This is a genomic window from Streptomyces sp. NPDC008150 (assembly GCF_042956945.1).
GTDB lineage: Bacteria > Actinomycetota > Actinomycetes > Streptomycetales > Streptomycetaceae > Streptomyces.
Genome location: NZ_JBIBHJ010000005.1, coordinates 57672 through 283248 on the forward strand (window position 1 = coordinate 57672; position 225577 = coordinate 283248).

212 protein-coding genes and 4 pseudogenes (1 of these 216 running past the window's edge) are annotated in these 225577 nt (G+C 73.6%); 103 read left to right on the top strand and 113 right to left on the bottom strand.

The features are described 5' to 3' along the window. Positions 1-38: 38 nt before the first annotated feature. From ACFZA0_RS14310 to ACFZA0_RS14340, 7 genes are all read left to right on the top strand, one after another. Positions 39-923, top strand: a complete 885-nt coding sequence (locus tag ACFZA0_RS14310) for an alpha/beta fold hydrolase (protein ID WP_391015519.1) — start codon at positions 39-41, stop codon at positions 921-923. Positions 924-1421: 498 nt separating this feature from the next. Then, positions 1422-1775 (top strand): VOC family protein, encoded by a 354-nt coding sequence (locus ACFZA0_RS14315; RefSeq protein WP_391015521.1) that lies wholly within the window; start codon positions 1422-1424, stop codon positions 1773-1775. A 187-nt stretch (positions 1776-1962) separates the two neighbouring features. After that, positions 1963-3639 carry an FAD-dependent oxidoreductase gene (locus tag ACFZA0_RS14320; protein ID WP_391015524.1) on the top strand — a complete coding sequence of 559 codons (1677 nt, stop codon included), beginning with the start codon at positions 1963-1965 and terminating at the stop codon, positions 3637-3639. Beyond that, positions 3636-5093, top strand: coding sequence for an ATP-binding protein (locus tag ACFZA0_RS14325; RefSeq protein WP_391015526.1), 1458 nt, complete (start codon positions 3636-3638; stop codon positions 5091-5093). Before ACFZA0_RS14320 ends, ACFZA0_RS14325 begins: the two co-directional genes overlap by 4 nt. Further along, the gene (locus ACFZA0_RS14330; protein WP_391015529.1) at positions 5090-5440 is read left to right on the top strand and encodes a UBP-type zinc finger domain-containing protein; all 351 of its coding nucleotides are present in this window, start codon (positions 5090-5092) and stop codon (positions 5438-5440) included. The genes ACFZA0_RS14325 and ACFZA0_RS14330 overlap by 4 nt, the downstream gene beginning before the upstream one ends. A 275-nt stretch (positions 5441-5715) precedes the next feature. After that, positions 5716-6972 carry a serine hydrolase gene (locus ACFZA0_RS14335; RefSeq protein WP_391016526.1) on the top strand — a complete coding sequence of 419 codons (1257 nt, stop codon included), beginning with the start codon at positions 5716-5718 and terminating at the stop codon, positions 6970-6972. 231 nt (positions 6973-7203) lie between these two features. Further along, positions 7204-7629, top strand: coding sequence for an SsgA family sporulation/cell division regulator (locus tag ACFZA0_RS14340; RefSeq protein ID WP_391015532.1), 426 nt, complete (start codon positions 7204-7206; stop codon positions 7627-7629). Between the two features lie 9 nt (positions 7630-7638). Here the strand turns inward: ACFZA0_RS14340 and ACFZA0_RS14345 are convergent, their stop codons facing one another. After that, on the bottom strand, positions 7639-8160 hold the full coding sequence (locus ACFZA0_RS14345; protein WP_391015534.1) for a DUF6328 family protein: 522 nt from the start codon (positions 8158-8160) through the stop codon (positions 7639-7641). A gap of 151 nt (positions 8161-8311) precedes the next feature. On the opposite strand from ACFZA0_RS14345, the gene ACFZA0_RS14350 reads away from it, so the two are divergent. Then, positions 8312-8740 (top strand): hypothetical protein, encoded by a 429-nt coding sequence (locus tag ACFZA0_RS14350; RefSeq protein ID WP_391015536.1) that lies wholly within the window; start codon positions 8312-8314, stop codon positions 8738-8740. A gap of 231 nt (positions 8741-8971) precedes the next feature. Beyond that, positions 8972-9325, top strand: a complete 354-nt coding sequence (locus ACFZA0_RS14355; RefSeq protein WP_391015539.1) for a hypothetical protein — start codon at positions 8972-8974, stop codon at positions 9323-9325. A gap of 99 nt (positions 9326-9424) precedes the next feature. On the opposite strand, the gene ACFZA0_RS14360 is transcribed toward ACFZA0_RS14355, so the two are convergent. The 6 genes from ACFZA0_RS14360 to ACFZA0_RS14385 form a co-directional block, all read right to left on the bottom strand. Next, positions 9425-10408: an aldo/keto reductase gene (locus ACFZA0_RS14360; RefSeq protein ID WP_391015542.1), complete on the bottom strand. Its 984-nt coding sequence runs from the start codon at positions 10406-10408 to the stop codon at positions 9425-9427. Positions 10409-10533: 125 nt separating this feature from the next. After that, positions 10534-12024 (bottom strand): MFS transporter, encoded by a 1491-nt coding sequence (locus ACFZA0_RS14365; RefSeq protein ID WP_391015545.1) that lies wholly within the window; start codon positions 12022-12024, stop codon positions 10534-10536. A gap of 134 nt (positions 12025-12158) precedes the next feature. After that, positions 12159-13379, bottom strand: a complete 1221-nt coding sequence (locus tag ACFZA0_RS14370) for an FAD-dependent monooxygenase (RefSeq protein WP_391015548.1) — start codon at positions 13377-13379, stop codon at positions 12159-12161. Between the two features lie 213 nt (positions 13380-13592). Next, positions 13593-14315 (bottom strand): RNase H family protein, encoded by a 723-nt coding sequence (locus ACFZA0_RS14375; RefSeq protein WP_391015551.1) that lies wholly within the window; start codon positions 14313-14315, stop codon positions 13593-13595. 49 nt (positions 14316-14364) lie between these two features. Beyond that, positions 14365-15162 carry a VOC family protein gene (locus ACFZA0_RS14380; protein WP_391015554.1) on the bottom strand — a complete coding sequence of 266 codons (798 nt, stop codon included), beginning with the start codon at positions 15160-15162 and terminating at the stop codon, positions 14365-14367. A gap of 107 nt (positions 15163-15269) precedes the next feature. Then, positions 15270-15749, bottom strand: a complete 480-nt coding sequence (locus ACFZA0_RS14385; RefSeq protein ID WP_391015556.1) for a VOC family protein — start codon at positions 15747-15749, stop codon at positions 15270-15272. Positions 15750-15980: 231 nt separating this feature from the next. Here ACFZA0_RS14385 and ACFZA0_RS14390 point away from each other — a divergent pair, with 231 nt between their 5' ends. Further along, on the top strand, positions 15981-16634 hold the full coding sequence (locus ACFZA0_RS14390) for an ATP-dependent Clp protease proteolytic subunit (RefSeq protein ID WP_391015558.1): 654 nt from the start codon (positions 15981-15983) through the stop codon (positions 16632-16634). Between the two features lies 1 nt (position 16635). Beyond that, positions 16636-17238: an ATP-dependent Clp protease proteolytic subunit gene (locus tag ACFZA0_RS14395; protein ID WP_391015561.1), complete on the top strand. Its 603-nt coding sequence runs from the start codon at positions 16636-16638 to the stop codon at positions 17236-17238. Between the two features lie 82 nt (positions 17239-17320). Here the strand turns inward: ACFZA0_RS14395 and ACFZA0_RS14400 are convergent, their stop codons facing one another. After that, entirely contained in the window at positions 17321-17779 is a 459-nt protein-coding gene (locus tag ACFZA0_RS14400) for a helix-turn-helix domain-containing protein (protein ID WP_391015563.1), read from the bottom strand. 343 nt (positions 17780-18122) lie between these two features. On the opposite strand from ACFZA0_RS14400, the gene ACFZA0_RS14405 reads away from it, so the two are divergent. Continuing rightward, a complete protein-coding gene (locus ACFZA0_RS14405) occupies positions 18123-18995 on the top strand; it encodes a SigB/SigF/SigG family RNA polymerase sigma factor (protein ID WP_391015565.1) in 873 nt (290 codons plus the stop codon). A gap of 333 nt (positions 18996-19328) precedes the next feature. Here the strand turns inward: ACFZA0_RS14405 and ACFZA0_RS14410 are convergent, their stop codons facing one another. Then, the gene (locus ACFZA0_RS14410) at positions 19329-19781 is read right to left on the bottom strand and encodes an ATP-binding protein (protein WP_391015568.1); all 453 of its coding nucleotides are present in this window, start codon (positions 19779-19781) and stop codon (positions 19329-19331) included. Between the two features lie 250 nt (positions 19782-20031). Between ACFZA0_RS14410 and ACFZA0_RS14415 the strand changes: the two genes are divergently transcribed. From ACFZA0_RS14415 to ACFZA0_RS14430, 4 genes are read left to right on the top strand one after another with little or no spacing between them, the layout of a single operon-like run. Continuing rightward, positions 20032-20178, top strand: a complete 147-nt coding sequence (locus tag ACFZA0_RS14415) for a hypothetical protein (protein ID WP_391015570.1) — start codon at positions 20032-20034, stop codon at positions 20176-20178. After that, the gene (locus ACFZA0_RS14420) at positions 20175-20777 is read left to right on the top strand and encodes a PRC-barrel domain-containing protein (protein ID WP_391015573.1); all 603 of its coding nucleotides are present in this window, start codon (positions 20175-20177) and stop codon (positions 20775-20777) included. The genes ACFZA0_RS14415 and ACFZA0_RS14420 overlap by 4 nt, the downstream gene beginning before the upstream one ends. Further along, entirely contained in the window at positions 20774-21211 is a 438-nt protein-coding gene (locus ACFZA0_RS14425) for a PRC-barrel domain-containing protein (protein WP_391015576.1), read from the top strand. The genes ACFZA0_RS14420 and ACFZA0_RS14425 overlap by 4 nt, the downstream gene beginning before the upstream one ends. Positions 21212-21247: 36 nt before the next feature. After that, on the top strand, positions 21248-22540 hold the full coding sequence (locus ACFZA0_RS14430; protein WP_391015578.1) for a streptophobe family protein: 1293 nt from the start codon (positions 21248-21250) through the stop codon (positions 22538-22540). Between the two features lie 44 nt (positions 22541-22584). On the opposite strand, the gene ACFZA0_RS14435 is transcribed toward ACFZA0_RS14430, so the two are convergent. Together ACFZA0_RS14435 and mgrA are read right to left on the bottom strand one after the other, a co-directional pair. Continuing rightward, on the bottom strand, positions 22585-22995 hold the full coding sequence (locus ACFZA0_RS14435) for a hypothetical protein (RefSeq protein WP_391015580.1): 411 nt from the start codon (positions 22993-22995) through the stop codon (positions 22585-22587). 525 nt (positions 22996-23520) lie between these two features. Further along, on the bottom strand, positions 23521-24510 hold the full coding sequence (gene mgrA / locus ACFZA0_RS14440; RefSeq protein WP_391015583.1) for an L-glyceraldehyde 3-phosphate reductase: 990 nt from the start codon (positions 24508-24510) through the stop codon (positions 23521-23523). A gap of 154 nt (positions 24511-24664) precedes the next feature. Between mgrA and ACFZA0_RS14445 the strand changes: the two genes are divergently transcribed. From ACFZA0_RS14445 to ACFZA0_RS14455, 3 genes are all read left to right on the top strand, one after another. Continuing rightward, the gene (locus tag ACFZA0_RS14445; RefSeq protein ID WP_391015584.1) at positions 24665-25612 is read left to right on the top strand and encodes a LysR substrate-binding domain-containing protein; all 948 of its coding nucleotides are present in this window, start codon (positions 24665-24667) and stop codon (positions 25610-25612) included. Positions 25613-25639: 27 nt separating this feature from the next. Beyond that, positions 25640-26155: a DUF664 domain-containing protein gene (locus tag ACFZA0_RS14450; RefSeq protein WP_391015587.1), complete on the top strand. Its 516-nt coding sequence runs from the start codon at positions 25640-25642 to the stop codon at positions 26153-26155. A gap of 225 nt (positions 26156-26380) precedes the next feature. After that, a complete protein-coding gene (locus tag ACFZA0_RS14455) occupies positions 26381-27088 on the top strand; it encodes a dienelactone hydrolase family protein (RefSeq protein ID WP_391015589.1) in 708 nt (235 codons plus the stop codon). An 84-nt stretch (positions 27089-27172) separates the two neighbouring features. Here the strand turns inward: ACFZA0_RS14455 and ACFZA0_RS14460 are convergent, their stop codons facing one another. The 4 genes from ACFZA0_RS14460 to ACFZA0_RS14475 all read right to left on the bottom strand — a co-directional run bounded on the left by ACFZA0_RS14460 (position 27173) and on the right by ACFZA0_RS14475 (position 30194). Next, on the bottom strand, positions 27173-28093 hold the full coding sequence (locus ACFZA0_RS14460; RefSeq protein WP_391015591.1) for an aldo/keto reductase: 921 nt from the start codon (positions 28091-28093) through the stop codon (positions 27173-27175). Positions 28094-28141: 48 nt separating this feature from the next. Then, positions 28142-29254 carry an LLM class flavin-dependent oxidoreductase gene (locus ACFZA0_RS14465; protein WP_391015594.1) on the bottom strand — a complete coding sequence of 371 codons (1113 nt, stop codon included), beginning with the start codon at positions 29252-29254 and terminating at the stop codon, positions 28142-28144. Positions 29255-29336: 82 nt separating this feature from the next. Further along, on the bottom strand, positions 29337-29891 hold the full coding sequence (gene ssuE / locus ACFZA0_RS14470) for an NADPH-dependent FMN reductase (RefSeq protein WP_391015597.1): 555 nt from the start codon (positions 29889-29891) through the stop codon (positions 29337-29339). Positions 29892-30098: 207 nt separating this feature from the next. After that, the gene (locus ACFZA0_RS14475) at positions 30099-30194 is read right to left on the bottom strand and encodes a putative leader peptide (protein WP_391015600.1); all 96 of its coding nucleotides are present in this window, start codon (positions 30192-30194) and stop codon (positions 30099-30101) included. A gap of 215 nt (positions 30195-30409) precedes the next feature. On the opposite strand from ACFZA0_RS14475, the gene ACFZA0_RS14480 reads away from it, so the two are divergent. Then, entirely contained in the window at positions 30410-32407 is a 1998-nt protein-coding gene (locus tag ACFZA0_RS14480) for a hypothetical protein (protein ID WP_391015603.1), read from the top strand. 154 nt (positions 32408-32561) lie between these two features. On the opposite strand, the gene ACFZA0_RS14485 is transcribed toward ACFZA0_RS14480, so the two are convergent. The 3 genes from ACFZA0_RS14485 to ACFZA0_RS14495 form a co-directional block, all read right to left on the bottom strand. Further along, complete coding sequence (locus ACFZA0_RS14485) at positions 32562-32750, bottom strand: hypothetical protein (protein WP_391016529.1); 189 nt, start codon at positions 32748-32750, stop codon at positions 32562-32564. A gap of 225 nt (positions 32751-32975) precedes the next feature. Then, positions 32976-35084 (bottom strand): MMPL family transporter, encoded by a 2109-nt coding sequence (locus tag ACFZA0_RS14490; RefSeq protein ID WP_391015606.1) that lies wholly within the window; start codon positions 35082-35084, stop codon positions 32976-32978. 212 nt (positions 35085-35296) lie between these two features. After that, positions 35297-35812, bottom strand: a complete 516-nt coding sequence (locus tag ACFZA0_RS14495; RefSeq protein ID WP_391015609.1) for a MarR family transcriptional regulator — start codon at positions 35810-35812, stop codon at positions 35297-35299. Positions 35813-36038: 226 nt separating this feature from the next. On the opposite strand from ACFZA0_RS14495, the gene ACFZA0_RS14500 reads away from it, so the two are divergent. From ACFZA0_RS14500 to ACFZA0_RS14515, 4 genes are all read left to right on the top strand, one after another. After that, positions 36039-37568: a DUF2867 domain-containing protein gene (locus tag ACFZA0_RS14500; RefSeq protein ID WP_391015611.1), complete on the top strand. Its 1530-nt coding sequence runs from the start codon at positions 36039-36041 to the stop codon at positions 37566-37568. Between the two features lie 145 nt (positions 37569-37713). Further along, entirely contained in the window at positions 37714-39087 is a 1374-nt protein-coding gene (locus ACFZA0_RS14505; RefSeq protein WP_391015614.1) for an FAD-binding domain-containing protein, read from the top strand. Further along, entirely contained in the window at positions 39074-40600 is a 1527-nt protein-coding gene (locus ACFZA0_RS14510; RefSeq protein WP_391015617.1) for a cryptochrome/photolyase family protein, read from the top strand. Before ACFZA0_RS14505 ends, ACFZA0_RS14510 begins: the two co-directional genes overlap by 14 nt. A gap of 119 nt (positions 40601-40719) precedes the next feature. Then, on the top strand, positions 40720-41112 hold the full coding sequence (locus tag ACFZA0_RS14515) for a hypothetical protein (RefSeq protein WP_391015618.1): 393 nt from the start codon (positions 40720-40722) through the stop codon (positions 41110-41112). Between the two features lie 166 nt (positions 41113-41278). On the opposite strand, the gene ACFZA0_RS14520 is transcribed toward ACFZA0_RS14515, so the two are convergent. Together ACFZA0_RS14520 and ACFZA0_RS14525 are read right to left on the bottom strand one after the other, a co-directional pair. Then, on the bottom strand, positions 41279-42520 hold the full coding sequence (locus ACFZA0_RS14520) for an FAD-dependent oxidoreductase (protein ID WP_391015621.1): 1242 nt from the start codon (positions 42518-42520) through the stop codon (positions 41279-41281). Between the two features lie 157 nt (positions 42521-42677). Next, positions 42678-43736, bottom strand: coding sequence for a MerR family transcriptional regulator (locus ACFZA0_RS14525; RefSeq protein WP_391015624.1), 1059 nt, complete (start codon positions 43734-43736; stop codon positions 42678-42680). Between the two features lie 69 nt (positions 43737-43805). On the opposite strand from ACFZA0_RS14525, the gene ACFZA0_RS14530 reads away from it, so the two are divergent. Next, entirely contained in the window at positions 43806-44444 is a 639-nt protein-coding gene (locus ACFZA0_RS14530; protein WP_391015627.1) for a sigma-70 family RNA polymerase sigma factor, read from the top strand. 206 nt (positions 44445-44650) lie between these two features. Then, the gene (locus ACFZA0_RS14535) at positions 44651-45151 is read left to right on the top strand and encodes a hypothetical protein (protein WP_391015629.1); all 501 of its coding nucleotides are present in this window, start codon (positions 44651-44653) and stop codon (positions 45149-45151) included. Between the two features lie 146 nt (positions 45152-45297). Here the strand turns inward: ACFZA0_RS14535 and ACFZA0_RS14540 are convergent, their stop codons facing one another. Together ACFZA0_RS14540 and ACFZA0_RS14545 are read right to left on the bottom strand one after the other, a co-directional pair. Continuing rightward, a complete protein-coding gene (locus tag ACFZA0_RS14540) occupies positions 45298-45834 on the bottom strand; it encodes a GNAT family N-acetyltransferase (RefSeq protein ID WP_391015631.1) in 537 nt (178 codons plus the stop codon). A 322-nt stretch (positions 45835-46156) separates the two neighbouring features. Beyond that, positions 46157-47611 (bottom strand): hydrolase, encoded by a 1455-nt coding sequence (locus tag ACFZA0_RS14545; protein ID WP_391015634.1) that lies wholly within the window; start codon positions 47609-47611, stop codon positions 46157-46159. A 215-nt stretch (positions 47612-47826) separates the two neighbouring features. Here ACFZA0_RS14545 and ACFZA0_RS14550 point away from each other — a divergent pair, with 215 nt between their 5' ends. Further along, positions 47827-48090 (top strand): GlsB/YeaQ/YmgE family stress response membrane protein, encoded by a 264-nt coding sequence (locus ACFZA0_RS14550; protein ID WP_391015637.1) that lies wholly within the window; start codon positions 47827-47829, stop codon positions 48088-48090. 195 nt (positions 48091-48285) lie between these two features. Here ACFZA0_RS14550 and ACFZA0_RS14555 read toward each other — a convergent pair whose 3' ends face one another. Further along, positions 48286-49008 (bottom strand): chaplin family protein, encoded by a 723-nt coding sequence (locus tag ACFZA0_RS14555; protein ID WP_391015639.1) that lies wholly within the window; start codon positions 49006-49008, stop codon positions 48286-48288. A 293-nt stretch (positions 49009-49301) separates the two neighbouring features. On the opposite strand from ACFZA0_RS14555, the gene ACFZA0_RS14560 reads away from it, so the two are divergent. From ACFZA0_RS14560 to ACFZA0_RS14575, 4 genes are all read left to right on the top strand, one after another. Beyond that, a complete protein-coding gene (locus tag ACFZA0_RS14560; protein ID WP_391015642.1) occupies positions 49302-50969 on the top strand; it encodes an alpha/beta fold hydrolase in 1668 nt (555 codons plus the stop codon). A gap of 172 nt (positions 50970-51141) precedes the next feature. Further along, positions 51142-51651: a DUF4232 domain-containing protein gene (locus tag ACFZA0_RS14565; RefSeq protein WP_391015644.1), complete on the top strand. Its 510-nt coding sequence runs from the start codon at positions 51142-51144 to the stop codon at positions 51649-51651. Between the two features lie 126 nt (positions 51652-51777). After that, a complete protein-coding gene (locus tag ACFZA0_RS14570) occupies positions 51778-52872 on the top strand; it encodes a chemotaxis protein (RefSeq protein ID WP_391015647.1) in 1095 nt (364 codons plus the stop codon). A gap of 219 nt (positions 52873-53091) precedes the next feature. Further along, the gene (locus tag ACFZA0_RS14575) at positions 53092-54114 is read left to right on the top strand and encodes a Gfo/Idh/MocA family oxidoreductase (RefSeq protein WP_391015650.1); all 1023 of its coding nucleotides are present in this window, start codon (positions 53092-53094) and stop codon (positions 54112-54114) included. A gap of 40 nt (positions 54115-54154) precedes the next feature. On the opposite strand, the gene ACFZA0_RS14580 is transcribed toward ACFZA0_RS14575, so the two are convergent. Continuing rightward, positions 54155-54568: an SsgA family sporulation/cell division regulator gene (locus tag ACFZA0_RS14580; RefSeq protein WP_391015652.1), complete on the bottom strand. Its 414-nt coding sequence runs from the start codon at positions 54566-54568 to the stop codon at positions 54155-54157. 324 nt (positions 54569-54892) lie between these two features. On the opposite strand from ACFZA0_RS14580, the gene ACFZA0_RS14585 reads away from it, so the two are divergent. Next, positions 54893-56368 carry a PAS domain-containing protein gene (locus tag ACFZA0_RS14585; protein WP_391015655.1) on the top strand — a complete coding sequence of 492 codons (1476 nt, stop codon included), beginning with the start codon at positions 54893-54895 and terminating at the stop codon, positions 56366-56368. Between the two features lie 81 nt (positions 56369-56449). Here ACFZA0_RS14585 and ACFZA0_RS14590 read toward each other — a convergent pair whose 3' ends face one another. Further along, a complete protein-coding gene (locus ACFZA0_RS14590; RefSeq protein ID WP_391015658.1) occupies positions 56450-57958 on the bottom strand; it encodes a hypothetical protein in 1509 nt (502 codons plus the stop codon). 232 nt (positions 57959-58190) lie between these two features. On the opposite strand from ACFZA0_RS14590, the gene ACFZA0_RS14595 reads away from it, so the two are divergent. Continuing rightward, entirely contained in the window at positions 58191-59333 is a 1143-nt protein-coding gene (locus ACFZA0_RS14595) for a phosphotransferase (protein ID WP_391015661.1), read from the top strand. 306 nt (positions 59334-59639) lie between these two features. Continuing rightward, positions 59640-61619, top strand: coding sequence for an N-acetylmuramoyl-L-alanine amidase (locus ACFZA0_RS14600; RefSeq protein ID WP_391015664.1), 1980 nt, complete (start codon positions 59640-59642; stop codon positions 61617-61619). A gap of 70 nt (positions 61620-61689) precedes the next feature. Here the strand turns inward: ACFZA0_RS14600 and ACFZA0_RS14605 are convergent, their stop codons facing one another. The 4 genes from ACFZA0_RS14605 to ACFZA0_RS14620 all read right to left on the bottom strand — a co-directional run bounded on the left by ACFZA0_RS14605 (position 61690) and on the right by ACFZA0_RS14620 (position 66702). Continuing rightward, the gene (locus ACFZA0_RS14605) at positions 61690-62187 is read right to left on the bottom strand and encodes a hypothetical protein (RefSeq protein WP_391015667.1); all 498 of its coding nucleotides are present in this window, start codon (positions 62185-62187) and stop codon (positions 61690-61692) included. Positions 62188-62278: 91 nt separating this feature from the next. Then, complete coding sequence (locus tag ACFZA0_RS14610) at positions 62279-65197, bottom strand: AAA family ATPase (protein ID WP_391015670.1); 2919 nt, start codon at positions 65195-65197, stop codon at positions 62279-62281. Between the two features lie 208 nt (positions 65198-65405). After that, complete coding sequence (locus ACFZA0_RS14615) at positions 65406-66308, bottom strand: universal stress protein (RefSeq protein WP_391015673.1); 903 nt, start codon at positions 66306-66308, stop codon at positions 65406-65408. 151 nt (positions 66309-66459) lie between these two features. After that, complete coding sequence (locus ACFZA0_RS14620) at positions 66460-66702, bottom strand: DUF397 domain-containing protein (protein WP_391015676.1); 243 nt, start codon at positions 66700-66702, stop codon at positions 66460-66462. A 270-nt stretch (positions 66703-66972) separates the two neighbouring features. On the opposite strand from ACFZA0_RS14620, the gene paaK reads away from it, so the two are divergent. After that, positions 66973-68292 carry a phenylacetate--CoA ligase PaaK gene (paaK, locus tag ACFZA0_RS14625; protein WP_391015679.1) on the top strand — a complete coding sequence of 440 codons (1320 nt, stop codon included), beginning with the start codon at positions 66973-66975 and terminating at the stop codon, positions 68290-68292. A 99-nt stretch (positions 68293-68391) separates the two neighbouring features. Here paaK and ACFZA0_RS14630 read toward each other — a convergent pair whose 3' ends face one another. The 4 genes from ACFZA0_RS14630 to ACFZA0_RS14645 form a co-directional block, all read right to left on the bottom strand. Then, positions 68392-69963: an FAD-dependent oxidoreductase gene (locus ACFZA0_RS14630; protein ID WP_391015681.1), complete on the bottom strand. Its 1572-nt coding sequence runs from the start codon at positions 69961-69963 to the stop codon at positions 68392-68394. A 131-nt stretch (positions 69964-70094) separates the two neighbouring features. Continuing rightward, on the bottom strand, positions 70095-72338 hold the full coding sequence (locus ACFZA0_RS14635; protein ID WP_391015684.1) for a tetratricopeptide repeat protein: 2244 nt from the start codon (positions 72336-72338) through the stop codon (positions 70095-70097). A 70-nt stretch (positions 72339-72408) separates the two neighbouring features. Beyond that, positions 72409-73266, bottom strand: a complete 858-nt coding sequence (locus tag ACFZA0_RS14640; protein ID WP_391015686.1) for an oxygenase MpaB family protein — start codon at positions 73264-73266, stop codon at positions 72409-72411. 101 nt (positions 73267-73367) lie between these two features. Continuing rightward, on the bottom strand, positions 73368-73745 hold the full coding sequence (locus ACFZA0_RS14645; RefSeq protein ID WP_391015687.1) for a ferredoxin: 378 nt from the start codon (positions 73743-73745) through the stop codon (positions 73368-73370). Positions 73746-73954: 209 nt separating this feature from the next. On the opposite strand from ACFZA0_RS14645, the gene ACFZA0_RS14650 reads away from it, so the two are divergent. The 6 genes from ACFZA0_RS14650 (at position 73955) to ACFZA0_RS14675 (ending at position 78249) form a co-directional block, all read left to right on the top strand. After that, positions 73955-74314, top strand: coding sequence for a DUF6479 family protein (locus tag ACFZA0_RS14650; RefSeq protein WP_391015690.1), 360 nt, complete (start codon positions 73955-73957; stop codon positions 74312-74314). Positions 74315-74535: 221 nt separating this feature from the next. Beyond that, positions 74536-74955, top strand: a complete 420-nt coding sequence (locus ACFZA0_RS14655; RefSeq protein WP_391015693.1) for a nuclear transport factor 2 family protein — start codon at positions 74536-74538, stop codon at positions 74953-74955. Positions 74956-75130: 175 nt separating this feature from the next. Next, entirely contained in the window at positions 75131-75856 is a 726-nt protein-coding gene (locus tag ACFZA0_RS14660; RefSeq protein ID WP_391015696.1) for an FAD binding domain-containing protein, read from the top strand. A gap of 323 nt (positions 75857-76179) precedes the next feature. Continuing rightward, positions 76180-77172, top strand: a complete 993-nt coding sequence (dhaK, locus tag ACFZA0_RS14665; protein ID WP_391015698.1) for a dihydroxyacetone kinase subunit DhaK — start codon at positions 76180-76182, stop codon at positions 77170-77172. A 59-nt stretch (positions 77173-77231) separates the two neighbouring features. Then, entirely contained in the window at positions 77232-77840 is a 609-nt protein-coding gene (gene dhaL / locus ACFZA0_RS14670; protein ID WP_391015700.1) for a dihydroxyacetone kinase subunit DhaL, read from the top strand. Beyond that, positions 77833-78249, top strand: coding sequence for a PTS-dependent dihydroxyacetone kinase phosphotransferase subunit DhaM (locus ACFZA0_RS14675; RefSeq protein WP_391015703.1), 417 nt, complete (start codon positions 77833-77835; stop codon positions 78247-78249). The genes dhaL and ACFZA0_RS14675 overlap by 8 nt, the downstream gene beginning before the upstream one ends. Positions 78250-78262: 13 nt before the next feature. On the opposite strand, the gene ACFZA0_RS14680 is transcribed toward ACFZA0_RS14675, so the two are convergent. Next, the gene (locus ACFZA0_RS14680) at positions 78263-79162 is read right to left on the bottom strand and encodes a glycoside hydrolase family 75 protein (RefSeq protein WP_391015706.1); all 900 of its coding nucleotides are present in this window, start codon (positions 79160-79162) and stop codon (positions 78263-78265) included. A gap of 413 nt (positions 79163-79575) precedes the next feature. On the opposite strand from ACFZA0_RS14680, the gene ACFZA0_RS14685 reads away from it, so the two are divergent. Together ACFZA0_RS14685 and ACFZA0_RS14690 are read left to right on the top strand one after the other, a co-directional pair. Next, on the top strand, positions 79576-80589 hold the full coding sequence (locus ACFZA0_RS14685) for a fibronectin type III domain-containing protein (RefSeq protein ID WP_391015709.1): 1014 nt from the start codon (positions 79576-79578) through the stop codon (positions 80587-80589). Between the two features lie 156 nt (positions 80590-80745). Then, a complete protein-coding gene (locus ACFZA0_RS14690; RefSeq protein ID WP_391015712.1) occupies positions 80746-81300 on the top strand; it encodes a hypothetical protein in 555 nt (184 codons plus the stop codon). A gap of 20 nt (positions 81301-81320) precedes the next feature. On the opposite strand, the gene ACFZA0_RS14695 is transcribed toward ACFZA0_RS14690, so the two are convergent. The 3 genes from ACFZA0_RS14695 to ACFZA0_RS14705 all read right to left on the bottom strand — a co-directional run bounded on the left by ACFZA0_RS14695 (position 81321) and on the right by ACFZA0_RS14705 (position 84952). Further along, on the bottom strand, positions 81321-81881 hold the full coding sequence (locus ACFZA0_RS14695; RefSeq protein ID WP_391015714.1) for a helix-turn-helix transcriptional regulator: 561 nt from the start codon (positions 81879-81881) through the stop codon (positions 81321-81323). A gap of 66 nt (positions 81882-81947) precedes the next feature. Continuing rightward, positions 81948-83963, bottom strand: a complete 2016-nt coding sequence (locus ACFZA0_RS14700; protein ID WP_391015717.1) for an FAD-dependent oxidoreductase — start codon at positions 83961-83963, stop codon at positions 81948-81950. 176 nt (positions 83964-84139) lie between these two features. After that, positions 84140-84952 carry a putative protein N(5)-glutamine methyltransferase gene (locus ACFZA0_RS14705; RefSeq protein ID WP_391016531.1) on the bottom strand — a complete coding sequence of 271 codons (813 nt, stop codon included), beginning with the start codon at positions 84950-84952 and terminating at the stop codon, positions 84140-84142. A gap of 552 nt (positions 84953-85504) precedes the next feature. On the opposite strand from ACFZA0_RS14705, the gene ACFZA0_RS14710 reads away from it, so the two are divergent. Continuing rightward, on the top strand, positions 85505-85921 hold the full coding sequence (locus ACFZA0_RS14710; protein WP_391016533.1) for a MarR family transcriptional regulator: 417 nt from the start codon (positions 85505-85507) through the stop codon (positions 85919-85921). Positions 85922-85965: 44 nt separating this feature from the next. On the opposite strand, the gene ACFZA0_RS14715 is transcribed toward ACFZA0_RS14710, so the two are convergent. After that, complete coding sequence (locus tag ACFZA0_RS14715; RefSeq protein ID WP_391015720.1) at positions 85966-86697, bottom strand: GNAT family N-acetyltransferase; 732 nt, start codon at positions 86695-86697, stop codon at positions 85966-85968. Then, complete coding sequence (locus ACFZA0_RS14720) at positions 86694-86867, bottom strand: hypothetical protein (protein ID WP_391015723.1); 174 nt, start codon at positions 86865-86867, stop codon at positions 86694-86696. The genes ACFZA0_RS14715 and ACFZA0_RS14720 overlap by 4 nt, the downstream gene beginning before the upstream one ends. Before the next feature lie 234 nt (positions 86868-87101). Between ACFZA0_RS14720 and ACFZA0_RS14725 the strand changes: the two genes are divergently transcribed. Then, a complete protein-coding gene (locus tag ACFZA0_RS14725) occupies positions 87102-88070 on the top strand; it encodes an acetylxylan esterase (protein ID WP_391015725.1) in 969 nt (322 codons plus the stop codon). Between the two features lie 18 nt (positions 88071-88088). Here the strand turns inward: ACFZA0_RS14725 and ACFZA0_RS14730 are convergent, their stop codons facing one another. Together ACFZA0_RS14730 and ACFZA0_RS14735 are read right to left on the bottom strand one after the other, a co-directional pair. Then, entirely contained in the window at positions 88089-88832 is a 744-nt protein-coding gene (locus ACFZA0_RS14730) for a methyltransferase domain-containing protein (protein ID WP_391015728.1), read from the bottom strand. Positions 88833-88836: 4 nt separating this feature from the next. Further along, entirely contained in the window at positions 88837-89400 is a 564-nt protein-coding gene (locus tag ACFZA0_RS14735) for a helix-turn-helix transcriptional regulator (RefSeq protein WP_391015731.1), read from the bottom strand. A gap of 73 nt (positions 89401-89473) precedes the next feature. On the opposite strand from ACFZA0_RS14735, the gene ACFZA0_RS14740 reads away from it, so the two are divergent. The 3 genes and pseudogenes from ACFZA0_RS14740 to ACFZA0_RS14750 all read left to right on the top strand — a co-directional run. Further along, the gene (locus ACFZA0_RS14740) at positions 89474-89866 is read left to right on the top strand and encodes a nuclear transport factor 2 family protein (protein WP_391015734.1); all 393 of its coding nucleotides are present in this window, start codon (positions 89474-89476) and stop codon (positions 89864-89866) included. A gap of 454 nt (positions 89867-90320) precedes the next feature. Then, complete coding sequence (gene rho, locus ACFZA0_RS14745; RefSeq protein ID WP_391015737.1) at positions 90321-91565, top strand: transcription termination factor Rho; 1245 nt, start codon at positions 90321-90323, stop codon at positions 91563-91565. Between the two features lie 183 nt (positions 91566-91748). Next, positions 91749-92579, top strand: a pseudogene (locus ACFZA0_RS14750) (D-alanyl-D-alanine carboxypeptidase family protein); the annotation flags it as partial. An 83-nt stretch (positions 92580-92662) separates the two neighbouring features. On the opposite strand, the gene ACFZA0_RS14755 reads toward ACFZA0_RS14750, so the two are convergent. The 7 genes from ACFZA0_RS14755 to ACFZA0_RS14785 form a co-directional block, all read right to left on the bottom strand. Continuing rightward, positions 92663-94015, bottom strand: a complete 1353-nt coding sequence (locus ACFZA0_RS14755; protein WP_391015739.1) for a glycosyltransferase 87 family protein — start codon at positions 94013-94015, stop codon at positions 92663-92665. After that, positions 94012-95430 (bottom strand): polyprenol phosphomannose-dependent alpha 1,6 mannosyltransferase MptB, encoded by a 1419-nt coding sequence (mptB, locus tag ACFZA0_RS14760; RefSeq protein WP_391016536.1) that lies wholly within the window; start codon positions 95428-95430, stop codon positions 94012-94014. Before mptB ends, ACFZA0_RS14755 begins: the two co-directional genes overlap by 4 nt. A gap of 191 nt (positions 95431-95621) precedes the next feature. Further along, positions 95622-96455: an undecaprenyl-diphosphate phosphatase gene (locus tag ACFZA0_RS14765; protein WP_391015741.1), complete on the bottom strand. Its 834-nt coding sequence runs from the start codon at positions 96453-96455 to the stop codon at positions 95622-95624. Positions 96456-96569: 114 nt separating this feature from the next. Then, positions 96570-96944, bottom strand: a complete 375-nt coding sequence (gene crcB, locus ACFZA0_RS14770) for a fluoride efflux transporter CrcB (RefSeq protein ID WP_391015743.1) — start codon at positions 96942-96944, stop codon at positions 96570-96572. A gap of 9 nt (positions 96945-96953) precedes the next feature. Then, positions 96954-97439: a fluoride efflux transporter CrcB gene (gene crcB, locus ACFZA0_RS14775; protein ID WP_391015745.1), complete on the bottom strand. Its 486-nt coding sequence runs from the start codon at positions 97437-97439 to the stop codon at positions 96954-96956. 237 nt (positions 97440-97676) lie between these two features. Further along, the gene (locus ACFZA0_RS14780) at positions 97677-99239 is read right to left on the bottom strand and encodes a glycosyl hydrolase 53 family protein (RefSeq protein WP_391015748.1); all 1563 of its coding nucleotides are present in this window, start codon (positions 99237-99239) and stop codon (positions 97677-97679) included. A 172-nt stretch (positions 99240-99411) separates the two neighbouring features. Continuing rightward, positions 99412-101442 carry a beta-galactosidase gene (locus ACFZA0_RS14785; RefSeq protein ID WP_391015751.1) on the bottom strand — a complete coding sequence of 677 codons (2031 nt, stop codon included), beginning with the start codon at positions 101440-101442 and terminating at the stop codon, positions 99412-99414. A gap of 192 nt (positions 101443-101634) precedes the next feature. On the opposite strand from ACFZA0_RS14785, the gene ACFZA0_RS14790 reads away from it, so the two are divergent. From ACFZA0_RS14790 to ACFZA0_RS14810, 5 genes are all read left to right on the top strand, one after another. Next, positions 101635-102963, top strand: coding sequence for an extracellular solute-binding protein (locus ACFZA0_RS14790; protein ID WP_391015753.1), 1329 nt, complete (start codon positions 101635-101637; stop codon positions 102961-102963). After that, on the top strand, positions 102960-103883 hold the full coding sequence (locus ACFZA0_RS14795) for an ABC transporter permease subunit (protein WP_391015756.1): 924 nt from the start codon (positions 102960-102962) through the stop codon (positions 103881-103883). The genes ACFZA0_RS14790 and ACFZA0_RS14795 overlap by 4 nt, the downstream gene beginning before the upstream one ends. Continuing rightward, entirely contained in the window at positions 103880-104797 is a 918-nt protein-coding gene (locus ACFZA0_RS14800) for an ABC transporter permease subunit (protein ID WP_391015759.1), read from the top strand. Before ACFZA0_RS14795 ends, ACFZA0_RS14800 begins: the two co-directional genes overlap by 4 nt. After that, positions 104794-105825, top strand: a complete 1032-nt coding sequence (locus tag ACFZA0_RS14805) for a substrate-binding domain-containing protein (RefSeq protein ID WP_391015762.1) — start codon at positions 104794-104796, stop codon at positions 105823-105825. Before ACFZA0_RS14800 ends, ACFZA0_RS14805 begins: the two co-directional genes overlap by 4 nt. An 85-nt stretch (positions 105826-105910) precedes the next feature. Continuing rightward, entirely contained in the window at positions 105911-106402 is a 492-nt protein-coding gene (locus ACFZA0_RS14810; protein ID WP_391015765.1) for a MarR family transcriptional regulator, read from the top strand. A gap of 30 nt (positions 106403-106432) precedes the next feature. Here ACFZA0_RS14810 and ACFZA0_RS14815 read toward each other — a convergent pair whose 3' ends face one another. The 3 genes from ACFZA0_RS14815 to lnt all read right to left on the bottom strand — a co-directional run bounded on the left by ACFZA0_RS14815 (position 106433) and on the right by lnt (position 109142). Then, positions 106433-106837 carry an SseB family protein gene (locus ACFZA0_RS14815; protein WP_391015767.1) on the bottom strand — a complete coding sequence of 135 codons (405 nt, stop codon included), beginning with the start codon at positions 106835-106837 and terminating at the stop codon, positions 106433-106435. 146 nt (positions 106838-106983) lie between these two features. Next, positions 106984-107463 (bottom strand): NUDIX domain-containing protein, encoded by a 480-nt coding sequence (locus ACFZA0_RS14820; RefSeq protein WP_391015769.1) that lies wholly within the window; start codon positions 107461-107463, stop codon positions 106984-106986. A 68-nt stretch (positions 107464-107531) separates the two neighbouring features. Then, on the bottom strand, positions 107532-109142 hold the full coding sequence (lnt, locus tag ACFZA0_RS14825) for an apolipoprotein N-acyltransferase (protein ID WP_391015772.1): 1611 nt from the start codon (positions 109140-109142) through the stop codon (positions 107532-107534). A gap of 225 nt (positions 109143-109367) precedes the next feature. Here lnt and ACFZA0_RS14830 point away from each other — a divergent pair, with 225 nt between their 5' ends. Beyond that, the gene (locus ACFZA0_RS14830; RefSeq protein WP_391015774.1) at positions 109368-110429 is read left to right on the top strand and encodes an O-antigen ligase family protein; all 1062 of its coding nucleotides are present in this window, start codon (positions 109368-109370) and stop codon (positions 110427-110429) included. Between the two features lie 33 nt (positions 110430-110462). Here ACFZA0_RS14830 and ACFZA0_RS14835 read toward each other — a convergent pair whose 3' ends face one another. After that, entirely contained in the window at positions 110463-111023 is a 561-nt protein-coding gene (locus tag ACFZA0_RS14835) for a hypothetical protein (RefSeq protein WP_391015777.1), read from the bottom strand. Positions 111024-111129: 106 nt separating this feature from the next. Next, entirely contained in the window at positions 111130-111915 is a 786-nt protein-coding gene (locus tag ACFZA0_RS14840; protein ID WP_391015779.1) for an aspartate/glutamate racemase family protein, read from the bottom strand. Positions 111916-111931: 16 nt separating this feature from the next. On the opposite strand from ACFZA0_RS14840, the gene ACFZA0_RS14845 reads away from it, so the two are divergent. Beyond that, positions 111932-113158 (top strand): glycosyltransferase, encoded by a 1227-nt coding sequence (locus ACFZA0_RS14845; protein WP_391015781.1) that lies wholly within the window; start codon positions 111932-111934, stop codon positions 113156-113158. A 39-nt stretch (positions 113159-113197) separates the two neighbouring features. Here ACFZA0_RS14845 and ACFZA0_RS14850 read toward each other — a convergent pair whose 3' ends face one another. Beyond that, on the bottom strand, positions 113198-114520 hold the full coding sequence (locus ACFZA0_RS14850) for a TerD family protein (RefSeq protein WP_391015784.1): 1323 nt from the start codon (positions 114518-114520) through the stop codon (positions 113198-113200). A gap of 294 nt (positions 114521-114814) precedes the next feature. On the opposite strand from ACFZA0_RS14850, the gene ACFZA0_RS14855 reads away from it, so the two are divergent. From ACFZA0_RS14855 to ACFZA0_RS14875, 5 genes are all read left to right on the top strand, one after another. Next, positions 114815-115282 carry a DUF6643 family protein gene (locus ACFZA0_RS14855; RefSeq protein ID WP_391015786.1) on the top strand — a complete coding sequence of 156 codons (468 nt, stop codon included), beginning with the start codon at positions 114815-114817 and terminating at the stop codon, positions 115280-115282. A gap of 45 nt (positions 115283-115327) precedes the next feature. Further along, positions 115328-116152, top strand: a complete 825-nt coding sequence (locus ACFZA0_RS14860) for an MOSC N-terminal beta barrel domain-containing protein (RefSeq protein WP_391015789.1) — start codon at positions 115328-115330, stop codon at positions 116150-116152. Between the two features lie 198 nt (positions 116153-116350). After that, on the top strand, positions 116351-116956 hold the full coding sequence (locus ACFZA0_RS14865; RefSeq protein WP_391015791.1) for a hypothetical protein: 606 nt from the start codon (positions 116351-116353) through the stop codon (positions 116954-116956). Positions 116957-117070: 114 nt separating this feature from the next. Then, on the top strand, positions 117071-119506 hold the full coding sequence (locus ACFZA0_RS14870) for a right-handed parallel beta-helix repeat-containing protein (RefSeq protein ID WP_391015794.1): 2436 nt from the start codon (positions 117071-117073) through the stop codon (positions 119504-119506). Between the two features lie 873 nt (positions 119507-120379). After that, positions 120380-121219: a DeoR family transcriptional regulator gene (locus ACFZA0_RS14875; protein WP_391015797.1), complete on the top strand. Its 840-nt coding sequence runs from the start codon at positions 120380-120382 to the stop codon at positions 121217-121219. Positions 121220-121280: 61 nt separating this feature from the next. Here the strand turns inward: ACFZA0_RS14875 and ACFZA0_RS14880 are convergent, their stop codons facing one another. Further along, positions 121281-122405, bottom strand: coding sequence for a pyridoxal-phosphate dependent enzyme (locus ACFZA0_RS14880; RefSeq protein ID WP_391015800.1), 1125 nt, complete (start codon positions 122403-122405; stop codon positions 121281-121283). Positions 122406-123205: 800 nt separating this feature from the next. Between ACFZA0_RS14880 and ACFZA0_RS14885 the strand changes: the two genes are divergently transcribed. Then, positions 123206-123736 (top strand): ATP-binding protein, encoded by a 531-nt coding sequence (locus ACFZA0_RS14885; protein ID WP_391015803.1) that lies wholly within the window; start codon positions 123206-123208, stop codon positions 123734-123736. A gap of 128 nt (positions 123737-123864) precedes the next feature. Here the strand turns inward: ACFZA0_RS14885 and ACFZA0_RS14890 are convergent, their stop codons facing one another. Beyond that, complete coding sequence (locus ACFZA0_RS14890) at positions 123865-124161, bottom strand: SHOCT domain-containing protein (RefSeq protein WP_391015805.1); 297 nt, start codon at positions 124159-124161, stop codon at positions 123865-123867. Between the two features lie 210 nt (positions 124162-124371). Between ACFZA0_RS14890 and ACFZA0_RS14895 the strand changes: the two genes are divergently transcribed. Next, positions 124372-124968 carry a TetR family transcriptional regulator gene (locus tag ACFZA0_RS14895; RefSeq protein WP_391015807.1) on the top strand — a complete coding sequence of 199 codons (597 nt, stop codon included), beginning with the start codon at positions 124372-124374 and terminating at the stop codon, positions 124966-124968. Positions 124969-124979: 11 nt separating this feature from the next. Next, a complete protein-coding gene (locus ACFZA0_RS14900; RefSeq protein WP_391015809.1) occupies positions 124980-125564 on the top strand; it encodes a DUF4865 family protein in 585 nt (194 codons plus the stop codon). A gap of 34 nt (positions 125565-125598) precedes the next feature. Here the strand turns inward: ACFZA0_RS14900 and ACFZA0_RS14905 are convergent, their stop codons facing one another. Further along, positions 125599-126975, bottom strand: coding sequence for an ROK family protein (locus ACFZA0_RS14905; protein WP_391015812.1), 1377 nt, complete (start codon positions 126973-126975; stop codon positions 125599-125601). A gap of 24 nt (positions 126976-126999) precedes the next feature. Continuing rightward, positions 127000-127716, bottom strand: coding sequence for an alpha-ketoglutarate-dependent dioxygenase AlkB (locus ACFZA0_RS14910; RefSeq protein ID WP_391015815.1), 717 nt, complete (start codon positions 127714-127716; stop codon positions 127000-127002). Positions 127717-127862: 146 nt separating this feature from the next. Here ACFZA0_RS14910 and ACFZA0_RS14915 point away from each other — a divergent pair, with 146 nt between their 5' ends. Further along, positions 127863-129068, top strand: coding sequence for a methyltransferase (locus ACFZA0_RS14915; protein WP_391015818.1), 1206 nt, complete (start codon positions 127863-127865; stop codon positions 129066-129068). A gap of 156 nt (positions 129069-129224) precedes the next feature. Continuing rightward, on the top strand, positions 129225-130610 hold the full coding sequence (locus tag ACFZA0_RS14920) for an MFS transporter (protein WP_391016539.1): 1386 nt from the start codon (positions 129225-129227) through the stop codon (positions 130608-130610). A 62-nt stretch (positions 130611-130672) separates the two neighbouring features. Here ACFZA0_RS14920 and ACFZA0_RS14925 read toward each other — a convergent pair whose 3' ends face one another. From ACFZA0_RS14925 to ACFZA0_RS14935, 3 genes are all read right to left on the bottom strand, one after another. Further along, the gene (locus ACFZA0_RS14925) at positions 130673-131338 is read right to left on the bottom strand and encodes a response regulator (protein WP_391015821.1); all 666 of its coding nucleotides are present in this window, start codon (positions 131336-131338) and stop codon (positions 130673-130675) included. Continuing rightward, positions 131335-132675 (bottom strand): histidine kinase, encoded by a 1341-nt coding sequence (locus ACFZA0_RS14930; protein WP_391015822.1) that lies wholly within the window; start codon positions 132673-132675, stop codon positions 131335-131337. Before ACFZA0_RS14930 ends, ACFZA0_RS14925 begins: the two co-directional genes overlap by 4 nt. Before the next feature lie 826 nt (positions 132676-133501). Then, entirely contained in the window at positions 133502-134230 is a 729-nt protein-coding gene (locus ACFZA0_RS14935; protein WP_391015825.1) for a WHG domain-containing protein, read from the bottom strand. Positions 134231-134707: 477 nt separating this feature from the next. Between ACFZA0_RS14935 and ACFZA0_RS14940 the strand changes: the two genes are divergently transcribed. Further along, positions 134708-135124 (top strand): nitroreductase family deazaflavin-dependent oxidoreductase, encoded by a 417-nt coding sequence (locus ACFZA0_RS14940; protein WP_391016542.1) that lies wholly within the window; start codon positions 134708-134710, stop codon positions 135122-135124. On the opposite strand, the gene ACFZA0_RS14945 is transcribed toward ACFZA0_RS14940, so the two are convergent. Next, positions 135114-136493 (bottom strand): geranylgeranyl reductase family protein, encoded by a 1380-nt coding sequence (locus ACFZA0_RS14945; RefSeq protein WP_391015828.1) that lies wholly within the window; start codon positions 136491-136493, stop codon positions 135114-135116. The genes ACFZA0_RS14940 and ACFZA0_RS14945 overlap by 11 nt on opposite strands. A 229-nt stretch (positions 136494-136722) precedes the next feature. Here ACFZA0_RS14945 and ACFZA0_RS14950 point away from each other — a divergent pair, with 229 nt between their 5' ends. Beyond that, a complete protein-coding gene (locus ACFZA0_RS14950) occupies positions 136723-138078 on the top strand; it encodes a M20/M25/M40 family metallo-hydrolase (RefSeq protein ID WP_391015830.1) in 1356 nt (451 codons plus the stop codon). A 108-nt stretch (positions 138079-138186) separates the two neighbouring features. Here the strand turns inward: ACFZA0_RS14950 and ACFZA0_RS14955 are convergent, their stop codons facing one another. The 3 genes from ACFZA0_RS14955 to ACFZA0_RS14965 all read right to left on the bottom strand — a co-directional run bounded on the left by ACFZA0_RS14955 (position 138187) and on the right by ACFZA0_RS14965 (position 140813). After that, positions 138187-139293 carry an NUDIX domain-containing protein gene (locus ACFZA0_RS14955; RefSeq protein ID WP_391015832.1) on the bottom strand — a complete coding sequence of 369 codons (1107 nt, stop codon included), beginning with the start codon at positions 139291-139293 and terminating at the stop codon, positions 138187-138189. A gap of 182 nt (positions 139294-139475) precedes the next feature. Further along, positions 139476-139670 carry a hypothetical protein gene (locus ACFZA0_RS14960; protein ID WP_391015834.1) on the bottom strand — a complete coding sequence of 65 codons (195 nt, stop codon included), beginning with the start codon at positions 139668-139670 and terminating at the stop codon, positions 139476-139478. Between the two features lie 189 nt (positions 139671-139859). Then, entirely contained in the window at positions 139860-140813 is a 954-nt protein-coding gene (locus ACFZA0_RS14965; protein WP_391015837.1) for an ROK family protein, read from the bottom strand. Between the two features lie 286 nt (positions 140814-141099). Between ACFZA0_RS14965 and ACFZA0_RS14970 the strand changes: the two genes are divergently transcribed. Further along, positions 141100-142137 (top strand): substrate-binding domain-containing protein, encoded by a 1038-nt coding sequence (locus tag ACFZA0_RS14970; RefSeq protein WP_391015840.1) that lies wholly within the window; start codon positions 141100-141102, stop codon positions 142135-142137. A gap of 6 nt (positions 142138-142143) precedes the next feature. Next, positions 142144-142950, top strand: coding sequence for a hypothetical protein (locus ACFZA0_RS14975; protein ID WP_391015842.1), 807 nt, complete (start codon positions 142144-142146; stop codon positions 142948-142950). Positions 142951-142996: 46 nt separating this feature from the next. On the opposite strand, the gene ACFZA0_RS14980 is transcribed toward ACFZA0_RS14975, so the two are convergent. From ACFZA0_RS14980 to ACFZA0_RS15000, 5 genes are all read right to left on the bottom strand, one after another. Beyond that, positions 142997-144379, bottom strand: coding sequence for a DUF6986 family protein (locus tag ACFZA0_RS14980; RefSeq protein ID WP_391015844.1), 1383 nt, complete (start codon positions 144377-144379; stop codon positions 142997-142999). A 192-nt stretch (positions 144380-144571) separates the two neighbouring features. After that, a complete protein-coding gene (locus ACFZA0_RS14985) occupies positions 144572-145534 on the bottom strand; it encodes an FAD-binding protein (protein ID WP_391015847.1) in 963 nt (320 codons plus the stop codon). Positions 145535-145627: 93 nt separating this feature from the next. Further along, the gene (locus ACFZA0_RS14990) at positions 145628-146413 is read right to left on the bottom strand and encodes an electron transfer flavoprotein subunit beta/FixA family protein (protein WP_391015850.1); all 786 of its coding nucleotides are present in this window, start codon (positions 146411-146413) and stop codon (positions 145628-145630) included. Positions 146414-146669: 256 nt separating this feature from the next. Continuing rightward, on the bottom strand, positions 146670-147188 hold the full coding sequence (locus tag ACFZA0_RS14995; protein ID WP_391015852.1) for a flavin reductase: 519 nt from the start codon (positions 147186-147188) through the stop codon (positions 146670-146672). Positions 147189-147393: 205 nt separating this feature from the next. Further along, positions 147394-147807 carry a thioredoxin domain-containing protein gene (locus ACFZA0_RS15000; RefSeq protein ID WP_391015855.1) on the bottom strand — a complete coding sequence of 138 codons (414 nt, stop codon included), beginning with the start codon at positions 147805-147807 and terminating at the stop codon, positions 147394-147396. Positions 147808-147882: 75 nt separating this feature from the next. On the opposite strand from ACFZA0_RS15000, the gene ACFZA0_RS15005 reads away from it, so the two are divergent. Continuing rightward, positions 147883-148299: a DUF4395 family protein gene (locus tag ACFZA0_RS15005; protein WP_391015858.1), complete on the top strand. Its 417-nt coding sequence runs from the start codon at positions 147883-147885 to the stop codon at positions 148297-148299. A gap of 186 nt (positions 148300-148485) precedes the next feature. Beyond that, complete coding sequence (locus ACFZA0_RS15010) at positions 148486-149214, top strand: 1-acyl-sn-glycerol-3-phosphate acyltransferase (protein WP_391015861.1); 729 nt, start codon at positions 148486-148488, stop codon at positions 149212-149214. A 97-nt stretch (positions 149215-149311) separates the two neighbouring features. Here ACFZA0_RS15010 and ACFZA0_RS15015 read toward each other — a convergent pair whose 3' ends face one another. The 5 genes from ACFZA0_RS15015 to ACFZA0_RS15035 all read right to left on the bottom strand — a co-directional run bounded on the left by ACFZA0_RS15015 (position 149312) and on the right by ACFZA0_RS15035 (position 154021). Further along, the gene (locus tag ACFZA0_RS15015) at positions 149312-150019 is read right to left on the bottom strand and encodes a phenylalanine--tRNA ligase beta subunit-related protein (RefSeq protein ID WP_391015864.1); all 708 of its coding nucleotides are present in this window, start codon (positions 150017-150019) and stop codon (positions 149312-149314) included. A gap of 10 nt (positions 150020-150029) precedes the next feature. Next, on the bottom strand, positions 150030-150623 hold the full coding sequence (locus tag ACFZA0_RS15020; protein WP_391015866.1) for a transglutaminase domain-containing protein: 594 nt from the start codon (positions 150621-150623) through the stop codon (positions 150030-150032). Between the two features lie 101 nt (positions 150624-150724). Further along, a complete protein-coding gene (locus tag ACFZA0_RS15025; RefSeq protein ID WP_391015869.1) occupies positions 150725-151804 on the bottom strand; it encodes a beta-eliminating lyase-related protein in 1080 nt (359 codons plus the stop codon). Next, positions 151801-152562, bottom strand: a complete 762-nt coding sequence (locus ACFZA0_RS15030) for an SDR family NAD(P)-dependent oxidoreductase (protein ID WP_391015872.1) — start codon at positions 152560-152562, stop codon at positions 151801-151803. Before ACFZA0_RS15030 ends, ACFZA0_RS15025 begins: the two co-directional genes overlap by 4 nt. A 58-nt stretch (positions 152563-152620) precedes the next feature. Continuing rightward, positions 152621-154021, bottom strand: a complete 1401-nt coding sequence (locus ACFZA0_RS15035; RefSeq protein WP_391015875.1) for a DUF6421 family protein — start codon at positions 154019-154021, stop codon at positions 152621-152623. A gap of 459 nt (positions 154022-154480) precedes the next feature. Here ACFZA0_RS15035 and ACFZA0_RS15040 point away from each other — a divergent pair, with 459 nt between their 5' ends. After that, positions 154481-155164 carry a glycerophosphodiester phosphodiesterase family protein gene (locus ACFZA0_RS15040; protein WP_391015877.1) on the top strand — a complete coding sequence of 228 codons (684 nt, stop codon included), beginning with the start codon at positions 154481-154483 and terminating at the stop codon, positions 155162-155164. A 46-nt stretch (positions 155165-155210) separates the two neighbouring features. Here the strand turns inward: ACFZA0_RS15040 and ACFZA0_RS15045 are convergent, their stop codons facing one another. Next, on the bottom strand, positions 155211-155750 hold the full coding sequence (locus ACFZA0_RS15045) for a GNAT family N-acetyltransferase (RefSeq protein ID WP_391015880.1): 540 nt from the start codon (positions 155748-155750) through the stop codon (positions 155211-155213). 107 nt (positions 155751-155857) lie between these two features. Between ACFZA0_RS15045 and ACFZA0_RS15050 the strand changes: the two genes are divergently transcribed. Then, positions 155858-156250: a VOC family protein gene (locus ACFZA0_RS15050; protein WP_391015883.1), complete on the top strand. Its 393-nt coding sequence runs from the start codon at positions 155858-155860 to the stop codon at positions 156248-156250. A 54-nt stretch (positions 156251-156304) separates the two neighbouring features. On the opposite strand, the gene ACFZA0_RS15055 is transcribed toward ACFZA0_RS15050, so the two are convergent. Beyond that, a complete protein-coding gene (locus ACFZA0_RS15055; protein WP_391015886.1) occupies positions 156305-156892 on the bottom strand; it encodes a MarR family transcriptional regulator in 588 nt (195 codons plus the stop codon). A 19-nt stretch (positions 156893-156911) separates the two neighbouring features. After that, positions 156912-158570, bottom strand: coding sequence for an FUSC family protein (locus tag ACFZA0_RS15060; protein WP_391015888.1), 1659 nt, complete (start codon positions 158568-158570; stop codon positions 156912-156914). A 179-nt stretch (positions 158571-158749) separates the two neighbouring features. Here ACFZA0_RS15060 and ACFZA0_RS15065 point away from each other — a divergent pair, with 179 nt between their 5' ends. From ACFZA0_RS15065 to ACFZA0_RS15075, 3 genes are all read left to right on the top strand, one after another. Further along, entirely contained in the window at positions 158750-159361 is a 612-nt protein-coding gene (locus ACFZA0_RS15065; protein ID WP_391015891.1) for a DUF5134 domain-containing protein, read from the top strand. Between the two features lie 126 nt (positions 159362-159487). Beyond that, on the top strand, positions 159488-160423 hold the full coding sequence (locus tag ACFZA0_RS15070) for a M48 family metalloprotease (RefSeq protein ID WP_391015893.1): 936 nt from the start codon (positions 159488-159490) through the stop codon (positions 160421-160423). A gap of 91 nt (positions 160424-160514) precedes the next feature. Continuing rightward, positions 160515-161204 carry an HAD-IA family hydrolase gene (locus tag ACFZA0_RS15075; RefSeq protein ID WP_391015896.1) on the top strand — a complete coding sequence of 230 codons (690 nt, stop codon included), beginning with the start codon at positions 160515-160517 and terminating at the stop codon, positions 161202-161204. Positions 161205-161247: 43 nt separating this feature from the next. Here ACFZA0_RS15075 and ACFZA0_RS15080 read toward each other — a convergent pair whose 3' ends face one another. After that, positions 161248-161502: a DUF2630 family protein gene (locus ACFZA0_RS15080; RefSeq protein WP_391015898.1), complete on the bottom strand. Its 255-nt coding sequence runs from the start codon at positions 161500-161502 to the stop codon at positions 161248-161250. Between the two features lie 361 nt (positions 161503-161863). On the opposite strand from ACFZA0_RS15080, the gene ACFZA0_RS15085 reads away from it, so the two are divergent. Then, positions 161864-162568, top strand: coding sequence for a TetR family transcriptional regulator (locus tag ACFZA0_RS15085; protein WP_391015901.1), 705 nt, complete (start codon positions 161864-161866; stop codon positions 162566-162568). 31 nt (positions 162569-162599) lie between these two features. On the opposite strand, the pseudogene ACFZA0_RS15090 reads toward ACFZA0_RS15085, so the two are convergent. Then, positions 162600-162833, bottom strand: a pseudogene (locus ACFZA0_RS15090) (DUF6214 family protein); the annotation flags it as partial. A 339-nt stretch (positions 162834-163172) separates the two neighbouring features. Then, positions 163173-163475: pseudogene (locus ACFZA0_RS15095) on the bottom strand (DUF6214 family protein); the annotation flags it as partial. A gap of 378 nt (positions 163476-163853) precedes the next feature. Between ACFZA0_RS15095 and ACFZA0_RS15100 the strand changes: the two are divergent. Then, positions 163854-165335 carry a solute carrier family 23 protein gene (locus ACFZA0_RS15100; RefSeq protein WP_391015904.1) on the top strand — a complete coding sequence of 494 codons (1482 nt, stop codon included), beginning with the start codon at positions 163854-163856 and terminating at the stop codon, positions 165333-165335. Between the two features lie 339 nt (positions 165336-165674). After that, positions 165675-166397: a VOC family protein gene (locus ACFZA0_RS15105; protein ID WP_391015906.1), complete on the top strand. Its 723-nt coding sequence runs from the start codon at positions 165675-165677 to the stop codon at positions 166395-166397. Positions 166398-166428: 31 nt separating this feature from the next. Here the strand turns inward: ACFZA0_RS15105 and ACFZA0_RS15110 are convergent, their stop codons facing one another. After that, positions 166429-167016, bottom strand: coding sequence for a DUF3592 domain-containing protein (locus tag ACFZA0_RS15110; RefSeq protein WP_391015909.1), 588 nt, complete (start codon positions 167014-167016; stop codon positions 166429-166431). 270 nt (positions 167017-167286) lie between these two features. On the opposite strand from ACFZA0_RS15110, the gene ACFZA0_RS15115 reads away from it, so the two are divergent. Beyond that, on the top strand, positions 167287-168372 hold the full coding sequence (locus tag ACFZA0_RS15115; protein WP_391016545.1) for a WD40/YVTN/BNR-like repeat-containing protein: 1086 nt from the start codon (positions 167287-167289) through the stop codon (positions 168370-168372). Positions 168373-168420: 48 nt separating this feature from the next. Here the strand turns inward: ACFZA0_RS15115 and ACFZA0_RS15120 are convergent, their stop codons facing one another. Further along, positions 168421-169110 (bottom strand): uracil-DNA glycosylase, encoded by a 690-nt coding sequence (locus ACFZA0_RS15120; RefSeq protein WP_391015912.1) that lies wholly within the window; start codon positions 169108-169110, stop codon positions 168421-168423. 145 nt (positions 169111-169255) lie between these two features. Here ACFZA0_RS15120 and ACFZA0_RS15125 point away from each other — a divergent pair, with 145 nt between their 5' ends. After that, complete coding sequence (locus tag ACFZA0_RS15125; RefSeq protein ID WP_391015915.1) at positions 169256-170266, top strand: BadF/BadG/BcrA/BcrD ATPase family protein; 1011 nt, start codon at positions 169256-169258, stop codon at positions 170264-170266. Between the two features lie 249 nt (positions 170267-170515). Continuing rightward, the gene (locus ACFZA0_RS15130) at positions 170516-171439 is read left to right on the top strand and encodes a sirohydrochlorin chelatase (protein WP_391015918.1); all 924 of its coding nucleotides are present in this window, start codon (positions 170516-170518) and stop codon (positions 171437-171439) included. A 123-nt stretch (positions 171440-171562) separates the two neighbouring features. Here ACFZA0_RS15130 and ACFZA0_RS15135 read toward each other — a convergent pair whose 3' ends face one another. Continuing rightward, positions 171563-172603 (bottom strand): beta-propeller fold lactonase family protein, encoded by a 1041-nt coding sequence (locus ACFZA0_RS15135; protein ID WP_391015920.1) that lies wholly within the window; start codon positions 172601-172603, stop codon positions 171563-171565. A gap of 349 nt (positions 172604-172952) precedes the next feature. Continuing rightward, on the bottom strand, positions 172953-174449 hold the full coding sequence (locus ACFZA0_RS15140; RefSeq protein WP_391015923.1) for an FUSC family protein: 1497 nt from the start codon (positions 174447-174449) through the stop codon (positions 172953-172955). Positions 174450-174709: 260 nt separating this feature from the next. Between ACFZA0_RS15140 and ACFZA0_RS15145 the strand changes: the two genes are divergently transcribed. Continuing rightward, a complete protein-coding gene (locus ACFZA0_RS15145; RefSeq protein WP_391015926.1) occupies positions 174710-175267 on the top strand; it encodes an Lrp/AsnC ligand binding domain-containing protein in 558 nt (185 codons plus the stop codon). Between the two features lie 151 nt (positions 175268-175418). On the opposite strand, the gene ACFZA0_RS15150 is transcribed toward ACFZA0_RS15145, so the two are convergent. Then, a complete protein-coding gene (locus ACFZA0_RS15150) occupies positions 175419-177074 on the bottom strand; it encodes a DHA2 family efflux MFS transporter permease subunit (protein WP_391015928.1) in 1656 nt (551 codons plus the stop codon). Between the two features lie 281 nt (positions 177075-177355). Between ACFZA0_RS15150 and ACFZA0_RS15155 the strand changes: the two genes are divergently transcribed. Together ACFZA0_RS15155 and ACFZA0_RS15160 are read left to right on the top strand one after the other, a co-directional pair. Next, complete coding sequence (locus ACFZA0_RS15155) at positions 177356-177961, top strand: TetR family transcriptional regulator (protein WP_391015931.1); 606 nt, start codon at positions 177356-177358, stop codon at positions 177959-177961. Positions 177962-178712: 751 nt separating this feature from the next. Beyond that, positions 178713-179894 carry a serine hydrolase gene (locus ACFZA0_RS15160; protein WP_391015933.1) on the top strand — a complete coding sequence of 394 codons (1182 nt, stop codon included), beginning with the start codon at positions 178713-178715 and terminating at the stop codon, positions 179892-179894. Positions 179895-179980: 86 nt separating this feature from the next. Here the strand turns inward: ACFZA0_RS15160 and ACFZA0_RS15165 are convergent, their stop codons facing one another. Next, positions 179981-181684 carry an esterase-like activity of phytase family protein gene (locus tag ACFZA0_RS15165; RefSeq protein ID WP_391015936.1) on the bottom strand — a complete coding sequence of 568 codons (1704 nt, stop codon included), beginning with the start codon at positions 181682-181684 and terminating at the stop codon, positions 179981-179983. Between the two features lie 330 nt (positions 181685-182014). Between ACFZA0_RS15165 and ACFZA0_RS15170 the strand changes: the two genes are divergently transcribed. From ACFZA0_RS15170 to ACFZA0_RS15180, 3 genes are read left to right on the top strand one after another with little or no spacing between them, the layout of a single operon-like run. Beyond that, entirely contained in the window at positions 182015-182860 is an 846-nt protein-coding gene (locus ACFZA0_RS15170) for an alkaline phosphatase family protein (protein ID WP_391016547.1), read from the top strand. Between the two features lies 1 nt (position 182861). Further along, on the top strand, positions 182862-184382 hold the full coding sequence (locus tag ACFZA0_RS15175) for an MFS transporter (RefSeq protein ID WP_391015938.1): 1521 nt from the start codon (positions 182862-182864) through the stop codon (positions 184380-184382). After that, positions 184379-185500, top strand: coding sequence for a TolB family protein (locus ACFZA0_RS15180; RefSeq protein ID WP_391015940.1), 1122 nt, complete (start codon positions 184379-184381; stop codon positions 185498-185500). Before ACFZA0_RS15175 ends, ACFZA0_RS15180 begins: the two co-directional genes overlap by 4 nt. 134 nt (positions 185501-185634) lie before the next feature. Here the strand turns inward: ACFZA0_RS15180 and ACFZA0_RS15185 are convergent, their stop codons facing one another. The 5 genes from ACFZA0_RS15185 to ACFZA0_RS15205 all read right to left on the bottom strand — a co-directional run bounded on the left by ACFZA0_RS15185 (position 185635) and on the right by ACFZA0_RS15205 (position 190204). Further along, positions 185635-186129: an ion channel gene (locus ACFZA0_RS15185; protein WP_391015942.1), complete on the bottom strand. Its 495-nt coding sequence runs from the start codon at positions 186127-186129 to the stop codon at positions 185635-185637. 195 nt (positions 186130-186324) lie between these two features. Beyond that, the gene (locus tag ACFZA0_RS15190; RefSeq protein ID WP_391016549.1) at positions 186325-187182 is read right to left on the bottom strand and encodes an LLM class flavin-dependent oxidoreductase; all 858 of its coding nucleotides are present in this window, start codon (positions 187180-187182) and stop codon (positions 186325-186327) included. 248 nt (positions 187183-187430) lie between these two features. Beyond that, positions 187431-188105 (bottom strand): class F sortase, encoded by a 675-nt coding sequence (locus tag ACFZA0_RS15195; RefSeq protein WP_391015945.1) that lies wholly within the window; start codon positions 188103-188105, stop codon positions 187431-187433. Positions 188106-188255: 150 nt separating this feature from the next. Then, on the bottom strand, positions 188256-188753 hold the full coding sequence (locus ACFZA0_RS15200; RefSeq protein ID WP_391015948.1) for a hypothetical protein: 498 nt from the start codon (positions 188751-188753) through the stop codon (positions 188256-188258). Between the two features lie 560 nt (positions 188754-189313). Beyond that, positions 189314-190204 carry a helix-turn-helix domain-containing protein gene (locus ACFZA0_RS15205; RefSeq protein ID WP_391015951.1) on the bottom strand — a complete coding sequence of 297 codons (891 nt, stop codon included), beginning with the start codon at positions 190202-190204 and terminating at the stop codon, positions 189314-189316. 177 nt (positions 190205-190381) lie between these two features. Here ACFZA0_RS15205 and ACFZA0_RS15210 point away from each other — a divergent pair, with 177 nt between their 5' ends. Beyond that, positions 190382-191245, top strand: a complete 864-nt coding sequence (locus ACFZA0_RS15210) for an SDR family NAD(P)-dependent oxidoreductase (protein ID WP_391015954.1) — start codon at positions 190382-190384, stop codon at positions 191243-191245. A 309-nt stretch (positions 191246-191554) separates the two neighbouring features. Here the strand turns inward: ACFZA0_RS15210 and ACFZA0_RS15215 are convergent, their stop codons facing one another. Continuing rightward, on the bottom strand, positions 191555-192487 hold the full coding sequence (locus ACFZA0_RS15215; RefSeq protein WP_391015957.1) for an alcohol dehydrogenase catalytic domain-containing protein: 933 nt from the start codon (positions 192485-192487) through the stop codon (positions 191555-191557). A 117-nt stretch (positions 192488-192604) separates the two neighbouring features. Here ACFZA0_RS15215 and ACFZA0_RS15220 point away from each other — a divergent pair, with 117 nt between their 5' ends. After that, the gene (locus ACFZA0_RS15220) at positions 192605-193171 is read left to right on the top strand and encodes a TetR family transcriptional regulator (RefSeq protein WP_391016551.1); all 567 of its coding nucleotides are present in this window, start codon (positions 192605-192607) and stop codon (positions 193169-193171) included. 379 nt (positions 193172-193550) lie between these two features. Here ACFZA0_RS15220 and ACFZA0_RS15225 read toward each other — a convergent pair whose 3' ends face one another. Beyond that, positions 193551-194252: a TMEM175 family protein gene (locus ACFZA0_RS15225; RefSeq protein ID WP_391015959.1), complete on the bottom strand. Its 702-nt coding sequence runs from the start codon at positions 194250-194252 to the stop codon at positions 193551-193553. Positions 194253-194543: 291 nt separating this feature from the next. Beyond that, positions 194544-195962, bottom strand: a complete 1419-nt coding sequence (locus tag ACFZA0_RS15230; RefSeq protein WP_391015961.1) for an FAD-dependent monooxygenase — start codon at positions 195960-195962, stop codon at positions 194544-194546. A gap of 273 nt (positions 195963-196235) precedes the next feature. On the opposite strand from ACFZA0_RS15230, the gene ACFZA0_RS15235 reads away from it, so the two are divergent. Continuing rightward, positions 196236-197225, top strand: coding sequence for a helix-turn-helix domain-containing protein (locus ACFZA0_RS15235; protein ID WP_391015964.1), 990 nt, complete (start codon positions 196236-196238; stop codon positions 197223-197225). 165 nt (positions 197226-197390) lie between these two features. Here the strand turns inward: ACFZA0_RS15235 and ACFZA0_RS15240 are convergent, their stop codons facing one another. The 6 genes from ACFZA0_RS15240 to ACFZA0_RS15265 form a co-directional block, all read right to left on the bottom strand. Continuing rightward, positions 197391-198362, bottom strand: coding sequence for an aldo/keto reductase (locus tag ACFZA0_RS15240; protein WP_391015967.1), 972 nt, complete (start codon positions 198360-198362; stop codon positions 197391-197393). Positions 198363-198400: 38 nt separating this feature from the next. After that, on the bottom strand, positions 198401-199501 hold the full coding sequence (locus ACFZA0_RS15245; protein ID WP_391015969.1) for an aldo/keto reductase: 1101 nt from the start codon (positions 199499-199501) through the stop codon (positions 198401-198403). Between the two features lie 61 nt (positions 199502-199562). Continuing rightward, positions 199563-200330, bottom strand: a complete 768-nt coding sequence (locus tag ACFZA0_RS15250) for a glucose 1-dehydrogenase (RefSeq protein ID WP_391015972.1) — start codon at positions 200328-200330, stop codon at positions 199563-199565. Positions 200331-200401: 71 nt separating this feature from the next. After that, positions 200402-201418, bottom strand: a complete 1017-nt coding sequence (locus tag ACFZA0_RS15255) for a zinc-binding dehydrogenase (protein ID WP_391015974.1) — start codon at positions 201416-201418, stop codon at positions 200402-200404. Positions 201419-201479: 61 nt separating this feature from the next. Continuing rightward, a complete protein-coding gene (locus ACFZA0_RS15260; RefSeq protein ID WP_391015977.1) occupies positions 201480-201884 on the bottom strand; it encodes a cupin domain-containing protein in 405 nt (134 codons plus the stop codon). Positions 201885-201953: 69 nt separating this feature from the next. Continuing rightward, positions 201954-202283 carry a carboxymuconolactone decarboxylase family protein gene (locus ACFZA0_RS15265; RefSeq protein WP_391015980.1) on the bottom strand — a complete coding sequence of 110 codons (330 nt, stop codon included), beginning with the start codon at positions 202281-202283 and terminating at the stop codon, positions 201954-201956. 226 nt (positions 202284-202509) lie between these two features. Between ACFZA0_RS15265 and ACFZA0_RS15270 the strand changes: the two genes are divergently transcribed. Next, complete coding sequence (locus ACFZA0_RS15270) at positions 202510-203403, top strand: helix-turn-helix domain-containing protein (protein WP_391015983.1); 894 nt, start codon at positions 202510-202512, stop codon at positions 203401-203403. Positions 203404-203930: 527 nt separating this feature from the next. Continuing rightward, on the top strand, positions 203931-204596 hold the full coding sequence (locus ACFZA0_RS15275; protein ID WP_391015986.1) for a TetR family transcriptional regulator: 666 nt from the start codon (positions 203931-203933) through the stop codon (positions 204594-204596). 36 nt (positions 204597-204632) lie between these two features. Here the strand turns inward: ACFZA0_RS15275 and ACFZA0_RS15280 are convergent, their stop codons facing one another. The 4 genes and pseudogenes from ACFZA0_RS15280 to ACFZA0_RS15295 all read right to left on the bottom strand — a co-directional run. Next, positions 204633-205118: a hypothetical protein gene (locus ACFZA0_RS15280; RefSeq protein ID WP_391015988.1), complete on the bottom strand. Its 486-nt coding sequence runs from the start codon at positions 205116-205118 to the stop codon at positions 204633-204635. A gap of 167 nt (positions 205119-205285) precedes the next feature. After that, positions 205286-206014 carry a glucose 1-dehydrogenase gene (locus tag ACFZA0_RS15285; RefSeq protein ID WP_391015991.1) on the bottom strand — a complete coding sequence of 243 codons (729 nt, stop codon included), beginning with the start codon at positions 206012-206014 and terminating at the stop codon, positions 205286-205288. Positions 206015-206046: 32 nt separating this feature from the next. Beyond that, positions 206047-206673: an NmrA family NAD(P)-binding protein gene (locus ACFZA0_RS15290; protein WP_391015993.1), complete on the bottom strand. Its 627-nt coding sequence runs from the start codon at positions 206671-206673 to the stop codon at positions 206047-206049. An 88-nt stretch (positions 206674-206761) separates the two neighbouring features. Then, a pseudogene (locus tag ACFZA0_RS15295) lies at positions 206762-206890 on the bottom strand (hypothetical protein); the annotation flags it as partial. Between the two features lie 96 nt (positions 206891-206986). On the opposite strand from ACFZA0_RS15295, the gene ACFZA0_RS15300 reads away from it, so the two are divergent. Beyond that, positions 206987-207604: a TetR family transcriptional regulator C-terminal domain-containing protein gene (locus ACFZA0_RS15300; protein ID WP_391015996.1), complete on the top strand. Its 618-nt coding sequence runs from the start codon at positions 206987-206989 to the stop codon at positions 207602-207604. A 172-nt stretch (positions 207605-207776) separates the two neighbouring features. Here the strand turns inward: ACFZA0_RS15300 and ACFZA0_RS15305 are convergent, their stop codons facing one another. Continuing rightward, complete coding sequence (locus tag ACFZA0_RS15305) at positions 207777-208199, bottom strand: secondary thiamine-phosphate synthase enzyme YjbQ (RefSeq protein WP_391015998.1); 423 nt, start codon at positions 208197-208199, stop codon at positions 207777-207779. Between the two features lie 102 nt (positions 208200-208301). On the opposite strand from ACFZA0_RS15305, the gene ACFZA0_RS15310 reads away from it, so the two are divergent. Continuing rightward, on the top strand, positions 208302-209372 hold the full coding sequence (locus ACFZA0_RS15310) for an NAD(P)-binding domain-containing protein (protein ID WP_391016554.1): 1071 nt from the start codon (positions 208302-208304) through the stop codon (positions 209370-209372). Between the two features lie 54 nt (positions 209373-209426). Here the strand turns inward: ACFZA0_RS15310 and mltG are convergent, their stop codons facing one another. Then, positions 209427-210272 (bottom strand): endolytic transglycosylase MltG, encoded by an 846-nt coding sequence (gene mltG, locus ACFZA0_RS15315; protein WP_391016001.1) that lies wholly within the window; start codon positions 210270-210272, stop codon positions 209427-209429. 43 nt (positions 210273-210315) lie between these two features. After that, positions 210316-212121, bottom strand: a complete 1806-nt coding sequence (locus ACFZA0_RS15320) for an ABC transporter transmembrane domain-containing protein (protein ID WP_391016004.1) — start codon at positions 212119-212121, stop codon at positions 210316-210318. A gap of 156 nt (positions 212122-212277) precedes the next feature. Here ACFZA0_RS15320 and ACFZA0_RS15325 point away from each other — a divergent pair, with 156 nt between their 5' ends. Continuing rightward, positions 212278-212739, top strand: a complete 462-nt coding sequence (locus ACFZA0_RS15325; protein WP_391016006.1) for a MarR family transcriptional regulator — start codon at positions 212278-212280, stop codon at positions 212737-212739. 78 nt (positions 212740-212817) lie between these two features. On the opposite strand, the gene ACFZA0_RS15330 is transcribed toward ACFZA0_RS15325, so the two are convergent. Then, a complete protein-coding gene (locus tag ACFZA0_RS15330) occupies positions 212818-213627 on the bottom strand; it encodes a hypothetical protein (protein WP_391016009.1) in 810 nt (269 codons plus the stop codon). A 287-nt stretch (positions 213628-213914) separates the two neighbouring features. Here ACFZA0_RS15330 and ACFZA0_RS15335 point away from each other — a divergent pair, with 287 nt between their 5' ends. The 4 genes from ACFZA0_RS15335 (at position 213915) to ACFZA0_RS15350 (ending at position 218752) form a co-directional block, all read left to right on the top strand. After that, complete coding sequence (locus ACFZA0_RS15335) at positions 213915-215888, top strand: ABC transporter transmembrane domain-containing protein (RefSeq protein ID WP_391016011.1); 1974 nt, start codon at positions 213915-213917, stop codon at positions 215886-215888. Then, on the top strand, positions 215885-217666 hold the full coding sequence (locus ACFZA0_RS15340; RefSeq protein WP_391016012.1) for an ABC transporter transmembrane domain-containing protein: 1782 nt from the start codon (positions 215885-215887) through the stop codon (positions 217664-217666). The genes ACFZA0_RS15335 and ACFZA0_RS15340 overlap by 4 nt, the downstream gene beginning before the upstream one ends. A gap of 222 nt (positions 217667-217888) precedes the next feature. After that, positions 217889-218359, top strand: coding sequence for a DUF5709 domain-containing protein (locus tag ACFZA0_RS15345; RefSeq protein ID WP_391016014.1), 471 nt, complete (start codon positions 217889-217891; stop codon positions 218357-218359). A gap of 123 nt (positions 218360-218482) precedes the next feature. After that, positions 218483-218752 carry a type B 50S ribosomal protein L31 gene (locus tag ACFZA0_RS15350; RefSeq protein ID WP_391016016.1) on the top strand — a complete coding sequence of 90 codons (270 nt, stop codon included), beginning with the start codon at positions 218483-218485 and terminating at the stop codon, positions 218750-218752. Between the two features lie 47 nt (positions 218753-218799). On the opposite strand, the gene ACFZA0_RS15355 is transcribed toward ACFZA0_RS15350, so the two are convergent. Continuing rightward, positions 218800-219594 carry a metal-dependent hydrolase gene (locus ACFZA0_RS15355; RefSeq protein ID WP_391016017.1) on the bottom strand — a complete coding sequence of 265 codons (795 nt, stop codon included), beginning with the start codon at positions 219592-219594 and terminating at the stop codon, positions 218800-218802. 145 nt (positions 219595-219739) lie between these two features. Here ACFZA0_RS15355 and ACFZA0_RS15360 point away from each other — a divergent pair, with 145 nt between their 5' ends. Next, a complete protein-coding gene (locus ACFZA0_RS15360; RefSeq protein WP_391016019.1) occupies positions 219740-222253 on the top strand; it encodes a DUF3516 domain-containing protein in 2514 nt (837 codons plus the stop codon). A 19-nt stretch (positions 222254-222272) separates the two neighbouring features. Next, positions 222273-223139, top strand: coding sequence for an acyl-CoA thioesterase domain-containing protein (locus tag ACFZA0_RS15365; RefSeq protein ID WP_391016021.1), 867 nt, complete (start codon positions 222273-222275; stop codon positions 223137-223139). On the opposite strand, the gene ACFZA0_RS15370 is transcribed toward ACFZA0_RS15365, so the two are convergent. Next, entirely contained in the window at positions 223076-224164 is a 1089-nt protein-coding gene (locus tag ACFZA0_RS15370) for a DUF6397 family protein (RefSeq protein ID WP_391016023.1), read from the bottom strand. The genes ACFZA0_RS15365 and ACFZA0_RS15370 overlap by 64 nt on opposite strands. Positions 224165-224405: 241 nt before the next feature. Further along, positions 224406-224819: a roadblock/LC7 domain-containing protein gene (locus ACFZA0_RS15375; RefSeq protein WP_391016557.1), complete on the bottom strand. Its 414-nt coding sequence runs from the start codon at positions 224817-224819 to the stop codon at positions 224406-224408. Between the two features lie 90 nt (positions 224820-224909). Between ACFZA0_RS15375 and ACFZA0_RS15380 the strand changes: the two genes are divergently transcribed. Then, complete coding sequence (locus tag ACFZA0_RS15380) at positions 224910-225338, top strand: TIGR03618 family F420-dependent PPOX class oxidoreductase (RefSeq protein ID WP_391016025.1); 429 nt, start codon at positions 224910-224912, stop codon at positions 225336-225338. Between the two features lie 39 nt (positions 225339-225377). Here ACFZA0_RS15380 and ACFZA0_RS15385 read toward each other — a convergent pair whose 3' ends face one another. Next, on the bottom strand, positions 225378-225577 hold the end of the coding sequence (locus ACFZA0_RS15385; RefSeq protein WP_391016028.1) for an ATP/GTP-binding protein. 406 nt of this gene lie beyond the right edge of the window; the window shows 200 of its 606 coding nt (coding positions 407-606); its start codon lies beyond the right edge, outside the window; its stop codon occupies positions 225378-225380.

Consider the following 225577-nt stretch of genomic DNA (forward strand, 5'->3'; position numbering starts at 1 on the left):
GGACCGTCCGACTCGCCCCCCGAAGAAGGGTTCTCGCCATGACACCTCCCGGATCCACCCGCGACACCGCGCCGCGCGCCGGTCGCAGACGCTGGGCGGCACCGGCCGTCCTCGCGGCGGTCGTGCTGTTCGTCCCGGCCGCCGCGTCCGCCGCCGACGCGAACGCCGCCCCGGCCGCGACGGCCGCCGCGCACCGCGCCTCCCAGGGACCGAGGCCGACCGTGGTGCTGGTGCACGGCGCGTTCGCCGACGCGTCGAGCTGGAGCGGCGTCACCCGCCGCCTCCAGCGCGCGGGCTACACCGTCGTCGCCGCCGCCAACCCGCTGCGCGACCTGGCCGGTGACGCGGCCTACGTCTCCTCCGTGCTGGACGGCATCACCGGACCCGTGGTGCTGGTCGGCCACTCCTACGGCGGCGAGGTCATCACCAACGCCGCCGTCGGCCACCCCAACGTCAAGGCCCTCGTCTACGTCGCCGCCTTCGCCCCCGACCAGGGCGAGTCCGGCCTGGAGCTGACCGGCCGGTTCCCCGGCAGCCAACTGGGCGCCCATCTCGCCGTGCACTCCTTCCCGCAGGCGGACGGCACCTCCGGCACCGAGGCGACGGTCGATCCCGCGGCCTTCCACGCGGTGTTCGCCGCGGACCTGCCGGGCGCCACGTCCGCCGAGATGGCGGCCGCACAGCGCCCGGTGGCCCTCGCGGCGCTGGCCGCCCCCAGCGGAGCACCGGCCTGGCGGACCGTTCCGTCCTGGTACCTCGTCGCCGGCGCGGACCAGGCCATCCCCGCGGCGGCCGAGCGGTTCATGGCGCGGCGGGCCGGTGCGCACACGGTCGAGGTCAAGGGCGCCTCGCACGTCGTGATGGTGTCCCACCCGGCCAGGACCGCCGATCTCATCGTCCGGGCGGCGGACGCCACGTCCTGACCGGCCGGGCGCGCGGGCCCGCCCGCCGCGCGACGCCGACGGGGCCGTGCCGCCGGACACGGGCGGGGCGGCCCCGCCGGCGGGGCGTGGCGGCGGGGCACCCGAGATCGGACCGGCCGCGCGGCTGCCCACCGAGAGGGCTCCGGGCCCGAGGAGTGGACCCGGATGGAGTCGAACCACGAAGAACGCGTGACCGTCGCACCGGGTGCCCCGGCGCGGTGTGCCTCCCGAGGTCGGCCGGACGGTGGCGGGCCGGGTCCCTGAGCGGCCGGACGGCAGCGGCCGGAGCCGTGCCGGACCGGAACCCGGGTCCCCCCGACGGGGGAGAAGGAGCCGTCGTCCACGCACCGGGAGGTGCGTACCGCTGCGCGCCCTCGCGGGCGCCTCCTCACCGTAGGCGACCCCAACTCGGCGGCGCAAACAGGTAATTCGGGGTTGCCGAGCACCGCCGGGCGAGTCCCGCGGGCCCGTCTCCCCCGGTCTCCCTACGCTCCTGCCATGACGCTGGAATGGGAACAAGTGATCATCGACGCCACCGACCACGCCGCCCTCGGACGGTGGTGGGCCGAGGCGCTGGGGTGGGTCGTGGTGACGGACTCGGCCGACGAGTTCGAGATCCGGCCGGCGCCGGACCGGTTGCCCGGGTTGCTGTTCACGCCGGTGCCGGAGGCGAAGACGGTCAAGAACCGGCTGCACCTCGACTTCCGGCCCGAGGACCGGGACGCCGAGGTGGCACGGCTGCTCGCGCTCGGCGCCGCCCGCGCCGACGTCGGGCAGGGCGAGCAGCCCTGGGTGGTGCTCGCCGATCCCGAGGGCAACGAGTTCTGCGTACTGGGTCCGCGCCGGTCCTGACGGACGGGGGCGGGGCCCGGCGGGCGGGAGGCAGGGCCCTGACCAGGCCCGCGACCGGCCCGCGCGTCGGACGCCCGGCCGGAACCGCGAAGCAAAGCACAGCGATCGAACATACGATGGGGTGGGTCGGACCGGCGGCCACGTGCGGCGCCGGTCCCCTCAGCCGACCACTCGGGGTGGGAGACGCATGGCACAGGCCGCCGACGCAAGCCGGACCGTCATCATGACCGTGGACGACGATCCGGGGGTCTCCCGCGCCGTCGCACGGGACCTGCGGCGCCGCTACGGCGAGTCGTACCGGATCGTGCGCGCGGAGTCGGGCGGTTCGGCGCTGGAGGCGCTGCGCGAGCTGAAGCTGCGCGGCGACCTGGTGGCCGTGATCCTCGCCGACTACCGCATGCCGCAGATGAACGGCATCGAGTTCCTGGAACAGGCCCTGGACGTGTACCCGGCCGCGCGGCGCGTGCTGCTGACGGCGTACGCGGACACGAACGCGGCGATCGACGCGATCAACGTCGTCGACCTCGACCACTATCTGCTGAAGCCGTGGGACCCGCCGGAGGAGAAGCTCTACCCGGTCCTGGACGACCTGCTGGAGTCGTGGCGCTCCGGCGACCACAAGCCGGTGCCCAGCACCAAGGTCGTCGGGCACCGCTGGTCGGCGCGCTCCTCGGAGGTGCGGGAGTTCCTGGCCCGCAACCAGGTGCCCTACCGCTGGTACTCCTCCGACGAGCCGGAGGGCAAGCGCCTGCTCGACGCCGCCGGGCAGGACGGCAGGCGGCTCCCGGTCGTGATCACCACGGACGGCACGCCCCTGGTCGAGCCGGAGACGGCGGAACTGGCGGCGCGGGTGGGGCTGGCGACCACCCCGGCGGCCGACTTCTACGACCTGGTGGTGATCGGCGGCGGTCCGGCCGGGCTGGGCGCCGCCGTGTACGGGGCCTCGGAGGGGCTGCGCACCGTGCTCGTGGAGCGGTCGGCCACCGGCGGCCAGGCGGGCCAGAGTTCACGCATCGAGAACTACCTGGGCTTCCCGGACGGCGTGTCCGGCGCGCAGCTCACCGACCGGGCCCGGCGGCAGGCCGGGAAGTTCGGCGCGGAGATCCTCACCGCGCGCGAGGTGACCGGTCTGGAGGTCAACGGGTCGGCGCGCACGGTGCGCTTCTCCGACGGTTCGGCGGTCGCGGCGCACAGCGTGATCCTCGCGACGGGCGTCTCCTACCGGCAGTTGCCCGCCCCGGGCGCCGACGACCTGACGGGCTGCGGGGTGTTCTACGGGTCGGCGCTCACCGAGGCCGCGTCCTGCCAGGGGCACGACGTCTACATCGTCGGCGGCGCCAACTCGGCGGGCCAGGCGGCGATGTACCTGGCCCGGGGCGCCAAGTCGGTGACCCTGCTGGTGCGCGGCGAGTCGCTGACGGCGTCGATGTCGTACTACCTGATCCAGCAGATCAACGACGCGTCCAACATCTCGGTGCGCTGCGGCACGGTCGTCGAGTCCGCGCACGGCGACGGGCGGCTGGAGCAGCTCACGCTGCGCGACACGGCGACCGGGCACACCGAACTCGTCGACGCGCAGTGGATGTTCGTGTTCATCGGCGCCGCCCCGCTGACCGACTGGCTGGACGGCACCGTGCTGCGGGACGAGCGGGGCTTCATCCTCGCCGGGCCCGACCTGAGCGCCGAGGGCGGTCCGCCGGCCGGCTGGGAGCTGGACCGGCCGCCGTACCACCTGGAGACCAACGTGCCGGGCGTCTTCGTGGCGGGCGACGCGCGCGCGGAGTCCGCGAAGCGGGTGGCGTCCGCCGTGGGAGAGGGAGCGATGGCAGTGATGCTGGTGCACCGGTACCTGGAGCAGTCATGAGCGGCAGGCTGATGCCGTGCAGCCCCGAGGAGATCGGCAGGCTGTTCCTGTTCGAGAAGCTGACCGCCGAGCAGAAGGGGCGGCTGTGCGCGGAGGGCCGGGTGGAGCTCTTCGAGCCGGGCCAGGTCTACGCGGAGGGCGACGACGCCACCTGCTTCTACGTGATGATCGAGGGCTCGGTCGTGCTGTCGCGCCGGGTCGGCAACGACGACGTCGAGGTCAACCGGACCTCGCAGCCGGGCGTGTACTCGGGGGCCATGCAGGCCTACCTCGGGGACCGGGTGCGGCAGGTCTACAACAACTCGATGCGGGTGACGGAGCCGTCGCGGTTCTTCGTGCTGCCGGCCGACACGTTCGCCGCCATCATGAGCGAGTGGTTCCCCATGGCCGTGCATCTGCTGGAGGGGCTGTTCTTCGGTTCGAAGAGCACCCAGCAGGCGATCGGCCAGCGTGAACGGCTGCTGGCGCTCGGCTCGTTGTCGGCGGGGCTGACCCACGAGCTGAACAACCCGGCCGCGGCGGCGGTGCGGGCGACCGCGACGCTGCGCGAGCGGGTGGCCAAGATGCGGCACAAGCTGCGGGTGATCTCCTCCGGATCGTTCTCCCGCGAGACGCTCGCCAACCTCGTGGAGATCCAGGAGCGGACGGCCGAACGCGTCGCCAAGGCGCCGAACCTCAGCCCCCTGGAGGCCTCCGACCGCGAGGACACGCTGTCCGACTGGCTCGACGACCACGGCGTCACCGAGGGCTGGCAGATCGCGCCCGTCTTCGTGCAGGCCGGCCTCGACGTGGACTGGCTGGACCAGGTGGCCGCCGCGGTCGACGAGGAGATGCTGCCGAACGCCGTCGGCTGGCTCAACTACACCGTCGAGACAGAGCTGTTGATGAACGAGATCGAGGACTCCACCACCCGGGTCTCGCATCTCGTGAACGCGGCCAAGCAGTACTCGCAGCTCGACCGCGCCCCCTACCGCGCGGCCGACGTGCACGAACTCCTCGACAGCACCCTGCTGATGCTGGCGGGCAAGATCGGTCCGCGGATCGACGTGGTGAAGGAGTACGACCGCACGCTGCCCGCCGTGCCGGCCTACCCGGCCGAGCTGAACCAGGTGTGGACGAACCTGATCGACAACGCCGTCCAGGCCATCAACGGCGCCGGCGGCGAGGGCACGCTGACCGTGGTCACGGCCCGCGAACACGACCAGTTGCTGGTCGAGTTCCGGGACACCGGGCCGGGGGTGCCCGCGGAGATCCGCGACCGCATCTTCGACCCGTTCTTCACCACGAAGCCGGTGGGCGAGGGCACCGGCCTCGGCCTGGACATCTCCTGGCGGATCGTCGTCAACAAGCACCACGGCAGCCTCCAGGTGCGGTCCGAGCCCGGCGACACCCGGTTCCGGGTGCTGCTGCCGCTGACCGCCGAGAACCCCGACACTCCCGAGGAGCAGACATGACGGACGGCAACGGAATCGACCCCTCGGTCCCGCCCAGCGGTACCGGGTGCGTCGAGTGCGAGGCGGCCGGGAGCTGGTGGTTCCATCTGCGGCGGTGCGCGCAGTGCGGTCACATCGGCTGCTGCGACGACTCCCTCGGCAAGCACGCCACCGCGCACCACGAGAGCACCGGCCACCCGCTGATCCGGAGCTTCGAGCCGGGCGAGGAGTGGTTCTGGGACTTCAAGGCCTCCGAACTCTACGAGTCCGGGCCGGAGTTGGCCCCGCCCGTCGCCCACCCCGCGGACCAGCCGGCCCCGGGCCCGGCCGGCCGGGTGCCGGAGAACTGGGCCGAGACCCTGCGCTGACACGCGAACTCCCCGGGTCCGCCCGCCCCTTCCGGTGAGGGGGCGGGCGGACCCTTTTGGGCGTCCGTGCGCGAAATACCCGTTTTCCCGCGCCCTCGCGGCGATACTCGGCGCATCCGCACCACCCACCCCACCGGTCGCGACCGTGCCCCCACCGCCGCGCCCGGTCCCGGGCCGGGTGCCGGGGCGTCCGCCCCGCGCACGGCGACCACCCGCGCCGTACGGCGGCCACGCGCGCGACGGGAGACCACCGCATGGCCACGACCCACAGGGTCATGACCCCGGCAGCGGCCGGCCGGACACTGGCACTGGGGGTGCTCGCGCTGTCCCTGCTGGCGGCGCCGCCCGCCCGTGCCGCCGACCCCCGCCCCGGCACCGGCCGGCCCGCCGCCGGTACGACGGCCGCGGGCAGCGCCGGCGCCCTGCCCGCGTCCGACCCCGGCGCGCTCCTCGCCGCCCTGCGCACGGCCCGCGCCCAGGGCGCACCCGGCGCGATGGCCCGCCTCGACGACGACGGCACCGTCCGCACGACGTCCGTCGGCGTCGCCGACCGCGCCGGCCGGCGGCCGCTGTCCAACGAGGACCGGTTCCGGGTGGGCAGCGTCACCAAGACGTTCTCCGCCGTGGTGCTGCTCCAACTCGCCGACGAGGGACGGCTGAAGCTGGACGAGCCGGTCGACACGTACCTGCCGGGCCTGCTTCCGGACGACCGGATCACCGTGCGGCACGTGCTGGGCCACCGCAGCGGCCTGTACGACTACACCAACGACATGTTCGCCAGGACGGTCCCGGGTTTCGAGGCGGTGCGCACCAAGGTCTTCACCTACCGGCAGTTGGTGGACCTCTCGCTCCGGCACCCGCGGACCAACGCGCCGGGCGCCGCCTACGTGTACTCCAACACCAACTTCGTGGTCGCGGGCATGCTGATCGAGAAGCTGACGGGCGGCCCGGTCGCCGCCGCGTACGAACGCCGGATCATCGCCCCGCTCGGGCTCCGCGACACCTTCTACGTCCACCCCGGCACCTCCCTCCCCGGCCGGTACGCCCGCGGCTACCTCACCCCCGACGACGCGGGCGCGCCCCTGGTGGACGCCACGCGGCAGACGGTCTCGTGGGCGCAGAGCGCGGGTGCGATGGTCTCCACCACCCGCGACCTCTCCACCTTCTTCAAGGCGGTGGTCGGCGGACGGCTGACCTCCGCCAAGAGCCTCGCGCAGATGCGCAGTTGGCGACCCGCGGGCACGGACCAGGCGTACGGACTCGGTCTGCGGCGGCGCGAACTGCCGTGCGGGGTGGCGGTCTTCGGCCACACGGGCGCCGTACAGGGCTACTACACCTACGCGTTCACGTCGCAGGACGGACGGCGGACCCTGACGGCGGCGGCGACCACGTCCAACAACAGCGCCGTGCTCACCGCGCTGGCCCGCACCCTGGACGCCGCCTTCTGCGGGAAGCGGGCGCCCCGCACCCGCGGGGCGGCCCCGGTGGAGCGCTTCGAGGACGTCGCACCGCAGACACCGCTGACCCGGTAGCGCCGACCCGGTGGCGCGGGCGGCCGACGGCCCGCGGCCGGGGCGCGCCGGGGGCGTGTCCCCGGCGGGTACGGCGCACGCGCGCGCCTCTTCGGGCGCGCACGCGCCGGGCGGACACCGGACGGTTCACGCCGAAGAGGGCGGATTCACCCGGCGGGCCGGGCATCCCGCGGCGGTTGGGGGTACTAGGAGGCTCTACGACGTTTCCCCGGAGGCCCCCCGGAGGCCCTAGTGAACTCCTTCGTGCACAAGACGATCGTCATGCAGCTCCAGGCGGCCGGCACGGACCGCTGTTCCGTCCTCGCGCACCTGAGCTACCACGCGGACGATCCGTTCGCGGTCACGGCGGTGTTCAGCCACGACGGCCGGGTGCTGGCGCGCTGGCGGCTCGACCGGGAGATGCTCGGCGAGGGCCTGCGCCGCCCGGTCGGGATCGGCGACGTGCGCATCCGGCCCGAGCCGACCGCGATGTGGGAGGAGGTGCGCCTGGAGTTCCTCGGCACCGCGCACCCCGACGGGGGCCGCCAGACCGCCGTGGTCTACGCGTGGGCACCCGCCGTCGCCGCGTTCCTGCGCGTCACCCACGACGTCGTCGCGCCCGGCCGCGAGAAGGTCCGCGTCGACGACTTCCTCGCCGCCGTCATCGCGGGCGGCTGAGCGCCGCCGTCACGTCGTGGTGTGCCGGTGGCGGACCCACAGGGGCAGCAGGAACCAGCACACCAGGTACCAGAGCACCACGCCGGAGACCAGGTACGGCACGTAGGCGTTGTGCGTCGCGACCCGCAGGACCAGCAGCAGCGCGGCGGCCATGGTGACGAGCAGCAGCACGAGCCCGACGAAGGTCATCCGGGACGCCCACACGACCGCCTTGTGCTTGACGCGGCGTCCGGCGACGATGCGGTGCAGCGACACCGGCCCGATCAGTGCTCCCGTCGCCAGGGCGCCCAGGACCACGGTCACGATGTGGATCGCCCGGTCCACGTCCTCCAGCCGCCCGTACTTGGGCTGGAAGACGACGGTGAGCAGGAAGCCGAACAGGATCTGCACGCCCGTCTGGGCGACCCGTATCTCCTGGAGCAGCTCCACCCACTTGCGGTCGGCCTGCTCCGCCTCCGTCTCGTCGCGGCCGTCCTCCACCGCGTCGCGTTCCTCGTCGGCCCCCGCCCCTGCCGTCACGGTGTTCGTCACCGTCGCCTCCCCGTTCACCTGTTCTCGTTCCCCCGGACATCCGCGCGTCCGGTGCCGTCACGCTTCACCGTCACCGCGGGGTGGCAAACCCGGCGCATCCGGTGCATGACGCAACGGGTTTGACCTCGCCGCGGAGGGCTAACCGAAGGCCATGACCGGAGCGAACCAGGAAACGAACGAGCAGGCCGCCGCCAACGGCGCGGCCACGATCAAGGCCCGGGAGACCGCCGAACGGGCCACGGCCCCGGTGACCCGTGCCGCCACGTCCGCGGCCGGCCTCACCGACGAGGCGGCCACGGCGGCCAAGTCCGGCGCGGCGCGCGCCGCCGACGCGACCAGCGGCGCGGCGCACCGTGCCGTCAAGGGTGTCGAGGCGGGCCGCAGGGCGGTCGTCACGGCGTCCGGCCGGGTCGCCGCGAGCGCCCGGACGGCGTGGACGTCCCTCGCCGACCGCAAGGCGGTCGCCGCGGGGGTGGGCGCGGGGCTGACCGCGCTGACCGCCGTGTCCTTCGTGGCGGGACGCCGCACCGAACGCCGCGGCCACGGCCCCGTGACCCGGCTGACCGGCGGCCGCATCTGACCGTCGGCAGCGACCGGAACCCGTGGGCGGCACCCTCGCGAGGGTGCCGCCCACGGGTTTCCGCCTTCCCCGGCACCGCCCGGCCCGGGAACAACCGGGGCGAACCGGGACCGGCCGGAGGATCACGACTGTTTGGACGATCACAGGACGGTTACCCGGAGGCAGGACGTGCCCGGCGGTGCCGACCGCCCGAACCGCTCACGACGTCCACGTACCGAGGAGGCCCCGACCATGTCCGCACCTTCGCTCACCGTCACGCTCAGCGGCGGCAGCGCCGCCGACGCACAGGCCGTCGTCAAGACCCTGGAGCCCGCCTTCGGAGCCGCCCAGGAGCAGCCCGGCGGCGACGACGGGGCCACGGTCCACACCGCGACCTTCGGCGGCGAACCCGGCACCGCGGAGGCCCCGGGCGCGCCCAGCGACTCCGCCGGCCGGCTCTCCACCGCCCTCACCGTCACCGTCCAGGGCACCCCCGGTGCCGTGCAGAAGGCGCACGAGGCGCTCGCGCAGGCCTTCACCGCCAAGGACCAGGGCACCGCCTCCGGCGACCAGGAACAGGAACGGCAGCTGCTCCTGGAGCCCTGAGCCACCGGCGGCCGCGACGACAGGACGGTGCCCCGGACCCCCACGCGGGGTCCGGGGCACCGTCCTGTCTTCGCGGCCCGTGGACCTGCGGCGCCGCGTCTACCAGCGGCCCTCGACCTGGTCCTTGATCCGGCGCTCGTAGAGGTCGCGGACGGCCGCGAGCGTCGCCTCCGACAGCTCCGGGAGCCGGGCGGCCTCGGCGTTGGCGCGGGCCTGCTCCGGGGAGCGGGCGCCGGGGATCACGGTGGTCACGCCGGGCTGCTGGACGATCCAGCGCAGCGCGAGCTGGGCCGGGGTGTACCCCTCGGGCGCCAGGGCGGCGAACTCGGCGGCGGCCTCCACCCCGGTCTCGAAGTCGACGCCGGCGAACGTCTCGCCCTGGTCGAAGGACTCGCCGTGCCGGTTGAAGGTGCGGTGGTCGTTCGCGGCGAACACCGTGTCCTTCGTGTACTTGCCCGAGAGCAGCCCGGAGGCGAGCGGCACCCGCGCGACGATGCCGACGCCCGCCTCGCGCGCCGCCGGGAGCACCTGGAGCAGGGGCTTCATGCGGAACGGGTTGAGGATGATCTGCACGCTCGCCACGTTCGGCCGGGCGATCGCCGTGAGCGCCTCGTCGCAGGTCTCCACGCTGACGCCGTACGCCGCGATCCGCTCCTCCGCGACGAGGGTGTCCAGCGCGTCGAACACGACGTCGGAGGAGTAGACGGGCGTCGGCGGGCAGTGCAGCTGCACCAGGTCGATGACGTCCACGCCGAGGTTGCGGCGCGAACGGTCGTTCCAGGCGCGGAAGTTGTCGAGTACGTAGTTCTCGGGGAGCTGGTCGGCGCGGCGGCCCATCTTCGTCGCGACCATCACGTGGAGGTCGGGCCTGCCGCGCAGGAACGAGGCGACGGTCTGCTCGCTGCGCCCGTCGCCGTACACGTCGGCCGTATCGAAGAAGGTCACCCCCGACTCGGCGGCCGCCTCCAGGACGGCGAGTGCCTCCTTGTCGTCGACGTCTCCCCAGTCGGCACCGAGCTGCCAGGTCCCGAGACCGACGACGGATGCCTGCTGTCCGGACCTGCTGATCACACGCTCTTCCATGCCGCCCAGTCTGTCATCCGCGCGGGCGGGGCGGGCGGCGGGAGTCGGTCCGCCGGTCGCGCCCCGCCCCGTCCCGCCTGCGTGAACGGCCGCGGCACCCCGGGGACGCGCGCCCGGCGAGCGGCTCAGGCCTGCTCCATCGCCCCGTCGAGGGAGGCGCCCGCGGAGGCGGCGCGGGCCGGAGCCTCCGGGGCGGGGTCGGCGGGGATGCACAGCGCCGCCGTGCACGCGACGAGGGCGACGACGCCGGCGATCCCGAACGCGAGCAGGTAGCCGTGCAGGGCGGGCAGCGCGATCCCGCCGACCACGCTGGTGTGGTGGACCAGGACGGCGGCCACGACGGCGCTGCACGCGGCCTGGCCGATGGTGCGCATGAGGACGTTGACGCCGTTGGCGGAGGCGGTCTGCCCGGCCGGGACCGCCCGCAGGATCAGGGTGGGCAGCGCCGAGTAGGCGAGCGTGGTGCCCACCCCGACGACCGACGCCCCGACGATGACCATCCACAGGTCACGGCTGTCGGCGATGCGTACGACGTAGCCGAGCGCGATGACCCCGGCGCCGACCGCGAGGGTGACGCGGGGACCGCGCGCCGCCGAGATGCGGGCCGAGACGGGCGACAGCAGCAGCATGATCACCCCGCTCGGCAGCAGGCACAGGCCGGTCTGCACGATGGACAGCCCGAGGCCGTAGCCGGTGGAGCGGGGCGCCTGCACGAGCTGCGCGGTCACCAGGGAGTTGGCGTAGAACGCGAACCCGGTGAGCAGGGCCGCGACGTGGGACAGGCCCACGCGCGGCCGGGACACCAGGCGCAGGTCCACCAGCGGCCGGGCGACGCGGAGTTGGTGCCACCACCACAGGGCGAGGGCGGTCACGGCCGCGGCGAACAGGCCCAGGATCCGGCCGCTCGCCCAGCCCCAGGTGCCGCCCTGGGACACCCCGAGCAGCAGGCAGACCAGGCCGGCCGCGAGGCCGAGCGCACCGGGCACGTCGAAGCGGCCCGGTTCGCGCACCGGGGACTCGCGCACCGCCCAGGCGACCGCGCCCACGCCGAGCAGGCCCAGCCCGGACGTCACCCAGAACATGGTGTGCCAGTCGGCGTACTGCACGATCAGCGCGGCCAGCGGCAGCCCGAGCGCGGCACCGATGCCGACGGTGGAGCTCATCAGGGCGACGGCGCCGCCCCGCCGTTCCGGGGGCAGCTCGTCGCGCAGGATGCTGATGGACAGCGGGACCACGGCGGACGCGGCGCCCTGGAGCGCGCGGGCCGTGATCAGCACACCGATGTCGGAGGACAGGGCGCAGACCACCGACCCGGCCGTCATCAGGCCGAGGGCCGCCATGAGGACGCGGCGCTTGCCGTACATGTCCCCGGCCCGGCCGAGGACGGGGGTGAGCACGGCGCCGGAGAGCAGGGTCGCGGTGACCATCCAGGACACCGCGCCCGCGGAGGCGCCGGTCAGCCGCGGCAGGTCGGGCAGCAGGGGTACGACGACCGTCTGCATGACGGCCATGAGGATGCCGCCGAACGCGAGCACCGGGATGGTGAGCCGGTCGCGCAGCGGGGTCCGCCCGGCAGTGGTTCCGGGCGGGAGGGATATCGCTGCGGGCTGTTCCACTGTTTCGGCACTCCGGCGCAGGGCGCGTCCTGGACGCGCGGTCGACTGGCCGCCCAGCTTACCCGTGTACTGTCAACGCAACTGTGCGCAGGGCCCGTTGGGGCCGCGCCCCCGGCGCCGCCCCGGACGGCCCCTCAGCCGCGTTCCGCGAGGGCCCGGGTGTGCGCGCCGCGCGCGACCTTGGGGCCGAGCCAGCGCTTGAACCGGCGCAGCGGTTCGAGCCGTTCGGCGGCGCGGTCGATGCCGTAGTAGACCTGCGGCGGGACGTACGGCAGCAGCGGGGAGTGGCGCTGGCCGAGCAGCGCGAACATCCGGTGGGCGGGCAGGCCGATGTAGCGCGGCAGGTTCTCGTACCACTGGGCGCTGTAGCGGGCCGCGCTCTGCACCGACAGCAGGGCCGACATCCGCTCCCGTTCGTAGCGGGCGAGTGCCTGCGGCAGCCCGGCGGTCCCGGGGTGCGCGCCGAGGGCGGCGGCCAGGCCCATGGCGTCCTCCAGGGCGAGGGTGGTGCCCGCGCCGATGGAGTAGTGGGTGGTGTGGGCGGCGTCGCCGAGCAGGACGAGGTTGCCCCGGTGCCAGGTGGTGTTGGTCAGGGTCCGGAACCGCTGCCAGGGGGAGCCGCCGTCGGCGGAGGGGCGGCCGAGGAGTTCACGGCCGTCCAGGACGTCCGCGAAGAGCTTCTCCAGCAGCGCGCGGCCGTCCGCCTCCTCGGCCCGGTCGAGGCCGAGTCCGGTCCAGGTCTCGGGGGCGCACTCCACCAGGAAGGTGCTGTGCCCGGCGTCGTAGGGGTAGCCGTAGCACCAGATCCAGCCGTGCGCGGTCTCCACGAACGCGAACGTGAACGCGTCGAAGACCCGGGTGGTGCCGAGCCACACGAACGGGTTGCGGCCGGCGACGGCCCGGGTGCCGAAGTGGTCCTCGTGAGGGGCGCGCAGGGCGCTGTGAACGCCGTCGGCGGCGACCACCAGGTCGGCCTCGGGCAGCGTTGCGGGCGTGATCTCCCGCTCGAACTCCACGCGCACGCCCAGCGACCGGGCGCGCTCGGCGAGGATCTCCAGGAGCCGGTGGCGGCCGATGCCGTGGCCGGTGTCGCCGGGGTGGCGGGTGGTCTCGCCGCGGAGCAGCGCCACTCCCGCGTTCCAGGTGACGGAGTGCTCCTCGATCCGGCGCGCCGATTCCGGGTCGAGTTCGGTGAGCCGGTCGAGCAGCGAGCGCCAGTAGGTGACGCCCCAGCCGTAGGTGGAGCCCCGGGGGTCCCGTTCGTGGACGGTGATGTCGTGGGACGGGTCCTGCCGCTTGAGCAGGATCGCGAGATACAGGCCCGCGGGCCCGCCTCCGACGCAGGCGACCTTCACGCACACACCCCTGTTGGCTACTCGTGGACGCCGCGGACGGGCGTCACGGACGGCCCGTCGACTACGCATCGTGACGGAACGGCTCCGCAATGTAGCAGAGATGTGAAGACGGGCACGACGAACGCCGCTGCCCGCGGCCCCGTCTTCGGGCGGGACCGCGGGCAGCGGCGAGGAAGGGTGCGGGGGGTGTCCCCCGAAGTCGTGACGGCGGTGTCAGCCGGTTGCCGCCTCGCGGCACTCCGGGTGGCCCCAGCCCTGCGGGTTCTTGGCGATGGGCTCCCCCGCCTCGTAGGGGCGCCCGCAGAGGCAGCGGCCGGAAAATCTGGCCTTGATGGTGCGGGCCGAACCCCCGGACCGCTTCGCGGAGTCGGCACCCGACGCCCTGGTGCCCCCGGCGGACACGCGACGGGGGCGGGACGCGCTGGGGGTGTCGGGCGAGGGCGGCGGCGCGGCCGACCCCAGGTCGCTGCCGGCGGGCTCCTGGACGACGGCGGCCTGGCTGGCGGCGCGGTCGGCGAAGTCGTTCAGCGGGTCGCCGTCGACCTGGTGGGCGGGCACGTAACGGAACTCGACCGAGCGGCCGCCGAGCAGTTCGTCGATCCGGACGACCAGTTCGCGGTTGGCGACCGGCTTGCCGCCGGACGTCTTCCAGCCGTTGCGCTTCCAGCCCGGCAGCCAGGTGGTGACGGCCTTCATGGCGTACTGCGAGTCCATCCGGACCTCCAGCGGAACGCCCGGGTCCGTCGACGCCAACAGCCTTTCCAGGGCGGTCAGTTCGGCCACGTTGTTGGTGGCCCGTCCGAGCGGGCCCGCCTCCCAGCGGACGGGGGTCCGCTCGTCCTCGGAGATCACCCACGCCCAGGCCGCGGGTCCCGGGTTTCCCTTCGAAGCCCCGTCGCACGCGGCCACCAGTCGTTCAAGCATGGGCCCGATCATGCCACGGCGGACGGGTCGCGCTGCCGGCCCGTCCGCTTCCGCCCACGCGCTACCGGACGTCGGTGGTGTCCGGCATCTCGCCCCGCGTCGTCGTGACGTCGATGACCGTGAAGACGGCGCCCTGCGGGTCGGTCAGCGTCGCGAACCGTCCGAAGGGGCTGTCCATGGGCCCGAAGCGCAGCACGCCGCCGCCCTTGGTGGCCGTGGCGACCGCCTCGTCGCAGTCGGCCACGGTGAAGTAGACGTTGACGTGCGCCGGGACCTCCGCCGGGAAGTCGTCGGTCATCGCCATCCGGCCCAGGACCGCGTCGCCGTCGATCTGGTAGATCCGGAAGTCCGCCCCGCCCGCGTCGATCTGCTGCGAGGCGTACGGGAAGACGCCGGTGAAGAAGGCGTCGGCCTGCGCCGCGTCCCGCGTGTACACCTCCGCCCAGCAGAAGGCGCCGGGGGTGGCCACCGCCTCGAAGCCCCGGTGGGTGCCGCCCTGCCAGATGCCGAAGACGGCACCGGAGGGGTCGCGGGCCACGGACATCGTGCCGAACTCACCGACCCGCATGGGCTCGGTCAGCACCTCGCCGCCGTTCTCACGGACGCGGCCGGCGGTGGCCGCGGCGTCGGGCGACGCGAGGTAGAGACACCACTGGGACGGCGTCTCGCGGCCGGGCACGGTCGGCATGACCGCGGCCACCGCCTTGCCGTCCACGTACGCCTGTGTGTAGTTGCCGTACTCCGGCAGGGTCTCGCCGAAGGTCCAGCCGAGGACGTCGCCGTAGAAGCTCTTGGCCGCCTCGACGTCCGCGAAGATCGCGTCCGCCCAGCAGGGGGCTCCTTCGGATTGCACAGCCATGGTCGCGGCCTCTCGGTTCGGTGGTGCGGGGTTCGGGTCGGGTCCGGGGTTCTCGGGGCGGACGTCCCGGCCGGCGGGGGCCGGGGCCGCGACGGGTGACGACAGGTCTACTCGCCCGCGAACTCGCGCTCCAGGGCGGCGATGTCGAACTTGCCGCTGGAGAGCATGGCGCGCGTCGCGCGGGCCGCCTTCTCGGAGTCGGAGTCGCTGATCATCTCGATCAGCCGGGTCGGCACGACCTGCCAGGACAGCCCGTACCGGTCCTTGAGCCAGCCGCACGGGCCGGGCTCGCCGCCCTCGGTGAGCTTGTCCCAGTAGTGGTCGACCTCCTCCTGGTCCGCGCAGTGGATCTGGAAGGAGACGGCCTCGTCGAAGGTGAACTGCGGGCCGCCGTTGAGCGCGACGAACTTCTGCCCGTTGGCGGTGAACTCCACCACCATTACCGACCCGGCGGGGCCCGGTCCGGCCTCCGTGTAACGGCCGATCCGTCCGATGCTGGAGTTCTTGAAGACGGAGACGTAGTAGTGGGCGGCCTCCTCGGCCTGACCGTCGAACCAGAGACAGGTGGTGAATCCGTCGGTGGTCATGGGCTCCTCCTGAGGACGGTTGCGTGCGGCGGGAACGGGTCGAACGCCGTCATCTGTACCGACCCGGCGGCGCCCTGTAACTCATCGCTCTGCCGGGAGCGAATCTGCTGGGGGCAGGCAGCACTCCCCCGGCGGGCCCCGGCGGCCGACAGTGGAGTGGCGGGACGGCACGACGCGGCGCGAGCCGCTCGGCGCCCGCCCCGGCCACCCACCATCCGAGAAGGAGCGCCGATGCCTCTCTTCACCACCGTCCCGTGGCAGCACCCGGCCCCGAGGGCACAGGACGACGACACCCCGCCGACCCGTTTCGACGACCAGCTCGCCGGCCAGTTGCTCGCCCAGCGGTTCGTGCTGCTGGGCACGCAGGTGGACGAGGTCTCCGCGAACCGGATCTGCGCCCAGCTGCTGATCCTGTCCGCCGAGGACCCGCGCACCGACATCACCCTGGGCATCAACAGCCCCGGCGGTTCCGTGCACGCCGGGCTCGCCGTCTACGACACGATGCGCCTGATCCCCAACGACGTCGCGACCCTCGCCATGGGTTTCGCGGCCAGCATGGGCCAGTTCCTGCTGAGCGTGGGAGCGGCGGGCAAGCGGTTCGCGCTGCCGCACGCGCGGATCATGATGCACCAGCCGTCGGCCGGTATCGGCGGCACCACCGCGGACATCGAGATCCAGGCGGAGAACCTGGACTTCACGAAGCGGACCATCGAGCGCATCACCGCCGAGCACACCGGCCAGAGCGCGGAGACCATCTCCCGCGACGGCGACCGCGACCGCTGGTTCACCGCCGAACAGGCGAAGGACTACGGCATCGTCGACCGCGTCGTGGAGTCGCTGGCCGACATCCGTCCCGCCACCACCCGACCGCGAATGGGGCTCTGACATGGGGACGTACACGATTCCGAACGTGGTCGACCGGACGCCGCAGGGCGAGCGCCACTACGACGTGTTCAGCAAGCTGCTCTCGGAGCGGATCATCTTCCTGGGGACGGAGATCGACGACGGCGTCGCCAACGTCGTCATCGCGCAACTGCTCCACCTGGAGTCGTCCGCCCCGGAGAACGAGATCGCGCTCTACCTCAACTCCCCCGGCGGATCGTTCACTTCACTGATGGCGATCTACGACACGATGACGTTCGTACGGGCGCCGGTCGCCACGTACTGCGTCGGTCAGGCGGCCTCGACGGCGGCGGTGCTGCTGGCGGGGGGCGACCCCGGCAGGCGTTTCGTCCTGGAGCACGCGCGCGTGCTGCTCGGGCAGCCGGCCAGCGGCGGCCACCAGGGCACGGTCTCCGACCTGGCGCTCCAGGCGAAGGAGATGGTCCGGATCCGGGCGCAGGTCGAGGAGGTGCTCGCCGCGCACACCGGCCACGACGTGGCGACCCTGCGCGCCGACATGGACCGCGACAAGGTGTTCACCGCGCAGGAGGCCGTCGCCTACGGGCTCGCCGACGAGGTGGTCGAGCGCCGGCTGCTGCCGGTCTGAGCCCCCGGGACCACCGCCCCGTTGCCCCGCGCGAGACATCGACGCGGGGCAACGGCACGAGGGCCGGCGGGGCACGGCAGGCTCAGGCCGCCAGGCACAGTCCGCCGTACGGCGCCGCGGTCCGCCCCGCGACCGGTCCGCCCGGGGCGGAACCCGAGCGGTGCGACACGGTGGACGTCACGCGGACCAGTTCGCCCTGCGTCCGGGCCAGCAGGTCCCCGAGGCCGAGCCCCAGGGCACGCGCCGCCGCGGCGAGGACCTCGGACGACGCCTCCTTGCGACCGCGCTCCACCTCGGAGAGGTAGGGCATGGAGATGCGCGCCGCCTCGGCCACGTCGCGCAACGTCCGCCCCTGGTCGAGCCGTTCGCGCCTCAGGACGTCGCCGACCAGGTCGCGCCAGAGCGGTTCGCGGGGCCGGACCGCCGGGACGGGCCGGCCCGCACCCCGTTCGGCCGCGCCACCGGACGCCGGGCGGGGCGCCGGACCGGCCACGGCCGCGGGCGGTGGGATCACGCGGACTTCGTTCACTTGGGTGCTCACTCCCCCAGCCTAGGAGCCGGGGCGGCCGTGACAAGGCGCCCCGGTCCCGCCACCCGCGGAATCTGCCGTTGGCGAATCGGCGTGTGAAACACGGGCCGCCGGGTGCGCGTCCGGACCGCCGCCGCGAGCCCCCGGCCCGCGGGCGGACTTTCCCGGCCCCGGCACGGGTACGGTGTTCTCACGGACCGCGCCCGCGCACCGGGGCACGGGCGGCCGGAAAAAAATCAGGCCGGCGGGTGCATACCTTCCGGAGTCCGGGGTAGCGGCGGGTGGCAATACCCGTCGAAGCCCGGACAACGGGTTCGAGAGGCAGGGTCCAACCGTGACGTTCGTGGGAGAGGCAATGAACACCGCCACCGCTACCGGCACCACCGGCGACAGGACCGGGGTACGGACCGTCACGCTGCCGGGCATCGCCGACCCGCGCTCGGTGGCCCCCCGCGACGCGAAGGACCTGTCGCGCCAGTTCTTCCAGCGTCTCGCGCAGCTCGAAGAGGGCACGCACGAGTACCAGTACGCGCGCAACACGCTCATCGAGATGAACATGTCGCTGGTGCGGTTCGCCGCGGGCCGCTTCCGCAACCGCGGCGACGACATGGAGGACATCGTCCAGACCGGCATGATCGGTCTCATCAAGGCCATCGACCGGTTCGAGCTGTCGCGCGAGGTCGAGTTCACCTCGTTCGCCCTCCCCTACATCGTCGGCGAGATCAAGCGCTTCTTCCGCGACACCACGTGGGCGGTGCACGTCCCGCGCCGGCTCCAGGAACTGCGCGTCGAACTGGCGCGGGCCCGCGAGGAGTTGTCCAGCCGCCTGGACCGCGCCCCGACCCTCGCCGAACTCGCCACCCTGATGAACCTCCCCGAGGACCAGGTGATCGAGGCGCAGATCGCGTCCAACGGCTACAACTCCTCTTCCCTGGACGCCGCGTTGACGGGCGACGGCCCCGAGGACGGCGAGTCCGTGCTCGCCGACTTCATCGGCGTCGAGGAGGAGCGGATCGCGCTGGTCGAGGACTTCCACGCGCTGGCCCCGCTGATGGCCGGGCTGAGCGAGCGGGACCGGGAGATCATCCACCTGCGGTACGTGGAGGAGGCCACACAGGCGGAGATCGGCGAGCGGCTCGGCTGCTCGCAGATGCACGTCTCGCGGCTGATCAAGCGCATCATCGGCCGGCTCCGCGAGGGCATGCTCGGCGAACTCGGCTGCGCCTGAGGGCAGGTGACGACCGGCTGCCCCAGCACCGGCCGGCTGACGTTCCGGCCGTACGGGGCGGGCCGGCGGGCCGGAGAAACAAGGAAGCACGCCACGGAGGTCGTCCGCGTTCGGGTCCCGTCACGGGACCTGGGCGGGGGCGGCCTTTTCGGCGTGCGCGGAGGATGCCGGACCGCGGGGCGCGGTGTGCGGCACGCGCGCGGCGGACGGACGGCGGACACGGACCGGAACCACCACCGGGCCGGCGGGGTCAGGGCCGGGGTGGAAGGGACGGGCTCTCGGTTCCCGCTGTTCGGACGGCTGGGGTCGGGGTGTTCGGATCGGGGTGTTCGGTCAGCGGATCAGCGGTACGACGGCGCGGACGCGCTTGCCGACCGGTACCCGCTCCACGGCGACGTCCGACGAGAGGGCGTACACGATCTCCAGACCGTGCCGGCCGACCCGCTGGGGGTCCCGCGGGAAACGCCTCGGGAGGGCCGCGCTGCTGTCGTAGACGGACACGGTCACGGCCGTGTCGGTGCCCTCCAGTTCCAGGATGTAGGGACCGTTGCTGTGCCGGTCGGCGTTGGTGACGAGTTCACTCACCACGAGGAGCAGTTCCCCGTCGGCGCGCGGATCGACGTCGGCGCACCACTCGGTTCTGAGCCGGTCGAGGAAGAGACCGGCGAAGTGCCGTGCCTCCGCGATGCACCCGGGCTCACCGGTGTAGTGCGCCGCACGTCGAAGCGGCTCCACGGGCACGTCGAAACCAGTCGGTATCACTGCCCCGTCCACATGGTCGATCATGCGTGTCTCTCTCGAAGGAGGGCCGCAAAGGCGGGCCGGACGCTCTTGCAAGGGTGCTCGTACCCCGACTTGCCCATCGCATGCCCGTGACATCCCGGGGCAAGTCGGACCACTTGCGTACCCGCTCGGGTACACACGCCCGCTCCCCGCGCCGCATCGTCGTGCCGTGCGGGGGAACACGGAGAGAGCCGGACCCGGTCCGCACGGACCCGGCCGGACAGGTGGACCGGACAGGTGGAGGTGGGCGACGGTGGTCTGGTGGATGTGGCCGGTCCTGGTGATCGCGGTGCTGGCCGTCCTGACGGTGGCGACGCTGGGCGTGCAGAAGAGCCGGCGCTCGGGCACGGTCGTCGCGGTGCAGCGCGGGCGGCGCTCCGGCGGAAGGGGACCGCGGTGAACGAGCTGATGGCGGCGCGGAGCCTCTCGACACTGCCCGTGGTGACACTCGGCGGTGACGTGGTCGCGCAGATCAAGGACACGGTGTTCGACGCGCCCGGGGGCCGGGTCTCCGGCTTCACGCTGAGCGGTCGCGGGCTGTTCTCGGGGCCGCTGAAGCAGAGCCTGCCGTGGTCCTCCGTGCACGCGCTGGGCCGCGACGCCGTCATGATCCGCGGCAGGGCCGAGCTGGCCGACCCGGCCGCCGTGGTCGCCAAGCGCGAGGCCGCGCAGGGGCGGGTCCTCGGCGCGCGGGTGGTGACGGACGCGGGTGCCGCGGTGGGCACGGTCCTCGACGTGGTCGTCGAGGGCGGTGCGTCCGGCCGGGTCGTCGGCTTCCGGATCGCCGCCGACAAGGTGTTCGAGGGAGGCTCCAAACGCCACCGGCGCAAGGTGTACGTACCGCGCGGCGAGACGCTCGCGGTGTCGGGCCAGGCGCTGGTGATCCCCGGGGACGCCACGCACTACGTGGCCGACGACCTCGCGGGGTTCGTGGCCCAGGTCGGGGCGTTCCACGCCCGCGGCGGTCCGGGCGGGACCACGAAGGAGGCGACGCAGTGACGCTGTTCTCGCAGATGCGCGGCCTGCCGGTGCTGACGCTGACCGACGCGGTGGAGATCGGCGTGGTGCGGTCGGTGACCCTCGACGTCGCCACCGGCACGCTCACCCATCTGCACGTGGGCCCCGACACCCGCAAAAGTCGCCGCAAGGAGAGCGTGCTGCCCTGGGAGGCGCTGCACGCGGTGGGCGCCGACGCCGTGCTGCTGCGCGCGGACGCGCCGCCCGCGCCCGGACCGGACGGATCGCCCGACGTGCCGGACGCCGTGGGGCTCAGGGTGCTGACCGAGGGTGGCGAGGAACGCGGAACGGTGCGCGACCTCTCTTTCGACCCGGAGTCCGGCCGGCTGGACGCCCTGATCACCTCGCTCGGCCAGTACCGGCCCGACCGGCTTCTCGGCCTCGGGGACTACGCGCTGGTGGTGCGGAGCGGCTGAGGGGCGCGTCGCGGCGCGACTGCATAGCGTTGCCGCGTGACCACGCACGCGTCCCCCTCGCCCGGACCCCACACGTCCTCCGCGGTACCTCGGCACGGCTGGCCCGCGGCCCTGGCGGTCGTCCTCGCGGCCCTCGTGGCCATGGGCGCGGTGGCCGGTCCGGGGCTGTGGGCGGCGGGCGCGGCGGAACTGCCCGACGGCGGGTTCTGGCGGGTCCTCGCGGCGACCGTGGTGACCGCGGTCGGCGGCAGCGTCACCCTCTCCGGGGACGCCGGGGCGTTCGCCTCGTCGCAGGCGGGTCTGACCGTGATGCCGCTGTCCGTCACGCTCACCGGGGCCCTCGTGCTCGGATGCGGCTTCCTGCGGCCCCTGCGGCACGGGCCGCTCGGCGGCAGGGCGCTCGGCACCTGGACGCTGGCGATCGCGGTGCCGTGGGCGCTCGCGGTGGCGGGTCTCGCCGTCGCGGCACGCGACACCTTCACGATCTCCCTCGGTGACGGTGCCGTCGGCGGCCTCGGCGACCTGTTCGGCGTCTCGCCGAAGGTGGGCTTCGGCACGGACGTGGCGGCGACCGTGCTCGTCGGACTCCTGTGGCTCGCGGGCGTGCTCCTCCTCGCCCTGCTGGTGGCGCCCCGGCGCGCGTCGGCCGGCCGGTGGTCGCGGGCCGGCGACGCGGTACGTCCCGTGGCGCGCGCGGCGGTCGCCGTGCTGCTGGTCCTGGTGGCCGCGGGCCTGGTCGCCGCGCTCGTCGTGGCCGCCCGCGGGGACCGTCCGCGGGCGGTGTGCGCGCTCGTCCTGCTGGGGCTGCCGAACCTGGTCTGGCTCGCCTTCACGCTCGGTCTCGGCGCCACCTGGCACGGCAGGCTGGACGGCCCGTTCCAGGTGGCCGTGCCGAGGGCCCTGGAGGAGGTGCTGCGCGCCCCCGGCGTCTCCACGCTGGACGTGCGCACGCTCGCGCAGCACGACGGCAGGGCGTGGTGGCTGGTGGCGGTCGCCGCCGTGCTGGTGCTCGCCGCGGCGTTCGTCTCGGCGGCGCGGACACCGGGCGGGGTGCGCCCCTGGGTGCACGCGCTGCGGACGGCGGCGGCCCTCGGCGTCACGGTGCTGATGATCTGTCTCGTCGGCCGGATCTCCGGGCACTACGGCCTGGACCTGTTCGGCCTCGGGGACCTGGACGGGCGCCTCTCGGGCGCGCTGCTCCTGGACCCGGACACCTGGGCGGCGGTGGGGCTCGCCCTGCTCTGGGGGCTGGTCGCCGGTTTCGTCTGCGCGCCGCTCGCGGCACGGACGGGCGCGCGCCGGTCCGACCGGGCGGCCCGCGAGGTCTGACGCGCCGCGTCCCGCCGCTTCGTGGTCCGCGCGTCCGGGACGGGTCAGGCGACCGTGGCCGCGGGCGAGGCGGCGGTGCGGTGCATGCGCAGCGCGTCCACGGACTCCGCGAGCAGTTCGTATTCGGTCGTCTCGTCGCTGATGGCGATCCGGACCAGATGGCCGGCCGCCAACTCCTCGGCCACGACGCCCTGTTGGAAGACGTCCCCGCACCAGCCGCGCAGCAGGTCCGGTACGTCGGCCACCGACTCGGCCACCGGCACCAGGGACTGGGTGGGGAAGACCGCGCTCTCGGGGTCCGGGTCGAGGCGGTCGGCGATCCACTGGGCGCGGTCGCGCAGCCACCACAGCGCCAGGGCCAGGGTGGGGGCCCGGTAGGTGCCGAGCGGCACACCGATGCGCCTGCCGTCGCACGCGCCGTACGCGGTGACGTGGCACAGGAATTCGTCGTGCACGATCACTCCCCCGTTGCTCGCTCTCGGGTGGGGCTTCCTCGCTTTCGTGCGGCTCCTGTGCGGTGAAGTGCCCTGATGTCCGAGTATCTTCACTCCAGAAACACTGTCACCATGGCTTTCCGGCCACTCTCCGGGCATATTCCGCGCGGTTTTTGGCCAGAAAGCGACACATACTTTCGGCACCCCGCCGGGGCCTCGGCAAACCCTCCGGAGCGCGGACCGAAAGGGCCGGGGGAACGTCGCCGCCACGGTACGCGGGCCCGCCGGGTACCGCCCGTAACACCGGTTCCACCAGCCACGGAGAGAACGTCCGGCACGGCGGCGCGCAAGCCGCCGACAGGGAGCGCATTCAGGGGCGCATTCGAAAATACGCATTCCGCGGAACGTTCTCCGCCACCCCCAAGATCGAAAGGAGGACCCGGCGGAGGGCCGGACGGAAAGCGGAAAGGGCGGGGGCGGAACACGGAATTCCGTGTTCCGCCCCCGCCCCGCCGAAGGACGCCGGCACCGCCGCCGCGGAGGCGGTTACGCCTTCGCCAGTTCGTCGATCTTCGCGAGCTCCTCGGGTGCGAATTCGAGGTTGTCGACAGCCGCGACGCTGTCCTCCAGCTGCCGCGCGCTGCTCGCGCCGACCAGCGCGGAGGTGACCCGGCCGTTCCGCAGGACCCAGGCCAGCGCCATCTGCGCGAGCGACTGCCCGCGCGAGGCGGCGAGGTCGTTGAGCCCGCGCAGCCGGCCCACCAGTTCCTCGGTGACCGCGTCGGAGTTCAGGAACGGGCTCTCGCCCGCCGCCCGCGAGTCCTCGGGGATGCCGTCGAGGTAGCGGGCGGTGAGCAGGCCCTGGTCGAGCGGCGAGTACGCGATGGAGCCGACGCGCAGTTCGTCGAGGGTGTCGAGCAGGCCCTCCTCCGGGCGCCGGTCGAGGATCGAGTAGCGGGGCTGGTGGATCAGCAGCGGGGTGCCCAGCTCACCGAGGATGCGGGCCGCCTCGCGGGTCTGCTCCGGCGAGTAGTTGGAGACACCGACGTAGAGCGCCTTGCCCTGCTGGACGGCGGTGTGCAGCGCACCCATCGTCTCCTCCAGCGGGGTCTCCGGGTCGGGCCGGTGCGAGTAGAAGATGTCGACGTGGTCCAGGCCCATGCGGCTCAGGCTCTGGTCCAGGGACGACAGGACGTACTTGCGGGAGCCCCACTCGCCGTACGGGCCGGGCCACATGAGGTATCCGGCCTTGGTGGAGATCACCAGCTCGTCGCGGTAGCGCGTGAAGTCCGCCTTCAGCGCCTCGCCGAGCGCCGACTCGGCCGACCCGGGCGGCGGGCCGTAGTTGTTGGCGAGGTCGAAGTGGGTGACCCCGAGGTCGAAGGCGCGGCGCAGGATGGCGCGCTGGGTCTCGACGGGGCGGTCGGGGCCGAAGTTGTGCCACAGGCCGAGCGACAGCGCGGGGAGCTTCAGGCCGCTGTGCCCGGTGCGCCGGTAGGGCATGTCCGCGTAGCGGTCGGGGTGTGCGGTGTACAACGCGACTCCTGGAAGGTCGGTGCGGCGGGAAGGCCGGTACGGGGCGCCTCGCCGTGGACGGCGGACGCGCAAGATCCGGTACCACTCTCGCGCGCCCGGGGGCAGCGGTCCAACAGGAGAATCCGATGGAATTGAGCGGATAGGCTTCTCAATCATGGAACTGCGCCATCTTGAGCACTTCGTCGCGGTCGCCGAGGACCAGCACTTCACCCGTGCCGCCGAGCGGCTGCTGGTGTCCCAGTCGGGTCTCTCCGCGTCGATCCGCGCGCTGGAACGGGAGCTCCGGGCGCCGTTGTTCGTACGGACCACCCGCCGGGTGACGCTGACGGAGGCCGGGCGGGCCCTGCTCGCGGAGGCCGAGCGCGTCCTGGCCCAGGTGCGGGCCGCGCACGAGGCGGTCGCGGCGGTGCAGGGCGTCCTGCGCGGCACGCTGGCGCTGGGCACCGAGCAGTGCATCGCCGGGGTGCACGTGGCGGGGCTGCTGGCGGCGTTCCGCAAGGAGCACCCGGACGTGGAGATCAGGCTGCGGCAGGCCGGTTCGGGCGCCCTGGCCGAGGAGGTCGCGGCGGGCCGTCTGGACCTCGCGTTCGCCGTGCGCACCGACGCCGACACCGACCAGCTCCGCTGCGTCGCGCTGACCGGCGAGCCGATGGTCGTGCTGTGCCATCCGGCGCACCCGCTCGCGACGTCCGGCGCGCCCGTGACGCCCCGGGACCTCGGCGGCGAGGTGTTCGTGGACTTCCACCCCGACTGGGGTCCGCGACGCATCACCGACGCCGCGTTCGCCGCGGCGGGTGTGCGGCGCACGGTCGCGCTGGAGGTCAACGACGTGCACGGCCTGCTCGACCTGGTCGACGAGAACCTGGGGATCGCGGTGGTGCCCCGCCACTTCCGGCACAAGCGTCCCGCGCTGACCGCCCTCCCGCTCCGGGGCACGGGCGACACCGAGTACGAGACGGTGGCCCTGCTGCCGCCGCCCGCCGCGACCAGCCCGGCGGCCCGCGCGCTGATGGCGCTGCTCGACGCGGGCGCCACCGCGGCACCCGGGCCGGGCGGGGTCTCCGGGGCGGGCGACATCCGGGGGGCCGTCCGGCCCGCGTGAGGCGCGGGGATGCGCGATGGTGGAGTCATGCATGCGAAGGACATCCTCATCGAGGCGTACAGCCGCATTCAGGAAGAAGTACGGGCCGCGGTCGACGGGCTCTCCCCCGACGACCTCAACACGCGCCCCGCACCCGACGCGAACTCCGTGTCCTGGCTGGTCTGGCATCTGACCCGGGTCCAGGACGACCACGTGGCGGACGTCGCCGGGCTCGACCAGGTCTGGTTCGCGCAGGGCTGGGACAAGCGCTTCGGCCTCGACCTGCCGCCCGGCGACACCGGCTACGGACACAGCGCGGCGAAGGTCGCCAAGGTACGGGTCGAGTCCGCCGACCTGCTCACCGGCTACTACGACGCCGTGCACGAACAGACGACGGCCTATCTGCGCGAGCTGAGGGCGGAGGACCTGGACCGGGTCGTCGACGAGCGCTGGGACCCGCCGGTCACCCTGGCGGTCCGCCTGGCGAGCGTCCTCTCGGACGACCTCCAGCACGCGGGCCAGGCCGCGTACGTACGGGGGCTGCTGCGGGACGGCGTCGGGTAACTCCGCGTCGCGGTCCGCCGCCGGGCGGCGGACCGCGCGGATCCAGCAGGCGACAGGACCGACGGAAAGGGCGGGCGGCCGGGGCTCCGGGCGCCCGCCCCCGCCGTGTCCGGGGCGGCAGACCGGCCGGCCGCGGGCCGTGGCAGGGTGGTGATCGTGCCGCCGGACGGGTCCGCCCGGCGGCGAGAGCGGCGGTTCGTCGCACAGCCGAGAAGCGGAGCACCCATGTCCGAGCAGCCGAGGCCGACCGGAGCGCCGGCCCACCAGAACGTGACCTTCCCGAGCGCGGGCGGCACGGCGCACGGGTACCTGGCGCTGCCGCCGTCCGGCACCGGGCCCGGTGTCATCGTCATCCAGGAGTGGTGGGGCCTGACCGACCACGTCGCCCAGGTGGCCGACCGGCTCGCGGCGGAGGGGTTCGTGGCCCTCGCCCCCGACCTGTACGGCGGCAACGTCGCCCACGACCCCTCCGAGGCGTACCGGATGATGCGGGAACTCCCGGTGGCACGCGGCGTCGAGCTGCTCTCCGGCGCGGTGGACCACCTGCTGTCCCTGCCGGAGGTCACCTCGGCGACGGTGGGTGCCGTCGGGTTCTGCATGGGCGGCGGATTCGTCCTCCATCTCGCCGCCGCCGAACCGCGGGTGAGCGCGGCCGTGCCGTTCTACGGCGTCATCCAGGGCGAACTCCCCGACTTCTCGGGCCTGAAGGCGCGGGTCCTCGGCCACTACGGCGAGCAGGACCACACCATCCCGCCCGAGGACCTTGCCCAGTTGCGCACCGCGATCGAGGAACAGAGCGGCACCGCACCGGAGTTCTTCCTGTACCCGGCGGGCCACGCCTTCTACAACGACGGCGGCCCCTCCTACGAGCCGGAGTCGGCGGCCCGCGCCTGGCGGCGCACGGTGCCGTTCCTGCGGGAGCGGCTCGGCTGACGGGCACGGACGAACGGGGTCGCGCCGGGCGGAACTCCCGCCGGAACCCCGACTCCCGTCACCGGCAGCCTTGTTGACGCCCCGTCACCACTTCGGGGAGGACTCCGCCACGGACGCGTGCAGGGCGTCCAGGCGCCGCAGTTCGTCCTCGGTCAGGCGGACCGCGCCGGCGGCGACGTTCTCGACGAGGTGGTCCGGGTCGCCCGTGCCGGGGATGGCGAGGACGTGCGGGCCCCGGCTCAGCGTCCAGGCGATGCGCACCTGGGTGGGGCTCGCGCCGTGGGCCCGTGCCACGGCGACCACCGCGTCGTCGTGGGTGTCGGTGGCGGCCCGCGGCCCCTGGTCGGTCACCGAGTAGAACGGCACGAAGGCGATGCCGCGTTCGCCGCACAGCCGCAGCATCTCCTCGCTGACCGGGGTGCCGGAGCCCAGACCGTAGCGGTTCTGCACGCAGACCACGGGGGCGATCTCCAGCGCCTCGGCGAGGTGTTCCGGCCGGACCCCGGAGATGCCCAGGTGCCGGACGAGGCCGGCCTCGCGCAGCTCGGCGAGGGCTCCGAAGTGCTCGGCGATCGAAGGCTGCCTCATGTAGCGGAGGTTGACCACGTCCAGGTGGTCGCGGCCGAGCTGGCGCAGGTTCTCCTCGACCTGGCCGCGCAGTTGGTCGGGCCGGGCCGCGGCACCCCACTCCCCCGAGTAGTCGCGGTGCGGTCCGACCTTGGTGACGACGACGACGTCCTCGCGGTACGGGGAGAGCGCCGAGTTGATGATCTCGTTGGCGGAGCGCAGCGAGGAGAAGTAGAAGGCGGCCGTGTCGATGTGGTTGACGCCGAGCTCAACAGCCTTGCGCAGGACGGCGATCGACTCCCCCCGGTCGCGCGGCACGCCCAGGTGGAAGGCGGCACGTCCGGACAGCCGCATCGCGCCGAAGCCGAGCCGGTTGACGGTGAGGTCCCCGAGCTGCCAAGTACCCGCGGCGTCCGCGGTGATCGTCTTCGTGGTCATCGGCGGAGTTTCGCACACCCGGGTCACCGGTCGGGAACGGCGGCGGGATCACACGGGCGGCGCGGCCGGGTGCCGCCACGACGAACGGGCGGCGAGCCGGGGCAGGACGCCCTCGCCGAACCAGTACGCCTCTTCGAGGTGCGGGTAGCCGGAGAGCACGAACTCGTCGATGCCCAGGGCGTGGTACTCCAGGACCCGCTCCGCGACCTCGTCGTGGCTGCCGACCAGCGCGGTGCCCGCGCCGCCGCGCACCAGGCCGACACCCGCCCACAGGTTGGGGTGGATCTCCAGCCCGTCGCGGCTTCCTCCGTGCAGGGCCAGCATGCGGCGCTGCCCCTCCGACTCGCTGCGCGCGAGCCCCTCCTGCACGGACCGCACGGTGGCCGGGTCGAAGCCGGCGAGCAGCCGGTCCGCCTCGGCCCACGCCTGTTCCGCGGTGTCCCGGGTGATGACGTGCAGCCGGACGCCGAACCGCACGGTCCGGCCCTCGCGCTCGGCCAGCTTCCTGATCCAGGCGATCTTCTCGGCCACCTGCGCGGGCGGTTCGCCCCAGGTGAGGTAGACGTCCGCGTACCGGGCGGCGATCTCCCCGGCCGCGGGCGAGGAGCCGCCGAAGTACACCTCGGGCACCGGGTCGGGCAGCCGGGTCAGCCTGGCGTCGCTCACCCGCAGGTGCTCGCCCTCGTGGTCCACGCTCCTGCCGTCCCACAACTCCCGGACGATGTGCAGGAATTCGCCCGTACGCCGGTACCGCGCGTCCTTGTCGAGGAAGTCGCCGTACGCGCGCTGCTCGTGGCTCTCGCCGCCGGTGACGACGTTCAGCAGGAGCCGTCCGCCGCTCTGCCGCTGGAACGTGGACGCCATCTGCGCGGCGAGCGTCGGCGAGACGAAGCCGGGCCGGAAGGCGACGAGGAACTTCAGCCGCTCGGTGTGTTGGCTGACCATCGCGGTGGTCAGCCACGCGTCCTCGCACCAGGCGCCGGTGGGGGTGAGCACGCCGGTGAAGCCGAGGTCCTCCGCCGCGCGCGCGATCTGGCTCAGGTAGGCGATCGTGGGCGGCCGGTCGCGGCCGGAGGCGGTGACCGCGGCCCCGTGGCCGCCGCCGACGACGTGCCGGCTGTCCCCGTTGGTGGGCAGGAACCAGTGGAAGGTGAGGGCCACGCGGGACTCCGATCGGTCGGTGCGGGGGCGGGTCGGGCAGCGGCGCGCGTGTCCGTCGGCGCGGTGGGGCGGAAACGGGGATTCAGGCCGCCGACACGGCGAGCAGCGAGGTGCCCAGCGCGGCGGAGAACTGCCCGGTCACCTCGTCGAGGCCGTCCGCGGTGGCCTCCGGGACGGTGACGGACCCGTCGGGGCGCACGGTGATGTCCGTGTCGAGGACGAACCGGCCCTGCACCACGTGCGCGGCGCCCATGGAGGTGAGCACCGGCCGCAACGCGTAGTCGATGGCCAGGACGTGCGCGGTGCTGCCGCCGGTGGCCAGCGGCAGCACGGTCTTGCCGGTCAGGGCGTACTGCGGCATCAGGTCGAGCAGTGCCTTCAGCACGCCGGAGTAGGACGCCTTGTAGACGGGCGTGGCGACGACCAACCCGTCGGCGCGCGCGAGGAGTTCGGCCGCCGACGCGACGGCGGGGTGCCGGAAGTCCGCGCCGAGCAGGGCCTCCGCGGGGAAGGCGCGGACGTCGAGCGGTATCACCTCGTGGCCCCACTCCGTCAGCCTCCGGTCGAGGTGGCGCAGCAGCCGTTCGGTGCGGGAGGAGGCGGAGGGACTGCCGGACAGGGACAGGACGGTGGCCATGACGGGTCCTCATTCGGATCGCGGCGGTACGAGGGTGCGGGTGCGGGAGGCGCGACGGCGCGGGCCCGCGACGGGACGGCGGGAACACCCGGGCGTTTCCGGGGAACCGGCGGGTCTGCTCACGTACGAACGGGCGGGCGGCCGACGGGCTGTCCGTGGCCGGCTCGTGGCTCCGCGCGCACGCGCGGCGGGCCGTCGGTGGTGGTGTCAGACGGCCGAGGGACGCGCGGCGCGACAACACGCGCTGGAGACACGCGAGAGGTCGACATGGCGTCGCCGCGTGAGGTCCAGTCGCATGGTCATGCCGTTGATCGTGGCAGCCGCCCGTCCGAGAGGTCAAGAAGAACCCCGTCGGTCTCGTATCGCGGACCGGGCGCGCGTCCGTCCGCGTGCCGCCCGCCGCACGGCACGCACCACGAGCCGTAAGTCGTACGGGTGTGATCTGTGACCAGCACACGATTCACTCGTTTGACGGAGCGGAACGACTCACGTCAACGGTCGCGGAAGGCACCCGCTCCATGCTCCTGCCCCAGCTTCGACGCACCGCCGGCGGTGCCGGCACGGACGTCCTCACAGCAGAGTCCGCCCTGGTCGAGCAGTACGGCGACCTGGTCAGGCTCGCGTACCTCGTCCTGCCCGCCTCGCTGAACCGGCACCGCAGGGTGCTGCTCGCCCACTCCCTGGTGCAGCGGGCCCTGCCGCACGGCCGGGCGCCCCGGTCCGCCGCGGCCGTGCCGCCGCAGCGGCACGCCGGGCAGCCCGCCGGCCGCGGGCCCGCCCTCGACCCGCTGCGGACGGAGGTGGTGCGGGGCGCGCTGGCGCACGAGCGCAGGCCCCGGGTGTGGCCCGCCCGGCTGAGCCCGCCGCGGGCGTTGGCGCCGCACCTGCCGCTGGTGCTGGGCCTGCGGCTGTTCCCCCGGTCCGGCGGGGCGCACGAGACGGCTCTGGTACAGGCGCTGTCGGGGGTGTCCGCGCCGGTGCGGGCGGCGTTCGTGCTCGGCCGCCTCGACGGCCTGTCCGACGCCGCGGTGCGCGACCTGCTCGTCCGGGCGGGCGCGCCGGACGCGCGGGGTGCCGTCCGGGCGGCGGCCCGGCTGGAGGCGGACGCCGGGGAGGCCGCCGCCGCGCTCCTCGCGTCGCGCGAGTTCGACGCGTGCACGGTGCAGGCGCACCCCACCGACCTGTTGCGCCGCAGGCGCCGGGTGCGGCTGGCCGGGCTGCTCGGCGCGGGCGTCGTGGTCGCCGCCGCGGCACTCGTGTCGACCGGCGCGGCGGGCGTGGGCGCCGGCCCGGACGGGTCGCCGCGCCCCGTCGCCGGCGCCCCCGCCGCGAAGGACCTGGTGCGCACGGCGCCCGGCGCCTGGGACGACACCTCCCGCGTCGACTTCACGGCCTGGCCGGCCCGCGGCTCCCGGGCCCGGGACGACGCCCTGCTGAACCGCGCCCTGGCCGCCTGGGCACGTCCGGGCCGCGGCACCCGGGTGGCGTACGCGAAGGACACGGCCCGGGACACCCCGCCCGCCGCGCCGCACCTGCTGTTCGCCGGGGACCTCGACGGGCACGCGGTCGTCGTGCTGTACGACGGCCAGCGGCTGGCCCGCTACGACGAGCCGTCGGGAACGGGCGGCGCACGCGGCCTGACGGTGGCGCGGGTGGACGACGCCGACGTGACGACGGCCGCCGCGGTCACGCTCGACGTGCGCGACGGGCGGGCGCGCTACCTGCTGGCGCCGTGGGTCGCCGAGGCGGGCACGCGCGACCTGGCCCGGCCGGACACCGTGGCCCGGCCGCTGGACGTGTCCGGCGACGGTGTCACGGCCGCCGTCCCCGTGCTCTCGTCGGCCGGGGGCTGCGGCGGAAGCCGTCCGGTGCTCCAGCTCCGGTCGTCCTCGCGGATCGCGGAGAAGCACGCGTTCCTGCTCGCCGGGGTGGGCGACCTCTCCCCGGTGCACCTGACCTACACCCCGCTGCCCGGTCACGGAACTCCCCCGGCCCGTCAGCCCCGTGAGGCGACCGGCAGCGCCGCGCTCCTCGCGTGGGCGCACCTGGCCTGCGGCCTGGACGGGGTGCGCGGCAGCGGTGTACGGGCCGTCAACGCCTGGGACTTCGCCGAGCAGGACCTCCCCGCCGACGGGGGGCACGCGGTGTGGACGTGTTCGCGCGCGGACACCTGGCGGGGCACCGGCAACGTGACGGTGGCGCTGCGGACGGACCGGCAGTCCACCGCGAGCGCGGCCGCCGTCGTCGCGGGGGCGCGTTCGACCGCGGAGTGCAGCCGGTTCGGCCAGCACGTCGTGGCGGGGGCGCAGTGGCGCGCGCCGGACGGCCACTGGTACCTGCTGGCGGCGGGCAGTCGCGCGGTCACCGGCATCAGCGTCGACGGCGACGTCCGGGCGAACGCGTCCGGCCGGACCCTCGCGGTGCGCTCGCCGCACGGCGCGCAGGTGCGGGTGTCGGCCCGGCTCTCCACGGGCGGTTCGCTGGCGGCGGTGGGCGCGCCGGAGAAGCCGGAGTAGCGGCCCCGCGGTACGCACGTGTGCGGTGTGGGAAGGGCCCCCGGACGACCGGGGGCCCTTCCCACACCGCACACGTGGCTTCTCGCTCTTCTCGCTCGCGGCCGTCTGTGTCCGGGCCGAGGTGATCGGCGGCCCGGGCACAGGCGGCCGCGGGTCAGTCCTCCTCGCGGGCCGGGACGACCACCAGGAAGGCGTCGGACGTCAGATCCATGACGACCGTCGCGGGCTCCCCCTCGGCGCGGCGGGCGGCCGCGTACTCTTCCGCAGGCCACGATCCACGCGGGGACCCGGCAGGGAACCGTTCCAACACCTTCGCGCTCATAGCCGCAAACACCTCCACCATCGACCGTCGGTCTGTGCCGGTGACTCTTGTACAGTCCCGGCTGCCCGCGATCTGTCGGTACATGTGGACGAATTCGGAACTCCGCGCCCCCGTCGGCGCGTTGGGCCCGCGCGGGCCCGGACCGCAGGTCGCGGCGCCCGGCCGGCGGACCGACCCGGCCGCCGGGCCGGGGTTTCGGACCGCCGGGTGCGCCCCCCTCGGCCGCGCGCTCAGTCGCCCGCCCGTTCAGTCGCCCGCCGGCTCGGCCGGCGCGGCGGCCGGCCGCCAGGGCCACCACACCGGCGCGCCGATGTCCCGCACCAGCGCGGGCACCAGCAGGGAGCGCACCACCACGGTGTCGAGGAGGACGCCGAAGGCCACGATGAAGGCGATCTGCGCCAGGAAGGCCAGCGGAATGACCCCCAGCGCGGCGAAGGTCGCGGCGAGCACGACACCGGCGGAGGTGATCACCCCGCCGGTCGCTACCAGCCCGCGCAGGACGCCCTGGCGCACCCCGTGCAGCGAGGTCTCCTCCCGTACGCGGGACATGAGGAAGATGTTGTAGTCGACGCCCAGGGCGACCAGGAACACGAAGCCGTACAGCGGCACGGAGGGGTCGGTGCCCGTGAAGCCGAACACGTGCCGGAAGACGAGCGACGAAACCCCCAGCGTGGCAACGAAGTTGAGGGCGACGGTGACCACGAGGAGCACGGGCACGAGGAGCGCGCGGAGCAGTCCCGCCAGGATGACGAGGATGATCGCGAGGACGACGGGGACGATCAGCGTGCGGTCCTTCTCGGCGGTGCGCAGGGTGTCGTAGCGCTGCGCCGTGTAGCCGCCGACCAGGGCGTCCGCGTCGGGCAGCGCGTGCAGCGCGGTGCGCAGCCGGGCCACGGTCTGCCGGGCCGCCTCGCCGTCGGCCGCCGCGCTCAGGGTGACGTCGACACGTACCCGTCCGTCGACGACCAGGGGGCTGCCGCCGGGGCGGCCCGACCTGGACACTCCGGCCGCCGACGCGACGCCCCGGGTGTGCCGCGCGGTGGCGACGACCCGGTCCAGGCTCGCGGCGTCGGCGACGACCACGGCGGGGTTGCCGGAGCCGCCGGGGAAGTGCCGCCCGAGGGTCTGCTGCGCCGCCACGGACGGGGCGTCGTTGACGAAGGTCTCGTCCAGCGGGACGCCCTTGGAGTTCAGGGTGGGGGCGAACGCGGCACAGGCGATCAGCGCGACGAGCGCGATCGTCCAGATCCGCCGCGGGGCCCGGTCGACGAGTCCGGCCACCCGGTGCCAGAGCCCGCGCCCGTCGGTGTGGTCCTGGACCGCGCGGGGCCTGGCCGGCCAGTAGGCGGTCCTGCCGAGGAGCGCGAGGACGGCGGGCAGGAAGGTGAGGGCGCTGAGGACCGAGCAGCCGATGCCGATCGCGCCGACCGGACCGAGCGCGCGGTTGTTGGTGAGGTCGCTCAGCAGCAGGGCGAGGAGGGCGAGGGCGACGGTGGCCCCGCTGGCCGCGACGGCGCTCCAGGACTGCCGCAGGGCGGCCCGTACGGCGGTGAACCGGTCCTCGTGCAGGGCCAGTTCCTCGCGGAAGCGGGCGGTGATCAGCAGCGCGTAGTCGGTGGCGGCGCCGATGACGAGGATGGAGAGGATGCCCTGCACCTGCCCGTCGACGCGGACGACACCGTGGTCGGCGAGCGCGTAGACGATCGCGCAGGCGAGGCCCAGCGCGAAGACCGCGCCCAGGATGATGACGAGGGGCAGCAGCACGCTGCGGTAGACCAGCAGCAGGATCACCAGGACGGTCACCAGGGCGACGACCAGCAGCAGGCCGTCGATGCCGGAGAAGGCGTCGGACAGGTCGGCCTGGCTCGCGGCGGGCCCGGCGATCTGCGCGGTGGTGCCCGGCACCCGGCCCGCGGCGGCCCTGATCCGGTCCAGGGTGTCGGGCAGCCGGTCGCCGAGGTCGGGGCGCAGTTGCACCACGGCCTCCAGCGCCTGCCCGTCGTCGGAGACCACGGCGGGCGACGCCTGCCCGACCACGCCGTCCGTACCCGTGAGGCCCGCCACGGCACGGCCGGCCGCGGCGGCCTTGTCGCCGAGGTCGCCGCCGGTGCCCGGGGTACCGCCCTCGGCGGTCCACAGGACGATCGCGGGGACCGTCTCGTCCTGTTCGAACGCCCGTTGCTGGGCGATGACTTCGGTCGACTCGGCACTGCGCGGCAGGAAGGCCGCCTGGTCGTTGGTGGCGACGTCACCGAGCTTCCCGGCATAGGGCCCGAAGAACGCGCCGACGGCGAGCCAGACGGCGACCAGCAGGAAGGGGACGAGCAGGCGGGCCCGTCGGGGGGCGGTGGTCATGGTTCCTCGTTCTCCGGGTCCCGGGAGGGACGGACGTCACGAACAGGTATCTCGACGAAAAACAATCTCAATGATCGAGCCATGTGCGGGACGATCTTAGGCACACGCCCTCTTCCGCGTTCGCCCGCCGTTCGGATGCGGTGACCGCGGCCGGTCCCAACCCCCGGGCGGGGCGCCGGGGTTCGCCCGGTTCCGGGGGCGCGCCCCCGCAGTCAGCGCTCGACGGGCCTGGCCAGCGTCAGTTGCTCGTCCAGGACCGCCAGGAACCGCACCACGACGGCCAGTTCGTCCTCGGTGAACCCGGCGCGCGCCGCCTCCGTCGCCTCGGCCAGCGGCCGGAAGTGGGTACGGGCCGTGGAACGCGCGTCGTCCGCGTAGTGGAGGTGGACGACGCGGCGGTCCGTGCTCTCCCGTACGCGGCGGACGTGCCCGGCGCGCTCCAGCCGGTCGACGCACGCCGTCACCGCGCCCGAGGTGAGCCCCAGGTGTTCGCGCAGCCGCCCCGGGGTCATCGGCCGGTCGGCGTCCAGGATCGCGGCCAGCGCCTGGACGTCCGTGGCGTGCAGCCCGTGCCGCCCCGCGAAGGCGTGGACGACGCGGTTGATCTCGGTGTTCACACGCCGCAGGTGGACGCCGAAGGTGTGCAGGTCCGTCGCGTCGCCCGTACCGGGTCCGACCGCCGGCCCCGGTCCCCGGTCCCGCTCGCCGGTCTCGTCTCGTGTGGCCACACGATCAGCCTATAGAACCCGCCGGCCGCGGGATTCGTGCGTGCGGGGACGGCGGCCCCGGGGCACCGTCGCCGCGGCGGGCCGGGCGCCGGCGGCCCCGCGCGCATCCGGATCGCCCCGCCGTACCGAAGTGATCACGGGAGGGGCGTCCGCGAGGCACGGACCCGCGCGGACCGGGACCGAGGAGGACCAGGGGGACCGGACGGTACGGAAGGACGGAAAGCCGATGCAGGGCGACGACACGGAGCCGGGGCTGCGCTGCCTGGTGACCGGCGCGACGGGATACATCGGCGGCAGGCTCGTGCCCGAGCTGCTCGACGCCGGGCACCGGGTGCGGTGCCTGGCCCGGACCCCCGCGAAGCTGCGCGACCTGCCGTGGGCGGGCGACGTGGAGGTGGTCCGGGGGGACGTCACGGACGCCGCGTCGGTCGGCGAGGCCATGCGCGGCATCGACGTCGCGTACTACCTGGTGCACGCCCTGGGCACCGGCAAGGGCTTCGAGGACACCGACCGGGACGCGGCGCGTATCTTCGGCGAGCAGGCCGCGGCGGCGGGCATCAAGCGCGTGGTCTACCTCGGCGGCCTGACCCCGCGGGGCGTGCCGGAGCGGGAACTGTCGCCGCACCTGCGGTCGCGGGCCGAGGTCGGCCACCTCCTGCTCGCGTCCGGCGTCCCGACGACGGTGCTGCGCGCGGCGGTCATCATCGGCTCGGGCTCGGCCTCGTTCGAGATGCTGCGCTACCTGACCGAACGGCTGCCGGTGATGGTCACCCCGAGCTGGGTGCACACCCGGATCCAGCCCATCGCCGTGCGCGACGTGCTGCGCACCCTGGTGGGCAGTGCCCGGATGCCCGCCGACGTGAACCGCGCGTTCGACATCGGCGGGCCCGAGGTGCTGACGTACCGGGACATGATGCTGCGCTACGCGAAGGTGGCGGGCCTGCGCAAGCGGGTCATCGTGCCGGTGCCGGTGCTCACCCCCACCCTGTCGAGCCACTGGGTGGGGCTGGTGACGCCGGTGCCCCGCTCCATCGCCCGGCCGCTGACGGAGTCGCTGCGGCACGAGGTCGTCTGCCACGAGGAGGACGTCAAGCGGTACGTGCCCGACCCGCCGGGGCATCCGTTCGGCTTCGACAAGGCCGTGCGGCTGGCCCTGGAACGCATCCAGGACGCCCAGGTCACCACCCGCTGGTCCTCCGCGTCGGTGCCGGGGGCGCCCAGCGACCCGCTGCCGACCGACCCCGACTGGGCGGGCGGCAGCCTCTACCAGGACCACCGCGAGATCGCCGTCGACGCCACGCCCGAGGCGCTGTGGCGGGTGATCGAGGGCATCGGCGGCGAGAACGGCTGGTACTCCTTCCCGCTGGCCTGGGGCGTGCGGGGCTGGATGGACCGGCTGGCCGGCGGGGTCGGCCTGCGTCGCGGACGGCGCGACGCGCAGCATCTGCGGGTCGGCGACTCCCTGGACTTCTGGCGCGTCGAGGAGATCGAGCCGGGTCATCTGCTGCGGCTGCGCGCCGAGATGCGGCTGCCGGGCCTGGCCTGGCTGGAGATGTACGCGGAGACCGACGACGAGGGGCGCACCCGGTACCGCCAGCGTGCCCTGTTCCACCCGCGCGGGCTGCCCGGCCACGCCTACTGGTGGAGCGTCTCGCCGTTCCACGCCGTGGTGTTCGGCGGGATGGCCCGCAACATCGCGGCGGCGGCGGCCCGTTCGCCCGAGCCGGCCGGACGGGTGCCGAGCACCTCGGGCTGACCGGGCCGCCCGGGTGCGCCCGCCCGTCCGGGTGAGTCGCGCATCCGCGCGGACCTCCGGACCGGAATCGGCTCGCCGTACCAACACCCGCCCCCACCACGCGCGTTCCCCGCCGTCCTCGCCGTCCTCGCTCCGGAGCAGCACCATGAACGTCTCGGTCGTCCTGTTCACCTCCGACCTGCGCGTGCACGACCATCCGCCGCTGCGGGCCGCGCTCGACGGTTCGCGGGAGGTGGTGCCCCTGTTCGTGCACGACCGGACCGTGCGCGACGCGGGGTTCGCCGTGCCCAACCGGCTCGCGTTCCTCGCCGACTGCCTGCGCGACCTCGACGCGGCGCTGCGGGAGCGGGGCGGGCGGCTGGTGCTCCGGTCGGGCGACGTCGTGGAGCAGGTGTGCAAGGTGGCCGCGGAGACGGACGCCGACGAGGTCCATCTGGCCGCCGACGTCAGCGCCTACGCGCACCGGCGGGAGGAACGGCTCCGGGAGGCCCTGGAGCGCGAGGGCCGCCGGCTGCACGTCCACGACACGGTGACCACGGCCGTCGCCCCCGGCGCCGTGACGCCCGCGTCGTCGGACCACTTCGCGGTCTTCACCCCGTACTTCAGGCGCTGGTCGGACCACGGGCTGCGCGACGTCCTCGGCGCGCCCAGGACCGTACGGGTGCCGGACGACGTGGAATCGGAGCAACTGCCGTCCCGCGACAGCCTGTCGGGGGTTTCGGAAGGGCTGGCCGAGGGCGGCGAGGCGGAGGGCCGCACGCGGTTCGCCGCGTGGCTGCGCGACGGGATCGCCGCGTACGAGGACCGGCACGACGACCTGCCGGGCGACGCGACCTCCCGGCTGTCGCCGCACCTGCACTTCGGCACCCTCTCCCCCGTCGAGCTGACGCAGCGCTCGCGGCGGGCGGGCGGTCCGGGCGCGGAGGCGTTCGTGCGGCAGCTCGCGTGGCGGGACTTCCACCGGCAGGTGCTGGCCGCCCGGCCGGCCGCGTCGAGCGCCGACTACCGCGGCCACGACGACCGTTGGCGCACCGGACCGGACGCCGACGCGGACATCGAGGCGTGGCGGGAGGGCCGCACGGGTTACCCGGTCGTCGACGCGGCGATGCGCCAACTGCGCCACGAGGGCTGGATGCACAACCGGGGCCGGCTGCTGGTGGCGAGCTTCCTCTGCAAGACGCTGTACATCGACTGGCGGGTGGGCGCACGGCACTTCCTGGACCTGCTGGTCGACGGCGACGTGGCCAACAACCAGCTCAACTGGCAGTGGACCGCGGGCACCGGGACGGACACCCGCCCCAACCGGGTGCTCAACCCCGTGACGCAGGCGAAGCGTTACGACCCGGACGGGGCGTACGTGCGGCGCTGGGTGCCGGAGTTGGCGGACCTCGGCACACCGGCCGTGCACGAGCCGTGGCGGCTCGCGGGCGAGGAGCGGGCGCACCTCGACTACCCCGACCCGATCGTCGAACTGTCCGACGGACTCGACCGGTTCAGGCGGGCCCGTGGCCGGGCGTAGCGGGGGCGCGGGGACGGCCGCGCACTGGTTGTTCGGCGACCAGCTCGGGCCGCACTTCCTGACACCCGGCGAGGGCGGCCCCGACCGGAACGCGCCCGTCGTGATGATCGAGGCCCGGTCGGTGTTCCGGCGGCGCCGCTTCCACCGCGCGAAGGCGCATCTCGTCCTGTCCGCGATGCGGCACCGCGCCGCCGAACTCGGCGACCGGGTGCGGTACGTGCGCTGCGAGACGTACCGGGAGGGGCTGCGACAGGTCGGCGGAGAAGGCCGGTTGACGGTGTGTCATCCGACGTCGCGGGCCGCGCTGGGGCTGGTGTCCTCGCTGGACCGGGTCACGGTGCTGCCCGCGCGCGGGTTCCTCGTGGCGCACGCGGACTTCCGCGCCTGGGCGGACGGCCAGGGCGGGCACAAGCTGCGCCAGGAGGACTTCTACCACTGGGTGCGCCGGGGGCACGACCTGCTGATGGACGGCACCGACCCGGCGGGCGGGCGCTGGAACCACGACCACGACAACCGTGAGCCGCCGCCGAAGGGCGCCCGCGCCCTCGACGTGGCCGCACCGTACCGGCCGCGCGAGGACGAGATCGACGACGAGGTCCGCAGCGACCTCGACCGCTGGGAGCGCGACGGCGTCCGTTTCGTGGGCCGCGACGGCCCGCGGCGTTTCCCCGCCTCCCGGCGGGAGGCGCTCGCGGCGTTGAAGCGGTTCGTCGAGCACCGGCTGGCGGACTTCGGACCGTACGAGGACGCCGTCCTGGCCGGCGACCCGGTGATGAGCCACAGCCTGCTGTCGTCGTCGCTGAACCTGGGACTGCTCGACCCGGCGGAGGTCGTCGAGCGGGCGGAGCGGGCCTGGCGGTCGGGGGACGCGCCGGTCAACAGCGTCGAGGGTTTCGTCCGGCAGGTGGCGGGCTGGCGCGAGTACGTGTGGCAGCTCTACTGGTACTTCGGCGAGGAGTACCGCGGACGCAACGCGCTCGGCCATCACGCGCCGCTGCCCGACTGGTTCCTCGAACTGGACCCGGACGCGGTCACCGCGAACTGTCTCGCCACGGTCCTCGCCCAGGTGCGTGACACCGGCTGGACCCACCACATCCCCCGGCTGATGCTGCTCGGCAGTCACGCCCTCCAGCGCGGCTGGGACCCGCGGGCGGTCACGGACTGGTTCCACCGGTGCTTCGTCGACGGCTACGACTGGGTGATGCTGCCGAACGTGGTCGGCATGTCCCAGTACGCGGACGGCGGACGGATGACGACCAAGCCGTACACATCGGGCGGCGCCTACATCGACCGCATGAGCGACCTGTGCGGGCCGTGCGCGTACCGGCCGGGCGACAGAGTGGGCGAGCGGGCCTGCCCGTTCACCGCCGGGTACTGGGCCTTCATGGCCCGCCACCGCGAACGGCTCGCGCGCAACCCGCGCACGAGCCGCGCGGTGCACGGCCTCGACCGGCTCACCGACCTCGACCGACTCCTCGCCGAGGAGCACGACCGGGGCGACACCCCGCCCTGAGTCGGGGCGTCCGGTCCCGGCGGTGCCGCCGGCCGGCCGTCGAAGTGCCGGTGCGTGCCTACGCTGTCGGTGACCGGTCGCACGGGCGGCGCGGGACGGGGCGCGGCGAAGGGGGAGTCATGGAGGCGGAGTTGGCGGTGCTGGCGGCGTCGGGGGCCACCACGATCGTGCAGTTGATGGCGCAGGACGCCTGGACCACGGCCAAGGAACGGGTGCTCGCCCTCTTCGGCGGGCGGGGAGCCGACGGCGCCGGTTCCGTCGAGGCCGAACTCGACGCGACGCGTGCCGTCGCCGTCGGCGCCGACGACGCCCGTCTCGCGCTGTCCGCGTCGCGGTGGCAGGCACGGCTGCTCGCGCTGCTCCAGCAGGATCCGTCCGCCGCCGGGCAGTTGCGCGCGCTCGTGACCGGACCGGCCGACGGGACGGGGTCGGTGCACAACGTCGTCAGCGGCGAGGTGCGGGGACCGGTCGTCCAGACGGGCACCGTCAACGGCGACCTGAACATCGGCTGACCGCGGGCGATCGGCGAGGAGCGCCGTGCGGTGCGGCCGCCGGAAGTGCGCAACCGCCCGGCCGGCGGCGGTCGTTCACCCGCAGCCGCGCTTGCCCTGCCTGTCCTGACCACCCCGACGACACCGGCGCCGACACGTCCCGCGCCGTTGCCGTAACCCCTCGGGGCTACCCGCCCAGGTCCGTCAGGACCTCGCGCGCGGCGCGGGCTCCGGAGGCCATCGCGCCCTGCACCGAGCCGGTGGCCCGGTGGTCGCCGCACACGTAACGGCCGGGCCCCACGCGGGAGTTGCGACTCAGCGGCTGCGGCGGGGGCATGGCGGGCAGGGCGTCGCGGACCGTGCGGACGGTCAGGACGTCCCAGGTCCGGGTGTCGGCGTCGTACGCCTCGTCCAGCGCCTCCCGCACCTCCTTCTCGCGGCCCTCGGTGTCGGGACCCAGGACGGAGGTGGCGACGAGGGCGGCGCCGGCCGGGGCGTAGCCGGTGAACACCTCGCTGAGGACGCAGGTGTTGAGGAAGCGGCGTCGCGTGTCCACGAGCAGCGCCGGTTCGCGCAGCGGGGAGCACGGGGCCGCGTGGTAGTACGTCGTGACGGTCCGCCCGGCGGGGACGTCGAGGCCCGGCAGCAGGCCCGCGGCCTGGGGCGCCGCGGTCGCCACGACCACCGCGCGGGCCGGTGTCTCGGTGCCGTCCGCGGTGAGCACGCCGTCGTCGGTGAGCCGCTCGACCGGGCTCTCCAGGCGTACCGTCCCGGCGGGCAGCGCCGCCGTCAGGGCGGTGGGCACCGCGCCGATGCCGGCGGCGGGCAGGCACAGGGTGCCGCGCAGCATGCTGCGCCACACGAGGTGGAACATCCGGCTGGACGTCTCCAGCTCGTCCTCCAGGAACACCCCCGACAGGAACGGGCGGAAGAGACGCTCGACGAACCCCTCGGAGAAGCCGGCGTCCGCCAGGGCGGTGCGTGTGGTCCGCTCCCCGGCACGCTTGATCCGGCCGACCGGCCCCAGCATGTCCCGCGCGGACAGCGCCCCCAGCGCCAGCAGGTCGCGGGCGGAGGCGAGCCGGCCCGGCAGCAGGTCGGGCAGGGTGCGGGGGCGGCGGCTCGGGTCGCTGAAGCGCAGCCGGCCCTCGTCGGTGTGCACGAGCACGCCCGGCGCGAAGGGCCGCAGCCGCAGGCCGCGCAGCGCCAGCCGGCGCTTGACCTGCGGGTAGGACGTGTTGAAGACCTGGAAGCCGCGGTCGACGGTGAAGCCGTCCACCCGGTCGGTGCGCATCCGGCCGCCGACTCCGTCTCCGGCTTCGAGGACCGTCACGCGAAGGCCCGCGTCGAGCAGGTCCCGGGCGCAGGCGAGCCCCGCGACGCCGGCGCCGACGACCAGGACGTCCGTGGTGGGGTGGGTGGCGGGCACGGCGTTCACCCTTCGCGAGGTGGTGCCGTCCGGCGGCGCGCGGGCGGCGGAGGCCGTGCGCCCTGACGCACGCCCCTGCCACCGCTTCGGGCCGGGCGGGGCGCACGGATGCAGCGCCGGGCCCGGCGGGGGCCCGCCACGCCCCGTGCGCCCGCCCTCAGCCCCGCCCCGCGGGCAGCTCCACTCCGTACGCGCCGCACAGGGTGTCCAGCGCCTCGCGCAGGCCCGGGGGCCGCAGCAGGCCGTGCACCGGGCGGCCCGCCCAGCCGGGGCCGCAGAGCAGGACCAGCGGCTGGGTGCGCGCGCCGCGCACTCCCCACTGGGTCGCGGCGACGTGCCGGGCCAGCGGCAGGCTCGCCGTGGAGCGCGCCTGCGCCCACAGCACGACCGCGGCGGGGCCGATCCTGCGCACCGCCGCGCTCAGCGCCTCCGCGGGCACGGCCGCCCCGAACATCCTTGTGGGCAGCCCGAGTTCGCTCAGTCCGGCGTTCAACGCCTCCAGCGGCAGGGTGTGCTGCTCGCCGGGCACGCACGCCAGCAGCACGGGCGCGGTGTCCGTGCCGTCGTCCTCGGGGGAGGCCGCGAACCGGGTGGCCCTGCGCAGGGTGGTCGACACGTGCCAGGACAGCAGGTGCTCGACCTCGACGTAACGGTCGCCGGAGGAGGCCCACTTGCGGCCCACCGCGTGCAGGGTCGGCACCATCACCTCCTGCCAGGCGACCGTGAGGCCGTGCTGGTCGACGGCGGTCGCCAACTGCTCCTCCACGGCGGGCGCGTCGAGCCGTACGGCGGCCCGCGCGAGGCCGCGGCACTCCTGGCGCACGTCCCCCAGCGGCAGCGTGCCCGCCGCGCGGGACCGGCCGGGCGGCACGGACGAGAGGTCGTCGAGGTCGGCCGCGGAACCGTCGGGCACCACCCCGGCGCCGCGCTTGGCGGCACGGGCCGCCTCGGCGGGCGGCACACCGGCGGACGTCAGCCGGCACATCGTTTCCAGCATGGCCACGTCCGGCGGGGTCCAGCGCCGGTGCCGTCCGTCCGCGCGGACCGCGGGGCCGATGCCGTAACGGCGGTCCCAGGAGCGCAGCGTGGTGGGTGACACCCCCAGCCTGCGGGCCAGCGCACCCGTGGTGAGGACCGCCTCCGCGGTCGTGGATACCGGTACCGGCCGGGGCTCCGGCCGCTGCTCGCCCGAGGGCTCGTCGTTGCGCCCGCTCATGGAGCGACTATACCGACGCAGAATCGATGCGAGTTGATGATCTTGCAACTGGGCTTCCACGCTTGCCGGATGAGCCCTCGACCGTCCGCCGACGTGCCCGGCACGGGAGTCTGCGACCCCGGCCCGCGACCGGCCGGCGGGTCGCGGGCGCCCGTCGAGGAGTCGGCGGCGGACGAGGACCTCGCGCGGCGGCTCGTGGCCGGTGACGAGACCTGCCTGGCCGCCGTCTACCGCCGTTGGTCGGCCCTGGTGCACACACTGGCGGTGCGGTCCCTCGGCGACCCGAAGGAGGCCGAGGACGTCACCCAGCAGGTGTTCCTCGGCGTGTGGCGCGGACGCGGCGGCTTCCGGCCCGAACGCGGGCCGCTGGGCGCCTGGATCGTGGGGATCACCCGGCGGAAGATCGCCGACGCCCTGGCCGCCCGCACCCGCCGCTCGGCCCTGGTCGCCGCGGCGGGCGCCCTCCTCACCCTCGCCGATCCCGCGGGGCAGCGCCCCGAGGCCGCCCTCGACCGCGTCCTGGTCCGCCACGAGCTGGCCAAGCTGCCGCCGGCGCAGCGACGGGTCCTGCACCTGGCGTTCTACGAGGACCTCACCCAGACGCAGATCGCGACGCGCACCGGCTGGCCGCTGGGCACGGTCAAGAGCCACGCCCGGCGCGGCCTCCACCAACTGCGGCGCTGTCTCCAGCAGGACCGGTACGCCTGACCGCGCGGCCACCGCGCCGCGCGGATCACGGCGGCCCCGGTGACGGGCAGTTGGCGAAAGGTGCGCGCCGCCCGCCTCCGGCCCGTCGGCCGCTTCCGCCGCGGTGCATCCGCGGGAGACGCCGCGGGGGAAGTCAGTTGACGTCACGGTCCGCCACGGAGGTGCGGGCGCGCGGCGTGACCGGCGCGGGACGGAAGAGGTACGACATGGCCGACCGGAGCCCCTACGCCCATGTCCCGGCGGACACCCTCGCCTCGCTCGCGCTCGACGGCCCGCGGCCCCGTCCGCCCGTCGACTCCGGCGCCGAACTCACCCTCGCCCTGGCCCATCTGGCGCGCTGCGCCCCCTGCGACGACGCCCTGCGGCAGTTGCGGCGGGCCGTCGCCGCCGGGCGCTCCGCGGTGCCCGGGGACGATCTCGTGGCGCCGCCCGCGCGGGTGTGGCGGGCGGTGCTCGCCGAGGTCCGCGCGGAGGCGGGGACCCCGGCGTCCTCGGCGGGCACGGCCCCGCACGGCCGCGCGGGACGTTCTCCCCGGTCGGGGCGGCGGCCCGGCGGCCGCGCGCCGTCGTCGCGCGGCGCCCGGCTGCTGCTGGCCGCCTCGGGGCTGGCCCTGCTCGCCCGCGGATGGCGCGCGGTGGCGCGGCGCGGGTCGGCGGGGTACGGAGCGGGCGCCCGCATCCGCGGGGGTGCGCGCCGCGGAAGGTAGGGGGACGGCTGCCGGGCCCACCGGCGGCCGCCACGGGCGGGAGGACCGGCCCCCCGTTCCCACCCGCCCCCCGGAGAGTGCCGACGCTCTCCGGGGACCACGGGACCGCGGGTCCCCCGCCCCCGGTTCCCGCCGCGGGACGCGTCTCAGCCCGCGCGGAAGGTGATCCAGCTGTCCGGCGCGATCTCCGGCCGGCCGGGCACCTCCCGGTACTCCTTCGTCCAGGCGTCGCCGACGATGGCGCCGACGGCGCGCGGCCAGAAGCGGGCGGCGGGCGCGTTGGCGTCCTGGAACGCGATCTCCCAGGTGCCGGGATGGGCGGCGACGATCTCCCGAAGTGCCCGCGCGCCGAGGCCCGTTCGCCGTGCGCCGCGCACGACGAAGAAGCTGTTGAGGATCCGTGCGGGACCGGTCAGCCCCCGCACGAACGCGAAGCCCGCCGGCCTGCCGGCGTGTTCACCGGCGCCGACGGCCCCTGCCCCGGCCTCGGTTCCGGAGGTGAACAGGTAAGGCCGCCAACCCGGTTCCGTGAAGGCGGACACGAGCCGCTCGTCGCGGAACGTGCCGTCCGCGCGCGGCAGTTCGCCCCGGTACTCGGACAGGTCGTGCTGGAACATGGCCCACAGCCGCTCGACGACGGGCCGGTCGGCGGGGGTGGCGGGGCGTACGCGAAGGTCGGACACGATTCTCCCGGTGCACGGTTGACGGTTGACGGTTGACGGTTGACGGGGCCGGCGGCGCGGGGCACGCCGCCGGTGGCCCCTCCGCGCGGCGGACAGCCCTGCCCGGAAGGGCCCTTGAACACGAAGAAGCCTCCCCGGTGGACCGTTGTCCGGCCGGGGAGGCTTCTTGTACTGGTGATCGGACTCTAGCTCACGGTGCGCGGGCGGCGGCCCGTGGGGTCGGCCGCCGTCCGCGCCCCGGCCGGCCCGCCCGCGTGCCGGGGGCGGGCCGGGTTCCGGCGGGTCCCGGCGGCGGGCCGCGTCCGTCGCCGGTGGGACGGGCTCAACTCACGTTCAGCGCCGTGTCGTCGACCACGAAGGAGGTCTGGAGCTTGGTGCCCTCCGTGCCGGTGAACTTGACGGTCACGGTCTGCCCCGCGTACGCGGACAGGTCGAAGCTGCGCTGGGTGTACCCGGAGGCCGCGTTGAGGTTCGTGTACGTCGCCAGGGTGCTCAGCACGGTCCCCGAGCTGTTGAGGACCTGCACCTTGAGGGTGTCGTACGCGGTGGTGCCGGTCTCCGCGGTGTCGATGTGCAGGTAGAAGCTCAGCGTCGCCGCGCATCCGGACGGGATGGCCGCGGACTGGGCGAGGGTGTCGGTGGTGGCCACCGCGTTGCCGTCCAGCCATGCCTTGTAGGAGCCCGAACGGGCGGCCTCGGAACTGGAGTTGGTGATGACGCCGCTGGTCGCCGTCCACGTGGTGGCGCCGGACTCGAAGCCCGGGTTGCCGAGGAGCTGGGCGGCGGTGCAGGTGGTGCCGCCTCCCCCGCCGCCGCTGCTGCTGCCCGCGCCGGACAGCCATTCGGTGGCGTTGAGGGCGAGCGGGGCGTTGGTGGCGCCGGTGTCGTTCCAGCCGTCGTACAGGGTGTTGCCGGACTGTCCGGTGCCGTCGTCCACGGGTGAGGTGTCGCCCCAGAACGCGACCCGGCCGCTGCCGAACGTGCTGGTGGCGAAGAAGGCGCCGGTGTTGCCCGAGTAACCGCTGCGGTAGAGCAGGCCCTTGACGGACGAGTTGTCCGCGGGCTTGAGGGTGGCCGTGGTGCCGTCGGCGATCAGGCTCTTGGTGACGGTGCCGAACGAGCCGTGCAGCACGGGGTTCGTGCTGTCGCTGATGGCGGCCGGGTAGCCCGACGCGACGTCGAGGACGTCGATGGAGAAGCCGAACGGGTCGGTGCTGTCGACGCTGTTGTTGGTCATCAGGTCGTTGAAGATCTCGACCGCGTCGTAGCCGTCGCTGTTGCGGTCGGCGCCGGTGTGGTCGGAGATCATGAACAGGCCGCCGCCGTTCTTGACGAACGTCATGATGGCGGTCTTCTCGGCCGTGGTGAACAGGGTGTTCGGCTCGGGAATGACGAGGGTGTCGAAGTTCGCCAGGTCCGTCGCGGTGGAGCCGCCGTAGGCGAGGGAGGACCCGGTGGGGAGGGTCTTCAGGCTGTACGAGCCGGTCTTCTGGAGCGCGACGCCCCAGGAGGACAGCGCGCCGGTCCAGTCGGTCTCGGCGGACGGCGTGGAGTCCTGGCCCAGCGGGTCGGGCTGGCTGGTGGAGACGATCCAGTCGGCGTTGCCGGCCGTCTCGGCGTGGGCGTTGTCGAACAGGACGCGGTGCGTGGTGGCCGCCTGTGCGGGGGTGGCGGCACTGGTGACCTGGAGGGACGCTCCGGCGAGGAGCAGCCCCAGTCCGGCCAGGGCGGACGTGAGTCCGCGACGGGCTCTTGCAGATCCGATCGATCCAGGCATCCGGCAAAACCTCCGTGTGGGGTGATGGAGAGGCGGTGCGGGCGCAATCTCCGCGCGTAGAACGGTAGTTGGGGCGTTCTACACGCGTGGAACGATTGAAAGGTACATGGCATGACCGCGCGGTGAACAGAGTTTCGTGATGCCAGGAGGAGCGGTGTGCGCCGCAAATCTCGGGGCACATGCAGTTCAGCCAAGCGTCGAACTGAGGGGCGGACATGGAGATCTCGGGCATCATCAGTGCCATCATCATCGGCATCGTCATCGGCGTGCTGGGACGACTGGTCGTTCCCGGGCGCCAGCACATAGGCATCCTGCTGACGATCGTCGTCGGCATCGTGGCCGCGTGGATCGGGGCACTCATCGCCCACGGCCTGGGCGTCCAGGACACCAACGGCGTGGACTGGATCGAATGGCTCATCCAGATCGCCCTCGCGGCGGTCGGCATCGCGGCGCTCGACCGGAGCATGGCGCGCCGCTGACCGACCGGACGAGGCGGAGACCGGGCCCACCGGGGCCGCCGCCCCACACGACCGTCCCCGGGGTCCGGGCACCGGCACGCCGCCCGGCCGCAACACCGACGGAACGGTCCCTCACGGGACAGCACACAGCGCGAACGAGGCCGCCGGGCCACCCTCCGAGGGTGGCCCGGCGGCCTCGTTCGCCGATGCGCGGGGTCAGCGCCCGGCGGCCGGCCGGTAGCGGCGGTACAGGAGGGTGCCCGCCAGCACCAGCGCGCCGGCGGCGACCAGCGGCACCGTCTCGTCCGCGCCGGTGTGCGCCAGCGACGCGGACGCGCCGAGCTCCGCGGGGACGGCCTCGTTCGGCTGCGGCGCGGGCGGCAGGTTGCGCGGGGTGCCGTGCGACCTGTGCGGCGCCGGGGGCCGCACCGGCTCCGGGGCGGGCGGCGTGGTCTCCGGGGTGTCGGGGGTGTTCACCGACTCGTTGCCGAAGGACGGGTTGCCGACGCCGACCACGTTGACGGAGTTGCCGCTGACGTTGACCGGGAGGTCGACCGGCAGCTTCAGCCCGTTGCCGCCCAGCACACCCGCCGAACCCACGGCGTCCCCGCTCGCCACCGCCCCGCCGCCGTTCCTGGCGGACCGCTCCCGCGCGGAGGCGGAGTCGGCCGAGTGGGCGGAGCGCGAGCCACCCGCGCGGGCGCCCGACCGCTCCCGGCCGTCCGTCCCGTTCACGCACTTGTTGCCCATGGCGGGGTTGAGGAGCCCCACCACGCTCACCGTGTCCCCGCAGAGGTTCACGGGGACGTTGACCGGGAGCTGCACGGTGTTGCCCGAGACCGCTCCGGGTGAGCCGGCCGCGGCCCCGTCCGCTCCGGCGTCGGCGTACACCGGTGCGGCCATGGCCAGCGCACCGGACGCGGCGGCAACGGCGATCACGCCGTTTCGCGTGGCCCGTCTCATAGGTTTCCCTGCCTTCCGACCTGAACGCGGGCAGTCGCCCGCACCCGGTTAAAACGCGCGCGATGCAGGCGAGTTATGGCTAATCGCCCTTTCACCCCATCGAGCGCACAGATATCGAATGCGCGGCAATTCAGTCCTATCTGTCGTGAAATCCCACGGACACGTCAACATGCGACGCCGTATTCGCCCGGAGGCGGCCCTTCCGGGTCGCGTTTATGGTGAGCGAGGGCGCAGCCGCCGGTCCGCTACGAGCGCCCTTGGAGGCTTCGATGCCGGCCCTGCTGTCCCCCCGCACCGCCGCCGCGCGCTGCGCGTACGTCGGGGCCGTCGCCCTGTCCCTGCTGTCCACGGGCCTGCCGACGGCCGTCGCCGAGGATCAGCGCCCCGACCTGTCCCGCTTCTACCGCCAGCACGTGACGTGGGCGGCCTGCGAGGGGCCGGACATGCCGGCCGACCTCCAGTGCGGCAAGGTCACCGTGCCCCTCGACTACGCGCGCCCGAAGGCCGGGACACTCGACCTGGCGATGGCCCGCTACCGGGGCACCGGCCGCTCGCACGCCTCGGTGCTGCTGAACTTCGGCGGTCCCGGCGGTTCGGGCGTCGACGGACTCGCAGCCGGCGGCAAGGACTTCATGGACCTGACCAACGGCTACGACGTCGTCTCGTTCGACCCCCGGGGCGTCGGCCGCTCCTCCCCCGTCACCTGCGGCGACGCGGCGGCGGACGCGTGGTCCGGCACCGACGACACCGGTGCCGACAACCCTCGCGCGATGCTGGAGCAGTTGCGCACGGCCGCCCGGGAGTGCGCCGCGAACTCCGGCCCCGTCCTGCGCCACATAGGCACCGTGAACGCGGCGCGCGACCTCGACGTGATGCGCGCCGCGCTCGGCGACAAGAAGCTCAACTACCTCGGTTTCTCGTACGGAACACGCCTCGGCGCGGTCTACGCGGCCCAATTCCCCAAGAAGGTCGGCAGGTTCGCCCTGGACGGGGTGGACACCCTCACCGAACCGCTCTCCGAGCAGGGCAGGGTGGGCGCGCAGGGGCAGCAGGCCGCGCTGGAGGACTTCCTCAAGTGGTGCACCAGGGACGTCGGTTGCCCGTTCGGCCAGGACACCCGCTCCGCGCGCGAACAGGTCGTACGGCTGGTGAGGTCGCTGGACGCGAACCCGGTGCCGTCCGACTTCGGGGACGACTTCACCGGCCAGGACCTCGTGGGCGCGATCAGCCAGGCCCTGTACAGCGAGGAGCTGTGGCCGTCGCTGGAGCGGGCGCTGGCCTCCCTCGTGGAGGACGGCGACACCAACGGCGCGGAGGGGTTCACGTCCGGCGGCAGCCGCGTACCGGGCCTGCGCGCCTCCGGTGCCGGCACGGCGCCCGCGCCCTGGGCCCCCGCCCCGCGGCACACCGTTCCGAAGCCGTCCGGCGTGCGCGAGGACGGCGGGCTCACCGACGCCGAGGACGTTCCGCCGGACAACCTCCCCGCCGCGCTGATGGCCATCAACTGCGCGGACGACCCGGACCGTCCGGGCGCCGACCGGATCGCCGCCGAGTACGGCCGGCTGCGCGCCGAGTACGAGCGGGCCTCGCCCGTCTTCGGCCGGTACCGGCTCACCGAGGTGCTGATGTGCTACGGCCGTCCGCGCGGCACGGACTTCGTCCGCGACGACGTCCGGAACGTGGCGACGCCGCACATGCTCCTGGTCGGCACGCGCGGCGACCCGGCGACGCCGTACCGGTGGACGACGGAGACGGCGAAGCGGCTGGGCCCCTCGGCGGTCGTGCTCGACAACCGGGGCGACGGACACACCGGGTACGCCTCGTCCAAGTGCGTGCACCGCAAGGTCGACGACTTCCTGCTCTACGGCTCGCTGCCGCCCAGCGGCAGTTCCTGCGCGGCGGACACGGACGACTCGACCGCGACGGCGGGCGAGTGACGGGAGTCCGCCGGACGGCGGACACAGGAACACCACACCCGTGGGGAAAGCGTCGCAGAACGGCGACAAGGGGCATTACGGCACAACCGGTCACGCGTCCGGCGCGTCGTAGTGGGCAGGCGGGCACCCGGTCCGCCGTGGCCCGTACGCGACCGAACAGGGGAACCAACCGATGCGCATCCGTCCCGTTCTCGCCGTCCCCGCCGTCTCGGCCGCCGCGGCGGCCGCCCTTCTGACGGCACCGCAGAGCCAGGCGGCGGAGCGGCCCGCACCGTGCACCGCGGCGTCCGTGACCGTGCGCGCCGCCGCGGACCGCGCCGACACCACGCTGGTGCGGGTCCGCGTCACCAACCACGGCACCCGGGCCTGCACGGTCGACCGGCTGCCCACGGTCACCTTCGGCGGCCTCGACGGCTCGGCGCTGCCGGTGCCCGCCGGGGAGAGCGGCCCGTACCGGATCGGACCGGGCCGCACCGCGTACGCGGCGGTGCGCACCATCGCCGACACGGCGGACCCCGAGGCCCGGCGGGCGAGTTCACTGGCCGTGTCCGGGGAGCACTGGGGCCGCACGTTCCCGGCGGCACGGCTGGGCACCGGGCGCAGCGTGCGGGTGTGGGAGCCGGTGACGACCTGGTGGAAGCCGTCGGCCGCCGCGGCGGACCGGGCACTGGGCGTCAACTGACGTCAGGGCGGGGGGACTTGCCGGGCCGCGCTGCCGCCGGGGCGGGCTCCCGGTCGGCAGCGCCGGGACGGATGGTCCCTTTTGCACCGTTTGCCCGCTTGGTCGGATTCGACCTATCGTGCAGGCATGGAGCATGCCCTGAGTCCCACGGTCCTCGCCGAGCTGCGCCGCCCGCGTCCCTATCCGGCCGTGTCCGTGCTGACACCGACGCACCGCCGCGAACCCGACAACGCCCAGGACCCGGTCCGGCTGCGGAACGTGGTGGCCGACGCCAAGAAACGCCTGGAAGACGACCCGGCGGTGACCCGGGAACGCCGCGAGGACGTCGTACGGGAACTCGACCGGGCCCTCGCCGAGGTCGACCTCGTCCACGCCGAGGAGGGGCTGATCATCTTCGCGGCGCCCGGCGAGCACCAGGTGTGGACACTCGCCCGCACGGTGCCGGAACGGGTCGTCCTCTCCGACACCTTCCTCACCCGCAACCTCGTGTCCGCACAGGCGTCCGAGCGCCCCTTCTGGGTGCTCTCCGTGGCGGCGGACCGGGTGACGCTGTGGAGCGGCGGCGTGGACAGGGTCGCCGAGGCGGAGCTCGCCGGCTTCCCGCTGGCCCGGAGCCTGGAGGACCCCGACTCCGAGCGCAAGGAGCGCATCGGCGACCTGCCGAGCACCTTCACCGACGAGCGCACCCGCCAGTTCCTGCGCGAGGCCGACGCGGCGGCGGCCGTGCTGCTGCGCGAGCACCCGCGTCCCCTGTACGTCACCGGCGCGACGGAGGCGCTGGGCCTGCTGACCGAGGTCGGCGGTGTCGCCGCCCACGGGGTGCGGGTCCCGCACGGCGGCCTCGCCCAGGGCACCCCGGAGAGCGTGTGGCAGGTGATCGCCCCGGTCCGCGAGGAGGAGGCGCGCCGGGCCGCCGGAGAGGTGCTGAAGGAGCTCGAAGGGGCGCGCGGGCGCAAGGAGTTCGCGGCCGGCGTCGACGAGGTGTACTGGTCCGCCCAGGAGGGCCGGGTCCGGCTGCTGGCCGTCGAGGAGAACTACCGGGTGACCGTCCGCGACGACGGGGACCACCTGATCCCGGCCGAGAGCGAGGACCTCGACTCCCGCGACGACATCGTGGACGAGATCGTCGAGCAGTGCCTGGAGACCGGCGCGGAGGTCCGCTTCGTGCCCGACGGCACGCTCGGCGAGGACGTCGGCGTCGCGGGCGTCCTGCGCTACTGACGACCGCTCCCCCGCTTCCCGCGCCGTTCCCCGCGGACACGTGCCACCGGCCGCCCGGCCGCCCTTGACGACCATGAAACGCTGGTGGTCGCGCAGCCGTCCGGGCGGCCGGCGGCACGTGTGCCGCGGGACCGCGCCCGCCCCGGGACGGGCGGCCGGGGCACGGGCGGGCGGGCCCCGCGGGGCTGCGCGGCCGACCGCGAGAGGAGCCGGAAGATCGTGACTGAGCCGCTGGGTGTGGCGGTCCTGGGTGCGGGACACATGGGTGCCGACCACGTACGACGTCTGGACCGGGTGGTGAACGGGGCCCGGGTCGCCGCGGTCGCCGACCCGGACATCGGCCGGGCCAAGGACGCCGCGGCGGGGATCGACGGGGTCCTCGTCCACACGGACACGGAGGCCGCGCTGGACGCGCCGGGGGTGGCGGCGGTGCTGATCGCCTCGCCGGGTCCCGCGCACGAGGAGGCGCTGCTCGCCGCGTTCGCGCGGGGGCTGCCGGTGCTCTGCGAGAAGCCCATGGTGCCGGACTCGACCGGCGCGCTGCGGGTGGTCGCGGCCGAGGAACGGCTGGGCCGCAGGCTCGCGCAGATCGGCTTCATGCGCCGCTACGACGCCGAGTACGTACGGCTGAAGTCCCTGCTGGACGGGGGCGGTCTGGGCCGTCCGCTGATGCTGCACTGCACGCACCGCAACGTCTCCTCCCCGCCGCACTTCACCTCGGCGATGCTCGTCGACAGCTCGGTCTCGCACGAGATCGACGCCGCCCGCTGGCTGCTGGGGCAGGAGCTGACCGCCGTCACCGTGCTGCGGCCGCGCCCCTCGTCGGGCGCCCCCGAGGGGCTGGCGGACCCGCAGTTCGTGGTCTTCGAGACGGCGGGCGGTGCCCTCGTCGACGTGGAGATCTTCGTCAACTGCGGCTTCGGCTACCAGGTGCGCTGCGAGGCCGTGTGCGAGCGGGGCAGCGCCCGGATCGGCGAGGAGCGCGCGATGGCCGTCACCGCGGGCGGCACGACGGGCGCGGAGGTCCCGCAGGACTACCTGGTGCGGTTCGCCGACGCCTACGACCGCGAGGTGCAGGCGTGGGTCGACGCGACCCGGCGGGGCACGGTGACCGGCCCGTCCGCGTGGGACGGCTACGCCTCGTCCGCCGTCGCCGAGGCGGGCGTGCGGTCCCTGGAGAGCGGCACGCGCGTCGCCGTCTCCCTGGCCCCGCGGCCGGCCCTGTACGCGGACCCGTCGTAGGGCGGGGCGGCCGGCGCTCCCGGACGGCCGGGCGTCCCGGTCAGACGTTGCCGAAGAGGTAGTCGAGGCCCCGGTCGACCACGGCGGAGACGTCCTCCTGCCCGGCCGGGACCACCGCGTACGTGCGCACCAGGAACCGGCGCAGGGCGGGGATGTCGAACTGGAGCAGGGCGAGCCCGTACGGCGAGTGGAACTCCAGGACCGCGAGCGCCCGTCCGCACGGCCAGATCCGCACGTCGCCGGTGCCGGCCGGGCGCGCGAGGCCGTCCTCCAGCAGGGCGCGGGCGAAGGTCCAGGACACGGCGTCGCCGTCCAGCGACGCCTGTGGCGGGAAGTCCACGTGCACGGCGAGCGGATCCTCCGCCGTGTACCGGAGCGTGGCGGGTACGGGGATCTCCTGCTCCTCCGCGGTGATCAGACGGGCACGGGCGGACTGTTCGACGGTGACGTCCATGGTCGTTCTCCACTGCGGTGAGGGTCCGCCGGTTTACCGGCATGCCTTTACGACCTCGCAAACACGTTTTGCATTACGCCCGGACGGCATCGATTTGTGTGAACCGCGTCACACGCATAAGGGTCAAACCGCTCGCGGGGTGATGAAGCGCCGTCAACGGTGGCCGACGGACGGGGAGTTCACGACCGGAAGACGCTGGCATATGCCCGGGGCACCGACCCGTCGCGTCTTGCCAAACCGCTTACGGGACGTCGCGCGCTGTGCCACAGTCGTAACGGCCCCGTCGCACACCGTGGCCGGACCCTCCTCGCATCGGAGTACGTCATGCCGTCCCCCGTATCCGCAGACCAGCCGGCCGCCACGCCTCCGGGGCGCGGCTCGGTCGACGCGCTGATCTCGCAGACGCGGCGGCTGATGGGCGACGTGGACGCCGTCCGGCGCGAGGCGCGCGGCGACTCGGCGGCTCCCCTCGACCGTTGGCAGCGCGCGCTCTACGACCTGGCGCTGCATCAGCTCAACGACCTCGACGAACACCTGGCGCAACTACGGGAAGGACCGCCCGACCTGCCGGACGCCGTGGCACCGGACGCGGGACCGCCGCGCGGCTCGCTGCTCAGCCGGGTCGGCAGCGCCGAGTGGAACCTGCTGACGGACGAGGCCAGTTGGTCCGCCGAGCTGTACCGCATCGTCGGGCGCGAACCGGGCACCGCGCCCCTCACCCTCGACGAACTGCCCTCGCTCGTGCTCGCCGCCGACCGCCCGAAGCTGACCACGATGGTCACCGACTGCCTGGTCGACGCGAGCCCCATCGACGGGGAGTTCCGGCTCGTACGCCCCGACGGCACCGTGCGCACCGTGCACATGATGGGCGAGCCGGTCCTCGACGGCGACGGCGGCGCCGTCGCGATGTGGGCCGTGCTGCGGGACGTCAGCGAACTGCGCCGCAGCCAGCGCACGGTCACCGACAGCCGCGCCTCGCTCGGACGGCCGGAAGTGGCCGCCCTGCGGCCCGCGCCCGGCCCCCAAGTGGCGTGGCGCGCCTCCTCGTTGCGGGCCCCCGGCCGGGGGCCCGGCCATCTGGACGTGGCGGCACACCTGCCGGACCGGGTCGGCGGGCCCCACCCCGGAGACTGGCACGACGCCCTCGAACTGATCGACGGCGACAGCCTGTTGAGCCTCGGCTCGCTGCGGGGTGAGGGCGCGGTGGACACCGCGGGCGCCATGCTGCTCGGCGCCCTGCGGGGCATGGCGACGACGGGCGCCGGACCGGGCCGACTGCTCGTGCAGTACGAGCAGTTGCGCACGGCCACCCTCGCCCCCACGCACGGCACGGCGGTGTGCTGCCGCTACCACCCGCCGACCCGCACTCTGGTGTGGGCGCGCACGGGAGGCCCCGCCCCCCTGCTGTTCCGCGACGGGACGGGCCGCGTGCTCGGCGCCCGCGACGACGGCACCGTGAACGCCGACACCCCGACCGGCAGCACCCCGAACGGCAGCCGCCCGGACAGCAGTTGGCCGGACAGCAGTTGGCCGGACGGCGGTCCGGAGCAGCACGGCACCCTGCCCGGCCGGTCCCCCTCCCCCACGCTTCCGGAGGTGCGGGAGACCCTGCGGGCGGGCGACGTGGTCCTGCTGCGCGGCGGCACCGGCACGGCGGAACACCGACTCCTCGCCCTGGCACCGGACGTCGCGACCGCGCCGACGGCCCACGACTGCCTGCGGATCCTGGCCGACGAGCTGACGCCGGCCGCCGGGCACGCCACGGACGCCCCCGTGCTCGTCGTCCGCGTCACCGACTGACGGGCCGAACCACCCACCGGGACAACAACCCGCCCGGGGAGCCCGGGGAAGCAGTCCCCGTGGCCGTACACACCCGCCGCGTCAGACCTGCGTGCTGCCGGCGCCCCTGCCCCTCGTCTCCTTCCGTGTCGTCCTGGGCAGCACCTGCTCGATCTCCTCGCGCAACTGGCTGATCCTCGGGTAGTCGTCGTACTCGGCGGTGAGCCGGTACATCTGGCGCAGCCGGTCCCAGGTGCGCAGCGAGGAGTTCGACCCCATCGACATCAGGGCGAGCCGCGCGTACCGGTCGGCCTGGTCCGGCTCGTGCGCGATGAAGCAGGCCGACGCCATCGACAGGTAGTCGAAGATCTTCGACCGCTGCCGGCCGTCGACCCTCAGCTCCAGCGCCTTCTCCGCGTAGTGCCGCGCGTGGACGGCGGCGGCCGGATCGTGCTCGGCGAGCGTCCGGTAGGCGAGCGCCTGCATGCCGTACAGGTCCTCCTCCTTGAACGTCTGCATCCAGCTCGGCGGCGGGACGTCGCCCCGGTCCGAGACGAACAGGTCCTCCGCCTGGCCCAGGGTGCGGCGCATCGCCTGGCCCTTGCCCATCGACGCCTGCGCCCAGGCCTCGATGGTGTGGAGCATCGCCCTGGTCCTGGGCAGTACCTCGTCGCCCGAGCCGGACCGGGCCAGCTTCATCAGGTCCAGTGCCTCGTCGGGACGGCCCAGGTGGACCATCTGCCGGGCGGCGCGGGAGAGCGCCTCGCCCGCGCGGGGCCGGTCACCGCCCTCCCGGGCCGCGTGCGCGGCGATGACGAAGTACTTCTGGGCCGTGGGTTCGAGGCCGACGTCGTGGGACATCCAGCCCGCGAGGACGGCCAGGTTGGCGGCGACGCCCCAGAGGCGCCGCTGAAGAAGGGGCGAGTGGTGGTAGGCAAGCATGCCGCCCACCTCGTTGAGCTGGCCGACCACCGCCTTGCGCTGGAGCCCGCCGCCGCGGGCCGCGTCCCACGCGCGGAACACCTCGACGGAGCGCTCCAGTTCGTCGATCTCCTGCGAGCCGACGGGTGCCGCCTCGTAGCGGTCGAATCCGGCGGTCTCCGCGTAGCGCGGTGCCGATGAGTCGGGGGCGTCGGCCACCAGGGCCGGGTCGCCCCGCAGCCATTCCTGCATGGCGCTGCTGAATGCGGTTCCTGCGGCGAGCGCGGCGCCCGCGCCCACCAAGCCGCGTCGGTTGAGCATGAGGTCCATTCCCGTGAATTCGGTGAGGACCGCGGCTGTCCGGCCAGGCGCCCAGAGCATGTCGTCGGGAGTTCTCTCCGTCCCGTCGGCCTGCCGTTTCCCCGTACGCCCGTGCCGGACCAGACCGAGATCCTCGATGGTCACGACACGGCCGAGACGCTCGGTGAACAGAGCCGCCAGCACCCGCGGAACCGGATCGCGCGGGATCTCTCCCGTGTCGATCCAACGCCGCACCCGCGAGGTGTCGGTCGAGAGCTGGGGGTGGCCCATGGCCGCCGCCTGCCGGTTGACCAGCCGCGCGAGCTCGCCCTTGGACCAGCCGGCCAGGCCGAACAGGTCCGCTAGACGGGTGTTGGGTTGTCCGTTCACGTCAAGCCCCCAGGTTCTCGGCTGAGTTGACAGTAGCCCCGGCAGAGTTGCCGGGCGACTATTCGCCAGGGTTCGCCAGGGCACGCCAGATGGTGTGCCACGGACGCCCGGGTGTCAGGTAGGAATGCGCCACCCCGACCCGGCAGCCGAGGGACATTCCCCAGGATGCGAATGGGCCGTCGGGCGGGTGGCGTGATGACGTCGCAGGCACACGAAGGGATCTGTAACGCCCATGTACGCAGCAGCATCGTCCTCCGTGTCCGCCCCGCCCCGGCCGCTTCGCTCCCGCCCGGCGGGCGGCGGCCCCTACCTGGACCCCGCGCGCCCTGCGGGACCCGTGCTCGGCACGGGCAGGGCCCGGCGCGTCCCCGGGGCCGGCACCCAACCGCTCAGCGGGAGACTCGACCTGTCGGGTCCCCAGGGGGCCCAACTGCGCACCGCGATCGCCTCGGTGCACCGCATCTGTCCGGAGTTCTCACCGGTCCAGGTGCTGCGCCGCAGCGGACGGTCGGTCCTGCTGATCGGGACGACGGGGCGCAGCACGGCCGTGGCGAAGTGCTTAATCGACCACTCCCCGGCCTGGGCCGAGCGGAGCAGGCACGAGATAGCGGCCTACCGCTCCTTCGTCCGGCACCGTCCCCCGGTGCGAGCACCCCGCCTCATCGCGGCGGACCCGGACAACTGCACCCTGGTCATCGAGCGGATGCCCGGCCGGGTCGCGGCGCTCCAGCGCCACCCCGCCGAGGCCCCGCCCCGGGCGGACATCCGCGCGGCGCTGGGCGCGATCTGCCGGCTGAACTCCTGGCGGCCCCCGGCGGGCACGTTCGACGCCCCACTCGACTACGCGGCGCGGATCTCCCGCTACCACGAGCTGGGACTGCTCACCGACCGCGACCTGGGCGACCTGCAGAAGCTGGTGCACGGCATCGCACACGCGTCGGGACGCGGGGGGATGGGCCAGTTCTGCCACGGGGACGCGCTGCTGTCGAACATGCTGCTCTCCCCCTCGGGCCCGGTGCTCGTGGACTGGGAGCACGCCGGCTGGTACCTGCCGGGCTACGACCTCGCGACGCTCTGGACCGTCCTCGCGGACGCGCCGGTCGCCCGTCGGCAGATCAGCCAGATCGCCCAGTCGGGCGGACCCGCCTCGCGGGACGCCTTCCTCGTCAACCTCATGCTCGTCCTGACCCGCGAGATCCGTACGTACGAGACGGCCGTGCAGCGTTCGATGCACGAGAGCGCCGTCCCGGCGGCGGGCATCGTGCAGCCGGGAAGCCTGCCCACCGGCGAGGAGCAGCGGATGCTGCTGCGCCGTCTGCACGACGACTGCCAGATGGCCCGCAAGGCGGTGCGCGCGGCGGTCGGCACCCGCTGAGCCGAGCACGGACGGCCCCCGGCGCGCCCCGAGCGGCGCACCGGGGGCCGTTGTCGTGCCCGCGCGCGGGGCGGCCGGGCGGCGCCGGAAAAGTCGGCCCAACCTCCGTCCGCCGCACGGACATTGGTGTACTCCACTGACGCCGCGCAGGCCCGGGAGCCGCCGCCGCGAAACTCCCGCCGAGCCCGCCTGACATGGGAAATCGCCTTCCGCTGGGCATGATTGACGGATCGTCGGTAAGCAGGTAGCACTGACCACGCCCGGCCCCGCACGCCCCGCCACGCTCCATCGCCCCAGGAGGCCGCTTTGCGAGGATCCGCCAACGACCCGAGACCGACGCCCGGTCACAGAGGTGTCCGCAGGACGGCCGGCCCGCTGGCCGTCGCGGCCCTGCTGGTGCCGCTGCTCGGCGCCGCACCGCCCGCCGGAGCGCCGCGGCCCTCCGCCGACGGGCTCCAGGCCGCGTTCACCGCCGCGGCGGCCGAGTACCACGTGCCGCAGAGCGTCCTGCTCGGCGTCTCCTACATCCAGTCCCGCTGGGACGCGCACGGCGGTGCGCCGAGCGTGTCCGGCGGCTACGGCCCGATGCACCTCACCGACGCGCGCACCGCGCTCGCCGGTGCCGCGCACCACGGCGACTCCAGCGAGGACGCGCGCGGCGACAGCGCCCGCCCCGCGGTGAACACCGCCGCGGCGGTGCCGACGAACGCGCAGCTTCCCGCCCGGCTGAAGACGCTGACCAAGGCCGCGGGGCTCACCGGCATCCCGGCGGCGCGGCTGCGCACCGACGCGGCGGCCAACGTGCGGGGCGGGGCGGCGCTGCTGGCCGCCGCGCAGAAGGCCCTCGGTGTTCCGGCGAGCGCCGACCCGGCCCGCTGGTACGGGGCGGTGGCGAAGTTCTCCGGAGCGGACGACAGCGCGACCGCGGCGAGTTACGCGAACGACGTGTTCGACGTGATCCGCGGCGGTGAGACGCGCACCACGGACGCGGGGCAGCGGGTGACGCTCGCCGCGAGCCCGTCCGTCGCGCCGGACAGGACGCAGCTCTCGGCGGCCGGTCTGCGGACCGTGTCCGCGGCCGGCACGGAGTGCCCGTCCACGATCTCCTGCGAGTGGGTCCCGGCCCCCTACGAGGAGTTCGGGGACGGCGACTACGGCAACCACGACCTCGGCGACCGCCCGGCGTCGCAGAGCATCAAGTACATCGTCATCCACGACACGGAGGGCACCTGGGACGGGGTCCTGAACCTCGTGCAGGACCCGACGTACGTGTCGTGGAACTACACGCTGCGCTCCACGGACGGGCTCGTCGCCCAGCACGTGAAGGCGAAGGACGTGGCGTGGCACGCGGGCAACTGGTACGTCAACGCCAAGTCGATCGGCCTGGAGCACGAGGGCTTCCTCGCGGCTCCGGACGCCTGGTACACGGAGGCGATGTACCGCTCGTCGGCGCGGCTGGTGAAGTACCTCTCGGCGAAGTACGGCATCCCGCTGGACCGGCAGCACATCCTGGGCCACGACAACGTCCCCGGCCCGACCACGTCGACGATCCCGGGGATGCACACCGACCCGGGCCCGTACTGGGACTGGCAGCACTACTTCACGCTGCTGGGGCGCCCGTTCAAGGCGACCGCGGGCGCGCACGGCGGGCTGGTGACGATCCTGCCGGACTACGCGGCCAACCGGCCGGTGTACACCGGGTGCGTGACGAGCGGGGTGGCCTGCGCGGACCACGGTTCCAGCGAGGTGCGGCTGTACTCGGCACCGGACGAGACGTCGGCGCTGATCAAGGACATCGGGGCGCGTCCGACGGGTGCCGCCTCCACGATCGACGTGAACGACGTGGGCTCGCGCGTCTCGACGGGCCAGCAGTACGCGGTCGCCGAGCGCAAGGGCGACTGGACGGCGATCTGGTACCTGGGGCAGAAGGCGTGGTTCAAGAACCCGGCGAAGAAGCCCACGGCGGTCAACGCGACGGGTCTGGTGGTGACGCCGAAGGCCGGCGCGACGAGCATCCCGGTGTACGGCAGGGCCTACCCGGAGGCGTCGGCCTATCCGTCGACGGTCCCGGCGCAGGCGGTGTCGCCGCTGTCGTACACGCTGCCCGCGGGGCAGTCGTACGTGGTGGGTGACAAGCTGCCGGGCGAGTACTACTACGCCGTCACGTTCACCACGGACTCGCACCAGGTGGTGAAGGGCAAGGATCTGTACTACCAGATCCAGTTCGGCCACCGCGTGGAGTACGTGCGGGCGGCCGACGTGAAGGTCACCCGCTCGTTCCGCTGAGCCGCAGGAGTGCGCGAAGGGCCGGTCCCCCTCGGGGGGCCGGCCCTTGGCACGTCGTCGTCCGGGGCGGTCAGCCCTGCTGGAACAGCTCGGCCGGGAGCGGCTTGAGCAGCGCGTACAGGTCGTCGGTGATGGGGCGGTCCCAGGCGGCGATGGTCACGAGGACGTTGTCGCTGCGGTCGAACTGCACGCAGGAGATCCGGCTCTCGGAGAGCTTCACGCGGCGCACGATCAGCAGGTTGTCGCCCTGCATGACCGGCATGTCCTCGGTGCCGACGACGGTGACCTCCTCGTCGTTCTCCAGGGCCAGCAGGAGCTGCGCGACCTCGAAGGGCACCTGGCCCTCGGCGACGTCACGGGCGGGCGAGCCCTCCGGCAGATTGCCGATGATCATCGCGGGTCCGCGGCCGCCGAAGAGGTCGTAGCGCAGGAAGACGCCCTGGCACGTGCCGTCGGGGGCGGGCAGCAGGCCGGCACCGAGATTGCCGGGCCAGTCGCCCGGATCCATGGCCAGGACGTCGAATGCGGGCCCGGCGGGAGTGGCGCTGCGGCGGCGGAGGAACGACATGCCGCAATGGTACGTGCCCGCGGGCCCCGTACGGCCTCCGGGCGGAAGCCGTACGGGCGGCGGGGGCCGGGCCCCGGGCCGTGCGGTGCCCTCACACCGGGGCGGGGTCGGTGAGCGCCTCGGCGAGACCCGCGCGGTCGGTGCCCAGCTTGCGGTAGACCGCCGACAGCAGCCGCACGACGGCCGGCTCGTCGGTGCGCAGCCGCTCGGCGGTCTCGGCTCGGGTCGCGCCCTGGACGGTGAGCCGGGCGGCGGACCGCTCCCGGGCGGTGAGCGTGCCCGCCTCGGTCACGTGCAGGCGGCGCGGGCGCAGCCCCGCCGCGGTCAGCTCGGCCCGCGCGGTGTCCGCGAGGGCGTCGGCGCCGGAGCGCACGGCGGCGTCGAGGCCCCGGTAGAGGTGCTCGGCCGCCTCGTCCGCACGGCCGGTGCGGCGCAGTTCGGCGCCGAGCGCGACCAGGGCGCGGGCCAGTTCGTAGGCGGCGGGCGAGCACTCCAGCTCGGCGACGGAGTCCTCCAGGTACTTGACGCGGTCGGCTCCCGTGGCGACCTCGGCGGCGACGCGCAGTGCCTGCCCGACCGCGGACGGGGTGCCGAACTGCCGTGCGCGGGCGACCGCTTCGAGGGCGGTGGCGAGGGCCCGGCACGGGTCGTCGCGCAGTTGGGCGCGGGCCAGGTGGAGCTGCCAGGGGCACCAGGCGGGGTTGCGGATGCCGCGCGGTTCGAGGCGTTCGCCGGCCGCGGTCAGCTCGGCGGCGGCCTCGTCGACCAGGCCGCGGGCGAGCAGGAGTTCGCCGTACACGGTCTGGGCGTCGGGGAAGACGACGGCCGCCGGGAAGGGCGGGCCGAAGTGGTGGTCCGCGGCGACGCGGGCGGCCTCCCCGGTCCGGCCGCGGGCGAGCAGCACCTCGACGAGGACGCCGACGGCGTACCACTGGGCGGGCACGCCGGGGCCGACGCGTTCGGCGAGGCGGACGCCGGCGCGGGCGAAGTCCTCGGCCTCGGTGAGCCGGCCGCGCCGCAGCCGGAGGTAGCCGAGGAGGGTGTACGCGAAGGAGAGGTGGGCGCCGCGCCAGCCCTGCCGCTCGTACTCGGCGATCCCGGCGGCGAACAGCTGCTCGGCGCGGCCCGGCCGGTCGGCGTACATGTGGGCGACGGCGACGAGGACGGGCACCTCGAAGCCGCGGTCGGGCTCGGCCCAGCGCAGGCCGCCGGCGAGGGCGCGTTCGGCGTGGTGGAGCGCGACGTGGGCGGGCTCGCCGCGCAGGATCGCGTCCCAGGTGCGCAGCCCGATGATGTAGCGCTCGGTGAGGTCCTCGCCCTTGAGCCGGTCGGCGAGGCGGGCGAGGCGGCGGGAGCGGGAGGGGTGGTCGGGCTCGTCCGCGCGGAAGGCGTCCCACATGAACTGCTCCTGGATCATCCGCAGCCGTACCCGGTGGTCCTCGGTCCGCGGGATCTCGCGCGCCAGGGTGTCCGTGGCCTCCGCGAGGCGGTCGCTGTGCGCGAGGACCTGGGAGAGCCGGTAGACGATGCTGTGCCGCAGTGCGGGGTCGGTGATGGGTTCGGCGAGGGCGGAACGCAGGTGGTTGACGGTGGTCGCCGGGTCGGTGAGCAGGAAGGACGAGCCCAGTTCGTACAGGACGGCGGCGCGCTCGTCGGGGGGCGGGGGTTCGCGCAGGGCTCGGGCGAGGTAGTCGCGGGCGGCCTCGGGGGCGCCAGCCCGCAGCATCTCCTGCGCGGCGGCGCGCAGTTGGTCCACCGTGCCCGCGTCGTCGTCGGGGTGGGTCTCCAGCAGGTGACGGGCGGCGGCCGCGGGGCCCTGTCCGTCGTCGACGACGCACCAGGCGGCCTGGCCGTGCAGGGCGACGCGGATGGAGGGCGGGATGGCCCGGTAGACGCCGGTCGCGATGAGCGGGTGGACGAATTCCAGGGTGCCGCTGTCCGCCGGGGCGCCGGGCTCGGCGCCGACGACGGTGAGGAAGCGGGCGTCGCACAGCTTCTCGACCGCGTCGGCGGCGTCCTGGTGGCCCAGGCCCGCGACGGCGGCGGCCAGGGCGGGGCGGATCTCGGTGCCGAGGACGGCGCAGGCCCAGGCGTAGTGGCGGGCCGGGCCGCCGAGGCGGTCCAGACGGGCGGCGAGACCGCTGCCCTTGACGGCGGCGGCGAGGTCGCGCAGCAGATGGGCGCGGCCCTCGGTGGGGGTGACCTTGCGGTCGCGGACCTTGGCGGCGAGTTCCACGGCCTCGAAGGGGTTGCCGGCGGTCACCTCCCAGCACTCCTGGCAGAAGGCGTCGTCGGCGTGCTCACCGAGGGACTCGCGCACCAGGTGGGCGACGGCGTCGGCGCTGAGCGGCTCCAGGTCGATGGGCCGGCCGCCGCCGCGTCCGGGCAGGGCCCTCAACGGGGCCGCGTGGGGCGGGAGTTCGTCGGGCCGGTAGGCGACGACGATCAGCAGGGGCAGTTCCTCGACGCGGGGCGCGAACGCGGCGAGCCAGCTCAGGGACTCGGGGTCGGCCCAGTGCGCGTCGTCGAGGACGAGGACCATCGGGGCGTGCCGGACGGCGAGATGGGTGAGCACCCAGTCGAGGCCGTCGCGCAGGCCCTGCGGGTCGGGCGGAGCGCCGTCGGTCGGCGCGCACAGGCCGAGGGCGGGGCCGACGATGTCGTACCAACTGCCCAGCGCCGCACGCCTTTCCGTCTCGGGAACCGCCGCGAGCCGGGGCTGCAGGAGTTGGCGGGCGACGTGGAAGGCGACCCGTTGCTCCTGTTCGCCGCCGCGGGCCCCGAGGACGGTGCAGCCGCGCGCGGCGGCGAGGCGCCGCACCTCGGTGAGCAGTGTCGTCTTGCCCATGCCGGCCGGTCCGGCGACGGCGAGCAGGGCACCCCGGTGCGGCTCGGCCGGCGCGGCGTCGCCGTCCGTCCCGACGAGGTCGGCCAACGCCGCCTCCACGGTGGCGAGTTCGCTCTCCCGTTCGAGCAAGGTGCCTCTGTCGCGTACGCCGCGCAGTCCCATGTCCTACCCCCCGCCACGGAGTTGTCCCCGCGCGGGGAGCGGGTCGGCGCCGTGACCACAGGCATCTCAGCCTACGCGCAACCGAGTTGCCGAGGGAGCGTCCTGAAGTACTCGCACCCGGCGCGGAACGCGCCGGCCCGGTTCGTCGCCGCCCCCCGTCCGCCCCCTCCCGCACGGCGGTGCCGGAGGGCGGAGGGCGCGGCCGTGGTCAGCTCTCCGGCGGGGGCGGGGGCACCACGGCGATCGGGCACGCCGCGTGCAGCAGGACGGCGTGGGTGACGGAGCCGATCATGCGGGCGGGGGCGAGCAGCCGTCTGCGGTGCCTGCCGACGACCACGAGATCGGCACCCCGTGACGCGGCGACGAGGTTGCCCGCCGCGTCGCCGGGAACGGCCCGTACGCCGGCGCGGAGGTCCGGGTGCCGCTCGCGGTGCGGGGCGAGGAAGCCCTCGGCGAGGGTCCGCGTCTCGTTCGCGACGGCGTCCTCGTCGAGGGCCGGGGGCACCAACTCCCCCGGCGCGGCCCAGGTCTGCACCGGCCACGCGTAGGCGGCGACCACGTCGAGGCGGGCGTCGCGCAGGGTGGCCTCGGCCGCCGCGAAGGCGAGGGTGGCCTCGTCCGGGCTGTCGACGTTGACGCCGACGACGACGCGCGGGCCGGGCTCGGCCGGACCGTCGCCGTGCGCCTCCCGGTCGGCGCGCGGCACCACCACGACGGGGCAGTCCGCGTCGCGGGCGGCGGCCATGCCGTTGGAGCCGAGCAGCAGCCCGGTGAAGCCGCCGCGGCCCCGGGAGCCGAGCACCAACAGCGCGGCGTCCGCGCCCAGTTCGGGCAGGACGGCGCCGGGCGCGCCCTCCGTGACGACGTACTGCACGGCGGGCGGGTCGGTGCGGCCGGTCAGCAGGGTGCGGACCTGGTCGAGGACCTCGTCGGTCTCCGGGTCGGGCGGGCCCGCCACCAGCACGTCGGGCTGCGCCCACGCGGCGTACTGCCGGGCGTGCACCACGCGCAGGGGTGCCCCGCGCCGTCGCGCTCCCTCGACGGCCCATTCCAGGGCGCGCAGACTGTCGTCCGAACCGTCGACGGCGGCGATGACCGGCGGGGTGCTCATGGTTCTCACCTCTCGGGAACACGACCTCTTCTTCCGGGGTCAGCCTCGCGCAGCGGGCCGCCCCGGAGGGCGAGCGAGGGCGCGTGTCCGGAAAAAGAACCGGCACACCCCGGTGAACGGCGGCAACGGCCACCGGGGCGGGCGGGGCCGCTCAGGTGAGGTCGAACTCGCCCTCCCTGGCGTCGGACACGAAGGCGCCCCACTCCGCGGGGGTGAAGATCAGCGAGGGGCTCTCCGGGCGACCGCTGTTGCGCATCGCGATGAACCCCTCGACGAAGGCGATCTGGACGTCCCCCAGACCCCGGCTGCTCGTGCGCCAGTCCGCCCCGCTGAGATCCAGCTCCGGCTTCTCCCAACCCGCGAACGGGTGCTGCTGAATGGTGCTCTCGGCCACGTCCTGCTCCTCCCGAGTCGTCGTCCGCGGCCAGCGTAGCGACCGGCGGGTACCGCCGACAGGCCACGGTCGGGGGACCTTTCGGCGACCCGTACGGCGGGCGGCGCCGGTCCGTACGGCCGCCGGGACCGGCCCCGCACGTCGGCGGCACCGGAAAGTGCGTGCCGCGCCCTTGCCTGCCGCCGACCGGGCTGGATTACTGATCACAGCACCTCGACCGAATGATCGGTCGTCCGGTTCGGACAGCACGGCTCGGCTCGGGAGAATCGCATGACGGACGCGGCACTGGGGCAGACGGCGGGACGGGACGCGTGGGACGCCGGGGAACAGCTCGGCACGGCCGGCCTGCGGGCCCTCCAACTGGAGCGGCTGCGCACCACACTGCGCCACGCGTACGAGAACGTGCCCTTCTACCGCGACGCGTTCCGCACGGCGGGCGTCGTCCCCGACGACTGCCGCTCGCTCGCCGACCTCGCCCGCTTCCCGTTCACCGAGAAGGCGGACCTGCGCGAGCACTACCCGTACGGCATGTTCGCGGTGCCCCGGGAGCGGGTGCGGCGCATCCACGCGTCGAGCGGGACCACCGGGCGTCCCACCGTGGTCGGCTACACGGACGGCGACCTGGACGTGTGGGCGGACCTGGTCGCCCGCTCCCTGCGCGCCGCGGGCGCGCGGCGCGGCGACATCGTGCACGTGGCCTACGGGTACGGCCTGTTCACCGGCGGCCTCGGCGCGCACTACGGCGCCGAACGCCTGGGCTGCACGGTCGTGCCGGCGTCCGGCGGCGCCACGTCCCGGCAGGTGCGGCTGATCCAGGACCTGGCACCCCGGGTGATCATGGTGACCCCGTCGTACCTGCTCACGCTGCTCGACGAGTTCGAGCGCCGGGGCGTCGACCCGCGCTCCACGTCCCTGCGGGTGGGAGTGCTGGGCGCCGAACCGTGGACGGAGGCGATGCGGCGGGAGATCGAGGGGCGGTCCGGGATCGACGCGCTCGACATCTACGGTCTGTCCGAGGTGATGGGGCCGGGGGTCGCGGCGGAGTGCGTGGAGACGAAGGACGGGCTGCACGTCTGGGAGGACCACTTCCTGCCCGAGGTCGTCGACCCGGTCACGGGCGAGGTGCTGCCCGAGGGCGCCGAGGGCGAGCTGGTGTTCACGTCGCTCACCAAGGAGGCGATGCCGGTGGTCCGTTACCGCACCCGGGACCTGACGCGGCTGCTGCCGGGCACCGCGCGCGTCTTCCGGCGGATGGAGCGGGTCACCGGGCGCAGCGACGACATGGTGATCCTGCGCGGGGTGAACCTCTTCCCCACGCAGATCGAGGAGATCGTGCTGCGCACCCCGGGTCTGGCGCCGCACTTCCAGCTCCGGCTGACCCGGCCGGACCGGCTCGACGTGCTGACGGTCCGCGCGGAGGCCCGCCCCGGGGCGGGCCCCGAGGTACGGGAGGCGGCGGCGCGCGGTCTCGCGGCGGCGGTCAAGGACGGCATCGGGGTGTCGGTCGAGGTCGAGGTGACCGAACCGGAGTCCCTGGAACGGTCGGTGGGCAAGATCCGCCGCATCGTGGACCTGCGGCCGCCGCGCTGAGCGCGGGGCGGGCCGGACCCCGGGCCGGTGGTCCTCCCTGACGCGGGGCCGCCGGCCCGGCACCCCGCTCCGGACACCGGCCCCGGTCCCCGCCTCGTGTCAGGCGCCGGCCGTCTCCTCCAGGACCGCCATCGCCGCGTTGTGCCCCGGCACCCCGCTCACTCCCCCGCCGCGCACCGCGCCCGCGCCGCACAGCAGGACGTTCGGGTGCCGCGTCGCCACGCCCCAGCGGCCGGCACCGTCCTGTGCGTAGGGCCAGCTCAGGTCGCGGTGGAAGATGTGGCCGCCCGGCAGTCCGAGGTCGCGTTCCAGGTCGACCGGGGTCTTCGCCTCGATGCAGGGGCGGCCCTCCGCGTCGGTGGCGAGGCAGTCCGCGAGGGGCTCCGCGAGATGCGCGTCGAGCTGCGCCAGGGTGGCCGTGAGGAGCGCGGCGCGCGTCGCGTCGTTGTCCTCGGTGAACAGCCGCGCGGGCGTGTGCAGGCCGAACAGGGTCAGCGTCTGGTAGCCGCGGGCGGCCAGGGCGGGGGCGAGGATCGTCGGGTCGGTCAGCGAGTGGCAGTAGATCTCCGACGGCGGCACGTCGGGCAGCCGTCCGGACTCCGCACGCGCGTGGGCGGCGGCCAACTGGCCGTATCCCTCGGCGATGTGGAAGGTGCCGGCGAAGGCGTCGCGCACGTCGACCGAGCGGTCGCGCAGCCGGGGCAGCCGGGTGAGCAGCATGTTCACCTTCAGCTGGGCGCCCTCGGCGGGCTCCGGGGGCGTGTCGCCGGTGAGGGCGGCGAGTTCGCGCGGCGAGGCGTTGACGAGGACGTGCCCGGCGCTCACGGTCCCCTCGCCCTCCTCGGTCCGGTAGGTCACCTCGGCACTGCGGCCGTCGGTCTCGACCCGCACCGCCTCGTGTCCGGTGGCCACGACGGCGCCCGCCCGGCGCGCGGCGGTGGACAGCGCGTCGGTGAGGGCGCCCATGCCGCCGACGGGGACGTTCCAGGCGCCGGTGCCGCCGCCGACGACGTGGTAGAGGAAGCAGCGGTTCTGCCGCAGCGACGGGTCGTGGGCGTCGGCGAACGTACCGATCAGCGCGTCGGTGAGGACCACGCCGCGGACCAGGTCGTCCGCGAAGTGCTCCTCGATCGCGACACCGACGGGTTCCTCGAACAGCATCCGCCAGGTCTCCGCGTCGTCCACGCGGGCGCGCAGTTCGTCGCGGCTGGGCAGCGGCTCGGTGAGCGTGGGGAAGACCCGCGCGGCGAGCCGGCCGGTGCGGGCGTAGAAGGCGCGCCAGGCCTCGTACTCGCGGTCCGTGCCGGTCAGCCGGGCGAAGGCGTCGCGGGTGCGCCGCTCGCCGCGCCCGACGAGCAGACCCGTGTGCCGTCCGTCGCGCTCGGCGGGCGTGTACGAGGAGACGGTGCGCTCGCGCACCCGGAAGTCGAGACCGAGGTCCCGCACGATCTTCCGGGGCAGCAGGCTGACCAGGTACGAGTACCGCGACAGCCGCGCGTCGACGCCGGGGAACGGACGGCTGGAGACGGCGGCGCCGCCGGTGTGCCCGAGCCGTTCGAGGACGAGCACGGAGCGGCCGGCCCTGGCCAGGTAGGCGGCGGCGGTCAGGCCGTTGTGGCCCCCGCCGACGATGACGACGTCGTACCTGTGGTGTTCCTGGTGTCCGGTCACGGTTCTTGGTAACACGGGCGGCTGCGGGCAGCCAGGACCTCGGGGCCCGGGACCGGGGTGAACGGAACCGGCGCGGACGGGGGCGGCCGGGCGTCGGCGGCCCGCCCGGTCCGCCGCGGCCCTGGCGGGGCTCAGCCGGCGGACCGGCGGTCCCCGGACGGGGCGGCGGCCCGGCGGTACGGGGCGGCCGTCTCCGCGGTGCGGCCGAGCCGGCGCAGGCAGTGCGCCTCGTCGTCACGGGCGGCGAGGGTGTCGGGGTGGTCCGGGCCCAGGGCGACCTCCCGGGCCGCGGCGACGCCCCGGTACTCGGTGAGCGCCTGCGGCCAGCGGCCCAGCCGGCCGAGGCCGACCGCGACCTCACGGCGGCTGACCAGGGTGTCGGAATGTCCGGGGCCGAGGACGCTCGTGCGCAGCGCGTACACCTGCCGGGACTCGGCCAGCGCCTCGTCCCAGCGGCCGAGCCGCCCGAGGTTCACGCAGACGCCGTGCCGGGCGCGGAGTGTCTCCGGGTGGGTCGGGCCGTCGGTGCGGGCGCGGTCGGCGGCCAGGTCGCGGTACACGGTCAGCGCCTGCTCACCGCGGCCGAGCCGGCCCAGGCAGATGCCCATCTCGTAGCGGGCGGCGAGGGTGTCCGGGTGGTCGGGCCCGAGGACGGCGGCCCGCGCGGCGACGATCTCCCCGTAGTCCCGCAGGGACTCGGACCAGCGCCCCAACTGGCCGAGCACATAGGCGACTTCGTAGCGGGTCGCGAGGGTGTCGGGGTGGCCGGGGCCGAGCAGCCGGGACCGGGCGGCGGCGACCTCGCGGGCGGTGCGGTACGCCTCCGTCGGGCGGCCGGTACGGCTGAGGCTGCGGGCGAGGTTGTGCCGGCAGCGCAGGGTGTCGGGGTGGTCGGGGCCCATCGTGCGCTCCCGGGCGGCGAGCACCGCCGCGTACACCCGGTGGGCCTCGGCGTGCCTGCCGAGCCCGCCCAGCGCGTAGGCCGTCTCCTGGCGGGCGGCGAGGGTGTCGGGGTGGTCGGCGCCGAGAACCCGTTCCCGGGCGCGGGCCACGTCGGCGCAGGCGCGGAGGGCGTCCGGGACCTGGCCGGTGCGGCCGAGGGCGACGGCGGCCTCGTAGCGGCTGGCCAGCGTGTCGGGGTGGTCCGGGCCGAGCAGCCGGGCGCGTTCGGCGGCGACGGCGCCGTGCGTGTCGCGCGCCTCCGCCCAGCGTCCGCGGCGGCCGAGGGCCAGTCCGGCGCGGTGCCGTTCGGCGAGGCGGGCGGCGGCGTCGACGCGGGCCGCCGGGGCGGCCGCGGCCGGTCCGACGGGTCCGGCGCCGCTCCAGACGGCGGCGAGCGAGGCGGCCGGATCGGGGGGCGCCGGCCGCGGTCCGGCGGAGACGGCCTTCGGACCGGTGGTCATGCCGCGCGTCCAGGACGGCGGGCGCGCCGCCCCGCCCTCCGCCTCCGGCGGCAACTCCTGCCGTGGGGATCCGGGTTGGGCTGTGGCGACGGTCGGGAGGTACGCGGGCGGCCTGCGTCCGACGGCGATCCTGTCGGCCACCTCGCGTGCGTCGCGCGGGCGTTGGCCGGGTTCCTTGGCGAGGAGGCCGAGGATGGCCCGTTCGAGGTAGGCGGGAAGCTCGGGCCGGTGCTCGCGCGGCGGTCGCGGCGGGGTGTCCCGGTGGCCGACGAGGATCCCCCAGGTGTCGTCCAGGTCGAACGGCGGTGCCCCGGTGGCTATTTCGTACAGCACGCAGCCCAGGGAGTAGAGGTCGCTGCGGTGGTCGACCTCCTCGCCGCCGATCTGCTCGGGGGACATGTAGTGCGGGGTTCCCATGGCGACGCCCGTGCCGGTCAGCCGTGCGGTGAACCCGATGTCGTGGCCGAGCCGCGCGATGCCGAAGTCGCAGATCTTCACGGTGCCGTCGGTGATCCGCATGATGTTGGCGGGCTTCAGGTCGCGGTGCACGACGCCCTGTTCGTGCGTGTAGGCGAGGGCGGCGACGACCTGTTCGGCGATCTCGGCGACGTCGTCGACGGGCAGCGGCGCACGACGGCCGGGCTCGCGGCCCTCGTCCAGGAGCTGGCTGAGGTTGCGGCCGTCGAGGTACTCCATGACCAGGTGCAGGACCCCGTCGCTCTCGCCGAAGTCGTGCACGACGGTGACCCCGCGGTGCTGGAGCGCGGCGGCGACGCGGGCCTCCCGCCGGAACCGCTCCCGCAGGACGGTGCCGAACGACGGATCGTGGTGCGGGGCAAGGGGTTTGAGGCACTTGACGGCCACCTGGCGTCCGAGCGACTCGTCGCGGGCCCGCCACACCTCCCCCATGCCGCCGCGCCCGACGAGGTCCAGCAGCCGGTACCGGCCCTGGATCAGTCTGCTCTCCGCCATCCGCGCCGTCGCCCCCGTCACCGTACGACCGCCTCCCCCCGGTTCGTTCGCACCCGCCCAGTATGGCGGTCTATCGCCCCGATCCGTACGGGGCGGGGCGGGAGTCCGGCCCGAGCCGGGCGACGGCCCGCAGGACGTGCTTGGGCGGAAGCTGCCAGCGCAGGGTCGCCGGGATCCCGCGCAACAGCCTTGCGGTGCGCCGCAGTTGCCGGGTGACGGTGGCGGGTGCGGGGGCCGGTCTGCCGTACAGCGCGTGGGCGTGCGCGGGCAGCGAGGCGTACGCCAGATGCGCGACGTGCCGCCACAGCACCGCGCGTGCGGGGGCCAGCAGGGGGTGCACGGGCGGGCGGCGCAGGAACGCGTCCACCTCGTACGCCTCGGCGCCGGCGGCCAGTTGAGGCCGTACGTCGTCGAAGTAGGCGGCGAGAGCGGCGCTGTCGGCGGGGACCTTGTCCGGGTCGAGGCCGACGAGCCGGGCACCGGCGCGCTGTTCGTCCACGTACCGGTCGGCCGCCCGGTCGGTGAGCGGGAACCCGGAGCGGCGCATCACGTGCAGGTAGGAGCCGATCTCGGCGCAGTGCACCCAGAGCAGCAGTGCGGGTTCGTCGATGCCGTAGCGCTCACCGGTGCCCGGGTCGGTCGCCGACAGCATGCTGTGGATCCTGCGCACCCGGGCGCCCTTCCGTTCGGCCGCCTCCGTCGTGCCGTACGTGGTGGTGCCGACGAAGTCGGCCGTGCGCAGCAGCCGCCCCCAGGCGTCCTGGCGGAAGTCGGAGTTCTGCGTCACGCCGCGCACGGCGCGGGGGTGCAGGGCCTGGAGGTACAGGGCGCGGATGCCGGCGATCCACATCATGGGGTCGGCGTGCACCTGCCAGGTGACGGAACGGGGGCCGAACAGTCCCGGATCGGGGTCGCTCTCGTCCGTCATCCGCACCGTCCTCCGCCCGCCCCGCCCGACCACGATCCCGCCCGGCCACGATGCCACGCCGTCGCGCGCGGGGCGAGGGCCGGGGCCGCCGGGCCGGGCGGTCAGCCCAGCAGCACGGCCATGAACTCCGTGCAGGCCAGCGCGCAGGCCCGGCACGCGGCGGCGCCCGCCTCGGCACCGGGCTCCGCGTCGAAGACGTGCGCGGTCTCCAGGCAGACGGTGCGGCACCACTCCAACTGCGCGCGGACGTCGGCCTCGTCGTGGCCGTTCTGCTCGCACAGCAGGCGGCAGGTCGCGTCGCAGACCTCGGCGCACATGACGCCCTTGCGCCGGACGAGTTCCTGCGCCGGGGATCCGTCGAGGTCCACGAGGCTCGCGCGCAGGGCACAGGCGCGGGCACAGTCGGTACAGGCCTGTGCGCAGCCGAAGCGGTCCTCCAGGAAACGGAACAGCTCCTGCTGCGATGCCGTCGAAGTCATGTCGCCAACGTCGCTCACAAGTGACGGGTAGCCGGTGCCCGCCCGGTCAAACCCGGGCCGGACCGGGCAGGTTGCGGTGTCCTCGGCGGGGACGGGGGTAGAGCGGAACGGCGGGGACCGCGCTGCCGCGGCGGGCGGGGCCGGCACAGGACACACGGGACCGCCCGGAAGGAAGGGTTTCGTCCACATTTTCGGGGTACTCGCGCCGCATGAATGAAGCGCTGGAGGAGATCGCCGCCGGTTCCGGGCTGCTGGGCATCGGACTGGCCGTGGTCGCGGTGGTCGTGGTGGCCCTGTTGGTGGGGTTGTTCTGGTTCGGTGCGCGCAAGCGGCGCGAGATGCCGCCGCCGCCCCGCCCGGAGGAGCAGCCGCGCCTTCCCGAGGGCGGCCCCGTCGGCGAGGTGCGCGAGGCCCGCGAGCCGAACGAGATGCCCAGGAGCGACACGCGACTGCTTCCGCACGAGGTGAACGGCGGCGGCGGTTCGCGCACCAGCGACTCGCAGGAGCGGCCGCGCTGGGACGAGGGCGGCAGCGGCTCGTTCGGCAGCGGCGGTCCCGGCCACGGCTGAGCCGCCCCGCGCACGATCTCCCCGGTGCCGGTCACCGTCCGCTTCCCGGACGGTGACCGGCACCGCCGTGTGCGCGGGCCCCCGGCGACATGCCGGCCCGGTCCGCGGCAGGCCCCGCGAACACCGCAAACCGGGGCGGTTCGCGGCCGCTCGCGAGGGGCATGGAACGGACACTTCGCACCCGGCGGCACCAGACACCCAGGGCGGGCGGTCCGACTGACGTGAACGACGACACCGACATCCTCGCGGCGCGACGGAAGCTCTTCCTCCGCCTGGAGAACACCGAGACCGTCCCCGACTTCTTCCGCCACGTCGCCGACGACGTCCGCTGGACGCTGCTGGGCAGGCACCCGCTGGCCGGCGTGTACCGCTCCAAGGCCGCCTTCCTGGAGGGCCCGGTGGCCCGGGTGGACGCGGCCCTGCGCGGCGGACTCCGGCTGACCGTCGACCACCTGCACGTGGCGGGCCCGGTGACGGTGGCGGAGATGCGCTCCGCGGCCGTCGCGCTCGACGGCTTTCCGTACGAGCAGATCCACGCGTGGATCTGCCGGTTCGAGGGCGACACGCTGGTGGAGGCGCGCTCGTACGTCGACTCCGTCGAGCTGACCGACCTGCTCCGCCGTACCGCCGGTCCCCGCTGAGCGGACGGGCGGCCCGGGTTGCGCAACGGCGCACGCACAGCGCACACGGGGAGGCCGTGAGCCCTGTACGCGCCCCCTCTCGTGCGGGGAAAATCGCCTCCGCCGGTGTTCACGCGGCCGAGGCGGCGGAAGCCTCGCCGCACTCCCCACGTTCGAGGAAAGCAGGTCGGCTGCCGTGCTGGTGAGTCTGCCCACGTCCGTGTCCGAAGTACGCGAGCGCCTCGCCGAGGGAGCGGTGCCGATAGGCGGCGCGACCCTGGTGTGGGCCGGCTGGCAGCGCGACGGATTCCCGGAACAGGCGGTCTCGTTGCGGGAGTTGCCGGAGGCCCGGGTGATCGGGCCGCGGACGCTGGGTTCCGCGGTGCTGCTGCACCAGATCGACGACCGGGTGCCGGAGGTGCTGCGGCGCGCGGCCGCGAGCATCGGGACCGGGGCGGTACGGCGCACCGCCACCGTGGGCGGCAACCTGGTGGGCAGCACGCTGCGCTGCCTGCTGCCCGCGGCGATCGTGCTGGACGCGCGGGCCGCGGTGCTGGACGCGCGGCACGCCTACGAGACCGACCTGACCGAACTGCTCATCAAGCGCCCGCTGTTGGTCGCGCTGCACTGGCGCACGCCGCTCGTCAGCAGTTACCGCAAACTGTCCGGCGAGGCGGGCGGGCCGCCGCCCCTGGTCGTCGCCTGCGCCGTGCACGCCGGGTCGGACGGCGGCCCCGCCGAGCTGCGGGTCGCCGTGCGCGACGGATACGACGTGAGCGCCGGCAGCACCGCCGTCACCGGCCCGGCCGACGCGATCCTCGACGCCCTGTCCCGCACGGACCTCGGGGCGCTCCCCGCCGAGGCCCGCGACGAGGTCCGCGAGCGGGTCACCGGCATCCTGGACGGCCTGGCCGAACGCTGAGGCGGGGCGCGGCTGCGGCGGCGGTGCCCCGCGACCGCCGCGCGTCCCGCGTCCCGGCGGACGGCCGGTTCGGTCGATTCGGTCCGCCCGCGTGCTCATCCGCGGGGCTGCGAGGATACTGGGCAATACGGGTGACACCCCGGCCACGCGTCGCGCCGGCGACCTGACGGGCCGTGAGAAAGGTCGGCCTCGCGCCTGCGCCGGCCCACCCAAGGGCATCCACCACCGCCGAGGACCGCGGCACCGTGACGACCGGGGCACCCGGGTCGGCCTGTACGCACGCAGGCCGGCCGGCTCTTGCCGACGTGCTCTGGGAGGTACCCGTGAAGATGCTGATCAACGTTGCGGAGACCGTGGTCGCGGACGCCCTGCGGGGCATGGCCGCCGCGCACCCCGATCTGGTCGTCGACGTGGAGAACCGTGTGATCGTACGGCGGGACGCGCCCGTGGCCGGGAAGGTCGGCATCGTCTCGGGCGGCGGTTCCGGTCACGAGCCGCTGCACGGCGGGTTCGTCGGGCCGGGGATGCTGTCGGCCGCGTGCCCCGGAGAGGTGTTCACCTCGCCGGTGCCCGACCAGATGATGCGGGCCGCCGCGGCCGTGAACAGCGGGGCCGGCGTGCTGTTCGTCGTGAAGAACTACACCGGTGACGTGCTGAACTTCGACATGGCCGCCGAACTCGCCGAGGACGAGGGCATCCAGGTCGCGAAGGTGCTGGTCAACGACGACGTCGCGGTGACCGACAGCCTCTTCACCGCCGGCCGGCGCGGCACCGGCGCGACCCTGTTCGTCGAGAAGATCGCGGGGGCCGCCGCGGAGGAGGGCCAGCCGCTGGAGCGGGTCGAGGCGATCGCCCGGCAGGTCGTCGAGAACTCCCGCAGTTTCGGGGTCGCGCTCAGCGCCTGCACCACGCCCGCGAAGGGCAGCCCCACCTTCGACCTGCCGCCCGGCGAGCTGGAGCTCGGCGTCGGCATCCACGGCGAGCCCGGCCGGGAGCGGCGGGCGATGATGACGTCCGGCGAGATCGCGGACGCGACGGTCCACGCGATCCTGGAGGACCTGGACCCCGACCGGCCGGTGCTCGTCCTGGTCAACGGGATGGGCGCGACGCCGCTGCTGGAGCTGTACGGATACAACGCGGAGGTGCAGCGGGTGCTCACCGAGCGCAACGTGGTCGTGGCCCGCACCCTGGTCGGCAACTACGTCACCTCCCTGGACATGGCGGGCGCCTCGGTCACGCTCTGCCAGATCGACGAGGAGACGCTGCGCCTGTGGGACGCGCCGGTGCGGACGGCCGCCCTGCGCTGGGGTGTGTGACCGGCGCGGAACGGCAACCCATCGGGAACGATCCCGCACCTACCACGCAAGGAGAACCCGTGCTCGACGCCGAATTCTTCCGCCGCTGGATGACGGCGACCGCCGCCTCCGTGGACCGCGAGGCCGAACGGCTCACCGCCCTCGACTCCCCCATCGGCGACGCGGACCACGGCAGCAACCTGCAACGCGGGTTCACGGCCGTGACGGCGACGCTGGAGAAGGAGTCGCCCGCCACCCCCGGCGAGGTCCTGACCCTCGCGGGACGGCAGCTCATCTCGACCGTGGGCGGCGCGTCCGGGCCGCTGTACGGCACGCTGCTGCGCCGTACCGGCAAGGCGCTCGGCGACGACGCCGAGGTGACCCGGGAGCAGCTCGCCGCCGCCCTGGACACGGGCGTCCAGGCGGTCATGGCGCTGGGCGGCGCCGCGCCGGGCGACAAGACGATGATCGACACGCTGGTGCCGGCGGCTGCCGCCCTGGGCGAGTCGTTCGGCGCGGCGCGGGCCGCCGCCGACGAGGGCGCTCTCGCCACGACCCCGTTGCAGGCGCGCAAGGGCAGGGCCAGTTATCTCGGGGAGCGCAGCGTCGGGCACCAGGACCCCGGCGCCACGTCGGCCGCGCTGCTGATCGGCGCGCTCGCGGAGGCGGCGGGTGAGTCCGATGGCTGAGGCGGGCGGAAAGCTGGTCGGGGTGGTCCTCGTGTCGCACAGCGCGGAGGTGGCCGACTCGGTGGCCGGTCTCGCCCGTGCCCTGGCGGGCGGCGCCACCGACGTCCCGCTCGCTCCGGCGGGCGGCACGGAGGGCGGCGGGTTCGGCACCAGCGCGGAGCTGATCTCGGCGGCGGCGGCGTCCGTGGACCGGGGTGCCGGGGTCGCCGTGCTCACGGACCTCGGCAGCGCGGTGCTCACCGTCAAGGCGCTGCTCGCGGAGGGCGACGAACTGCCGGACGGCACCCGCCTGGTGGACGCCCCGTTCGTCGAGGGCGCGGTGGCGGCCGTGGTCACGGCGGCCACCGGCGCGGACCTCGACGCGGTCGAGGCCGCGGCGGCGGAGGCGTACGGCTACCGGAAGGTGTGAGCGGCGGACGGCGTCAGGGCGAGGTGGCCGGTCCGCCCCCTCCGGGGCGGACCGGTTCGGCGGGGGCGTCCGCGTCCGGCGCGGCGGTCCGCGCGCCGGACACGAACCGCCGGGCCAGGCGCTCGCCCTCGGCCTCGGCGGCGGCCCGGTCCTCGATGCGCGGGACGCGCGAGTTCTCGAAGACGATGTAGGTGACCCCCGCGTCGGCGCCGCCGCCGCGCGGGTCGGCGCGGATGCCGAGGGAGCGGGCGGCGGCGTACGACGCCTCGCCGATCAGGTCCTCGGGGCCGGTGTCCCCGACGACGGCGTAGCGCACCCGGTCCCGGTGCACGAGGGCCGCCACCGATCCGCCGCGCACGCCGTTCTCCCGGTGGTCCCAGCGCTCACCGGGGCCGGGCACGACGACGTAGGGCAGGTGCTCGGCGTCCAGGTCCCGGCCGTCGCTCTGCGGGTAGGCGGTGCCGGACGTGTACGCGGGGTCGCTGTGCTCGTTGCAGCGGCGGCCCGGCCGGCCGTCGCAGTCGACGTCCAGGTCGGCCGTCCAGTAGACCGCGCCGCGCGCGCCGCACACGGGGACGGTGGCGCGCTCGCCCGCGTCGGTGCGGAAGCGGCCGCGGGAGACGGGGACGCAGTCACGCACCCCGGCCAGGAGTTCGGCGGCACCGACGGCGCCCCGGCGCGCCCCCGAACGTGCCGTGCGGCGGGGACGTGTCGCCGGGGCACGCGGGGTCCGCGCCGGTACCGGTCCCGAACGGGGCGGTGCCGGCGGGCCGGGCACCGGCGCGCGGGACGCCGCGTCCGCCGGCCCGGGGAGCGCCGTCACGGCCGGCGGTCCGGCGTCGGACGGGAGGCACACCACCGGGGCGAGCAGGGCGGCACAGAGCGCCGCCGGGACGAGGGACCGGGCACGCACGTCGGGGACCCCTCTCCGGGGGGACGTCGAAGGACACCCGGCCCAATCTGGCCCCGGTCCGCTCCCCCGGCCACCGTTGGGGGGCCGGACGGCGCACGGCGCGGCGTGTCGGTCCGTGCGCGCCCGCGCGGCACCTCCGGCGTACTTCCGGGGGCCGGACCTGTGTCGGTCCCGGCCCCCGGGTACCCGTACCGGCGCGGGTCCTGCGACGACAGCGGTCCGCGCCTGCGGTCCGAACTCCCCTGCCCTCCAAGGGAGTTCGGACCGGACGGAGCATCAGCATACGTAACCGCCCCGGGTGCCCCCCGGCCGCCGGGACCTTGGCACCGCCCTCTTGTTGTGAGCACGCCGGCCGCGCCATATTGGTCCGGACCAATTTCGCCGCTCCGTCCGCACAGCCGGGAGGCACCGTCGTGCGTCGCCCCACCGCCGGTCCCGCCGCCCGTCTGCGCGCCACCGCCCGCCGCGCGGTCCCCGTCTGCTGCTGCGCGGTCCTGGCGGTCGCGTGCGGCGGCTCCGGCGGCGACGGCGACGACGGCCGTGCTCCCGGCGCGCCGACCGGGGTCACGGCGGTCGCGGGCAGCGCGACCAGCGTGCACGTCATGTGGAACGACGTGACCGCGGGCACCGGCACCGTCTACGAGGTGTACCGCGGCGCCACGAAGGTGGCGGACGTGCCCGGCTCGGAGCACATGTGGGACGTGACGCGGCTGGCGCCCGCCACCCGCTACGTCTTCAGCGTGCGGGCACGCGACGCCGCCGGGCGGCTGGGCCCGCCGAGCCGGCGGGTCCCGGCGACGACACCGGTCGCCGAGGCCGCGGACACCACCCCGCCGACCCGCCCCGGCGACGCGCGCGGCAGGACGGCCGGCAGCCGCGCGGTCCAGCTCTCCTGGACCGCGTCGAAGGACGCCCGCGGCGTCGCCTCGTACGACGTCTACCAGGGCGGCAGCCGCATCCACAGCGTGGGCGGGGCCCAGACGGCGACGGTGGTCACCGGTCTGCGGCCGGGCACCCGCTACTCGTTCACCGTGCGGGCCCGCGACGCCGCCGACAACGTCTCGCCCGCCAGCACCGCCGTCCGCCTCACCACGGCCCCCGGCAGCGACGACGGGGCGGCGACCGCGCCGGGCGGCTTCCGCGCGACCACCCGCCTCGCGAAGGGGGCGTACTACATCGACCTGGACTGGGTCCCGCCGCGCGTCGACGGCGTGGTCACCGAGTACCAGGTACGGCTCGACGGGCGGGCGGCCACCTCGCTCGTCTTCGGCGCGAACCCGCCCACCGGCCACGCGTCCTACAGCTTCTACGTCGGCCGCACGGCGGGCGAGCGGCACACCGTGCGGATCAGGGCGAAGCTGCCGGACGGCACGTGGGGCGGGCTCTCCGCGTCGCGGACGGTGCGCACGGGGACGCCGGGGCAGTAGGCCGGGCGGCGGATCACGTCACCTGCACGGCCCGGCCCCGCGTGCGGACCGGGCCGTCCGCACATTGGCTCTCCCTGAGGCAGCACGGGCAGCTCCCGACCCTCGGCGGCGCAACGGACGTACCGCCGACCGTGCCGCCCGGAGGGAAGACCACCCATGCGCACTCCTCGGCCACTCCTCCGCCGCGGCCTGACCGCGGCGGCCGTCGTCGCGCTGCCGTTCGGCCTCGCGGCCGCCCCCGCCGCGGCCGGCCCGGGAATCTCCGTCAGCACCAGCGGCTCCACCGTGTCGGTCACCACCGTCGCGTGCGCGCGGCTCAACGGCAGCTACGGCAACGCCTCGCTGCTCACCAGCAGCCAGGTCAACTTCGCGCAGGGCCGCCAGACCGCGCTGGCCGGTTCCGGCGCCGCCCAGAACGCGGCCTGGTCCAACGTGAGCCCCGGTACGTACACCGTGGTGGTCATCTGCTCCAACGAGACCGTCGCGGGCACCCAGGCGGTCGTGGTCAGCGCGGCCTCGGCGTCCGCCACCCCGACCGTGTCGGCGACGTCCTCGTCGGCCTCGCCCGCGCGCGGCGTGATGGGCGGCCTGGGCGGCGCCACCAGGGACTACGGCCGGGTGACGCTGCTCGCCGGAGCCGCCCTGGTCGGCTCGGGCGTCATCGCGAGCGGCTGGTACCTGCGGCGCCGGGCGCGTCCGCACCGCTTCTGAGGGCGCGCCGCGGCGGCGGCTCAGCCTGCCGGGTCCCGGCCGGCCGGCGGCTCGGCGAACTCCGCGAGCGCGTCGGTCAGCCAGCGGGTCCAGAAGGTCTCCAGGTCGATGCCGGCCCGCAGCACGAGATGCTGGAGCCGGTCGCGCCTCGCCGTCCCCGCGCCCGGCGGGAAGTCGCGCTCCTCGATCTGCCGGTACTCCGCCAACTGCCGCTCGTGCAGGTCGAGATGGCGCCGCAGGTCGTCCTCAAGGCCGGCCGTGCCGACCACCGCCGCCGCGCGCAGCCGCAGCAGCAGCGGGTCCCGCATCGGCCGGGGGTCCTGCGGGGCGGCGGTCCACCGGGCCAGTTCGGCCCGGCCCGCGGGCAGCACCTCGTAGCTCTTCTTCTGGCCCCTGGCCGGCTGCTCGGCCGGCAGGGCCCGGATGTGGCCCTCCGCCTCCAGCCTGCCCAGTTCGCGGTAGATCTGCTGGTGCGTCGCCGACCAGAAGTAACCGATCGACCGGTCGAACCGCCGGGTCAGCTCCAGCCCCGAGGACGGCTTCTCCAGCAGGGCGGTGAGGATGGCGTGCGGCAGTGACATGGGCTCATCCTAGGGACGCCCGGGACGCCGCCGGCCGGGCCGGCGGCGGGGCGGTGCGGCCCGTGCTCACAGGGCGGCCGCCAGTTCCGTGCCCTGCTTGATCGCGCGCTTGGCGTCCAGTTCCGCGGCGACGTCCGCGCCCCCGATCAGGTGGACGCGGCGGCCGGCCGCGCTCAGTTCCTCGTAGAGGTCGCGGCGCGGCTCCTGTCCCGTGCACAGGACAACCGTGTCGACCTCCAGCACGACGGGCCCGTCGTCGAGGGTGATGTGCAGCCCGGCGTCGTCGATCCGGTCGTAGCGGACACCCGGCACCATCGTGACGCCGCGGTGCTTCAGCTCGGTGCGGTGGATCCAGCCGGTGGTCTTCCCGAGCCCCGCGCCGACCTTCGAGGTCCTGCGCTGGAGCAGGTGGACGGTGCGGGCGGTGGCGGGGCGCACGGGTGCCGCGAGGCCGCCGGGGGCGCGGTGCCCGGTGTCGACGCCCCAGGTGCGGAAGTACACGTCCGGGTCCCGGCTCGCCCCGTCGCCGGGGTCGGTCAGGTACGCGGCGACGTCGAAGCCGATGCCGCCCGCGCCGAGGATCGCGACGCGCTCGCCGACGGGCACCCGGTCGCGCAGCACGTCGAGGTAGCCCACGACGCTGGGGTGGTCGACACCCGGGACCGCGGGGACGCGCGGGACGACGCCGGTGGCGGCGACCACTTCGTCGTAGCCGTCCAGATCGGCCGCGCCCACAAGGGTGTTGAGGCGGACGTCGACCCCGTACTCGGTGAGCCGGTCGCGGAAGTAGCGCAGCGTCTCGTCGAACTCCTGCTTGCCGGGGACCTGTCGGGCCACGTTGAGCTGGCCGCCGATCTCGGGCGCGGCGTCGAAGAGGGTCACCTCGTGGCCGCGTTCGGCCGCGCCCACCGCGCACGCGAGTCCCGCCGGACCGGCGCCGACGACGGCGACGCGCTTGCTGAACCGCGTTGGCGCGAGGACGAGTTCGGTCTCGTGGCAGGCACGCGGATTGACCAGGCAGGAGGTGATCCTCCCGCTGAACGTGTGGTCGAGGCAGGCCTGGTTGCAGCCGATGCAGGTGTTGATGGACTCGGACCGGCCGGCCGCGGCCTTGGCGACGAAGTCCGGGTCGGCGAGCATCGGCCGGGCCACGGACACCATGTCGGCGCAGCCGTCGGCGAGCAACTCCTCGGCGAGTTCCGGGGTGTTGATGCGGTTGGTGGTCACCAGCGGGACCGACACGAGGCCCATGAGCCGGCGGGTCACCCAGGTGTAGGCGCCGCGCGGCACGGACGTGGCGATGGTGGGGATGCGGGCCTCGTGCCAGCCGATGCCGGTGTTGATGATCGTCGCCCCGGCCGCCTCGACGGCCCGCGCGAGCGTGACGACCTCGTCGAAGGTCGAGCCGTCGGGGACGAGGTCCAGCATCGACAGGCGGTAGATCAGGATGAAGTCGTCACCGACGGCCTCGCGCACCCGGCGCACGATCTCCACCGGGAAGCGCATGCGGTTCTCGTACGGGCCGCCCCAGCGGTCCTCGCGCCGGTTGGTCCGGGTGACCAGGAACTCGTTGATCAGATAGCCCTCGGACCCCATGATCTCGACGCCGTCGTAACCGGCGGCGCGGGCCAGGAGCGCCGCGCGCACGTAGTCGTCGACGGTGCGCTCGACGTCCGCGTCGTCGAGCGCGCGGGGCACTGCCGGGCTGATCGGCGCCTGGAGCGCGCTCGGGGCGACGAGGTCGCGGTGGTAGGCGTAGCGGCCGAAGTGCAGCAGTTGCAGGGCGATCCGGCCGCCCTCGCGGTGCACGGCCGACGTGACGGCGGTGTGCTGCTCGGCCTCCGCCTCGGTGGTGAGTTTCGCGCCGCCCTCGTAGGGCCGGCCCTCGTCGTTGGGGGCGATGCCGCCGGTGACGATGAGGCCCACACCGCCGCGGGCGCGGGCCGCGTAGAACTCCGCCATGCGCGCGAAGCCGTTCTCGGCCTCCTCCAGGCCCACGTGCATGGAGCCCATGAGGACGCGGTTCGGCAGCGTGGTGAAGCCCAGGTCGAGCGGGCTCAGCAGGTGCGGGTAACGGCTCATCGGGCCCTCCGTGCGCGGTGTGGTCCCTTTGTTGTAGAGGACGGCCCGAGGTTTGTGCAACTAGTTGCACAATGCGATGACGGTCACACCGGGCCTGGCCGGGCCGGGCGGTGGCGCACACCGGCGGGCGCCGCCGCCGTCGGCGCCCGGCCCGGCCCGGGGACCCGCGAGCGGCGTCAGCGGTCCCGCACGCCGATCACCACGTGCGCGTACTCCTCGTCCGGGACGGCCACGCGGACGGTGAGCCCCGCGCGCGCGAACGCCCGGGTGGCCGCGGGAACCTGGCGTTCGCTGGTCTCGACGAGCAGACAGCCGCCGGGCGCGAGCCAGTCGGGGGCGCCCGCGGCGACCCGGCGCAGGACGTCGAGGCCGTCGGCGCCGCCGTCGAGGGCGACCAGCGGTTCGTGGTCGCGGGCCTCCACGGGCAGCAGGCCCACCTCGCCGGTCGGGACGTACGGCACGTTGGCGGCGAGGATGTCGACCCGTCCGGCCAGCCGCGCGGGAAGCGCGTCGAACAGGTCGCCCTCGGTCACCTGGCCGCCCGCCGCCGCGACGTTGGTCCGCGCGCAGCGCACCGCCGCCGGGTCGATGTCGGCGGCGTGCAGTTCGACCGGACCGAGGGCGTCGGCCAGGGCGGCGCCCACGGCGCCCGAGCCGCAGCACAGGTCCACCACGACGGAGGCCCCGGGGCACTGGGCGAGGGCCTGTTCGACGAGGTACTCGGTCCGGCGGCGGGGCACGAAGACGCCGGGTTCCACCACGATCCGCAGACCGCGGAACTCGGCCCGGCCGACGACGTGTTCGAGCGGAAATCCGGCCGCGCGGCGTTCGACCATGGCGCGCAGGTCGTCCGGGGACGCGGCGGCGGCGAGGAGCAGTTCGGCCTCGTCCTCGGCGAAGACACAGCCGGCGGCGCGCAGTTCGGCGGCCACGGAGACCAGTGGGGGCAGCGGCGCGGCCGCCCCGGCGGACGGGGAGGACGGGGGCAGCGGGGAGGAAGACGACGAAGAAGGACGAGACGGCACGGAGAAGGGGCCTTTCGGGAGCCGATGGGCGCTCCCGCGGTCACCCGAGGCCGGTGGTCCGCACCGCCCGGGGGCGTGAGCACCCGATTGCCACTGGCACTGGGTCTCACCTCCTGGGCGCCGCACTGCCGGGGACCGTCCGCGGCAGTGCGCCAGACTACCCGAACACCGGTGCGCGAACGTATCTTCACCCCCGTAACCCCGCGCACGGGCGGCATCCGGCGGCGCCCCGGCCCCGCCCGCCCTCCCGGGGACCCGCCGGGGCCGGGCCCCCGACCCCTGGTTGTACTCTGCAACCAGACGTGCGAGGGAGTTTCCGTGACAGCAGCCGAACGATCCGGGCACAGGGGTGCGGACGCGGGCGCGGACCGCGTGGACGCGGTGTCGCACCGGGGCGACGTGGGCCCGCTCGACGCGGACCCGGCCGCCGCGACCGCCACCGCCGGGACCGTCCGGGACGGCGAGGACGTGCCGGAGGGCGCGGCCGCCGCCTCCGTCGAGACCATCCAGCGGGAGATGACGATCTTCGCCCGCCGGGCCCGCGCCTCCGCCGGGCGGCTGCATCCCGAGCTGTCCCTCGTCTCGTACACGCTGCTCGGCCACCTGGAGGAGAGCGGCGGCTGCCGTGCCACCGACCTCGCCGCGCACCACGCCCTGGACAAGTCCACGGTCAGCCGCCAGGTGGCGGCCCTGGAGCGTGCGGGGCTGATCGGGCGGCGGCAGGACACGGAGGACCACCGGGTACAGGTGCTGGACCTGACGGACGCCGGCCGGCAGATCCTCGGCAAGGTCACCCGGCGTCGGCGCACCGCCTTCCGCACCCGGCTCGCCGAGTGGACGCCGGAGGACCTGGCCCGGTTCGCCGAGTACCTGACGCGCTACAACGAGGGCGCCCCGGACGAGGGGGAACCGGCGGGGCCGGACCCCCGCTGACCCGCCGGGGCGGCGCGCCGGCGGGTGGAGCCGGGCCCCGGACGTCAGCCCACCGGGACGCGCTCCTGCTCGACGAGGTGCTGCGGGGCACGCAGTTCCAGGAACGCCGTGGTGCGGCGCAGCCGGAAGCCGAGCTTCTCGTACAGCCGGACGGCGTTGGTGTTCTGCGCGCCCGTGTGCAGGAACGGCGTCTCGCCCCGCTCGCGTATGCCGTGGGCGACGGCCAGCACGAGGCGTGCGGCGAGGCCCTCGCCGCGGTGGGCGGGGTCGGTGCAGACCGCGCTGATCTCGGTCCAGCCCGGCGGGTGCAGCCGCTCCCCCGCCATGGCGACCAGTCGGCCGTCGCGCCGCAGGCCCAGGTAGGTCCCGAGCTCGACGGTGCGGGGCAGGAAGGGGCCGGGCCGGGTGCGGGCCACCAGGTCGAGCATCTCGGGCACGTCGGCGGGGCCGAGGCGGACCGCCTCCGCGTCGGGCGCGGCGTCGAGACCCTCGTAGACGAACTGGACGCCGTCCACCCGCATGGTCACCTCCCACCCCTCGGGGATCTCCCCGCGGTAGCCGGGCAGGTGCACCCGCGCGTCGGGGTCGGCGAAGGCGGCGAGGTCGGCCCAGTCCTCGGGGCCGGGGTCCTCGGGCAGCGCGAGCCAGGGCGACACGTCGACGGGGTAGCGCAGCACCCGTCCGCGCGCCTCGGCAAACAGCGCGTGCGGCCCGGTCAGGGAGGCGAGGGCCGGGTTGTCCAGGACGTGCCGCCCGGCGGGCGCGCCGGCGCTCACGCGAGGACTCCCGCCGGCGCGACGCGCACGCGCGCGTGACGTTCGCCCGACGGTCCGGCCGCGAGGCGTCCGCGGCCGTGGGCGGCGCCGTCACCGGCCGGTACGAGGTGGCCGCCGGGTGCCGCCGCAAGCGGTCCGCCGGGCCGGGTGAAGACGTCCGTCTTCGGCATGATTCCCACTCTCCTTCGCTCTCGCCGCACTCCCGGGACAGCCGGAGTGGGCACCTCACCTGCAAGGAGTGCGGACCGGGCGGCTATTCCCGGGCGGCGCGAGTGTTCATACCGCTGTCATGATCGGGCGCCCCGACCGACCCGCACGCGGCCCCGCGCGCACTCTGGCGGTACTCCGAACGGGACCGTACGGTGATCGTCCGCACCCCCGCTCCCGCACGAAGGCGGCTGTCGATGGCCCTGTTCGACCTTCCGCTCGCGGAACTCCGCGAGTACCGCAGCGTCTCCACCGAGCCCGACGACTTCGACGCGTTCTGGTCGCGGACGCTGCGGGAGACGCACGGGCACGACCTGGGCGTCCGCTTCGAACTGGTCGACTCGGGCCTGTCCACGGTGAAGGTGTACGACGTGACGTTCGCCGGGTTCGGCGGCCACCCCGTACGGGGCTGGCTGACGCTGCCCGCCGAGGTCGCGTCGCCGCTCCCCCTCGTGGTGCAGTACGTCGGCTACGGCGGTGGGCGGGGCCTGCCGCACGAGCACCTGCTGTGGGCGTCGACGGGCCGCGCGCACTTCGTGATGGACACGCGGGGGCAGGGCAGCGGATGGGGCGGCGGGGGCGACACCCCGGACCCGGTGGGCTCCGCGCCCGCGTTCCCCGGTTTCATGACCCGGGGTCTCGATGCCCCCGAGAACTACTACTACCGCCGGGTGTTCGCGGACGCGGTGCGGGCCGTCGAGGCCGGGCGCGCCCATCCGCTGGTGGACCCGGCGCGCACGGTCGTGCTCGGCACCAGCCAGGGCGGCGGCATCGCGCTCGCCGCGGGCGCCCTCGTGCCGGACGTGGTGGCGGTCGTGGCGAACGTGCCGTTCCTGTGCGACTTCCCGCGCGCCGTCACGCTCACCGACCGCAGCCCGTACCGCGAGATCGGCGACTGGCTCAAGACCCACCGGGGCCGCACCGAGGACGCGCTGCGGACGCTGGCGTACTTCGACGGCGTGCACTTCGCGGCGCGCGGCCGGGCCCCGGCGCTCTTCTCGACCGCCCTGGAGGACCAGACCTGCCCGCCGTCGACGGTGTTCGGCGCCTTCAACTCCTGGGCGCACGAGGACAAGTCGATCGAGGTGTACGACTTCAACGACCATGAGGGCGGCGGCAGTCACCAGGAGGCCGCGATCATCCGCTGGCTGGCCGCGTACGCCTGAGGCGGGGCGGGCGGCGGTTCAGGAACGGCGGCCGGCACTCCCGCGGCGCGCCAGCACCATCGCGGCCCGGGGGCTGCCGTCCGCGCGCTCGCCGAACTCCGGCAGCGGGCGCAGTTCCACGGCGAACCCGGCCCGCGCCAGCTCCCGGCCCACCTCGCCCAGCCGGAAGGCCCGGTAGTACATGACGAACGGGGGCCGCCACAGCGCGTTGCGCACCCGCATGACGGTGTCGAAGCCCCACAGCATCCAGAACGCCGCCTCGGTGGGCCGGGGCGGCGCGAGAACGGGGAACGCGAAGCAGCCGCCGGGCCGCAGCACGTCGTGGACCTGGCGGAACAGGCCGGGCAGTTCACGCGGCAGGAAGTGGCCGAACGCCCCGAAGCTCGCCACCAGGTCGAACGCGGGGCCGAACGGCAGGTCCCGCACGTCGGCGCGCACCCACGTCGTCCTCGGGCCGCCCGCCGGGCGCGGCCTGCGCCGGGCGACGTCGAGCATCCCGGCGCTGAAGTCGACGCCGGTGACGCCCACCCGGCACACCCGGGCCAGCGCGTCGGTGCCCGCGCCGGTGCCGCAGCACAGGTCGAGCCCGTCGTCGAAGTCCCCCGCGCCGCGCAGTTGCGTCACGACGGCGTCGAGCACGGAGTCGGGGGTTCGGAACGGTGTGTGGTCGAACTTCGGCGCGAGCAGGTCGTAACCGTGCTCGACGGAGGAGAGCGCCTGTACGGCGAGTTCACGCAGGCCGGGTCCTTCGGGGCTGAACACCGGGTCAGTCTAGGGATGCCCGGCCGCGCAGCACGGTGAGTACGCGCGCGCACCAGCGGATGCTGTCCTCCTCGAAGGCGATGCCGGCCAGCAGCGTCAGGTAGGGGCCGACGCGTTCGGCCTCCCGCAGGTAGGTCTCCTCGTCCCGGCCGTCCAGCAGCCGGGCGCGCACGCGCTCGTACCGGTCGAGTTTGCCGCGCGACCAGCGGGCCCGCTCCTCGACCAGCGCGCGGGTCGCCGCCGGGTCCGCCGCGTCCATCGCCTGGATCTTCACGAGGAGTTCGTCGCGCACGGTTCCGGGCCTGCGGGGCGGTTCGGCGGCGAAGGCGGCGAGGTCGGCGCGGCCCGCCCCGGTGAGGGTGAACATCCGCTTGTTGGGGCGGCGTTCCTGCTGCACCACGCGTGCCGCGATCAGGCCCTCCCCGGCCAGTTTCTCCAGTTCGCGGTAGAGCTGCTGCGGCGTCGCGGGCCAGAAGTTGGCCAGGGACAGGTCGAAGCCCTTCGACAGCTCGTAACCGGACGCCTCACCCTCCAACAGGGCTGCCAGCACGGCGTACTTGAGAGACATGTGGACACGCTAGCAGCCGTTGAATATTGTCGTCCGCACCTACTCAACAAAGTGACCAAGAGGTGGTGGTCCGATGCGCGCCTTCCGCGAATCGGTCGAGGCACAGGACCTGGACGCCGTCGAGGCGTTGCTCGCCGAGAACGTCGTCTTCAACAGCCCCGTCGTGTTCCGGCCCTACCCGGGCAGGGCGATCACCGCGGCGATCCTGCGCGGCGCCGCGCGGGTCTTCGAGGACTTCCGCTACGTGCGCGAGATCGGCGGCCCGGACGGCCGGGACCACGCCCTGGTCTTCACGGCGCGGGTCGGTGAACGCGAGATCGACGGCTGCGACTTCCTGCACCTGGACGAGAACGGCCTGATCGACGAAATCACCGTGATGGTGCGGCCGTTGTCGGCCGCACAGGCGCTCCAGGCGGCGATGGGCGCCCAGTTCGACCGCATCCTCAAGGAGGCCGCCGGGGCGTGACCGCGGGGGCATCCGGAGAATTCCCCAACTCCGGCCGCCCACGGCGTTGTTGACGGGGTGTCAACTCTGCGCCTCCGCCCGCCGCTCGGCACGGGTTCCGGTCGCCCGCCCTCGCGCGCCGTCACCGCACCCGCAGGTCGGAGAAAACGAACGGCGACGCGCCGGGAACAAACCCGGCACGTCTCCGTGTTGTACCCACGACAGGCGCCGTGACCTGCGCGGACTGCCCCGTTCACGGGTTTCCGCCCGGCGCCGGCACCTCTGTCGCGCCGCGGTTCCCGGACTCCGCACGGCAACGGTGCTACGCTGACGCCAGCACTTGTGTTACGCCCCAGGTTCGGGCGCCAGTGCCAGTTGTTCTCCTCATTTCTCGCCGGCCCGTCCGCCGTGCTGCGGCCGACGCCCCGGCTTCCCCGCACCACCTCACGGCAGCGTTCCCCGCCGCACCGAGGTGATGTTCTCCGTCGCCCGGAGACGCGTTCGTGCGCTCTCCCCCTCTCCGCGACGCCCCTCCCCCGTACTGCGTTCCCCCCCGGTCCACGAAAGGACTCACCTCATGACCACCACACTCGAACCCCCCGTCCAGCAGCAGGCCCCGGCCCGGCCCGTCATCGGTGTCCTCGACATCGACGGCAACGGGAAGGGGCACCTGCGCGCCGAGAGCTGCCTGCCCGCCCCGACCGACCTCCAGGTGCCCGCCGCGCTGATCCGCAAGTACGGACTGCGCAAGGGCGACCTCGTCACCGGCCCGCGCGGCGCGCAGCGCACCCTCACCGACGTCGACCACGTCAACGGCCGCCCCGCGGCCCAGGCCCGCACCCGGCGCCACTTCGGCGACCTGACACCGCTGCACCCCCGCGAGCGGCTGCTCCTCGAACACCCCGCGTCGGGGCTCGCGGGCCGGGTCACCGACCTGCTCGCCCCGGTCGGCAAGGGTCAGCGCGGGCTGATCGTGGCCCCGCCGAAGACCGGCAAGACCGTGCTGCTCCAGCAGTACGCGGCCGCGATCGCGGGCAACCACCCCGAATGCCGGCTCATGGTGCTGCTCCTCGACGAGCGGCCCGAGGAGGTCACCGACATGCGGCGCTCCGTGCGCGGCGAGGTGTACGCCTCCACCTTCGACCAGGCGCCCCGGCAGCACGTCGCCCTGGCCCAGCTCGTCGTCGAGCGGGCCAAGCGGCTCGTCGAGAACGGCGAGGACGTCGTCATCCTGATGGACTCGCTGACCCGGCTGTGCCGCGCGCACAACAACAGCGCCTCCTCCGGCGGGCGCACCCTCAGCGGGGGTGTCGACGCCGCCGCGATCCTCGGGCCGAAGCGGTTCTTCGGCGCCGCCCGCCTGGCCGAGGAGGGCGGCTCGCTGACCATCGTCGCCACCGCCCTGGTCGAGACGGGCTCCCGTGCCGACGACTACTTCTTCGAGGAGCTCAAGGGCACCGGCAACATGGAGCTGCGGCTGAGCCGGGAACCGGCCTCGCGCCGCGTGTTCCCCGCCGTCGACATCACCACGTCGGGTACCCGGCGCGAGGAATTCCTGCTCTCCCAGGCGGAGTTGACCGGTACGCACGGTCTGCGCCGGGCGCTGCAGAGCCGCGACGGCCGCACGTCCCTCGAAATCCTCCTCGACCGCATGCGCGCCACCCCCGACAACGCCACCTTCCTGCGCCGCATCCAGCCCACGCTGCCGGCCGCGCAGTAGAAGGCCGCACGGCGGGACGGCGCACAGCGAGAAGGTGCACGGTGGAGCGCCGCTCGGTGGAAGGTCGCACGGCCGCCGGAGAGAGCGCCGCGTCACCCTCCGGCTGGGGCATCCGGGTGCACGCGCTCCCCACTCGGCCCTGAAAACAGGGCGTAGGACGGAGTGCATTCCTACGTTTGCGGTATGACCATCGGATTTACTTCCCGGACCGTTGTGTCGGCCTGCGCCCTCTGCGTGACGGGGGTCCTGGCCCTCGCGCCCGTGGCGACGGCAGCCGCCGGGCCCGACCCCGCCGTGCCGGGCGGACCCCGGGCGACGGCACCCCTGCCGTCCCTCCTGTACGGCGCCGGTACCCAGGTCCGGCCGCACGCGGGTGCACCCGAGGTCCCCAACGTGTCCGCCCTGTCGTGGGTCGTCGCCGACGCCACCAGCGGCGAGGTGCTGGCCGCCAACGACGCCCACCGCAAACTGCCGCCCGCCAGCACCCTCAAGACCCTGTTCGCGCTCACCGTCCTGCCCGTGCTGCCCGCCGGCGTCCGGCACACGGTCAGCGAGGAGGAGCTGTCCGACGTCGGCCCCGGCAGCAGCCTCGTCGGCGTCGACGCGGGGCGGACGTACGAGGTCGCCGACCTCTGGCGCGGGGTCTTCCTCAACTCGGGCAACGACGCCGTGCACGTCCTGGCCGCCCTCAACGGCGGCTGGGAGACCACCGCGCACCAGATGCAGGACAAGGCGCGCTCCCTGGGCGCCATGGACACCCACGTCCTGTCCCCCGACGGCTACGACACCGAGGGCCAGGTGTCCTCCGCGTACGACCTCGCGGTCTTCGGCCGGGCCGGGCTGCGCAACGCGGACTTCGCGCACTACTGCTCCACCGCCGAGGCCCAGTTCCCCTCGCAGGGCTGGGGATTCGGTATCCGCAACACCAACCGGCTGCTCACCGGCGCCGACGGCGTGGACCCCTACCCCGGGCTGATCGGCATCAAGAACGGCTACACCAGCAACGCCGGCAACACCCTCGTGGTCGCGGCCCGGCGCGGCGGCCGCACCCTCGTGGCCACGCTGATGAACCCGCAGGCGGGCGGCGGGTTCACCGTCTACGAGGAGGCGCGCTCGCTGCTCGACTGGGGCTTCTCGGCCGCCGGCCGCGTCGATCCCGTCGGCTCGCTGGACGGGCTGAAGCCCGCGCCGCAGGCCGGCCCCACCTCCGTGCCGGTCGCCGCGCCCGCCCCCGCGCCGGACGGCCCCGGCTGGCCGCAGACCTGGGCGATCGCCGGGGCCGCCGGTCTCGGTGCCTGCGCCGTCGGCATGGTTCTGCGGTCCAAGGGCGGGCGTGCCGACGGGAGTTGACCGGACGGAAGCCACAGCAGCAGGCCCAGCGTGATCCAGACGTACGCGTTGGAACCCAGGAAGCCGTCCACGCCGGACGCGTCGCCGGTCCACAGCCACACCACGCTCGTGCACAGCACGGCGTACAGGGCGGCGGCGACCCGCGTCCGGCCGGCCCGCAGCAGTACCGCGAAGGCGGGCAGCAGCCACACCAGGTGGTGCACCCACGTGACGGGGCTGACCAGGCAGGCGGTCAGCCCCGTCAGCGCGAACGCCGCCGTCCAGTCGCCGCGGGACGCCGCGCGCCGGGTCCGCAGGGCCCACACGCCCAGCACCACCGCTGCCGCCGCCGCCCACAGCCCCCGGCCGGGGTCGCCGAGCCGCGCCAGGACGCCCTGGAGCGACTGGTTGGAGACGTACTCCGCGCGGCCGACGCGACCGGTGTCCCACAGCGCGTCCGTCCAGTAGAACCGCGAGGCGGCCGGGTCGAGGCACGCCGCGAACCCCGTCGCCGCGGCCGTCACCGCGCTCGCCAGCGCCGCGGCGCGCCACCGCCGGGTCACCAGCAGCAGCCCGATGAACAGCGCGGGCGTCAGCTTCACCGCCGTGGCGAGGCCGATGCCGACGCCCGCCAGGCGCTCGCGCCCGGAGGTGATCAGCCGCAGGTCGGTGAGGACGAGAGCCAGCAGCACCAGGTTGACCTGGCCGAAGCTGAACGTGTCGCGCAGCGGTTCGAACAGGGCGAGCAGGCAGCAGGCGAGCGCCCCGCCGAACCAGCCGTGGCGCCGCCACCGCGCCCCGGCGAGCAGCCGCAGCACCGCCGCGAGGGCGGCGAGGTTCAGGAGCAGGCCCAGCGCGATCGCCGTGCGCACGCCGACCAGCGCCATCGGCGCCATGACGACGGCCGCGAACGGCGGGTACGTGAACCCGTACGCCGTGCCCGGCATCCGGTAGTCGTAGATCCGGCCGCCGTGGTGGAGCCAGCCGTTCACGGTGCCGTGGTAGACGCGCAGGTCGAACGAGCCGCGCAGCAGCGGCACGGTCGCCGTGAAGACGGTCACCGCGACGGCCAGGGCCAGGACCAGCAGCACCCGGCCGCGGTCGGTGCCGGGCGCCCTCACGTCGTACCGCCCCCAGCGGGGGCCGGGCCGCCGCGGGCCGCGGGCACGCCGAGCATCCGGTGGAGCTGCCAGAGCACCACCACCGCGAGCAGTCCTCCGCCCGCGGCGGACGCCAACTGCCCGGCGTCCGCCGGGTTTCCGTCCGGCAGCACGACGAGCGCCAGCAGCGCGACGGGTACGGCGGCCCGGCGGCGGACGGCCGCGGCGGGCGCGGCCGCGGCTATCGGGAACACCCCCCACAGCAGGTACCAGGGACGCAGTGCCGGGCCGAGCACGGCGACCGTCGCGAGGGCCAGGCCCAGTGCGTAGACGGGGCGCGGGCGCAGCCGCCACCACAGCGGCGGGAGCACGGCCGCGGTGACGGCGAGACCCAGCAGGTGCCAGGCCGTCGTCGCCAGCGGGGCCAGGTCACTGCCGAGGCGCTGGAGCAGTGCCCCGGTCGCGCGGCCCAGGAGGCTGGTGAGGGCCCAGTTGTGCGAGGAGACGGGGGTGCCCAGGGCGTGCGCCCAGCCGTATCCCGTGCCGGCGAGGGCGGTCGCGGCGACCGTGGTGACGAGGGCGGCGGCCGCCGTCGTCGCGACGGCCGGGGCGGGCCGCGCCCCGGCGTGGATGCGGACGGCGACGATCGCGGCGAGCCCGAGCACGGCGGGCGCCTTGACGAGCGCGGCGAGGGTGACGAGGACCGCACCCAGCAGCGGCCACCTGCCACGGGCAGCGACCAGCCCGGCGCCCAGCAGCCCGAGCATGAGGGCGTCGTTGTGGGCACCGGCCACCAGGTGGAGCAGCACCAACGGGTTGAGGGCGCCGAGCCAGAGCGCGGCGGCGGGGTCGGCGCCGCTGTGCCGGGCCAGCCGGGGCAGCGCCGCGGCCATCAGCGCCACCCCGAGCAGGGCGAGCAGCCGCATGCCGAGCAGGCCCGCCGGAAGGTCGTCGCGGGTCAGGGCGGTCAGCACGGCGGCCGGCCTGAGGAAGACCGGCCCGTACGGGGCGGCCGTGTGCTGCCACAGCGGCGCGACCTGGTCGGCGAGCGGACCGCCGAGACGCGCGGGTCCGTGCGCGTACACGTCGATACGGGCGTCGACCATGGCGCCCTGCGCGAGGTAGCTGTAGACGTCCCGGCTGAACAGGGGCGGCGCGAGCAGCAGCGGCGCCGACCACACCGCGAGGACGCCGTACAGGGCGCGCGGCGCGGGCGGTCGCGGGCCGAGCGCGAGTCGTCCCAGGGCGGCCCAGGCCGCGATGAGCAGGACGAGGCCGAAGTACGCGGTGACGAGGCCGAGGGCGGGTCGTGCCGGGACGGGGGCGAGCAGGTCCCCGACGGGCAGGGCGCCCGACGCCTCGCCGCCCGCGGCGAGGAAGGCGGTACCGGCCAGGCCCAGCGCCCGGCACTGGCGGAGGTCGACGGGGCGAGGAATGGCCGGCACGCGGGCAGCCTGTACGGACCGGATGGCCGGCAGGCGTCGGGCCCGTCACCGCGCGGCGGCGGCAGCGTGACCGGCTCGTGGGCCGGACGCGGGGGTGCGCCGAAACGCCCGGGGGGCGTGCGGCACGCGGGTGCGTGCCGCACGCCCCCCGGGCGCCGGTGTCCGCCGGGCGGCCGGACCGGTCAGTCCAGGACGCCCGTCGCGAGCATGCCGAACAGGGCCAGGCCGACCACGATCCGGTAGATGACGAAGGCGTTGAAGGAGTGCTTCGCGACGAACTTCAGCAGCCAGGCGATGGAGCCGTAGGCGACCACGAACGAGACGATCGTGCCGACGGCGAGCGGCGCCGCGCCCACCCCGGTGCCGAGCGCGTCCTTCAGTTCGTACAGCCCGGCGCCGGTGAGGGCGGGGATGCCGAGGAAGAACGAGAGCCGGGTGGCCGCGACACGGTTCAGGTCGAGGACGAGGGCCGTGGACATGGTGGCGCCGGAGCGCGAGAAGCCGGGGAACAGCAGCGCGAGGATCTGCGAGGAGCCCACCAGCATCGCGTCCTTGAACGTGGTGTCGTCCTCGCCGCGCTTGTGCCGGCCCATCTGGTCCGCCGCCCACATCACGCCACTGCCCACGATCAGCGAAGCGGCCACCACCCACAGCGAGGCGAGCGGTCCCTCGATGAGGGGCTTGGCCGCCAGACCGACGATCACGATCGGGATCGTCGCGTAGATGACCCACCAGGCGAACTTGTAGTCGTGGTGGTAGCGCTCCTCCCGGTGCGCGAGACCGCGGAACCACGCCGTGACGATGCGGACGATGTCCTTGAAGAAGTACACGAGCACCGCGGCGATCGCCCCGACCTGGATGACGGCCGAGAAGCCGACGACGGCGTCGTCGTCGACGGGGATGTCCATCAGCCCCTCGGCGATCTTCAGATGGCCGGTGGAGGAGACGGGCAGGAACTCGGTCACCCCCTCGACGATTCCGAGGACGACGGCCTGACCGACGTTGATGACGCTCATGGGATCCAGTTCTGAAAAAGTTGATCGACAGTTGCGCGGGACAGTCTGGCGTACCGGGCCCGGCCGTCCGACGGGCGGTCCGGGGGTGGGCACCGGCCGGACCGCGGCGGCGGGTCAGCCCCAGAGGGCCTGGGCGACCGCGCCGCCGACGAGAGCCGCGCCGAGTCCGGCGGTGATGCTCCCCACGACGTTGGCGACGGCGTGCAGCCGCGCCCCGGTCTCGGCCAGGCGCAGTGTCTCGTACGAGAAGGTGGAGTAGGTCGTCAGGGCCCCGCAGAAGCCGGTGCCGACAAGGAGTTGCAGGTGGACGTCGGCGGCGCCGGCCGCCACCGCGCCGGTCACCAGGCCGAGGACGGCGGAGCCCGCGACGTTCACGGTGAAGGTGCCCCAGGGGAAGCCGGTCGCGTGGCGGGCCTGGACCGCGCGGTCGGTGAGATAGCGCGCCGGGGCACCCACGAGGGCGCCGAGGACGACCAACAGCCAGTTCACAACGGTTCCTTACCCTTCGCGTCCGGTTCGCCCGCTTTCGCGTCCCGCCGACGCGGCACGGGCCGCCAGGGTCGCGAGCCACACGGCGGTGAGCGCCGCGAGGGGTGTCGCGGCCAGGTAGAGCAGGCCGGTGGCGGCGCGCCCGGAGTCGACGAGCCAGCGGGTGTCGACGCCGTACGTCGAGAAGGTGGTGTAGCCGCCGAGCACACCGGTGCCGAGGAAGGGGCGCACCAGCCGGTGCGGGCGCCGGACCTCCGTGACGACGACCATCAGCACACCCATCAGCGCGCAGCCCGTGACGTTCACCCAGAACGTCGTCCACGGGAATCCGCCGGGCCGGGCGGGCCACCACAGGCCCGCCGCGTACCGGGCGGTGGCGCCGAGCGCGCCGCCGGCCGCGACCACCGCGACGAAGGGGGCCTGGCCGCGCAGGAGGGGCGGCGGCGCGGGGCGGGGGCGGGCGGCCTCGCCGCTCTCGGCGTCGGGGGCGGTCATCCGCGTACGTCTCCTGATCGACGGCGGTCGCGGGGCGCGGACCGGGGCGGGCAGGGACCGTCGGCGGCGTCCGTGCCGCGGTTCGGATACGGCGGGCCCCACCGCCGTGCCGCGGCGCGACGCGGAGCGTCACAAGATCACGGCCGGGACAGGTTAACGCGTCCGGAGCCCGGGACGGACGGAGCGCGGGGGCGGGCCGCGGTGGTTCCGGTCACCGCCGGCCCGCCCCCGGCCCGGTCAGCGGTGGCCGAACCAGGTCATGGCCGGCAGTGCCCGGTCGTCGTAGCCGAACAGGGCCTGGTTCTCCCAGCCGTTGCCGGAGGAGGCGTCGGTGGGGTCCCAGCCGTTGCCGGCGACGGCGGTCCAGGTGGCCTCCCAGTAGAAGACGCCGAGGCCGCGGCCGTTCGGCACGGCCTCCACGATGTTCATGACGTCCCGCAGCCAGGCCGCCTGCCCGGCCGTGGTCGCGGGGTAGCCGGCGACCAGTTCACCGGTGGTGTCGATGATGTTGGTGAGCGCGTCCTCGCTGTCCAGGCGGAACGGGTAGGCCGTCTCGGCGACGTAGACCGGCTTGCCGTAGCGGGCGGCCGCGTCGTCGAGGGTGGTCTGGAAGTCGGCGAGCGAGCCGTGCCAGTAGCCGTAGTAGGAGAGGCCGATCACGTCGAACCGGGCGCCGTTCGCGACCGCGTTGTCGAACCACCAGCGGGTGCCCGCCTCGTCGCCGCCGTTGGCGATGTGCAGGGCGACCGCGGTGGACGAGGAGACCGCCTTGGCCGCGCTGTAGCCGGAGTTGAGCAGCCCCACCAGTTGCGTCCAGTTGCTGGTCGAGCCCTCGTCCCACAGGAGGCCGGCGTTGATCTCGTTGCCGATCTGCACCATGTCGGCCGTGGTGCCCTGCGCCTTCAGGGCGTTGAGGACGTCGTACGTGTGGTTGTAGACGTCGGTCCTGAGCTGGCTGTACGTGTGGCCGGACCACGCGGCGGGCTTGGTCTGGGTGCCGGGGTCGGCCCAGGTGTCCGAGTAGTGGAAGTCGACGAGGAGCTTCATGCCCTGCGCCTTGATGCGCTTGGCCATGGCGAGGACGCGGGCCTTGTTGTTGTAGCCGTCGGCGGGGTTCACCCAGACCTTGAGGCGGGCGTAGTTCATCCCCGCGGACCTCAGGATGGTGAGCGCGTCGCCCGCGGTGCCCGAGCTGGTGCGGTAAGTGCCGCCGTACGCCTCGCTCTTGGCGAGGGAGGAGATGTCGGCGCCCTTGACGGCGACCCCGGTGGCGGAACCGGCCGCGAACGTCAGGTCGTCGACGTTGATCCAGTTCCCGGCGTTCGCGTCGGAGACGACGCCGACCGTGCACCGGCCGGTGGTGACGTTGACGGGCACCACCAGGTGGATCCAGCCGGCGGCGGAGACCGGCAGGTCGGTGCGCTGCTCGGCGCCGCCGCAGTTCCTGAGGGCGAGGTAGGCGGAGTTCTGGCCGCCGCCCGAGCGCACCCAGGCGGTGAGGCGGTAGGCCCCGTTGGTGAGCCCGGTCAGGGACTGGTACGTCTCCACCTTGTACGCGGAGGCGGCGTAGTGCGTGAGGCGGTAACTGCCGCTGTGGCCGCCGGACTCCGTGTACGAGGCGGCCGTGTTTCCGGACTCCGACCACCCGGTGGGGGTGGCGGCTCCCGAACTGTCGCTCTCGAAGCCGGAGTTGGTGAGGGTGCTCGCCGCGTGCGCGCTCTGGGCGGGCACGGCGGTGAGGGCGAGTCCCGCCACCAGGGGCAGCAGCAGGGCGGTGAGGGTGCGTCTGGGATGGAACATCGTCGTTCGTCGTCCCTTCGACGTGGGGACGGGCGGTCCCCGGGTGGTCCCGGCGCCTCGGCGGCACCGGGGACCCGCGCCCGGCGGCTCGTGCGCGGACGGGCACGGGAGTCTGTGGGGTGCCGCGGGGAGGACGCCCGGCCCGGCGTGCGCGCCCTCCCCGTCGGCGGCCTCAGCCGTCGAGCCGGACGACCCGGACGGCCTCCGCGGGGACCACGAGGCGGCCCGCGGCCCGTTCGCCGGTGAGCAGTTCGGTGCCCGGCGCCTCCAGCGGCACCTTCGCGTCCGACGCGGTGTGGTTGACCGCGAACAGGTAGCTGCCCGAATCGCCGCTGCGGCGCACCACTTCGACGTCGCGGGGCAGGGCCGCGCGGGGCGCGATCCGGGCGTCCTCGGCAGCGGCGCCGAGCAGCACGTCCAGCGCCCCGGGGGCCAGGCGCGTGGACAGGTACCAGGCGGTGCCCCGCCCGAGCCGGTTGCGGGTGACGGCCGGGCGGCCGGCCACGAGGCCGTCGGTGTACGTCCACACCGTCTCCGCGCCGCGCGGCACCACGAACTCGCTCCAGACGTCGCCGGTCAGTTCGGCACCGCCGGGCCCGCGCAGCCGCACACCCCCGCCCGCCGGCAGCGGGTTGAACTCCTCGACGGTCAGGCCGAGTACGTCCCGCAGCGGTCCCGGGACGGGGCCGTCGTGCACGGCGTCGTGCTCGTCGACGATGCCCGAGAAGTAGGACACGACGAGGGTGCCGCCGTTCTCGACGTAGTCGCGCAGGTTCGCGCCGGCCGCCTCCGTCATCAGGTAGAGCGCGGGCACCACCACCAGGGGGTACGCCGACAGGTCGGCCTCGGGGTGGGCGAAGTCGACGGTGAGATGGCGGTCGTAGAGGGCCTCGTAGAACGCGTCGGCGCGTTCGCGGGGGTCGTGGTCCTCGCTCGGGTGCCACTGGAGGTTCTGCGCCCACCAGGACTGCCAGTCCCACAGCACGGCCACGTCGGCCTCGGTGCGGGTGCCGCGCACGGCGCCCAACGCCTCGACGGCCGCGCCGAGTTCGACGACCTCGCGCCACACGCGGGTGTCGGTGCCGCCGTGCGGGAGCATCGCCGAGTGGAACTTCTCCGCGCCGCGCCGTGACTGGCGCCACTGGAAGAACAGCGCGCCCTCGGAGCCGCGCGCCACGTGCGCGAGGGAGTTGCGGGCCATCTGGCCGGGGGCCTTGGCGGGGTTGCGGGGCTGCCAGTTGACGCCCGAGGTGGAGTGTTCGAGCAGCAGCCAGGGCGCGCCGCCGGCGACCGAGCGGGTCAGGTCGGCGGCCATGGCGAGGTTGACGTGGGTGCGGCGGCCGTCGGTGATCAGGTAGTGGTCGTTGGTGACGACGTCGACCTCGCGGCCCCAGGCCCAATAGTCGACGGAGTCGCACTGGCTGAGCGCGGTCATGAAGTTGGTGGTGACGGGCACGCCGGGCGCGAGCCGGTGCAGGATGTCGCGCTCCATCACGAAGTTCTCGCGCAGGGTCGCGTCGGCGAACCGCCGGTAGTCCAGTGCCTGGGCCGGGTTGCCGACCGTGGGGGTGGCGCGCGGCGGGTCGATCTCGGCGAAGGACGCGTAGCGCTGGCCCCAGAAGGCCGTCCCCCAGGCTTCGTTGAGGGCGTCGACGCTGTCGTACGTGCGGGCCAGCCACCGCCGGAAGTGGGCGGCGCAGGAGTCGCAGTAGCAGGCCGAGACGGGGACGCCGTACTCGTTGTGGACGTGCCACATGGCCAGCGCCGGGTGGTCCGCGTAGCGCTCGGCGAGCCGCGTGGTGATGTCGGCGGCGGCCGCGCGGTAGCCGGCGTTGCTGTGGCAGATGGCGCCGCGGGAGCCGAAGGAGAACCGCGTTCCGTCGGCGGTGACCGGCAGCGCGTCGGGGTGGGCGCGGTAGAACCAGGCGGGCGGGGCAACCGTGGGGGTGCCGAGGTCGACGCGGACGCCGTTCGCGTGCAGGAGGTCCAGAACGTCGTCGAGCCAGCCGAACTCGTGGGCGCCCGGGGCGGGTTCGAGCAGGGACCAGGCGAAGATGCCGACGCTCACGAGGTTGACGCCGGCCTCGCGCATCAGCCTCGCGTCCTCGTCCCACACGTCCCGCGGCCACTGCTCGGGGTTGTAGTCCCCGCCGAAGGCGAGCCCGGACGGGCCGCGGGGTGCGCGGGGGGTGGTCTCCGGCATCGATCTCTCCCGTTTTTTCAATCATTTGGGAACGTGCACACACGGCGCCAGGGCCGTGAGCCCAACATAACCGCACAGCAACAACCATTGACAAGTGTCCTGGATGTTTCTCTACTGTGAACGCTCACAGAAGCGTGGCAGGCCCTCGCAACGACGTGGGGGCCCTGGTCAGGGGAGAGTTCCATGCGTTCCATGCCGAACAGACAGCACCCGCACCTCCGTCGCTGCGCGGCCTCGGCCGTCGCCGTCGCGCTCGGCGCCACCGCACTCGTCGCCTGCGGATCGTCCGACGACGACAGCGACGGCGCCTCCGGTCCCGTCTCGCTGACGTACTGGACCTGGACGCCCGGCATGGACAAGGTCGTCGACCTGTGGAACGCGGGGCCGGGCAAGAAGCAGCAGATCAAGGTCGTCGTGAAGAAGCAGGCGTCCGGCGACTCGCTGGTCACCAAGATCCTCACCGCCCACAAGGCCAAGAAGGCGCCCGACCTGGTGCAGGCCGAGTACCAGGCACTGCCGACCCTGGTCAGCAACGACGCGCTCGCCGACATCTCCAAGGCCGCCGGCGACGCGAAGAAGGAGTTCGCGGACGGCGTCTGGCAGCAGACGACGCTCGGCACCGACAAGGTCTACGCGATACCCCAGGACATCGGGCCGATGATGTTCTACTACCGCGCCGACCTGTTCAAGAAGTACGGCCTTCACGTCCCCACCACCTGGGACGAGTTCGCCGCGACCGCGCGCGCCCTGAAGAAGAAGTCGCCGGACACGGACCTGACGACCTTCTCCGCCAACGACTCCGGCCTGTTCGCCGGACTCGCCCAGCAGGCCGGTGCCAAGTGGTGGACCACGTCCGGCGACAAGTGGAAGGTGGGCATCGACGACACCGCCACGCGGAAGGTCGCCGACTTCTGGGGCGGCCTCGTCAAGGAGGGCGCCATCGACAACCAGCCGATGTACACGCCCGCCTGGAACAAGGCCCTCGACACCGGCAAGCAGATCGCCTGGGTCAGCGCCGTGTGGGCGCCCGGCACCCTGACCACGGCCGCGCCCGACACCAAGGGCAAGTGGGCGATGGCCCCGCTCCCCCAGTGGTCCGCGGGCGAGAACGTGACCGGCAGCTGGGGCGGTTCGTCCACGGCGGTCACCACGGACTCCAAGAACCGCGACGCCGCCGCGAAGTTCGCCGCCTGGCTGAACACCGACGGCGCCGCGCTGACCGCCCTCGCCAAGGAGGGCGGCATCTACCCGGCCGCCACCGACGCCCAGACGTCCGGCGCCTTCACCAGCCCGCCCGCGTACTTCTCGAACCAGGCGGACTTCTACACCGAGGCCGCCAAGATCGCGAAGACCACGGCACCGTCCGCCTGGGGCCCGAACGTGAACGTCGCCTACGGCTCCTTCAACGACGCCTTCGGCGCCGCCGCCAAGAACAAGTCGGACTTCGGGGCCGCCCTGCGGACCATGCAGGACGCCACGGTCGCCGACCTGAAGAAGCAGGGCTTCGGGGTCACCGGATGAGCACGCCGCGCAGCGGGTCGTACGGGGTCAAGGGGGCCCCGTACGCCTTCCTCCTTCCCGCGGTCACCCTCTTCCTGCTGTTCTTCGCGCTTCCCATCGGCTACGCGCTCTGGCTCAGCCTGCACAAGGTGCACGTCTCCGGCCTGGGCCTCGGCGCGGGCGCGCGCAAGGAGGTCTGGGCGGGGCTGGAGAACTACACCGACGCCCTCACCGACAGCGAACTCCTGCGCGGCGCCCTGCGGGTGCTCGGCTACGGGTGCCTGGTGGTCCCCCTGATGCTCGGCCTCGCGCTGCTCCTCGCGCTGATGCTGGACAGCGAACGGGTGCGGCTCGCCCCGTTCACCCGGCTCGCGATCTTCCTGCCGTACGCGGTGCCCGGCGTGGTCGCGGCCCTGCTGTGGGGCTTCCTCTACCTGCCCGACGTCAGCCCGTTCTACTACGTCCTGGACCGGCTCGGCCTGCCGCAGCCCGACCTGCTGGACGGCGGCCCGCTCTATCTCGCGCTCACCAACATCGCGGTGTGGGGCGGCACCGGCTTCAACATGATCGTCATCTACACCTCGCTGCGGGCGATCCCCGCCGAGGTGCACGAGGCCGCAAAGCTCGACGGCGCGACGCCGTTGCAGGTCGCGCTGCGGATCAAGATCCCGATGGTGGCGCCGTCGCTGGTGCTCACCCTCTTCTTCTCGATCATCGCGACGCTCCAGGTGTTCAACGAGCCCACCACCCTCAAACCGCTCACCAACTCCGTCTCCACCACCTGGAGTCCGCTGATGAAGGTGTACCAGGACGCCTTCGCCAAGGGAGACGTCTACGCCGCCGCGGCGGAGGCGACACTGATCGCCCTCGCCACGCTGCTGGTGTCGTTCGCCTTCCTGCGCACCGCCAACCGACGCCGTCAGCAGGAGGCAGCACGATGAGTACGCCGGCCGTCAGCGACGCCGCCCCGGCCGTCCTTCCCGCCGCGGACACCGCGTCCGGCACCGCGCGGAGCCCCTCCCGGCCCCGCAGGACCGCGCTCGTCCCGACGGTGACCCTGCTGCTCGGCGCCCTGTACTGCCTGCTGCCCGTCGCGTGGGTGGTGATCGCCGCCACCAAGTCGGGGCGCGAGCTGTTCTCCACGTTCACGTTCCTGCCGGGCAGCGGATTCACGGACAACGTGAGGGAGTTGAGCGCCTACCGCGGCGGCCTCTACTGGAAGTGGATGGGCAACTCCGCCCTGTACGCGGGGCTCGGCGCGGTCCTGTCCACCGCCGTGTCCGCGTTGAGCGGGTACGCGCTCGCCGTCTACCGGTTCCGCGGCCGGGAGAGCCTGTTCAACGTCCTGCTGGCGGGCGTGCTCATGCCGCCGGTGATCCTCGCGGTGCCGCAGTACCTGCTGCTGGCGAAGGCGGACCTCACGGACTCCTACCTGTCCGTGCTGCTGCCGCTGGTGCTCTCCCCGTACGGCGTCTACCTCAGCCGCATCTACGCGACGGCCGCCGTGCCGTCCGAGATGGTCGAGGCCGGGCGGATGGACGGGGCGGGCGAGTGGCGGATCTTCACCAGGATCGCGCTGCCGATGATGGTGCCGGGCCTGGTGACGGTGTTCCTGTTCCAGTTCGTCGCCGTGTGGAACAACTTCCTGCTGCCGTACATCATGCTGAGCGACGACGAGAAGTTCCCGGTCACGCTCGGCCTGTACACCCTGCTCGAACAGGGCTCCAACACCCCGGCGCTGTACACGCTGGTGATCACGGGCGCGCTGCTCGCGGTCGTCCCGCTCGTCGCCCTGTTCCTCGTGGTGCAGCGGTTCTGGAGCCTCGACCTGCTGTCCGGAGCCGTAAAGTCATGACCATGAACAACACGGGGGGCCGGCGCAAACCGCCGACGATCCACGACGTGGCGCGCGAGGCGGGAGTCTCACGAGGCACCGTCTCCCGCGTCCTCAACGGCGGCCACTACGTGAGCCCGTCCGCCCAGGAAGCGGTCAACTCCGCGATCCGCAGGACGGGTTACGTCGTGAACCGGCACGCCCGCTCGTTGATCACCGGCCGCTCCGACTCGGTCGGCTTCCTGCTGACCGAGCCGCAGGAGCGGTTCTTCGAGGACCCCAACTTCAACGTCCTGCTGCGCGGCTGCACCCAGGCACTCGCGGCGCACGACATCCCGCTGCTGCTCATGCTGGCGGGCACCAAGGACGAACGGCGGCGCATCACCCGGTACATCACCGCCGGGCACGTCGACGGGGTGCTGCTGGTCTCCAGCCACTCCGGCGATCCGGTCGCGGAGGAACTGCGCGCGGCCGGCGTCCCCCTCGTCGCGTGCGGCAAGCCCATCGGGCTCGGATCCAAGGTGAGTTACGTGGCGGCCGACGACCGCGACGGGGCGCGCGACATGGTCCGGCACCTGCTCTCGCTGGGCCGCCGCCGGATCGGCGTGGTGACCGGGCCGCTGGACACCCCGGGCGGCGTCGAACGCCTCGCCGGCTACCGGGAGGTGCTCGCCGAGGCGGGCGTCGCGGTGGACGAGGACCTGGTCGCGTCCGGCGACTACAGCCGGGCGAGCGGCGAGGCGGCGGCCGAGCAACTCCTCACCCGCGCACCGGACATGGACGCCGTGTTCGTCGCGTCCGACCTGATGGCACTGGGCGTGCTCGCGGCCCTGGGGCGCGCCGGGCGCCGGGTTCCCGAGGACGTCGCGGTGGGCGGGTTCGACGACTCGCCCGCGGCGCTCGCCGGCCACCCGGCGCTGACCACGATCCGGCAGCCCTGGGACCGCATCAGCGCGGAGATGGTGCGGGTCCTGCTGGCGCAGGTCGGCGGTGAGGACCCGGCGACGGTGATCCTGCCGACCGAACTGGTCCGGCGCGACTCCGCCTGAGCACTCCGGAGAGGTTTTGCGCGGAGGTGGGGCGGGCTTTGCCAACACCCTCCGCCGATGCTACGAGCGCATTAACATGCGATGCATGGCAGGCAACGCGGCAGGCACCCGGCTGGAGCAGCGGTGGCGGGATCTCCTGTCGGTGCACGCGCGCACGCTGTGCGAGATCGACCGCGCGCTGCATCCGTACGGTCTGGGTGCCAGCGACTTCGAGGTGCTCGACGTCCTCGCCTCGGCGCCGCCCGGCCCCGGCGACCGGTGCCGGGTGCACCGTCTGGTGGGGCGGGTCCATCTGAGCCAGAGCGCGCTGTCGCGGCTGCTCGCGCGGCTGGAGAGGGACGAACTCGTGGAGCGGTCGGAGTGCGCCGAGGACCGGCGCGGGGTCCGGGTCCGGCTGACCGCCAAGGGCCGCTCCCTGCACGCGCGCGTGCAGCCGTTGCAGCGCGAGGTGCTCGCCAGGATGCTCGACGGCGACCCCGGCGCGGAGACCGCGGCGGACCCGGCGACCGCGGTGCCGGTGCCCGGGGTCCGCACTCCCGCGTCGGCGGGTCGTACACGAACCGCGCCCGGGGGCTGACCCCCGGGCGCGGACGTGCGGCGGCGTGCGTCAGGCCCGTACCAGCAGGGTGCGGACGCCCTGCGAGCTGAGGGTCAGGCGGTGCTCCGAGCTGCCGTCGATGGTCAGCCAGAGGTCGTCGGCCGGCCACTGGGAGGCGAGCGCGCCCAGCGGCACCAGGCGGTAGCGCGACACCTCGGGCAGCAGGCCGGCCAGCTCGCCCTCCGACGTGAACACCGGGACCACGGGGCCGCCTCCTTCCGGGCTCTCCAGCACCGGCAGCGCGACGGCCGTCGGGTCGGTGGCCTGTTCGTCGGCGACGTCGTCGGGCACGGGCACGAGCACGTCGCTGCCGGCGAGCGTGTCCAGTGCCCCCTGGTCCTCCGTGTTGGCGGCGAGCACGTCGAGCGCGCGCCGGGCCGGTGTGGCGGTGTTGTCGTACGCGGGTGTCTCCATGGCAGATCCCTGGTATCCCCTGCTGTAGGCGGTGGTACGCCGCTGCGGACCGGGCCCGTCGGGCCCGGTCCGGGTCAGCGGTCCTGCTTGCCTACCCGGACTCGCCACGGGCATTCAAAGCCGTTCGTGAGGATCGCGTGCCCGCCTCACGCACCGCCCGCCGGATCGAACCAGGCGGGCCCGCCGGCCAGCGCCTGCTTGACGCGGAAGCGCCCGAACTCGCCGATGTCGGGAAGGGCGTCCACCGCGAACCAGGCGACGTCCAGCGACTCGTCGTCGTTGACGCGGGCCTCGCCGCCCACCGCGCGGCAGCGGAACGTGATGTCCATGTACTGGCAGACGTCGCCGTTCTCGTACGTGACCGGCTCCAGCGCCTGCGCCAGGACGAGCCGCTCCACGACGCAGCGCACCGCGGTCTCCTCCTCCACCTCGCGCACCGCGCAGGCCGCGGGCTGCTCGCCCGGATCGGGCAGGCCGCCGATCACCGACCACCTGCCGGTGTCGGTGCGCCGGTTGAGCAGGACGCGGCCGTCGTCGTCGAGGACGACGGCGGTGACCCCCGGGAGCCACAGCAGTTGCCTGCCGGCGGACGCCCGGAGGGTACGGATGAAGTCAGGAGTCGCCATGCGTCCGACCCTACGGGCTGTCCGCCGCGCGCCCCTTCCCCCGCCGACGGCGCGTGCCCGGCGTACCGCTACACGCCACGGGCGCGCCGCCCGCGCACCCCGGCGCCGATCGCCAGGCCGAGGCCGGCCGCCGCGACCGCGCAGAGCACCATCTCCGGCAGGATGCCGAGGCGGGTCGCGGGCGTCTCGGAGGTGCGCAGCGGCACCTTCTGCACCAGCGAGTCGGCGACGAACATGCCGGTCCGTTGGCTGACCGTGCCGTCCGGCAGGATGATCGCGCTGACGCCGCTGGTCACCGGGACGGTGACGGTACGGCTGTGCTCCACGGCGCGGACGCGGGACATCGCGAGCTGCTGGTAGGTCATCTCGCTGCGGTCGAAGGTCGCGTTGTTGCTGGGCACGGAGATCATCTCGGCGCCGTGCGTGACGGTGTCGCGCACCGCCCAGTCGAAGGCCGCCTCGTAGCAGGTGGCGAGGCCGACCTTGGTGCCGTCCATGGTGAAGACGCCGGGCTTCGTACCCCGGCTGAAGTCCTGGGCGACCATCGACGTCCAGTTCTTGTTGATGGCGCCGACCAGCGAACGCAGCGGCAGGTACTCGCCGAACGGCTGGACCTGGCGCTTGTCGTAGGTGTTCACGGGGCCCTTGACCGGGTCCCAGAGGATCTGCTCGTTGTAGAGCTTTCCGCCGCGCTCGACGACGGAACCGACCGAGATCGGCGCGTCGATCGCCTTGGCGGCCCCGTCGATCACGGCCCACGCGTCGGCGTACTCGAAGGGGTCGATGTCGGAGGAGTTCTCCGGCCACAGCACGAAGTCCGGCTTGGCGACCTTGCCCGCCCTGACCTCGGCGGCCAGGCGCTCGGTCTCCCGCGCGTGGTGGTCGAGCACCGCGCGGCGCTGGGCGTTGAACTCCAGCCCGGCGCGCGGCACGTTGCCCTGGATGACGGCGACGGTGGCGGTGCCGTCCTCGGCCTTGTCGCTGACCAGCGCCCGCGCCGCCAGCGCGCCGCCGAGCGGGACGGCGACGGTGAGCACGGCCGCGGCGGCGGCCCCGGTGCGCAGGGCGCCGGTCCGGCGCCCCTCGACGACCTGCCGCACCGCCTCGCAGAGGCCGAAGCCGCACAGGACGACGCCGAAGCCGAGTACGGGCGTGCCGCCCACGGCGGCCAGCGGGAGGAACACGCCGTCCGCCTGGCCGAAGGCGATCTTGCCCCAGGGGAAGCCGCCGAAGGGGACGCGGGCGCGTACCGCCTCGCCCGCGATCCACAGCGCGGCGGCCCACACCGGCCACACCGGCAGCCGCGACACCGCGGCGATGCCCACGCCGACCAGGGCGACGAACACCGCTTCGACCGCGACCAGGGCGATCCAGGGACCGGAGCCGACCTCGACGCCGGTCCACACCAGCAGCGGCAGCAGGAAGCCCAGGCCGAACAGGTAGCCGAGGCCGAGGGCCGCCTTCCAGCTCCGGCCGCGCAGCACCCAGCCGAGTCCGGCGAAGGCGGGCAGCGCCAGCCACCACAGGGTGCGCGGCGGGAAGCTGACGTAGAGCAGCAGCCCGCAGAGCGCGGCCGCGGCGGCCGGGACGGAACGGGCGAGCTTCGTGCGCCAAGGCCGGGCGGGGGACTGCGTCTGCGTCCCGTCCGTGTCGTCGGCGGAAGTTGCGGTGACGGTCACCCCGGGAGTGTACGGCCGGCCCCTTTGACGCAGGCCGGGCGGTGCGCGGCCCCTCCCGGGGCCGTCGGCGGGAGGGGCCGGCGCCGCCGCCCGTACCCGTGGCGTCCAACCCGTCCCGCCGGGACCCGGGGGCGGTTACGGTGTGGCCTGACCCGTGTCGTGCGACGGGGCACGGCGGGGGCGTGGACCGGCGGGGGCCGGTCGGCGGGGTCGGGGGGCTACGAGGTGCGGTCCACGGGATTGGTGCCGGCGGACGGGGTGTCCGCGGGGGGCGACAGACGCGACGTCTCCGACGTGGTCGGGGTGCTGGTGCTCGGCGGCTGCGCCGTCTGGTCGCTGGTCACGGCGGCTTTGCGGGACGGCCGCCCGGAGGGGGTGCTGCTCGCCGTGCTGGCCGTGAGCGCCGGGTACGCGGCCGGGCGCATCGGCGGCGCGCTGCTGCCGGTGGCCGTGCCGGCGGCCTGCGCGCTGGCCGGGCCGGTGGTGACGCTGGCCGCGCCGGGGCTCGATCCGGGCCGGGGGTTCGCCGTGCCGCTCGGGCACCTGGGCGCCACCGCCGCGCTGCTGACCCTCTCGGCGGGCGCCGCCTGCTGTGCCGCCTGGGCCACCCCGGTGCCCGGGGTGCGGACCGCCCTGCGGCTGCTGGCCGCCGGGATCGCGGTGGCGGCCGGGGTGGCGGGCTCGGTGACCGGGTGCGTGTGCTGCGCCGCGGTGCTGGTGTGCTCGCTCGGGGCGGGCCGGGTGCGGCGCGGCCCGGGGGTCGCGGCGCTGACCCTGCTGACCGCACTCGCGGCCGGGGCGGCCTGGGCGGTGGCCGCGGACGTGCTGCCGGAGGGTCTCACCGAGTCGGCGGCCGGCGGCCTGTCGAGCCGCCGGGTGGGGCTGTGGCACGACGCGTGGCGGCTCGCGCGCTCGCACTGGCTGCTCGGGGTGGGCCCCGGGCGCTTCGGCCAGTCCGGCACCGCGGTCGCCGCAGCCGACGGCACCCCGCACTCGGCACCGCTCCAGATGGCCGCCGAACAGGGACTCGCCGGGGTGGCCCTGCTGGCGGCCGCGTTCTGCTGGTTGCTGTACGCGCTGTGGCGCACCGACCGGCCGGCGCCGCAGGCACTCACCGCGGGCGTGGCCCTGAGCCTGCTGGCGGTGGTCGCGTCGGTCGGCAACGCGCTGAGCTTCACGGCGGTGACGGCGGGCGCGGGAGTGCTGGCGGGGCTGGCCACGGCGCATCCGCTCGCGGAGGAGGCGGAGTCCGGCGCGCGCCCGCCCCGGGATGGACCGGCGGAGTGACGCGCCCCGGCCGGGCGGGGCGGGTCAGACCGGTCAGACCGCGCCGGGCGTGGTCGGGGTCGTGGGCGTCGCCGGGCGCAGCCGGTCCCGGATGACGCGCACCGCGGACTCGGCGTTGTCGACCGTCACCGTGAAGGTGTGGCCGTCCCACAGGCGCAGCACGATGCCCTCGCCGCGCCGCACGACGACGGCGGTGCCCTTCTCGGGCAGCCAGCGGTAGCCCCAGCCGCCCCAGTGGCGCGGGGTGACCAGGGGCGCGAAGTCGGCGCCCGCGACGTGGTCGAGGGGGATGCGGCGGCGCGGCAGCCCGATGTGCCCGCAGCGCACCTCCAGGCTGTCGTCGTCGACCCGCAGGGCGACGTGCACGAAGGCGAGGGTGCCGAAGAGGACCAGCAGGCCGGCCGCGATGCAGCCCACCACCGACATGGCGAGCGCGGTGACCCCGGACGTCCACGCCGAGACGACGGCGAGTTCGATGCCGAGCGCGACGCACGCGGCGCCGACCAGCGCCAGCAGCCACTGGACGCGGTTGGTGGCGCGGCCTGTCCATACGTCGGTGTGCGAGGTCTGCTCGCCCCGGGGGTGGTCCCTCATGGCTATGAGGTTACTCAGGTTTCCCTGCGCGGGTACCTCGTCGCACAGCGTGAACGTCCCGGTCCGCCGTACCGGGCGAAGGGGTGCGGCGAGGGTCCGCCGGCCGTCAGCGGGCGGGGGTGACGGCCCGCAGGGACCGGCCCTCGGCGTACTCGGCGGCCGCCGCGGGCAGTTCGCCGGGGCGTCCGCTGAGCAGGACGGTGAGGGTGCCGCCGGGGGCGGCGTCGGGCGCCGGGAGTTCACCGATCCGGCGCAGTGCCTGGGCGGCGACCGCGTCGGCCGAGCCGTGCAGGACGAGCGGCGGGCGGCCGGGGCGCTGGACGGCGGCGCGGATGCGCTCGGCAACCAGTTCGTAGTGGGTGCAGCCGAGGACGACGGTGCCGACGTCGTCGGGGGTGAGGGCCGCGGCGGCGGCGACGGCCGCGTCGATCGCCTCGGCGTCGGCGTGCTCCACGGCCTCGGCGAGTCCGTGGCAGGGCACCTCGGTGACGGTGGCACCCGTCGCGTGGTCCCGGATCAGCCCGCGCTGGTAGGGGCTGCCGGTGGTGGCGGGGGTGGCCCAGATCGCGAAGTGGCCGCCGCCGGCCGCGGCGGGCTTGATGGCCGGGACGGTGCCGACGACCGGGAGGCCGGGCTCCAGCAGCGCGCGCAGGGTGGGCAGGGCGTGCACGGTCGCGGTGTTGCAGCCGATGATCAGCGCGGCGGGGTCGTGCGCGGCGGCGGCCTCGGCGACGGCGACGGCCCGGCCGGTGAGGTCCTCGGGCGTGCGCGGACCCCAGGGCATGCCGTCGGGGTCGAGGGAGAGGACGAGATCCGCGTCGGGGCGCAGGCGCCGTACCGCCGCGGTGGCGGCCAGCAGTCCGATCCCGGAGTCCATGAGCGCGATCTTCACCCGGCCACCTTAGACGATGCCTTTCGCGAGCCGGCGGGTGCGGCAGACTGCGCACGTGAGCGCCATCGTGTGGATTGCCGCCGGATCACTCGTCGCCTGGCTGTGGCTGCTGCTGTGCCAGGGCTTCTTCTGGCGCACGGACGTCAGACTGCCGCCCGGCCGCCCGCCGGCCCGCTGGCCGTCCGTCGCCGTGGTGGTGCCGGCCCGCGACGAGGCGGCCGTGCTTCCGCTGAGCCTGCCGTCGCTGCTCGCGCAGGACTATCCGGGGCGGGCGGAGGTGTTCCTCGTCGACGACGGCAGCACCGACGGCACCGGTGATCTCGCCCGGGAGCTGGCGCGCACCCACGGCGGGCTGCCGCTGACGGTGACCACGCCCGGCGAGCCGCCCGCCGGGTGGACGGGCAAGCTGTGGGCGGTGCGGCACGGCATGTCCCTGGCCGCGGCGGGCGACCCCGAACACCTGCTGCTGACGGACGCCGACATCACCCACGCGCCGTACAGCCTGCGGGAGTTGGTGGCCGCGGCGGACACCGGGGGCTTCGACATGGTGTCCCTGATGGCACGGCTGCGCGTGGAGAGCGTGTGGGAGAGGCTCGTGGTGCCCGCGTTCGTCTACTTCTTCGCCCAGCTCTACCCGTTCCGCCGGATCGCGCGGAAGGGCGGGCGGACCGCGGCGGCGGCGGGCGGCTGCGTGCTGCTGCGCGCCGAGACCGCGCGGGCGGCCCGCGTCCCGGACTCCATCCGGCACGCGGTGATCGACGACGTGTCGCTCGCCCGGGTGGTCAAGGGCGGCGGCGGCCACATCTGGCTGGGGCTCGCCGAGGGCGTGGACAGCATCCGGCCCTACCCGCGGCTGCACGACCTGTGGCGGATGATCTCGCGCAGCGCGTACGCCCAACTGCGCCACAATCCACTGCTGTTGACGGGTACGGTCGCCGGTCTGGCCTGGGTGTACCTGGTGCCGCCGGCCGCCCTGGTGGCGGGACTCGCGACGGGCTCGGGCGTGGTCGCCGCGCTGGGCGGCCTCGCGTGGCTGGTGATGGCGGCGACGTACGTGCCGATGCTGCGCTACTACCGCCAGTCCCTGTGGCTCGCGCCCGCCCTGCCGTTCACGGCGTTCCTGTACCTGCTGATGACGGTCGACTCGGCGGTGCAGCACTACCGGGGCCGGGGCGCCGCCTGGAAGGGCCGCACCTACGCCCGGCCGGACGCGACGGCGGACGTGGTGCCCGAGGAGGGCTGAGCCGGCCCGGCCGGTCGCGGACCGGCCGGGGCGGCGGTGCTACTTGCGGCCCGGGGTCCAGTTCATGCCCCACCCGTAGACGCGGTCGACGGTGCGCTGGGGGCTGACCCCGCGCTCGGGGACCAGGTACTGGGCCTCGCGCTGGACGACCAGGTCGCCGCCGACGTTGCTGATCAGGGCGAGCGCGCAGACGGTGGAGGGCACGGTGCACTCGTCGAGGGAGAAGTCGACGGCGGCGCCCTGCTGCGGCTGGAGGGTGACGGTGGCGTGCAGGTCGGCGAAGGAGCGGGCCCCCTCGTAGATCGTCACGAAGACGAGGACGCGGCGGAACTTCGCCCTGTGGTCGAGATTGAGGGTGAGGTTCTCCCCCGCCTCGCTCCCGCCGGTGCGGTCGTCGCCGTCGAGATGGATGTACGGGGGCCGATCGAGCGACCCGAAGGCGTTGCCGAGCGCCTGGACGACGCCCTTGCTGCCGTCGGTCAGCTCGTACAGCGCGCACAGGTCGAGGTCGAGGTCCGCGTGGTCGGCGACGGCCCGCCCGCGCTTGCGCCCCCACCCCGAGAACTGCTTGCGCACCTGCCAGTTGAGGTTCACGCGCAGCGCGCCCGAGACGCCGCCCTGCTTGGCGAGCGACACGGACGGCGCCGCCTTGGTGAGCGTCACCTTGGTCAGCCGCACCGGCCCCGCGGGCGGCTCCGGCGGCCGGACCGTGACCGGGGGCGGCGGCGCGGTGACCGGCTTCGGGGGCGCGGCGGGCGGCAGCGGGGGCGCGGCGGGCGGGAGGGTGCCCGCGGGCGCCGACCGCGTTGCGGGCGTGGCGTGTTGGGGCTCGTCGACGGTGATCCCGAAGTCGGTGGCGAGCCCGGCGAGGCCGCTGTCGTAGCCCTGGCCGACGGCGCGGAACTTCCAGGCGCCCTGGCGGCGGTAGAACTCGCCGAGCACGAAGGCGGTCTCGACGGTCGCGTCGGCGCTCTCGAAGCGGGCGACGACGGTGTCCCCGGCGGCCTCACGCACCTCGACGTACAGGCCGGGCACCTGGCCGAAGGCGCCGCCGTCGGCGGAGGCCGCGACCACGACCGTCTCGATGCCGGGCTCCACGCGCGCGAGGTCGACGAGCAGGGTGTCGCGCACCTGCCCGCCGGTGTCCCGCTTGCCCTCGTGCCGGACCGCTCCGGAGGAGTGCTCGGGCTGGTTGTAGAAGACGAAGTCCGCGTCGGACCGCACCCGGCGCCCGGTCAGCAGCAGCGCCGAGACGTCCGCGTCGGGCACCCCGGGCCCCGACCGGCGCCCCATCTCGACACGCAGTGCCGCGGTCGGCACCGGTACGTTCGAACCTTTCGGCATCGCCCTGTCCGCACTCATCGGACCCCCTTCGCATCGGCTGCGACCGTACTCGGCGACGGCGGGCCGTGCGCCGTCGGCCGGTGTTCCCACGGTATTGCCGGGCACAGCCCGCTCCCACGGACGGCACAGAATTCGCGGCGGCCAACTCCCCTTAACCGACCGGGAACTAGCCCTTTACACGATCCGTACAGATGATGCCGCCCCTTTTTGCCGAATTCGCTCGCATTGGGGACGACAGGTCGCGCCCGACTCGGAAAACAACCCTCTTATCGGTCTCCCCAACCAGCACATCGTGGGCTTAACTTATGTGCCATGACCTCCCCCCGCTCCCCTTATGGCGGCGGCTACTACTCCGCCTCGTTCCCGGACACCCCGATCTACGACTCGCTCGTCGCCGAGCGGGGCACCCCGCAGATCGCGCCGATCCGGGTCCCCGCCGCGTACGACACGGGCGGCAGCCATCTGCCCGCGCTCCCCTCGGCGCTGCCGGCCCTGCCCGCGGGCCCCTCGCAGTCCTCCTACGGCTACCCGCAGATGCAGCAGCCGGCCCCGCTCCAGCAGGCCCCGGCCGCGTACATCCCGCAGCAGGCCGGCCCCCCGCGCGGCTACCCCGCCCAGCAGGCCCCGATGCCGCAGCGTCCCGTGCAGCAGCAGCGCCCGATGCAGCAGCAGCGCCCGGTGGCGCCCACCGGCTACGAGGCGATGCGCCCCACGGCGCCCCGCCCGGCCCCGGCCCCGTACCAGGACCCGTACAACCAGCAGCAGTACCGCGGGTACTGATCCGGGGGACCCGGCGCGTCCGGTGCCACCTGGCACGATGGGGTCATGGCACGTGCACAACTGCTCTCTCTGCACATTCACCCGGTCAAGGCCTTCCGGAGCCTCTCGCTCCGGGAGGCCTCCGTGGAGCCCTGGGGGCTGGCCGGGGACCGGCGCTGGGCGCTGATCGACGACGGGGGAAGGGTCGTCACCCAGCGCCAGCGGCCGCATCTCGCGCGGGCCGCCGCCTCCCCCGCACCGGGCGGCGGCATCGTGCTGTCCGGTCCCGGACGGGATCCGCTCACCGTCCCCGTGCCGCCGCCCGGCCCGACGGTGACCGCCGAGATCTTCGGCACCAAGGTCGAGGCGGTGCCCGCCGGCGACCCTGCGCACGCCTGGTGCAGCGCCTACGTGGGGGCGGACGTCCGCCTCGTGCACATGGACGACCCCGCCCACCGGCGCCCGGTCGACCCCGACCACGCACTGCCCGGCGAGACGGTCAGCTTCGCGGACGGCTTCCCGCTGCTGCTCACCTCGGCGTCCTCGCTCGACGCCCTCAACTCCCTTGTCGCGCAAGGGAAGTACGCAGCCGAGGGGCCGCTGCCGATGAACCGCTTCCGGCCGAACCTGGTCGTCACGGACACCGAACCGTGGGCGGAGGACGGCTGGTCGCGCGTCGCCGTCGGCGAGGTCGTCTTCCGCGCCGCCAGGCTGTGCGGCAGGTGCGTGGTCACCACCACCGACCAGGACACGGCGGAGCGCGGCCGCGAACCCCTCTTCACGCTCGGCCGGCACCGTCTCGTGGACGGCCGGCTGATGTTCGGGCAGAACCTGGTCCCCCTGACGGGCGGCACGGTCCGCGTCGGTGATCCCGTCCGGATCCTCGCGTAGGACCCGGATCCTCGCGCAGGAGCACCCGGCCCACGCCCGTTCCCCCGGCCCCGCGCCGCCCGGGAACCCGAACCCCGCGCCGGTCGTTGGGACTTGGTGAGAGGTTCATGAGGACACGGCGCGGGTGGGTCGCCTCTCCGCCACCCGCGCCCGTGTGCGCGGCCCCGCCGGGCCCGCGCGGGAAGGGGGTGCCGGCCCATGCGGGCGGTCACCGGTGTGTGGCGGTGGCGGCGCAATCCCCTGCGGCGCCCCACCGATCTCGCGGAGGCGTGGCTCGCCCTCGTCTCGCTGCTCCTCCTGCTCACTGTGGCCCCGCTGGTCGGCGCCCTGGTGGGCTCCGCCGCCCAGCACGCCCTCCAGCAATCGGTGCGCGTCCAGCACCGCACCCGCCACCAGGTCACGGCCACCGTGGTGCGCGAACTGGAGCAGACGCCCGCCGCCTTCGACCCCGACGGCACCTCCGCGCGCGAGATACGCAACAGGGTGACCGCCCGCTGGACGGCGCCCGACGGCACCGCGCGGCAGGGCCGGGCCGTGGCGGACCTGGCGTCACCGCGCCCCGGCGACCGCTTCGCGATCTGGACCGACGGGCGGGGCCGCGTGGTCGGGCCGCCCCTCGACGGCGTCACCGCGACCACGCACGCGGTCCTCGCCGGCGTCGGCTCGGCGCTGCTCGCCGCCGGCCTCGTGGAGGGCGCCCGGCGCACGGCCGTGTGGCGCATGGTCCGCCGCCGGCACGCCCGTTGGGACCGCGCGTGGCTGCGGGCCGGCCCCGACTGGGGACGCACCGGCGCGGGGAGCTGACCACCGGCCGCCGCTCGCGCCCGCGGTCAACCGACCGTCCCCGCGCACGCTACGGTGGACCGGCCGAGGTTTCGGCGACATCCCGCGTACGACGAGGTGGGGGCACAGCAGCGCATGGCACAGGGCACGGTCCAGGTGACGCACACCGGAACCTCGCGGTGGCGGCGCCGCACGGGTGAGTACCCATCGCTCGCCGCAGCCCTGGAGGCGGCGGCCGACGGCGACGTCCTCACCATCGCCCCGGGCACCTACCGGGAGAACCTCGTCGTGGAGCGGGCGGTGACGCTGCGCGGCCCCGACAGCACGCCCGGTTCCGTCCGCATCGCGCCCCTGGACGGCGTCCCGCTGACCGTCCGCGCCTCCGCCGTGATCCAGGACCTGCACGTGGAGGGCCAGGACTCCGCGGCGCCCGCGCTGCTCGTCGAGGAGGGCACGCCCGAGCTGGTGGACATCCGGGTGGTCACCCGGTCCGCCGCCGGGATCGAGGTGCGCGGCGGCGCCCGGCCGACCGTCCGCCGCTGTGCCGTCGACAACCCCGCGGGCATCGGCATCGCCGTACTCGACGGCGGCGGCGGGGTGTTCGAGGAGTGCGAGGTCGTCGCGGCGGGGCAGGCGGGCGTCGCGGTCCGCGGGGGCGCGCACCCCCGCTTCGAGCGCTGCCGCATCCACCATGCCGCCGGTTCGGGCCTGACGGCGACCGGCGAGAACTCCGCGCTGGAGGCGGTGGGCTGCGAGGTCTACGAGGTCCGGGGCAGCGGCGTCCAGATCACCGGCCGGGCCACCGCGCACCTCACCGACTGCGACGTGCACCGCACCACGTCCGACGGCGTGACCCTCGACACCGACGCCGTGCTCACCCTCGCCGACTGCCGCATCCACGACATCCCGGAGAACGCGGTCGACCTGCGCTCGCGCTCCGTCCTGACGCTGACCCGCACCACGGTGCGCCAGTTCGGCCGCAACGGCCTGTCGGTGTGGGACCCGGGCACCCGCGTGGACGCCAACCAGTGCGAGATCTTCGACAGCACCGGCGACTACCCGGCGGTCTGGGTCAGCGACGGCGCGACCGCCGTCCTCGACTCGTGCCGCGTGCACGACGTGCCGGACGCGCTGTTCGTGCTGGACCGGGGTTCGCGCGCCGACGTCGTCGACAGCGACATCTCGCAGGTGCGCAACACCGCCGTGTCCGTGAGCGACGGCGCCACCGCGCAGCTCGACGACTGCCGCATCCGGGACGCGGCGACGGGTGCCTGGTTCCGCGACCACGGCAGCGGCGGCACCCTCAACGGCTGCACGCTGGACGGCACCCAGACCGGCGTGATCGTCACCAAGGGCGCCGACCCGACGATCGAGCGCTGCACGGTGGAGTCCCCCGCGGAGGCCGGGTTCTACGTGTCGGCCGGCGGCCGGGGCAGCTTCCTGGGCTGCCGGGTCACGGGCAGCGGCGGGTACGGCTTCCACGTCATAGACGGCTGCCGCACCACCCTGAAGCGGTGCCGCACCGAGAGATGCGCGCGCGGCGGCTACGAGTTCGCGGAGGGCGGCGGCGCGGACGGCGCTCCCGGTTCGGGCCCCGTCGTCGAGGACTGCACGGGCGACGAGAGCGGTGCCGGGCTGCGGCCGCCGCCCCCGGTCCACGAGTCCGCGGTGCAGACGGCGACCCTGACGCCCGGCCTGCTCGCAGCGGTGCCGGACCAGCGCGCCACCGCGACGGCCGTTCCCGAACAGCCCGTCCCCGCGCGGCAGTCGCAGGACGTGATGGGTGAACTCGACGCGCTGGTCGGCCTGGAGAGCGTCAAGCGGGAGGTACGGGCCCTCACCGACATGATCGAGGTGGGCCGGCGCCGCAAGGAGGCCGGCCTGAAGGCGGCGTCCGTCAAGCGGCACCTGGTCTTCACGGGCTCCCCCGGCACCGGCAAGACGACGGTCGCGCGGCTGTACGGCGAGATCCTGGCGTCGCTCGCGGTACTGGAGAAGGGGCACCTGGTCGAGGTGTCCCGCGTGGACCTGGTCGGCGAGCACATCGGCTCGACCGCGATCCGCACCCAGGAGGCCTTCGAACGGGCGCGCGGCGGCGTGCTGTTCATCGACGAGGCGTACGCGCTGTCGCCGGAGGACTCGGGGCGCGACTTCGGCCGGGAGGCCATCGACACGCTGGTGAAGCTGATGGAGGACCACCGCGACGCGGTCGTGGTGATCGTGGCCGGCTACACCGCGGAGATGGAGCGGTTCCTGTCGGTCAACCCCGGTGTGGCCTCGCGGTTCTCCCGCACCATCACCTTCGGCGACTACGGCCCGGAGGAACTGCTGCGGATCGTGGAGCAGCAGGCCGAGGAACAGGAGTACGCGCTCGCGCCCGGCGCGTCCGAGGCCCTGCTGAAGTACTTCACGGTGCTCCCGAAGGGACCCGCCTTCGGCAACGGCCGCACCGCACGGCAGACGTTCGAGGCGATGGTCGAAAGGCATGCGAGCCGGGTGGCCCAGGTCGCCGACCCGAGCACCGACGACCTGACCCTCCTGTACGCGGAGGACCTGCCCGAACTGCCTTGATTCGCGGGCTTGTTCGGGGCAACGGGGCAACGTCTCACGGGCCGGGTCCCGGGGGCTTCCCCCGGCCCGCGAGACGGGCGAGGGGGCCGCGCGCGTCACCCGGCGAGCGCGGAGCCCGAACCGGTGCGGGGAGCGGGTGGTCGTCGGTGCGGCCGTGCATCAGGGTTCCGGCAGCGGCGGCCGGTGGGCCTCGGGGCCCCGGCGGGCAGCGGCAGCGCCGACCGTCGGTGGGGTGGGTACGGCGGCAGGGGTCGCGCCGGCCGACGACCTCGCGGTGCGGACGTGCGCGACGGGCGCGGTCGACGGGGCCGCGGCGGGGCGGGAACCAGCGCCCGTGCTGCCGCCCCAGCGGGGCGCCGCAGGCCGGCAGGGCGCCGCGGGACCGGGCCGTCGCGGCGAGCACACCGCCCCGGAGCGTCCGGACAGTACGATCCGGCCGCCGGCGACCCGGGTCCAGGCCGCCGTCCGCGAGGTCGGGCCGGGCGCGCTGCGCGTGGCAGGGGTGGGCGGCGCGCTCCCGGGCCCGGCGCCCTTCGTCAGGCGTCGACCCGGCGAACCCAGGCGGGGCGGGAGGCGGGACGGGGACGCGCTCCGCACGGTCGGCCTCCTGCTGGGCCCCGCCCCGTGCCCGGCCGGTCCGCTCGCCCACGTCCGGCACGTTCCGGAGAGTTCCCCGGTCCGGGTGACACCGGGGGCGGCGCGGGGACCGCTGCGCAACCGGCCTGCGGGGGATTCACCGGTCGCCGGGCGGTGGCGCGGCGCGCGGCGGCGCGTGCGAGGATGGGGCGTCCGTGGCCCGCGGGGCGAAAAGGCTCGTGGGAGCGGGTTCGGTGGGCAGGCCGGGCGACTTGAGGCGAGAGGACCGGAGCGTACGTGAGCGAGAATCAGAACCTCCTCGCGGAGCAGCGACGGGCCCTGATCCTGGACGAGGTCAGGCGCCGGGGCGGGGTGCGGGTCAACGAGCTGACCCGCAAGCTCGGCGTGTCGGACATGACGGTCCGCCGCGACCTGGACGCGCTGGCCCGGCAGGGTGTGCTGGAGAAGGTGCACGGCGGCGCGGTGCCGGTGGTCGAGGCGAGCACCCACGAGCCGGGCTTCGAGGCGAAGTCGGGTCTGGAGCAGTCCGCCAAGGAGGAGATCGCGCGGGCCGCCGCCCAGTTGGTCGTGCCGGGCGCGGCGATCGCGCTGTCGGGCGGTACGACGACCTACGCGCTGGCCCAGCAGTTGCTGGACGTTCCGGACCTGACCGTGGTCACCAACTCGGTGCGCGTGGCGGACGTCTTCCACGGGGCGCAGCGCACCTCCCCGCAGCGGCCGGGCGCGGGCACGGTCGTGCTGACCGGCGGGGTGCGCACGCCGTCGGACTCCCTGGTGGGTCCGGTGGCCGACCGGGCCATCGCGGCGCTTCACTTCGACGTGCTGTTCCTCGGCGTGCACGGCATATCGGCGGAGGCCGGGCTGTCGACGCCGAACCTCGCGGAGGCGGAGACCAACCGCCGCCTGGTGCAGTCCGCGCGGCGCGTCGCGGTGCTGGCCGACCACACCAAGTGGGGCGTGGTGGGCCTGAGTTCGTTCGCGGAGCTGCACGAGGTGGACACGCTGGTGACCGACCCGGGGCTGCCGGCGGCCGCCCGCGCCGAGGTCGCGGAGCACCTGCACCTGATCGTGGCGGGCGAGCAGCCCGAAGAGGCCGGGGCGGAAGCCGAGTTCTGAGCCCCATGCCGCAAGTGCGCGCAGGACGCGCGGACTTGCGGCTCGTTCGCGGCGGCCGGCGTCAGTCGGGCCATGCCCCGGTGTCCAGCAGGGTCGTGATGGTGTCGCTGAACGGTGCGATGTCCAGGCCCTGTTGGGCGAGCCAGGCGTCCGAGTAGTACTTGTCGAGGTAGCGGTCGCCGGGGTCGCACAGCAGCGTGACCACGCTGCCCCGGCGCCCCTCGGCCACCATCTCGGCCACGATCCGCAGCGCGCTCCACAGCCCGGTGCCCGTCGAGCCGCCCGCCCTGCGGCCGATGACCCGCTCCAGCGCGCGGACCGCGGCGACACTCGCCGCGTCCGGCACCTTCATCATCCTGTCGATGGCCCCCGGCACGAAGCTCGGCTCCATGCGGGGCCGTCCGATGCCCTCGATGCGGGAGGAGGAGTCGCAGGTGACGTCCGGGTCGGCGGTCGTCCAGCCCTCGTAGAAACAGGAGTTCTCCGGGTCGGCGACGCAGACGCGGGTGTCGTACTGCATGTAGTGGACGTAGCGGGCGAGGGTCGCGGAGGTGCCGCCGGTGCCGGCCGTCGCGACGATCCACGCGGGTTCGGGGAACCGCTCCATCTCCAGCTGCCGGAAGATCGACTCGGCGATGTTGTTGTTGCCGCGCCAGTCGGTGGCCCGTTCCGCGTAGGTGAACTGGTCCATGTAGTGGCCGCCGGTCCTGGCCGCGAGGGCCGCGGACTCCTCGTACATCGTGCGCGGGTCGTCCACGAAGTGGCACTGCCCGCCGTGGAATTCGATGAGGCGGCACTTCTCCGCGCTCGTCGTACGCGGCATCACCGCGACGAAGGGGACCCCGATCAGCTTCGCGAAGTACGCCTCCGAGACGGCGGTCGAGCCGCTGGACGCCTCGACGACGGGGCGGCCGGGCCGGATCCAGCCATTGCACAGCCCGTAGAGGAAGAGCGAGCGGGCGAGGCGGTGCTTGAGGCTGCCGGTGGGGTGGGTGGACTCGTCCTTGAGGTAGAGGTCGATGCCCCACGGCTCCGGCAGGGGGAAGCGGAGCAGGTGCGTGTCGGCCGACCGGTTCGCGTCGGCCTGCACCTTGCGGACGGCTTCTTTCAGCCAGCTCCGGTAGGCGGGATCGGTGCGGTCCGCGTCGAGCGTCACGCCGGTCCGGGTCTGCTGGGGCGTAGTCACGGCGAGCTCCTCGATCGTCACGCCGACGCGCCGAGCGCGGCCGGACACCCCGATCATAGACACCATCCGCACGCTTCTCACCTGCATAAACACCCCTTTGGGTGCCTCAAAGCAGGCGCGGGGGGCGGTATCCCGTCCGCCATGTGGAGGGGGCGCACTCCGTCACGTGCTCCCGGCGACAGGTACCCGAATCATTGCGTACTGGTGCTCGACACCCGAGGCGGGCAGACTGCACCGGGCGGGACGAAGGTCCCGAACGGGGGTGTGTGGGCAGGACCAGGACAAGCGAGCCGGACGACCCGCGCGGGACCACGTTCCGGCTCACCGACGTGCGCGGAGGGGCGGGGCATCGATGACCAGTGACTCCGAACGCGGGCTCTGCGCACGGGAGTCGGCCCCGCCGGGAACCGCGCCCCGGGACCGCGCGCACGCTCCGGCACCGCCGGAGCACCGCGCGCACCGCCCCCGCGGCGGCAGGCCGTCGACCTCCGCCGTGCGCACGACGCGCCCCCGGTACGCGCCGCCCGACCGGACACCCGCGGCACTGACCGGCAAGCGGTACCTGATCACGCCTGGCGACAACGATCCGCCCGCGCCGCGGCCCCGGAGCCACGGCCCCCGCGTGCCGCGAGTTGCGGTACCGCACCCCCTGGGCCACGCTGGTCTCACGTCACTCTGGGTTTACCGGCGACAACGCTGCGAACCAGCCCGCCGGGCTCGACAGCGAACAGCCGTTGCCACCGGGCAACTTGTTGGATCCGTACTCCTTCTTCCGGACCTCACGTCGGGGAGTCGCAGCCGTGATCAGTCACCCAAGCAAACACTGCACGGTAGAGCTGCAGGCTCTGCCGTCGCGGATCGGCCAGGTCCGCCGAATCGTCTCGGCGCAGTTGCGCTACTGGCATCTTGACCCCCTGATCGACCGGGCCGCGCTCGGCGTGACGGAGTTGCTGACCAACGTCCACCGGCACGCCCGGACGGACAAGTTGTGCACCGTGGAGATCGAGCTGCTGCTCGACCGTCTCATGGTGTCCGTCCGCGACCACGATCCCCGGATCCCGGTGATCGAGGACGCCGAAACCTTTGCCACCTGCGGGCGCGGGCTCGCGATGGTGGCGGCGGTGAGCGAGAGCTGGGGCGTGCGCCCGGACGGCGAGGAGGGAAAGGTCGTCTGGTTCACCCTGCCGACCTCGCCCGCCGCCCCGGAACCGGTCCGCACCACCCTGCGCACGTCGGTGGGCAAGACCGCCCACCGGTTCGCCGAGGTCGAGCGGCCGGTCGACCTCACCCGGCCGGGGCACGCACCCGCCCGGTCCGCCGTCGCCGGCTGAACCGGCCGTTCGCCGGCTGAACGGCCCGTCCGTCCGCGCGTGTTCGCCGTCCGGCACGCCTCCCCGTGTGGGGGCGCGTGCCGGACGGCCAACACGTACGCACGGGCGTGAGGGCGCCAACTCGCCCCTCAGAGCGCCGGGTTGCGGCCCGCAGCGCCGAAGTGCTCGTCCAGCACGGACATCCGGCGCCAGTACTCCTCCTCGTCGATCTCCCCCGAGGCGAACCGCCGCCCCAGCACCGCGAGGGGCGAGTCGCCCGCCGGGCGCCGGGCGTCCATGGCGCGCCACGGTCCGCCACGTCCGCGTCCGCGCCAGGCCGTTCGGCGCAGGACCGTGACGACGCCGATCACGACCGCCGCCCAGATCAGCGGGAACAGCAGGATCCACGGTCCGGGACCGCCGTTGAAGTCGGCCAGGGTCTCCATGTCGATTCATCTCCTTGAGGGCTCGCCACTGCTGCTTCGAGCGTCGCCCCCGGGGCGGGTTCGTGTCGTCGTACGGCCGGCGACAGTGCGCGTACCGCCGCCGGAGCAGCACTCGGGCGCAGGCACTCCTCCCACCGCGAGAACCCGCCCGGCCCGGCGTGCGCGGCGGCGCCCTTGCCGTCTGTACCTACTGGTATGTACGGTCGGCGCATGAGCACTACTGAGCGGCTGATCGAGTCCACCCGCGAACTGCTGTGGGAGCGCGGTTACGTCGGCACGAGTCCGCGCGCGATCCTGGAACGGGCCGGGGCCGGGCAGGGCAGCATGTACCACCACTTCAAGGGCAAGCCGGACCTCGCCCTGGCCGCCGTGCGGCGCACCGCCGAGGAGCTGCTGGCGTCCGTCGCGGCGGTGCTCGGCGCCCCCGGCACCCCCTACGAGCGGATCGAGGCGTACCTGCGCCGCGAGCGCGACGTCCTGCGCGGCTGCCCCGTCGGGCGGCTCACCATGGATCCCGAGATCATCGCCAGCGCCGAACTGCGCGCCCCCGTCGACGAGACGCTCGGCCGGGTCCGCGAGCTGCTCGCCGGCATCGTCGAGGAGGGCAGGGAGCAGGGGCAGTTCGACCCGTCCCTGGACGGCGAACGGACCGCCGCGACCATCCTCGCGACCGTGCAGGGCGGTTACGTGCTCGCCCGCGCGTCCGGTTCCCCGGCGGCCTTCGACGACGCCGTCTCCGGGCTGCTCGCCCTGCTCACGGCCGCGAACGGCACCCCCGGTCCGGTCCCGCGCACCACCACTCGCTGAGGAGAACCCGCATGTACGCGCTCCAGTACCCCCTCGTCCTCCCCGCCGACTACGACATGGGGATCGTCCGGGACCGGGTGGCGCGGCTCGGCGCGCGGCTCGACGACTGGGACGGGCTCGGCGTGAAGGCCTACCTGGTCCGTGAGCGCGGGGTGCACGGGTCGCCGGTCAACGAGTACGCCCCGTTCTACCTGTGGAACGGCCCGGCCGGCATGAACTCCTTCCTCTGGGGCGGCCCGTTCCAGGGCATCGTCGACGACTTCGGCCGCCCCGAGGTGCACCAGTGGACGGGCCTCGCGTACGAGGAGGGGGCGGCGGGCGCGGCGGGCGCCGTGACCGCGGTGCGCGACGTGCGGCCGGTGCCGGATGGCGTGCCGCTGGCCGGGCTGATGGAGGAGGCCGTGACCGCGACCCGGCGGCTGGCGGCCGCGAGCGGCGCGGTGCTCGCCGCGGCCGCGGTGGACGCCCGGCGCTGGGAGCTCGTCCACTTCTCCCTCTGGGACAGCGGCTCCCCCGCCGCCACCGGGGACGTGTACGAGGTCCTGCACGTCTCCCAGCCGGAACGGGACCGGCTGCCGCGGGGCCGGCAGTGGTGAACCCCGCCCCGCCGTGCGCGCCGGCGGGGCGGGGTCAGGCCAGGGCCGTCAGCGGGTCGTCGAGCACCGGCTGCCACGCCAGTTCGGCCGCGCCCACCAGGCTGTTGTGGTCCAGCGTGCACGCCAGGATCGGGACGCCGCCGCTCTGGCCCCAGAGGCTGCGGTCGGCCACGACGGCGCGCAGCCGGTCGGGGTCGGCGTCGAGCAGGCCGCGGTGCAGGCCGCCGAGGATGATGCGGTCCGGGTTGAAGATGTTCACCAGCCCCGCGAGGCCGAGTCCCAGCCGGTCGATCAGCGTCTCGGCGGCGGTGCGGACCGCGGGTTCCGCGTAGTGGTGGCGCAGCAGTTCCTCGGACTGCCGCAGCAGTGAGCCCACCGGGCCGGGGTCGCGCCCCGCGGCGGTCAGGAAGGCCAGCGGGTCGGCCTCGACGTCGAGGCAGCCGCGGCTGCCGCAGTGGCAGGGGCGTCCCTCGGGGTTGACGGTGAGGTGGCCGACTTCGAGGGCGAGTCCCGAACTGCCCGTGTGCAGGCGGCCGTCCAGGACCAGCGCGCCGCCGACGCCCCGGTGTCCGGTGGCCACGCACAACAGGTCCCGGGCGCCGCGGCCCGCCCCGTGCCGGTGTTCGGCGAGGGCGGCGAGGTTGACGTCGTTGCTGGTGAACGCGGGTACGGCGAGCCCGGCCTCGCGGACCCGCTCGGCGAAGATGCGGCGCACCGCGGCTCCGGCGGGCCATGCCAGGTGCAGCGGGTTGAGGGCGAGGCCGTCCGGTTCGGCCACGGCGGACGGCACGGCGAGCCCGGCGCCGACGCACCGGCGCCCGGTCTCGCGCAGCAGGTCGGTGCCCGCCTCGACGACGGAACGGAGAACCTTGGCCGGGTCCGCGTCGACGGTCTCGCAGCCGGGGGCCGTGGCGACGATCCGGCCGCCCAGCCCGACCAGCGCCGCCCGGAAACCGTCGGCGTGCACCTGCGCGGCGAGCACCACCGGGCCGTCGTCGGCCACCGTCAGGCGGTGCGAGGGCCGGCCCTGCGAACCGGCGGCGGCGCCGGGCCTGGCGTCCACACGGATCAGCCCCAGCGCCTCCAGCTCGGCGGCCACGGCACCGGCGGTCGCACGGGTCACGCCCAGCTCGGCGGTGAGCACGGCACGGGTCGGCGCGCGCCCGGTGTGGACGAGCTCCAGCGCGGGACCGAGCGCTCCGCGCCCGCGGTCGAGCCGCGTCCGGGACGAGGTCCCGGAAGACCCGGGCGTGGACCCGGCCGTGGATCCGGCCGTGGATCCGGCCGTGGATCCGGAAGGGGTGCCGGAGGAGGTGCCGGGGATGCCGGAGGACGCGCCGGACCTGGGTCCGGAGGGGGTTCCCGAGGTGGTTCCTTCCCCCACGTTCCGGGGGTCCGCCTTGCCGCTCATGAGGGGGAGTCTCCCATGATCCGCTCAGCCGCTGCCCGGCGCGGTGTCCGCCCCGAGGCCACTCACCCGCAACGTGATGTTCAGACGGCCGGTCAGTCCCAGCCCCGCGGGCGCGGTCCCCGCGTGCACCCGCGGCACACCGTGGAAGGCGAACCGGGAGTCTCCTCCGAACACGAAGAGGTCGCCACTGCGCAGCTCGACGTCGGTCCAGGGGCGGTTGCGCGTCTCGGCGTTGCCGAAGCGGAAGACGCAGGTGTCTCCGAGGCTCAGCGACACCACGGGCGCCCCGGACCGCTCGTCGCCGTCCTTGTGCATGCCCATGCGGGCGTCGCCGTCGTAGAAGTTGACCAGGCCGACGTCGTACGCGGCCTTCTCGGCGGCGTCCGCGCCGAGCGCCTCGGCCACCGCCCGGCGGCCCAGTTCGCCCAGCCACCGGGGAAACGGCTTCACCGGGGAGCCGTCCCCGTCGACCACCGTGCGGGCGTAGGCGTACGGGTACCAGTGCCAGCCGAGGCACACCTGCCGGGCGGTCATCGTGCCGCCGCCGGGGGTGCGCACCGTGCGCAGGCCGGCCGGCGGGCGGGCCCACTCCCGGCAGGCGGCGAGCAGTTCGCGCTGGGCCCCGGCGTCCAGCCAGTCCGGCACGTGCACCGCGCCGGGGGCGACCTCCGTACGGTCGCGGGGGAACAGTTCGGCCTCCGTCGCGTGTGTCCACTCGTGCTCCGCTTCCATACCCTCCATCCTCGCGCACCCGCCCCACGTGCACGTGGGGCGAGCGGGACGGGGGCGGGAGCGCGCCGGAACAGGGCGGCAACCGGCCAGAGCGAACGGCCGCGGGACAGCCGGGCGGCGACAGGCTCTAGCCTTGGACCACGATGAACGACCGTATGACGACCCCCTGGGGTGAGCTCGACCTGGCCCGTTTCCCCGAGGACCCGCGCGACCGCCTGCGCGCCTGGGACGCCTCCGACGAGTACCTGCTCGGCCACCTCGCCGATCTCGGCACCCCGCTGTCCGGCACGGTCGTGATCGTGGGCGACCGCTGGGGCGCGCTGGCCACGGCTCTCGCGGCGCACCGGCCGGAGCAGATCACCGAGTCGTACCTCACGCAGGAGGCGACCCGGGTCAACCTGGCGCGCAACGGCGTGGAACCCGGCACCGTGCGCCTGCTGACCACGCAGGACACGCCACCGGACCGCGTGGACGTCCTGCTGGTGCGGGTGCCCAAGAGTCTCGCGCTGCTGGAGGACCAGTTGCTGCGGCTGGCCCCGGCCGTGCACGCCGGAACGCTCGTCGTCGGCACGGGCATGACCAAGGAGATCCACACCTCCACCCTGAACCTGTTCGAGCGGATCATCGGCCCGACCCGGACCTCGCTCGCGGTGAAGAAGGCACGGCTGATCCACTGCACACCCGAGCCCCAGGACCCGCCCGCCGCGAACCCCTGGCCCAACCGGTACGCGCTGCCCGACGGCATCGGCGTCCTGTCGGGGCGGACCGTCGTCAACCACGCGGGGGTCTTCTGCGCCGACCGGCTCGACATCGGCACCCGCTTCTTCCTCTCCCACCTGCCCACGGGCAGCGGCGCCCGGCACGTCGTGGACCTGGGCTGCGGCAACGGCGTCGTCGGCACCGCGATGAGCGTGGCCGACCCCGAGGCCGAAGTCCTGTTCGTGGACGAGTCGTTCCAGGCCGTCGCCTCCGCCGCGGACACCTACCGGGCGAACGGGGTGCCCGGACATGCCGAGTTCAGGGTCGGCGACGGTCTGGCGGGGCTGCCGGACGCGAGCGTGGACCTGGTGCTGTGCAACCCGCCCTTCCACTCCCACCAGGCGACGACGGACACGACCGCCCGCCGCATGTTCGCCGACGCCCGCCGCACCCTGCGGCCCGGCGGGGAACTGTGGGTGGTGGGCAACCGGCACCTCGGCTACCACGTCACCCTGCGCAGGCTGTTCGGCAACAGCGAAGTGGTCGCCGGGGACCCGAAGTTCGTGGTGCTGCGGGCCGTCCGGCGCGACCGGCGGCGGCCCGCCGACGGCGCTCCCGGAACGGCCCTCGGAGCGGACGGGACCGGACGCGGAGACGGCTGAGCTGCGCGTTCTCCGGCCGTCGGCCGCCTGCCGACGCGGCCCGCCGACGTGGTCCGTCCCACAGCGGACGGCCGCGTGAACTCCTTGTGGGACCCCGGGAGCCCTTCTACGCTGCCTTTTGTGCCGCTCATAAACAAACACGTCCCGCACACCGTCGTGCCGGACGACTCCCTGACCCGTCTCCGCATCGCCGTCACCGTGTTCTTCGCGCTCGACGGCTTCATCTTCTCCGGGTGGGTGGTGCGCATCCCGGCGATCAAGGAACAGACGGGCGCCTCCGCCAGCGCGCTGGGCCTCGCCCTGCTGGGAGTCTCGGCCGGGGCGGTGATCACGATGATGCTCACCGGCAGGCTCTGCCGCCGGTTCGGCAGCCATCCCGTGACGGTCGTCTGCGCGGTACTGCTCTCGCTGAGCGTGGCACTGCCCCCGCTCACCCACTCGGCCGTCGCGCTCGGCGGGGTGCTGCTGGTGTTCGGCGCCGCCTACGGCTGCCTGAACGTCGCCTTCAACAGCGCGGCGGTCGACCTGGTCGCGGCACTGCGGCGGCCGATCATGCCGAGCTTCCACGCCGCGTTCAGCCTCGGCGGCATGACGGGAGCCTCACTCGGCGGTCTCGTCGCGGGCTCCCTCTCCCCCACCCGGCACCTGCTCTGCCTCACCGTCATCGGCCTGATCGTGACCGTCGCGGCGGGACCGACACTGCTGCGGATCCAGCCGCCGGTGCCGGGGGTCGCGGGGGCGACGGGGGCGACGACCGGGGCGGGATCGGCGGCAGGGGCGGGATCGGCCGGGGGGTCGGGTCCAGGATCGGCTTCGGGTTCAGGTCGGGAGCCGGGTTCAGGTCGGGAGCCGGGTTCAGGTCGGGAGCCGGATTCAGGTCGGGCGTCGGCTTCCGTTCCCGAAGTTGCCCACGCCGAAGCCGAGTTGGCGCCGGAGAAGGAGAAGAACCTCGGCGGTGCCGCCGTGCCCGCACAGCGCCGTCCGGCCACCTCCGCCAACTCCCGTGCGCTGGTGGCCGTGTTCGGTCTGATCGCCCTGTGCACGGCTTACGGCGAAGGCGCCATGGCCGACTGGGGCGCCCTCCATCTCCAGCAGGACCTGGCCGCCTCGCCGGGCGTCGCGGCGGCCGGGTACGCATGCTTCACCCTCGCGATGAGCCTGGGCCGTCTCACCGGCACCACGCTGCTGGAGCGCCTCGGCCGCTCCCGCACCCTTGTCGTCGGCGGCGCGACCGCGGCGGTGGGCATGCTGGTCGGCGCGCTCGCACCGACCCTGTGGGCGGCGCTGGCCGGCTTCGCCGTCACGGGCCTGGGCCTCGCCAACATCTTCCCGGTCGCCATTGAGCGCGCCGGCGCCCTGGCGGGCCCCGGAGGCGTGGCGACCGCTTCGACCCTGGGTTACGGCGGCATGCTCCTCGGGCCGCCCGCGATCGGCTTCATGACCGACTGGTTCTCGCTCCCCGCGGCGCTCACCAGCGTCGCGGTCCTGGCGGCGGTCGCGGCGACCGTCGGCTACGCGTCACGCAACGCGGCGGCGGACTGACGGCCTGGGACCGGTCGGGGGCGCGACCGGTCGGGGCGCGCCCGGCCCGCCCCCGACGTCGCTCAGCCCAGCCAGCCCGGCCGCACCAGGCCCGACTCGTAGGCCATGACGACCAGTTGGGCCCGGTCGCGGGCGCCCAGCTTCACCATCGTCCGGCTCACGTGCGTCTTCGCGGTGAGCGGGCTGACGACGAGGCGGCGGGCGATCTCGTCGTTGGACAGGCCGAGTCCGACCAGGGCCATCACCTCCCGCTCGCGGTCGGTCAGCCCGTCGAGCACACCCGCGTGCGCCGGGGTCCTGGAGCGCGCGGCGAACTCCCCGATCAGCCGCCGCGTCACCCCGGGCGACAACAACGCGTCGCCCCGCACCACCGCCCTTACGGCGCGCAGCAGTTCGTCCGGCTCGGTGTCCTTGACGAGGAATCCCGAGGCGCCCGAACGGATCGCCTCGAAGACGTACTCGTCCAGCTCGAACGTCGTGAGCATCACGACCCGGACACCCTCCAGGTCCGCGTCACCGGTGATGGCCCGGGTCGCGGCGAGACCGTCGAGCGTGGGCATGCGGATGTCCATCAGGACGACGTCCGGGCGCAGTTCGCGCACCTTGCGCAGCGCCTCCCCGCCGTCCGCGGCCTCACCGGTCACCTCGATGTCGGGCTGCGCGTCGAGCAGCGCCCGGAACCCGGCCCGCACCAGCACCTGGTCGTCCGCCAGCAGTACTTCGATCACCGGCTCTCCTCCCTCGCCCGGGTCGGCAGCACCGCGAGCACCCGGTAGCCGCCGTCCGGCCGCGGACCCGCCTCGATCGTCCCGCCGAGGGCTGCGGCACGCTCCCGCATGCCGGCCAGTCCGTTGCCGCTGCCGCCCGCGTCGGCCCCCGTGGCGGGACCGTCGTCGTCGACCCGCAGGCGCAACGACGACCGCTCCGCGTCGTAGTCCACGCGCACGCGCGCGTGGCGCGAGCCGGAGTGCCGTACGACGTTGGTGAGCGCCTCCTGCACGATGCGGAACGCGGCCAGGTCCGCGCCGGGCGACAGCCGCGGCACCTCGCCCTCCACCTCGACGGAGAGGCCCGCCGCCCGTGCCTGCGCCGCCAGTTCGGCCAGCCGGTCCAGGCCGGGGGCCGGTGCCCGCGGCGCGTCCCCAGGCGCCCGCAGCCGGTCCAGCACCTGGCGGACCTCGTCGAGGGCCTCCTTGCTGGCCGACTTGATCGTGGTGAGCGCGCTGCGGGCCTGCTCGGGATCGTCGTCGAGGAGCGCGAGCCCCACGCCCGCCTGCACGTTGATGACGGAGATGCTGTGCGCCAGCACGTCGTGGAGCTCCCGCGCGATCCGCAGCCGCTCCTCGTCCGCACGGCGCCGGGCCGCCTGCGCCCGCTCGGCACGGTCCCGGTTCCACTGCTCGTGCCGGATCCGGGCCAGCTCCGCGAAGGCGACCACCGCGACGCCCCAGGCCGCCACCACCACTTCCTGCCCGACCGGCGCCGGCCCGTCCCCCGACGGCGGCAGCAGACGGTAGAGCCAGTGAGCGATCACCAGATGCCCCGCCCACAACAGCCCGAGGGCCGTCCACGCGGCGCGCCGGTGCCCGGTGACCACGGCGGCGAAGCACGCCACCACCACGGTGAACAGCACCGGCCCGTACGCGTAGCCCGCCCCGAGGTAGACCAGCACCGTCACCGCCGTGCCCCACACCACGGCCCTTGGGTACCGGTGCCGCCACAGCAGCAGCGCGCAGGCCAGGGCCAGCAGCGCGTACGCGGCCGCGCCGAGCCCCACCCGCTCCCCCTCCTGCGCCCGCGCCGCGGCACCGGTGCCGACCATCACCACGACGGTGACCAGCACCGTGGAACGCCACGGCCACCGGTCCCCCGCCTCCGCGTCCCGCCCCCAGGCCGGCCGCCCGTGCCAACGGCCGTACGGCACACCGCCCCGGCGCCCCCTCCCCCGCCGCCGCGGCGGACGCCCACGCCGACGCGGCGCCGAGGACCCGTGCGGGGAGGAGGACGGATGGGACGGCGACTGCGACGGTGGCGGGGGCGGATTCGACACGTGCTCAGCCTCCATGCCCGCCACGCTAACCGCCGCTCGGGCCGACCCGCGTCCCCCGAGCGGGGCGACCGACCGTACTTCCCACGGAGTACGCGCCGGTCAGCGGGGCGTGGGTTCCGCGGGGCGGCGGGCCCGGGTGCTGCGGGGCGGGTGCGCCCGGGTGCCGTGGGGCGTTGGGTGCCCGGTGCGGGCGGGCCCGAGTGCCACGGGGCGGGCGGCTTCGCGGGCAGGAAGCCCGGAGACGGCGATGCGAAGGTGGGCGATCGCCCGGCGGACGCATGAGCGAGGGGCAGGGCGAGAGCGGCGGACACGGGCGCGCGGGAGCGGCGGTCTACGCACCGGTCAGCGAGGCTGCGGGACGGATGCGACTGCCGCGGAACGGGTGGTCCGAGTGCAGCGGCACGAGGACCTCGCAGGCAGGCAGCCCGGAGACGGCCGACGCGAAGGCGGGCGACCGCCCGGCGGACACAGGAGCAGGGGGCGGGACGGCGGAAGCGGCGATCTACGCGCACGTCATCGGGCCTGCGGAACGGGTAGCCCGGTTGCCTAGGAGCGAGGGACCCCACGCCCAGGCAGCCGGGCGAGGGGGCAGGGCGGGGGCGGCGGTCTACGCACCAGGTCATCGGGCCCGCGGGACGGATGCGAGTGCCGCGGAGCGGGTGGCCGCGGGTGCCGCAGAGCGAGGGGCCCCAGAGCCAGGCAGCCCGGAGACGGCCGACGCCAAGGCGGCCGACCGCCCCGCGGACACGGGCGCGAGGGAGCGGGGCAGGGAACGGCGGACCCACGAGCGGGGCCGGCGGTCTCGTGGTGACCGCACCGCCGGTCCGCCCTCCCCGCCCGCTCAGCCGGCGTTGCCCCGCTGCGGCGCACGCCCCTTCTGCGGGTAGACCAGACCGACCGCGTGGGCGAGTTGCGCCACCGCGTGCCGGAAGAACGTCCCCCTGTCCTCGACCACCCGGCTGAACTGCCCGAACAGCTCGAAGTTCACCATCCCGTACAGCTGTGCCCACGCGGCCACCAGCGCCGCCACCACCTCGGGCGGCAGGTCGGGCGCCAGGTCGGCGGCCATCCGCTCGGCCTCGGGGCGCAGTTCGGGCGCGAGCGGCGGCTTGGCCAGCCCGAGCCCCTGGTGCGCGTCGCGGACGACACCGATCAGCAGGAGCCCGACCCGCGCGGCGGCGGGCACGGTCGTGTCGGGCGCGACGTAGCCGGGCACCGGCGAACCGTAGATCAACGCGTACTCGTGCGGGTGCCCCAGCGCCCAGCCGCGCACCGCCTCGCACACGGCGGCCCAGCGGCTCAGCGGCGCGGCCTCCGCCACGGCGTCGTGCGCGGCGTCGGCAGCGTCACCGAGGGAGTTGTAGGCGTCGATGATGAGAGCGGTCAGCAGCTCGTCGCGGCTGGGGAAATAGCGGTAGAGGGCCGACGAGACCATGCCCAGCTCACGCGCCACCGCGCGCAGCGACAGCGCGGCACCGTCGTTGGCCAGTTGTCTGCGCGCCTCGTCCTTGATGGCCGCGGTGACTTCGTTCCTGGCCCTGGCGCGGGCACCCTGCGTGCTGTTGCTCATGCAGGCAGTCTGCCACGCATGCAGAGCGGTGCACACAGAGTGGAGCACTGCTCTGCAAACGGATCGGCGCTCTCACCCGTGAGCACCGGTCACACTGCGGAGCGCCGCTCACCAGCGAGAGCGCCGCCCGCACCGGAGAGCACCCGTCAGCTCAGAGAGCGATGCACACAAAAGAGATCAGCGATCTAAAACGAGAGCACCGCTCTTGCAATAGAGCACCGATCCGCGCACACTGAAGACATCGAGAGAGCACTGTTCACAAAACAGAGCACCGCTCACATTCGTCAGGGGAACGTCATGCCGTCTTCAGCGTCCGAGCCCACGCCCGCCTCCACGACCAGCACCACCGCCCCCACCACCCCCAGCAACCCCACCACCCCCGCCAACCCCACGGCAGGCTCCGCCGCCCCGTCCGCATCCGCGCCCGCCTCCGCAGCCACCCCCACCCCCGGGCCGTACTACCTCAAGGGCAGCCCCCTGGCGGTCCGGCTCAACGCGGTCATCGGGTGGCTGGCGCGGCACGGTGTCAGCCTCGTCGGCACGGCGGAGATGTCGGTGCGCGGGCGCAAGAGCGGCAAGATGCAGCGCGTGCCCGTCAATCCGCACACACTGAACGGCACCCAGTACCTGGTCTCGGCCCGCGGCCACTCGCAGTGGGTGCGCAACATGCGTGCCGCCGGAGGCGGTGAGCTGCGGGTGGGGCGCAAGGTACGGGAGTTCACCGCGGTGGAGCTGCCCGACGCGGAGAAGCTCCCGGTCCTGCGGACCTACCTGGAGAAGTGGGGCTGGGAGGTCAACCAGTACTTCCAGGGGGTCACCGCGAAGTCGACGGACGAGGAGATCGTCGCGGCGGCGGGTGACCACCCCGTCTTCCGGATCGCGGTCAGGGGCTGACGTCCTGGCCGGCGGCGTCGCGGCCGTCGCCCTCGTCACCGTGCGGAGCGTGTGAACCGTGCTCGGCCGAGTTCTCCGCACCGGCACCCGCACCCGCACCCGCGCTCGCACCCGCCTGGTCCCCGCCCGGGGCGGCGGCGGCAGCGTCGGCGTCGAGGCCGGCCCGGCGGTTGAACGCCGCCAGCGCCTTCTGCGCGACGGGGTGCGAACGGACCAGCTCGCCCAGCGTGGTCGCGCCGCGCGTGATGTCGGCGAACGCCTTCCAGGCCGGGCGGAATCCGGTGAGCGCCGCGTGGAACAGGCCCGGCCTGCGCTCGAAGACGGACAGCATGGTGCGGCCGACGCTCATCTCGACGCCGAGGCCGGCCTTGATGGCGAACGCGTAGTTGAGGGCCTGCCGACGGGCGTCGACCGCGTCGTGCGCCTCGGCGATCCGGACCGCCCACTCGCCCGCGAGCCGTCCGGAGCGCAGGGCGAAGGAGATGCCCTCACGGGTCCACGGCTCCAGCATTCCGGCCGCGTCGCCGCACACCAGCACCCGGCCGCGGGACAGGGGCGAGTCGGCGGAGCGGCAGCGCGTCAGATGCCCGGAGGAGATGCTCGGCTCGAAGCCGGCCAGCCCGAGCCGGGCGACGAAGTCCTCCAAGTACCGCTTGGTGGCGGCGCCTTCGCCGCGTGCGGAGATCACGCCGACGGTGAGGGTGTCGCCCTTGGGGAACACCCAGCCGTAACTGCCGGGCATGGGGCCCCAGTCGATGAGGACGCGCCCGCGCCAGTCCTCGGCCACGGTCTCGGGGACCGGGATCTCGGACTCCAGACCGAGGTCGACCTGGTCGAGCTTCACGCCGACATGTGCTCCTATGCGGCTGGCGCTGCCGTCCGCGCCGACGACGGCACGCGCGAGCACCGTCTCGCCGCCCTGGAGGACGACGGCGACCGTGCGCCGGTCGGGCACGGCGGAACCGTGCTGTTCGACACGGGCGACGGTGGCGCCGGTGCGCAGTTCGGCGCCGGCCTTCTGCGCGTGCTCGACGAGCTGCTGGTCGAACTCGGGCCGGTTGATCAGCCCGAACAGCATCTGCTTGGAACGCCGGGTCCGCGTGAAGCGGCCGTTGTTGGTGAAGGTGACGGCGTGCACCCGGTCCCGCAGGGGCAGTTCGAACCCGGGCGGGAGGGAGTCGCGGGAAGGACCGATGATGCCGCCGCCGCACGTCTTGTAGCGGGGCAGTTCCGCCTTCTCCAGCAACAGCACGCGCCGCCCGGCGACCGCCGCCGCGTAGGCGGCGGAGGCCCCCGCCGGTCCCGCACCCACCACGACGACGTCCCACACCCGCTGTACGTCGTCCGCCGAAGAGTTCTCGCTGCTCACGATGGTCTACTGCTCCCGATCAAACCGCCTGCCGCACCTGACCCCCGCATCCTACGGCGGGCATCGCCGCAGGCCGCTGTGGGAGGATCGGCTGTATACGCGTACCGCACACCGATACGCGACCGCACCCGCATGATCATCCGTACACAGAAGTGCCCGGAAGCACAAGAGGTGCACGAAGTACCAGCAAGCACAACCCAGTACAACAGCAGACGCAAGGAGCGTACCCATGTCGTCGCATCCGGTCGCGGAGACCGTCGCCTCCCTCATGCCGAGGGCGAGGACCGAGCTCTCCGAGCTGGTGTCCTTCAAGTCGGTGGCGGACTTCGAGCAGTTCCCGAAGGTCGAGAGCGAACTCGCGGCGGGCTGGATCGCCGACGCGCTGCGCGCCGAGGGCTTCCAGGACGTGGCGCTGCTCGACACGCCGGACGGCACCCAGTCGGTGTACGGCTATCTGCCCGGCCCCGAGGGCGCGAAGACGGTGCTGCTCTACGCCCACTACGACGTGCAGCCCCCGCTGGACGAGGCCGCGTGGACCACGCCCCCGTTCGAACTGACCGAGCGCGACGGCCGCTGGTACGGGCGCGGCACCGCCGACTGCAAGGGCGGGGTGCTGCTGCACCTGCTGGCGTTGCGGGCGTTGAAGGCCAACGGCGGTGTGCCGGTCAACGTGAAGGTGATCGTCGAGGGTTCGGAGGAGCAGGGCACCAGCGGCCTCGAAACCTACGCGGAGGAGCACCCGGACCTGCTGACGGCCGACAGCATCGTCATCGGCGACGCCGGCAACTTCCGGATGGGGCTGCCCACCGTCACCACGATCCTGCGCGGCATGTCGATGGTGCGCGTGCGCGTGGACACCCTGGAGGGCAACCTGCACTCGGGGCAGTTCGGCGGTGCGGCGCCGGACGCGCTGGCCGCGCTGATCCGGGTCCTGGACTCGCTGCGCGCGGAGGACGGCTCCACGACGGTCGACGGGCTGCCCGCCGACGCCGCCTGGGACGGACTCCAGTACGGGGAGGCCGACTTCCGCCAGGACGCGCACGTGCTGGACGGTGTCGAACTGATCGGTTCGGGCACGGTCTCGGACCGCATCTGGGCGCGTCCCGCGGTGACGGTCCTGGGCATCGACTGCCCGCCGGTCGTGGGCGCGACTCCGTCCGTGCAGGCGAGCGCACGGGCGCTGGTGAGCCTGCGGGTGCCGCCGGGCGTGGACGCGGACGAGGCGAACAAGCTGCTCCAGGCGCATCTGGAGAAGCACACGCCGTGGGGCGCCCGGGTGAGCGCCGAACAGGTGGGCCGCGGCCAGGCGTTCCGCGCGGACACGACCAGCGGCGCGTACCGGGCGATGGCCGAGGCGATGGCCGTCGCGTATCCCGGCCAGGAGATGCAGTACGCGGGCCAGGGCGGCTCGATCCCGCTGTGCAACACCCTCGCGACGCTGTACCCCCGGGCGGAGATCCTGCTGATCGGGCTGAGCGAGCCGGAGGCCCGTATCCACGCGGTCGACGAGAGCGTCTCGCCTGACGAGCTGGAGCGGCTCTCGGTGGCCGAGGCCCTCTTCCTCCGCAACTACGCGGCGAGTTGACCTGCCGGCCGGCCACGCCCTCCGGTGCCACCTCCACGGCACCGGGAGTCGCGGCCCGCGGTACGCCCTGACGTGCCCGCGCAGTCGCCGAGTTGACGCCCGGTCCGGTCAACGCCCGTTCGGCGCCCCGGCCTTGGGGCCGCCCTGCGGCTGCTCTCCCGGTGGCTGCTCCCCCGCGGCGACGGGCACTCCGGCCTCCAGGTAGAGCACCGTCGACCGTTCACGGGCGCGCAGTGCCCAGCGGAGCCGCTCGTAGCGGACGGGCGGCAGGAGTTCGGCGGCCTCGGTCTCCGACGCGAAGCGCCAGCCGCGGAGTTCGGGACCGGGGAGGAGCAACTGCCGTACCCGCGTGGCGTCGAGGGGGCCGCCGTCGAAGAGCAGCCGCAGTCCGCCGTAGCCGGGCGGCGCGGGCCGCTCCCAGTCGACGACGAGCAGCCGGGGCACCTCGTCGAGGTGTACGCCGGTCTCCTCGGCGACCTCGCGCACACCGGCGCGGGCGGGTGCCTCGCCCGGTTCGACGACACCGCCGGGGAACTCCCAGCCCGCCTTGTAGGTCGGGTCGACGAGTAGGACGCGGTCCTGGTCGTCGAAGAGCAGGACGCCCGCGGCGACGGTCTCGGCGGTGGGCTCCGGCGTCTGCACGATGTCGCAGGCGGGCGCGGTGTCGCTGCTGACGGCCGCCGCGATCCTGACGGCCGTCTCGTACGGGGTGAGGTCGCTGGTGTCGACGACGTGCGCGTCGGCGGCCAGCCAGGAGGCGAGGGCGGCGCGGTAGGGCTCGATGCGGTCGTAGGACCACTGCCCGGTCCGGTCGGCGGCGTCGGGGCCGTCCGGCACGGCCGCCCGGACCGCTATGCGCTCCCGCAAAATCGTTTCCGCCGGGGCGAGCAGGATGTGCCGGACAGCGATGCGGCGGGCCGCGAGGCCGCCGAAGATCTCGTCGCGGTACTCCTGGCGCAGCAGCGTCCCGGGGACGACGAGGGTGCCGCCCAGTTCGGCGAGCATCGCCGCCGCGGTGTCGATGACGAGGCGCCGCCAGATCGGCAGGTCCTGGTAGTCGCCGACCTCCGCCAGATGCTTGGCGGGGAGGAGGTGCGCGAGGGAGTCACCGACGGCCTCGGGGTCGAGGATCGTGGAGTTCGGGATCAGTTCGACCAGTTCTCGCGCGGTGGTGCTCTTCCCCGCACCGAACGCCCCGTTGACCCAGACGATCACGTTTCCCCCTCTGCTGTCGGCCCCCTGTGGCTTGCCCGTTCCACCCTGCCACGGAAACCAGTTCGAGATGAGGGCGGCAACGGTGAGGCGCCCGCGCCCCGGGAGACCGGGGTGCGGGCGCCTCGTGGCCGACGCGATGACGGAGAGGGGCGATGCGCGGGACCGTCGCTTGCGGGCGACCGTCAGCTGTTCTGCCCCAGGGCGTTGTCGTCGATCGCGAGGCTGTCGCTGGCGACGGTGTGGTCGAGGGTGCTGACGGTGTCCCCCACGTTCAGGTCCTTGAGGCCGTCGGCGTCGGCCGCGTGGGACGGGGTGACGGCCGCGACGGCGAAGCCGGTGGCGAGGGAGGCGATGGCGAGCATGGCGCGCTTCTTCATGGCCGGTTCAACTGTGGACCGCCCCCGAGGTCACGCTCCGGGCCCCGACCGGACGCGGAGACGTGGCTCCCGGGGCACACGCACCGGCCCGGCACGGAAGCCACCCGCGTGCCCGCGCGGCACGGAAGCCGTCCCACCAGAAGCCGCACCCACCCGGCACGGAAGCCGTCCCGCCACGAGCCGCGGGACTCAGACCCCCGCCGCGGTCGCCCCCTCGCGGGACGCGAGCGCCGCGGCCGCCGCTCCGACCAGTCCCGCGTCCGTGCCCATCTGGGCCGGCGCGACGGTCAGGCCCTGCACGAAGGAGAGCGTGGCGTAGTCGCGCAGCGCCCTGCGCAGGGGCGTGAAGAGCACGTCGCCCGCCTTGCCGACGCCGCCGCCGACGACCGCTATGTCGATCTCGACCAGGGTCGCCGTGGCGGCGATGCCGGCCGCGAGGGCCTGGGCGGCGCGTTCGAAGGAGGCCACGGCCACCGGGTCGCCCGCGCGGGCCGCCTCCGCCACCGCGGCGGCCGACGTGTCGCCGTCGGGTCCGGGCCGCCAGCCGCCCTCGACGGCGCGGCGGGCGATGTTGGGGCCGCTGGCGATGCGTTCCACGCAGCCGCGCGCGCCGCAGGGGCACGGGTCGCCGTCGAGGTCGACGCTGATGTGGCCGATGTGACCCGAGTTGCCGGTGGGTCCGGGGTGGAGCCGCCCGTTGAGGATCAGGCCGCCGCCGACGCCCGTGGAGACCACCATGCACAGCGCGTTGTCGTGGCCGCGCGCGGCGCCCTGCCAGTGCTCGGCCGCCGTGACGGCCACACCGTCGCCGATGAGCTGGACGGGCAGTCCGCCGGTCGCGTCGCGCACCCGGTCCACCAGCGGATAGCCGCGCCAGCCGGGCACGTTGACCGGGCTGACGGTCCCGGTGGAGGCGTCCACCGGGCCGGCGCTGCCGATTCCGACGGCCGTGGCGCGCTCCCACAGCGGCGAGGCGGTCAGGTCGGCGACCACCGCCGCGACGGCCCCCATGACGGTGTCGCCGTCCTCCTGGGCGGGGGTCGGACGCTGGGCCCGGACCAGGATCCGGCCCTGGTCGTCGACCAGGGCCCCGGCGATCTTGGTGCCGCCGATGTCGAGGGCCGCCACGAGGTCGGTGTGCATGAGTGTCGGTTCTCCCCGTCGAACATGAGACAGAAGCTGGCCGGTCCGGCGGTGGGGGCGCGGACCGGTAAGGGCGACGGACAGTCTCCCCCGTCATGACAACGTTGTCCAGGCTCTATGCTCGACGCCACAACCGAACGCTCCCGACACCCCCGCCCGCCCGGCACCGGCCCGCCGCACATCCGCCCGCGACACCCCGGACATCCACGCTCCGGCCAGGCCCCCGCCCCACCACCGCTCCACCCGACCGAAGCACCACGTGGACGACAGGACAGGACAGCGCACCGTGCCCGAGACCGCACGCCGGCCCGAGAACCGCTACGGAAACCGTCCGACGATGAAGGACGTGGCGGCGCGCGCGGGCGTCGGCCTGAAGACCGTGTCGCGCGTGGTCAACGGCGAGCCCGGAGTCACCCCCGAGACCGAGAGACGGGTCCGGGAGGCCATCGGCGCCCTCGGCTTCCGCCGCAACGACAGCGCGCGCGTGCTGCGCAAGGGACGCACCGCGAGCATCGGGCTCGTCCTGGAGGACCTGGCCGACCCGTTCTACGGACCGCTGAGCCGGGCCGTGGAGGAGGTGGCCCGCAGCCACGGCGCACTGCTGATCAACGGGTCGAGCGCCGAGGACCCGGAGCGCGAGCAGGAGCTGGTGCTCGCGCTGTGCGCGCGCAGGGTGGACGGCCTGGTCGTCATCCCCGCCGGTGAGGACCACCGCTATCTGGAGCCCGAGCTGAAGGCGGGGGTGGCCACCGTGTTCGTGGACCGTCCCGCCGGGCGGATCGCCGCGGACGCGGTGCTGTCGGACAGCTACGGCGGCACCCGCGACGGCGTGGCGCACCTGATCGCCCACGGTCACCGCCGGATCGGTTTCATCGGTGACATGCCGCGCATCCACACGGCGGCCGAGCGGCTGCGCGGCTACCGGGCGGCGATGGAGGACGCGGGGATACCGGTCGGCCGGTCGTGGGTGTCGCTGGGCGGCACCGAACCGGAGCGGGTGCGCCGCGCCGCCGAGGACATGCTGTCCGGCGACGACCCGGTCACGGCGATCTTCGCGGGCAACAACCGGGTGACCGTCACCGTGGTCCGGGTGCTGGCCGAACAGCCGCGCCCGGTGGCCCTGGTGGGGTTCGACGACCTCGAACTGGCCGATCTGCTGCGGCCTGGCCTGTCGGTGGTGGCGCAGGACGCGACGGCACTGGGCCGGACCGCCGCCGAGCGGCTGTTCGGGCAGCTCGACGGCACCCTCGTCACGCCGGAGCGCGTCGAACTCCCGACCCGGCTGATCGCCCGCGGTTCGGGCGAACTGCCTCCCGCGGACTGAACGCCCGTGGACGACCGCACACTTGAGGCGCTCGGTCTGGCCGGGGCGCCGCGCGACCACCCGCTGAGCTATCCCGGAGTGTGGCCGGCCGCCTCGTCCCTCCTGGACGGGGACCGGCTGCTGCCCCTGGACCAACGGGAGTTCCCCGGCCGCACACCGGTGCTCGCCGTGGGCTCGAACGCGAGCCCGGCCCAGCTCCGGCACAAGATGGCCGAGTTCGGCGTCACGTCGGCCCTGCCGATGGTCCGTGCCCGGGTGACGGGACTCGGTGTCGGCGTGTCCGCGCACGTGAGCCGGATGGGCTACGTGAGCGCCTCGCCGTTCCACGCGCCGGACGCGGAGCGGGAGTTGTTCGTCCTGTGGCTGGACGCGCGGCAGCTCGCCGTGGTCGACGCCAGCGAGGGGGCGTCCCGGCCCGACGGCAACTACGCCCGCGCCTGGCTGCCCGCCGAGGCCGTGCGGATCGAACCGGCCGACGGCACTTCCCCGCCGGGCGCGTACGGGTACGTCAACCGGCACGGCATCCTGCACGACGGCACCGGAACTCCCCTGCGCCACAACGGGGAACGGGCCCTGCTCACGGAACTGCTGCGCACCGTACCGGCGTTGCGTGCCCTGTTCGGTTCCACGCCCGAGGAGTTCGCCGAACGGGCGCGCGCCGATGCGGAGTTGTGCGCCCGGGGCACGCGGCTGTTCCTGGCGGAGGGGATGGTGACGCGGTCGGGTCTGGAGCGGTACGTGCGGCCCTTCCCGGCCGGCGAGGGCGTGCGCGCCCCCGCCGGCCGGCGGGAGTCGACCGAGCTGACCGACTGAACGCAGTCCCTCCGGACCGGAGGCAGTGGTCCGGTCCGGAGGTGGATCAGTGGCCGGGCGCCGCCGTGAGGTCCGCGCGCCGGGGCACCGCGAAGCCCTCCAGGTCCGCGCGGGTCAGGCCGGTCAGCCGGGCCACCTCGCCCATGTCCAGGGCGCCGCAGTCCAGCCCCCGCAGCAGGTAGCCGCTCAGGGCCTTGGCGGTGGCGGGCTCGTCCATCACGTCGCCGGCCGTGCGGTGGACGTAGCGGGTGAGGCGGGCGGCGGCGGCCTCGAACCCCTCGCGGTAGAAGGCGAAGACGGCCGCGTACCGGGTCGGCAGGTGGCCGGGGTGCATGTCCCAGCCCTGGTAGTAGGCGCGGGCCAGGGCGCGGCGGGTGAGGCCGTAGTGCAGTCGCCAGGCGTCGTGGACCTTGGCGGTGGGGCCGACGGGCAGGACGTTGGTGGAGCCGTCACAGACCCGGACCCCGGTGCCGGCGGCGGCCACCTGCATGACGGCCTTGGCGTGGTCGGCCGCCGGGTGGTCGCTCGCCTGGTGGGCGGCGGAGACGCCGAGGCAGGCGCTGTAGTCGAAGGTGCCGTAGTGCAGGCCGGTGGCGCGGCCCTCGGCCGCCTGAATCATGCGGGCGACGGTGGCCGTGCCGTCGGCGGCGAGGACGGCCTGGCTGGTCTCGATCTGGATCTCGAAGCCGAGGCGGCCCGGTGCGAGACCGCGCGCCTTCTCGAACTGTTCGAGGAGGCGCACCATGGCGGTGACCTGCTCCGCGTAGGTCACCTTGGGCAGGGTCAGGACGAGTCCGTCGGGAAGGCCCGCGGCGTCGAGCAGGCCGCTGAGGAAGACGTCGAGGGTGCGGATGCCCCGGTCGCGCACCGGTGCCTCCATGCACTTCATGCGGATGCCGGTGTACGGCGGGGCCGTGCCGTCGCGGTGGGCGTCGGCGATCAACCGGGCCGCGCGGGCGGCGTCGCGGTCCTCCTCGTCGCCGGGGCGGGCGCCGTAGCCGTCCTCGAAGTCGACGCGCAGGTCCTCGACGGGCTCGCGTTCGAGCTTGGCGCGCACGCGCTCGTACACGGGCCCGGCGAGTTCGTCGGCGAGGCCGAGGACGGAGCCGAACGAGGCGGCGTCCGGGGCGTGTTCGTCGAGCAGCGCGAGGGCGGCGTCGCCCCAGGAGCGGGCCGTCCCGGCGGTGAGGGCGTCGGCGGGCACGTAGACGGTGTGGACGGGCTGCCGGGTGCCGGGGTCGCCGGGGTAGCGGCGGCGCAGGTCGGCGTCGACCGGTGCGAGCAGCGCGCCGATCTCCTCGCCGACGGCGCTCGCCAGGCTCGTCGTCACCCGCTCCGGTGCGACCGGCTCCGCCGCGGCCCGTCCGGTGGCGTCGCGTTCCGTCGTGAGCTGCTCCGCGGTCGCCCGCTGCTGCCGGCCCTGGCCCATGCCACGTCCTCCCGTTTCCGCTGTGCGGAATCAACAATCCGTAGAACGAAGTTATCCGGGCCGCTTCCCGCGGGTCAACACCCGTCCGCGGCACGGCCCGTCGCGGCGGGCGGCGCAGGACGCGGGCCGCGACGGCGCGAGGCCCCCGCGACCGGTACGGGTCGCGGGGGCCTCGGGCGGCTGCGGGACGGATCAGCCCTTGCGGGTCTTGATCTCGTCGGTGAGCTGCGGGACGACCTCGAAGAGGTCGCCCACGACGCCGTAGTCGGCGAGCTCGAAGATCGGGGCCTCGGGGTCCTTGTTGACCGCGACGATCGTCTTCGACGTCTGCATGCCGGCACGGTGCTGGATCGCGCCCGAGATGCCGTTCGCGATGTACAGCTGCGGGGACACCGACTTGCCGGTCTGGCCGACCTGGTTGGAGTGCGGGTACCAGCCCGCGTCCACCGCGGCGCGCGAGGCGCCGACGGCCGCACCGAGGGAGTCCGCGAGGGCCTCGATGACCGCGAAGTTCTCCGAGCCGTTCACACCGCGGCCGCCGGAGACGACGATCGCCGCCTCCGTCAGCTCCGGGCGGCCGGTCGACTCGCGCGGCGTGCGCGAGGTGACCTTGGTGCCGGTGGCCTGCGCGGAGAAGGTCACCGACAGCGCCTCGACCGCGCCGGCGGCCGGGGCGGCCTCCACGGCGGCCGAGTTCGGCTTCACGGTGATGACCGGAGTGCCCTTGGAGACACGGGTCTTGGTGGTGTAGGACGCGGCGAACACCGACTGCGTGGCGACGGGGCCGGAGTCGCCGGCCTCCAGGTCGACGGCGTCGGTGATGACGCCCGAACCCAGCCGCAGCGCCAGGCGGGCCGCGATCTCCTTCGCCTCGGCGGAGGACGGCACGAGCACGGCGGCCGGGGAGACGGCCTCGTGCGCGGCCTGGAGCGCGTCGACCTTCGGCACGACGAGGTAGTCGCCGTACTCCGGGGCGTCGTGCGTGAGGACCTTGACCGCGCCGTGCTCGGCGAGGACGGACGCGGTCTCGGCGGCGCCGTTGCCCAGGGCGACCGCGACGGGCTCGCCGATACGGCGGGCCAGCGTCAGCAGCTCCAGGGTGGGCTTGCGGACGGCACCGTCCACGTGGTCGACATAGACGAGAACTTCAGCCATGGGATTGCTCTCCTGCGGATTGCGAAGTCGGCGGGGCGATGGGGGCGCGAGGCCCGGGGCGAATCGACGACTCGCCCGTGGAGCACGGAAGTCCTAGACGAACTTCTGGCCCGCGAGGAACTCGGCGAGCTGCTTGCCGCCCTCGCCCTCGTCCTTGACGATCGTGCCCGCCGTGCGGGCGGGGCGCTCGGTCGCGGAGTCCACCGCGGTCCACGCGCCACCCAGACCGACCTCGTCGGCCTCCAGGCCGAGGTCCTCCAGGTCCCAGGCCTCGACCGGCTTCTTCTTCGCCGCCATGATGCCCTTGAAGGAGGGGTAGCGCGCCTCGCCCGACTGGTCGGTGACCGACACCACGGCCGGCAGCGACGCCTCCAGCTGCTCCGACGCGGCGTCACCGTCACGACGGCCCTTGACCACACCGTCGGTGACCGAGACCTCGGACAGCAGGGTGACCTGCGGGACGCCCAGCCGCTCGGCCAGCAGCGCGGGGACGACGCCCATCGTGCCGTCGGTGGACGCCATGCCGGAGATGACCAGGTCGTAACCGGCCTTCTCGACGGCCTTGGCGAGGACCAGGGAGGTGCCGATCGCGTCGGTGCCGTGCAGGTCGTCGTCCTCGACGTGGATCGCCTTGTCCGCGCCCATCGACAACGCCTTGCGCAGCGCGTCCTTCGCGTCCTCCGGACCCACCGTCAGAACGGTGATCTCCGCGTCGTCCGCGGCGTCCGCGATCTGCAGCGCCTGCTCGACCGCGTACTCGTCCAACTCGGAGAGCAGACCGTCGACATCGTCCCGGTCCACGGTCAGGTCATCGGCGAAGTGCCGGTCGCCGGTGGCGTCGGGCACGTACTTCACGGTGACAACGATCCTCAGACTCACGCCGGCTCTCCTACTGCATCGTCTTTTCTGGGCTGTCTGCTGTGCAGGCAGTTTAGGCGCCTCAAGCGGCCGATCCCGATCGGGGCGGCACGCGCTCCGAACGAAATATTACTCGTCAGTACACCCAGTGTGTTCCCGCTAAGCAAGCGCTTTGAACTGTGACCTGTGCAACGCAGCGTAATCGGAACTCGACGGTCCCGCAGAAGAGCGATCGCGGGCGGCTCCGGGGCGCGGCGGCTGCCGGCGCGCGGAGGGATCAGTCGCGCAGGCCGTTGAACCGGCCCTGGTGGTAGAGCAGCGGACGCCCCTCGCCGGCGGGGGCGCCGCAGACGACCTCGGCGAGGACGATGCGGTGGTTCCCGGCGGGGACCCGGTGCGCGACCCGGCAGACCAGCCACGCCAGGACGCCGTCGAGGACGGGCACGCCCTCGGGGCCGTGCCGCCAGACGGTGGGCGCACCGAACCGGTCGGCCCCGCTGCGGGCGAAGGTGGCCGCGAGTTCCCGCTGGTGCTCGCCGAGTATGTGGACGCCGACGTGCTCGGCCGTGGATATCGCGGGCCAGCTGGAGGCGCCGGTGCCGACGCCGAAGGAGAGCATCGGCGGGTCGGCGGAGACCGAGGCGAGGGAGGTCGCGGTGAAGCCGACGGGGCCCGTGCCGCCGGCGGCGGTGATCACGGCGACGCCCGCGGCGTGGTTCCGGAAGACGGTGCGCAGCAGGTCCGGGCCGGCGGGGCCGGAACTCCGGGAGGTGTCGAGGCCGGGGGTGGCCGTCATGGACGGGTCCTTCCGCGTGAGGTGGGGTGCGGGCCGGTGACTGCTCAACGGGCCGGACAACACGCGCTCGCCGTGCGGGCCAGGTCGACGTGGACCCGCGCGAAGAGAAGGAGTTCTGTGGGCATACGGTCAGACTGACGATAGCTGGCGCGTACAGTCAAGTGCCGCCCGGCGCCCGGCGGACGGCCCCCGCGGGCCGGGCACCTCACACCGCCTCGCCCAGTGCGGCGATCACGTCGGCCTTGCGCGGCAGCCCCGCGGCGCGCCGCACGATCCGTCCGTCCGTGTCGAGGACGAGCACGGTGGGCGTCTTGAGGATGCCGAGTTCGCGTACGAGGTCGAGCCTGGACTCGGCGTCGATCTCGACGTGGGTGACGCCGGGGACCATGTCCGCCACCTCGCCGAGCACCCGCCGCGTGGCGCGGCAGGGGGCGCAGAACGCGCTGGAGAACTGCACGAGCGTCGCGCGCGCGCCCAGTTCACCGCCGAGTTCGGCCGCGCCGAGCCGGTTGCCCTCGTCCCGCCCGCTCACGCGCACTCTCCCGCTCCGCCGCCGATGCAGCACTCCGAAGGCGCTCGCCAGTACGAGCACCGCGACGCACACCACAAGTCCGCTCATCCACGACGTCAGCGTTCACGAGACTGCAAAGATTCCCGGCGGCGCGCACCTGCCCCGGCCAGCGATGCTTGATGCATGGACATCGATGTGCGCGGACCCCGCTTCGGGGCCGCGGTGACGACCGTCGTGCTGGCGGTGGTGCTGCTGACCGGCAGCGCCTGGCTGCTGGCGTGGCAGACGCTGGCCTTCGCCCTGGGCGCGGCAGGCGGAGTGGCCCGTTCCCCGTACGGGCTGCTGTTCCGGACGGTGGTTCGGCCCCGGCTCGGTCCGCCGACGCGGTTCGAGGCGCCCGAACCGCCGCGGTTCGCGCAGGCGGTGGGCCTGGCGTTCGCCGTCGTCGGACTCGTCGGGCTCACCGCGGGGCCGCACTGGCTGGGACTCGCGGCGACCGGCGCCGCGCTGGCGGCCGCGTTCCTGAACGCGGCGTTCGACTACTGCCTCGGCTGCGAGACGTATCTGCTGGTCCGCAGGGTCACGGCCGGACGGGCGTAGCGGTACGGAAGGTGCGGGAGAGGGGACTTGGGGCGGGAGTGACAAGGATCTCGCTGTTCACCGGCACCGGGGGTGGCTCCCCGTCCGTTCTTGGGGCACGATCTGCGGCAAGCCGTGCAACCTACGGCCCCGTAACCTCCGCCGGGAGACCCCTCCCTCAGGCACAGAGAAGGGCCCGCCCCGCCCATGACAGAACTCGTCTACCGCCCCGTCATCGGTTTCGCCCTCACGCTGTTCAAGGCGTGGGACCTCAAGATCGACTGCAAGGGGTCGGAGAACATCCCGCGCTCGGGCGGCGCCGTTCTGGTGAGCAACCACATCAGCTATCTCGACTTCATCTTCGACGGCCTCGCGGCGCACCCGCAGAAGCGACTGGTGCGCTTCATGGCGAAGGAGTCGGTGTTCCGGCACCGGATCTCGGGCCCGCTGATGCGCGGCATGAAGCACATCCCGGTGGACCGCAAGCAGGGTGAGGCGGCCTACGCCCGTGCCCTCGACTCCCTGCGGTCGGGCGAGATCGTGGGGGTGTTCCCGGAGGCCACCATCTCGCCGTCGTTCACGCTGAAGACCTTCAAGTCGGGTGCGGCACGCCTGGCCCAGGAGGCCGGTGTGCCGCTGATCCCGATGGCGGTGTGGGGCACCCAGCGGCTGTGGACCAAGGGCCGTCCGCGCAACTTCGGGCGCAGCCACACGCCGATCACCATCCGGGTCGGCGAGGCCATGGAGGCGGCCCGCGACGCGCACATCGGCGCCCTGACGCAGCGGTTGCGCGAGCGCGTGCAGGAGCTGCTCGAAGCGGCCCAACGCTCGTACCCGGTACGGCCGAAGGGCAACGACGACACCTGGTGGGTGCCGGCCCACCTCGGCGGCACGGCACCGACGCCCGAGCAGGTGCAGGCGGCCGAGGCGGGCTGAGCCGGGCCGCGCGCCCCTCACGTCCCGGCGCGGCGAACGGAGTTGTCCGTCCGCCGTGCCGGGTGCGGGAGTTGGGGCGGGGCCGGTGCCCGTGCGGTCAGGACGCCGGGTCGGCGGGTGCCACCGCGATGCTCGCTCCCGGGCTGAACTTCTCCAGCAGTTCGGCCAGTTCGGCCCCGGCCGCCTCGACGTCGGCGACCGGCATCGGGGCGAGGCTCTCCAGCAGGAAGATGCCGGAGACGGTGTCCTCGGTGAGGCGGGTGCGCGGGCCCTGCCGCCAGTTCCAGCGGCGGCAGGTGACGCCCTCCTCGTCGCGCCACACGACCTCGCCCGCGTCGGGGTGTTCGACGATCCGCTCGCCGCCCGCGACGGTGACGAAGTCCTCGTCGCCGGTGGCTCGCACCAGTGTCATCGAGCCGCGCACGTGGTCGAGGTCCTCGCCGCCGACGGGGATCAGGTGGGCCACGCTGATCGCGTTGTAGAGGTCGACGAGCAGGTTGATCCGGGGCAGGCCGGCGTCCGACAGCGCCCTCTTGGCCAGCGCCTCCGCGGAGTTGCGGGTGCGGGAGGGCTTGGAGCCGAACGCCGTGTACACCTCCCGCCAGGCCGCCATGTGCGGGTCCTCGTGCGGGGCGCGTCCGGCCAGGCGCCCGGCGAGGCGCCGCGCGGCGTCGTCCAGGAGGGCCGAACTCGCCTCGGTGCTGGGCCCGTTGGTGAGACCGTGGGCCTCGATCGCGACGTGGGTGAAGCCCGGCGCCAGGGCGCGTACGTCGTCGGACACGGTGAGCGTGAGCGGAGGATTCATCGTGCTGGCCTCAAAGTGCGGTGGGGAGCGACTGCCACAGGTGGTCCCGGTCGGATGCCGCGCGCAGTGCCGCCAGCACGGCCGGGTGTGGTTCAGCGTACAGGACCCGATAGTCCAACTCATTGGACTCCGGTCGCGGGGTCCAGGCCAGCCGCTCCCCGTCGAGCGAGAAGCTCGCGTGCACGCCGGGCTTGTTGCCGCGCGGATCCTGCCGGTGCCAGCCGCCCCGGAAGCGCACGGCCACCAGCCCGTGCACGAGGTGCCCGCCGCCGTCGTCGTCGGCGAGGCGCTGGTAGCAGAGGGCCGTAGGGATGTCCTCCGCCCGCAGCAGGGCGGCCAGGGCGTGCGCCTTGGCGTGACAGATGCCGGTGCCCAGCTCCAGCACGTCGGAGGCGCGCCAGGTGACGCGGGGATCACCGCTGTCCCGGGAGTGCGGGACCGCGTCACGGACGTACTCGTAGGCCGCCCGTGCATAGTCATACGAGTCGGTCGCGTCGCCCGCGAGCCGGGCGGCGATCTCGCGCACCACCGGATGCCGGTGGTCGATGACCCCGGAGGCCGCCAAGTAGGCGGAGAGGTCAGGGGTGTTCTGGATCAGCTGCATGCAGGCAGAGCATAGAAATGCGACCACCCGCACGTCAATACATTTACGGGTGGTCGCATACTCATGCAGTCCTGCGATCGAGACGGTGAGGATGGCGCCGGCTAGCGCGCCATCTCCTCCTTCAGCGCGGCCACGAACGCGTCCACGTCGTCCTCCGTCGTGTCGAAGGCGCACATCCAGCGGACGTCGCCCGCCGCCTCGTCCCAGAAGTAGAAGCGGAACCGCTTCTGAAGGCGCTCGGTCACGTCGTGCGGGAGCCGCGCGAACACGCCGTTGGCCTGGACCGGATAGAGAATCTCGACGCCCGGCACCGCCCGCACGCCCTCGGCCAGGCGCCGCGCCATCGCGTTGGCGTGCCGGGCGTTGCGCAGCCACAGGTCACCGGCGAGCAGCGCCTCCAACTGCACGGACACGAAACGCATCTTGGAGGCCAGCTGCATGGACAGCTTGCGCAGGTGCTTCATGTGCCGCACCGCGTCCGGGTTCAGCACGAGGACGGCCTCGCCGAACAGCGCGCCGTTCTTCGTGCCGCCCAGGGACACGAGGTCGACGCCGGCCTCGGTGGTGAAGGCGGCCATCGTCGTGTCGAGCGACGCGGCGGCGTTGGAGATCCGGGAGCCGTCGAGGTGGACGGTCATGCCGTGCGCGTGCGCGTGGTCGCAGATCGCGCGGATCTCGTCGGGGGTGTAGAGGGTGCCCAGCTCGGTGCTCTGGGTGATCGACACGGCCTGTGGCATCGCGCGGTGCTCGTCGTCCCAGCCGTACGCCTGCCGGTCGATGAGGTCGGGGGTCAGCTTGCCGTCCGGGGTGGGGACGGTGAGCAGTTTGAGCCCGCCCATGCGTTCGGGGGCGCCGCCCTCGTCGACGTTGATGTGCGCGCTCTCGGCGCAGATCACCGCGCCCCAGCGGTCGGTGAGCGCCTGGAGGGCGACGACGTTGGCGCCGGTGCCGTTGAACACCGGGAACGCCTCGGCGCGCGGCCCGAAGTGGCCGCGCACGATCTCCTGGAGGTTCTCCGTGTAGTCGTCGCCGCCGTACGCGACCTGGTGGCCGCCGTTGGCGAGCGCCAGCGCGGCGAGTATCTCGGGGTGGGCACCCGCGTAGTTGTCGCTGGCGAAGCCACGGACCTCCGGGTCGTGATGGCGTCGCGCGTCGGTCCGCGCCGGGTTCGGAGGGTTCACGGCTTCTCGGTCAGCCACAGACGGTTTCCGTTCACTTCGGCGGCGGGCCTGCTCCAGACGCCGGCCACGGCCTCGGCGAGGTCGGTGACGTCCGTGAAGCCCGCGAACTTCGCGTTGGGTCGCTCGGCGCGCATCGCGTCGTGCACCAGCGCCTTGACCACCAGGATCGCAGCCGCGGACGTCGGCCCGTCGTCGCCCCCCTCCTTGCGGAAGGCGTCGGCCAGGGCGAGCGTCCACGCCTCGGCGGCGGCCTTGGACGCGGCGTACGCGGCGTTGCCCGCGGTGGGCGCCGAGGCACCGGCGGCGCTGATCAGCACGAAGCGGCCGCGGTCGCTGCGGGCGAGGGCGTCGTGGAAGGCGAGGGAGGTGTGCTGCACGGTGCGGATCAGCAGCTTCTCCAGCAGGTCCCAGTCGGCGAGGTCGGTCTCCGCGAAGGACGCGCTGCCGCGCCAGCCGCCGACGAGGTGCACGACACCGTCGACACGTCCGTACTCCTTCTCGATGCGGCCGGCCCACTCCTTCGCGGAGGCCAGGTCGAGCAGGTCGACGGTGTCGCCGACGACGGTCGCCCCGCCGTGCGCGTACCGGGCCGCGTCGACGGCCTCCGCGAGGCGCGCCGGGTCGTGGTCGGCGCCCACGACGACCGCGCCCGCCTCCGCGAGCCGGGTCAGCGTGGCCCGCCCGGCGGGTCCGCCCGCACCCGCGACCGCGACGACCGCTCCGTCCAGTGCGCCGCCGTTGCTGCTGCCGTCCGTCATGGCCTCTCCTGGGGTTCGCGGGCCGGGCGGGCGCCGCGGGCGGCGCCTCCGGTCGTGGTCACGCGGCGATCTGCTCGTCGCCGGCGCGGGCGGTGATGCCCCGCGTCGACGCGATGACGTTCTTGAGCTTCTTCGACAGGGCCTCGTAGAACATGCTCAGCGGAAACTCGTCCGGGAGCACGTCGTCGACCAGCTTGCGCGGCGGCAGCGTCAGGTCGAGGGCGTCCGGGCCCTTGGCCCAGCGGGAGCCGGGGTGCGGGGCGAGGTAGGTGGAGACCAGCTCGTACCCGGCGAACCAGTGGACCAGCTTCGGGCGGTCGATGCCGTCGCGGTACAGCGTCTCGATCTCGGCGCAGAGCTGGTTGGTGACCTGCGGGGCGCGGTCCCAGTCGATGTGCAGCTTGTTGTCGGTCCAGCGGACCACGTCGTGCTTGTGCAGGTACGCGAAGAGGAGCTGACCGCCGAGACCGTCGTAGTTGCGCACGCGCTCACCGGTGACGGGGAAACGGAACATGCGGTCGAACAGCACCGCGTACTGCACGTCGCGGGCCTGCGGGACGCCGTCCGCCTCCAGCTTCACGGCCTCCTTGAAGGCGGTGAGGTCGCAGCGCAGCTCCTCCAGGCCGTACATCCAGAACGGCTGCCGCTGCTTGATCATGAAGGGGTCGAAGGGCAGGTCGCCGTGGCTGTGGGTGCGGTCGTGGACCATGTCCCAGAGCACGAACGCCTCCTCGCAGCGCTTCTGGTCCTCGACCAGGGCCGCGGCCTCCTCGGGCAGCGCGATGCCGAGGATGTCGACGGCGGCGTCGGTGACGCGGCGGAAGCGCGCGGCCTCGCGGTCGCAGAAGATGCCGCCCCAGGTGAACCGCTCGGGCGCCTCGCGCACGGCGATGGTCTCCGGGAAGAGGACCGCGGAGTTGGTGTCGTAGCCGGCGGTGAAGTCCTCGAAGGTGATCCCGCAGAACAGGGGGTTGTCGTAGCGGGTGCGCTCCAGCTCGGCCAGCCAGTCGGGCCACACCATGCGCAGGACGACGGCCTCCAGGTTGCGGTCCGGGTTGCCGTTCTGCGTGTACATCGGGAAGACGACGAGGTGGACGAGGCCGTCCTCGCGGTGGGCGGCGGGCTGGAAGGCGAGCAGCGAGTCGAGGAAGTCCGGCACGGCGAAGCCGCCGTCGGCCCAGCGGCGCAGGTCCTTGACCAGGGCTGCGTGGTAGTCGGCGTCGTGCGGCAGCAGCGGGGACAGCTCCTCGACGGCGTCGGCGATCACCCGCACCGCGGCCTCGGCGTCCGCCGCCGCGGGGGCGCCCTCCGCGGCCAGGTCGATGGAGCCGTCCTTGGACTGCCAGGGGCGTACGCGCTCGACGGCATCCTTGAGCCGGGACCACGCCGGGTGGTCCACCACCCCGTTCACGGGAGCACCGGGCTCCTCGGTGGCCGTCCGCACAAGAATTTCCGTCATGTCCCATCCTCCACAGGCGAATCTCGCGTGTGCCTACCGTAGACATACGACGTTTCAGTCAGCAAGAAGATGTGCGGGAAATTATTCGGCGAACCGGGGGTAAGAGCCGCTTATTTTCCTGTCAGCTGTCTCACAGACCGACGCACTGGCGGTTTCGGAGCGTTCTCGGAGCCTTCTCGGAATGGTCTCGGTGGTCCCGGTGGTGTTGAGGGTCTCGGTGCGGTCCTCGGCAAGAGCCTGACACGGCGACGGCACGCGCGCGAAGGCACGGGCGCGGGGCGGCCGACCCGGCGCGCACCCCTCGGAGCGGTCCGGGCGCCGGGCACCGTTCGCGGTGAACGCCGTCGGCCCGGGTTCGTCCCGCCGCCTGGCCGTTAGGCTGCCGATCTGTCCCGTGGCACGGGCTCCGGCCGGTCCTCGGGCACGCAGAGCCGCCGTCGACGGAAAGCGAGTCGCGTCTTGAACTTCCTCACCATCGGCCACCGCGGAGTGATGGGTGTCGAGCCCGAGAACACCCTCCGTTCCTTCGTCGCCGCCGAACAGGCCGGCCTGGACGTCATCGAACTCGATGTGCACCTGAGCAAGGACGGCGCCCTCGTCGTCATGCACGACACCGAGGTCGACCGCACCACCGACGGCAGCGGGCCCATCGCCGACAAGACCCTCGCCGAGCTGCGCGCCCTGGACGCCGGGCGCGGGGAGCGGATCCCCGTGTTCGACGAGGTCCTCGACGCGGTGGGGGCACCGCTCCAGGCCGAGATCAAGGACGTCGCGGCGGCACGGGCGCTCGCCGACGTCCTGCGGGAGCGGGACCTGACCGGCCGGGTGGAGGTGTCGTCCTTCCACGAGGAGGCGATCGCCGAGACGTCGCGTCTGGTGCCCGGCGTACGCACCGCGCTGATCGCGAGCCACTACGGCCCGGACGTCGTCGGCCGGGCGACGGCGGCGGGCGCGGCGACCGTCTGCCTCAACATCCGCCGCCTCACCCTGGAGACCGTGGAGGCCGCCCGCGAGGCCGGCCTCGGGATCATCGGCTGGGTGGTGAACACCCCGGACCACCTGCGTCTGGTGCGCGCCCTGGAACTCGACGGCGCGACGACGGACTACCCGGAGATCCGCCGGTCGGGCCGCTTCACGGCGTAGGGACGACGCCGGACGTCCGCCGCGGGTGCCCCGACCGCCGCTCGGCTCAGGCCAGTTCCTTGACCAGCAGCTCGAACGCGAGGTCGTCGCGCTGCGGGATGCCGAAGCGCTCGTCGCCGTACGGGAACGGGGTCGTCCGTCCCGTGCGGCGGTAGCCGCGGCGCTCGTACCAGGCGATCAGGTCCTCGCGCACGGAGATCACCGTCATGTGCATCTCGCGGACGCCCCAGGTGTCGCGGACCTGGCGCTCGGCCTCCGCGATGATCGCCTTGCCCACTCCCCCGCCCTGCTCCCCGGGGCTGACCGCGAACATGCCGAAGTACGCGTGGTCGCCGCGGTGTTCGAGCTGGCAGCAGGCGATCACCCGCCCGTCGCGCTCGACGGTCAGCAGCCTGCTGTCCGCCGACCTGATCACGGCGAGGACACCCTCCGGATCGGTGCGCTGCCCCTGGAGGATGTCCGCCTCGGTGGTCCAGCCGGCCCGGCTGGAGTCCCCCCGGTACGCCGACTCGATCAGCGCGACGAGGGTGTCCGTGTCGGCCTCGGTGGCGTCGCGGCAGGTCAGTCCGGCGAGGAGGGTGTCCATGGTGTGCGTCGTCCGATCTGTGCGGGGGCGGTGCTCGTCCGGGGCCGGGCACTCCCGTGCGGCCCGGGTGACGGGACGAGCCTAGCGCCGGGTCCTAGGGTCGAGGCATGGTGCACGTACTGAGCAGCAGGACCCTTCTCCGTCCCACCGACCCCGACCGCTCCCGCGCCTTCTACGGCGAACAGCTCGGCCTCGCGGTGTCCCGCGAGTTCGGGACGGGACCGGAGCGCGGCACCGTCTACTTCCTGGGCGGCGGTTTCCTCGAAGTCTCCGGACGGTCGTCGACGCCGCCGTCCCCCGCGCTGCAACTGTGGCTCCAGGTCGAGGACGCCGCCGCGGCCCACGAGGAGCTGCTGGCCAGGGGCGTGGACGTGGTGCGCGAGCCGGTGAAGGAGCCGTGGGGACTGGTCGAGATGTGGATCGCCGACCCGGACGGCACCCGGATCGTCCTGGTGGAGGTGCCGGCCGACCACCCGCTGCGGTACCGGCCGGGCATCTAGGGACCGGGGCGCGCGGCCGGGGCGGCTTCCGGAGCGGCGTCCGGAGCGGCCTCCTCAGGCGCGCGGTCCGCCCAGCCGCCCCTCCAGCTGGCCGAGCAACTCCCCCAGACGGGCGGTGAGTTCACCCTGACTCTCCGCGTCCAGGCCGGACAGGACGACCGTCTCGTAGGAGAGCTGCTCGGGCATGATGCCGTCGACGAGGTCGCGGCCGTCCTCCGTGAGCCGGAGGTGGGCCACGCGGCGGTCGCGGGTGTCGCCGCGGCGCTCGATCAGGCCCCGTTCCGTGAGCTGCTTGATCCGCTTGGTGACGGCGGCGCCGGAGGAGAACGTCTCCCGCGCCAGTTCGCTCGGGGTCAGCTCGTGGCCGGTGCGGCGCAGCGCTCCGAGCAGGTCGAACTCGGCGCGGCTGAGACCTGCGCGCCGCAGCGGGGCGTCCTCGGCCTGCTGGAACAGCGCGGCGCAGCGGTTGATCCGCCCGATGATCTCCATGGGGCCGGTGTCGAGGCCGGGGTGCACGGTCCGCCACTGCCGTACGACGGCGGCCACCGTGTCCCGCTCGTCCGGGCCGGGGGCGTGGCCGGCCGCCTCCGTCGCCCCGTCGGCGATGCCGCCCTCGTTCGGCCGTCCGTTCGTCGCCGTCATGGCCGTACGTCCTCCGTCGTCATGCCCGTGTGCCGCTCAGGGCGCGCAGTCCCTGACGCCGTACCGTCGCGGCGAGCGTACGGTGTCCGGCGCCCTCCACCCGCACGACCCGCTCCTCGGGCAGGGCGCGCTGCCACCACTCCCCGGCGGCGGCGTCGGCCACGGCGCGCAGTTCGACCAGCGCGGCGGACAGGTCGCGCCGGGCCGCGACGAGGGCGGCGGGCGCGGGCTCGGGTTCCGCGACGAGCCGGGCCGCGTGCTCGCGGGCCCGCTCCGCGGCGGTGAGGGCGTCGTCGATACGGGCGCCCGCGCGCCGGTTGGTGACGACGATCCCGGCGGCGAGGCCCACGACGGCACCGACCAGGGTGTCCACCACGCGCTCGGTGATGAGTTCGCCGGGCTGCTGGTAGCGGGCGAACTCGCTGACGAGCAGGGCCATGGGGGTCACGCAGACACTGCCGAGCCAGTAGTTGCGGCCGATCAGCGCCTCGGCACCGAAGTTGAAGGCCAGGCAGCACAGCACCAGGGCGGCCTGGTGCAGGTGGGCGAGGGGCGCGACCGCGGCGAAGACGAGGACGCCGAGGAGGTTGCCGACGACGCGCTGCACGCCCCGGTTCCAGGTGAGGGTGATGTTGGCCTGGTAGAGCGACGCGGCGGTGACCAGCGCCCAGTACGGACGGCCGACACCGAGGGCGAGCGAGACGTACCCGGCGACCGCGCAGCCCAGGGCGCAGCGCACCGCGACGGGCGCGAGCGGACGCAGCCGGCTCCGCAACGAGGGCTTCGGGGCGCGCAGTTCGGTGTCGACGCCGAGCAGCTCGTCGACGGTCGCGGCGAGGTCGTCGGCCTCGGGCACGTCACCGGCGCCGCGCAGCCGGGCGGCCCAGCCGCGCAGCAGCTCCGGATCGGTGTCGGCGGGGGCGGACAGCGCGACCTCGGCGCGCACGACGAGCCGTTCGAGGTCGCGGCGGGGTGCCGAGCGGGCGCCGGTGGAGAGCAGGCTCTGCCAGGCGTTGTGCACGGCGCCGGCCGCCGCGGCCCGCGCGCGGGCGTGCCCGTCGGCGGTGCCCCGGGTCGCGGCGTACGCGGCGGCGGCGTTCAACGCCTGTGCGGTGGCGCGGCGTTCGGGCCCGTGCGGGCGAACCAGGCCGGGTGCCATGCAGACCACCCACGACCAGACGCCGGCGCCGACGGTGAGCGCGAGATGGCCGGGCACCTGGCCCAGGGTCTGCGGCACGAACAGCGCGGCGGAACTGACGAAGGCGAGGATCACGTTCCCGGGCGGGCCGACGCGGGTGGCCTCGCAGACCGTCTTCTGCGCGGCGGCGAGGAGGGCACCGACGCTGACCAGGACCACGGCGTTCGTGGTCAGCGAGGCGGACACCAGGGCCACGGCGATCCCGGCGAGCATCCCGAGCAGCACCCACCCGAGGACCCGGGCACGGGCGGCGTACGGGCGGTTGTGGGCGTAGAGCGCGCACAGCGACCCGGCCATCGTGTACATCGCGAGGTCGAGGCGGCCGAGGGCCAGCAGCGTGAGGTTGGGCGGGGCCACGGAGACCACCACGCTGAGGGCGGGCTTGAACCAGATGTCGGAGGGGCGTCCCAGCCGCAGGGCTCCCGCGAGGGGGAGACGCCGGACGCGCGATGTGCCGGAGGGGGTTCTCGTACGGGGCATGATGAACAAGTTTAGCAGGTGTTTTACTCGTAAAACATATGCTCCGACCTGCGACGCCACGCAGCGCGCTCCCTCCGTACCCCCTTGCGCTCGCGTGCGCTCGCGTGTGCGCCGCCCGGCCTGGGCATTCCTTGACCGACCGTCGGCCGACGGTCACCGACCGTCCAACGGGGGGCAGGGTGCACGGACCGGCTTCGCCCGGCTGGCTGCTGGTGGCGTTGTGCGCGGCAACCGGGTCCTACTGCCTGCTGCGGATGCGCAGCAGCGTCGAGCAGCAGCGCGTCGCCGCGGGCGGCGAGGCCGTCATGGGGTTCGGGATGGCGGCCATGGCCGTACCGGCCGCCGTCTTCGCGCCGCCCGCGTGGGCGTGGCCCGCCTACGCCGTCGTCTTCGGGGGCGCCGCGCTGCGGGCACTGGCCTCGGCGCGCACGAGCCCCCACCACCTGCACCACCTCGTCGGGACGGCGGCCATGGTCTACATGGCGGTCGCCATGTCGGTGTCGTCCGCGTCCTCCCCGGCGGGGCACCACCACGGAGCCACGGGTGTGCCGCTCGTGACGGGCGCGCTGCTCGCCTACTTCACCGGATACGTCCTGCTGGCCGGGGTGCGGCTCGCACCGGCGGGCCCCGCCTCCGTGTCCTCGGCGTCCTCGGCGTCCTCCCCGTCTCCCGTCCCCGCCGGGCCCTCCGTCGCGTCCGGCGGGACCGGCTGGGGAGACCGGCCGGAACTGGCGCGGGCGTGCCGGGTCTCGATGGGGATCTCGATGGTCGCCATGCTGCTGACGCTCTGACCTGCGGGCCCTCGCCCGCGAACCGGAGACCGCCCGGAAACCGCCCCGCCGGGGCACGGGTGGGCTGCGTCACTTTGCCGTGAGAAGGCGTACCCGGGAGCGGGGCGACGCTCTTAGGGTGCCTGCATGATGCTCCCCGCAGCACTGCTGCTGCTCGGCGCCGTGATCGCCGTCGTCGCCCCCAGGCTGCTCGCCCGGGGCGACTGGCCCGACCGCGAGCCGGTGGTCGCCCTGTGGGTGTGGCAGTGCGCGGTGGCAGCGGTCCTGCTGTGCTGCGCGCTGTCGATGACACTGAGCGCGGCCGTCGCCTGGCAGGCGGTCCGGGGGCACGTGTTCGGCACCGCCCCGCAGACCGTCACGGACGCCTACGCGCGGCCCGCCGGTGACCCGTGGGCGGCGGCCACCGCGGTCGTGCTCGCGTGCGGCGCCCTGTGGAGCGCGACGATGCTGGTCCGCGAGATCGTGCGGGCGGGCGCGGAACGCCGTCGCCGCCGCCTCGAACTCCTGGTGCGCGCACCGCTGTTGCCCGGCGAGGAGGCGGAGGGCGAGCGCCTCGTGGTGCTGGAGGGTGAGCGGCCCGGTGTCTGGTGGCTGCCGGGCACGACGCCCCGCCTGGTGATCACCACGGCGGCCCTGCGGCGCCTGAAGGGGCGGCAGTTGGACGCCGTGCTGGCACACGAGCAGGGCCACGCCCGCGCGCGGCACGACTGGCTGCTGCACTGCTCGGCCGCGCTGGCCGGCGGCTTCCCCCGGATCCCGGTGTTCGCCGCGTTCCGCGACGAGATGCACAGGCTCGTCGAGTTGGCCGCGGACGACCGCGCCTCGCGCCGTTTCGGCCGCCGCACCACGGCGCTGGCCCTGGTCGAACTCAACGAGGACCGTGGGGTGTTCGGCCCCTGCCCGGCCCCGCACGCGCACGTACCGCACCGGGTGCACCGGTTGCTGGCGCCCCGCCGCCGCCTCACGGCGGGCCGTCGGCTGCGGCTCACGGCCGTGGCCTCGCTCGTCCCGGTGATCCCCGTCCTCGTGGCGATGTTCCCCGGCCTGTGGGCACTTGGCTGACCGGGCGCCCCCGCCGACGCAGCGCGGCATCCGCCGATCGGGACGGCCCGCGACCGCGGAGGGCGGGAGCGGCGGCGAATAGGATCACGCCATGGATGCCGTGCTCTTCGACTTCTCCGGGACCCTCTTCCGCATCGAGTCCGCCGAGTCGTGGCTGCGGGCCGCGCTGACGGCGGCCGGGCTCACGCTCACCGAGGCCGAGTTGACGGAGACGGCACGGGCACTTGACCACGCGGGCGCACTGCCCGGCGGCACACCTCCGGCCCGCATCCCCCGCGAGATCGCCGACGTGTGGGAGACCAGGGACCGCAGCGCGGAACTGCACCGTACGGCCTACACCACCCTGTCCCGCCAAGTGCCGCTGCCCACACCGCAGTTGCACGAGGCACTGTACGACCGGCACATGGCACCGGCCGCCTGGACGCCGTACCCGGACACCCCGGAGGTGCTGCGCACGCTGCGGGAGCGGGGAACGAGGGTGGCCGTGGTCAGCAACATCGGCTGGGACCTGCGCCCGGTCTTCCGCGCGCACGGCCTGGACCCCTACGTGGACGCGTACGTCCTGTCCTTCGAGCACGGCGTCCAGAAGCCCGACCCGCGCCTGTTCGAGGCGGCGTGCGAGGAACTCGGGACGGCCCCCGGGCTGACCCTGATGGTCGGCGACGACAGGCGCGCGGACGGCGGTGCGGCGGCACTGGGCTGCGCCGTCCACTTCGTGGACCACCTGCCCGTGACCGAGCGGCCGGCGGGCCTGCGCCCGGTGCTCGACAGGGTCGGATGACACCGTACGGGGGCGGGCCCGCGCGCCCGGACCTCCGTCCGTGTCAGCCCTGGTAGCCCTCCACCTGCGACGACGGCCTCACCTGGGCCTCGTCGGGGTTCTCCCCGAACTCCTTGCGGGCACGCCGCTGGCGCAGCAGGTCCCAGCACTGGTCGAGTTCCCGCTCGATGTGTCCGAGACGCTGCTGCTCGGTCTCGGCGTCGATCTCACCGGTGGCGAGGGACTGGCGGAGCTTGTGCTCGTCCTCGACCATCTCCGTGATTCTCGCCAGGATGAGCTGTTCCGGTCGCTGTTCCATGTACGCGCGCCTCCTCGTGGGCAGTCGTCCTCACTCTAGGACGATTCCGCCCGGCGGGCCGGACCGGCCGGGCACGGCGAGGGACAGCGGGGCACGGCACACCGGCGGCGTCGTGGATCACGAAGTCGGCACGATTGGCGGAAACGCCTGCTGTGAGGCACAACTCCTTGCGTCGGGCGCCCACATGCTGTGTGGTGTCTCTCAACATCCACTGGTGCCGCATGCCCGACCGGGCAGTGCGCGTCGGTCTCGGGCGCTCCCCCGCTCCGCCCGAGACGACGGCACTCCGGGCCGGCCGGAGGGCCGATCCGGATGCGCTGAGTATAGTTGGCTGGCAGCCAGTCAACGCAGGAGTTACAGCATGTCCCCGCGGAGCGCATCGGTCAATGAAGAGTTGCGACGACGTTCCCGCGAGCGGCTGTTGCAGGCGGCGGTCGAGCTGGTCGGCGAGCGCGGCTACGACGCGACGACGCTCGGGGACATCGCGGACCGGGCGGGTTCCGCCCGCGGTCTGGTGTCGTACTACTTCCCGGGCAAGCGCCAACTGGTCCAGTCCGCGGTGCACCGGCTCATGCACCGCACCCTTGAGGAGTCGCTGGAGCGCGAACCGCGCACCGACGACGGCAGCGAGCGGATGGCCCGCGCCATCGACGGCATCCTGGGCCTGGCCCGGGACCGTCCGGTCCTGATGCGCCAGCACATGGCGGGCATCCTCCAGGCCGAGGGCTTCGTCCAGTGCCCTGAGCAGCAACGGCTGTCCGAGCTGCTGAGCGACACGGTCGCACGGCACGGCTCGCAGGAGGTCGAGGCCGACTACCCGATGCTGCGGGCCCTGCTCATGGGCGCGGTCTACGCGGCGCTGGTGCCGGGGGCGCCGATGCCGGTGACCGTCCTGCGGGCAGAGTTGTTCAAGCGGTACCACCTCGACTGGGAGTTGGGCGTCCCGCCGGACTCGGAGGCACCGGCGGGGCCACGGGAGGCGTCGGACCTGTCGCGGTTCTTCGCGACCGGCGTCCCCGGACCCGACGCCTCCGGGAACGGCGTTCCGTCGGAACCCCGCCGGTGACGGGCGCCCCGCTCCCGGTCAACCGCCCTGTTCAGCGCCGTACGTGACGTGACGTCAGGTATCCCGCGTCACGGGCCTGAGCGATCAGCCTGAGCGACCTGCGGCGGCTGCGGCCGGTCGCGCACATCACCGCCAGGACCGGGTCCACGCCCTGCTCCTGGGCCGCCCGGTACTCCCGCGCGGCAAGCCGGCACCCCTCGGCACCGCGCGGCCACGCGGGCCGCGCCCGCCGCGAACCGGCGCCCGCGGAGGGGGAGTTCACAGCTTCCGGATCCGCGCTCGCGTCCTGGGCACCCGAGGCCGGGGCGATCGGCGCCGGGGCGGTCGCGTCCGGCGCGGAGACGTCGGCGGGCACCGCGACGGGTACAGCGACGGGTGCAGCGGCAGACGTCCCGGCGGGCACAGCGGCGGGCATCTCGACGGACGGCCCGGCGGGCACCTGGATGCTCGGTACGGAAGCCGCCGCGGCAGGCGGCTCCGGGAGCGCCCCGGCCGGCGCCTCGGCGAGCACTCCCCGAGACGGCTCGTCGGGCCCCGCGGAGGACGGACCGGCAGGCCCCTCGACGGGCACCCCGGGCATGGGCGACTCCGCCGGCGCGCCCCCCTCTCCCAAGGACGGCACCGCCTCGGCGCCGACGGCTTCGAGCAGGGGGCGCTGGATCCAGTCGCCGAGTGCGGTCAGGTCCTCGCGGGTGAGGGCCGGGCGGGCACGGACGTCCTCGACGCAGACACATCCCTCCGACACCACCGCCAACGCGTCGACGAAGGCGCCGTCGGGGAACGCCAGCCGGACCTCGAACCACGACATGACACCGGCGGACTCCCGAACCTCCCACGCTGGCCGCACGGACACGACGCCGTCCGCCGGAATTCGACCGGAAAGATTAAGAAAGGATGCTTCTAGCACATACGCAACGTAACCGCATGATCACATTCCATACGAACTGACACACATCCCGGTACGGGGCTCACCCCGTCGGCGCAGCCACCCCCGCACGACCGCGCGGGCCGCGTGCCGAACAGCCGCGCCACGGCCGGAATTCGACGCCACGACGAAGAACGGGACGGCCGCGCGGCGGGCGCCACAATCCCCGTGGGCATGACACAGAGCGGCAACATCGCGGAAATCAACAAACTGTTCAAGGCCCATACGGTCTCGTCCTGTCTGGATATCTCGCACCGCCACCGCTCTCCCGCCCACTTGCTCTCCTGCTCTCCCGCTCTCCCGCTCAGCAGTTCGTCAGCCCGTTCGTCCTCCCCTCGAATCCGCCGCTCTGGAGCGCCCATGGCAACGACCGTTCCCGTACACCCCGTTGACGAGGTTCCCCCCGCACGGCAGCTCGCGGCCTTCGGGTTGCAGCACGTGCTCGCCATGTACGCCGGCGCCGTCGCGGTACCGCTGATCGTGGGCGGTGCGATGAAGCTGTCGCCCGCCGATCTCGCGTACCTAATAACCGCCGACCTGCTGGTCTGCGGCATAGCGACGCTCATCCAGTGCGTGGGCGTCTGGCGGTTCGGCGTCCGGCTGCCGATCATGCAGGGCTGCACGTTCGCGGCCGTGTCCCCGATGGTGCTCATCGGCACGACGGAGGGCGGACTGCCGTCGATCTACGGATCGGTGGTCGTCGCCGGCCTGGCCATCATGCTGCTGGCCCCCGTCTTCGGACGGCTGCTGCGGTTCTTCCCGCCCCTGGTCACCGGCACGGTGATCCTCATCATCGGCCTCTCCCTGCTGCCGACCGCCGGCGGCTGGGCGGCCGGCGGCGAGGGCAGCAAGGACTTCGGCGAGCCGAAGAACATCGCGCTCGCGGCGTTCGTCCTGGTCGTGGTGCTCGCGGTGCAGCGGTTCGCGCCGGTGTTCCTCAGCCGGATCGCCGTGCTGATCGGCATCGTCGTGGGCCTCGCCGTGGCGGTGCCGTTCGGGTTCACGGACTTCGGCGGGGTCGGCGACGCCGACTGGGTGGGCATCAGCACCCCGTTCCACTTCGGCCACCCCACCTTCCACGTGTCCGCCATCGTGTCCATGCTGGTCGTGGCGCTGGTGACGATGACGGAGACGACCGGTGACCTCATCGCCGTCGGCGAGATGACGGACCGCCCGGTCGAGCCGGGCCCGCTCGCCGACGGCCTGCGCGCCGACGGCCTCTCCACGATCCTGGGCGGCGTCTTCAACACCTTCCCGTACACCGCCTACGCGCAGAACGTCGGCCTCGTCGGGATGACCCGGGTGCGCAGCCGCTGGGTGGTAGCGGCGGCCGGCGGCATCCTCGTCGTGCTCGGTCTGCTGCCGAAGCTCGGCGCGGTCGTCGCGGCCGTCCCGGCGCCGGTGCTGGGCGGCGCGGGCCTGGTGATGTTCGGAACGGTCGCCGCGAGCGGTCTGCGCACGCTGGCCCGCGTCGACTTCTCGGACAACCACAACCTCACGGTGGTGGCGATCTCCGTGGCGATCGGCGTGCTGCCGGTGGGCGTGCCGACCCTCTACGAGCAGTTCCCGGACTGGTTCCAGACGGTCATGAACAGCGGCATCAGCGCCGGCTGCCTGACCGCGATCGTGCTGAACCTCCTCTTCAACCACCTGACCCCGAAGGCCGGTTCGCCCGCACCGGCGACTCCGGCGACGGACGCGACCGCCACGACGGACGTCACCGAGACGACGGACACGGCGGCGGTGGAGGCTGGTGCGCAGGGCGGGGTCCGTGCGGAGACCGGTCTTCCCGAGGGCGGCGGCGAACAGCCCGCCGAGGAGCCCCGGCAGGAGGTCGGCTAGGTACGGCGGCATCCGGCCCCTTCCGGCGCCGGAGCACAACCACCGCGTGAACGGCCCCTGTTGACGGAGGGCCGGGCCCGTCGCCCTCACAGGGCGGCGGGCCCCGCGGCCGTCGGAACCGGTACACGGTGAACCGGCGCGGGGGTGAACCGGCGCGGCCGGAAGGCGTCGTCCGAGGAGCCAACGACGGACCCGGCGGTCACCCAGCGGTCACCCGGCGGACGGCTCCGCGGAGATCCGGGCCCTCAACGACACGGCACGCGCGGCCTAAGCTCTCCCTGCGGCGGGACGCCCGACGTCCGCCCTCAACAGGCCCACGGCGAATCGGAGTTGTCCGGAATGACCGCCCAACTGTTCGCGCTCTGCTTCTCCGCCGCCCGGCCCGCGTCCCTCGCGCGGTTCTGGTCCGGCTTCCTGGGCTGGGAGTTGGCCACCGACCCGCGCGACGGTGTCGCCCTGCTGCCCGGCGACGACACCGGGTTCAGGATCCGTTGCCTGCCCACCCGGGAGCCGAAGACGGTACAGAACCGGATGCACTTCGACCTGACCAGCACGTCCCCGGAGGACCAGCGGGCGACGGTCGCCAGGGCCCTCGAACTCGGTGCGCGCCACACCGACGTGGGACAGCGCCCGGAGGAGGGGCACGTGGTCCTCGCCGACCCCGAGGGCAACGAGTTCTGCGTCATCGAGCCCGGCAACAACTTCCTCGCGGACTGTGGCTTCGTAGGGGCGCTGGCCTGCGACGGCACCCGCGAGGTGGGGCTCTTCTGGAGCGAGGCGCTGGGGTGGCCGCTGGTCTGGGACCAGGACCAGGAGACCGCGATCCGCTCCCCGCACGGCGGTCCGAAGATCACGTGGGGCGGTCCGCCGCTGATGCCGAGGACCGGCCGGGAGCGGCTGCACTTCGACCTCGCGCCGCCCGCCCAAGGGGACCTGCGGGCGGAGGTCGAGCGGCTCGTGGCCCTCGGGGCGACGGAGACCGGCGCGGGTCCCGGTCCGTCCGGCCGTGCGCTGATGACCGACCCCGACGGCAACGAGTTCTGCGTGCTGGCCCCCAAGTAGCGCCCTGTATTTGGGGGTTGTGGTCCGATCGTCAGTTGGTCGTGTGTCCCCACAGCGGGCCGAGGCGGGCCCATTCGGTGTCCCACCGGTCGATGGCGCGCCGCTGGAGGCGGCGGCGCAGAAGATGGCCGACGAGAAGCGGTACCGCCGCGGCGTTCAGGCCGGCCAGCACACCCGTCAGCGTGGCCCGCAGCCGCGCCTGGGAGGCGGTGGCCGGCTCGGTCACCAGCCGCCCCCGGGGGTCGGACCACACGGTGACCGGGGTGCCGACGGGGCTGCCCGCCCCCACCCGGACCTGTCCGGTGTGCACGGAGCCGTCGGCGGCCGTCCAGCGCACCGTGGTCTGGACGGTGTCGTCACGGACGCCGCTGCGCGCCTGGACCGTGCCGACGGGCGGCGCCTTCACCGTCACGCGGGCCACCACCGGCTGCCACGTGGCACGCTGCTCGGCCAGCCCCTGGTCCACGGAACGGGCGACCACCAGGCCGACCAGCGTCCCGGCCAGCACGGCCAGGACCCACGACGCCAGGCCGATCCAGGCGTCCGTCACATCGGCACGACGCTTGAGCGGATTGCGGCGCCAGCGCCACAGCCACACCCCGGGACCACGGAACGCCATCAACGGCTCCTCCTCTGAGCGCGCCAACACCCCCGAGAGGCACCGCCCGCGCGGCGGACCCCACCCCTCGTGCCCTGACCGTGTTCCCCCGTCCGGGCGATCCCATGGGTGGTTGCCCGTCCCGAGTTCCCGAACGGGCGATCGGTCTGCCGCGCCTTCCGTGACGCGCGCGTTGACCTGCGCCGACTCGGCATCCGGGGGACACTGTCAGGGGGTGGGAGCAGACTGACCGGTGTCCTGGACGAAGGCGTCGTGGAAGTGGTGGTCGGCATGTCCGAGGTCCTGCTCATGGTCGGGACCCGCAAGGGTCTGTTCGTCGGACGACGGCGGGCGGGCGCCTGGGAGTTCGACGACCACCCGTACTTCAACGCCCAGGCGCTCTACTCGGTCGCCGTGGACACCCGTGGGGAGCGGCCCCGCCTGCTGGCGGGCGGCGACAGCGCGCACTGGGGACCTTCCGTGTTCCACTCCGACGACCTCGGCCGTACCTGGACCGAGCCCGCCAGCCCCGCCGTCAGGTTTCCCCGCGACACCGGAGCCTCGCTGGAGCGGGTGTGGCAGCTCCACCCGGCGGCGGCCGAGCCCGACGTGGTCTACGCGGGCACGGAACCCGCCGCGCTCTACCGCTCGGAGGACCGCGGCGAGAGCTTCGAACTGGTGCGGCCGCTGTGGGAGCATCCGACGCGCTCGCGGTGGGTGCCGGGCGGCGGCGGCGAGGGCCTGCACACGGTGGTGACGGACCCCCGGGACCCGGCCGCCGTGACGGTGGCCGTGTCGACGGCGGGCGTGTTCCGCACGTCGGACGGCGGTTCGTCCTGGTCCCCCTCGAACTCCGGTGTCTCCGCGGTGTTCCTGCCCGACCCGGACCCGGAGTTCGGACAGTGCGTCCACAAGGTCGCGCAGGACGCCGTGGACCCGGACCGGCTGTACCTCCAGAACCACTGGGGTGTGTACCGCAGTGACGACGCGGGGGCGCACTGGACCGACATCGGGGAGGGGCTGCCGTCCACGTTCGGTTTCGCGATGGCCGCCCACCCGCACCGCGGCGACACGGCCTACGTCTTCCCGATCACGGCCGACGCCGACCGGGTCCCCGCCGGCCACCGGTGCCGTGTCTTCCGCACGTCGGACGCGGGCCGCAGCTGGGAGCCGCTCTCGGCGGGCCTGCCCCGCGCGGACCATTACGGGACGGTGCTGCGCGACGCGCTGTGCACGGACGACGACGACCCGGCGGGCGTCTACTTCGGCAACCGCAACGGCGAGTTGTACGCCTCGACGGACGACGGCGACACCTGGCGGCAGCTCGCCTCGCACCTGCCCGACGTGCTCTGCGTCCGCGCGGCGGTGGTGAGTTGAGCACCCGGCGGGCTCCCGGGTCCGCGCGGACCTCGCGGACCGCGTCGGCTACTGCGCGTCGGAGGGCAGGCTCCAGTCCACCGGCTCCGCGCCCTGCCGCACGAGCAGGTCGTTGGCCCTACTGAACGGACGCGAGCCGAAGAAGCCCCGGTCGGCGGACATCGGCGACGGATGGGCCGACTCGATCGCCGGGTACTCGTCGAGGAACGGGCGCAGGTTGCGCGCGTCGCGCCCCCACAGGACCGACACCAGCGGCTTGCCGCGGGCCGCCAGGGCACGGATCGCCTGCGCGGTGACGTCCTCCCAGCCCTTGTCCCGGTGCGCGCCGGGGCGGCCCGGGGCGGTGGTCAGCGCCCTGTTGAGCAGCAGGACGCCCTGCCGGGTCCAGGGGGTCAGGTCGCCGTCGCGCGGTGCCGGCGCGCCGGTGTCGGCCTGGAGCTCCCGGTAGATGTTGATCAGGCTTCCGGGCAGCCGCCGCACCTCGGGCGCCACGGCGAAACTGAGGCCGATCGCCATGCCCGGAGTGGGGTAGGGGTCCTGCCCGACTATCAACACCCGGACGTCGTCGAAGGGTTGCTGGAACGCACGCAGTACGTTCTTCCCGGACGGCAGGTAGGTCCGGCCCGCCGCGATCTCCGCGCGCAGGAAGTCGCCCATGCGGGCGATCTGACCGGCCACCGGCTCCAGGGCCTTCGCCCAGCCGGCTTCGACAAGTTCGTGAAGAGGTTGTGGTGCCACAACCCGAACTCTACTGATCCCCGGCAGGGCGCCACGCCCCGTACCGGCGTACTGCCGCCCCGGGCCGCCACCTGGGGCTAGCCTTCCTCTTCGTCGCGTCCGAACTCGCCGTCGGCGCAGAGGATTTCAGGGAGAAGAGGGACTGGTGACCCGCCCACAGAACGACCGCTCCGGCGGCACCGGTCCCGCCGACGGCTTCCTCGCGGTCGACTCGGGCGGTTCCGGGCTGCGCGTCGTCGTCGGCGTCCCGGGCCGCGCGCCGGGTGCGCCGCTGGAGTCGCGGCTGCCGGTCCGCACCGGGCCGCGGGGCATCGACGCGGACCATCTGATGGCGCAACTCACGCCCATGGCGCGCTCGTTGATGGCGCCCCTCGGTCTGGTCCGGCTGCCGACCGCCGTCGTCGGAGCGGCCGGGCTCGCCGGACTCGGGGAGGCCCTGCGCGCCGATCTGCCGGACGCCCTGGCGCGGGCGTTCGGTGTGCGGACGCTCGCCCTGGCCGCCGACGCCGTCACCGCGTACGCCGGGGCCCTCGGCCCGCGCCCCGGCGCGGTGGTCGCCGCGGGTACGGGGATGATCGCGACCGGCACCGACCTGACCCGGTGGCGTCGTGCCGACGGCTGGGGGCACCTGCTCGGGGACTGCGGCGGCGGCGCCTGGATCGGCCGGGCAGGCCTGGAGGCGGCGTTGCGTGCCCACGACGGACGGGACGGCGGTTCCGTACCCCTGCTCGCCGCCGCCGAGGAGTTCTTCGGCCCCGCCGCCGAGCTGCCCGGGAGGCTGTATCCGCGCGAGGACCGGGCCGCCGTGCTGGCCTCGTTCGCACCCCGGGTGGCCGCGCTCGCCGGGGACGACCCGGTCGCCGGCGGCGTCGTGCGGACCGCCGCACGGCACATCGCGGAGTCGGCGGCGGCGGTGTGCCCCACCGAAGGAGCGGTTCGAGTCGCCCTCACCGGGGGCCTGTTGAAGCTCGGCGAGGTGCTTCTCGGGCCGCTGGAGGCCGAGTTGTCGCGGCGGCTTCCGCACGCCCGGCGGGTGGCCGCCGAAGGGGATCCGCTGCACGGCGCCGTCCGCATCGCCACCGATCTGGCCGCCGGCTCGACGGTCCTGCCGCAGGACGAGCTGCTGTTGCGGATCTCCCGAACGGAACAGGCGTAACAGACACGGCAGATGAAGCGCCCGAAAAAGGGACGAACGGCAAGAAGTCGGCAGTTCGCACGGGGCAGGCGACCCAACAACCGTCCTCGTGCGCACTCGTGACCGCAGGCGGGTCGGCGGTCGGCGTAGGGGGTCTCACCTCGGACGCAATCGATCCGTCCGGAAACAGTCAGACAAAACCGGACGGATAACGCTCACCTGTACCCTCCCCGAACAGGGCAACCCGGTAAGCCAGTAACATGCGGCGCCATGAGCTCCCCCACTGGGCCCGCGTCCGGCCTGCCTGTACGAATGCCGCGCCCCCGCCAGCCCGGCCGCCACCGTCGGCCCGAGCCGCTGGCGGCGCCCGAGGGTGCGCCCGCGCTTGTTCTCGCCGTGCCCGGCACTCCCAGTGCCGCCACGCGCAGCCTCGCCGAGGAGGTCGTGAGCATCGCGCGCTCCGAGCTGCCCGGCCTCGATGCCCGGATCGGCTACCTCGACGGCGACGACGACGAGTTCCCGACCCTGCGGTCCGTGCTCGCGCGTGCCTCCGAGGAGCGCACCGCCCGCTACGAGCAGGCCAAGTCCGCGGGCCTCGACGTCCAGGAGCCCGACGGGCCGGTCGGTGTCGTGGTGCCGCTGCTCGCGGGTCCCGACAACGCCCTGCTGCGGCGGCTGCGCCAGGCCGTCATGGAGAGCCGCGTCGCTGCTGAGCTGACCGACGTGCTCGGCCCGCACCCGCTGCTCGCCGAGGCACTGCACGTGCGGCTCTCGGAGGCCGGCCTGGCCCGCGCCGACCGCGCCCGCCTGTTCACCGTGGCGACGGCGGCGGACGGCATCATCCTGGCGTCCGTCGGCGGCGACGAGGCCGTGCAGGCGGCGGGCATCACGGGCATGCTGCTGGCCGCGCGGCTGGCCGTCCCGGTGATGGCCGCGGCGCTGGACCAGGAGAACTCGATCCTGTCGATCGCGGAGCAGCTGCGCGCCTCGGGGTCCCAGCAACTGGCGCTCGCGCCGTACCTGATCGGCCCGGAGGTCGACGGGGAACTGGTCGCGGCCGCGGCCAAGGAGGCGGACTGCGCGGCGGCCGAGCCGCTCGGCCCGTACCCGGCGATCGGCAAGCTGGTGCTGGCCAAGTACACGACCTCGCTGGGCATCGCACCGCAGCAGGCCCAGGGCACTCCGGCCCACTGACCGACGGCCGCGCGGCACGCGGCCCGCGCGGTGGGTACCGAACCCGTACGGGGCCTGCCCCTCCTGGTCGAGGAGGGGCAGGCCCCGTACGGGTTTCCGCATGACCGCCGGGCCGGCGGCCGGTCAGCCAACGATCACGCAGGACGCGGCCGTGACGTCGATCGCGCCCCGGAGCACCGGCAGTCCGGTGGCCTCGTCGAGGGCGAACCAGGTCACGTCGCCCGACCGCTCGTTGGCGACGTAGAGATGTCCGCCCGCGACGGTGATCGCCCGCGGCCAGTGACCGCCGCACGGCACGGTGCCGACCAGACGCAGCTCCTCACCGTCGGCGCCGACGGTGAACACGGACAGGACGTCCTCCCCGCGCGTGGCCGTCCACACGAAGCGGCCGTCGGACGAGACGGCGATGCCCGAGGGGTAGGCGTCGCCCGCCGGGGCGACCGGCAGGACCGACGTCTCGGTCAACGGCTCCAGCGCGCCCGACTCCGCGTCCCAGCGGCAGACGGTCACGGTCGGCGTCAGCTCGTTCACGACGTAGGCGTGGCGGCCGTCGGGGTGGAAGGCGAGGTGGCGCGGCCCGGAGCCGGGGCGCAGCGCGACCTCCCGGGTCACCCGCGGGGCACCGTCGGCCAGCGTGCACACCCGTACCGAGTCGGTGCCGAGGTCGACGCTGACGGCCCACCTCCCGCTCGGGTCCGGCTGCACCTGGTGGGCGTGCGGACCCTGCTGGCGGCGCTCGTAGGGGCCCGAACCGGTGTGCCGCAGCACTCCGGAGGCGGCGTCGGCGAGAGCACCGTCGGGGCGCAGCGGGACGGCGGTGACGCTGCCGGAACCGTAGTTGGCGGTGAGGACGTGCCCGTCGTACAGGCTCAGGTGGGTGGGGCTGCTGCCGGCGACGCGCACCGGGCGACCGGCGAGCTCGGGCTTGTCACCGCCGACGCGGTAGGCGGCGACCGCGCCGTCCGCGGTCTCGCTGACCGCGTAGAGCGTGCCGCCGTCGGGCGACAGGGCCAGGTAGGAGGGGTCGAGCACGCCGTCGACGCTGCTCAGCGGGGTCAGCGCGCCGCTCTCCGGGTCCCGCGCCGTGATGACGACCCCCGGGCCGCCCGCGGCCGTGAAGGACCCGATGAACGCCCGTTCCCGTCGCCTGCCGCCGTCTGCCACCGCTGTCCCCTCTCGCCGGGTGCTCGTCGGGGGTGACGGTAGCAGTCGATCAAACGCGGTCTAGACCAAGCGGGACGGCGCACTCGGCGCGGCTCGGGGGTTCGGGCGGCTCGCGGGAGGGTGACGGTGGGGAAGAAGGCGGGCGCGCGACGAGCACGGGTGTGAGGCGGCCGCCCCGGACGTGACGTGGCGCGGACGGCCGCCCGGCCCTGCTCGTGGCCGGAGCGAGAGCGCGACGCGGGAACGCGGCGGAGCCACGGCCGCCCGAGAGCCGGACCGCCGGGTCGCGGGCGCGCCCCCGGCGCCCCGCCGCGACGCGGAGTGACGGTCCCGCCGAGGGCGGCAGCGGTCAGGCGTCGACCAGGCCCGTGCGTGAGCGGACGCGCAGCGGTGCCGCCAGTTCCGCGAGCGCCCGTTCCACGCCGTGGAGGTGGGCGAGGGCCGGGCCCTCCGCCGGCGGCGACGGCGCGAGGCCGCCGTCGTGCCCGGAACCGCCGTCGGTGAGTGCCTCCACCGCCGCCTCGACCCGCCAGCAGGCGGCGGCGAGGCGGGCGTCGTGCGAGGCCTCGGGATCCGCCGCGACCGTGACGAGTCCGCGGATCTCCCGGGCGCACTCGTCGAGCAGTGCCAGCACCCGCCGGGCCCGCCGCCTGCGCTCGCGCAGAGGGTTGAGCGGATGGACGAGCGGTGCGACGGCGAGCCGCACCCGGCCCAGGAGTTGCTCCAGCTCGGCCACGCGCGGGGCCGGGTCGGCGCCCTCGGTCCCGGCCAGCCGGGCTGCGGCCTCGGCGGTGCACGCGTGGACGCAGCGCAGGGCGCGGGCGATCCAGGCGTCGGTGACGGCGTGGGTGGTGACGGGCAGGACGAACAGCACGGCGAGGGCCGCGCCGAGCGCCCCGACGCCGGTCTCCGCGAACCGCAGCGCGAGCAGGCCGGGTTCGAGGACACCGAGGAGCCCGTAGAGCAGCCCGGCCATGAAGGTCACCCAGAGCATCATCCAGGTGTACGAGACGGCGGCGGTGTAGAAGATGCCGAAGACGCAGACCGCGACGAGAACCGCCGTGGGCGCCTCCGCACCGCGCACCGGCACCGCGACGAGCAGCCCGAGCCCGATGCCGAGCACGGTTCCCAGGACCCGGCGGAAACTCCGGACCAGGGTCTCGCCCCGCGACGCGGTGTTGACGAACACCCACCACGTGGCGCCGACGGCCCAGTACCAGCGCTGTCCCGAGATCAACTGGCCCGCGACGAGGGCGAACCCGGAGCCCGCCACGGCCTGCACGGCCTGCCGGGTGGTCACCCGTGCCAGCCCGCGTCCGGGTGCCGGGGCGGGCACCGGCACGGGCGGACGACGGCGCTCGTAGCACCAGAGGCCGAAGCGGACCGCGGCCGCCGACAGCACACCGAGGAGCACGGCCGCGTACTGCTCGGGCAGGTCCCCCGCGGTGGCGTGCACGAACTGCGCGATGAAGTACGTCATGAAGGCGAACACGCCGAGGCTGTGCCCGCGCGGCCCCCACCTGCGCGCGTACACACCCGCGCCGACGACGGCGAGGAAGGCGAGGTCACGGGCGACCGCGTGGTCGTGCAGGAGCGCCGCGAGGGTGAGGACGGGCAGGCCGACGACGGGCAGCAGCGCGGTGGTGGCCGCCTGCCGGCGGACGGTGGGGTCGGCGACGGTGAACAGGGCGAGCAGCGCGGCGAGCCCGCCGGTGACACCGCCGGTGAGCGAGTGGCCCACGAGCGCGCACACGGCGACGGCGAGACCGATGCCGAGGACGGCCCGCGCGGCGAAGCGCAGCCTCGTCCGGCCCGGGTCCGGCGCGACGAACATCCTTCTCAGCACGGCTTCCCGCCCCCTCCGCCCAGTGGCATGAAAAAGGCGCCGCGAGATCCGCAGCGCCGTCGACCCGTCCATGGAAACACCCGCTCCCCCGACTGCTCAAGTGATCTCCGATTCACTGGTCCATTGGCCCACCACGGTCGAGGGACATCGCGCCGACGGGGTGCCAACGGCCTACGGCGACCGGCCCACTGGAAGGCCCCCTGCCTGGGCCATTGGTACAGTCACCGCCGAACCGAGGCAGACGAGAGGCCGGTACGACCGTGGCAGTGGACGAGCTCGACACCCGCATCCTGCGGCTCCTGATGGACCGGCCGCGCACCAGCGCGCGCGAGTACGCGCGCGTGCTCGGCATCGCCCGGGGGACCCTTCAGGCCCGGCTCGACCGGCTGGAACGGGACGGCGTGATCACCGGTACGGGGCCGACGCTGTCCTCGGCGGCGCTCGGCCACCCGGTGCTCGCCTTCGTGCACATCGAGGTGACCCAGGGGCACCTGGACGACGTGGGCGACGCGCTGGCCGCGGTCGCGGAGATCGTCGAGGCGTTCTCGATCACCGGGGGCGGCGACCTGCTGACCCGGGTGGTGGCGCGGGACAACGCGCACCTGGAGGACGTGATCCAGAAGCTCATCAGCCTCCCCGGAGTGGTCCGCACCCGCACCGAGGTCGCCCTGCGCGAACGCGTCCCGTACCGGCTGCTGCCCCTGGTGGAGTCGCTCGGACGCGAGGCCGCGGCCCGGCCGGCGCACGCGTCCGCGCAGAGCCCGGCGCAGGGCCAGGCGCAGGGCCAGGCACAGGCGCAGGGCCGGACCCGGGCCTGACGGCAGCGCACGCCCCTCCGTTCACCGCCGTCGGGCGCCCTCGCCCGACGGTCACGCACGCGGACGGCCCCGCACGGCGAGTGCCGTGCGGGGCCGTCCGGCCGACCGGTTGCGGGAGCGGCGCGTGCCGCGACCGGTCGACGTCAGCGCGTCACTCCCCCGCGCCCTCGGCGACCGCGGCCGGGGCCGTCGGCGTCGCGGTGGCCGTGGCGGTCGCGGGGACCGCCGCGGCGGCGTCCGTTCCCGCCCCCTTGTCCGAGGGCGCGTCGAAGCCGCGCAGCGGGACGTGGCGGATGAACAGGGCGACGACGATGCCGACGACCGCGGCGGCGGCGCCCCAGACGAACGCCTTGTCGATACCGTCGCTCACGGCGTCCGCGAAGAGCTTCTGGACGTTGTCGGGCAGCGACCGCAGCATCTGCGGGGTCATCTGCGCCACCGACCCGGAGTCCGCGCCGCCGGCGGCCGAACCCGCGCTCGACTTGAAGGAGTCGGCGAGGGTGTTCGTGTAGAGGGCGCCGAGGATGGACACGCCGAGCGAGCCGCCCATGTTGCGCAGGAAGGTGGCCGCACCGGTGGCGGCACCGACGTCACGCAGCGGCGCGCTGTTCTGGGCGATGAGCATGGTGGTCTGCATCAGGCAGCCCATGCCGGCACCGAGCAGCACCATGTAGGACGAGGTGAGGGTGCGGGAGGTGTCGGGGCCCATCGTGGCGAACAGCGCCAGTCCCGCCGACATCAGCACACTGCCCACGATCGGCAGCGCGCGGTAGTGGCCGGTGCGGCTGATGAGCGCGCCGCCGGCCAGCGAGACCACCATCGCGGCGAGCATCATCGGCATGAGCAGCAGACCGCTGTTGGTGGCCGAGGAGCCCTGCACGTACTGCTGGAACTGCGGCAGCAGCGTCACGCCGCCGAACATCGCGAAGCCGACGACGAAGCTGAGGGCACCGGCGAGGCTGAAGTTGCGGTTGGCGAAGACCGACAGCGGCATGACCGGCTCGGCCGCGCGTCGCTCGACCGCGACGAAGGCCAGGAAGGCGACCACGGTGACGACGCCCAGGCCGATGATCACCGCCGAGCCCCAGTCGTACTCCGTGCCGCCCCAGCTCGTGATCAGGACGAGGGTGGTGATCCACACGGTGAGCAGCGCGGCACCGCTCCAGTCGACGCGCACCTTGCCCGAGGTGTTGCGGGGCAGCTTGGCCAGGACGAACCAGCAGACCACGAGGGCGACGATGCCCAGCGGGAGGTTGACGTAGAAGGCCCAGCGCCAGTTGAGGTGGTCGGTGATGAAGCCGCCGGCCAGCGGGCCGCCGATCATGGCGACCGGCATGACCGCCATCATCACGCCCTGGTACTTGCTGCGGTCGCGCGGCGGCACGATCTCCGCCAGGACCGCCATGACGCCGACCATCAGGCCGCCCGCGCCCAGCCCCTGGAGCGCGCGGAACCCGACCAGCTCCCCCATGTTCTGGGACATGCCGCAGAGCGCCGATCCGACGAGGAACAGCGCGATGGAGGAGAGGAAGGTGACGCGACGGCCGAGCAGGTCGCCGAGCTTGCCCCAGATCGGGGTCGCCGCCGTGGAGGCGAGGACGTATCCGGTGGTCACCCAGGACAGGTGGTTCAGGCCGCCGAGGTCACCCACGATCGTGGGCAGCGCGGGCGCCACGATCATGTTGTCGAGCATGGCCAGCAGCATGGCGATGACCAGGCCGCTCATCGTCACCATGATCTCGCGATGGGTGAAGCGCGGCGGCGGGACCGCCTCGGTTGCGGCCTTCTCGGTCGCGGTCTGCGTCACGGCTGGTGCCTTTCAGCAAAGAAGCGGGAAACGGACTTCCGGATCGATCCCCCGAGAGCCCGAACGCGTAATTCGAACAATTTGACGGCCGTTCGCGGGTGCGGGTCATCGCGGTCCGATCCGCGCGCGTGTGAACACCTGCCGCACCGCGGAATCACGCCGTACTTACCGGCCGTTAAGTAGATTACTTGTCGCCCGGTAAGTTGGCAAGCAGACGCCGTCCGGCCACGATCGGCGCAGGAGCCGCGCGCGTGACGCCGGCATCAGGGAACGAGGACGCGATGGCAGCGACAGGACATCGGCGGGGCAGTGAGACCAAGGCCGAGATCCGGGACGTGGCCCTCGAACTGTTCACCGACCAGGGCTACGAGGCGACCTCGCTGCGGCAGATCGCCGAGCGCCTGGGCATCACCAAGGCCGCCCTGTACTACCACTTCAGCGGCAAGGAGGACATCGTCCGCGCGATCTTCGCGAAGCACCTGGACGACCTCGACGCCCTGGTCGCCTGGGCCGGGGCGCAGCCGCGCGGCCCGGAGCTGCGCGTGCGCGCGGTGGACCGGATGGTCGACCTGATGACCGAGGAGGGCATGCAGGCCATGCGCTTCGCCCTCGCGAACCAGCGCGTCCTGCGGGAGCTCGGGCCGGGCCAGGAGAACGTCTTCGCCCGGCTCACCGAACTCTTCGAGATCGTGACCGGTCCGGACGCCTCGGTGGAGGAGGCGCTGCGGCTGCGCGCCGCGCTGCTCAGCGCCAACATCGTCCTGCTGGCCGCACAGGGCCTGGCGGCCACCGACACCCAGATCCGCGCCGTGGCCCGGGACGTCGCCCGACTGCTGGTCCCGGCCCCGGACAACCCCGACGACACGGTCGACTCCCGCTCCGCATAGGGCCGTTGGGACACGGGCACGCCACCGGGGCGCCGTCCGGCACGACGGCCGGGCGGCGCCCCGGCGGCCGACCGAGCTGTCCGCGAGGCCGGTTGGGTGCGCTCGGTGGCCTGCGGTGAGGTGGACCCGCCCGGCGAGGACGTCGCGCGGGCCGACGGGCAACGCCCCACGCCACGGGCGCCCGGCGCCGTGGTCCAGGTGCCGTTTCCGGTTTCCCCGTACGGGAGTTGACGCAACGGGACACGCGGGGTGGCCTTGTCGCTCCGGCCCGACACGGGGGCGACCCGGCCGTGGGCGGCGAGGGCCTTGTCCGCGAACCGGACGCCGGCCGGCTTCCTGCCGGATGCGCCGAGGTGCACCCGCGCGACGTCCGCACCGGATGGTACGGCCGGTGTCGGTGACGTCGACGGTCACGTCGAGGCCCCCGTCGTGGCCGCGCACCCCGTGCCGGTGACGACGGAAGCAGGACAACTGCCGTCGGCGCGTCGGCAGTTCACCAGCTCGCGTGGATCTGACGCCGTGCGGCCTCCCCGCGGCGGGCACGGACGACGGATGCGGCGGAGCCGCCCGCGCGTTCACGCGGCGCAGACCGAGAAGCTCCCGGGTTCGCCTCCGGGGCGCACAGGGCTGCGCCCTCCCGGTTCCGCCCCCCGGTCCGGCGTTGCGCCGGTTGCAGCAGCCCGGAAGGCCGCGGCGGCGCGGGCACCGGACGCTGGGCGGGCACCCTCGGACCACCTCGGGAGAGAAACCGATGCCCTCACGCACCGCCCCGCGCCGCCGCCCCCGGCTGCGGCACGTCTGTGTCGCTGCCGGCCTCGCCGCCGCGGCCTGCCTCACCACCCTCCAGCCGGCCGGAGCGGCCACCGCCGACGGCGACCGCGACCTGCACCGCCGGCTCGACCGGCTCGTGGCCACGCCCGGCGGGCCGCCCGGTGTCATCGCGGTGCTCCGCGACGAGAAGGGCAGCCGCGTCCTGCGGTCCGGCACCGCGGACCTCGCGACCGGGCGGCCGCCGGGCGCCGACGACCACATGCGCGTGGCGAGCGTCGCGAAGGCGTACAGCGGAGCGGTGGCGCTCAGCCTCGTCGACCGGGGCGTGCTCGGTCTCGACGACACCCTGCGCGACCGGCTGCCCCGCCTGCCCGCCGCCTGGGGCAAGGTGACCCTGCGGCAGCTGCTCAACCACACCAGCGGGCTGCCGGACTACACCGAGGCCCCCGGCTTCATCGCGGCGGTCACCGCCGACCCGCACCACCACTTCGACTCGCGGCGCCTGCTGGACTACGTGGCCGGCGATCCGCTGCGCTTCCGGCCCGGCAGCAGCTACCGGTACTCCAACTCCGACAACATCGCCGTCGCCCTCATGGCCGAGCAGGCGACGGGCAGTCCGTACGAGCGGCTGCTGCGCAGCCTGGTGTACCGGCCTCTCGCCCTGCGCGACACCAGCCTGCCGCAGGGCTACCGGTTGCCCTCCCCGTACCTCCACGGCTACGACGTGACGCCGCCCGCCGCGCCGGAGGACATCAGCGAGGTCCTGAGCGCCTCGGGCGTCTGGGCCTCCGGCGGGATCGTCTCCACCCCGGCCGACCTGAACCGCTTCGTGCGCCCCTACGCGGGCGGGGCGCTCTTCGGCGACCGTACGGTGCGCGAGCAGCGACGCTGGCGCGAGGGCGCGTCGGAACCGGCGGGGCCCGGCAGGAACGAGGCCGGCCTCGCCCTCTTCCGGTACACGACCCGGTGCGGCGTCGTCCTCGGGCACACCGGCAACTTCCCCGGGTACACGCAGTTCGCGGCGGCCACACCCGACGGACGCCGCGCCATCACCTTCTCGATCACCACGCAGACCAACAAGACGCAGAAGCCGGAGCTGCTGCGCCAACTGCGCGCCGTGCAGGAGGACTTCGTCTGCGCACTGCTGCGCCGCAAGGCCTGACCGAGGGCCGCGCACCGCCCCGACGGGCCCGTCCGGCGAGCAGCCGGGCGGGCCCGTCGGTCGTGGGGCGCCGGCGCGCGGGAGGGTCAGCGCACGTGGACGGTCACGGTGACCGTCTTGAGGACGGCGGGCAGCTTGGTCGTGTCGACCTTGAGGATCTCGCCGTTGTCGGTCTGCCCGGTGGACGGCAGCGTCTTCTGGTGGACGGTCCACTTGCCGTCGGGGTCGACGGCGATCGTGTCGATCCCGAAGTCGTTGTCGTCGGAGAGGTAGAGCGTCCTGCCGCCGTCCGCGGTGGCGACGCCCTCGACCTTGTCGTGCCCGAAGAAGGCGCCGCTCGGGTCGAGTTGGCTGACCAGCGAGCCGAGGTCGACGTAGGTCTGCTTCTGCGCGACGTTGACTCCGGCCCCCGTCAGCGCGGTGAGCGCGGCGTTGGTGCGGGACGTGCCGACGAACGCCTCGGGCGACTTGCCGCCGACGGTGAGTCCGCTCACGTCGGTGGCCCCGTTGATGTCCGCCTCGTAGAGCGTCTTGCCGGCGAACGGCTCGAAGGCGCCGTCCCGTTCGTCGATGAGGAACTTCGTGTTGGACAGCGCGGTGATCTCGCTGTTGGCGTCGCCCGTGGTCGCCGGGTCGTCCAGCAGGTACAGGTACTGCTTGGTCTTGTAGGTGCGCAGGTCGACGGTGACGATGCGGGTGGCCGTGACGCCCGCCGCCTTGGTGCTGCCGAGGTCGGGCTGCTGGAGCGCGGACTGCATGATGCCCACCAGGGTCGAGCCGTCGGGCGTGACGGTCAGGCCCTCCATGCCCTTGTTCTTGACGCGGTCGGCGAGTTCGGCGGGAAGGAACCCGACGATGTTGTGCGAGGCGTTGTCCGCGCTGTCGCGGTAGGGGGTCAGCCGGCCCAGTTCGTAGCCGTTGGCGTCGAAGTGGGTGATGTAGGGCCCGTACTCGTCGGAGACCCAGAACGTCCCGTCCGGGAGCGCCACCAGGCCCTCGGAGTCGTAGCCGTAGGCGTCCTTGGTGACCGGAACAGGGGTGCCGCCGTTGGCGTTTGTCGCGTCGACGTCGTCGATGACCTCGCTCGTGTCGTGCGGCGGGCGGCCGCTGTAGTTCACGCCGCCGAGCTTCTTCGGGCCCTTGAGGGTGACCTTCTTGACCAGTTCCGCCTTGCCGTCGACGAGCTTGAACTCGCCTATCTGCGGCGTGAATCCGGTCTCCATCTCGGACTTGTTGCCGTCGGGGGCGTCGGCGTTCGGGCCGCGGTCGGTGAGGCCGTAGAAATAACCGGACCTGCCGGGCACCGGCGAGAGGGAGGAGCCGTAGCCCTCGCCGGAGACGGTGGTCGTGGTGCCGCCGGGTCCGGCCACCTTGTCGAGGGCGGGCAGCGAAGTCCCGTTCCTCTGGGTGTCCTTGAAGAGCTGGACCGCGTCGGACGCCGTGTAGGTGAAGGTGTCGGTGCCCTTGAAGCCCGCGTCGGGCGTGTAGGTGAACGAGCCGTCGGCCGCGACCGTGACCTTGCCGTCGGCGGGGGCGGTGTGGCGCACGACCACGGTCGCGCCGGTGTCGTTGCGCAGGACGTCACCGGTCACCGTGCCGTGGCCGGTGAACGTGTCCGGCACGGACCGGAAGTCGTGGGACGGCGCGGAGGACAGCCATCCGCCGGCCTGGGCGGCGGCGGTACCGGCCCCCACCACGGCGACGGCGACACCGATCGCGACGGCGGTGCGGGCGCGGGAAGCACGAGGAGCACGGAGCAGGGGGACACGGGAAAGGGATCTGTGAGTCATGTCCCGAACCTGGTGGTCGCCGGTATAGGGCCGGACTACGGCAGATGAACTCCGGGTTCACAAGCGCCCGCTCTTTCGCAATATCCCCCCTTCCCACCGCGGAAGTTGACGAGGCCCGGGAGGGCAGTCGCCGCACCGAGTCGCCGTCCGGCAGTTCACCCGCTCTTCACCTGCCGGGACGGTGCGCGTGCACCGGCCGCATCTTGGCGTGCACATGCTCTGCGCGCACCCTTCCACACCGTCTCCCCACCGGAGGTAGAAGTGTCCGGCAGTTCCCGCTCATTCCTCCCCCGCCGCCGGCGCGGCCCGTTCCGCAGAGGACCGGTCGCCCTGGCGTCCAGCCTCGCGTTCACGGCCGCGGCGATCGGCCTGTGGGCCGGTCTCGGCAGCTCGGCGTCGGCCGCCACCACCGTCCCGGCCCCGGACCACGTGATCGTGGTGGTCTTCGAGAACCACGCGTACAGCCAGGTGATCGGCTCCTCCAGCGCGCCCTACATCAACTCCCTCAAGACGGGCGGCGCCAACCTCAGCCAGTTCTACGCGGAGACCCACCCGAGCCAGCCGAACTACTTCGCGCTCTTCTCCGGCTCGACCCAGGGCATCACCAGCGACAGCTGCTACACCGCCGGCTTCTCCTCGGCGGCCAACCTCGCGTCCGAGCAGATCGCCGCCGGCCGCACCTGGGCCAGCTACAACGAGACGCTGCCCAGCCAGGGTTCGACGACCTGCAGCAGCGGCAACTACGCCCGCAAGCACAACCCGTGGTTCGGGTTCAGCAACGTCCCGACGTCCACGGCGAAGACGTTCGCGCAGTTCCCGACCGACTACACCACGCTGCCCCAACTGTCCTTCGTGGTACCGAACCTGTGCAGCGACATGCACGACTGCTCGGTGGCCACCGGCGACACGTGGCTCAAGAACAACCTGTCCGCGTACGCGACGTGGGCGAAGACGCACAACAGCCTGCTCGTCGTCACCTTCGACGAGGACAACCTGATCAGCGGCAACCGCATCGCCACCGTCCTGTACGGCCAGAAGGTCACGGCCGGCTCGTCGTCCGCCACCACCTACAACCACTACGACCTGCTGCGCACCCTGGAGGACTCGCAGGGCCTGACCACCCACGCGGGGAACGCCGCCTCCGCCAAGGACATCACCGGCGTCTGGACCTCGTGACGTGTACGTAGCGGACAGCCGATCGAGCTCGCCGGAGCTCACGACCCGGCCCGACCAGGGTGCCGACCCGTCGGGCCCGTCGGCGTCCGCGGACGGCGCCGCCCGGCCCCCCGCCGGGCGGCGTCGCGCCGCGATCGCCCCCACCGTCCTCGCCCTCGGCGCGGTCAGCCTGATCACCGACGTGTCGTCGGAGATGGTCACCGCCGTGCTGCCGCTGTACCTGGTGACCGGTCTCGGCCTGTCACCGCTCGGCTTCGGGCTGCTCGACGGCATCTACAACGGCTTCTCGGGCGTCGTCCGCCTCGCGGGCGGACACCTCGCGGACCGGGGCGGTGGACGCCACAAGTGGGTGGCGGGCCTGGGCTACGCGGTCTCCGCGGTCTGCAAGCCCCTGCTGCTCGTCGCGCACACCCTGGCCCCCATCGGCGCGATCCTCGCGGTGGACCGTACGGGCAAGGGGCTGCGCACCGCCCCGCGCGACGCCCTGATCTCGCTCTCCAGCACCCCCGGCAACCGGGGCCGCGCCTTCGGCGTGCACCGCGCGATGGACACGGCGGGCGCCCTGCTGGGCCCGCTGGTGGCGTTCCTGATCCTGCGGGCCACGGTCGACGGCTACGACGCCGTCTTCACGGTCAGCTTCTGCGTGGCGTGCGTGGGGGTGCTCGTGCTGGTCCTGTTCGTCCCGGGCTCGCGGGCCGGGGCCGGGGCCGGGCGCGGGGCGGGCGCGGCCGGAGCGGGTGCGACCCCGGCGGGCGCGGCCGGGGCGGACCGGCTCGCGGGCACCGGGAGTGCGGACACCGGCGGCGCGGAAGGGGGAGGCGCGGAAGCGGGCGTCGCCGAAGCCGGGAGCGCGCACGCCGGAAGGACGGAAGCCGGGGACGCCGAAGCACCGGCCGCGGCCTCTCGGCGGGACACCGCCCCTCAGCCCACCCTGCGGGCCGCTCTCGCCCTCCTCGGCCGCCGCGACCTGCGCCGGATCGCGCTCTGCGCGCTGCTGCTCGGCCTCGCCACGGTCAGCGACTCCTTCGTCTACCTGCTGCTGCAACGCCGCCTCGGCGTCCCCGAACGCTGGTTCGCGCTGCTGCCGCTCGGCACCGCGGCGGCCTTCCTGCTGCTGGCCGTGCCGCTGGGCCGCCTCGCCGACCGGGTCGGCCGCTGGCAGGTCTTCCTCGGCGGCCACGGCGCCCTGCTCCTCGCGTACGCCCTGCTGCTGACCTCGTGGCACGGCACCGCGCTGCCCTACCTGGTCCTCCTGCTGCACGGCACCTTCTACGCGGCGACCGACGGCGTCCTGATGGCGGCCGCCTCGCAGACCGTGCCCGAGCATCTGCGCTCCTCGGGACTGGCACTCGTCCAGACCGGCCAGGCGCTCGCCCGGTTCGTCTGCTCGCTCGCCTTCGGAGCGGCCTGGACGCTGTGGGGCGACCGTACGGCTCTCGGCGTCTCGACGGCGGCGCTCGCGGGCTGCGCGCTCTGCTCACTGCTCCTGCGCCCACGCCCGACCACGGAGGCCGCCTCATGACGACGGACACACAGCACGCGACGGACGACAACGCCCACCCGGACGGGAAACCCGGAACCGGAGGCGGGGAAGCAGGAGGAAGCGCCGGTGGAACCGGAACGACCCTGCGCGCCCGCCTCCTGATCCTCCTCACCGCGCTCCTCCTGCTGGCCGGCATCGGTACCGCGTCGGTCCTGCACGCCTCGGAGCGGGCCGGCGAACGAGACAGGACCCAGGCGGGCGGGCCCCCGGTCACCGAGGGCCGGGTGGTCCTGACCGACCCCGGCCGGGCGGTCTTCCGCAACCTGGCGTGGGGTCCGCACCGGGACGAGATCGTCACCGTGCCCACCGGCGACCCCGACGCCCCGCGCACCGCGTCCGGCGTCAAGTGCCTGCGGTTCTACGCCGCCGCGGGCACCGGCGTCTGCCTCCAGGCGGTGCACGGCACGATGTCCGACACCTACCGGGCGCTGATCCTCGACGCCCGGCTGAAGGAGAGGGCGCGGTACGAGGTCCCCGGCATCCCGTCCCGGGCCCGGGTCTCGCCGAGCGGGCACTACGCGGCCTGGACGGCGTTCGTCGGCGGCGACTCCTACGCGGGTACGGACTTCTCGACCCGTACCGCGATCGTGGACGTCCGCACCGGCGCGATCACCCCTTCCCTGGAGGATTTCCGCGTGGTCAGGGACGGGAGGACGTACCGCTCCCCCGACGTCAACTTCTGGGGCGTCACCTTCGCCTCCGACGACCGCACCTTCTACGCCACGCTGGCCACCAAGGGAAAGACCTACCTGGTCCGGGGCGACCTGCGCAGCCGCACGGTCACCACTGTCCACTCCAACGTCGAGTGCCCGTCGCTCTCCCCGGACGGCACCAGGGTCGCGTACAAGAAACGGGTGCCCGGCCTGCCGGCGGACGCCCCGTGGCGCCTGTACGTCCTCGACCTCGCCACCGGCCGCGAGACCCCGCTGGCGGAGACGCGCAGCGTCGACGACCAGGGCGTCTGGCGGGACGACAGGACCCTGGTGTACTCCCTCCCCGGCGACTACGGCACCGACCTGTACACCGTCCCCGCCGACGGCACCGGAACACCCCACCTGCTGACGAGGGCGGCGATATCCCCGGCATACGTGAACTGACGGCATGCGGCCCCGACGCGTGGGGGGGCGACGGTCAACTGGTGTGTTTCTCATCCGAGTTGGGCCGCCGCGACCGCCCTCCGGAATGCGTCGGCGGTCCGCGCCCCGTCAACTCCACTGCCCCGCAGGGCGGTTCAGCCTCTCTCGCTTCCGTTCCCGCTCCCGCCCCCTGCGGCCAGCACCTCCTCCAGTCTGTCGAACCGCTCGTGCAGCGCGTGGGCGGTCTCCTCGCCCCACACGCGCGCCTCCTGCGCGTCCCGCGCCAGGCGGTGCTTGCGGTGCTGCTCCTTGCCGACGAACCACGTCGCGAGGGCGGCGGTGACCATGCCGTACGTGGTGATCCCGACGACCATGACCACGGAACCGACCGCCCGGCCCCACCAGGTGACGGGGTAGAAATCGCCGTACCCGACGGTCGTGGCGGTCTCGATCGCCCACCACAGGCCCTTCGGGTACGAGGTCAGGTTCGCCCTCGGTGCCCCGTGCTCGGCGACGACCACGCCCCACGAGCCGGTGAGCATCACCACGAGCAGGACGAGCGTGGCGGCGCCGGCCGCCTTGAGGTGCAGCGAGCGGCCCTCCTTGCCGAGCAGGGCCCCGAGCGCCCGGGTCAGGAATCCGGACAGCATGACCGTCCCTTCGATCGCGTCGCCACGCGGCCGGACCGTCGTCGGACCGCCGCAGGCGCCCAGTTTCCCGGCGGGCTGGGGCGGTGGCATGCCGGGTGGCGCGTTCGTGTTGCGCCCTCCGTCCGGTGTCACGCACCCGGAAGGGCGGGCGGGGGCCGGTCGCCCGACGTGGCCGGCGGCGGCCGTCGCGCGTCGTCAGGCGACGCTCTGCCGTACCGGGTCGACGATCTCGTCGACGAGCCACCGGGCGGCCCGGGGCGGATAGGGGCGCGGCAGCGCGAGCACGATGTGCCGGACCCCGGCGGCGACGAGCGCCCGGACGTGCGCGCGGGAGGCCGCGGGGTCCGCGTAGTCGACGATGATCTGCGCGGAGCGGATGATCTCGGCGGGATCCCGGCCGATCGCCGCGCAGTGCGCGTCCAGTACGCGGGCACGCCCGGCGATCCAGTCGGTGCTGTTGTGGGGCGGGCCGGGGACGTTCCAGATGTCGGCGTGCTCGGCGACGACGCGCAGCGTGCGGTCGCCCCAGCCGCCGAGCAGCAGCGGCGGACCGCCGGGCCGCACCGGACCCGGGCCGTTGCGGGTGCCGCGCAGCACGGTGAAGGGACCGTCGTGGTCGAAGGTCTCCTCGGTCCACATGCGGCGCAGGATGGTGATCGTCTCGGTCAGGCGGGCCAGCCCCTCGGCGGGACGGGGCAGGGACAGGCCGTAGGCGGCGTACTCGGCGACGGCCGGATTGGGGCCCTCGGGCTGCTGGGTGCCGCCGACGCCCAGGCCCATGATCAGGCGCCCGTGGGAGATCGCGTCCACCGTGGTGGCGATCTTCCCGAGGTGCGCGGGGGCGCGCAGCCTGTTGCTGGTGACGAGGAGGCCGAGACCGAGCCGACTGGTGCGGGCGGCCAGCGCGGCCAGCAGGGTCCAGCCCTCCAGGACCGCTCCGCCGGGCGGCCCGGCCAGCGGCATCAGGTGGTCCCACAGCCAGGCGTCGGCGAGTTCGGGCAGTTCGTCGGCCTCCTCCCAGACGCGGAGGATGTCGTCGTAGGCGAGGTGCATGGGCGTCGTCTTCAGACCGAAGCGGATCGCGGGAGCGGTTTCGTCGAGGGACACGACCGTCAGCCTAGGTGACAGTCAGCACGACTGACCATCGAATTCCGATACGAGGCATGCGCACGCACGCCTCGACATCCGTCGTCCCGCAACCGCCAAGCCGTACGTCCCCGTGCCCGTCCGGGCCGCCACCGTCTCGTCTGCCTCCCCCACAACGGGACGAGCGTGACCGGAGTGACCGGTGCGGCCGGGGGTCAGACGAGATGGGCGAAGACCACCAGGTTCTCCGTGTAGTCCTTCGCGGAGTGGTCGTAGGTGCCGGCGCAGGTGATCAGCCGGACCTGGGCATCCGGGGTGTCGGCGTACACCCGCTTGTCGGGGAAGTCGTCCTTCTCGAAGGTGTCCGCGCTGTCCACCACGAAGTTCGCCGTACGCCCGTCGGAACGCTTGACGCTGAACCTGTCGCCCTTCGTCAGATCGCTCAGGCCCGCGAAGACGGCGGCTGAAGTGGCGGTGTCGACATGCCCCGCGATGATCGCCGCACCGCGTTCGCCCGGGGAGACACCCTTGGCGTACCAGCCGACCAGGTTCACGTCGTCCGCGGGCGGCGGCTCCAGCCGACCCGTGTCGTCGACCGCGAGCTCGGTGAAGGGCGCGTCCACCTCGATCTTGGGGATGAGCAGCCGGGTCGGTTCCGCCCGGGGGAGGTGCGTGGACGCGCCGTGCCCCGCAGCGGCGGAGGAGGCCCCGGCACCTGCCGCGCGGGACGAACCGGAGGGCCCGGCGGACCCGTTGGGACCGCCGACCAGGTGTGCGGTGAGCAGTACCGCGATGCCCGCGCACCAGACCGTCCAGGTCAGACGGCGCCTGGAGACGCGGCCGGACGACTCGGCGGGGTTCGCGGCGGGAGGGGACAACCGGGCTGCCATCGGGCACCGCCTCATCGGGTCGGGAAGTGCGACGCCTCGGGGAAGACACCGCCGGTGCGGGCCGGAGCCGCGCGTGAACAGGAAGGGGCGGCAACCGGGCCGCCGCGGAGATACCGGCGGCGGCCCGAGCCGCTATGTCGTCAGGCATGATCAGGCCGCACCGCCGGCAGCACTCCTGCGACGGAGTGCGTAGCACCCCGCGGCCGCCACACCGAGGACCGCGACGCCACCGGCCGTGACACCCGGCGAGGCAAGCCCGCCGCCACCGGTGTGCATACCGCCGTGAGGTCTGTCCTGCTCGTCCCACGAGTCGTTGTCACGCCCGGAGTCCCAGGGATCCTCGTCGTGGTCCCGGCCCGAGGAGTCCTTGTCCTTGTAGGTCTCCGGGTCGAACTTCTTGTCGTCCCTGGACGAGTCGTCCGCCTTGGCGGCCGTCAGCGCACCGCCACCGGTGTGCATGCCGCCGTTCGGCTTCTCGTGCCACGCGTCGGTGTCGTGGTCGCCGTCGTGGTCGTGCTCCTTGTTGTAGGAAGAGGAAGAGTCGCCGCCGTCCCAGTCGCCCGACGTGACGGCGTGGGCTCCGGGCGCGGCGAGCGCGAGAGTGGCGGCGGCCGTCGTGGCGGCGAGGAATATGCGGACAGATCGCATCGTGGGCGTCCTTTCGTCGTCACCGGGCGACTGGCCTCTGCCAGACTTGGACCCGCTCCGACGTGACCCACCGTCAACCTGATACGTGGCGTCCACCACTTGAGCCGTCGGTCCGGTGCGCTCCCGGACGACCCCGACAGCCACGTTCTCTCGCGCGCGGATCTCGACCACATCGCCGATGACCTGCGGCTTCATCCGCTTCCCGAGAGCTCGGCACGGGTGCGCGGCGCCTTCGTACTTGACTCGATCGGCGGCAACACGTCTGCCCCGCTCCGGGCGTGGCGCGTCGCCGCCGGTTCGCCCTCGGTCCCGGACCGTCCGCCGGCCGCGGTCACCGCGAACGCGGCGCGGGCCACGGCGGCGGCAGCCCCCGCGGGTGGCCGCCACTCCCACCCGCGAGTCCCGTCCCACACGGACGGCCGCCCGCCCCTGGATCGGCCCGGGAAGCTCGGCCGCACCTGCCGCCGCGGGTTGTTCCCGGCTTCGCTCCGGACGTGGTGGTTATTACAGCGCTCCGGCCGGGGTGTTGTGGACAGGGCCCACGTTGCCCGTCCGTGCTGTCACTGTTCCTGGGGGCGAGGGGAATGCCGTCGGCGTCCCGCTTCCGCCGAGGGATCGGTGAGGGTCCAGCTCGTGAGGAGGTCCAGAGCCCGTTTCGACGGCGACCCTGCCTCCGCCGTGTAGATGAACAGGGTCGTCTCCGGGTCGCCGGGCAGAGTGAGGGTCTCGTAGGCGACGGTGAGTTCGCCGACGAGGGGATGGCGCAAGCTCTTGGAGCCGTGGGTGCGCCGGTGGACGCGGTGCTGCTCCCACCAATGGTCGAACTCGCGGCTGCACGCACGCAGTTCTTCGACGAGAGCGATGGTGGCCGGGTCGTCGGGATCGCGGCCGACCTCGAACCGCAGACTCTCGACGGCGGCCCGCGCCTGGTCCTCCCAGTCCACGAACAGGTTCCGGGCGTCGTCGAGGAACATCCAGCGCGCATAGTTGCGGTTCCGTGCGGGAAGCTGCTCGAAGTCGCCGAACAGTGCCTTGGCCATCCGGTTGGCGGCGAGGATGTCGGTGCGGCGTCCCAGGACGAGGGCGGGCTCGCCGTCGAGAGCGTCCAGCAGCTGGTACAGGCCGGGACGGACACGCTGGACACCGCGGGGGCGCCGGGCCGGTGCCGCGCTCACCCCGATGAGGTCCCGCAGATGTGCTCGTCCCGCGGCGTCGAGCCCGAGAGCGTGGCCGAGGGCCTCGACGACGGCGGGTGAGGGAGAGATGGGCCGGCCCTGTTCGAGACGGGTGTAGTAGTCGGCCGACACCCCCGCCAGGAAGGCGACTTCCTCCCGGCGCAGACCCGGCACACGGCGCACCCGGCCGTCCGGCGGGAGCCCCGCTCGCGAAGGGTCGCCCTGGCTCCGAGCGCGCTTGAGGAAGTCAGCCAGTTCACGGTTGGTGTTGCCCATACAAGCAGTGTCGCCCGTGCGCGGCGCTTCCCGGCTGGCCCTCCGAGTCCCAGGTTGCCCGGTCCCCGGTCCCACAGGGCGCGATATGCGCGTCCGCGGCCGTTTCCGGCGGGCCACGCTGGATGTACACCGCCCCCGAGGAACGCTCGGGTGGCCCGGCACCCGTGAAGGACGAACATGACCTTTCCGACCGACCGACCCGCGATCTGGTTCGTGACCGGCACCTCCCGCGGACTGGGACTTGAACTGGTCAGGCAACTTCTGGAGCGCGGTGACCGCGTCGCGGCGACGACGCGATCCACCGACCGACTGCTCACGGCGCTCGGCGACGGCGTCGACACAACGCGCTTCAGCCCACTGACCGTCGACCTGCGCAACGAGGGCCAGGTGAAACAGGCCGTGCGGGAGACCACCGAGCGGTTCGGCGGCCTGGACGTCGTCGTCAACAACGCGGGCTACGGATTCCTGGCCGCGGTGGAGGAGACCGGCGACCGCGAGGTCCGCGACATGCTCGACGTCCAGGTCGTCGGCGTGTGGAACGTGCTGCGTGCCGCGCTGCCCGTCCTGCGCGAGCAGCGTGGCGGCCACGTGGTGAACGTGTCGTCGGTTCTGGGACTGACCGCCGTCCCGGGCTGGGCACTTTATTGCGCGGGCAAGTTCGCACTTGAGGGCCTGAGCGAGGCTCTGGCGGCCGAGGTGGCGGACTTCGGTGTCGACGTGACCATCGTCGAACCGGGTTACTTCCGCACCGACTTCCTCACCCAGGATTCGCTCGTGCTGCCCGCCGGCATCACGGAACACTACCCCGCTGTCCGTGACATGGTCGGCGACCATCTCAAGCTCCAGGGAGGCCAGCTCGGCGACCCGGTCCTGGGCGCCGCCTCGATCATCGACCGGGTCGTGTCGGGAGGGGGGCCGCTGCGCCAGCTGCTCGGCTCGGACTCCCACGCCTATGCGACCGCCAAGGTACAGGCTCTGCTGACGAACCTGGACGCCACCGCGGACACCGCGCCTGTCACCGACTTCCCCGCCGCGGTCTGACACCAGCGGGGACGCCGTTCGTCCGGGGCGCGGGAAGCCGGTCGCGCCCGTGCGGCTGTGAACGGCTTCTCCGGCCCCGGCGGAACGGGACTTGTGGCCCCGACGACTTGATCGGGAGGAACTGCTCCGCCGCTCGCCGCGGACCCGGAACACGCCAACCAACCACCCGGTATTGGGTCGAGGCACATCCTCAGTCGCACACCGTTCCTTTGTGGATTCCTGGTCGGCGGCCGAGGGCGGTCGGCCGAGCGAGGATGTGAGGCCGGCGAGGATGTGAGGCCTGTGGATGTGAGGCCTGTGCCCTCGTGATCATTCGACCGCGATGATGAGCTTGCCGCCCTTGGGCGTGCCGTTGCGTTCGAGCTCGGTGAGCGCCGCGATCGCTCCCGACAGCGGCACCGCGCGGGCGACCGGCACCCGCAGCTCGCCGCGACCGGCGGCGCGGGCGACCTCCGCGAGGTCCTCCGTGACGGGCCTGGCGATCAAGACGTGGTACGGGCCCGGCAATGCGCTCTTCGCGATGTTCACGGGGGTGGGGTGGATGCCGACGATGCGCCCGCCCGGCTTGAGCATCCTCTTCGCCGCGTCGGCCGGGAGCGTACCGGCAGTGTCGACGACGAGGTCGAATCGGCCGACGAGTGCCGTCGGGTCGAAGTCGAATCCGACGATCGGGTCGAGGCCGAGGTCGCGCGCGTCCTGCGTGGCGGTGGCGCGGCAGCTGCCTCCCACCGAGGCGCCGTGCGCCAGCGCGATCTGGGCGGCGGCTCGGCCGACTCCCCCGAGGCAGCCGTTGACGAAGACCGATTGTCCGGGCCGCAGTTCGCCCTTCTTGACCACGGCCTGGAGTGCGGTGAGGCCGACAGTCGGGATGGCGGCGGCTTCCTCGAAGGAGAGTTCCGCGGGTTTGCGCACCAGCCCCTTCTCCGCTGCCAGGACCATCTCGGCGAAAGCCCCCGACGCTTTGATCGACGCCCCGCCGAGCACTTCGTCGCCGACGGTGAACCGAGTGACTCCCTCGCCCACCGCTTCGACCACGCCCGCGAAGTCGTGCCCCAGCGCGCGTGGGAACTTCCGCCCGGTCACCATCTTCATGGCGCCGCTGCGGATGCCCCAGTCCATCGGATTGGCCGCGGCGGCCCGCACGCGGACCAGAACCTCGCCGGGAGAAGGAGGCGTCGGTTCGAAGTCCTCCAGGCGCATGACTTCGGGTCCGCCGTACTGGTGGTACTGAATGCGCTTCATCGGTGCCTCCACGCGTGATGTCATCGAGTGACATCACGCTAGCACGTCGATGTCATCGAGTGACATCACCACGGGCGAAGCGGATTGTCACGAGGTGACATGACCTACACTCCCGGCATGGGACGGTGGAAGCCTGGGGCCGGCGACCGGCTGCGTGAGGCCGCGCTGTCGCTCTATCTCGAACGCGGCTTCGAGCAGACGATGGTGGCGGACATCGCCGAGCGGGCGGGCGTCACCGCGCGCACCTTCTTCCGGTACTTCGCCGACAAGCGCGAGGTCCTCTTCGCCGATTCCTCTGCCCTGGAGGAGGAGGCGCTGGCCGCTCTCGACGCGGCGCCGGCCACCACGTCGGCGCTGGACGGTGTCGCCGCCGTACTCGAAACCGTGGCGCAGATGGTGGGCGACGACCGCGAGCTCGCCCGGCAGCGGCAGACCGTCATCATGGCCAACGCCGATCTCCGCGAACGCGAGCTGATCAAGCTCACCTCTCTGTCGGCCGCCCTGGCCGACAGACTGCGACAGCGAGGCATCGACGACATCGAGGCCGGCCTGGCCGCCGAGACCGGCATCGCCGTGTTCCGCGTCGCCTTCTCGCGATGGGTCACCGCCACCGAGGATCTGGTCCTGCAAGACATCATGCGCGAGACGTTGGACCGACTGCGGGCCATGGCCGCCGGCGGCTGAACCGCATTCCGGCCCACCCGCACCCGTCAACGTCGAACAGCCACTCCTCGCCGGCTGGCCCTGAGCTCTGGAGCGCCGCTTCGTCCCTGACGGTGACCATCGTCAGCTGACCGCGCTGCGCCCGGCTCAGCTGGTGGTGGTGCCGTCGAACAGGCAGGTTCCGGAGCTTGAGCGGCCGGGCGTACGCCGCCGCGCCGTGGGACGGCGGAAGGGGCCGTGCCGTCCACGGCGGCGGCCTCGGCGCCCGCATCGTGACGGAGCAACTGTCCGCCTCGGTCGTGCGAGCCGCCGAGGCACGTCGGCCTGATCAAGGCCGAGGCCGCGGAGGGGCATGCCGCCGGAATCCAGACTGGCGTCCGGGCGCCGACCGTTGGCGTGGTCAGCTCGCGCGGCGCCGGCCGATGAAGCGGGCCCGCCGCGGCAGGATCAGCAGCAGCAGACTGTAGTACTGCAGCACCGGCACGGCGAGGGCGAGGGCGAACGCGACGACCACGGCGACGACATTGCTGTAACTGTCGGTGTACAGGAGCGCGGTCCTCCGGCGGGCCTCGTCGCCATCGTCCTCGACCATCCCCGGGTTGCTCTTCAGGATCTTCAACATGGCGAGCCGGCACACCATGCCGACCAGGAGCACCGCGTAGTAGAACGCCGCCACGAACCGGTCGCGGCCGAAGGCGCCGATCATCTCCGTGGGAAGTGGGAGAACGACGACCGACAGCAGCCACCCCATGTTCCACGCCGTCAGGGAGCGGGTGGCCGTCTTGACCGTCGAGAAGGTCCGGTGGTGCTCCTGCCAGATGTTCGCGATGACCGCGAAGCTGAGCAGGAAGCTCCACACCTGGTCGAGGTGACCGGTGATCACTTCGCTGGCGTTCTCGTGGGCGGACGCGATCTCGGGGACGAGGTCGGCCAGCGGCAGGATCAGCAGAGTGATGGAGATCGCGGTCACCGCGTCGGTGAACAGCACCAGCCGCTCCCCCGAGACACCCCCTTCGACCCTGTCCGGCGCGGAGCCCAACGGCTCTCCCGGACCGGCCGTCCGTCGCGTTCCGGTCTCATCGATGACGTCCTTGCCACCCATGCATGTACACCTCTCTCTTGTCGTGCCCGCCACGCCTGCCACCGTTGCCGGACCCTGCCGGTCATGGACGTTCCGCACGGCTGACGGGGGTTTTCGGATCATCAATTGGCTTGCCCAGGCCGTCTTTTGGTGTGTCTTCAAGGAGCCGGGCTCTCCGCTGTCGTCGCCCGCGCCGACGCTGCGAGGGCAGGCCCGAGCACCGCCGGGAGGACGGGTGCACTCATCGCGCAGGTCGACGATGAAACCGCTGCCGACGAGCCGCGCGTGCTCCCCCGGCCACCGTGGTGTCCGTCAGCTCGCGGCGGCTCCCCCGGTGGTAGCCGCCACCGTCTGCAAAAGCTGCGGTTCGAACAGGGTGCTGGGGTGACGCAGCATGTAGGAGACGTTGTTGAAGGCCCGCGACACATCCGCATCGACGAGGGCGGCGCCGGCGATCTGCTGCACGATTCGGCGCTGCTGCCGCACTTCTTCCGGCACCTCGGTGCCGTTCTCCGCGTCGATGCGGGCGGCGTCACCTCCCGCGGACACGGCCCAGGCCGCGTCGACGACCACCTGCTGGAGACGGAAGAACTCCGTGGCCGCCTTGTCGAGGTCACTGGAGCTGTCCAGGTAGGAGGCCAAGCAGGAGGCGTGCAGCGCGGCGGAACTCATGCCCTGGCCGTAGACCGGGTTGAAGGAGGCCACGGCGTCCCCCGTGCTGACCAGGCGCGCCGGCAGGTGGCCCGCCTCGGTGAAGTGACGTCGTCTGCTGTCCGCTTGGCGGTAGGTCACCACGTCGCGGGTGACGTCACCACTGGTGATGTCACTGAAGATCGCGGGCAGCGCGGCGCAGTGCGCGCGGAACTCGTCGATCGTCCTGCCGGGCCGGTTGTCGCCGTAGCCCATGAGCATGACGAGCCACTGCTGTCCTTCGATCGCGGTCGCCGCCGCGACGGACACTCCGCCCGACGGATACTGCGGCGTGAACAGTTGCAGTACGGTCGCCACGTCCAACTCCGGGAACTTCAAAGCGCGTTCGAACAGCGCTGTCGCGTAGTTGACCGGGGATTCCAGCCGTTCGAGCCGGGGCTCGTCGTAACCGTCCTGCCCGAGCCAGTGCGACAGCCGGCTGGAACGTCCCATCGCGTCCACGACGAAGTCCGCCGCGAGGCTCCGCTCCGCCCGCTTCCCCTGATCTCCGTCCCCGGGCACGGTGAAGCGCACGCCGGCGACGGCATCGTCGGCGTAGAGCAACCCGGTCGCCTGCGCCCGCAGGACCGAGACGTTGGGCAGGGCGGTGACGCGGGCCCGGACGAGACTCTCCAGCAAAGGACGCCCGACCGCGAGGAACTGGTGGTCCACGCCGTCCGGCGCCTGCCGGACGTGGTCGTAGCCGACGAATTGCTTGTCGGGGCCGACGAGCGACGCGCCCCGGTCCTGCGCTTCCTGCGAGACACCGGGAAGCCACCGCTCGATCCACAGCCGACCGGCCGGCAGCAGCGTGTGCACCTGCCGGCCCTGGGGCGCCCCGGAGCGCGACTCGGCCTGCGCCGATGTGTCGTCGGGCTCGACGATGACGACCTTGCGCGCGCGGTCGGAGAGCACCCGTGCCGCGAGGAGCCCCGCGATGCTCCCGCCCATCACGCACGCCGTGTCGAACAGAACGGGTACCTCGTGCGGCGGCTCAGCGCCCACCAGGCTCTCGAAGAGAGCCACCACGGATTCGGACACTTAATTACTCCAGTGAGTGAGACAGACCTGGACAGGCGGATCGACGTCCAGCCGGTCGGAACCAGGACCCCGAAGGTCCGGCGAAACCTGCTCACCCGGGAGGGAGGACCCGCTCGTGCCGGGAAGCGAAGGAGACGCGCCGATCATGATGACCGGCCCCGGACGCCGGTGCCTTGTACCCGTCGGCCTCGCGCGTTGTACTTCCCTGCCGCCCGGGGCCGCACGGTGATCCTGGGCCGGGCGGTGGCCGGCCGGAGGAGTAGCTTGATCCGGATGAGCACCGAAGTCAGCCCGTCTCCGTGGCGGATCGGAGACCCTTCCACGCCCATGGTCGACGTCACCGTGCCGTACGCGCACGAGGATCGAAACCGTGTGCTGCTCAGAGAGTGGCGGCGTCAGGGGGGTGAGTCGGTGCCGGCTCCGCCCATGCGGCTGCCACGGCACAGCGAAGGGACGTACCGCGCCCGCATCTGGAAGCAGGACCTGCTCGACCTCTTCCTCGAGGACCAGTACAGCGACGCGATAGCGGGGGGCACAGGAGGGCCCGGCGGGCACCTTGAGGACCGGATCGTGACAAGTGTGACGCTGAGCGGTGAGTGGCGCTTCGCCACGAAGGGGCGGCAGGCCACGGCGGCGGCCGGCATGCTGTGCGTTCGACGGAACGAGGGCCTCTGGGACTTCGAGGTCGCCCGGGGCACACGGGCGATCACCCTGGTCCTCCCCGCGAGCGAGATCCGCTTCCCGAAGAACACGCGGGCAGTCCTCGCAGAACAGGTGTCGCCCGCAGCGGCCCTGCTGCTCGCCCACCTCCGTCTCTGGGCGGAACTGGCGGACGGCCTCGGAGCCGCCGCGGCCGGGTCCGCCCGCAACGCGACCCTGGAGCTGTTCAGGGGACTGATGAACGACCAGGTCATCGACGACGCGGAGTTCGCACCCGCGCTCCGCCGAGCGGCAATGGACCACATCGAGGCCCGGCTGCTCGTCGACCCCGACCTCGACCCCCAGGGGATCGCAGCGGCCCTGAACGTGTCCGTCCGCACCCTCTACCGCGCGTTCGGCCAAGAGGGCACGTCGTCCGTCATGGGCCACGTGCGCGAACGCCGACTCGAACGCGCCAGGGCGGAGTTGCTCTCAACACGCCTCACCGTGTCCGAGATCGCCGCCCGCTGGCACTTCGCCGACAGCAGCCACTTCATCAAGGCGTACAAGAAGCGATTCGCCGAGACTCCCTCCGCGGACCGGCGGCCCGCGGAGGGTGTCTGATCCACCCGGCGCCCCTGGCGCTACCAGGTATTACGCCCGGAGGTTCCCTCGGCAGTCGCACCGGAGACGGGATCATCCCCATGGTTGCGGGGAAAGGCCGCGCACGGCACTCAGGCACGACCGTCCCCGCGTGCGCGGAGTGGACGCCGCCGTGCGCGTCGGGGGTCAGAACCAGGACGGGCCGGTGTTGACGTAGGGCGCCTCCAGCGTGGCTGCTTCCTCGTCTGTCAGACGCAGGCCAAGGGCGTCGGCGGCCTGCCGGAGGTGGTGGGGCTTGGTTGCGCCGACGATGGGGGCGGAGACGAGCGGGTTGCGCAGGACCCAGGCGAGGGCGACTTGGGCCATGGTCACGCCGCGGGCTTCGGCGAGCTGCTGAACGGCGTCGATGACTGGCTCGTCGTGCGGGTTGTCGAATGCCTGGACGACGTGGTCGGTGGTGGAGCGGGTGCTCTGCTCGCCGGCGGGACGTGCGAGGCGGCCCTTGCCGTTCGGGGAGTACGGAACGAGTCCCACGCCCATGTCGGCGCACATCGCCATCAGTTCGGGTTCGTCCTGGCGGCGCAGGAGGCTGTACTGGTTCTGCATGGACACGAAGCGGGTCCAGCCGCCGAGGTCGGCGGCGTGCTGGAGTTTGGCGAACTGCCAGGCGTACATGGAGGAGGCGCCGATGTAGCGGACCTTCCCGGCCCTGACGATGTCGTGGAGGGCTTCCATCGTCTCGTCGACCGGTGTGTCGTCGTCGTAGCGGTGGATCTGGTAGAGGTCGATGTAGTCGGTGCCCAGGCGCGTCAGAGAGGCGTCGACCTGTTCGAGGATCGCCTTGCGGGACAGGCCCTCGCCACCGGGGCCGTCGTGCATCCTGCCTCGGACCTTGGTGGCGAGGACGATGTCCTCGCGTCGGGAGTACTCGCGGACGGCGCGCCCGGTGATCTCTTCGGAGGTGCCGGCCTGGTAGACGTTGGCGGTGTCCCAGAAGGTGATCCCCAGTTCGACGGCCTGGCGGAAGAACGGGGCCGCCTTGTCCTCGGTCAGCGCCCACGGATGGGCACCGGGCACGGTGGGGTCGCCGTAGCTCATGCATCCCAGGGCGAGGCGGCTGACCCTCAGGCCGGTGCTGCCGAGGCGAACGTGGTCCATGGCTGGTTCTTCCTTTCGTGTGCTTCCGTCCGCGCGGTTCAGTGGTGCTCGCCGGCGCCGGCGCCGCGGGTCTCGGCGTGTTCCTGGATGAGGGCGCCGAGGGCCTCGGGGCCGTTGGGGGTGCGGTCGCGCTGGGCGGCGCCGAAGGCGCCGTAGGGGTAGGGGGCCGGGTTCGGGTCGCTGGCGGTGTCGAGTGCTGCGACGGAATCCGGGCTCAGGTGCAGGTCGGCGGCGAGGAGGTTGCCGGCGAGTTGCTGCACGGTGCGGGCGCCGACGATGGCGGAGATGACGCCGGGGCGGTTGACGACCCAGCTGAGGGCGGCCTGCGCCGGGGTGACGCCGTTGTCCTGGGCGACCCGGCGGAGGGCGTCGACGGCGTCCCAGGTGCGGTCGGAGTGCTCGTAGTTGGAGGACGTGTACCGGTAGAGGGCATGGTCCTGTCCGGCCCGGGTGTCGGAGGGACGCCGGGCGTCGCGCCGGTACTTTCCGGTGAGGAAGCCGCTGGCCAAGGGGGACCAGGCCAGGATGCCGAGGTGGTTGTGGAGGGCGGCGGCTGCCATCTCCCATTCGGTTTGGCGGGTGGCCAGGTTGTACTGGGCCTGGAGGGTCACCGGGACCGGGTAGTCGTGCGCGCGTGCGGTGGAGACCGCGAGCTGGAGCTGCCAGCCGGTGAAGTTGGACAGGCCGACGTAGCGGATCTTCCCCGCGCGGACGGCCGCGTCGAGGAAGGACAGGGTCTCCTCGATCGGCGTCAGGGGGTCCCATGCGTGGAGCTGGTAGAGGTCGATGGTGTCGACGCCCAGCCTGCGCAGGGAGGTGGTCAGTGCCCGGTCCAGATGGCGGCGGGAGGTTCCGGCCTCGTTGGGGTCGTTGCCGGTGCGGGTGCGGCCCTTGGTGGCGATGACGGCGCGGTCGGTGACCTCGCGCGGGCGGGCGGCGAGCCACTTGCCGACGGTCTCCTCGGCGCCGCCGCCGTTGTAGACGTCGGCGGTGTCGAGCAGATTGCCGCCGGCATCGAGGAAGGCGTCCATCTGTGCGAACGCCTCCTCCTCAGGCGTCTCCGGCGTGCCGAAGTTCATCGTGCCCAGAGCGAGGTTGGACACCAGGGTTCCGCTGGTGCCGAGGCGGCGGTACTCCATGGGATTGCTCCTTCGAGGTCCCCGGGCCGGTGTGCGGCGGCTCGGGGTGTTGCGGGGGTGGTCAGTGGGCGGTGTAGCCGCCGTCGACGGGCAGGGCGACGCCGATGACGAAACCGGCGGCGGGGCTGCACAGCCACAGGGCCGCGGCGGCGACTTCCTCGGCCCGGCCGAGGCGGCCGACGGGCTGCTGCTTCATGATGTCGGCCATGGCTTCGGCCTGGCCTTCGAGCATGCCGGCGACCATGGGGGTGTCGATCACGCCGGGACACACCGCGTTGATGCGGATGCCCTGGGGCGCGTACTCCACCGCGGCGCTCTTCGTCAGGCCTATCACGCCGTGCTTGGAGGCGTGGTAGGCGGCGCGTTCGGGCAGGCCGACCAGGCCGCCGAGGGAGGAGCAGTTGACGATGGCGCCGGAGCCCTGGGTGCGCATCTGCCGCAGTTCGTGCTTCTGAGCGGCCCACACGCCGCGCAGGTTGACGGCGTTGACGCGGTCGAACTCCTCGGCACTCTCGTCGGCGGCATCGGACGGCGGGGCCTGGACACCGGCGTTGTTGAACGCCATGTCCAGGCGGCCGAAGGCTTCCACCGCGCGGTCGACCGCTGCGGCGGCGTGGGCCTCGTCGGTGACGTCGCAGACGACACCGAGGGCCTGGTGGCCCGCGTCGGTCAGTTGCTCGGCCGCGCGCTCGACGGCGTCCTGGTCGAGGTCGGCCAGGACGACGGCGGCGCCGGCCTGGGCGAATGCCCGTGCGGCGGCCAGGCCCATGCCGGAGGCCGCGCCGGTGACCAGGGCGACCTGGCCTTCGAAGTCGTACTGCGGATTCACGGGGGGGGTCCAATCTCCGGGCCGGTGCGACGACCGGCCGGGTGTTTGCGGGCAGGCGTGCGTCAGGCGGGTCAGGGGCGCAGCAGGCTCTTGACGGCGCGGCGCTCGTCCATGGCCTTGTAGCCCTCGGCGGCCTGCTCCAGGGGGAGTTCCAGGTCGAAGACCTTGCCCGGGTTGATGCGGCCGGTAAGGACGCGCTGGACGAGGTCGGGGAGGAAGGCGCGGACGGGGGCGGGTCCGCCGCGCAGGGCGACGTGGGAGAAGAACAGTCCCTGGCCGTCGATCTGCACGCCGTGCGGGACGCCGACGAAGCCGACGTTGCCGCCGGGACGGGTGGCGTGCAGGGCCTGCTGCACGGAGTCGGGGTTGCCCACGCACTCCAGGACGGCGTCGGCACCGATGCCCCCGGTCAGCTCCTTGACCCGGGCGACGCCCTCCTCGCCGCGTTCGGCGACGATGTCGGTGGCGCCGAACTCGACCGCGAGCTTCTGGCGGCTCTCGTAGCGGGACATGGCGATGATCCGCGTCGCGCCGAGTTCCCTGGCGGCGATGACCGCGCACAGGCCGACCGCGCCGTCCCCGACCACCACGGCGGTGTCCCCGGGGCCCACCTGGGCGGCGACGGCGGCGTACCAGCCGGTGCCCATGACGTCGGAGCAGGCCAGCAGGCTGGGAATGTGCTCCGCTGCGGCGCTTTCGGGGACGGGGACGAGGGTGCCGTCGGCGAGGGGCACGCGGACGTACTCGGCCTGGGCACCGCCGACGAACTCGCGGTGCAGGCAGTTGGTCTGGTACCCGTTTCGGCAGTTGGGGCAGGTGTTGTCGGAGGCGAAGAACGAGCCGACCACCAGCTGGCCGGGCCTGATCCCGGTCACGTCGCTGCCGGTCTCTTCGACGACGCCGACGTACTCGTGGCCGCCGGGTGTGGGCTCGGCGATCTCGTTGATGCCGCGGTAGTCCCACAGGTCGGAGCCGCACACACAGGTCGCGACGGTGCGGATCACGGCGTCGGTGGGCTGCTGGAGAGCGGGCTCGGGCCGGTCTTCGACCCGGACGTCACGGGGTGCGTACAGGACAGTTGCGCGCATGATTCTTTCCGTGTTCGAGGAAGGGGCCGCGGACGCGGAGCAGCGGCTCCGCACTCGGGGGTCAGGAGCTGCGGGTCGGGTGGCGGGGGCCGGTGTACTCGGCGTCGCTGACGTGCTCCAGCCAGTCGACGTCGTCGCCCTCCCACAGCGCGACGTGCGCCATGAAGCGGTCCGGGGCGGCGCCGTGCCAGTGCTCCTCACCAGCGGGGGTGAAGATCACGTCCCCGGGGCGGGCTTCGACGAGGTCGCCGCCGCGGGACTGGATCAGGGCGATGCCCTCCACGATGTAGAGGGTCTGGCCCAGACCGTGGGAGTGCCAGGCGGTGCGGGCGCCGGGCGCGAAGCGCACCATGTTCGCCCGCGCGCGTGAGGGGTCCTCGCCGCGGTGGATCACATCGGCCCACGCATCGCCGCTGAACATCTCCGGCGGCAGCTTCGCCGTCGCCGGCGGTTGGATGATCTCCATGATCGTCTCTCCTTGCACACGTCTGGTGGCGCTCACCTCACGCAGCGGAGGCGAGCAGGCTGGGGCAGGTCAGGAGCCGTCGGCGAGGAGCCGCCGGGCGACCGTGAGGGCGGACATGGCCTTGGGCCATCCGGAGTAGAAAGCCAGGTGCGTGACCGTCGCGACCAGCTCCTTGTCGCTCAGTCCGTTCTCCCTGGCCTTGCCGAGGTGAAAGGCGAGCTGCTCGCTGCTGCCGCTGGTGATCAGACTGGCAACGGTCACGAGGCTGCGGTCCCGCGGAGACAGGTCCGGGTCCTCCCACACCTGGCCGAACAGCACGTCCTCGCTGTATCCGGCCAGCGCCGGGGCGATGTCCCCGAACTGCCGACGGGGTCCTTCAGACTGCTTGTCCTCCGGCATCACCGGCTCCTTTCCGCGTGGATGCCCGCACGTCCCCCGGGCGGCGGGGGCGGGCATCTGCTTCCCTTCCGCCCTGCGCTCACCCGGGGGACCTGCGCAACGGCGGACGGCCATCAACTGGCCTGATACCGATGAAACGGCAGGTCGCAGACGCGCGGAAGGACCCATCGATACGTGTACCGGCAGTACACCCCTCGCGGCCCGGGACCGTCGTAACCTCGAAAACATGGACAACCGCAGCGAGGTCCGCGAGTTCCTCACCAGCCGCCGCGCCAAGATCACCCCCCAGCAGGCCGGCCTGCCCGCCGCAGGGCACCGCCGGGTCAAGGGGCTGCGCCGTGAGGAAGTCGCGATGCTCGCCGGCGTCAGCGCCGAGTACTACGCCCGCATGGAACGCGGCAACCTCTCCGGCACCTCCGAAGCCGTCCTGGACTCCCTCGCCCGCGCCCTGCAGCTCGACGAGTCCGAGCGCGCCCACCTCGTCGACCTGGCCCGCACGGCCAGCACCACCCGCCGCCCCGCACGTCGCCGCACCGCCCAGCCCATCCGGCCCGGCCTGCAGCAGCTGCTCGACGCGATGACCGACGCGCCGGCCTTCATCCGCAACGGCCGCCTCGACGTCCTCGCCACCAACCGCCTCGGCGAAGCCCTGTACCGGCCGCTGTTCCAGGACCCCGCCAGGCCGGTGAACATGGCCCGCTACCAGTTCCTCAACCCGAACGCCGACCAGTACATGACCGAACTCGACGCTCAACGCGCCTCCGCCGCGGCCCTGTTGCGCACCGAAGCAGGACGGGACCCCTACAACCGCGAACTGAGCGACCTGATCGGGGAGTTGTCCACCCGCAGCGAAGCCTTCCGAACCCTGTGGGCCGCGCACAACGTGCGCCTGCACCACACCGGCGTCAAACGCTTCCACCACCCCGCCGTCGGAGACCTCACCCTTGCCTTCGAAGCCCTGCCCATCCCCACCGACCCCGGCCTCACCCTCACCGCCCTGAGCGCCGAACCCGGCACCCCCGCCCACGACGCACTCAGGCTCCTCGCCACCTGGTACGCCACCCTCGACAAGGACGAACCCGACGCTTCCTCGCCCAACAGCACCGAGCGGTACTCCTGACCGACCCTGCTCCGCCCCCGGTGTCGCCGCCCGGCGCCCCGGCCACGACTCCCCCTGCGGACAGTCACCCGGGCCTGACCTGCGCATCTCGGCGAACCGACGCCTGAGCCTTCCGGGAAGCCGAGTGATGATGTCCGAGGCTGTGGCGCGCCCCCCTCGCACGCACCACAGCCTCAGAACCACCCGGCCCGGGATGACTCGTCGAATTTCCGCGTCCGGCCCGGCTGTGTCTCCCGTGCACCGTCCGGCCTCCACGGAGACGTCGACACCCATCGCCGTATCGGCAGCATAGCCCTTCCGGACACCCAAAGGAACACACACGTCTTTTAGAGATTGGGGAATCCGTTGCCTCAACTCCGTACGCCCGAGCAACAGTTGATGGATCGTCAGTGACGGCCAACGCCGACGGCGGCCGGGCCTTCACCCATGGACACACTCCCTCTCCGCAGCACCGCGGGGCGCACACGGATCACCCGCCGGCTCGCCTCGGCAGACTCAGCCGGCCCGCTCCCCGTTAACCTGCTGAGGTGACGACAACGCGGCGCAAGCTTCCTCGGGGCAGGAACGCCCTGCCGGTCGACGAGGTGGAGTCGCTCCAGCGGGAGCGCCTGTACGCGGCGCTCGCGAAGGTACTGTCCGAGCGCGGGTACGCAGCCACGACCGTCGAGGACGTCATCCGGCAGGCGGGCGTCTCCCGTCAGACCTTCTACCGCTACTTCGATTCCAAGGCAGACTGCTTCGTGGCGGCCTACCAGGCCGCGGGGGAAGACCTGTTGGCGCAGGTCCTCAAGCAACTCTCCGCCCCGCAGGACGAAGCCGCCGACACCTCGGACGGCGCGGACGACGATCCGAGGCTCCGCTTCGAGCGTCTCGTCGACGCCTACCTGCGCACCCTGGCCGCCAACTGGCACACAGCACGCCTGTGCCTGGTGGAAGCGTTCGCGGCGGGCCCGGACGTGCTCCCCACGCGGGCTCCGCTGTACGACACGGTCGTGGACCTGGTCGCGGAGACGCTCGGCGCGGCGGGTACGGAGGCTCGGCTCGTCTGCCGGATGATCCTCGCCGCCACCACGGCGCTCGCCACTTCAGCGGTGGCCGACAACGACCCCCGGCAACTGGACTCCGCGGGAGCGGAGTTGAACGCCTATGTGCGCAAGCTCTGGGACGCGGGCCTCCTCGAACCACACGAGTAGGGACGCCCAACCCGCCGAGGGGGCCCGATGACGGGACTACTGCTGAACCGTGCCGTCGAGCGCATCAGCGACCTTGGGAGCGAGACGCTTGCTGTCGGCGTGCGCGGCAGGGGTGGTGGTGGGCAGGCTGACCGCCCAGGTGCCGCCGGTGACCGCCACACCGCCGAAGCTCTTCGACAGGGGGATCCACGCCTTGAGCGTCTCGGGGTTGGGGAAAATGTTGATCCCGGCGTCGCCAGCCGCCTTGGCACGATCCGTGACGGTGAAGTCGTACGCGGTGCCGCCGACCTCCGCGATGTAGGCCGAGTCGGTGTCCTTCTGCGGCTCGGACACCGTGAACCCGGCGGCGGCAAGCGCGTCGGCGACGTCTTGCGCGCTGGTGTAGTGACCTTCGGCGGCCTTGCCAGATGCGGCACTTGCGGCCTTGGGCGAGGTGTCCTTGTCGTCGTCGCCGCCGCTGGAGCAGGCAGCGAGTGTGAGTGCGCCGGTCGCGAGGACGGCGGCGATGGTGCGGGTGCGCATGATTCTCCCTCGTGATGTTGCGGTCGGGGAGGATCATCGCGGGCGATGTGGTCCGGGATGGGCACTTTGGAGGTTCTGTGACACCCCCGTAGATCGCGCCGACGAGACCGCAAACGGATTCGACACCGCCGTCCGCCTTTGTCACCACGTCTGCGCTCAAGCGGCGGTCAAACCGCGACGCGGCCTCCGTCAGCGGGCAGAACGGCCCCGTAGATGAAGCTGGCCTCGTCGGAGGCGAGGAAGCAGACGGCCGCGGCGATCTCGTCGGGATCCGCGCCTCGGCGTGCCGGCACGGTTGCGGCCAGGGCGTCGAACATCTCCCCCATCGCGGCGCTCGCCGGGGTGCGAGTCGGCCCCGGGGCCACGACATTGACGCGTACGCCCCGCGGGCCGTACTCGGCAGTCCAGGACTTGGTCAGGGCCTCGACCGCCGCCTTGGAGGCTCCGTAGGCGGCCAGGCCACTCATGCCGACGGTCGCCGCCATCGTCGAGATGCTGATGATGGCACCGCCGCCCCGGGCGGCCATCCGCGGCGCGATTGCCGCGGTCAGATAGAAGGGTGCCTTGACGTTGACGTCGAAGACCAGGTCGAAGTCCTCCTGCGCGGTCTGCTCGGTGGGGCCGCCCGGGAAGACGCCGGCGTTGTTCACGAGCACGTCGACATCCGCCGCGGCCTCGGCCAGGCGCCGCACGTCGTCGAAGTTCGCGAGATCGGCGGCGACGAACCGGGCCCTGCCACCCTGTGCCTCGATCTCGGCGACGACCTCGTCACCGCGTCGCTTGTCGCGACCGGTCACGATCACGTGGGCGCCGCGGCATGCCAGTTTCATTGCCACGGCGCGGCCGATGCCCGAGGTGCCGCCCGTCACGAGCGCGGTCTTTCCTTGAAGTGCCATGGTCCTGTTTCCTTCTTCTCTCGGTGTGTCGTCTACGCGAACGCGGCGGCGTGGTCGGCGGCGAACTGCTCGAACGAGCGCGCGGGGCGGCCCAGCAGGGTCGGCACGTCCTGGGTGGTCCAGTCGGCGTCACCCTCCGCGATCATGCTGAACGCCTGGGCGTTCATGTGGGCGATCTGCTCGGGAACCCCGGCGCGGATCATCGCGTCCCTGTTGTCCTCGAAGCTCAGTTCCCGGTAGGTGATGGTCCGGCCCAGCAGCCTGGAGAGCACGGCGGCCACCTCGTCGTTGGAGATCGCCCGCGGGCCGGTGAGCCAGTAGGTGTTACCGGCGTGCCCAGCGGGCGCGGCGGCGATCGTGGCGGCCACCGCCGCCACGTCCCGGGCATCGACCATGCCTGTGCGCCCCTTGCCGGCCGCGGAGCCGAAGCCGCTGGTCCTGGCGATCGCGGGCGCCAGTGCAAGGACGTTCTGCATGTAGGCGTTCGAACGCAGCAGGGTGTGGGGCACCCCGCCGGCGGCCAGCCCGGCCTCGATCTCGCTCTGCCCGCGCCGCCGGGCGATCGGCGAGTCGGGTGCGGCCTTGCTGGTGACCTTGACGATGTGCCCGACCCCGGCCCGCGCTGCGGCGGCGACGACGTTCAGTTCCTGAGCGGGCACTGCGGGGCTGACCAGCACCACCGCCGTGACCCCCCGCCATCGCCGCGTCGATGCTCGCCGGTACCGCCAGGTCGCCGACCACGACGTGCGCGCCCGCATCCGCCGGCGCCTTGGCCTTCGCCGGGTCACGGACCAGCACCCTGACCGGCGTCTGCTGCTGCGTGAGTACGCGCACCGCTTCGGAGCCGACCTTCCCGGCCGTGGTGATAAGGATCATGGGGTCCTCCTTCCGCCCATCAGAATTGGGTTACGAAACCCACTCTTTGGCATTCTGGCTGGGTTGTCAAACCCAGAAAATGTTAGGGTCGGACTCATGAGCACTGATGCGCGCAACCGGCCGAAGCTGACCGCCAAGGGAGCGCGCACCCGGGCCCGGATCGTGGACGCTGCCGCCCGGCTGATCCACGAACGGGGCGTCGCCGGCACGACACTCGACGACGTGCGGACCGCGGCAGAGGTCAGCGGATCACAGCTGTCCCACTACTTCGCCGACAAGGACGAACTCGTCCAGGCGGTCATCGACCGCCAGGCGGAGACCATCGTGGGCAACCAACGACAGGCCGACCTCGGCAGCGTCGAAGGACTCGCGGGGTGGCGGGACATGGTGATCGCCCAGGTGCGGAGCGCCGAAGCCAGGGGAGGCTGCCCCCTCGGATCGCTCGGCGGCCAACTCGCCGAGGCCGACCCCGAGGCCCGCACCCTGATCGCCGCAGGATTCGACCAGTGGTCAGCCGCCATCGGCGACGGCCTGCGAACCCTTCACGCCGCCGGTCACCTCGACAGCGAGATCGACCCCGACGACCTCGCTGTCACTCTCCTCGCCGTACTGCAAGGCGGGCTGCTTCTCGCACAGGTCCACCGCGACCCCCGTGCCCTGGAGACCGCACTCGACACCCTCATCGCCCTCGCCTCCAGGGGGTCTGGCGCATGATCGGGTGACATCTCAACCGCCTTGCCCTGTACGGCAGGTGGGAAGGATGTCCGCTGCGCCCAAGCCCTGTCCCCAGGAGGTCCGCGAGGACGTCGTGCGGGTCGCGGCGACCGAGGACCGGACGTCACCGTCGAGCAGGTGGCCGCCGAATTCGGCGCCCATCGGCGTCCGTTCAGCCCAGGAAGCTCAGCCGCACCTGCCGCCGCGGGTTGTCCCCGTTGGTGTCCACCAGGCACACCGACTGCCAAGTCCCCAGTTCCAGGCGGCCGTTGATCACCGGCAAGGTGGCGTGCGGCGGGACGATCGCCGGGAGGACGTGGTCGCGGCCGTGGCCGGGGCTGCCGTGGCGGTGCTGCCAGCGGTCGTCGGCGGGGAGGAGGGTGTGCAGGGCGGTCAGGAGGTCGTGGTCGCTTCCGGCGCCCGTCTCGATGAGGGCGACTCCGGCCGTCGCGTGCGGGACGAAGATGTTGAGGAGGCCGTCGCGGCCCGCCGCCGTCTCGCGCAGGAAGGTCTCGCAGTCGCCGGTGAGGTCGACGACGGTCTCCTCGGAGCCGGAGGCCACGTTCAGGACACGGGTGGTGAAGGCATCAGACATGGTTCCATCCTGGCGCACGCGGCCGGAAGCGCCGGGAAGATCCGCGCCGCCTCCGTCGTTGCCGCGAGGGTGAGCGACAACGGTGCGGGTGGCGGCGGTGCGGTGCGTGAGGTCGAGAGCGTCGTCGTCGGCGCCGGGCAGGCCGGCCTGTCCGGGGCCTATCACCTGCGGCGGGCCGGATTCGAACCGGAGCAGGACTTCGTCGTGCTCGACCACGCGCCGCAGCCGGGCGGTGCCTGGCAGTACCGCTGGCCGTCGCTGACGTACGGCAAGGTGCACGGGATGCACTCGCTGCCCGGCATGGAGCTCACCGGCGCCGACGCGGCACGTCCGTCGTCCGAGGTCGTCGGTGAGTACTTCGCCGCCTACGAACGCGCCTTCGACCTGCGGGTACGACGCCCCGTGGACGTGCGGACGGTGCGTGAGGGCACGGGTGGGCGGCTGCTCGTGGAGACGTCGGACGGGGCGTGGTCCACCCGGACGCTCCTCAACGCGACGGGCACCTGGGACCGGCCGTTCTGGCCGCGCTACCCCGGCCAGGAGCTGTTCCGGGGACGGCAGTTGCACACCGCCCAGTACGCCGGGCCCGAGGAGTTCGCCGGGCTGCGCGTGGTCGTGGTGGGCGGCGGGGCCTCCGGTACGCAGCATCTGCTGGAACTCGCCCCGTACGCCGCCGCCACGACCTGGGTGACCCGGCGCCCGCCCGTCTTCCGCGAGGGGCCGTTCGACGAGAACGCCGGCCGGGCCGCGGTCGCGCTCGTCGAGGAACGCGTACGCCTGGGGCTGCCGCCGTCGAGCGTCGTCTCGGTGACGGGACTGCCGCTGAACGACGCCGTGCGCAAGGGCATCGAGGACGGCGTGCTCGCCCGGCAGCCCATGTTCGACCGCGTCGTGCCGGACGGTGTCGCCTGGGCCGACGGGCGCGAGGTACGGGCCGACGTGATCCTGTGGGCCACCGGATTCCGCCCCGCGGTCGACCACCTGGCGCCCCTGCACCTGCGTGAGCCCGGCGGCGGCATCAGGATCGACGGCACCCGGGCGGCCGCGGACCCGAGGATCCATCTGGTCGGCTACGGCCCCTCGGCGAGCACGGTCGGCGCCAACCGGGCCGGCCGTGCGGCGGTGCGGGACATCGTGCGGCTGCTGGCGGCGGCACCGACCGCTGCCGCCTGACGGGCCGATCGCGGGTCGGGACGGCCCGGCACGGGAGGGGCCCACGGCCGTTCGTCACTTCGGCGACGGCGACGCGCTCTTCTTCTGCTCCGCGTTGAACTCCGCGACGTTGCGCAGGTGTTGCTGGTAGTCCGCGGTGAAGCGGGTGTCGCCCGGCTTCACCGTGACGAAGTACAGCCAGTCGCCCGGTGTCGGGCTGATCGCCGCGCGCATCGCCTGTTCGCCCGGGTTGTCGATGGGGGTGGGAGGCAGCCCCATCCGCTGGTAGGAGTTGTACGGGCTCTGCGTGCGGGTGTCCTTGGCGGTGGTGTGCAGGGTGGACCGGTTGAGCGCGTAGTTGATCGTCGAGTCCATCTGGAGCGGCATGCCGCGCTCCAGCCGGTTGAAGACGACCCGGGCCACCTTCCCCATGTCCGCCTTGGTCGCCGCCTCCGCCTGGACGATGCTGGCGATGGTCACCGCCTGGTAGACGTTCATGGCGTTGCGCTGGGCGCCCGCCGCGACCGGGGCGCCGTTGAAACGGCGGTTCGCCGTGTCGACCATCGACGACAGCAGCGACTGCGGGGACGCCTTCGGACCGAGGGGGTAGGTCGCCGGGAAGAGGTACCCCTCGGGGTTGCCCTCCGCGTCGTTCGGCAGCTTGAGGTGGGCCAGCGCCAGCGACTTCTTGGTGGTGCCGGCGGGACGGGCCAGTGCCTTGTCGACGGCCGCGTAGATCTGGGCGGCGCGCCAGCCCTCGGGGACCACGAGCGAGGTGGGCCGTGTGTCCCCGTGCTTCGCCAGGCTCAGCAGGGGCACCGCCACGGCGGTACCGGCCACGACGGCTCCGGTCGCGATGAGGGCGAAGCGGCCCCGGCGCGTCAGTCGAATCGTGCTCCGTGGCGGAGTGTTCATCTGCATGCGGGCACGGTAACCCGCACACGGTGACAAACCTGGCATATCGTCATCTTGTTGGCTCCAGTTGGGCGTCCCGTCGCACCAGCTCCGCGTACCGCCCCTCCTGCTCCAACAGCTCCTCGTGCGTGCCGCGTTCGACGACGTTGCCCGAGTCCAGGACCACGATCTGGTCCGCACCCCGAACGGTGGACAGCCGGTGGGCGATGGTCAGCGTCGTGCGGTTGGCCGACAGTGCGTCGATCGCCTCCTGGACCGCGTGCTCCGTGCGGGTGTCCAGCGCGCTGGTCGCCTCGTCGAGGATCAGGACGGGCGGGTCGCGCAGGATGGTGCGCGCGATGGCGAGGCGCTGCTTCTCGCCGCCGGAGAACCGGTGGCCCCGCTCACCGACGACGGTGTCGTACCCGTCGGGCAGCGACGCGATGTGGTCGTGGATCTGGGCGGCCCGCGCCGCCGCGTACAGCTCCTCGTCGGTGGCGTCCGGCTTGGCGAAGCGCAGGTTGTCGGCGACCGAGGCGTGGAACAGGTACGTCTCCTGCGACACGACGCCCACCGCTCGGGCGAGGGTGTCGAAGTCCAGGTCGCGCACGTCGACGCCGTCGAGGGTGACGCGTCCGCCGGTCACGTCGTACAGCCGCGGCACCAGGTAGCCCAGCGTGGACTTGCCGGCGCCGGTCGGACCGACGACCGCCAGGCTGTGGCCCGCGGGAACGGTGATGTCGATGCCGTCGAGCACGGGGGCGCTCTTGCCGTCGTAGCGGAACTCGACGCCTTCCAGGCGGACTTCGCCCGCGATCCGGTCGAGGTGCACCGGGTGGTCGCGCTCGGTGATGTCGATGGGCAGGTCGAGGTACTCGAAGATCCGCTGGAACAGCGCGAGCGAGGTCTGGATCTGGACACCGGTCGACAGCAGCTGGACGGCCGGACGGAACAGCCCCTGCTGGAGCGAGACGAAGGCGACGATCGTGCCGATCGAGACGTCGGGGCCGCCGGCTGCCAGCGTGGCGCCCGCCGTCCAGTAGATGACCGCGGGCATGGCGGCCATGACGATCGTGATGACGGCCATGCGCCAACGGCCCGCCATGTTCGACCTGACCTCCAGGTCGACCAGTTCCTCGGACTCGTCCGAGAACGACTGCGCGAGCGAGTCGGCGCGGCCCATGGTGCGGCCGAGCAGGATGCCGCTGACGGACAGCGACTCGGTGACCGTCGCGGCCATCGCGGCCATCTGCTTCTGCCGCTGCGTGGTGATCTTCTTGCGCTCGTTGCCGACCCGTCGGCTGATCCACACGAACACCGGCAGCAGGACCAGCGAGACCACGGTGAGCCGCCAGTCCAGGGCGACCATGGCGACGAGCGTGGCGACCACGCTGGTGAGGTTGGAGACCAGCGAGGTCGCGGTCGAGGTGACCGTCGCCTGCATCCCGCCGATGTCGTTGGCGATACGGGACTGGACCTCGCCCGTGCGGGTGCGGGTGAAGAAGGCGAGCGACATGCGTTGCAGCCGGCTGTAGACGGCGGTGCGCAGGTCGTGCATGACGCGCTGGCCGACGGTCGTCGAGATGAGGGTCTGCAGGACGCCGAAGACGCTGGTCAGTACGGCGCTGAGGATCATGCCGAGGGCGAGCAGGCTCAGCAGCCCGACCCGGCCGTCGGGTATGGCGACGTCGAGGACCTCGCGCAGCAGGAACGGCGAGGCGACGGAGACCAGCGACGAGGCGCCGACCAGCAGGCCGACGACCGCGAGGCGGCCGCGGTAGGGACGGAAGAGGCTCAGGATGCGGCGCACCTGTCGGGGCTGACCCTCGGGGTCGCCCGGCGACGGTGTCCAGGCAGTTTCACGGTCGGGACGCAATGGACTCCTACGGATGAAGGGTGTGGGACGGCGCCGGGGCGCCGGGGTGCCGAGCACGTCCGGCGGTGGGCGCGGGCCCGCCCCCGGTGGGACGATCGGAGCATAGCTCATTGTTACCTATACTCACAATGAACACGGTCCTGATATTGTTCCCGCATGACCACCCCGGACCGCGACGGCGCGCTCGCCGAGCAGTTGCTGCACCTCACCCGGCGGGTGCACCGCATCCAGAAGCACCACCTGGAGCAGCGCGAACTGGGCATCACCCCCGCGCAGTCCCGCCTGCTGCGCACCCTCGCGCACTTCGGGTCGCCGCCCCGCATGGCCGACGTCGCCGACCACCTCGAAGTGGTGCCCCGCGCGGTGACGAGCCTCGTCGACGGGCTGGAGGCGCACGGCAAGGTGCGCCGGGTGCCGGACCCGACCAACCGCCGGGTCATCCGGATCGAGCTGACCGACGCGGGACGGGAGGCGCTGAAGAGCCTGCGCGGCGCGCGCCGGTCCGCCGCCGAGGAGATCCTCGCCCCGCTCTCGGACGACCAGCGCGCGGCACTCGGCGGGCTCCTCGACACGCTGCTCGAAGGCACGGACACCGCCGGGCATCACTCGCACCGCTGAGCCTGGGCGGGGCACGGTAGGTAGGGGTGCCCGGGGTTCGGGAGGCACGGGTGCCCGGGAGGCAGGGTCCGCCACCGCTCAGGCCGCCGCCCCGAGGTCCGCCCTGTCCCCCATCACCACCACCGGGTGCAGCTTCGGGTCCAGCGTGCGCAGCAGGTACGCCATCGCCGGCTCGGGCAGGCTGACGCAGGCGGAGGTTCCGCTGCCGTGGTCCATGTGCAGCCAGATGCCGCCGCCCTTGTCCTGCCCCTGCGGGCGGACCGGGTCGTTCGGCGCGGTCCCCCTGACGCGGTTGTAGTCGATCGCGATCACGTAGTCGAAGTCGTGCCAGTAGGCGCGCGGCCAGCCGTGCGGCGCGGCGAACGCGGCCGAGCGCGTGTACGGGAGGGACGAGCCCGCGGCCGGGTCGGCCGCCGGGGCCGGCAGCACCCCGCCCGCGTCGCTGAGCGTGAAGACACCCACGGGGCTGCGCTTGTCGTTCTCGTGATGGTCGAGGGTCCAGCCCCTCCTGCCGTTGTGCGCGTCCCAGCTCCGCGCCGGGCGCCACCGCCCGTCCCGCGCCGCGCCGCCGCTTTTCGCGGCACCCCTCGTGTAGAGCACCGCCGTGGAGCGCGCCGAGTCCTTCCCGTCGCCGTACACCGCGAGAACCTGGCGCGAGTCCGTGGGGACGCGTCCGCCCAGCCGGTCGCCGACCCCGGGGATCCGCGTCGTCCCCACGGTGCCGGGAGCGGTGGCACGGGCTCCCCCGGCGGACGGCGAACTGCCGCCCGGCGCCCTGCCGTTGTCGTCGCCCGGGGCGTTCGTGGCACCGCACGCCGACAGCAGACCCACCAGGACACCGCAGGCGGCCGCGGCGACGGCGGTACGTCGTGGACAGAAAATCACCATCCGTCCATGGTGGCACCCGGGCACCGGACGCCCGGCCCACGCGCCCCGCTCGGTACGGCGGTTGACGGCCCCTCATGCCCCACGGGTCACGGACGGTGACCCACCCCGGCCGTGTGACCTGCGGACACCCACCCCGACAATGTTCGGAGCGGTGAGAATCCCTACCGAAAACCGCTTGCCCGCGGGGACTCCGCGCGGCGAACCTGTCACAGGCTGTCGCCGACGCGAGACCCGTCCGTCCCCTGAACGCGAACAACCGCGAACGCACACGAAACCGCTGGGAATTCATGCAAATCCAAGATCTTCCGTATCCGGACCCCGGCGTGCCCGACACGCGTTCGGGCGCTCGCTTCCTGTGGTGGCTGGAGAAGAACCAACTGGGCGGCCAGCTCAAGGCGCTGGCCTGGGGGCTGCTGCACTTCGGATCGGTCTCCGCGCTGCCGCTGGGCGTCGGCCTCGCCGTGCAGGCCGTCGTCGACGGCTCGGGCGCCGCACTCCTGCGCGCCGGAGGGGTGCTGGCGCTGTGCTGCGCCGGCAACGCGCTCGGCAGCGTCTTCCTGCACCGCAGCGCTGTCACCAACTGGATCACCGCGGCGGCCCGGGTGCAGCAACTGCTCGCCCGGAAGGCCGCGTTGCTGGGGTCGGCGCTGACCCGGCGGGTCGCGGCGGGCGAGGTGGTGGCCGTGTCCACCGGCGACGTCGAGCGGATCGGCTGGTTCGTCGAGGCCGTCTCCCGGTTCACCGCCGCTGCCCTCACCGTCGTCCTGGTCTGCGTCGGCCTGCTCGTGTACCAGCCGGCGCTGGGCGTCGTGGTCGCCGTCGGGCTGCCCGTACTGGCGCTCACGGTGCTGCCGTTGCTGCCCCGGGCCACCCGGCGCGCGGACATACAGCGGGAGAAGGCCGGCCGGGCCACCGAGCTCGCCTCGGACACCGTCGCCGGACTGCGGGTACTGCGCGGCATCGGGGGCGAGGAACTGTTCCTCGACCGGTACCGCCGCGCCTCGCAGGAGGTGCGGCACGCCGCCGTGCACAACGCCCGTATGTGGTCGCTCATTTCGGGCATCCAGGTACTGCTGCCGGGCCTGGTCCTGATCGCCGTCGTCTGGCAGGGCGTGCACCTGGCCCGCCAGGGCCGGATCACCGTGGGCGAACTCGTCACCGTGTACAGCGCGGTGATGGTGCTCGCGTATCCGCTCCAGCACTTCCAGGAGATCGCGATGGCGTACTCGTTCTCCCGCCCGGCGGCCAAACGCGCCGCCCGCGTACTGGACCTGGAGCGGGCCACCGACGCCGACGGATCCGCCCCCCCCGCCACGGCCGGTACGGGCGACGACGGCGACACGGCGGGCCGCGCGGACGTGCCGGGCCGCGGGGACGCGGCGGACCGCGGGGACACCGCCGGTGCCCGGGAGGACGCGGTCCGCGCGGTGCGCTCCGCGGTGGACGCCGGGGTTCCGGAGGCGTCCGGCGACCTGTACGACCCGGCCACCGGACTGCTCGCGCGGGCAGGGCGGTTCACCGCCGTCGTGTGCGGCGACCCGGACGCGGCGGGGCGGCTCGCGGAGCGCCTCGGCGGACATCCGGCCGACCCGGGCGTCCCGGTGGAGCTGGGCGGGGTGCCGCTCGACGAACTCCCCCTGGAGCAGGCGCGGACCGCGGTCCTCGTGCAGGACAAGGACCCGGTGCTGCTCTCCGGTTCCCTGCGCGAACTGCTCGACGTGCCCGCCTCCGGGAAGATCAGCACCGAGCAGGCCCTGGACGCCGCCCAGTGCGGCGACGTGCTCGCCGCCCTGGCGCAGGTCTCCCCCGACGTGTCCGACCCGCTGGACACCCGCATCACCGAACGCGGACGCTCCCTGTCGGGGGGCCAGCGCCAGCGGCTCGCCCTGGCCCGCTCGTTGATCACCGACCCGCAGGTGCTGGTGCTGGACGAGCCGACCTCGGCCGTCGACTCGCACACCGAGGCCCGTGTCGCGGAGGGGCTGCGGGAACTGCGGTCCGGACGCACCACCGTCGTGTTCGCCTCCTCCCCGCTGCTTCTGGACCGCGCGGACCGGGTGGTGCTCGTCCAGGACGGCACGGTGGTGGCCGAGGGCGTCCACCGCGAACTGCTGCACTCGGACCTCCGGTACCGGGCGGTCGTGACCCGGGAGACCGACGAGGAGACGGCTCTCCTGGCGACGGCGCGCGAGCACCTGACGACGACGGCCGCCGCGACCGCGACGGCCACCATGACGGAAGAGATCGAGGAGACGGCGTGATCGGCGTGGCACCGCCCCCGTACGACCCGGCGGCACCGACGACGGCGAGCACCCTGCCCGTCGGTTCCCCGGCGACGGTCCGGGCCTACGTGGTGGAGATGTTCCGCCGGCACCGGCGCGCCTTCCTGGTGCTGATCGGCGTCAACACCGTCGCGGTCATCGCCTCGATGGTGGGGCCGTACCTGCTCGGCGACCTCGTGGAGCGGGTCTCGGACGGATCCCACGAGCTGCGGCTGGGGCTGACCCTGACGCTGTTCGCCGTCGCGCTCGTGGTGCAGGGCGCGTTCGTGCAGCAGGTACGGATGCGCGGCGCCGTGCTCGGCGAGGAGATGCTCGCCGACCTGCGCGAGGACTTCCTGGTGCGGTCCGTCGGACTGCCCCCGGGCGTGCTGGAACGGGCCGGCACCGGTGACCTGCTGTCCCGGATCACCACCGACATCGACCGCCTCGCCGAGGCGATGCGGGAGGCCGTGCCGCAGCTGGCGATCGGCGTGGTGTGGGTTCTGCTGCTGCTCGGCGGGCTCGTCGTCACGGCACCGGCGCTCGCTCCGGCGGTGCTGGTCGCGGTACCCCTGCTCGTGGTCGGCTGCCGCTGGTACTTCAAGCGGGCCCCCGCCGGATACCGCGCGGAGGCCGCCGGGTACGCCGCCGTGGCCGGGGCCCTCGCCGAAACCGTGGACGCGGGCCGGACCGTCGAGGCGCACCGCCTCGGCGAGCGCCGGATCGCCCTGTCCGAGCAGCGGGTCAAGGAATGGACCGCGTGGGAGCGCTACACCCTGTGGCTGCGCTCGGTCCTCTTCCCGGTGGTCGAGGTCACCAACGGCATCGTCCTCGGCTCGGTCCTGATGATCGGCGGCTTCTTCGTCCTCCAGGGCTGGATCGGCGTCGGCCAGCTCACGACGGGCGCGCTCATCGCGCAGATGCTCGTCGAGCCGGTCGGCATGATCCTGCGGTGGTACGACGAGCTCCAGGTGGCGCAGGTGTCGCTGGCCCGCCTTGTCGGCGTCCGGGAGATCGAGCCGGACTCCGGCGACGCGGACGTGCGGCCCCGGGGCCGCGACGTGCACGCCGACGGGGTCCACTTCGGCTACCTGGAGGGCGTGGACGTGCTGCGGGAGATCTCCCTGCGCGTCAGTCCGGGGACCCGGGTGGCCCTCGTCGGGCCGTCCGGCGCCGGCAAGTCCACACTGGGTCGCCTGCTGGCCGGGATCTACGCGCCGCGCGACGGCCGGATCACCCTGGGCGGCGCCGAGCTGTCCCGCATGCCGGCGGAGCAGGTCCGCTCGCACGTGGCGCTGGTCAACCAGGAGCACCACGTCTTCGTGGGGTCCCTGCGCGACAACCTGCTCCTCGCGCGCACGGACGCCGCCGACGGCGACCTGTGGAACGCCCTCGGCGCGGTCGCCGCCGAGGACTGGGCCCGCGCGCTCGACGACGGCCTCGACACCGAGGTCGGCTCGGGCGGTCTCGCCCTCACCCCGGCCCAGGCGCAGCAGATCGCGCTGGCCCGTCTCGTCCTGGCCGATCCGCACACGCTGGTGCTGGACGAGGCGACCTCGCTGCTCGACCCGCGGGCGGCCCGCCACCTGGAGCGCTCGCTGGCCCGCGTCCTCGACGGCCGGACCGTCGTGGCCATCGCGCACCGCCTGCACACCGCCCACGACGCGGACGTCATCGCCGTCGTCGAGAGCGGGCGGATCAGCGAGCTGGGCGGCCACGACGAACTCGTGGGCGCCGACGGCGCGTACGCGGCGCTGTGGCGGTCGTGGCACGGGTGATCCGCTCCGGGCGCGGCCACGGCCGCGCCCGGTGACGGGGCCGTGCCGTTGCGCACCCCCGAACGGGGATGGAAGGCTGGTCGCAGGCACAGCGCCACGAGGCACCGGGCCGCACGTGCCGGGCACCCGTCCGGCACCTGCCGGACGCGTCCGTTGTACCGTGCTCACGGCCCCGCCGAGCCCCGGCGGAACCGGGCCCGTCCCCAATTCCTGGAGGTTCCCGTGGACAGCGCCGACGGATGGGGAGACGACGTCTACCAGCCGGACGGGTCGGAGATCCAGGAGGACGCCGGCCTGCTCGACGCCGAGGACACCCTGGACGACGACGGTGTCGAGGACCCGCTGGACCGCGGCTGGTCGCCGCCGGAGCGCCCGTGGGGCGTGGAGCACGACGGCGTGACCGCGGCGGAGGCCCTTCGGGGCGAGACCCTCGACCAGCGTCTCGCCGAGGAGGTGCCCGACACCGTCGCCCCCGACGGGGACGGTCTCGGTGACGCCGAGGGCACCGACGGGGAGCTGTGGGACGACGAGGTGGGCTCGGCCCGCTCCGGACGCCTCGTGGCTCCCGACGAGGGAACCCACGAGGACGACGAGAGTGCCCTGGTCGCCACCGACGTGGGCATCGACGGCGCCGCCGCCTCCGCCGAGGAGGCCGCCATGCACGTCGTCGACGAGGACGCGCCGCTGCGCTGAGCCGGACCGGCCGCCCCGGCCGGGACCGTCGCCGGCGGGAAGCGCCCGGCCGGCGGGAGGCCCTTCGCCCCCGGAGGACCTCCCGCCGGCCGGGACCGAGCAGGACGAGCGGGAGGAGCAGCCATGCAGAACGACAAGCAGCCCGACTACGGTCCGGTGGTCTTCCGGGACCGCAGCGCCGGATACGCCTTCCTGACCCGGTCGACCGCGACCAGTTCGCAGACCATCGAGTGGGACGACGGCGAGACGTACCCGGTGGTGGACGTGGAGATCTCCTCGGAGAGCCACCCCTTCTACACCGGCAAGGCCCGCACCGTGGACTCCGAGGGCCGCGTCGCCCGGTTCGAACGGCGCTACGGCGACGGTTCGGCCGGGGCTTCCGAAGGCTCCTGAACCGCTGGTCCCCGCGGGTGCGCGGCACGCGCACCCGCGGGCCGGCGTCAGATGAAGTTCAGCGCCGCGGCGCAGCCGATGCCGCCGAGCACCATGAACACCGGCATCAGCACCTTGAGCTCGACCCAGCTTCCGGCACGGAACCGCATCGCCTTCGGCGGTCCGATCGGGTACCAGCGCCTGCGTCCCAGCGGTATAGGCCACAGCACGGGGCAGCCGGACACCGTCAGCGCGTCCCCGATGCAGTGCACCAGCGAGCCGAGCAGGATCGGCAGGCCCAGCCACAGGTACTGCTGGCCCGAGCCGGTGAACAGCCACCCGGAGCCGTTGCCCGGCTCGTCGAGTATCCCGGCGACGATCCACGACGTGGTCGCCGCGAGCAGCCACACCAGCACGTCGCTGCTGGAACCGCGGGCCGCCCGCCACAGCAGACCCTCGATCGCCAGCACCATGTGCACGAAGAGGATCGCCAGCACCGCCCAGCGTCCGCCGACGATCGCGAGGCCCGACGCCGCGGCGCCGGTGAGCACCGCCCACACCCAGGTGTGCGTCAGCGTGCGGTGTCCGCCGTTGCGGCGCGGGTCGCCCGCCATGCGCGTCGCCTTGTAGACGGCGTAGGAGAGCTTGTCGACGATCTCGCAGACCCAGCGCGAGACCGGACCGAAGGAACGCGAGATGGTCGCCGACTTGTGGTCCAGGTCGGGGGCGAGGGCCGCGCCCGCGCAGATCAGCGCCCCGGTCAGCAGGACCGGCCACGGCATCGCGTGTCCGGCCGCGGCGGTGGCCGCCCCGATACCCAGCCAGGCCGCTGCGCCCGACAGTGAGTGTGCTGGTCCCATCATGAGCGTTTCCCGCCCCATTCCTCTTGTGCCACTGGTGAGTTGCCCCGGTGCGCTGACGCCTCGTCGGCGACACAGCGTAGCGTTCCCGATCTTCGTGCCCGAAGCCGATTCCCCCCTCGGCCTCCCCGGCAGGCAAGATGGTGGGGTGACCCTCATCGATCAGCTGCCGCCCACCCCCGACGCCGACGCCCTGTACGACGCATTCGAGTCGTGGTCGACGGAGCGGGGCCTGACCCTCTACCCGCACCAGGAGGAGGCGCTGATCGAGGTGGTCTCGGGTGCGAACGTGATCGTCTCGACGCCCACCGGGTCCGGCAAGAGCATGATCGCCGCGGGTGCGCACTTCGCGGCACTGGCCCGCGACGAGGTCACCTTCTACACCGCGCCGATCAAGGCGCTCGTCTCCGAGAAGTTCTTCGAGCTGTGCAAGATCTTCGGCACGGAGAACGTCGGCATGCTGACCGGTGACGCCTCCGTCAACGCCGACGCGCCCGTCATCTGCTGCACCGCCGAGGTGCTGGCGTCCATCGCGCTGCGCGACGGCAAGAACGCCGACGTCGGCCAGGTCGTCATGGACGAGTTCCACTTCTACGCGGAGGGCGACCGCGGCTGGGCCTGGCAGATCCCGATCCTCGAACTCCCGCAGGCCCAGTTCGTGCTGATGTCGGCCACGCTCGGCGACGTGTCCTTCTTCGAGCAGGACCTCACCCGCCGCACCGGCCGGCCCACCTCGGTGGTGCGCTCCGCCACGCGCCCGGTGCCGCTCTCCTACGAGTACCGCTTCACCCCGATGACGGAGACGCTCACCGACCTGCTGGAGACGCGGCAGGCACCGGTGTACATCGTGCACTTCACGCAGGCCCAGGCGGTCGAGCGGGCGCAGGCGCTGATGAGCATCAACATGTGCACCCGGGAGGAGAAGGAACGCATCGCCGACCTCATCGGCGCGTTCCGGTTCACCACCAAGTTCGGGCGCAACCTGTCGCGTTACGTGCGGCACGGCATCGGGGTGCACCACGCGGGCATGCTGCCGAAGTACCGGCGCCTGGTCGAGAAGCTCGCGCAGGCGGGCCTGTTGAAGGTCATCTGCGGCACGGACACCCTCGGGGTCGGCGTCAACGTCCCCATCCGCACCGTGCTGTTCACCGCGCTCACCAAGTACGACGGCACCCGTGTGCGCACGCTGCGGGCGCGCGAGTTCCACCAGATCGCGGGACGGGCCGGCCGGGCCGGGTTCGACACGGCGGGTCTCGTCGTCGCGCAGGCCCCCGAACACGTCATCGAGAACGAGAAGGCGCTGGCCAAGGCGGGCGACGACCCCAAGAAGCGGCGCAAGGTCGTCCGCAAGAAGGCCCCGGAGGGCTTCGTCGCCTGGTCGGAGAGCACCTTCGAGAAGCTCATCGGCGCCGAGCCGGAACCGCTGACCTCCCGCTTCCGCGTCACGCACACCATGCTGCTCTCGGTGATCGCGCGCCCCGGCAACGCCTTCGACGCGATGCGGCACCTGCTGGAGGACAACCACGAGCCGCGCAAGCAGCAGTTGCGGCACATCCGGCGGGCCATCGCGATCTACCGCTCGCTGCTGGACGGCGGCATCGTGGAGAAGCTCGACGAGCCGGACGCCGAGGGACGCATCGTGCGGCTCACGGTCGACCTCCAGCAGGACTTCGCGCTGAACCAGCCGCTGTCCACCTTCGCGCTCGCCGCGTTCGAACTCCTCGACCCCGAGTCGCCCTCCTACGCCCTGGACCTGGTGTCCGTGGTCGAGTCCACGCTCGACGACCCGCGGCAGATCCTGGCCGCCCAGCAGAACAAGGCGCGCGGCGAGGCCGTGGCGGCGATGAAGTCCGACGGCGTCGAGTACGAGGAGCGCATGGAGCGCCTCCAGGACGTGACCTACCCGAAGCCCCTGGAGGAGCTGCTCTTCCACGCGTACGACACGTACCGCAAGAGCCACCCGTGGGTGGGCGACCACCCGCTGTCCCCGAAGTCGGTCGTCCGCGACATGTACGAACGGGCCATGACCTTTACCGAGTTGGTGTCCCACTACGAACTCGCCCGCACCGAGGGCATCGTGCTGCGGTACCTCGCCGGCGCCTTCAAGGCCCTCGACCACACCGTCCCCGACGACCTCAAGTCGGAGGACCTCCAGGACCTCATCGCCTGGCTCGGCGAGACCGTCCGCCAGGTCGACTCCAGTCTGCTCGACGAGTGGGAACAGCTCGCCAACCCGCAGGACATGACGGCCGAGGAGGCCCAGGAGCGGGCCGACCAGGTCAAGCCGGTGACCGCCAACTCCCGCGCCTTCCGGGTCCTCGTGCGCAACGCACTGTTCCGCCGCGTCGAGCTCGCCGCCCTCGACCAGGTCGACCAGCTCGGCGAGCTGGACGGCGAGAACGGCTGGGACGCCGACGCCTGGGGCGAGGCCATGGACCGGTACTGGGACGAGTACGACGACCTCGGCACCGGCCCCGACGCGCGCGGCCCCAAGCTGCTGCTGATCGAGGAGCAGCCCGCAAACGCCCTGTGGCGGGTGCGGCAGATCTTCGACGACCCCAACGACGACCACGACTGGGGCATCAGCGCGGAGGTCGACCTCACGGCCTCCGACGCGGAGGGCCGCGCGGTCCTTCGCATCACCGACGTCGGTCAGCTGTGAGCACAGGAGAGACCCACCGATGAGCAATCCCGCCGACGGCCTCGTCGACCTGCTCGATCTGGAGCAGATCGAGGTCGACATCTTCCGCGGCCGCAGTCCGCAGGAGTCGCTGCAGCGCGTCTTCGGCGGCCAGGTGGCCGGCCAGGCCCTGGTCGCGGCCGGGCGCACCACCGACCGCGAACGGCCCGTGCACTCGCTGCACGCGTACTTCCTGCGCCCGGGGCGGCCGGGCGTGCCGATCGTGTACCAGGTGGAACGCGTCCGTGACGGGCGCTCCTTCACGACCCGCCGGGTGACGGGGGTCCAGCAGGGACGCACGATCTTCAATCTGACCGCCTCCTTCCACAAGCCCGAGGTCGGGAGTTTCGAGCACCAGTTGCCGCCCGCCCGCGTGGTGCCGGACCCGGAGTCCCTGCCGACCGTGTCGGAGGAGGTCCGGGAACATCTGGGCGCGCTGCCGGAGCAGCTGGAGCGGATGGCCCGCCGCCAGCCCTTCGACATCCGTTACGTCGACCGGCTGCGCTGGACCGCCGAAGAGATCAAGGGCGCCGAGCCGCGCAGCGCGGTGTGGATGCGGGCGGTCGGACCGCTCGGCGACGATCCGCTCGTGCACACCTGCGCGTTGACGTACGCGAGTGACATGACGCTGCTGGACGCCGTCCGCATCCCGGTGGAGCCGCTGTGGGGTCCGCGGGGCTTCGACATGGCGTCGCTCGACCACGCCATGTGGTTCCACCGGCCGTTCCGCGCGGACGAGTGGTTCCTCTACGACCAGGAGTCGCCGATCGCGACGGGCGGCCGCGGTCTGGCCCGCGGCCGCATCTACGACGTCGAGGGCCGGCTGCTCGTGTCGGTGGTGCAGGAAGGGCTGTTCCGGGCGCTGTAGGGCTCGGCCCCGGGGTGCCGTCGCCCCGGTGGCGCCCCGGGGCCGGACGCGAGTACGGGTGTCGCGTCCGGACGTTGCCGGTGCGGGAGGCGGAGCCGGGCGATCAGCCGGCGTGGGCGGGTCCGCCCGGGTTGCGGCCGGGGCGGACCCGGAAGCGGCGGTCCCGGGATCGGCTCCGCCTCCGGGCCCGCGGCGGCAACCGTCGCGGGGTCGGGGTCCGGCACCGGGTCGTGGATCCGGGCGGCGGCCACCGCGTGCCGCAACTCGGCCACCAGCAGGGCGACTTCGTCCGACTCTCGGGCGGTCATCAGGATCTCCGCGAGCTGCGCCGCGGGCGAGCCGGGCGCGCCGTGGTCGGGACGAGGGGGGCGGCACCGCTCCAAGTGGGTCCGGTCGCGGCGGTCGGGAACGGCTCGGGCCACCTCGACCGGGTCGAGCAGGGAGGCCACCGCGGCTGCCCGCTCCCACGGCCCGTGGGCGGCGTCGGTCAGTGAACACAGGTGCCGGGTGCGCCAGTTGCGCGGTCGGAGGTCCAGCCCGGTGATCAGCTGGTCCCGCAGCGCCGTGGGCATGCGCCCCGCGAGCAGCGCCGCGTGCTCGGAGCGGGCGCCGAACACGCGCAGTTCCTCCGTGGGATAGAGCCAGACCACCGTGCGGTAGCGGTTGACGCGGAAGGTCGCCGGGGACAGCAGGCCCAGTCGCGCGAGCCGCCCGAAGCGTCCCGGCGCGATGCCCAGCAGGGCCGCCCCGTCCCTGGTTCCCGCGGTCTCGGTGCGCAGGCGCAGCCCGCGCGGGAAGTCCGGCTCGGCGCGCAGCCGCTCGATCTCGGTGCGGGCGACGCGGGCGCCGCTCCCGTCCGGGGCGGGCAGGGTGCGGATGTGACCGAGGCTGACTCCGGCCTCGAACGCACTTCTGCCGAGGGCGAGTTCACGTGCCGCCCGATGGGTCGTGAGGACGGCCGGGCCGGGCGGGCCAGAGGTCTTGGCCCGCGAACCGGGCGCGGATGTGCGGATGGTGACAGGCATGGTCGTCTCCCCCGTGGAGTGGTCCTGGGCTCGGGCCGAGTTCTCCGGCCCACGGGAAAAACCGTAGCCCCGACCGGGCATTTCGGGGCAAGCCTGTGGATAACTCCGCATCGACGGGAAACCCGCAGCTCAGGGCGCCGTGCGGCGACACAGAACACCAGCGGGGTCCGTGGGGAGCCGGGGGGAAGGAGCCGGGAGTCCAGGTGTCTCGGCGTCCTGGAATCTCTGAAATCCCGGGATTTCAGAGGTCCTTGGCCGTCGTCCTCTCCGGCTGCCGCGCGTCCACGCCGAGGTGCTCGCCGACCCTGTTGACGAGCAGGGTCATCTCGTAGGCGATGCGCCCGAAGTCGGCCTCCGCGCCGCTGAGCACACACAGACAACTGCCGCTGCCCGCCGCCGTGACGAACAGCACCGCGTCGTCGAACTCGATCATCGTCTGACGGACCTGACCGGCGCCGAAGTGGCGTCCCGAGCCCTGCGCGAGGCTGTGCAGTCCCGACGAGACGGCCGCGAGGTGTTCGGCGTCGTCACGGCGCAGCCCCGTGCTCGCGCCGGTCACCAGGCCGTCGTTGGAGAGCACCATCGCGTGCCGTACGTGTTCGACGCGCTGGGTCAGGTCGTCCAGCAACCAGCCCAGGCCCCGCTTGTGCGCCATCATGCGATCCCCCTGTCGAGTCTCCCCCTGGCTGGAGGATTCCCCGCAAGCCTTCACCACGACCGCGGTCGCGGCAAGGAGGATGGTGACATGGCACAGAAGATGACCGACGAAGAGTGGCAGGCGTTCATTTCGGCGGGCACGCGCACCGCGAAACTGTCGACCGTGCGGGCCGACGGCAGCCCGCACGTGGCGCCCATCTGGTTCCTGCTCGACGGCACGGACGTGGTGTTCAACACCGGGAAGGACACCGTGAAGGGCCGCAACCTCGCCCGTGACGGCAGGGTCGCCCTGTGTGTGGACGACGACCGGCCGCCGTTCGGTTTCGTGGTCCTCCAGGGCCGGGCGGACCTCTCCGAGGACCTGGCGGACGTACGCGCGTGGGCCACCCGTATCGCGGCCCGGTACATGGGCGCGGAGCGCGCGGAGGAGTTCGGGGCCCGCAACGGCGTACCGGGCGAACTCCTCGTGCGCGTACGGGTGGAGAAGGTCCTGGCGCAGGCGGACGTCGCCGAGTAGGGCCCCGCGCGACAGGGACTGGCCGGTCGGCCCACCGGGTCAGCCCACCGAGTCGAGGAGCCGGGCGGTGTGCATCCGCCCGGCGTACTCGACGAGCCGGATGAGCACCTCCTTGCCCGAGTCGCGATCCCGGGCGTCGCACAGCACGACCGGGGTTCCGCGGTCGAGGTCGAGGGCACCCGCCACGTCCTGCGCGCCGTATCCGCGCGTACCGCCGAAGCAGTTGACGGCGACGACGA

Excerpts from the sequence above, each read along its gene's own strand:
- ACFZA0_RS14310 (WP_391015519.1), top strand. The coding sequence starts at position 39 with ATGACACCTCCCGGATCCACCCGCGACACCGCGCCGCGCGCCGGTCGC.
- ACFZA0_RS14315 (WP_391015521.1), top strand. The coding sequence starts at position 1,422 with ATGACGCTGGAATGGGAACAAGTGATCATCGACGCCACCGACCACGCC.
- ACFZA0_RS14320 (WP_391015524.1), top strand. The coding sequence starts at position 1,963 with ATGGCACAGGCCGCCGACGCAAGCCGGACCGTCATCATGACCGTGGAC.
- ACFZA0_RS14325 (WP_391015526.1), top strand. The coding sequence starts at position 3,636 with ATGAGCGGCAGGCTGATGCCGTGCAGCCCCGAGGAGATCGGCAGGCTG.
- ACFZA0_RS14330 (WP_391015529.1), top strand. The coding sequence starts at position 5,090 with ATGACGGACGGCAACGGAATCGACCCCTCGGTCCCGCCCAGCGGTACC.
- ACFZA0_RS14335 (WP_391016526.1), top strand. The coding sequence starts at position 5,716 with ATGACCCCGGCAGCGGCCGGCCGGACACTGGCACTGGGGGTGCTCGCG.
- ACFZA0_RS14350 (WP_391015536.1), top strand. The coding sequence starts at position 8,312 with ATGACCGGAGCGAACCAGGAAACGAACGAGCAGGCCGCCGCCAACGGC.
- ACFZA0_RS14355 (WP_391015539.1), top strand. The coding sequence starts at position 8,972 with ATGTCCGCACCTTCGCTCACCGTCACGCTCAGCGGCGGCAGCGCCGCC.
- ACFZA0_RS14360 (WP_391015542.1), bottom strand. The coding sequence starts at position 10,408 with ATGGAAGAGCGTGTGATCAGCAGGTCCGGACAGCAGGCATCCGTCGTC.
- ACFZA0_RS14375 (WP_391015551.1), bottom strand. The coding sequence starts at position 14,315 with ATGATCGGGCCCATGCTTGAACGACTGGTGGCCGCGTGCGACGGGGCT.
- ACFZA0_RS14380 (WP_391015554.1), bottom strand. The coding sequence starts at position 15,162 with ATGGCTGTGCAATCCGAAGGAGCCCCCTGCTGGGCGGACGCGATCTTC.
- ACFZA0_RS14385 (WP_391015556.1), bottom strand. The coding sequence starts at position 15,749 with ATGACCACCGACGGATTCACCACCTGTCTCTGGTTCGACGGTCAGGCC.
- ACFZA0_RS14390 (WP_391015558.1), top strand. The coding sequence starts at position 15,981 with ATGCCTCTCTTCACCACCGTCCCGTGGCAGCACCCGGCCCCGAGGGCA.
- ACFZA0_RS14395 (WP_391015561.1), top strand. The coding sequence starts at position 16,636 with ATGGGGACGTACACGATTCCGAACGTGGTCGACCGGACGCCGCAGGGC.
- ACFZA0_RS14405 (WP_391015565.1), top strand. The coding sequence starts at position 18,123 with ATGAACACCGCCACCGCTACCGGCACCACCGGCGACAGGACCGGGGTA.
- ACFZA0_RS14410 (WP_391015568.1), bottom strand. The coding sequence starts at position 19,781 with ATGATCGACCATGTGGACGGGGCAGTGATACCGACTGGTTTCGACGTG.
- ACFZA0_RS14445 (WP_391015584.1), top strand. The coding sequence starts at position 24,665 with ATGGAACTGCGCCATCTTGAGCACTTCGTCGCGGTCGCCGAGGACCAG.
- ACFZA0_RS14450 (WP_391015587.1), top strand. The coding sequence starts at position 25,640 with ATGCATGCGAAGGACATCCTCATCGAGGCGTACAGCCGCATTCAGGAA.
- ACFZA0_RS14455 (WP_391015589.1), top strand. The coding sequence starts at position 26,381 with ATGTCCGAGCAGCCGAGGCCGACCGGAGCGCCGGCCCACCAGAACGTG.
- ACFZA0_RS14460 (WP_391015591.1), bottom strand. The coding sequence starts at position 28,093 with ATGACCACGAAGACGATCACCGCGGACGCCGCGGGTACTTGGCAGCTC.
- ssuE (WP_391015597.1), bottom strand. The coding sequence starts at position 29,891 with ATGGCCACCGTCCTGTCCCTGTCCGGCAGTCCCTCCGCCTCCTCCCGC.
- ACFZA0_RS14475 (WP_391015600.1), bottom strand. The coding sequence starts at position 30,194 with ATGACCATGCGACTGGACCTCACGCGGCGACGCCATGTCGACCTCTCG.
- ACFZA0_RS14480 (WP_391015603.1), top strand. The coding sequence starts at position 30,410 with ATGCTCCTGCCCCAGCTTCGACGCACCGCCGGCGGTGCCGGCACGGAC.
- ACFZA0_RS14485 (WP_391016529.1), bottom strand. The coding sequence starts at position 32,750 with ATGGTGGAGGTGTTTGCGGCTATGAGCGCGAAGGTGTTGGAACGGTTC.
- ACFZA0_RS14490 (WP_391015606.1), bottom strand. The coding sequence starts at position 35,084 with ATGACCACCGCCCCCCGACGGGCCCGCCTGCTCGTCCCCTTCCTGCTG.
- ACFZA0_RS14500 (WP_391015611.1), top strand. The coding sequence starts at position 36,039 with ATGCAGGGCGACGACACGGAGCCGGGGCTGCGCTGCCTGGTGACCGGC.
- ACFZA0_RS14505 (WP_391015614.1), top strand. The coding sequence starts at position 37,714 with ATGAACGTCTCGGTCGTCCTGTTCACCTCCGACCTGCGCGTGCACGAC.
- ACFZA0_RS14515 (WP_391015618.1), top strand. The coding sequence starts at position 40,720 with ATGGAGGCGGAGTTGGCGGTGCTGGCGGCGTCGGGGGCCACCACGATC.
- ACFZA0_RS14525 (WP_391015624.1), bottom strand. The coding sequence starts at position 43,736 with ATGAGCGGGCGCAACGACGAGCCCTCGGGCGAGCAGCGGCCGGAGCCC.
- ACFZA0_RS14530 (WP_391015627.1), top strand. The coding sequence starts at position 43,806 with ATGAGCCCTCGACCGTCCGCCGACGTGCCCGGCACGGGAGTCTGCGAC.
- ACFZA0_RS14535 (WP_391015629.1), top strand. The coding sequence starts at position 44,651 with ATGGCCGACCGGAGCCCCTACGCCCATGTCCCGGCGGACACCCTCGCC.
- ACFZA0_RS14545 (WP_391015634.1), bottom strand. The coding sequence starts at position 47,611 with ATGCCTGGATCGATCGGATCTGCAAGAGCCCGTCGCGGACTCACGTCC.
- ACFZA0_RS14550 (WP_391015637.1), top strand. The coding sequence starts at position 47,827 with ATGGAGATCTCGGGCATCATCAGTGCCATCATCATCGGCATCGTCATC.
- ACFZA0_RS14560 (WP_391015642.1), top strand. The coding sequence starts at position 49,302 with ATGCCGGCCCTGCTGTCCCCCCGCACCGCCGCCGCGCGCTGCGCGTAC.
- ACFZA0_RS14565 (WP_391015644.1), top strand. The coding sequence starts at position 51,142 with ATGCGCATCCGTCCCGTTCTCGCCGTCCCCGCCGTCTCGGCCGCCGCG.
- ACFZA0_RS14570 (WP_391015647.1), top strand. The coding sequence starts at position 51,778 with ATGGAGCATGCCCTGAGTCCCACGGTCCTCGCCGAGCTGCGCCGCCCG.
- ACFZA0_RS14580 (WP_391015652.1), bottom strand. The coding sequence starts at position 54,568 with ATGGACGTCACCGTCGAACAGTCCGCCCGTGCCCGTCTGATCACCGCG.
- ACFZA0_RS14585 (WP_391015655.1), top strand. The coding sequence starts at position 54,893 with ATGCCGTCCCCCGTATCCGCAGACCAGCCGGCCGCCACGCCTCCGGGG.
- ACFZA0_RS14595 (WP_391015661.1), top strand. The coding sequence starts at position 58,191 with ATGTACGCAGCAGCATCGTCCTCCGTGTCCGCCCCGCCCCGGCCGCTT.
- ACFZA0_RS14605 (WP_391015667.1), bottom strand. The coding sequence starts at position 62,187 with ATGTCGTTCCTCCGCCGCCGCAGCGCCACTCCCGCCGGGCCCGCATTC.
- ACFZA0_RS14610 (WP_391015670.1), bottom strand. The coding sequence starts at position 65,197 with ATGGGACTGCGCGGCGTACGCGACAGAGGCACCTTGCTCGAACGGGAG.
- ACFZA0_RS14615 (WP_391015673.1), bottom strand. The coding sequence starts at position 66,308 with ATGAGCACCCCGCCGGTCATCGCCGCCGTCGACGGTTCGGACGACAGT.
- paaK (WP_391015679.1), top strand. The coding sequence starts at position 66,973 with ATGACGGACGCGGCACTGGGGCAGACGGCGGGACGGGACGCGTGGGAC.
- ACFZA0_RS14635 (WP_391015684.1), bottom strand. The coding sequence starts at position 72,338 with ATGGCGGAGAGCAGACTGATCCAGGGCCGGTACCGGCTGCTGGACCTC.
- ACFZA0_RS14640 (WP_391015686.1), bottom strand. The coding sequence starts at position 73,266 with ATGACGGACGAGAGCGACCCCGATCCGGGACTGTTCGGCCCCCGTTCC.
- ACFZA0_RS14645 (WP_391015687.1), bottom strand. The coding sequence starts at position 73,745 with ATGACTTCGACGGCATCGCAGCAGGAGCTGTTCCGTTTCCTGGAGGAC.
- ACFZA0_RS14650 (WP_391015690.1), top strand. The coding sequence starts at position 73,955 with ATGAATGAAGCGCTGGAGGAGATCGCCGCCGGTTCCGGGCTGCTGGGC.
- ACFZA0_RS14675 (WP_391015703.1), top strand. The coding sequence starts at position 77,833 with ATGGCTGAGGCGGGCGGAAAGCTGGTCGGGGTGGTCCTCGTGTCGCAC.
- ACFZA0_RS14690 (WP_391015712.1), top strand. The coding sequence starts at position 80,746 with ATGCGCACTCCTCGGCCACTCCTCCGCCGCGGCCTGACCGCGGCGGCC.
- ACFZA0_RS14695 (WP_391015714.1), bottom strand. The coding sequence starts at position 81,881 with ATGTCACTGCCGCACGCCATCCTCACCGCCCTGCTGGAGAAGCCGTCC.
- ACFZA0_RS14700 (WP_391015717.1), bottom strand. The coding sequence starts at position 83,963 with ATGAGCCGTTACCCGCACCTGCTGAGCCCGCTCGACCTGGGCTTCACC.
- ACFZA0_RS14710 (WP_391016533.1), top strand. The coding sequence starts at position 85,505 with ATGACGATCTTCGCCCGCCGGGCCCGCGCCTCCGCCGGGCGGCTGCAT.
- ACFZA0_RS14720 (WP_391015723.1), bottom strand. The coding sequence starts at position 86,867 with ATGCCGAAGACGGACGTCTTCACCCGGCCCGGCGGACCGCTTGCGGCG.
- ACFZA0_RS14725 (WP_391015725.1), top strand. The coding sequence starts at position 87,102 with ATGGCCCTGTTCGACCTTCCGCTCGCGGAACTCCGCGAGTACCGCAGC.
- ACFZA0_RS14735 (WP_391015731.1), bottom strand. The coding sequence starts at position 89,400 with ATGTCTCTCAAGTACGCCGTGCTGGCAGCCCTGTTGGAGGGTGAGGCG.
- ACFZA0_RS14740 (WP_391015734.1), top strand. The coding sequence starts at position 89,474 with ATGCGCGCCTTCCGCGAATCGGTCGAGGCACAGGACCTGGACGCCGTC.
- rho (WP_391015737.1), top strand. The coding sequence starts at position 90,321 with ATGTTCTCCGTCGCCCGGAGACGCGTTCGTGCGCTCTCCCCCTCTCCG.
- ACFZA0_RS14765 (WP_391015741.1), bottom strand. The coding sequence starts at position 96,455 with ATGAGCGTCATCAACGTCGGTCAGGCCGTCGTCCTCGGAATCGTCGAG.
- crcB (WP_391015745.1), bottom strand. The coding sequence starts at position 97,439 with ATGACCGCCCCCGACGCCGAGAGCGGCGAGGCCGCCCGCCCCCGCCCC.
- ACFZA0_RS14780 (WP_391015748.1), bottom strand. The coding sequence starts at position 99,239 with ATGTTCCATCCCAGACGCACCCTCACCGCCCTGCTGCTGCCCCTGGTG.
- ACFZA0_RS14785 (WP_391015751.1), bottom strand. The coding sequence starts at position 101,442 with ATGCCGGAGACCACCCCCCGCGCACCCCGCGGCCCGTCCGGGCTCGCC.
- ACFZA0_RS14790 (WP_391015753.1), top strand. The coding sequence starts at position 101,635 with ATGCCGAACAGACAGCACCCGCACCTCCGTCGCTGCGCGGCCTCGGCC.
- ACFZA0_RS14795 (WP_391015756.1), top strand. The coding sequence starts at position 102,960 with ATGAGCACGCCGCGCAGCGGGTCGTACGGGGTCAAGGGGGCCCCGTAC.
- ACFZA0_RS14800 (WP_391015759.1), top strand. The coding sequence starts at position 103,880 with ATGAGTACGCCGGCCGTCAGCGACGCCGCCCCGGCCGTCCTTCCCGCC.
- ACFZA0_RS14805 (WP_391015762.1), top strand. The coding sequence starts at position 104,794 with ATGACCATGAACAACACGGGGGGCCGGCGCAAACCGCCGACGATCCAC.
- ACFZA0_RS14810 (WP_391015765.1), top strand. The coding sequence starts at position 105,911 with ATGGCAGGCAACGCGGCAGGCACCCGGCTGGAGCAGCGGTGGCGGGAT.
- ACFZA0_RS14815 (WP_391015767.1), bottom strand. The coding sequence starts at position 106,837 with ATGGAGACACCCGCGTACGACAACACCGCCACACCGGCCCGGCGCGCG.
- ACFZA0_RS14820 (WP_391015769.1), bottom strand. The coding sequence starts at position 107,463 with ATGGCGACTCCTGACTTCATCCGTACCCTCCGGGCGTCCGCCGGCAGG.
- ACFZA0_RS14835 (WP_391015777.1), bottom strand. The coding sequence starts at position 111,023 with ATGAGGGACCACCCCCGGGGCGAGCAGACCTCGCACACCGACGTATGG.
- ACFZA0_RS14845 (WP_391015781.1), top strand. The coding sequence starts at position 111,932 with ATGCCTTTCGCGAGCCGGCGGGTGCGGCAGACTGCGCACGTGAGCGCC.
- ACFZA0_RS14850 (WP_391015784.1), bottom strand. The coding sequence starts at position 114,520 with ATGAGTGCGGACAGGGCGATGCCGAAAGGTTCGAACGTACCGGTGCCG.
- ACFZA0_RS14855 (WP_391015786.1), top strand. The coding sequence starts at position 114,815 with ATGACCTCCCCCCGCTCCCCTTATGGCGGCGGCTACTACTCCGCCTCG.
- ACFZA0_RS14860 (WP_391015789.1), top strand. The coding sequence starts at position 115,328 with ATGGCACGTGCACAACTGCTCTCTCTGCACATTCACCCGGTCAAGGCC.
- ACFZA0_RS14865 (WP_391015791.1), top strand. The coding sequence starts at position 116,351 with ATGCGGGCGGTCACCGGTGTGTGGCGGTGGCGGCGCAATCCCCTGCGG.
- ACFZA0_RS14870 (WP_391015794.1), top strand. The coding sequence starts at position 117,071 with ATGGCACAGGGCACGGTCCAGGTGACGCACACCGGAACCTCGCGGTGG.
- ACFZA0_RS14890 (WP_391015805.1), bottom strand. The coding sequence starts at position 124,161 with ATGGAGACCCTGGCCGACTTCAACGGCGGTCCCGGACCGTGGATCCTG.
- ACFZA0_RS14895 (WP_391015807.1), top strand. The coding sequence starts at position 124,372 with ATGAGCACTACTGAGCGGCTGATCGAGTCCACCCGCGAACTGCTGTGG.
- ACFZA0_RS14900 (WP_391015809.1), top strand. The coding sequence starts at position 124,980 with ATGTACGCGCTCCAGTACCCCCTCGTCCTCCCCGCCGACTACGACATG.
- ACFZA0_RS14905 (WP_391015812.1), bottom strand. The coding sequence starts at position 126,975 with ATGAGCGGCAAGGCGGACCCCCGGAACGTGGGGGAAGGAACCACCTCG.
- ACFZA0_RS14910 (WP_391015815.1), bottom strand. The coding sequence starts at position 127,716 with ATGGAGGGTATGGAAGCGGAGCACGAGTGGACACACGCGACGGAGGCC.
- ACFZA0_RS14915 (WP_391015818.1), top strand. The coding sequence starts at position 127,863 with ATGACGACCCCCTGGGGTGAGCTCGACCTGGCCCGTTTCCCCGAGGAC.
- ACFZA0_RS14930 (WP_391015822.1), bottom strand. The coding sequence starts at position 132,675 with ATGGAGGCTGAGCACGTGTCGAATCCGCCCCCGCCACCGTCGCAGTCG.
- ACFZA0_RS14935 (WP_391015825.1), bottom strand. The coding sequence starts at position 134,230 with ATGAGCAACAGCACGCAGGGTGCCCGCGCCAGGGCCAGGAACGAAGTC.
- ACFZA0_RS14950 (WP_391015830.1), top strand. The coding sequence starts at position 136,723 with ATGTCGTCGCATCCGGTCGCGGAGACCGTCGCCTCCCTCATGCCGAGG.
- ACFZA0_RS14960 (WP_391015834.1), bottom strand. The coding sequence starts at position 139,670 with ATGAAGAAGCGCGCCATGCTCGCCATCGCCTCCCTCGCCACCGGCTTC.
- ACFZA0_RS14965 (WP_391015837.1), bottom strand. The coding sequence starts at position 140,813 with ATGCACACCGACCTCGTGGCGGCCCTCGACATCGGCGGCACCAAGATC.
- ACFZA0_RS14980 (WP_391015844.1), bottom strand. The coding sequence starts at position 144,379 with ATGGGCCAGGGCCGGCAGCAGCGGGCGACCGCGGAGCAGCTCACGACG.
- ACFZA0_RS14985 (WP_391015847.1), bottom strand. The coding sequence starts at position 145,534 with ATGGCTGAAGTTCTCGTCTATGTCGACCACGTGGACGGTGCCGTCCGC.
- ACFZA0_RS14995 (WP_391015852.1), bottom strand. The coding sequence starts at position 147,188 with ATGACGGCCACCCCCGGCCTCGACACCTCCCGGAGTTCCGGCCCCGCC.
- ACFZA0_RS15000 (WP_391015855.1), bottom strand. The coding sequence starts at position 147,807 with ATGAGCGGACTTGTGGTGTGCGTCGCGGTGCTCGTACTGGCGAGCGCC.
- ACFZA0_RS15005 (WP_391015858.1), top strand. The coding sequence starts at position 147,883 with ATGGACATCGATGTGCGCGGACCCCGCTTCGGGGCCGCGGTGACGACC.
- ACFZA0_RS15010 (WP_391015861.1), top strand. The coding sequence starts at position 148,486 with ATGACAGAACTCGTCTACCGCCCCGTCATCGGTTTCGCCCTCACGCTG.
- ACFZA0_RS15015 (WP_391015864.1), bottom strand. The coding sequence starts at position 150,019 with ATGAATCCTCCGCTCACGCTCACCGTGTCCGACGACGTACGCGCCCTG.
- ACFZA0_RS15020 (WP_391015866.1), bottom strand. The coding sequence starts at position 150,623 with ATGCAGCTGATCCAGAACACCCCTGACCTCTCCGCCTACTTGGCGGCC.
- ACFZA0_RS15030 (WP_391015872.1), bottom strand. The coding sequence starts at position 152,562 with ATGACGGACGGCAGCAGCAACGGCGGCGCACTGGACGGAGCGGTCGTC.
- ACFZA0_RS15035 (WP_391015875.1), bottom strand. The coding sequence starts at position 154,021 with ATGACGGAAATTCTTGTGCGGACGGCCACCGAGGAGCCCGGTGCTCCC.
- ACFZA0_RS15045 (WP_391015880.1), bottom strand. The coding sequence starts at position 155,750 with ATGGACACCCTCCTCGCCGGACTGACCTGCCGCGACGCCACCGAGGCC.
- ACFZA0_RS15050 (WP_391015883.1), top strand. The coding sequence starts at position 155,858 with ATGGTGCACGTACTGAGCAGCAGGACCCTTCTCCGTCCCACCGACCCC.
- ACFZA0_RS15055 (WP_391015886.1), bottom strand. The coding sequence starts at position 156,892 with ATGACGGCGACGAACGGACGGCCGAACGAGGGCGGCATCGCCGACGGG.
- ACFZA0_RS15060 (WP_391015888.1), bottom strand. The coding sequence starts at position 158,570 with ATGCCCCGTACGAGAACCCCCTCCGGCACATCGCGCGTCCGGCGTCTC.
- ACFZA0_RS15070 (WP_391015893.1), top strand. The coding sequence starts at position 159,488 with ATGATGCTCCCCGCAGCACTGCTGCTGCTCGGCGCCGTGATCGCCGTC.
- ACFZA0_RS15075 (WP_391015896.1), top strand. The coding sequence starts at position 160,515 with ATGGATGCCGTGCTCTTCGACTTCTCCGGGACCCTCTTCCGCATCGAG.
- ACFZA0_RS15080 (WP_391015898.1), bottom strand. The coding sequence starts at position 161,502 with ATGGAACAGCGACCGGAACAGCTCATCCTGGCGAGAATCACGGAGATG.
- ACFZA0_RS15085 (WP_391015901.1), top strand. The coding sequence starts at position 161,864 with ATGTCCCCGCGGAGCGCATCGGTCAATGAAGAGTTGCGACGACGTTCC.
- ACFZA0_RS15100 (WP_391015904.1), top strand. The coding sequence starts at position 163,854 with ATGGCAACGACCGTTCCCGTACACCCCGTTGACGAGGTTCCCCCCGCA.
- ACFZA0_RS15105 (WP_391015906.1), top strand. The coding sequence starts at position 165,675 with ATGACCGCCCAACTGTTCGCGCTCTGCTTCTCCGCCGCCCGGCCCGCG.
- ACFZA0_RS15110 (WP_391015909.1), bottom strand. The coding sequence starts at position 167,016 with ATGGCGTTCCGTGGTCCCGGGGTGTGGCTGTGGCGCTGGCGCCGCAAT.
- ACFZA0_RS15115 (WP_391016545.1), top strand. The coding sequence starts at position 167,287 with ATGTCCGAGGTCCTGCTCATGGTCGGGACCCGCAAGGGTCTGTTCGTC.
- ACFZA0_RS15130 (WP_391015918.1), top strand. The coding sequence starts at position 170,516 with ATGAGCTCCCCCACTGGGCCCGCGTCCGGCCTGCCTGTACGAATGCCG.
- ACFZA0_RS15155 (WP_391015931.1), top strand. The coding sequence starts at position 177,356 with ATGGCAGCGACAGGACATCGGCGGGGCAGTGAGACCAAGGCCGAGATC.
- ACFZA0_RS15160 (WP_391015933.1), top strand. The coding sequence starts at position 178,713 with ATGCCCTCACGCACCGCCCCGCGCCGCCGCCCCCGGCTGCGGCACGTC.
- ACFZA0_RS15165 (WP_391015936.1), bottom strand. The coding sequence starts at position 181,684 with ATGACTCACAGATCCCTTTCCCGTGTCCCCCTGCTCCGTGCTCCTCGT.
- ACFZA0_RS15180 (WP_391015940.1), top strand. The coding sequence starts at position 184,379 with ATGACGACGGACACACAGCACGCGACGGACGACAACGCCCACCCGGAC.
- ACFZA0_RS15185 (WP_391015942.1), bottom strand. The coding sequence starts at position 186,129 with ATGCTGTCCGGATTCCTGACCCGGGCGCTCGGGGCCCTGCTCGGCAAG.
- ACFZA0_RS15190 (WP_391016549.1), bottom strand. The coding sequence starts at position 187,182 with ATGCACCTCGCCTACGACGACATCCTCCGCGTCTGGGAGGAGGCCGAC.
- ACFZA0_RS15195 (WP_391015945.1), bottom strand. The coding sequence starts at position 188,105 with ATGGCAGCCCGGTTGTCCCCTCCCGCCGCGAACCCCGCCGAGTCGTCC.
- ACFZA0_RS15200 (WP_391015948.1), bottom strand. The coding sequence starts at position 188,753 with ATGCGATCTGTCCGCATATTCCTCGCCGCCACGACGGCCGCCGCCACT.
- ACFZA0_RS15205 (WP_391015951.1), bottom strand. The coding sequence starts at position 190,204 with ATGGGCAACACCAACCGTGAACTGGCTGACTTCCTCAAGCGCGCTCGG.
- ACFZA0_RS15210 (WP_391015954.1), top strand. The coding sequence starts at position 190,382 with ATGACCTTTCCGACCGACCGACCCGCGATCTGGTTCGTGACCGGCACC.
- ACFZA0_RS15215 (WP_391015957.1), bottom strand. The coding sequence starts at position 192,487 with ATGAAGCGCATTCAGTACCACCAGTACGGCGGACCCGAAGTCATGCGC.
- ACFZA0_RS15220 (WP_391016551.1), top strand. The coding sequence starts at position 192,605 with ATGGGACGGTGGAAGCCTGGGGCCGGCGACCGGCTGCGTGAGGCCGCG.
- ACFZA0_RS15225 (WP_391015959.1), bottom strand. The coding sequence starts at position 194,252 with ATGGGTGGCAAGGACGTCATCGATGAGACCGGAACGCGACGGACGGCC.
- ACFZA0_RS15235 (WP_391015964.1), top strand. The coding sequence starts at position 196,236 with ATGAGCACCGAAGTCAGCCCGTCTCCGTGGCGGATCGGAGACCCTTCC.
- ACFZA0_RS15240 (WP_391015967.1), bottom strand. The coding sequence starts at position 198,362 with ATGGACCACGTTCGCCTCGGCAGCACCGGCCTGAGGGTCAGCCGCCTC.
- ACFZA0_RS15245 (WP_391015969.1), bottom strand. The coding sequence starts at position 199,501 with ATGGAGTACCGCCGCCTCGGCACCAGCGGAACCCTGGTGTCCAACCTC.
- ACFZA0_RS15255 (WP_391015974.1), bottom strand. The coding sequence starts at position 201,418 with ATGCGCGCAACTGTCCTGTACGCACCCCGTGACGTCCGGGTCGAAGAC.
- ACFZA0_RS15260 (WP_391015977.1), bottom strand. The coding sequence starts at position 201,884 with ATGGAGATCATCCAACCGCCGGCGACGGCGAAGCTGCCGCCGGAGATG.
- ACFZA0_RS15265 (WP_391015980.1), bottom strand. The coding sequence starts at position 202,283 with ATGCCGGAGGACAAGCAGTCTGAAGGACCCCGTCGGCAGTTCGGGGAC.
- ACFZA0_RS15270 (WP_391015983.1), top strand. The coding sequence starts at position 202,510 with ATGGACAACCGCAGCGAGGTCCGCGAGTTCCTCACCAGCCGCCGCGCC.
- ACFZA0_RS15280 (WP_391015988.1), bottom strand. The coding sequence starts at position 205,118 with ATGCGCACCCGCACCATCGCCGCCGTCCTCGCGACCGGCGCACTCACA.
- ACFZA0_RS15285 (WP_391015991.1), bottom strand. The coding sequence starts at position 206,014 with ATGGCACTTCAAGGAAAGACCGCGCTCGTGACGGGCGGCACCTCGGGC.
- ACFZA0_RS15300 (WP_391015996.1), top strand. The coding sequence starts at position 206,987 with ATGAGCACTGATGCGCGCAACCGGCCGAAGCTGACCGCCAAGGGAGCG.
- ACFZA0_RS15305 (WP_391015998.1), bottom strand. The coding sequence starts at position 208,199 with ATGTCTGATGCCTTCACCACCCGTGTCCTGAACGTGGCCTCCGGCTCC.
- mltG (WP_391016001.1), bottom strand. The coding sequence starts at position 210,272 with ATGCAGATGAACACTCCGCCACGGAGCACGATTCGACTGACGCGCCGG.
- ACFZA0_RS15325 (WP_391016006.1), top strand. The coding sequence starts at position 212,278 with ATGACCACCCCGGACCGCGACGGCGCGCTCGCCGAGCAGTTGCTGCAC.
- ACFZA0_RS15330 (WP_391016009.1), bottom strand. The coding sequence starts at position 213,627 with ATGGTGATTTTCTGTCCACGACGTACCGCCGTCGCCGCGGCCGCCTGC.
- ACFZA0_RS15335 (WP_391016011.1), top strand. The coding sequence starts at position 213,915 with ATGCAAATCCAAGATCTTCCGTATCCGGACCCCGGCGTGCCCGACACG.
- ACFZA0_RS15350 (WP_391016016.1), top strand. The coding sequence starts at position 218,483 with ATGCAGAACGACAAGCAGCCCGACTACGGTCCGGTGGTCTTCCGGGAC.
- ACFZA0_RS15355 (WP_391016017.1), bottom strand. The coding sequence starts at position 219,594 with ATGATGGGACCAGCACACTCACTGTCGGGCGCAGCGGCCTGGCTGGGT.
- ACFZA0_RS15365 (WP_391016021.1), top strand. The coding sequence starts at position 222,273 with ATGAGCAATCCCGCCGACGGCCTCGTCGACCTGCTCGATCTGGAGCAG.
- ACFZA0_RS15370 (WP_391016023.1), bottom strand. The coding sequence starts at position 224,164 with ATGCCTGTCACCATCCGCACATCCGCGCCCGGTTCGCGGGCCAAGACC.
- ACFZA0_RS15375 (WP_391016557.1), bottom strand. The coding sequence starts at position 224,819 with ATGGCGCACAAGCGGGGCCTGGGCTGGTTGCTGGACGACCTGACCCAG.
- ACFZA0_RS15380 (WP_391016025.1), top strand. The coding sequence starts at position 224,910 with ATGGCACAGAAGATGACCGACGAAGAGTGGCAGGCGTTCATTTCGGCG.